The following is a 230,686-nucleotide window of genomic DNA, read 5'->3' as shown; positions in this document are numbered from 1 at the left end:
GAATCTGACCCCCGAAGAGCTCTCACCCCCCCACGCATCGAGGAGCGATCGACCGTGACCATCACCCAGCCGGACCTGAGCGTCTTCGAGACCCTGGAGTCCGAGGTGCGCAGCTACTGCCGCGGCTGGCCCACCGTCTTCGACCGCGCGCACGGCAGCCGTATGTACGACGAGGACGGCCACACGTATCTGGACTTCTTCGCCGGCGCCGGTTCACTCAACTACGGCCACAACAACCCCGTACTCAAACGCGCCCTCATCGACTATCTGGAGCGGGACGGCGTCACCCACGGGCTCGACATGTCGACGACCGCCAAGCGGGCCTTCCTGGAGTCGTTCCAGAACCTGGTGCTGCGGCCGCGCGATCTGCCGTACAAGGTCATGTTCCCGGGGCCGACCGGCACCAACGCGGTCGAGTCCGCGCTGAAGCTGGCCCGGAAGGTGAAGGGGCGGGAGGCGATCGTCTCCTTCACCAACGCCTTCCACGGCATGTCCCTCGGGTCCCTCGCCGTCACCGGCAACGCCTTCAAGCGGGCCGGGGCCGGTATCCCGCTCGTGCACGGCACGCCCATGCCGTTCGACAACTACTTCGACGGCACGGTCGAGGACTTCCTGTGGTTCGAGCGGCTCCTGGAGGACCAGGGCTCCGGGCTCAACAAGCCGGCCGCCGTGATCGTGGAGACCGTCCAGGGCGAGGGCGGCATCAACGTCGCCCGCCCGGAGTGGCTGCGCGCGCTCGCCGACCTGTGCGAGCGCCAGGACATGCTGCTGATCGTCGACGACATCCAGATGGGCTGCGGGCGTACGGGGGCCTTCTTCTCGTTCGAGGAGGCGGGCATCACCCCCGACATCGTCACCGTCTCCAAGTCCATCAGCGGGTACGGGCTGCCCATGTCGCTGTGCCTGTTCAAGCCCGAGCTGGACATCTGGGAGCCGGGCGAGCACAACGGCACGTTCCGCGGCAACAACCCGGCCTTCGTCACCGCCACCGCCGCGCTGGAGACGTACTGGTCGGACGGCTCCGCCATGGAGAAGCAGACCCGGGCGCGCGGTGAGCAGATCGAGCAGGCGCTGATCTCGATCACCGAGGAGAACCTCGCCGAGGTGAAGGAGTACCGGGGGCGCGGGCTGGTGTGGGGCATCGAGTTCCACGACAAGGCGCGCGCGGAGCGGGTGGCTCGGCGGGCCTTCGCACTCGGGCTGCTGATCGAGACGTCCGGCCCGGAGGGCGAGGTCGTCAAACTGCTGCCCGCCCTCACCATCACCCCCGACGAACTGGACGAGGGCCTGCGCACGCTGGCCCGCGCCGTCCGCGAAACCGTCCGAGAAGGCTGAGAAGTCCGAGAGGGCTGAGAAGTCCGAGAAGGCTACAGAAGGAGGCTTGAACCCACCGTGATCGTCCGTTCGTTCAAGGACATCGAAGGCACCGACCGGCACGTGAAATCGGCGTCCGGCACCTGGGAGAGCAAACGCATCGTCCTCGCCAAGGAGAAGGTGGGCTTCTCCCTGCACGAGACGATCCTCTACGCCGGCACGGAGACGTCGATGTGGTACGCGAACCACATCGAGGCCGTCGTCTGCGTCGAGGGCGAGGCTGAGCTCACCGACGACGAGACCGGGCGGAAGTACACGATCACGCCCGGGACCATGTACCTCCTCGACGGGCACGAGCGGCACACGCTGCGGGTCAAGGAGGACTTCCGCTGCGTCTGCGTGTTCAACCCGCCCGTGACCGGCCGGGAGGACCACGACGAGAACGGCGTCTACCCACTGCTCACCGAGGAGGGCTGACCACCATGACCACGATCACCGACCTGTACCCCAGCCGCGGCGCCTCCGAGGTGACGGTCCCCCGTCAGGACCCGGTCGTCTGGGGAGCCCCCGGCACGCCCGGCCCGGCCTCCCTCACCGACCTCCAGGCGTACGAGCGCGATGGCTTCCTCGCCGTCGAGGAGCTCATCACCCCGGACGAAGTCGCCGTCTACCGGCAGGAGTTGGATCGGATCATCACCGATCCGGCGATCCGGGCCGACGAGCGCTCGATCATCGAGCCGAAGTCCAAGGAGATCCGGTCGGTCTTCGAGGTGCACCGGATCAGTGAGCTGTTCGCACGGCTGGTGCGCGACGAGCGGGTCGTCGGGCGGGCCAGGCAGATCCTCGGCTCGGACGTGTACGTCCACCAGTCGCGGATCAACGTGAAGCCGGGCTTCGGCGCGTCCGGCTTCTACTGGCACTCGGACTTCGAGACCTGGCACGCCGAGGACGGCCTGCCGAACATGCGCACGGTGTCCGTCTCGATCGCCCTGACCGAGAACTACGACACCAACGGCGGCCTCATGATCATGCCGGGGTCGCACCGGACGTTCCTCGGCTGTGCCGGGGCGACGCCGAAGGACAACTACAAGAAGTCTCTCCAGATGCAGGACGCGGGCACCCCGTCGGACGAGGCCCTCACCGCCATGGCGACCGAGTACGGCATCAAGCTCTTCACGGGCAAGGCCGGTTCGGCGACCTGGTTCGACTGCAACTGCATGCACGGCTCCGGCGACAACATCACGCCCTTCCCCCGGAGCAACGTCTTCATCGTGTTCAACAGCGTGGAGAACGCGGCGGTCGAGCCGTTCGCGGCGCCGGTACGGCGACCGACGTTCATCGGGGCGAGGGATTTCACTCCTGTCCCGTGAGTCGAGCACGGCCGGGGGTCCGGGGGTCGCCCCCGGAGAACGCAGCATCGAGGCGAGGGACTTCACTCCCGTCCCGTGAGCCGAGCACGGCCGGGGGTCCGGGGGTCGCCCCCGGAGAACGCAGCATCGAGGCGAGGGACTTCACTCCCGTCCCGTGAGCCGAGCACGGCCGGGGGTCCGGGGGTCGCCCCCGGAGAACGCAGCATCGAGGCGAGGGACTTCACTCCGGTGAGGTGACCTCGTGTCCAGTGCGACCGGGCCGGGCGGTCTCTGCTCCCTGAGAGACCGCCCGGCCCTGTCTTGTGCTCACGGCCTCACAGCCACGACAGCGCAGCCGCCGTCCGCAGTACGTTCCGCACTGCCCCCGCGTCGCCCGTCTCGCCCCTCGGTACCTCAGCCGGGGCGTAGCGGCCGCCGACCAGGAGGCAGAAGTCGACCGGGTCCAGGGTCAGTTCGGCGATGACGGGGTCGTCCCCGGAGCCGAGGACCCAGCTGCTGTCGGTCGGGCCGGTGACCTCGAAGAGGACCGGGGGCGCGTCGTGCAGGGCCAGGCCGAGGATGCGGACGGCGAGGCGGACCAGTTGGTCCAGGTGCTCGTCGGGCGGTGGCGGCACGGGGAGGCCCAGGGCGCGGCCGATGTCGTCGGTGTGGATCCAGGCCTCGAAGGCGCGGATCACGAAGTGGTCGGCGATGGGGAGCCGCAGGTCCATCACGGTGATGGCGCGCGCGGCGAGTTCGGTGTCCCGGGCCTCGGGTGTGGCCAGCAGTGCGGCGGCCTGCGCGGCCCAGGTGGCGACGGTCTCCTCGGGCGTGCGCGTGTGCTCGTGGGCGATGACGTCGGCTGTGCGCCGGTCCCAGGCGTCGCCCGCGGAGGTCCCGTCGGGGATGTGCGAGGCCGGCAGACGCGATGCGACGCCGAGTGCCACGGCGAGGTGTTCGTCGGCCGCGATGAGGTGCGCGACGGTGGCGTGCGCGTCCCAGTCGTGCACGACCGGCGTACCCCAGCGGCCGTCCAACTCCGGTATCAGCGCCTGGAGTCCGGCCACGGCGGCGGCGTACGGCGCCGCGTGCGGGGCGACCCCGGGCGTGCGGGGGCCGCGGGAGCGGAGAGCCATGGCCAGGGCGCCGTCGGCGCTCCCGTTCAAGGCACTCGCCGGCGGTCGGCCATCCGACGGCCCTCCGTCCAGCAGTCGTACAGTGTGCCGGAGCCGCTCGGCCTCCGTCGCGCAGCTCTCGCACCCGGCCAGGTGCAGCGGGACCGTCCGGTCGTCGCCGGGTGGAAGCGCGCCGACCGCCCAGGCGGCCAGCAGCTCCCGTACGCCGTCGTGGTCGTTGGTCATCGCGCGCCGCCCTTTCGCCCTGCCGGTCCCACGATACGCACGGCCCGTATGTCCGGGTACATCCCGCACGCCCCCATCACGCGCCCCTCACAGGCGCCGGGTCGGGTGGATCCGCGAGGGACTCCGCCAGTTTGCGCAGGGCCGAGCGCAGCCGGGTCTTCGCGGTGCCCTCGGGTATGCCCAGTTCCACGGCGGCCTGGCGGTAGGTGCGGCCCGCGAAGTAGGCGAGGTGGACCACCTCCCGCTGGGTGCGCGGGAGTTCGGCCAGGGCGGTGTGCAGCAGGAGGGAGCGCTCGCGGTCGACGACCGCCTCGTCCGGGCCGGGTCCGGTGTCGGGGATGGCGGCGAGCGCCGAGTCGTCCGCACGGGCGTCCTTGCGGTGCCGGGCCTCGCTGCGTACCCAGTCCACGGCCCGCCGGTGGGCGAGCATGGACAGCCAGGTGCGCAGCGAGCCCCGGCGCGGGTCGAAGCCGTACGGCCTGCTCCACAGCTGCGCGAAGACCTCCTGCGCCACGTCCTCGGCCGACGCCGTGCTGTGGGTGACCCGGACGGCCACCCGCCGGACGAGTCCCCCGTACGTCGCGTACGCCTCACGCAACGCGGACTCGTCCCCGTACACCAGCCGCCGATGCAACTCCGCATCGATGGACGGCTGTTCGAGCGTCGGCTCCACCGGCACCACCACCTCGTGAAGCCTTCCTAGCGTCCCCGCGCGGTCCGCGCCAGTGGGTCACGGGAGTCCAGCCGGGTTCGGCAGGGAAGTCCGTCTGGTGTCAGCCGGACGTCGGCCGGTCGTCAGGCGGACAGGACGTCCAGGATCCGGTCCACGTCCGCAGGCGTGTTGTACAGGTGGAACGCGGCCCGCAGATGGCCCGCGCGGTCGGAGACCTCGACCCCCGCACGGCTCAGTTCGGCCTGCCGGTGGCCGAGTCCGGGGACGGACACGATGGCCGAGTCGGGCGCCGGCACCGGCGCGTGCCCCAGTCCGGCGAGGCCCGCGCGGAAACGGTCGGCCAGCACGAGATCGTGATCCCGGACGTTCGCCACGCCCAACTCCTCGATCAGCGCGAGGGACCGCCGGGCTCCGGCGTACGAGAACAGGCTCGGACTCTCGTCGAACCGGCGGGCGGAGTGGGCGAGTTCCTCGACCGGGCCGTAGCAGCTGTCCCAGGGGCGCTCCCCGGCGACCCACCCGGCGAAGACCGGGGTCAGTCCGCCGAGGTCCTCCGGAACGACCAGGAAGGCCACGCCGCGCGGGCAGACGAGCCACTTGAAGCCGACAGAGACGACGTAGTCGTACGCGTCCGCCTCGATCGGCAGCCACCCGGCGGACTGGGACGCGTCGACGTACGTACGCGCCCCGTGCGCCCGCGCGGCCTCCCGGATCGCCTCCAGGTCCGCGACCCGGCCGTCCGCGGACTGCGCGACGCTGACGGCGACGAGCGTGGTACCAGGCCGCACCGCCTCGGCGACCCGCTCCAGCGGCACCTGCCGCACCTTGAGGTCACCACGCACATGGAAGGGAGTCACGACCGAGGTGAAGTCCCCCTCGGCCGTGACCACCTCGGCGCCCGAAGGCAACGAGGCGGCGATCAGCCCGGTGTAGACGGCGACGGAGGCCCCGGCCGCGACCCGGCGGTCCGGCACCCCGACGATCCGCGCGAAGGCCGCCCGCGCGGCCTCCACATCAGCGAACATGTCCTGCGGCCGCCCGTCCGCGACGGACTCGACAGCGGCCTTCATCGCGTCCACCGCGCGGGCCGGCAACAGCCCGGTGCTCGCGGTGTTCAGATAGGTGTTCTTCGGGGCGAACTCGGTACTGACGAGGCTCTCGAAGGTCTCCATGGAACCACTGTGGGGCCCGGAGTCCTCCCCGTCCATTGAGATGTTTTACGTGGTTTTCCCAAGCGATGCTTATACATCGCCTGGGAGCTGGGGCTACGGGACGGCTCTCAGCCCTGCTGCGGTACGGCACAGCCATCGGGGCCACAAACCTCGGCACCGTCCCCCTGGACAACAGTCAACGGCGGCCTCTCTCCCCACGCCTGGACCAGCGCCCGCTCAAAGACCTCCGCGGGCTGAGCCCCGGAAACCCCGTACTTGCGGTCCAGAACGAAGAACGGCACCCCGTTCGCACCCAGCTCCGCGGCCTGCCGCTCATCCGCGCGGACGGCATCGGCGTACGCGGAAGGGTCGGCGAGAACCTTGCGCGCCGCCTCCCCGTCCAGCCCCGCCTCGACGGCCAGCTCGATCAGGAACTCGTCGGCGCCGGCGTACACGGACCGCTCCTCGGCGAAGTTCGCCCGGTAGAAGAGCTGGAGCAGCTCGCTCTGCCGGCCCTGCTCCTTGGCGAAGTGGAGCAGCCGGTGCATGTCGAAGGTGCTGCCGTGGTCACGGCCCTCCGCACGGTAGTCGAGCCCCTCGGCGGCGGCCTGCTCGCGGAGGTTGTACTCGCCGGCCTGGGCCTGGGCCTCGCTCATCCCGTACTTCTTGCTCAGCATGGTGAGCACCGGCTGGATGTCGTCCTTGGCGCGTCCCGGGTCGAGCTCGAAGGAGCGGTGCACCACCTCGACGCCGTCACGGTGCGGGAAGGCCGCGAGCGCCTTCTCAAAGCGGGCCTTCCCCACGTAGCACCAGGGGCAGGCGATGTCGCTCCAGATCTCGACGCGCATGGTGTCAGCTCTCTTCGGTCGTACGGGTATGGGTCTATGGGTCACTAGGGCGTGTTGCGAAAGTCCCGCCTGCCGCCCGACGCCTGGCACGCTCCCCCACTCTCGGCTTCTCCCCCACTCTCGGCTTCGCTCGAGCGGGGGGACCCCCATGACGCCGCTCGGCCCGCCCTCCGGGCGGACGACGGGACTTTCGCAACACGCCCTAGTTACGGAGATGCTCTCCGCTTCCTTGATGGGTGAACGTTCAAGCAGCCGGGCTCATTCCCCGGTCACCCGGTAGACGAGGAGCAGATGGTGGTCGCCCGGAGCCGGCGGATTCTCCGGGTCCGGAACCCACCCCAGGCGGGCGTAGAACGCGCGGGCCCGGTCGTTGTCCACATGGACGGAGAGGTGGGCCGTGCGCTTGCCGTCGGCCAGCCACTCCTCCACACAGGCGGAGTGCAGGGCGCGGCCGGCGCCCCGGCGCCACCGGTCGGGGTCGACATGGAACTGGGCGAGGTACACGGTGTCGGCGGGTGCCCCCTCCGCCGTACGGAACGAGGCGATGCCGACGATCCGGCCGTGCTCCACCGCGCAGAGCACATGGCCGTCCGGGCGTTCGATGGCCCGCCGCCAGCCGGCGAGCCAGTCCGTGCCGTCGTCGGGAACACCGTCGGGGTAGTACGTCGCGCGGGCGCGGGCGTGCAGTGCGGTGATGTCCTGCGCCTCGGCGGGGAGCGCGGTCCTGATCACACGCGCGCCGGTCACTCGGTTCACACGATCCTTGATCATGCGGGGGAGGACGTGACCGGGGGCAGCGTGGTTCCACGGAGTCTTTCGCCCCCGCCGCCCCTACCCGTCCCATCCCAGGGGCGCTGCCCCTTCGACCCCGAGGGGTGCGTTCTTCGGCTGCGGGTGAGTGGGGGCTTGTCGCGCAGTTCCCCGCGCCCCTGACGGGGCGCTCAACTGCCGTTGCGCAGGTCCTCCGGCCAGTTCGGGCGGAACTCGATCTCTTCGTACGTGACCACGCAGCCCTCGCCCATCGGGGACTGTGTCATGAAGCCAACGAGGGCGGCGCCGCTCTCCTTCTCGCCCGCGAGTGTGAAGAGCCGGACGAAGGTCCACTGCTTGCCGTCTCGCGAGGCGTGGAAGGCGAACGCCCGCCCGGTCCGGCTGACCCGCAGCCACACCGAACTTCCCTCCACGGTGAAGGAGTTGGCATCGTCGGAGTGCCCCCGGGTGACCACCGTGCACACGGTCGGCACATCCGGCGAATACTCCAGACAGAGCTTCGCCCAGGCCCGCTCCCCCACATGCACATACAGCACCCCCGCGTCGAACCCGGCGGCGAAGCCCACCGTGACCCGGGCTATCAGCTGAAAATCCCCCTCCGGCGCCCCCAACAGCCTGGGCGCGTCCGAAGGAGGATCCAACGCCTCATCGGTGGGCGCCACAAACCGATCCTGCCGAGCACCGGCCCACCCGGTGAGCACACCGTCCTCGTAGGACCAGTGCCCGTCAGGGCCGTACGTGCGGAGAGGGAACGGGAGTTCGGGAAGTTCGAGGTCCATGGGGGGATTCTTACAGCTCCCGGCCGATGGCAGCAGGCTTTTAGGGGCGCGGGGAACTGCGCGATCAGCCACGACCTACCCGCAGCCCGCAGATCACCGCACCCCTACGGCGCTACCGCTCCAGACGGCCGTTGAACCTGCGCGGCAGCCCCAACGGGTTGCCGTCCCGAAGCTCCGGCGGCAGCAGCGCCTCCGGCGCCCCCTGGTAAGCGACCGGCCGCAGCCACCGCTCGATGGCCGTACCGCCCACAGACGTGGACGTGGAAGTCGTCGCCGGGTACGGCCCACCGTGGTGCTGGGCCGGAGCCACAGCGACACCGGTCGGCCACCCATTGACCAGCACACGCCCGGCCAGCGGCGTCAGCTCGGCCAGCAGCTCCGGCCCGCGCCCCTCCCCGGCGGCCTCCTCACCGGACAGGTGCACCGTGGCCGTGAGGTTGCCCTGCAGGCGGGACAGCACGGACTTCGCCTCGTCCTCGTCCTCGTAGCGCGCCACGACCGTGAGCGGCCCGAAGCACTCCTCGAGGAGCAGGTCGTGCTCGCCCTCGGCCGCCAGCTTGCCGGCGGGGACGGTGAGGAATCCGGGGCTGACGGTGTGCTCGCCGCCCGCGCCGGCCGTCACCGGCGACTCCACGTCGGGAAGCTCCGCGCGCTCGGCGACACCGGCGACGAAGTTGTCCCGCATCCGGTGGTCGAGCAGGACCCCGGCGTCGACGGCGCTGACCGCGTCGGTCAGGGACTTCACCAGCTGGTCGCCCGCCGGGCCGGTCGGCGCGAGCACCAGGCCGGGCTTCACGCAGAACTGGCCGACACCCAGGGTCATGGAGCCCGCCAGCCCCGCACCGATCGCCTCGGCACGCTCGGCGGCCGCGGCCTCCGTGATGAGGACCGGGTTCAGCGAGCCCAGCTCGCCGTGGAACGGGATCGGCACCGGCCGCGCGGCGGCCGCGTCGAAGAGGGCCCGGCCGCCGCGTACGGAACCGGTGAACCCGGCGGCCGTGACGAGCGGGTGCTTGACCAGCTCGACGCCCGCCTCGAAGCCGTGGACGAGGCCGAGGACGCCCTCGGGGATGCCGTGCTCGGCGGCGGCGCGGCGCAGCACGATCGCGACCAGCTCGGACAGGGCCGGGTGGTCGGGGTGGGCCTTGACGACCACCGGGCACCCGGCGGCCAGCGCGCTCGCCGTGTCGCCGCCGGGGACGGAGAAGGCGAAGGGGAAGTTGGAGGCCGAGTAGACGGCGACGACGCCCAGCGGGACCTTGTAGCGGCGCAGGTCGGGGATGGGCGGGGTGGCGGTGTCGTCGGGGTGGTTGATCACCACGTCGAGGAAGGCGCCCTCGTCGACGATGTCGGCGAAGGCCCGCAGCTGGTAGCAGGTGCGGGCGAGCTCGCCGGTGAGCCGGACCGGGCCGAGCGCGGTCTCCGCGTCGGCGACCTCGACGAGCTGGTCCTTGGCCGCTTGGAGCTGGTCGGCGGCGGTGCGCAGGAAGGCCGCGCGGACCGTGCGGTCGGCGAGGGCACCCCGGGCGGCGTGCGCCGCACGGACGGCGGCGTCCACCTCCTTGGCTGTGGCCTCCACCGCAACCTGCTCACGCTGCTTCCCGGTACGGGGGTCGACACTCCAGACTGGTGCTGCTGCCACCGCGGGTCCCTTCAAGTGCTTGCATCAGCGGCGTTCGATATGCTGAACACCGTCCGTGATGATGAATATGCTGTCGGAGACTATTTCCCGTCGAACGAAGGGGTCAAGGGCGATGTCGGCTGGCGAGACGGGGGGCGGGGCGCAGGTCAAATCCGCGGTGCGGACGGTTGAGCTGCTGGAATACTTCGCCGGCCGCCCTGGTATGCACTCCCTCGCCGCGGTCCAGGAGGCCGTCGGTTACCCCAAGTCCAGCCTCTACATGCTGCTGCGCACCCTCGTGGAGCTGGGCTGGGTCGAGACGGACGCGACGGGCACGCGGTACGGCATCGGCGTACGGGCCCTCCTCGTCGGTACGTCGTACATCGACGGTGACGAAGTGGTCGCCCTGGCCCGGCCCACGCTCGACCGGCTCTCGGACGACACCACCGAGACCATCCACCTGGCCCGTCTCGACGGCACGAACGTCGTCTACCTCGCCACCCGCCAGTCCCAGCACTATCTGCGCCCCTTCACCCGGGTCGGCCGGCGACTGCCCGCCCACTCCACCTCGCTCGGCAAGGCGCTCCTGGCGACCCACACCGACGAGCAGGTCCGCAAGATGCTCCCGGAGACCCTCCCGGCGCTGACCGAGCACACCATCACCGACCGCGAGCACCTCATCGAGGAGCTCCGCCAGGTCCGCGATCAGGGCTTCGCCGTCGACCGCGAGGAGAACACGCTGGGCCTGCGCTGCTTCGGTGTGGCGATCCCCTACCGCACGCCGGCCCGCGACGCCATCAGTTGCTCCGTCCCGGTGGCCCGGCTGACCCCGGCCCACGAGCAGCTGGTCAAGGACGCCCTCTTCGACGCGCGCGACCGGCTGACGCTGGCGACGCGGAGGCTGTGAGGGCCCCGGATCCCGAAGCCCCCGTTCCCGCGACGAATTATACGACCGCCGAGGAACAGGAGGCCGAGGATAGCCAGCCTGTTGAGGAGCGTCAGAAAGCCCGAACGCCCGGACGGTCGGCTGGGACGACTCGGCGCGTTCCTGGGAGTGCCGGTCGATGGAGCCGATTGACATCGCGGACCAACTCGGTCTGTGGAGCATCCTGACTCTGTGGGCCGCCCTTGTCTGGCGTGCACGGCCGGCACTTTGCCTGCGCTGCCAACGGGGACTCTGGCTCACCGTCCTGGCCACGGCCGTGGCCACCTCCCTCTTCCAGCCCGCGATCGTCGCCCTGGCGACGGACCTGGGAGGCGACACCCGGACGATCGTCCTGGCCCGGAACCTGATAGGCGTCCTGAGCGCCGGACTCGTCCTCCTCTTCGTCATCGACTCCACTCACGGCCACGGCCCGCACCTCGCCGTGATGGTGGGGATGGCGGCGGCGATGGGGTCGCTGTTGCTGCTCGGACTGTCCGAAGGGGCCCCCGCAGACGCACCGTCCGTCCAGAGACCAGCGGCTCCCTCGACCCCGTACGTGCTGATCCTCGTCGTCTCTCATCTGGCCGGTGACATCGCCGCCGCCGCTGTCTGCCGGAAGTACGACCGGCGTTCGAACGACCGCGAACTGGTCTGGTCCCTGCGGCTGTTCGCGATGGGCAGCTGCCTCGCCATCGTCTTCTGGTCCGGCTATCTCATCCACCACTACGTTCCCGCACCGGGCGGAATGGCCGGCCTGTCCGTCGTCATCAGCGTCCACGGCTTCTTCCGCGCGGCCTCCCTGCTGGTGCCCACCGCCTTCACGCTGGCCCGGGCCGTGGAGTCCCTTCGAATCCTCTGGGTGCTCTGGCCTATGTGGCACGACCTGACCGGCGCCGTACCTCAAGTGGTCCTCGTCCAGCCGCAAAAGACCCGGATCCGGCAGGTGCTCCGCTCCCGTGGACCGCTCGCGTTGCAGGCCCATCGGCAAACCATCGAGACGTACGACGCGATCCTGGAGCTACAGCGGTACACCCCGTCGGGCGCGTACGAGGAAGCGAGCGAACGCGCTCAGGACGCGGGCATCGGAAGCGACCGCCTTGCGGCAGCCGCGCTCGCCGGCGCACTCGGCGAGGCCCGACGGGGCAAGCTCGGCGGTGCCGCCCCGGCTGCCGCCCCCTGCCCGCTGCCAGGTCTCGAACAGGGCACTCTGGCGACGCTTCTCGTCATCGCCGGAGTGTGGCCGTCGATGGCGGACGCGGTCACCGAGCGGCCGCGGTCCTCCTCCGCCCGGAGGCCGTGACGCCACGCGGCGTGCCAGGGTCGGGCGCGCAGTGCGGGTGTGGGGTGCGGGTGGCGTGGGGATTGGGCGTGCAGCAGATCGGGGGAACGGGGAGAGCAGTACCGCTGTCACTGCTCCGCGTTGCCCCGGGGTTCGATGCGGAAGTCGAAAGCGAGGGTTCCGGGATCGAGCGCCGTCGCCCCACCGTCGACGGTCAGAACCGCGCCGTTGACGTAGAGGCGGCCGGAGACAGCAACCAGTCGATCGCCTCCGCGACTTCGCGCGGCTCACCCGGGCGCCCCAGGGGCAGAGGTCGGGTCGCCTCGCCGTAGGCGGCCTCCGCACCACCGTCGCCCGGCCCCGCTTCCGCGGCGAAGCGCGCCATCCGCCGGTCGGCCATCTCGCTGCGCACCCAGCTCGGGCACACGATGTTGGCGCGCAGACCTCGGCGCCCATAGTCGACGGCCAGGGAGCGACAGAGTAGGAGCAGTGCCGCCTTGGAGGTCGCGTACGCGGCATTGCCCGCGCCGTTGCGCAGGGCGGACACCGACGCGACGGCGACCACCGTCCCGTGCGACCGCAGCAGGTGGGGGATCGCCGCACGCAGAAGCAGCAGGGGGCCGGTGACGTTCGTGCGCATCACGTCCTCCCAGTCCTCCATCGACAGGTCCCCGACGGTGCCGCCGCGGCCGATGTCCGCGTTCAGGACAAGCCCGTCCAGCCGTCCGTAGGACGTCAGGGCCGCGTCGACCAGGCCCGCGGCGGCGTCGGGGTCACCGACGTCGGACGGATGGGCGAGGCACCGGTCTCCTCCGCGAGGCGCCGCAACGGCTCGGGGCGCCGCCCGGAGGCGACCACTTGGTGCCCCGCCTCCCGTAACAGCCGGACACAGGCGGCTCCGATGCCCGTACCCCCACCCGTCACGATGACCACACGGTGCTCCATCACGTCTGTTGACCCTCTCCGTCCCTAGAGCATCACTACGAGTGACTTGACCATAGGGAGCCCATGCCCGCCGGACTTCGAGGCAGCGGCATATGGATGGGCACTGAAGCAACGAGCTTGCTATTGCAAGTAATATGCATAAAGCTTGTTGGGTCCTTACGGCCCGCCTGTGACGTGGAGTCTTGTCATGTCCCCTCTATGGAACCGCGTCCTCGGGGTTTCGTGATTGTCGTGAGTGCTCTTGCTCCGGCGGGCTCGCCGGACGCCATGGAAGGACCAGCATGGATGCAGAGATAGTCGCCGCCCTTCTGGTGGCCGCGACTGCGGCCGGATGGGTGGACGCAGTGGTGGGGGGCGGCGGGCTGATCCTGATCCCGACGCTGCTGGTGGCGTTTCCCACCATGGCGCCTGCCACCGTGCTGGGCACCAACAAACTGACGGCGATCACGGGCACCAGCGTTGCCGCCGTCACCTATGCGCGGCGTACGAAACTGGACCGGTCCGTGGCGCTGTCCGCAGCCGGCCTCGCGATCCCCTCCGCCGGGATCGGCGCCCTGTCCGCCTCCAGCCTGCCGGCCGACTGGTTCCGGCCGTTGATCATGGCCTTGCTCATCGGAGTGGCGGCGTTCGTGACGCTGCGCCCGAGCTTCGGATCCGTGATCGAGACCGCCGACGCGGTCAGCGGACGGCGGAGGCTGATGGCCGTCGGCTTGGCCGGCTGCGGCGTCGGCTTCTACGACGGCGTCTTCGGACCCGGTACCGGGACCTTCCTCATCATGAGCTTCACCGCTCTCCTGTCCATGGAGTTCCTGGAGAGTTCGGCGCTGGCGAAGATCGTGAACGTCGGGACGAACTTGGGCGCGCTCACGGTCTTCGCCGCGCAGGGCCACATCCTGTGGACCTTGGGCGCGGGGATGGCCGTCTGCAACGTCGCGGGCGCCACCATCGGAGCCCGGACTGCGTTGAAGCGGGGCTCCGGTTTCATCCGCGGTGTCCTGCTCGTGGTCGTCACCGGGCTGGTGATCAAACTCGCCGTCGACCAGTTCGGATGAGATTGGTGCGCGAGACATCGCGGATGCGCGACCCCCAGGGCCGGCTCCTTCCCGATGCCGTGGAGCTGGGCCTGGTGGGTGACCCAGGCCTGTTGCGTGCCGAACTGATTGCGCTGCGGGCGGCCGGCGCGCCATTGGCCGGGGTCGAGAACCATCAGGTGCTCGCGCTGCACAGCCCGGGGGGTGACCTCACGCGGACCGACTTCGCAGGGCCGGGCCTGCGGAAGTTCGCAGCGACGCAGTGGCTCAAGCGGGTGCCACTGCTCGCCGACATCCTCCGGGGGCTTCCGGCTCCGCTGCGTTCCGTGCGCCTGGTGGCAATGACCCCGGGGGCTGTGCTCTCCAATCTTCGGGCGGCCAAGAATGGTCCGCCTTGGGGCTTGTGCCGGTTGTACCTGCCGCTGGCCGGTGGTGCTGGGTCCCTGGCCGTGTTCGTGGGCGGGACGGGGCACTGGCAGCCCGGATCGCTATGGTTCGCGGCCTCCTGGCGGCAACACGCCATGGTGAACGGCATGGACGAGGAACTCGTCCTCGCGGTGATCGATCTGCACCACACGGCGGCCCTGGCCGGGCTGTTCCCCGCAGACCTCCGGGCCCGTCTGCGCAGCCCCGCAGCGCTCGAACGGCGCCCCGAGGTTCCCTTGGATCCGGCTGAACTCCACCGCTACACCTGCCGTTTCCCGCTGCCGGAAGCCTTCACCGATTGGGAGGGGCCCGGGCACTTCCTGGCGCGCGATGCGCGGCGGAATGTCGTTCCGGCCGAGATCGTGATCCATCGGGGCGCTCTGCGGCTGGTGACAGGTGGGCGGCTGTTCTGCACGCTGGAGCATCTCGGCCGTGGCGAGTTCCGCATGCGCGGTTGGAGCGAGGAACGGACCCTGAGGGTCCGGGAGGGAGCGGGGCGCCCGGCCACCGTGGTGTTGGAGGCGCGTGAGGGCTCGAACTCCTACCGGACATCGTTGTCCACGGCGGCGGTTCCTGGCCGGACCGCTTCGGGCGCCGGTTCACCGGGTTGAAGTGAGGGGATGCCCAGATGTTGTTGGCGAAGACGCCGCGGTAGGGAACCCGGCGGTTGCCCTTGGCGACAAGCCAGGCGATGGCCCGTTCGACCGGCGGCCGCCATCGGCGATACTCGTCCTGCCGGCCAGCGTCGGTGGCGGCCTGGTCCCGGGCGGCGGCCGGCAGTTCGTACTGGGGGTGGACGTTGAGAGTGCGTCCGGTCCTGGAGGGTGCAACGCGTCCGCAGCGGGCAGCCGACACACACCTGCTCACAACCCCTCGGACATGGACAAGCCGTCCACCGCGCTGACCGGTATCGGGCAGTACGACGTCACGGCGACCCCGCTGCAGATGGCCATGGTGTCGGCGGCGATCGCGGGCGGCGGCAAGCTGGTCTCGCCGCACATGGTGGCGCAGATCACCGACAGTGGCGGCGATGTGCTGGAGGACTACGACGCCGAGGCCGACACCAAGGAGATCGTCAGTTCCTCCACGGCCGAGCAGTTGCAGTCGGCGATGCAGACGGTCGTCGAGGACGGCACGGGGACGAACGCGCAGATCAGCGGGGCGACCGTGGGCGGCAAGACCGGCACCGCCCAGCACGGTGAGAACAACAGCAAGACGCCGTACGCCTGGTTCACGTCGTACGGGAAGGCCGACGGCAAGGAGGTCGCCGTCGCGGTCGTCGTGGAGCAGTCGAACGCGGCGCGCTCCGAGGTCAGCGGCAACGGGTTGGCCGCGCCGGTGGCCAAAGCTGTGATGCGGGCGGCGCTGGAGCAGTGAACCTCCGCCGCGCGAAAGCCATCTGAATAAGGGAAGGGCCGCCCCTCTCCCCCCGGGGGGCGGCCCTTCTCTCTCCCCGGGGGCGGCCCTTCGCCCCGTCGGTGTGTCAGCGCGCCTGTGGCGTCACTTCACGCCGAACAGCTGCTGGACCGGGTTGATCGCGAAGTACACCAGGAACAGCGCCGAGGTGCCCCACAGCAGCCAGTGCACTTCCCGGGCCTTGCCGAGGACCGTCTTGATGAGGACGTAGGCGAGGAAGCCGGCGCCGATGCCGTTGGTGATGGAGTAGGTGAACGGCATCACGGCGATGGTCAGGAACGCGGGGATGGCGATCTCGTACTTGTCCCACTCGATGTGCTTGACCTGGGTCATCATCAGGAAGCCGACGGCGACGAGCGCGGGGGCGGCGGCCTGCATCGGGACGATGGTCAGCAGCGGGGTCAGGAAGAGGGCGACCGCGAAGAGGCCGCCGGTGATGAGGTTCGAGAAGCCGGTGCGCGCGCCCTCGCCGACACCGGCGGCGGACTCGATGTAGGAGGTCGCCGAGGACGAGGAGGCGGCACCGCCCGCGACGGCCGCGGCGCCGTCGATGAGGAGGACGCGGCCGAGGTTCGGGACCTTGCCCTGCTCGTCGAGCAGGCCGGCCTCGGCGGTGATGCCGACGACCGTGCCCATCGTGTCGAAGAAGTCGGACAGCAGCAGGGTGAAGATCAGCAGGACGACCGTGATGACGGTGGTCTCGCCGAACGAACCGAAGAGGCTGAAGTCGCCGATCAGCCCGAACTCGGGGGCGGCGACGATGTCGTCGGGGACCTTCGGCGTGGTCAGGCCCCAGCTCTTGATGTCGGCCGCCGAGTTGATCACGATCGCAACGACCGTCATCACCAGGATGCTGATGAGGATGGCGCCCTTGACCTTGCGGGCGAGCAGGGCGATGGTCAGCAGCACCCCGAGGCAGAAGACCAGGATGGGCCAGCCCGACAGCGAGCCGGTGGCGCCGAGTTGGACCGGGACGGTGGTGTTCGCGATGTCCGGGATACGGCTGACGAACCCGGCGTCGACGAAGCCGATGAAGGCGATGAACAGGCCGATGCCGACGCTGATCGCCTGCTTGAGCGGCTGCGGAATGGCGTGCATGACGGCCTCGCGCAGGCCGGTTACCACCAGTACGCAGATCAGCAGGCCTTCGAGGACGACCAGGCCCATCGCGTCGGACCAGCTCATCAGCGGGGCTATCTGGAAGGCGACGACGGCGTTGAGTCCGAGGCCCGCGGCGAGGGCGAGCGGCAGGTTGCCGCCGACGCCCATGATGACCGTCATCACGGCGGCCACGAGGGCGGTGGCGGTGACGAGTTCGGCCCCGTCGAGGGTGTGCCCGTACTTGTCCTTGGCGCTGCCGAGGATGATGGGATTCAGGACAAGGATGTACGCCATCGTGAAGAACGTGGCGAAGCCGCCGCGTATCTCCCGGGCGAAGGTGGACCCGCGGGCGGTGATCCTGAAGAAGCGATCGACGCTGTTCGCCCCGGGTGGCTCGGCGCTCTGCCGGTCGGCCACCTTCTGTGCGTCGGACATGGCGGTACTCCTAGGGACGTGTGGTGTTCTACGCGCGGATGCTGGCTGGATTGTTCCCCCGTTGAACCCTATTCAGGTTTTCTTCGTGTTACGGAATCTGAGTTCGCCCTGTAAGACAGCGTTCGAAGTCCCGTACGAACGCTCTTCACGATCACTGCTACTCTTCCGGATCTCGTCCGGGTTGCCCCCCGGACCCACATGTCATTTACATGACATACACAGACATTCCGTCCGGGGTGTCTTCGAGCAGCGAGGAGAGAGGTCGTCCGTGGGCACTGTCGTCGACGACGCAGCCTCCGTGGAGTTTCACGCCTTCTTCGAACGGCACTATGCCGAACTGTCCCGCCTGGCACACCTGTTGACCGGTGAGGCCGACGCCGCCGACGATCTCGCCGCGGACGCGCTGCTCGCGATGTGGCACCGCTGGGACCGGGTCCGCGCGGCGGACCACCCGGTGGCGTACGCCCGTGGCGTGGTCGCCAATCTGGCGCGCACCCGGATCCGCAGCGCGGTCCGTGAGCGCCGTAGGATCACCCTGTTCTGGTCGCAGCGCGAGGAGAAGACCGAGAATCCCGATGTGGCCGGCGCGGTCGATGTCCAGTCGGCGCTGCGCAGACTGCCGTTCCGCAAGCGGGCGTGTGTGGTGCTGCGGCATGCTTTCGATCTCTCGGAGAAGGACACGGCGCTCGCCCTCGGAGTCTCTGTCGGTACGGTTAAGAGCCAGACGTCCAAGGGGATGGCCGAGTTGCGGAAGCTCCTCGGCACCGGGGACGGGCCGGGTCGTATGCCTGCCGGCATGACGGGTGCGGGCGTGACGGGCGGGGGCGTGGCCGGTGCAGGTGTGCCGGGCGCGAGGGTGACCGGCGCCGGTGTGCCGGGCAGCGGAGGAAGGGACCGATGAGGGACGTGCACGAGGAGCTGCGTGCCCGGCTGCGCGAGTCGGCCGGGGCACACGAGCCTGATCGCGCCCGCATTCTGGCCCGTGTCGAGCGCGGTATGGCCGCCCCCGAGGAGCGTCGCAGCCGGAAGGCGACGCGTCCACCGCTGTGGGGTTGGGTGCGGGTGGTCAGCGCCACCGCCGGGGTCGCGGGCGTGCTCGCGGTCGGCGGTTACACGGTCGCCTCGGCGGTGGTCGGCGAGGAGAAACCGGCGGACCAGACCGTCGCGGTGTCGCCGACGCCGGTCGAGTCCCCGGCCGCGACCAGCCGGGCGCCGGTCCAGCCGGACCCGGACCCGAGGCCGCCCCGGGGCGGCTCGAAGGAGGAGCCCCGCTCGACGCCGTCGAGCACACCGTCGGCCACCAAGGCCCCGATCCCGGAGCTGTCCACGTCGGCGGACAAGGAAGACGGTCCGCTCTGGTCGGCCGGCTCGGTCGACCCGCACAGCAACGACTTCTGGGCGCAGAGCAACGTGACCCTGAAGACGCGCGAGGAGCTCACCGCACTCACCGTCCAGCTGCGGATCGCCCAGACCGGCGGGGTCACCTCGTCCGGCGCCTGGCGCTCGCTGCCGGAGCAGGACTTCGACCTCACGGTCGAGGAGGACGACGGCTTCCTGGTCTACACCTGGGTGCTCAAGGACGGCCGTACGGTCCCGAAGGGCGAGTTCGTGTTCGCCGGGCAGTACAACCACGAGCGCGGCGGCCGCGACGCGGGCGACGACAGGTACGCGATGGCCGCAAAGGCCGGGAATGCTGCGGGCGAAGACCTCGCGGTGGCGGGCGACTTCGCGGGCCAGGACGACAACGACTCGACGAACGAAGGCGATTCGTAAGAAATTCTGTGGCCGCGGCAACCCTTTCTCCACCGGTGGCGACCAGGAGACACAGGAGTCACCACCACCAAGGAACGGGTACATGACCGCACCTGCAGAGCAGCGCGTTCGGCACCGCCGCCGGGTCACCAAGCGGCGGGCCGTGATCGCGTCGGTGGCCACCCTCGGCCTCACCGACGCCGCGTTCGCCACGACGTCGCTGCTGTCCACCGCCGGCGCCGCCACCAGCTGGCCCACGGCCAAGGGCAGCAAGGCCGTCTCCTCGACGATCAAGGTCTCGGGTACGTACGACGGCAAGCTGAAGAAGTTCTTCGGCAAGGGCGCGCTCGGCGACAGCAGCCAGGACGAGGGCCAGGACCCGATCTTCGAGCTGGCCGACGGCGCCGTGCTGCAGAACGTGATCACCGGCGTCCCGGGCGCGGACGGGGTGCACTGCAAGGGCAGTTGCACGCTGCGGAACGTGTGGTGGCTGGACGTCGGTGAGGACGCCGCCAGCTTCAAGGGCAAGTCGTCGAAGGCCGCGTACAAGGTCATCGGGCGTGGCGCGAGGAAGGCCTCGGACAAGGTCTTCCAGTTCAACGGCGCCGGGAAGCTCAGCATCACCGGCTTCAAGGTGCGCAACATCGGCAAGCTGGTGCGCTCTTGCGGCAATTGCAGCAAGCAGTACAAGCGGACGATCACGGTGAGCGACATCGACGCGACCGCGCCTGGGGAGTCGCTGGTCGGCGTCAACCAGAACTACGGCGACACCACCACGCTCTCCAGGATCCGCATTCACGGGGACACCGGCAAGAAGCTCAAGGTGTGCACCCGCTTCCAGGACAACAACTCCGGCAAGGAACCGAAAACGCTCGGCAGCGGCCCCTATGGCACCACCTGCAAGTACAAGTCCTCTGACATCACGACAAGTAAGTGAAGTTTCAAACAGTAACGGAGTGCCACCCTTGAGCACGCACAAGAGACGCCTCACACGCCGACGTGTGCTCGGGGCCACCGCGCTCGGCGTCGCCGCCACCGGCGCCGCCGTCGCGGGCGGCACCGGCCTCCTCTCGCCGGCGTCCGCCGCGGGCTTCGGCTACTCCGACGACGGCAAGAACTACGTCGTGGACACCGGTGCCTCCCTCGTCTTCAAGGTCTCCAAGACCACCGGCGACCTCACGTCCCTGGTCTACAAGGGCAAGGAGTACGAGGGCTACGGCGGCAAGCACTCGCACGTCGAGTCCGGCCTCGGCGCCTCGACCGTCACCGTCAAACAGTCCGGGTCGACGATCCTGATCAAGGCCGTGCACGGCGCGATCACCCAGTGGTACGCGGCCCGCAGCGGCCAGAACAACGTCTACCTGTGGACGAACAAGGCGGACTCCTCCTTCACGGCGACCCGGTTCATCGTCCGGCTCAAGCCCGGGATGTTCCCCAACGAGGGGTCCGACTCCTGGATCGAGGCCTCCGACAAGGTCATCGAGGCCGGTGACGTCTGGAAGCGCGCGGACGGCACCACCCACTCCAAGCACTACTCGGGCAAGCGGGTCATCGACTACGACCACATCGGTTTCACCACCGGTTCGGTCGGCCTGTGGCTCGTCCGCTCCAACCATGAGAAGGCCTCCGGCGGTCCCTTCTACCGCTCGCTGCTGCGCCACTCCAACGACCTGGGCGCCGGGCTCTACGAGATCCTGCACTACAACCAGGCCCAGACCGAGCCGGAACGTTTCGGCCTCCAGGGCCCGTACGTCCTGGCCTTCGCGGACGGCGGGGCGCCCTCTTCTTCCTTGTCGCACGCCAAGCTGGACACCTCCTGGGTGGACGGCCTCGGTATCACCGGCTGGATCGGCAAGGCGGGCCGCGGCAAGGTCGCCGGCGTCGGTCTGAAGGGCATGGACGCCAAGTACGCCTACACGGTCGGCTTCGCCAACGCAGGCGCCCAGTACTGGGCGAAGGCCGCCTCGGGCACCGGCGCCTTCTCCTGCAAGGGGATGCTGCCGGGCACGTACACGCTGACCGTCTACAAGGGCGAGCTGGCCGTGCACACCCGGGAGGTGAAGGTGACCGCCGGCGGTTCGACCGCCCTGAACTCCCTCACCATCACCGGTGACCCCTCCGCCGCGCAGACCGTGTGGCGGCTCGGCGACTGGGACGGCACGCCCGGCGAGTTCAAGAACGCCGAGCTGATGACGTACGCCCACCCCTCCGACGCCCGCGCGGCGAAGTGGACGGGCAACGTCACGATCGGCAGCGGCGATCCGGCCACGTCCTTCCCGGCGTACATGTGGCAGGCGGTCAACGACGGCATCCTGATCTACTTCAAGCTCACCGCCGCCCAGGCCGCCGCCGCGCACACCCTGCGCATCGGCGTCACGGACGCGTTCGCGGGCGGTCGCCCGAGGGTGACGGTGAACAACTGGGTCTCGGCCATCCCGAAGGCCCCGAAGCAGCCGTCCACCCGGTCCTTGACCACGGGTTCCTACCGGGGGAACAACCACACGTTCACGTACCACGTCCCTGCGAGTGCGTGGAAGTCGAACACCAGTGAGTACAACGTCCTGAAGCTCAACATCGTCAGTGGTTCGAGCGGCACGGCCTTCCTGAGCCCCGGCACCTCGTTCGACTGCATGGACCTGCTGGCCTGAGCCCCCCTCGGTCGGCAGCAGTGCCGACTTGAGCCCTCCTCGGCCGGCACGACAGAACACCCCCGCCGGTGACGACCGGCGGGGGTGTTTCGCTGTGTGCCGCGCGCTAGTTCATCGTCGAGCCGATGGTGGTCGAGCCCGTCGTCAGGAAGGTGGTCGCCGGCAGGGAACCGTCCGACTTGCGGGCGCCGTACGCGGTCGCCGCGTCCGTTGACCTGAAGGCCGGAGTCGTGACCCCGCTGTCCCAGTTGTTGGCGGCCGACACCGTGGAGCCGCCCAGCTTCGCCTTCCCCGCCCCGTTGCTCACCGCGAGGTTCCGGGCCAGCCGGGCCTTACCCGTCGCGAAGTAGAACCCGTTCGACTTGTTGGCGTACGCGGTGTTCCGGTTCAGCAGCATGGCGCCGGTGTTGGAGTTCTCGGTGAAGCCGTGCAGGGTGTTGTCCCAGGCGGCGTTGTTGTTGACCGAGTGCGCGACCGACGCACCCCCGCCGCCCAGCTTGAACCCGTTGCCGTTGCCCTCGAACGCGGAGTCGTTCCAGCGGTTCTTGCCGTTGCCGAAGGCCCAGCTGTGCTCGATGGTGACGGGCGAGGAGAACTGCCAGAGGTCGAGCCCGTCATCCGCGTTGTTGTAGAGGCGCGCGCCGGTGATCTTGTTGCCCGTGCCGGAGCCGAACTTCACGGCGATCCCGTCGGCGTTCTGACCGTGGTTCGCGGCGTCGTAGTTGCCGTAACTGTCCAGGTTCCGCACGAGGTTGTTCGTCGTGCCGTCGCCGCGCAGGGTGAAGCCCGAGTCGCCGTTGTTCGCGGTGACGAGGTTCTGGAAGACGCCGCCGACGGAGGAGGTGGCGACGAAGCCCTGGGCCGGGGAGTTCTGGAAGGTGAGGTTCTGGACGGTCCAGTAGTCGCCGTAGATCCCCGCGAGCCAGGAGCCGTCCGCGAGCTTGGATCCGTCGATCCTGACCTTCTCGCTGCCGTACGCGGTGAGCGTGATCCGGGCCGAGGCGGTGCCGTTCGCCGTGGACTTCAGGGTCTTCGCCGGCTGGTACGTGCCGCCACGCACCTGGATGGTCGTACCGGCGACCGCGCTCGCGACGGCGGACTCCAGCTGGGCGGTGCTGGAGACGGTGACCGTGGTGGCGGCGGCCTCGGCACCGTTGTTCGAGAGGCCGGCGTAGACGCCGCCCGCCCCCGCGGCGACGGCCACAGCAGCGGCGATCGACAGGGTGCGGGTTCTGCGGTGGCGTCCGATGCTCTGACGCACGGGCGTTCCTTTCCTTGGCATTGATCGCCCCCGGGGGACGGAGAGAGCGAAGCGGGCCGGAGGGGCCGCCCCGGCCCGCTTCTGATCACTGGTCGCCGCCCGAGCGGAAAGGGTTGCCGTGTCCATGCGAAATCGTTCGAAAGTTTCGCTCGCAGTCTTCACACGCACACCGATTGACGCGCTGAACCCCACTGATCAGACTCCGAGACAGCTCGGCCAACAGAATCCACCAGACTCACACAGGATGTGTCATGCGCCCCACCGCCCGTACGCTCCTGCTCCCCTTCCTGGCCCTCTTCCTCGGCCTACTGGCGGCTCCACCAGGAGCAGCGCAACCCGAACAACAACCACAGAGCTCTGGGAAGTCCATGCAGAGAACGGAGTACGCCGGCTATCTCTTCGCCTACTTCACGGGGGAGGACACCGCCGACGGCGAGCAGATCCGCTACGCCCTCAGCCGTGGCAACGACGCGCTGCACTGGCGTGAGCTGAACGCCGGCAAGCCCGTCCTCACGTCCACCATCGGTGAGAAGGGCCTGCGCGACCCGTTCGTGATCCGCTCCCCCGAGGGCGACAAGTTCTACATGATCGCGACCGACCTGCGCATGTACCAGAACAGCAGCGGCAGTTGGGACCACGTCCAGCGGCACGGCAGCAAGTCCATCATGGTCTGGGAGTCCACCGACCTGGTGAACTGGACCGACCAGCGCCTCGTCAAGGTCTCCCCCGACAACGCGGGCAACACCTGGGCGCCGGAGGCGTACTGGGACGACAGCCTCGACGCGTACGTCGTCTTCTGGGCGTCGAAGCTGTACGCCGACGACGACCCGGACCACACCGGCTCGACGTACAACAAGATGCTGTACGCGACGACGAAGGACTTCCGCACCTTCAGCGAGCCGAAGGTCTGGAACGACCCGGGTTACTCGGTCATCGACTCCACGGTCGTGCAGCACGACGGCACGTACTACCGCTACACCAAGGACGAGCGGGATCCGAACTCCTCCCGCCCCTGCGCGAAGTTCATCACCGGTGAGAAGTCGACGTCGCTGACCTCGACGAAGTACGACTTCGTGGCGGACTGCATCGGCAACGGCGCGATGGACCGCGGCGAGGGACCGACGGTGTTCAAGTCGAACACCGAGGAGAAGTGGTACCTGTTCATCGACGAGTACGGCGGCCGCGGCTACCTGCCCTTCGAGACCACCGACCTCGACTCCGGCAAGTGGACCCCGTCGACGAACTACCAGCTCCCCGCCAGCCCCCGGCACGGCACGGTCATCCCGGTGACGCAGGAGGAGTACGACAGGCTGCTGGCCGCGTATCCGGTGAGCCCCGCCTCGGTGGTGGACGTGACGGCGAAGGGCCAGGAGGGATACGCGATCGTCACGGAGGCTTCCTCGAAGGTCGTCCTGCCGATGGAGCCCGACACGAACCTCCGGCGGCTGGCGCCGAAGCTGTGGGTGGGCGAGGGCGCGACGGTCAGCCCGAGGTCGGGCACACCGCGCGACTTCCGTAAGCGGCAGAAGTACACGGTCACGGCGGCGGACGGCACGAAACGCGTCTGGACGGTCGAGGCGGTGCCGACCCGCAGCCCGGTCCTGCCCGGCCTCTACGCCGACCCCGACGTCAAGTACATGAACGGCCGCTACTGGATCTACCCGACGACGGACGGCTTCCCCGGCTGGAGCGGCACCCGGTTCAAGGCGTTCTCGTCGAAGGACCTGGTCCACTGGAAGGACCACGGCCTGATCCTCGATCTCGGCCCCGATGTGACCTGGGCCGACAAGAACGCCTGGGCCCCGGCGATCGCGGAGCGCGACGGCAAGTACTACTTCTACTTCTGCGCCGAGGGGAACATCGGCGTCGCGGTGTCCGACTCCCCCGCCGGGCCGTTCAAGGACGTCCTCGGCAAACCCCTCGTCGCCAAGGGCCAGTTCAGCGGCCAGGCCATCGACCCGTCGGTCTTCGTCGACGACGACGGGCAGGCGTATCTCTACTGGGGCAATGTGCACGGGTACGTCGTGCCGCTGAACGACGACATGGTGTCGTTCGACACGACCAAGGTGAAGGACATCACCCCGGACAACTACCGGGAGGGCTCCTTCGTGATCAAGCGCGGCGGCACGTACTACTTCATGTGGTCCGAGGACGACACGCGCAGCGAGAACTACCACGTGGCGTACGCGACCGGACCGTCCCCGCTCGGCCCGTGGACCAAGCGGGGGACGATCCTGTCGAAGCGGCCGGAGTACGGCATCCTCGCCACGGGCCACCACTCGGTGGTGAACACGCCGGGTACCGATGACTGGTACATGGTTTACCACCGGTTCGCCCTGAACGGGCCCGGCAAGTCCGGTGGGGACGGCACGCACCGGGAGACGACCATCGATCGCATGGAGTTCGCGGCGGACGGAACGATCAAGCCGGTGGTGCCGACCCTGGAGTCGATCAAGCGGGTCAGGCGGTAACAGGAGGTAACCGGCTCAGTCCATCGTCGCGCCGATCGTCGTGCTGCCCGTGGTCAGGAACGTGGTCACGGGCAGTGCGCCGCTCGACTGCCGGGCGCGTTGAACGTGGTCGAGGCGTTGGTGGACCGGAAGGCGGGCGTCGCGATGCCCGAGTCCCAGTTGTTGCCGGCCGAGACGACGGACGAGCCCTTGTTGACCGAGCCGCTGCCGTTGGAGACGGCCAGATTCTTGCCGAGCCTGGCCACGCCGGTGGCGAAGTAGTAGACCCACTTGGCGTTGGCGTAGGCGGTGGTGCGGTTGATGACGATGGCACCCTTGTTGCTGTTCTCGGTGAAGCCGTTGCCCGCGTTGTCCCAGGCCGCCGAGTTGTTGACGACGTGGGCCACGGTCTCGCCGTCGCCGCCCAGCCTGTAGCCGTTGCCGTCGCCCGCGAAGGCGGAGTCCGACCAGCGGTTCTTGCCGTTGCCCATCGCCCAGGTGTGCTCGACGGTGACGGGGGACGAGAAGGACCAGAAGTCCAGGCCGTCGTCCGATTTGTGCGGAGTCGATGCCGGAGCCGATCCAGGTGTCCCGTACGACCAGCGACGGCCAGGCGGTCGTCTCGTACGAGGGCACCCAGGGCCGGGCGATCTTGTACGCCGCGTCCTCGGCGCCGGAGGTGATCCGGCCGTGGAGGGCAAGGAAGCCGTAGGGGTTGGCACGGGCGGTGGCGGGTGCGAAGACCATGCCCTTGGGTGTGGCAGTGGTGGTAGTACTGCCGGTCGAAGGCGTCGAGCGCGGTGGTGTCCGCGAACAGCGTGTCCTGGTGGGCGAGGAGCCGTACGCGTTCGAAATGCGACCGGTCCCCGGTGACGGAAACCCAGCGGGTGACCGCTGGACTGTCCCGCTCTTAGGAGAGGGAGGAGGTCAATGAACGGCTCTCTTCTACGAGTCGATCAACGGTCGAATAGGCTGCAGGGACGTTCGCGTTGCTGGTGCCGGGGTTCAGGTGCAGCTCACCGTGACCTGCCGATGGACACCGGCGCGCCGGTGGTGTTGGTGAGCGAGAAGGTGAAGTCCAACGCCCAGGCGGTGTCGGTGAGTTCGGTGGCCGCGACCGTACGGCGCTCGCGCAGCAGCTCGCCGGCGGAGGCCATCCAGCGCAGTTCCTCGACGAAGCCGTCGGGGTCGCGCAGCTGGTAGGCGGTGTGGCGCTGGGAGCCGTGGTTGTCGAGCTCGGTCGGGCCCTGGTCGCGGACGTAGGTCCGCCCGCCCCAGAAGTTGTGCCCCTCGACGCCGGGAACGGCGACACCGACGCCGAGGTGGTGGAGGTGGTCGGCGGGGCTCAGCTCGGTGACCGCCGTACCGGACAGGGTGGTGACGGGATGGAGGTAGGGGCGCGGTGAGAGCCGGGCCGGGAGTTCGGGCCGGGTGATGTAACGGCCCACCGGGCGCCCCGCCACCCGCAGGACCAGGGAGTCATTCGTCGTCATCACGTGCTCACCTCTTTCGGTGGAGGTTGCGGGAGCACCCAGGAGGCGCGTGCGGCGAGAGTGCGTGCCAGGCGTCGCGAGACAGGAGGGAGTTCCGCCACACGCCCCAGCTCGGAGTAGAGGGCGAGTTCGTCGGCGGCGGCCGTGACGAGGGCGTCGACACCGTCGACGACGCGGCGGTCCTCCTCGGGCAGCAGGTGCCAGGCGTCGGCGGGAATCGCGATCGGGTCCGGGGCGAGCCGGATGGCCTCGACGACCTTCATGAACGCGCCGGTCTCGTCCGGCGGGACAAGGAGGTCGGTGCCGTCGGCGAGATGGTCGACGAGGTTCTCCAGCAGGTCGGTGCGGCCGTACTCGATCTCCTCCGGGCCGTGTCCGGCCCGCTGCACGAGTACACGGTCCTGCTTGTACCAGAAGGTGATCCGGCCGCTGGTGCCGTGCACCACGTTGTACGGGTCGTCCGGGTGCTCGGCGCACAGGGTGACGGCGACGGTGATCCGGCCGCCGTCGGCGGTGGTGATCCGCACGCACGACGTGTCGTCGGACTCGATGTCGTTGGCCCGCAGCAGCTCGGTCTCGATGGCGTCGACATCCTCGGTACGGGTGGCGCCGCCGAGCGCGAGGCCGGTGGCGACGGCGTGCGCGAGGGGGTTGGTGAGCGCCCCGTCGATCACGTCGACGCCGTTCATGCGCCGCTTGCCGGCCCAGGGAGCCCGCCGGTAGTACGCCTCGGCGCGCGCCCAGGCCCCGGCGCCGCCGATCCCGACGACCTCGCCGATCAGGCCCCCGTCGACCATCCGCCGGATCGCGGGCACCGCGTGCGAGCCCAGCGACTGGAAGCCGATCTGGCAGACCACTCCCGCCTTCGCCACCCCGTCCGCCATCCGGCGGAACTCGGCGTACGACGGCGCCGGCGGCTTCTCCAGCAGGATGTGCACGCCCCGCTCGGCCGCCGTCAGGGCCAGGTCGGTGTGGGTCGGGATCGGGGTGCAGATCACTGCGATCGCGGCACCGGTCGAGTCGAGGAGCGCCCCGAAGTCGGCGGACTGCTCGGGCGTGCCGAGGCCGCCCGGGATCTCGTCGGCGTCCAGCGGGGTCAGCTCGCAGATCCCGGCGAGCCGCACGATCCCCTTGTCCGCCAGCCGACGGATGTTCTCCAGGTGCCAGCGGCCGTGGCCACGGGCGCCCGCGAGGACGATCGGAAGCGGGATGTCGTACTTACTGGTGGTCATCGGATCCTCCCGGCGCCCGCGCCTTGTGCCACCTCGCGGTCGGCCCTCTCGGCGCTGTCGATCTCTTGGTGCAGGGTAGGCGTCCAGCCGACGTCGGGCGCCGTGCCGTTCCAGCTCTTCACCAGGTCGGCGACCTCGACATGGCCTGGAGTGGTGAAGGCTTTGTTCTCCGCGTACACGGCGGACTCGGCGGACTCGGTGGAGACGCCAACGGAGTAGCGGTAGTCGTGGGTGTCGGCCGGGACTGGAATTACGTATCGGTTGTTGTAGAGGTGCACCTGGCCGAAGCGGACGCGGGGCGCGCGCTGGACGACGCCGGTGAACTCGTTGTGGTGCAGGGTCACCCGCAGCTTGCCGCGATCCCCCGTCGCCGTGTCGCCGTTGCCGCTGAGGATCGCTTTGTCGTGGTCGGCGAACCGGCTCCAGGAGACGGTGACGAGGTCGGAGGCGTTGGTGATGTCGAGCAGACCGTCGTGGCGGAGGTGGTTGCGGCCGAAGTACGTCGGCTCGTCCTCGTCCGGGTGGCCCTTGTCGGACAGGGTGACGTGGTCGATCCAGACGTGGCCGGCGCCGCGCAGCCAGATGTTGTCGTACGCCGTCTTCCAGTCGCCGAGGCCGCCGGTGTTGGATTGCCAGACCGGGAAACAGTCGTAGGCGTCGCGGAGTTCGAGGTTGCGGACGATCACGTTGTCCGCGTCCTTGAGCTGGAGACCGGCGCCCTTGAGGGCGGCGCGGTCGCCGAGACCGACGATCGTGGTGTTGGACCCGACGGCCGGCTCGACCCGCTCGGCCCGCTTGGCCGCCGACGCGCGGCGGGCCTCCTCCTGGGGACCGCTGGGCTTGGCGGAGCCCCAGGTGCGCGGGTCGTACGCGGCGAGGTACGCCTTGAGGTCGTAGCCGTCGGTGGCGTAGTCCTCGCTCGACCAGGCGGAGCACCTTGGGTGCGTGGGGGTTGTTCGCGCAGTTCCCCGCGCCCCTTACAAGCCTTCGCTCAGCCGGCGTACGGGTCCTGCACCTTGCCCGGTCTGGCCAGGAACTCGAAGTCGCAGCCGGTGTCGGCCTGGGTGATCTGGTCGTTGTAGAGGGCGCCGTAGCCGCGCTCGTAGCGGGTGGGCGGTGGGGTCCAGTCGGCCCGGCGGCGTTGCAACTCCTCGTCGTCCACGTTGAGCTGGAGGGTGCGCGCCTCGACGTCGAGGGTGATGGAGTCACCGGTGCGGACCAGGGCGAGGGGACCGCCGATGTACGACTCCGGGGCCACATGCAGCGCGCAGGCGCCGTAACTCGTCCCGCTCATCCGGGCGTCGGAGATCCGCACCATGTCCCGTACGCCCTGCTTCAGCAGATGGTCGGGGATGGGCAGCATCCCGTACTCGGGCATGCCCGGGCCGCCCTTGGGCCCGGAGTTGCGCAGCACGAGCACGGTGTCGGCGGTGATGCCGAGGTCCGGGTCGTTGATGGTCCGCTGCATCGTCTTGTAGTCGTCGAAGACGACCGCCGGGCCGGTGTGCTTGAGCAGGTGCGGCTCGGCCGAGATGTGCTTGATGACCGCGCCGTCCGGGCAGAGGTTGCCGCGCAGCACGGCGACTCCGCCCTCGCTCGCGACCGGGTTGTCGCGGGTGCGGATCACGTCGTCGTTGTGGACGAGCGCGCCGTCGAGCTGCTCGCGCATCGTGTCGTACGAGACCGTCGGCCGGTCCAGGTGCAGCAGGTCGGTGATCCGGGACAGGAACCCGGGCAGGCCGCCCGCGAAGTGGAAGTCCTCCATCAGGTACGTCTGCCCGCCGGGCCGGACGTTGGCCAGCACCGGGACCGTACGGGCGATGCGGTCGAAGTCGTCGAGGGTGAGCGTGACGCCCGCCCGGCCGGCCATGGCGATGAGATGGATGACGGCGTTGGTGGAGCCGCCGAGTCCGAGGACGGTGGTGACGGCGTCCTCGAAGGCGTCGGCGGTGAGGATGTCGTTCAACTTGCGGTCCTTGTGGACCAGTTCGACGATCCTGAGCCCGGCCGCGGCGGCCATGCGGTCGTGCCCGGAGTCGACGGCCGGGATGCTCGACGCGCCCGGGACGGTCACCCCAAGTGTCTCGGCGGCGGCGGTGAGCGTGGACGCCGTACCCATCGTCATGCAGTGACCGGGCGAGCGCGCGAGGCCGGACTCCAGCTCGGTCATCTCGCAGTCGCCGATCAGTCCGGCGCGCTTGTCGTCCCAGTACTTCCACATGTCGGTGCCGGAGCCGAGGACCTCGCCCCGCCAGTGCCCCGGCAGCATGGGCCCGGCCGGCACGAACACGGTCGGCAGGTCGACACTGGCCGCGCCCATGAGCAGCGCGGGCGTGGACTTGTCGCAGCCGCCCATCAGCACGGCCCCGTCGACCGGGTAGGAGCGCAGCAGCTCCTCGGTCTCCATCGCGAGCATGTTGCGGTAGAGCATCGGGGTCGGCTTCTGGAAGGTCTCCGAGAGGGTCGAGACCGGGAACTCCAGCGGGAAGCCACCGGCCTGCCACACCCCCCGCTTGACCGCCTGCGCGCGATCACGGAGGTGCACATGACAGGGGTTGATGTCGGACCAGGTGTTGAGGATCGCGATGACCGGCTTGCCGAGGTGCTCCTCGGGCAGGTAGCCGAGCTGGCGGGTACGGGCGCGGTGGCTGAAGGAACGCAGTCCGTCGGTGCCGTACCACTGGTGGCTTCTGAGTTCTTCCGGCTTCTTCATATCGACCACCCGGCGGCTATCGCGGCGACCTCGGCGCGCTCGTCCTCGGGCAGTTGTCTGCTGGGCGGCCGGACGTCGCGGCGGCAGAGGCCGAGGGAGGCGAGGGCCTCCTTGACGACGGTGACGTTGTTCGCGGAACCGTTCGCGGCCCGCAGTTCCTCGAAGCGGCGGATCTGCTCCCAGACCTTCATGGCGGCCGGGAAGTCGCCTGATCGAAGCGCTTCGATCATGTTCAGCGAAACGGCCGGGGAGACGTTCACGAGCCCCGAGGTGAAGCCGGTGGCGCCGGCCGAGAAGTACGAGGGCGCGTACGGCTCGGCCAGCCCCGCGACCCAGACGAAGCGGTCGAGGCCGGCGTCACGGGCGAAGGCGGCGAAGCGGGCGGCGTCCGGGACGGCGTACTTCACCCCGATCACGTTCGGGCAGGCGTCGGCGAGTTCGGCGAGGCGGGCGCCGGTGAGCTGCGCGCTGCGGATGTACGGGACGACACCCAGCTCCGGTACGGCCTCGGCGATGGCCCGGTGGTAGTCGACCCAGCCGCCCTGCGCGACGTACGGGTGGACGGGCTGATGGACCATCACCATCTGGGCGCCGGCCTCGCGGGCGTGCTCGGCGGAGGCGATCGCGGTCGGTACGTCGTGTCCGACGCCGACCAGGATCGCGGCCCGGTCGCCGACCTCGTCCATGGTCAGCTCGGTGACCAGGCACCGCTCTTCGGGGGTGAGGGCGTAGAACTCACCCGTGTTGCCGTTCGGGGTGAGGGTCGTGATGCCTCCGTCGAGCAGCCGACGCAGCAGGGCCCGGTGGGCGCCCTGGTCGACGGTGCCGTCCTCGGCGAACGGAGTCACCGGGATGGCCACCACGTCGGCCAGGGCCGCCCGTTGGGTCTCGAACGTCACGCTGCTCATTGATGACCTTCCTCTTCGAGGATGTGAGGACTGGACCGCGGGGGTTGCCGGGTGGCGGGGCTGGGCCTTGGGGGTGTGGTGAAAGTCCTGTGCGGTGCCCGCGCCCGCCGCGGCAACGGCTGGTGTCACAGCCGGTGCGTGCCCTCGGCGTGCCGGACGAAGGCCCTCGGTGGGGGTCCCCCGCTCGAACGGAGCCGAGAGTGGGGAAGGAGCCCGCTCGAACGGAGCCGAGAGTGAGGGAGGGGCTACTTGGGCGTTTGGCCGGTGCGGCGGTGGGGGCCCCTCCCGCTCGAGCGAAGCCGAGAGTGGGGGAGCCTGCCGGGCGCCGTGGGTGCTGTGCGGGACTTTCACCACACCCCCTAGTCTTCGCGGGCCTCGGGGAAGGCCCGCTCGACGAACGAGGCGATGTGGGCGTGGAGGGCGGCGGCCGCGCCGTCGGCGTCGCCGTCGAGAGCCAGCCGCAGGATCTCGCGGTGTTCGCCGGCCTCCCGTTCCCAGGAGGGGGAGGCGGCCCAGGCGACCGCCGAGACGAGGGCCGCCTGGTCGCGCACCTCGTCGAGCATCCGGCCGAGCAGCGGATTGCCGCAGGGCACGTACAGGGCGCGGTGGAACTCCCGGTTGGCCAGCGACCGTTCGGCGGTGTCGGTGGCCGCGTCGGCCCTGGCCAGCGCCTCGCTCGCCGCGTCCCAGGAGGCGCCGCGCCGCACCGAGCGCCGCAGGGCCTCCGGCTCCAGGAGCAGCCGTACGTCGTAGACCTCGCGTGCCATGTCCGCGTCGACCATGCGCACCGTGACGCCCTTGTACTGGCTCATCACGACGAGCCCCGTCCCGGCCAGCGTCTTGAGCGCCTCGCGAACGGGCGTCTTGGACACCCCGAACTGCGCGGCCAGCTCGGTCTCCACCAGGGCCTGACCCGGTGTCAACTGACCGGTGAGGATGCGGTGTTTGATCCCCTCCAGCACGAACTGCGTGCGGGACGGAATCGGCGTGGGCACAGAGGTCATGCGCGGCCTCTCGGATCTCCGTGGATCCGGATCCCAGTTGGGTCCCTGGAGATCTGATCTCACGTATCGCGTCTCATATATGACGTACGAAGTACGACGCGTTGAAGGTAGGAAGGGCCCCGCGTTTCGTCAATGCTTCCGACAAACGACGAGGTGCTTGCCGTCACATGATCTTGGGATCTTGGGTCACACGATCTTGGTGTCGCCCTCAAGGGCGCACTCGGTGGGTCCGCCGAAGGCCACGGCGGCGCGCGCGGTGGCCGCCAGCGGGGTGAGCGTGGGCCCGACATGGGTGACGAGGAGCCGACTCGCGCCCTTCGCGTAGGCGCCGGCGTCCTCGGGGGTGAGGTGCACGCGGGGTTCGCCATCGCGATGCGTGTCGACGTCCGCCTCGCACAGGAACAGGTCGGCGCCGCCAGCGAGTCGGGGGAGCGCGTCGCACGGTCCGCTGTCCCCGGAGTACGCGAACACGCGCCCCTGACACTCGGCACGCAGCCCGTACGCCTCGACGTCGTGGACGACGGCGTGTGCGGTGAGGGTGAGGTTCCAGTGCCGCGCCGAATGGCCGTCGTACAAGGTCCGGAAGTCGAAGACGCCGCTCAGGAACTCCGTGTCAGGCCGCCCGAAGAACCCCGCGAGCCGCCGCGCGCAGCCGGCCGGCGCGTACACGGGAAGCGGCGCGGGCAGGGTCAGCCCGCCGTACGCGAAGCCGTACATCGCGGCCGCCAGGTCTGCGCTGTGGTCGGCGTGCAGATGGGAGATCCAGATCGCGGTGAGCCGCGTGGGATCCGTGTGCCGCTGCAACTCGGCGAACGTCCCGAACCCCGCGTCCACCCATACCTCGGCCCCTCCCCCGCGCAGCAGATACCCGGAGGCGGGCCGGCCGGGCTGCGGATAGGGGGAGGCGGTGCCGAGGACGGTGAGGCTCAGGGGCATGTGGGGGAGCGTACGGACGCGGGCGTGGCCGTGCGCTCCCTTTGAGCGTTCTTACGGCTTCCAGCCCGGGTCGCGTCCGCTCAGCCCGATCACACGGTCGAGGAGGGGCGCGTCGTCCGGCACGGGCACGACGGGGCCGAAGATGTCGCCGCGGGAGGGATCGTCGACCGCGGCGGCGAGGAAACCGTGGGTGAAGTCCAGGGCCGCCGGGTCGGGTTCGTACGCCTGGCCGGTGGCGCGGGCGAGGTCCCAGCCGTGCACGACGAGTTCGTCGACGGCCACGGCACCGGCGACGGCACCCGGCAGGTCCACCCCGCCCGCCCGGGTCTCCCCGGTCCAGGCGGCCGGGTCACGCCAGGCCTCGACGAGCTCGTCGAGCACCTCGGGCAGGGCCTCGCGCCAGCCGGGTTCGATGTCCGGCAGGACGGTGGTGGGGCTGGTGTCCGTCGTGGGGCCCAGGTCCTTGCGGCCCGCGTCACGGAAGGCGAGGGTGAGGCCGAGCAGATGCCCGAGCAGGTTGCGCACCGCGTACTCCGGGCACGGGGTCGGCTCGGAGAACTGCTCGTCGCTCACTCCGCGCGCGAGCCGGGCGATGATCTGCGCCTGGGGTCCGAGGTCGAGGGTCATCCTGCCGCTGTCTGTCATCCTCTGCTCCTTCACGGGCGTGCCGGGGACGCGGAATTCCGCTCCCGTTGTCCTGTAGACCGACGGCGCACCGGAAACTCATCGCTCACCGCGCGCCCACCCCGCCGAGCGACGGTTTCCTGGGCATCCGCCCGATCCGCCGGGCGGGGCCTTAGCCCCATGCTGACCAGCCATGACATGGACAATGACGCGTGTTCTGCGGAACCGTGACGCGGGTTTGTTCCTGACCGGGGTCGTGGTGTCGGGATTCGGTTCGTCGGCGATGGGGCTGGTGGCGGGTGTCTGGGTCAAGGACCTGACCGGCTCGGACGCACTGGCGGCACTGTGCACGTTCGCCCTGTGGGCCCCACTGCTGGCGGGGCCCCTGCTGGGCACCTTCGCTGACCTCGTCCGACGGCGCCCCCTCCTCATCGGCACCAACCTCGCCCTGGCCGCCCTCCTCCCCACCCTCCTCACAGTGGACGACCGCAGCGGCCTATGGCTCCTCTACGTCGTCCTCCTCACCTACGGCGCTGTAGGCGTCGTCCAGGACGCGGCCGAGTCGGCGCTGGTCACGGTCGCCGTCGACAAGACCCTCCTCGGCGACTTCAACGGCCTGCGGATGACGGCCAACGAGGGCATGAAACTCGTGGCGCCGCCGGCCGGGGCGGGCCTCTACGCCGCGTACGGCGGCGCGACGGTGGCACTCCTGGACGCGATCACGTTCGTGGCGGCGGCGGGGCTGTACGGATTGCTGCGGGCCCGCGAGAACGAGCCGACGCGCACCGGAAAGCCCGAGTCGGTGCGCGCCCGCACCACCGAAGGCGCCCGCCACCTCTTCGCACACCCACGCCTGCGCCCCCTCCTCCTGGCCGGCGGCACGACCATGCTGCTCTCCGGCATCAACGGCGCGCTGATCTACGCGGTGGTCGAGTCCCTCGGCCACTCCCCCGCCCACACCGGCCTCCTCTACGCGGCACAGGGCGTGGGCTCGATCACCATCGGCCTGGCCACGGGCCTCCTCCTGCGCCGCCTCGGCGAACTCCCCTTCGCCGCCTGCGGCACAGCCCTGACCGGCGTGGCCGTGGCGCTCCGCGCGATCCCCGACGACACGGTGGCCCTCGTGTGCAGCACCGCGATCGGCCTCGGCCTCCCCTGCGCCCTGACCGCCACGCTCACTCTCCTCCAACGCGAAACCCCACCCGCCCTACTGGGCCGCGCGACCGCCACCGCCCACACACTCCTCTTCGCCCCGACCGCCCTGGGCATGGCGATCGGCGCGGGGGCAGTGGAACTGGTCGATCTCCAGGGCCTGTTGGTGGGGGTGGGGTCGGCGTTCGTACTGTCGGCGGCCTGGCTTCTGACGACCAGCAAGTAGAGGAGTGACGGCGAGGGCGAAACCCCTCGTCAGCCCACTGCCGTGAGCGCCTCCCGTACCGCCACCAGATCCGCGTCCGAGGCCAGCCCCGCGTGATACAGCCGGATCTCCGTCGCCCCCAGCTCGGCCGCCCGCCCCGCGTCCTCCGCCAGGGTCACCGGGCTGCCCCCCATCCCGGACACGACCCCGAAGTTGGCGGCAAGCACGGCCCCCGTGACACCCGCCTGCGCGAACGCGGGCAGCAGTCCGGGCCCGCCCGCGCACGGCACCACGACCCCGTCGGCCACGCCCAGGATGTGGGTGGGGTCCACGCCGGGGTTCGCCCCGCAGTGGTACGTCATCGGGTCGGCGTGGAGGAGGACCTGGAACCCCTCGGGCGCGGCCGCCCGTACCGCTGTGACGGCCGATTCCTGGAGGGAGCGGGCGATGCCGTCCCGCCACTCCCGCGTACCCGCCGCCAGTTCGGCGCCGAGCAGTTTCTCGATCGCCGGCCAGCCCTCGTCGACGGTCTCGCCGCGCCACAGCGGCTCCAGCGCGTCGCGGACGGCCGCCGTCAGGCTGTCCGGGTCCAGGCCGACCCCGGCGTACCCGTCCCGGCAGGTCTCGCAGAAGCACAGCGACATCAGGTACTGCCCGGCGTCGCCGAGGCCGACCCCGGCGGTCTTGTCGTGGGCGTGGAGGTGGGAGAGGCCGTACCAGCCGAGGGACTCCAGTTCGGTGCCGCGCGCGCCGGGCCGGACCGCCGCCTCCGCCGCCAGGTCGACCAGGTACTCGCGGGTGGCCCGCTGGGCGATGCACGGCGCCCACGGGTAGCGGTCGCCGTACGCGTTGACCACGGAGGTCGACGGATGCTCGGCGCCCATACGGGAGTTGTGCGCGAGGACGACCCAGGTGTGCACCTCGAGACCGGCGGCGGCCAGCGCCTCGGCCGCCTCCCCGAACGCGTCACCGGGCGCCCACTCACCCGCCGCGTACGGCCGCAACGTACGCCCTTCCCACCGCGTCCCCGGCGGGTACAGCACGGCCGCGTGCTCGGCGGTGACGATGCGGTGCCGGGGGTGGCGGGGGGTGAGCGCGCGGGTGGAGTGGTACGCGGAGGCGAGCGTCACCTGTCGCACACCCAGCCCCGCGATGCGCTCCGCGGCGGCCGGATCCCCGTTGACATCCCAGGGGTAGACGAACGTCGACGCCTTCACTTGCCCTCCACTCTCCGCACTCTCAGCGCTCTCAGCGCTCTCAGCCTTCTTCGAGCAGCGCGTACCCGCGCTCGATCAACTGTCCCAACTGCTTGACGTGTTCCTCCGCCGGCTCGTGCAGCGGCGGCCGTACCTCTCCCACGGCCGGCCCCCGAAGCCGTACCCCGGCTTTCACCAGTGACACCGCGTAGCCGCGTCCCTGGGAGCGGAGTTCGACGAAGGGCCGGTAGAAGCCGTCGAGCAGCCGTCGTACGAGCGCGTCGTCATCCGACCGCAGCGCCTGGTGGAACGCGAGGGCGATCTCCGGTACGAAGCAGAAGACGGCCGACGAGTAGAGGGTGATCCCGAGGGCGTGGTACGCGGGCTGGGTCAGTTCGGCGGTGGGCAGGCCGTTGAAGTAGAGGAAGCCGCCGGGGACTTCGGTGCGTACCGCACTGACGATCCGCTGCATCAGGTCGAGGTCGCCGAGGCCGTCCTTGAGACCGACGATGCCCTCCGTGCGGGCCAGTTCCACCACCGTGGCGGGGGTGAACACGGCGTTGTCGCGCTGGTAGACGATCACGGGGAGGGAGGTCGCGGCGGCAAGGTCACGGTAGTGCCGCAGCAGGCCCTCCTGGGCGGCCACGACGAGGTAGGGCGGCATGGCGAGCAGACCGTCGGCGCCGACCTCCTCGGCGAGACGCGCGTAGCGGACGGCGAGGGCGGTCCCGTAGCCGGCGCCGGCCACGACCGGGACCCGTCCGGCCGTCTCGGCCACGGCCGCCCGTACGCACTCCTGGAACTCCTCGGGCGTGAGCGCGTGGAATTCGCCGGTGCCGCAGCAGGCGAAGACGGCGGCGGCACCGGCCTCGACACCCCGGCGGATGTGTGCCCGGTAGGCGTCGAGGTCGAGGGCGCCGTCCGGGCCGTACGCCGTGACGGGGAAGAACAGCGGCCCGCTGGGAACACTGAGCCGAGCGGCGAGAGTGGCAGACGGGGCTGACGTCACGGGCTCTCCCAAGTCCATGTCGCTGATCAAGGGTCCCTGTCTCTGATCAAGGGTCCATGTCGCTGATCAATGTTTACATTTCTGAACGAGGTCACGCTAAGGCGCCTCCTTAGGGGCGGTCAAGCACGCCAACCCGTGCCGCACCAGCGATTTTCCGCCGTCGCGCCACACTTGACGCACCAGACCCACACCCCTAGCGTGTCCATGAATGTGAATACTGGACGCTCATGTGCACAGATGGCGATGCATAGATGGCGATGCAAGGAGACCCGAGGATGCCCGCTCCCCGCACCGTTCTGCTCACCGGCGCCGCCGGTGGCGTCGGCACCCTGATGCGGGAGCTCCTCCCGACGTACGGCTACGAGCTGCGCCTCCTCGACGTACGCACCATCGAAGGCGAACCGGACGCGATCACCGCCGACCTCGCCGACAAGGAGGCCCTCCGCGAGGCCGTACGGGGCGTCGACGCGATCATCCACCTCGCGGGCATCTCCCTGGAAGCCCCCTTCGAGAAGATCCTCAAGGCGAACATCGAGGGGACGTACAACCTGTACGAGGCCGCCCGCGAGCAGGGCGTACCCAGGATCGTCTTCGCCTCCTCCAACCACGCGGTCGGCTTCACCCCCCGGCCCTGGGGCGACGACCCCCTCATCCCCGTCGACACCCCGCGCCGCCCGGACACCTTCTACGGCCTGTCCAAGTCCTTCGGCGAGGACCTCGCCCAGTTCTACTGGGACAAGCACGGCCTGGAGACGGTCTCGGTCCGCATCGGCTCGTGCTTCCCCGAGCCCACCAGCGTGCGCATGCTCTCGCTCTGGATGAGTCCGGCCGACGGCGCCCGCCTCTTCCACGCCGCCCTGACCGCCGAGAACGTCGGCCACACCGTCGTCTACGGCTCCTCCGCCAATACCCGCCTGTGGTGGGACCTCACCTCCGCCCGCACGCTGGGTTACGAGCCGCAGGACGACTCCGAGCCGTACGCCGAGAAGCTGATCGCCGAGCAGGGCGAGCTGGAGCCCGGGAACGTGGCGCACGCCCACCTCGGCGGCCACTTCGTGAGCGAGCCCCCGATCTGGCCGTACTGAACGGCACAGGCCGTACTGACGGCGACGGCACACAGGGCCCGTACGGCGTACGAATAACGAGGGCGTACGTCGTACGAGAGGAGCGGGCGGGCACCGAACGGGCCCGCCCGCTCCCGCATTCGGGCACGCCCGTTGCCCGATCCCACCTCCGCCCCAGGTCCGCGACGGGCGACCGCCGCGCCGAACGGGCACGGTCGGGCAGCATCGGACGCACAACAGGCCTGGTCAGCCCCGCGCACCCGCTGTAGAAACTTCCCCAAGGCCCGCACCGGGCCCGAACGGGCAGCACTACGGCGAGGGAGAGCAGGTGTCGGCCATGAGCGCGGAAGAAAGGCAACGCGAGATCGTCCGGGCCGCCCGCCGCACGGGTGCCGTCGACGTCGCCGAGCTCGCCGCCGCACTCGGCGTGGCGAAGGAGACCGTACGGCGTGATCTGCGTGCCCTGGAGGACCACGGGCTGGTCCGCCGGACGCACGGTGGCGCCTATCCCGTGGAAAGCGCCGGGTTCGAGACGACGCTCGCGTTCCGCGCGACCAGCCATGTGCCCGAGAAGCGCAGGATCGCCGCCGCGGCGGCCGAGCTGCTCGGGGACGCCGAGACGGTCTTCGTCGACGAGGGCTTCACCCCGCAGCTCATCGCAGAGGCACTCCCCCGGGACCGGCCGCTGACCGTGGTCACCGCCTCCCTCGCCACCGCGGGCGCTCTCGCGGAGGCCGGCAACACCACCGTGCTGCTGCTGGGCGGCCGGGTGCGGCCCGGCACCCTCGCCACCGTCGACCACTGGACGACGAAGATGCTCGCCGGCTTCGTCATCGACCTGGCGTACATCGGCGCCAACGGCATCACCCGCGACCACGGCCTGACCACCCCCGACCCGGCGGTCAGCGAGGTCAAGGCGCAGGCGATCCGAGCCTCCCGGCGCACCGTCTTCGCGGGCGTCCACACCAAGTTCGGCGCGGTCAGCTTCTGCCGCTTCGCCGGGATCGGCGACCTGGAGGCGATCGTCACCAGCACCCTCCTGCCCACGTCGGAGGCTCACCGGTATTCGCTGCTGGGGCCCCAGGTCATCCGAGTCTGAACAGCCGCCCCACGCGAGAACGGGGGTGGTCGCGCACACGCAGTGCCCTTTTCATCCATCTATGTCCAGGAGCGATTCATGCGCACCCCGAGCCGACGGAGGCCGCGAGCGACGCTCGCCATGGTCGCCGCTGGGACGCTGCTCGCCCCGCTGCTCTCCGGCTGTTGGGTCGGGGCGGGCGGGGCCGGTTCCGGCGGCGACTCCATCAATGTGCTGATGGTCAACAACCCGCAGATGCAGGAGCTGCAGAAGCTCACCGCCGCGCACTTCACCGAAGAGACCGGCATCAAGGTCAACTTCACCGTCCTGCCCGAGAACGACGTCCGCGACAAGATCAGCCAGGACTTCGCCAACCAGGCCGGCCAGTACGACGTGGCAACCCTCAGCAACTACGAGATACCGATCTACGCTCGCAACGGCTGGCTGGAGGAGATGGACTCCTATGTCGCCGAGGATGCCGGCTTCGACCAGCAGGACATCCTCGAGCCGATGCGCCAGTCCTTGACCGGCGACGACGGCAAGCTCTACGGACAGCCCTTCTATGGCGAGTCGTCCTTCCTGATGTACCGCAAGGACGTGTTCGAGCAGGAGGGCCTGACGATGCCCTCGCATCCCACCTGGCAGCAGGTCGCCGATCTCGCCGCGAAGACGGACGGCGCCCAGGACGGTATGAAGGGCATCTGTCTGCGCGGCCTGCCCGGTTGGGGCGAAGTGATGGCCCCGCTCACCACGGTCGTCAACACCTACGGCGGCACCTGGTTCGACAAGGACTGGAAGGCCCGTCTGGACTCCCCCGAGTTCGAGAAGGCCACCAAGTTCTACGTCGACCTCGTACGCGAGCACGGCGAATCCGGCGCCGCCCAGGCCGGTTTCGCCGAGTGCCTGAACAACATGACGCAGGGCAAGGTCGCCATGTGGTACGACGCCACCTCCGCCGCCGGTTCCCTGGAGGCGACCGCCTCCCCCGTGAAGGGAAAGATCGGCTACGCGCCCGCACCCGTGGAGGAGACGGACTCCTCCGGCTGGCTCTACACCTGGGCCTGGGGCATCCAGAAGGCCTCCCGGAACCCGGACAAGGCCTGGAAGTTCGTCTCCTGGGCCTCCGGCAAGCAGTACGAGCAGCTCGTCGGCGACGAGATCGGCTGGTCCAACGTCCCCGCCGGCAAGCGCGAGTCGACGTACTCGAACCCCGCGTACGTCAAGGAGGCCGCCGCCTTCCAGGAGATGACCCGTGAGGCCATCGAGGGCGCCCGGCCCACCGACCCGGGGACGCAACCGCGCCCCGCGCCCGGCATCCAGTTCGTCGGCATCCCCGAGTTCACCGATCTCGGCACCAAGGTCTCCCTGGAGATCAGCGCGGCCATCGCCGGACGCCAGTCCGTCGAGTCGGCCCTGAAGAAATCGCAGGCGCTCGCCGAGCAGATCTCCGAGGAGTACGAGGGCCGATGACCGCGACGACGACAGCACCGATCACAGCCACCCCCGTACGCACGGGCGACAAACCGAACGCCCGGCTGCGCGCCTGGGCCACCCGTGCCCCGCTCCTCCCCGCCCTGATCTTCATGATCGCCGCGACCCAGCTCCCGTTCGTGGCCACGCTGGTGATCTCCTTCTTCGACTGGAACTCCCTCTACCCCGACGCCCGAGGCTTCGCCGGCTTCGCCAACTACGGCGAGGTCCTCACCGACCCCGACCTGCGCCGTTCGGTGTGGACGACGATCCTGCTGACGGTGGCCGTGGTCCTGGCCAGCCTGGTCCTCGGCCTGGTCCTGGCCCTCCTCCTGGACCGGAGATTCCGCGGCCGGGGCATCGTCCGCACCCTCCTGATCGCCCCCTTCCTGGTGGTCCCGGTGGCGGCGGCCCTGCTCTGGAAACATGTGCTCTACAACCCCGAATACGGCCTGTTCAACGGCCTGTTGCACTACGTGGGCGGCCCGCAGCCGGACTGGATATCGAAGACCCCGCTGCTAGCGGTCGAGGCCTCCCTGGTCTGGCAGTGGACGCCGTTCATGATGCTGATCCTGCTGGCGGGCCTGCAGTCCCGCGACCACCAGCAGATCGAGGCGGCGAGGGTGGACGGCGCGAGCGACTGGCAGATCTTCCGCCACCTGACGCTCCCGCACCTGCGCCGGTACCTCGAACTGGGCGCGCTGCTCGGCTCGATCTACATCGTCCAGAACTTCGACGCCGTCTTCACGATCACATCCGGCGGCCTGGGCACGGCGAACCTCCCCTACACCGTCTACCAGACCTTCTACCAGGCCCACGAGAACGGTCTCGCTTCGGCGGCCGGCGTCCTGGTCGTCATCGGTTCGATCATCATCGCGACGTTCGCGCTCCGCGTGGTGTCGTCGCTGTTCCGCGAGGAGGTGGGGCGGTCATGAACGCCGTACGACGCAATGGTCTCGGTCTGCTGGCCTGGTTCGCCGGAGTCGTCTTCTTCCTGCCCATCGCCTGGATGGCCCTGACGTCCTTCCACTCGGAGTCGGACGCGGCGACCAACCCGCCGTCCTTCACGGCCGCGTTGACGCTGGACGGCTATCGCGAGTTCTTCGGCGTGGACGGCGGCGCCAGCCCCTGGCCGGCCCTCATCAACTCAACAGTGGCATCCCTGGCCTCGACCCTGCTCGTCCTCCTCCTCGCCCTCCCGGCGGCGTACGCCCTGTCGATCCGGCCGGTGCGGAAGTGGACGGACGTCCTGTTCTTCTTCCTCTCCACGAAGATGCTGCCGGTGGTGGCAGGCCTCCTCCCCATCTATCTCTTCGCCAAGAACACAGGTCTGCTCGACAACATCTGGCTCCTCGTCCTCCTCTACACCTCCATGAACCTCCCGATCGCCGTCTGGATGATGCAGTCCTTCCTGGCGGAGGTCCCGGTGGCGGTGATCGAGGCGGCGCAGTTGGACGGGGCCCGACTGCCGACGGTCCTGGCCCGCGTGGTGGCCCCGATAGCGGCCCCCGGCATCGCCGCGACCGCCCTCATCTGCTTCATCTTCAGCTGGAACGAACTTCTCTTCGCGAGGGTACTGACGGGCGTGGTAGCCGAAACAGCCCCCGTCTTCCTGACCGGCTTCATCACCAGCCAGGGCCTGTTCCTGGCGAAGGTGTGCGCCGCGTCCCTCGTCATCTCCCTGCCGGTGCTCGCCGCGGGGTTCGCCGCCCAGGACAAGTTGGTCCAGGGCCTGTCCTTGGGAGCCGTGAAATGAAGGCCGCCGTCATCGAGTCCGTGGGCAAGGCCGTCGTCACGGAGGTCCCGGATCCGACGCCGAGCCCCCGCGACGTCGTGGTGGAGGTCGCCGCGTGCGGCCTGTGCGGGACGGATCTGCACATCCTCCAGGGCGAGTTCGCGCCGAAGTTGCCGATCGTGCCCGGCCACGAGTTCGCGGGCGAGGTGGTCGGGGTCGGCACCCGGGTCACCGAACTGTCGGTCGGCGACCGTGTGGCCGTCGACCCGTCCCTGTACTGCTACGAGTGCCGGTACTGCCGTACGGGCCACAACAACCTCTGCGAGCGCTGGGCCGCGATCGGCGTGACGACGGCGGGCGGCGCGGCCCGGTACGCGGTGGCGCCGGTGGCGAACTGCGTACGGCTCCCCGACCACGTCCGCACCCAGGACGCGGCGCTGGTGGAGCCCCTGTCGTGCGCGGTCCGCGGCTACGACGTCCTCCGTTCCCGCCTGGGCGCCCACGTCCTGATCTACGGCTCGGGGACGATGGGCCTGATGATGCTGGAACTCGCGAAGCGGACGGGCGCGGCGAGCGTGGACGTCGTGGACGTGAACCCGTCCCGCCTGGAGACGGCCGGCAGGCTCGGCGTCTCGGCGTCCGCGGCGACCCCCGACGAGCTGGACCGCCCCCAGGGCTGGGACGTGGTCGTGGACGCCACCGGCAACGCGGCGGCGATCCAGGACGGCCTGGACCGGGTGGCCAAGGCGGGCACGTTCCTCCAGTTCGGGGTGGCGGAATACTCGACCCGGGTCACGATCGACCCGTACCGCATCTACAACCAGGAGATCACCATCACCGGCTCCATGGCGGTGCTCCACAGCTTCGAGCGGGCGGCGGAACTGTTCGCCAACGGAGTCCTCGACCCGGAGGTCTTCATCAGCGACCGGTTGCCCCTGGAGCGGTACCCGGAGGCGTTGGAGCAGTTCGCGTCGGGGGTGGGGAGGAAGATCGTGGTGGTGCCGTAGAAACGCGAGTGAAATGGCGCCCCTCGGACGGGGCGCCTCACCCGTTCGGCTGATCGACAACTCGACGCCCCACCCGCTCCCGGCCGCTCGCCAAGACTGACCGCCATGGAACTCTGGCTGCTCAACAGCTTCGGCTCGCTCGCCCTGACCATGATCATGGCCGGAAGTGTCATCGCGTTCGCCGCCCTGGGCAGCCTGGTCGTCCGCCGCAGACTCCCGCGCCTCATGAACGGCGGACAGAACGACATGGTCGGCGTACTCCTCGGGATGTACGGCGCCATCTACGGGATCTTCCTGGCGTTCGTCGTGGTCGCCGAGTGGGAGGGCATCGGGGTGGCGGAGACCGTGGTCGCCACCGAGGCCACGCACTGCGCCGAGATCGTGCGCGACGCCGACGCGTTCCCCGAGCCGGTCCGCCGAGAGGTGACGGAGGCCGTCGGCCAGTACGTACGGGCCGTGGTGAACGACCAGTGGCCCCGTATGCGCGCGGGCGAGCCCTCCGCCGAGGCGACCGAACCGGCCATCCGCGCCGTGTACCGGGCGCTTCAGTCCTACGAGCCCACCACCGAGTCCCAGAAGGCGTACTACGCCCAGGCGGTGAGCCACCTCGACGGGGTCGTCGCCCAACGCCGCGCACGGCTGACCCTGGCCTCCTCGTCCCTCCCGACACTGCTGAAACTCCTGGTCTACGGGGGCGCGCTGGTGATGATCCCCATGTCCCTCCTCTACGGCATCAAGAGCTTCAAGGCGCACCTGACGTTCGTGACGCTCATCGCCCTGCTGATCGGTCTGAGTCTCCTGCTCACGATGAGCCTGGACCGTCCTTTCTCGGGCGAGCTGAGCGTGTCACCCGCGCCCTACAAGGAGGGAGCACTGGTCCGCTTCTGGCAGTGAGGCGCAGCCCCGGGGACGGCCGGGGCGAAATTCGGTGGGCGGCCGTCGGGCCGTGTCCCTAGTGCCCTGGCAGGCAACGTTTGCCCGTCAAGGAGCGCCGTTCGGTGCGTGCTCTCGGTGTGTCGGCCGGAAGGCCCCGTAGATGGACTGGATGTACTTGGGCTTTCGGCCGGTGCGGCGGTGGGGGCCCCTCCCGCTCATGGGGTCCCTCCCGCTCATGGGGGCCCCTCCCGCTCATGGGGGCCCCTCCCGCTCATGGGGCCCCTCCCGCGGGGGCCCCTCCCGCTCGAGCGAAGCCGAGAGTGAGGGAGAAGCCGAGAGTGAGGGAGCGTGCCGGGCGTCGCGACGGGGCGAACGTTGCCTGTCGGGGCACTAGCATCCGGGACATGTCACGCCCCCAGGGATTCGCCTACACCCGGCACGCCGACGGCACCGTCACGATCACCCACCACGGCCGCGAAGCCACCATGCTGCGCGGGCCGAGGGCCACACGGTTCCTCGCGGAGGTGGAGGCGGGCGACCCGCAGCTGGTCATGGCCCGCTGGACCGGGAACTATCGCCGGGGCAACGAGCGCACGGCCCGGAACCACCCCCGGAACCGCCGCTGACCCCCGAACGGCCGCGCCCCAGGGCGGGTAAGGGAACGGCAAAGCGGTCTGGGTCGTTCACCCGGCATGACAGCTATGACCCCCGGCTCGAACATCCCGCTGCCCGCCCCCCGCGTCGCGGTGGACGTCACCGCCCCCGTGCGGCTGGACGTATCGGGCCTGCTGCTCACGGCCGACGGCAAGGTGCGCTCCGACGACGACTTCATCTTCTACAACCAGCCGACAGGCCCCGGCGTGACGTACCGCTCCGGCGGCGGCACCACCCCCGACTCGATCACGGTCGACACGACGGCCCTCCCCCCGGGCATCGAGAAGATCGTCGTCACGGCCAGCCCGGACGCCGCCGGCCAGACCTTCCAGGGCATCGAACCGACGGCCACCATCCGCAACGCGGACGACAGCAGCGTCCTGGCGACGTTCACGCCCCCGCAGCTCGGTACCGAGACGGCCCTGGTGGTCGTGGAGATCTACCTGCGCAACGGCGCGTGGAAGGCCCGAGCGGTGGGCCAGGGATACGCCAACGGCCTGGCGGGCATCGCGACGGACTTCGGCGTCACGGTGGAGGAACCCACCCCGGCTCCCGCCCCGATGCCCACCCCGCCCCAGCCCCAGGCCACCCCGCCCGCCCCCACCATCCAGTCCCCGGTGACCCCGCCGGCCCCGCCCATGCCCCCCGCGACTCCCCCCGCCCCGCCCGCCACCGGCAAGATCAACCTCGACAAGGGCCGCGTCAGCCTCCAGAAGAACCAGACGGTCTCCCTGGTCAAGGGCGGTCGCCCACTGCTCTCCCAGGTCAAGATGGGCCTCGGCTGGGAGCCGGCGTACCGGGGCAAGGACATCGACCTGGACGCCTCGGTCATCGCGTACGGCCCGCAGCGCAACCACATCGACAGCTGCTACTTCGGCAAGCTGCAGATCGTGAGCGGCGCGATCAGGCACTCCGGCGACAACCTCACGGGTGAGGGCGGCGGTGACGACGAGGTCATCACCGTCGACCTCGGTCGTCTCCCCCAGGAGGTCACCGGCCTCGTCTTCACGGTGAACTCCTTCTCCGGTCAGAAGTTCACCGAGGTAGCCAAGGCCTACTGCCGTCTCCTCGACGCCGCCACGGGCGAGGAGCTCGTCCGCTTCGACCTCACCAACGCCGAGCCCCAGACCGGCGTGATGATGGCGAAGCTGATCAAGCAGTTCTCCGGCGAGTGGGAGATGACGGCCATGGGCGACTTCGTGAAGTCGCGCACGGTGAGGGGGATGGTGAAGCCGGCCGCCCAGGCGCTCTGAAGAGACATGGGGGCGCTCCTCCCCTCCAGGAGCGCCACCACCCTCGTACCCTCCGGGGAAGCCGTCCTCGTCTCCCCTGGCCCGCGCCCGCCCCCTCGTCCGTCCGCCGCGCCTAAGCGCTCCGCTGGCAGTACCGAGATACGCCGTCGATCGTCTGCGGCGCCGTCGTGGCTGGTCGCTCCCCCACGCTCGGCTGCGCTCGCGCGGGGGGACCCCCATCGCGGCGGAGCCGCAGAATGTTCCGCCCCGCGCCCCTTCAGGGCGCGGCCGAACCGCAGCGGACTTCGCCCGATCTGCTTAGAACAGCGCGCTGTACGCGTTCAGCGCCGGCTGTCCGCCCAGGTGGGCGTAGAGCACGGTGGAGTCCGATCCGATCTCGCCGCGTGAGACCAGGTCGATGAGGCCTGCCATGGACTTCCCTTCGTACACGGGGTCGGTGACCATCCCCTCCGTGCGGGCCGCGAGGCGCATCGCGTCCAGGGTGTTCTCGTCAGGGACGCCGTAGGTGCCCGCGTGGTACCGCTCGTCGAGTTCGACGTCCGCCTCCGTCAGCTCCCGCTTGACGCCGATGAGTCGACCGGTGTTCTGGGCGATTCGGGCGATCTGCTCGCGGGTGCGGGCGGGGGCGGCCGAGGCGTCGATGCCGAGGACCCGGCGCGGCCGTCCGCCCGCCTCCTCCAGGGCGGCGAAGCCGGCGACCATGCCCGCCTGGGTCGAGCCGGTCACCGAGCACACGATCACCGTGTCGAAGAAGACGCCCGACTCCCGCTCCTGCTCGGCGACTTCGTAGGCCCAACCGGCGAAGCCGAGGCCACCGAGGGGATGGTCGGAGGCGCCGGCGGGGATGGCGTACGGTTTGCCGCCGCTCTCCTCGACCTCCCTGAGCGCCAGTTCCCAGCTCTCCTTGAACCCGATGCCGAAGCCGGCGCGTACGAGCCGTACGTCGGCGCCGACCAGCCGGCTGATCAGGATGTTGCCGACCTTGTCGTACACGGCGTCGGGCCAGTCCACCCAACTCTCCTGTACGAGCACGCACTTGAGTCCGGCGCGGGCGGCGACGGCGGCGACCTGGCGGGTGTGGTTGGACTGGACGCCGCCGATCGAGACGAGCGTGTCGCAGCCCTGGGCGAGGGCGTCGGCGACGAGGTACTCCAGCTTGCGGGTCTTGTTGCCGCCGTACGCGACACCGGAGTTGCAGTCCTCGCGCTTGGCCCAGAGGGAAGCGCCGCCGAGGTGCGCGGTCAGCCGTTCCAGCGGGTGGACCGGTGAGGGCCCGAAGAGGAGCGGGTAGCGCTCGTAGGAAGAAAGGGACATGGGAGTCCTCCCTGAGTCAGTGGGCCCGTTCGGGTCAGCGGTCCTCTTCGTCGACTTCATCGACTTCATCGGCTTCATCCGCTTCATCGACTTCATCCGCTTCATCGACTTCATCCGCTTTCTCGACTTCGTCGACGAGTTCGGCCAGGCCGCGCCAGATCTCCGCCGTGACGCGGACCGCCTCGTCCACGTCTCCGGCCGCGCAGGCCTCGATCAGCTGTTCGTGCAGGCCGGCGGAGCGGCAGTTGCCGCCCTCGCCGAAGCGCCGTCGCTCCAGTCGGCGGATGAGAGGTGTGTAGCGGGCGATGGTGGCGGCGGCCGCGCGGTTGCCGCTCACCCGGACGAGGACGTCGTGCAGCGTGTCGTCGGCGACGAGGGCGGCGTCGACGTCGCCCACGTGGACGGCCGCCGCGAACCGCTCGTTGGCCGAGCGCATCGTCTCGACGTCCGCCGCGAACAGCCGGGGCACGGCGACCCGGGTGGCCAGCTCGTGCATGGCCCCGACCACGGCGGCCGCGTCCCGCACGTCGGCGGCCACGACAGGCGTCACCCGCGTATAACTCTGCGGCTTGCTCTCCAGAAGCCCCTCGTCGATCAACCGCGAGAACGCCTCCCGCACCGGGCCCCGCGACAGCCCCAGCAGCTCCGCGAAGTCGGCGTCCCGCACCACCGCCCCCGGCTCGATCTCCCCGGCCACGATGGCGTCCCGGATGGCTTGGTAGGCGCGATCCCTGAGCAGGGTGCGGCCCACCGGTCGTATGGCCTGCATGAACTGAAATGTTAGATGTCAGTACGAGCCTCGAACAAGAGTGTGGCCCGTATCCCCAGTGGGATACGGGCCACACTCACCCCGTCCTTCAGCCGGTACACAGCCACCGGCGTTCCTCAACCGACCCACGGTCAGTCGGCGTCACGCGCCGCTTCGAGCAAAGGGAGGTTGTCACCGCTTCTGCCGCTTCCACGGGCCGGTGATGGCGAGCAGGATGCCCGGGTCCTGGATGTTGGCGTACAGGGTCTTGCCGTCGGGTGAGAAGGTGACGCCGCAGAACTCGCTGTACTCGGGCTCCTCTTCGGTGCCGACGTTGAGCTCGTTGCGGGCGATGGGGTAGGTGCGGCCGCTGTCGGTGGCGCCGAAGAGGTGTGAGATGCCCTCGCCGTCCTCGGCGAGGATGATGCCGCCGTAGGGGGAGACGGTGATGTTGTCGGGGCCGTCGAAGGCGCCGTCGACGGACGGGTCGGGGTTGACGCCGAGGAGGACCTTCAGGGTCAGGGTGCGGCGCTTGGGGTCGTAGAACCAGACCTGGCCGTCGTGGGCGGCGCCGGGGCTCTCCGCACGGGCGTACGAGGAGACGATGTACGCGCCGCCGTCGCCCCACCACATGCCCTCCAGCTTGCGGGCGCGGGTGATCTCGTCGGTGCCGAACTGCTTGCGGACGGCGACGGTCTTCGCGTCGCGGTCGGGGACGTCGATCCAGTCGACACCGTAGACCGTGCCGATCTTCGTGGCGCGGGAGAGGTCGTCGACGAACTTGCCGCCGGAGTCGAAGCACTTGGGCGCCTGGAGGACGCCCGCGTCGTCGGCGAGGTCGCGGAACTTGCGGGGGCCGTACTCGAAGCCCTTCGGCGGGGTCCAGCGGAAGAAGAGGCCGTTGGGGTTCGCGGCGTCCTCGGTGAGGTAGGCGTGGCCGCGCTTGGGGTCGATGACGACGGCCTCGTGGTCGTAGCGGCCGAAGAACTTCAGCGGCTTGGGGTCACGGTTGGCGCGCCGGTCGATGGGGTCGACCTCGAAGACGTAGCCGTGGTCCTTGGTCATGCCGTTGGCGCCGGCCTTGTCGGAGTTCTCCTCGCAGGTCAGCCAGGTGCCCCACGGGGTGCTGCCGCCGGCGCAGTTGGTGGAGGTGCCGGCGATGCCGACCCACTCGGCCACCTGGCCGTCGCGGCGGACCTCGACGACCGTGCAGCCGCCGGACGCGGCCGGGTCGTAGACGAGGCCCTCGGTGAGCGGCACGGGGTACTCCCACTTGCTGCGGGGGCCCTTCAGCTCATGGTTGTTGACGAGGAGGGTGGTGCCGCGGGGGCCGGCGAAGGTGGCCGTGCCGTCGTGGTTGGAGGGGGTGTACTCGCCCGACTCCAGCTTGGTCTTCCCGCTGTACGTGAGGACGCGGTACTTGAACCCGGCGGGCAGCGCCAGGATGCCGTCCGGGTCGGGAAGGAGGGGGCCGTAACCGACTCCGCCGTGCCGGTACGCCGAGCCCTCGTCCGTGCTGTCGGTCTCCGCGCCCGTCTCCGTCTCCGCGCCTGTCTCCGTGTCCGTGTCCGTCTCCGTGTCCGACGACGCGAGGGCGTTCGGCGCGGTGGCGAGAGCGCCGACGCTGCCGGCCAGCGCGACACCGGCACCGGTGACCGCGGATTGTCTGGCGAAGTCCCTGCGGGTGAGCGACATGCTGACTCCTGCGTGCGGTGGAGGATGACCGTGAGGGGCGGACCCGTTCGTCGCGCCACACGGTCCCGCCCACGCCTGAACGCCGGTTGAACAGGGGACGAAGTCGGATCCCCCGCTTCCATGAACCCGGCGCAGCGCCCCTGGCCGGCCCCTCACCCCATGAGACGCCCGGCGCTCATTCAGGCCGCTGCGACCGTGCCTTGAACGCCGCCTTGCGGGCCTCCTTCGCCACCTTCTTGTCGGGATGGATTCGCCCCATCGCCTCCAGCACATCCGCGGTCGCCGGGTGCTCGACCCGCCACGCCGCCGCGAAGAACCCACCGTGCTGCTGGGCCAACCCCCCGACCAGCGCCCGCAGCTCGGCCGAGTTCCCTTCGGCCGCCAGCTGCGCGGCCAACGTGTCGATGGTCAGCCAGAACACCATCGCCTCGGACGGCGCGGGCACATCCCCGGCCCCCCGCTCGGTGAGCCACACCCGTGCGAGCCCGCCCAGCTCGGGATCGTCGAGGACCTCGCGCAGCGCGGGCTCGGCGGCGGGCCCGACGAGCGACAGGGCCTGCTGGCAGCGCAGCCGCCGCAGCGGTGCCCCGGAGTCGGAGCCGCGCGCGGCGGCGAGCAACTCCCGCGCCGCCGCCAGCGCCTCGCGGCGGGCGAGCCACCGCTCGGTCTCGGCCTGGGCCGCCCGGGGCGGAAACCCGGCGGTGCCGTCGAGCAGCGCGTCCGCGCCCTTGTCGACGAATTCCCCGACCGCGGGCGCCTCGATGCCCGACTCCTGGAGCCGCGCCCGGATTCCGTACAGCCCGAGCGGGGTGAGCCGCACCATTCCGTACCGCGTGACATCGAGGTCGTCGACGACGGGCGCGCCCTCCGCGGCCGTGGCCTCCTCGGCGTCCGTCATGAGCGCCTCGTCCACGGGCTGATACTCCACCAGCCCGATCGGCTCCAGCACCCGGAACTGGTCGTCGAGCCGCATCATCGCGTCCGAGACCTGCTCCAGTACGTCGTTGGTGGGCTCCCCCATGCCGTCCGGCACGATCATCGACGCGGCGAGGGCGGGCAGCGGCACCGGCCCGTCGCCGGGGCCGTCCTCGCTGGCGGTGAGGAGGTAGAGGTTGCCGAGCACGCCGTCGAGGAACTTCGCCTCGGCCTCGGGGTCCCAGTCGAGCTCGGAGAAGTCGATCTCACCGCCGGCGTCCATGGCGTCGACGATGCCGTCGAGGTCGGGCACGCTCGCGTCGGCCAGCACGGCCTCGACGGCGGTGAGCCAGATCCCCAGTACGTCCTGCGGTCCACCGGCGGTGAGCAGCGCGAGTTCCTCCCCCGCGGCGACCGTGCCCTCCTCCCCTTCTCCGGGGTCCACGACCTCGACGAGCCCGGTGTCCACGGCGACCCGCCAGGCCTCGCTCGCCAAGGCCGCCGCGTCCTCCCCGGTGAGGCCGAGCTCCTCGGCGGCGGCCGGGAGTTGCTCGTCGACGAGTTCGCCCCCGGCACCCACTCGTGTGTCCGGCCCGGCCCAGCGGGCGAGCCGCGCGGCACGCGAGAGCAGCGGTGTGGCGAGCGCGTCGCGTGCCAGCTCGGCTTCGGAGGGGAGCCGCACCGGCGGCAGTGGCGAGCTGTCTGACATCGGTGGGGTTCTCCTCCGGACGAGCAAATGACGAGCAAATGACGAGCAAACGGGAAGCGCCGACGCAGGGCCGACCAGTGACGCACGTACCAGTACGCAGCCGCTCAGCCTAGACGGATTTCCACCCATGCCGCCTGGTTCATGTACCTGCCAGGAGTTGTACATGGCTGAAACCTTGACAACTGGCCTGACCAGGCAGGAGATTGACGCGCGTAGAAACTCACGGGTAGCTCCGGGGCGCCCCCGAGCCTGCCCACAGGCACCGCTGCCCGATTTCTACGCGCGTCGCACCGCCCCACCGGTCGCAGGCCACCCCCGTCCACCCTCGTCCCGGCGCTCACGTACGTCCCCGGAGGGATCCCCTTGCCCAGCAAGAGAACCGCGCGCATCGGCGCGCTGACCGTCGCCACCATCTGCTCCACGGTGTCCGCCGTGGTCCTGACCTCGCCCGCCGAGGCGGACTCCATACGCATCCACGACATCCAGGGCACGACCCGGACGTCCCCGCTGGTCGGCCAACAGGTCACCGGCGTCGAGGGCATCGTCACCGGCGTACGCACCTACGGCTCGTCGCGCGGCTTCTGGATCCAGGACGCGCGGGCGGACGACAGCCCGGCCACGAGCGAGGGCGTCTTCGTCTTCACCGGCTCCCGGCCGACGGTCTCCGTGGGCGACGCGGTCGCGGTCGCGGGCACGGTCGGCGAGTTCGTGCCGGGCGGCACTTCGTCCGGAAACCAGTCGGTGACCCAGATCACCCGGCCGACGATCACCGTGGTCTCCACGGGCAACGCCGTCCCGGCCGCGACCGTCATCGACGCCAAGTCCGTGCCGGCCCGGTACACCCCGGCCGGCGACACCGCCGCGAACGGCTCGATCAACGCGCTGCCGCTGGCCCCGGCCAAGTACGCCCTTGACCACTACGAATCCCTGGAGGGCATGAACGTCCAGGTCGCCGACGCCCGCGTGGTCACCGCCACCGACCCGTTCACCGAGCTGTGGGTGACGGTCAAGCCGTGGGAGAACCGCAACAGCCGCGGTGGCACGGTCTACGGGTCCTACGACTCCCAGAACACCGGCCGCCTCCAGATCCAGTCGCTGGGCGCGGTCGCCGATTTCCCGAAGGCGAACGTCGGTGACGCCCTGACGGGCACCACCACGGGCCCGCTGGACTACAGCCAGTTCGGCGGTTACACCCTCGTCGCCAACCAGATCGGCACGCTGAAGCAGGGCGGCCTGGAGCGCGAGACGACCCGTAAGCAGACGCGCGGCGAGCTGGCGGTGGCGACGTACAACGTCGAGAACCTGGACCCCTCCGACGACACCTTCGCCGACCACGCGGCCGCGATCGTGAACAACCTGCAGTCGCCCGACATCGTGGCCCTGGAGGAGATCCAGGACAACAACGGTGCCACGAAGGACGGCACGGTCGCCGCGGACCAGACGATGAAGAAGCTGGTCGACGCGGTAGCGGCGGCGGGCGGCCCGGCGTACGACTGGCGCTCCATCGATCCCGTCGACCTCGCGGACGGTGGCCAGCCCGGCGGCAACATCCGCCAGGTGTTCCTGTTCAACCCCGAGCGGGTCTCCTTCACCGACCGCGCGGGCGGCGACGCCACGACCGCCGTCGGCGTGACGAAGGCGTACGGCAAGGCGCACCTGACCGTCTCCCCCGGCCGGATCGACCCGGCCAACGCCGCCTGGACCAACAGCCGCAAGCCGCTGGTCGGTGAGTTCGTCTTCCGCGGCAAGTCGGTCTTCGTGATCGCGAACCACTTCGCGTCCAAGGGCGGCGACCAGGCGCTGCACTCGCAGTTCCAGCCGCCGACGCGGAGTTCCGAGACCCAGCGCCACCTCCAGGCGACCGCGGTGAACACGTTCGTCAAGGAGATCCTGGCGACGCAGAAGAACGCGAACGTCATCGCCCTCGGCGACATCAACGACTTCGAGTTCTCCGACACCGCCAAGCTGCTGGAGGACGACGGCGCGCTGTGGTCGGCGGTCAAGTCGCTGCCGAAGAGCGAGCGTTACTCGTACGTCTACCAGGGCAACGCCCAGGTCCTCGACCAGATCCTGATCAGCCCGTCGATCCGGCGCTCCTGCGCGTACACGTACGACAGCGTGCACATCAACTCGGAGTTCCACGACCAGATCAGCGACCACGACCCGTCGGTGCTGCGGTTCCGCCCGTAGGACTACGTCACTGAGCCCGGCCCTCGTCAGGAGGGCCGGGCTCAGTCATGTCACCGAAGGGCTCGGGTCATATCCCCGAAGGGCTCGGGTCATATCCCCGAAGGGCTCGGGTCATGTCACCGAAGAGGCTCGCTCAGGCGCTGAACACGCCGTCCAGCCAGCCGCGCCAGGCGGTCTCGTTCGCCTTGCCGTCGGCGTCCGGCGCGAAGTCGTGGACGCTGATGCCGACCGGGTAGCCCCAGTGGTTGCGGCCGAAGAGGCGGATGAGGGCGGTGTCGGTGCGCAGCCCGATGAAGTACGGGTTGCGGTAGTCGACCACGGCGTCGAAGGCCTGGCCCTCCGGCCCTCGCGCCCGCACCTTCGCTCCCTCGGCGGTGTCGTCGGCGAGGCCGAGCGCACGGCCCACGGCGGTGAACGCGGCGGCGGACTTGGACGCCTCGGGGCCGTCCTCGAAGGTGGCGAAGGCGACCGGGCGGCCCGCGAAGCGCGTCAGGTACTCGCGCAGGGTGTGCAGGTAGAAGTCGGTGTGCTTGTCGGCGGCGTCGTACTGGTTGTCCCAGTCCTCGACGAGGATGCCGCTGTGCACGTACCGGACCCAGGCGCGCTTGCCGCCCTCGCGCGGCTCGATGGTGTAGTCGAGCTGGTTGGCGCTCTGCTCGGCGATGTCCTCGACGTTCTCGACGCGGTTGACGTAGCGGTGGGGCGGGTCCCAGGCGGTGACCGTGGAACCGAAGGGGCCCTTGCCGCCCTCGCGCGGCTCGGGTTCCTCCATCGGCCACATCCAGCCGCCGGTGCCCGCGGTGACGGCCTCCCAGACCTGCTCGGGTGAGGCGTCGACCTCGAACTCCCGGACGATCTCGAACTCCTTGGACATGGCGGTCACTCCTTGGTGCTGGTGGGCATGGCGGGCCGTTCGGCGGCCGGGGCCGGCTCAGTGATCGTGGGGTGGACGGCGACGACGATCCGGTGACCGCGACCGCCCTCGGCGTCGGGGGCGTCGTACTTGCGGATGAGGGCGCTCACACCGGCGGTCAACTCCTGGACGAACGCGGCCCGGTCGGCGGCCGAGGCGAAGGTGACCTCGCCGTCGAGCGCGAAGGTCGCGAGCCGTTTGCGGGCCTTCGCCGCGCCCGTGATCAGCGTGCCGACGTCGCGGACGAGCCGGGCGCCGAGCGCGAGCAGCCAGCGGGCCGAGAGCTGGTCCCGGAAGCGGTCCGGGTCGGGCTGTACGGCGGCGAGGGCGAGCGGCGAGATGACGTACGACGCGGCGGTCGCCCGCATCAGCCGCTCGGTGACGTTCCCCTTGCGGCGCTCCCCCGCCAGCTCGACCAGGCCGTGCCGCTCCAGCGCCTTGAGGTGGTAGTTCACCTTCTGCCGGGGCAGCCCGACCTTGTCGGCCAGCATCGCGGCCGACGCGGGCCCGAGCGCCAGCTCGGCGAGCAGCCGAGCTCGTATGGGGTCGAGGGAGACGGCCGCGGCCTCCGGGTCCTCGATCACGGTGACGTCCAACATGGCTCCACCGTCTCACCGAAAACTTTTTTTGTCCAGACGGTTGGAGTTTTCGGTGAGCCCGAGTCGGTCGTCTGCCCCGGATCAGTCGGGGACGAGCCCGAGGGCGTACTGGTAGCGGCTCACGGTGCTGCCCTTCAGCCCCGGCCAGGTCTGGACGCGCTTCCACAGTCCCGTGGCCGAGCCGACGCCGTCGCCCGGTACGGCGAGCGCGTCGATGTGGTCCTGGGCGCTCTCCCACTCGGCGTAGTTGAGGACGCGGGTGCCGTCGGTGCCGAGGTGGAAGTGGGCGGAGATGCCGCCGGGATGGGGGTTCGGCTCGGCGGCCAGCGCCTCCTCGACGGCGTCCACCCAGGCGCGCTGCCGCGCCGGGTCCGGCCCGTCGAACTCGACGTCGACGATCACGACGCACCCTGGGACGCGTGCTCCGCGGACGTCACCCGTGAGGCTGCGGTAGTGCCGGTACCGCCCGAGCCACACCCGCTCGATGCCCGGCACGGCGGTGTCGATCTCGTCGTTGCGTTCCTGTCGCCGCGTCCGCACGAAGGCCTCGTACGCCTGCTCGTCGACCCACTGCGAGTAGTGCAGCAGGTCGGTGCCGTCCTCTCCGGCGTAGACGAAGTACCCCAGGAGCCCCTCGGTGGGCCAGGGTCGCCGCTCCCAGGTGTCGGCGATGGCCTCCACGGTCTGCCGCTGCCGTAAGGGCGTGCCCACCCGCCAGGTGCTGAAGAAGGGCGCCCCGACCTCGGGGCGGTCGGGTGCGGGGTGGGCGGTGGTACGGCGGGTCATGTCGCTCTCCGGTGATCGCTGGTCGGTGCGTGCACCCCCACCCTTCAACCTCGACCAAACTTCAGGTCAAGGGCTCGATTCACGATCCCTGTCCGGGAAACCCGGCTGATCATGGACGAGAAACGACCGGAGGACGAGTCGGCGAGGACGGGGCCGGGGCCGGGGACCGGCAACGGGCCGGACGGGCCCGGCAGCCTGCCCAGGCGTTCGTGGTGGGCGGTGGTACGGCGTACGGTCAAGGAGTTCGGGGACGACGAACTCGCCGACCGGGCGGCGGCGCTCACCTACTACGGCGTGCTGTCGCTGTTCCCCGCGCTGCTGGTGCTGGTGTCGCTGCTGGGAGTGGCCGGGCCGAGCGTGACGGACCGGCTGCTCGACAACATCGGTGACCTGGCGCAGGGCCCCGCGCGGGACATTCTGAGGGACGCGGTCGTCCAGCTGAGCGGCAGCGGCGGCACCGGCGGTGTGCTGGCGATCGTCGGCCTGGTGGCGGCGGCGTGGTCGGCCTCCGGCTACGTGGCCGCGTTCATCCGCACCTCCAACGCGGTGTACGACCTGCCGCAGGGCCGGCCCGTGTGGAAGCTGACACCGCTGCGCGTCGCCCTGACCCTGGTGTTGATGCTGATGCTCGCGGCGAGCGCGCTGATCGTGGTGCTCACCGGTCCGCTGGCCGAGCGCGCGGGCACGGCGATCGGGCTCGGCAACACGGCCGTCCTGGTGTGGAACACCGCCAAGTGGCCGGTTCTGCTGCTCCTGGTGACCCTGATGATCGCGCTGCTCTACTGGGCCGCGCCCAACGTCCGCGGCCGGGGCTTCCGTTGGGTCAGCCCGGGGGGGAATCCTCGCCACGCTCATCTGGCTGGCGGCGTCCGCCGGGTTCGCCCTCTACGCCGCGAACTTCGGCTCCTACAACAGGACCTACGGCACCCTCGCCGGCGTCGTCGTCTTCCTCGTCTGGCTCTGGCTCACCAACCTCGCGATCCTCCTCGGCCTCGAACTCGACGCCGAACTCTCCCGCGAACAGGCCATCGTCCAGGGCCGACCCGCCACGGAAGAGCCTTACGTGGAGCCCCGGGACACCCGCAAGTGGCCACCACGGCTGCGGGCCCGACGAGAGGGTCGGACGCACGCGTCTGCCGCGTCTGCCGCGTCTGCCGCGTCTGCCGCGTCTGCCGCGTCTGCCGCGTCTGCCGCGTCTGCCGCGAAGGGTCAGCCGAAATAGGACTCGAGCGTCCCGCGCCGCCGGATGTCGAGGGTCGCGCAGTGGAACGAGCCGCCGAACGGCGCGTAGTGCAGCAGGTCGCACGGGATCGGCTCGAACCCCCAGGTCTCCAGCGCGCGCAGCATGTCGGTGTGGTGCCGCTCCGCGATGACCCGCTTCTCGTCGACCATGAGCACGTTCATGCTGAGCCACATGCCGCGCATCGAGGTGATCCTGAGCAGACGTTCGTCGAGCCGGTTGGGTTCGGGGGCGACCAGGACGTCCCGCCCGTCGAGGACGTCGGGCAGCTGGTCGACGTCGCTGTACTCGGGGTTGACCAGTACCTTGCCGGGCGCGAGCGGGACGAATGTGGTGTCGAAGTGCATCGGCGTGCGGCAGCGGCCCTCGATCTCGTGGATGCGGTAACCGGGTCCGAGGTGGCGGCGCAACCACTCGATGCCCATGCGGTTGGTGACGTTGCTGCGCGTCACGAACAGGTCGCGGCCCGCGCGTACGAAGTCCGCCGCGTCGAACACCGGCTCGAACTCGGTGAGGATGTACCGCATGGGTTCCCCGGCCTCGGGGACGCGGAAGTCCGAGTCGAACAGTTCGTCGGTCAGCTGCGGCTTGGGTGCCGCCGTCCACCGGGCACCGCGCCGGAAGTAGTCCTTGAGGATCGTCCGGTAGGAGTGGGTCTCGAAGTACCGGCACGGCCACGCCATCGGGGTCTCGATGATCTCGTCGCCGATCACGAGCATGCTGTCGCGCGGACAGGTGTTGTAGAAGCCGCGCGACGACCAGTCGGGGGTGCCGAAGCGCCGCCCGTGGCCGACGGCGTCCGGGCGCCTGACCGTGATCCCGAGGGCCCCCAGGAGGGCGACGAACGCGTCGAGTTCGTGCTGCGCCCGCTCGATCAGCAGGCGCGGATACTTGAAGCCTGCGGCGAGCCCCTGCAACCGCGCCGCCCACGGTGGGATGTTGCAGGTCCCGACCGGATGGTCGGAGGGGATCGTCGCACCGTCGAGGCGCCCCACGACGATCTCCTCCAGCGGATCCCACTCGTTGTGCGAACCGACCGGCGGGACAAGGGGTTCGGCAGCTGCCGTCACCCCCCGGGGCGCCGACGTCACCCGGGCCCCGTCGCCCACGGCTTCGTCGTCGCCCGGGCCCCGTCGCCCACGGCTTCGTCGTCGCCCGTCCGCACTGTCGGAATGCCGGGCCGTTGCGCTGGGGCCATACTCACTGCCTCGGGTTCAGGGAGCGCAGTGCCGGCAGCCGGCGTCGCCTCGGGGCAAGGGAACGCAAGGACGACGGCAGCCGGCGTCCCCTCGCGTTCAAGGAGCGCGAGGACGGCAGCCGGCGTCGAAGCCGCGCCAGTGGTGGTGGCGCCGGAGGAGGCGTGGTGGGGTGCCGCCACACGTAGAGCCCGGCGGCCAAGGCGGCCACCCCGGCTCCGCCGACTGCGACCGCCTGCCGGGGCACCCGCTCCCGCACGGAGTGCACCCGTGCGCGGGCCCGTCCCTTCACATCGGCCTTGGCGGCCAGTTCCTCGACGGTGTCCCCGAGTCGGCTCCGCGTGATCTCGATCTGCCTCCGCAGTTCATCCGGTCCCTTGGCGCCGACCCGCTCCTTGGGACCGCCGGAAGTTCCCATGGCCATCATCATCGCCGTGCCCTTCCCTTGATCTCGTCCACATCGGCCTTGACGCTGTGCAGGGCCTCCTCCGGCGTGGGTGGTGTGGCCCGCCGTAGCTGGGCACGCCCGACAGCGGCCAGTACGGCCGCGATCACGAACAGCACCCCCATCACGATGAGCGCGGCGGCCCACACGTCGACCACCAGGGACATTGCGGCGACCCCGGCACCGGCCAGGGTCATGAACCCGACGTACGCGACGGCGCCGGCCGCGCCGAGCAGCCCTCCGCCACGACCCGCGCGCCGCCCCTTCTGGGCCAGCTCCACCTTCGCGAGGGCGACCTCCTGCCGTACGAGCAGGGAGAGCTGTTCGGTGGCCTGCCCGACCAGCTGTCCCACGGAGTGGTGGCCGTTGTGCCCGCCGGGTCCGGAACGCACGGACGGCGCGGACGGCACGGACGGCGCGGGCCTGGTTTGGGTGGTTCCGGTCACGGTGTCCCGCCTCCTCACATATCGGGACACCTCGGGTACCCCGCCCGCCCCGCGCTACCCCTGCGGCGACGGCCCGGCACCCCGCTCCCCCACTCTGGCCGGCTGAGTCCGGAAAGCGCCGAGGACGGAGACCTCCCCGTGCCGAGGACGGAGAACTCCAGGAGCAGGGCCGCACGCTGGTCGGCGGTGCACAGCAGCGCCTCGGCCGCCCATCCTGTTAGCAGAGCTGACCAATACCTCGTAGAAGAATTAAGTGGAGCTACACCGTCGGCTTGCCGACACTACCCCCATGACGACTCCACGCCCCACCTCCTTCCCTTTCGGCCGTGCCCTGTGCGCGATGGTCACGCCCTTCACCGCGACCGGTGCGCTCGATCTCGACGGTGCCCAGCGGCACGCCGACAGGCTCGTGGCGGAGGGCTGTGACGGGCTGGTGCTGTCCGGTACGACGGGTGAGTCGCCGACGACGTCGGACACGGAGAAGGCGGAGTTGATCCGCGCGGTCCGCGGGGCGGTCGGTGACCGGGCCCGCGTCGTGGCGGGCGTGGGCACCGCCGACACCCTGCACACCGTGGAGCTCGCCCGGGCGGCCGAGAAGGCGGGCGCGGACGGTCTGTTGGCGGTGACGCCGTACTACAGCAGGCCCCCGCAGGACGCGGTCGAGGCCCATTTCCGCGAGCTCGCCGACGCCTGCGGCCTCCCCGTCGCCCTGTACGACATCCCCGGCCGCACCGGCACCCGTATCGAGCCGGAGACCATGATCCGGCTCGCGGCCCACCCCCGGATCGTGGCGGTGAAGGACTGCGCGTACGACCTCCTCGGCACCCAGAAGGTGCTGGCGGAGACGGAGTTGGCCTACTACACGGGCTGCGACGAGTACGTACTCGCGCTGTACGCGATCGGCGGCTCGGGCTACATCAGTACGGTCGCGAATGCGGCGCCCCGGCACTTCCGGGCGATCATCGACGCGTTCGACGCCGGTGACACCGCCGGGGCGGCCCGGCTCCAGCGACGGACCATCCCCCTCACCGAGTTGATGATGTCCTCCGGCCTGCCCGGCACCGTGACGGCGAAGGCACTGCTCGGCAGGCTGGGCCTGCCCGCGGGCCCGGTCCGCGCACCCCTGCGGCCCGCCGACCGCGAGACGGCCGACGGGCTGCAAAGGGCGTACAAGGAACTGACGACGGTATAGGGGCCGCCGTTCAGGTCAGGTCAGGTCAGCTCCAGCGTTCGGCGAAGACCGGCTCCCAGCGGCCGGGATAGTCCGCCGAGGCCTTGCGGAAGTCGCTGAGCTGGACGACCTTGTCGCTGCCGATGGTGAGCAGGATGAGCTGGTTGCGGAACTCGCCCTTACCGCTGCACCTCTTCGGATCGCAGCCCCAGGCGATGACCCGCTCGTCGTCGGCCCAGGCGAGCAGTTGCTGGCCCGGCACGGTGGTGACCCTCGCGCCGGTGCGGGCGTCGACGATCTCGGAGGAGATCTCCTCGCCGCGACCGGCGAACTCGCCCCCGATCAGCTTCCCGCTCGGGGACAGCCCGGCCTTGGCGTGGCTGACGTACCTCTCGGACTCCGGGATGCCCGTCTTGTCGCCGTTGAGGTCGTAGAACTCCTTGAACGGCTCTTCGCCGGTGTCGGACCAGACGGTCTCGCCGTCGTGGCTCCACTGGAAGTCGTCCCGGCTGTTGAAGAAGAAGCCCGACTCGTCCTTCCAGTGCGGCGCCTTATTCCACTTCTCCTTGCCCGAGTCCAGGTCCACGACGGAGAACCCGGTCCGGCTGGCGACCGGGCCCGGCTGCTCCTTGCCGTTGACCTTCTGCGGATGGTCGGCGAAGTTGCGGTCGGGGTTCCGGGAGTAGGTCGTCGCAAGCAGCTTCTGCCCGTCCGGGGAGAACTCGACGGACGCGACACCGTGGTCCACCGGGATCCAGCGGTCCACCTTGCCCGTGATCATGTCGAGCAACCCGATCCGCTTGGCGGGCAGTTCGCCCTCCAGTACGGCCGCGGTGCGCATACCGGGCGCGACGTCGAGGAAGGCCCACTTGACCTTGCTGTACTTGCCCGTCTTCTGGTCGAGGAGCCCGTAGGTACGGGTGCGGATGTTGTCGCCGTTGGGCTGCTTGACGCTGTCGTACACAAAGAACGCGGCGAGCGCCGTGTCCCCCGCGGCGATCATGTTCCTCGGCGGCGACTGGTCCGGGTGCGCGATGATGTCGCTCTTGTTCATCTCGCTGGCGGGTCGTACCTCCTCCCCGCCGCCGCTCAGCGCGGGCACCCCCACAGCGACGGCCACCACCGCGGCCGTGGCGGCGGCAACACCCACGACCGTACGGTTCCGGCGGCGCCGCCGGACGGCCAGCACCCGGTCGGCGAAGCCCGCGCCGAGCGGCGACTGCTCTTCGGCCTGTTCGCGGAGCGCGTCACGCACCAGTTCATCGACGTTCACGGACGCACCTCCACGGGCGAGAAGTCAGCGGACGGCTTCTGTTCGACCGCGGCGGGGCCCAGAGCGGCCAGTTCGGGCGCGAGTTCGCGCAGCCGGGCGAGCGAGCGGTGGGTCGTGGACCGGACGGTCCCGACGGAACATCCGAGGATCCGGGCCACCTCGGCCTCGGGCAGGTCCTCGAAATAGCGGAGCACGAGCACGGACCGCTGGCGTGCGGTCAGCCGGGCCAGCGCGCCGCGCATCACCAGCCGCAGCTCCACCCCGGCCACCCCGTCCGCGGCGCCGGCACTCTCCGGCGGTTCGGCGACGGTCAGCTCCCGGCGCCGCCACTTCAGCCGCCAGCGGCTGACCTGCTGCCGGTAGAGGATCTGCCGTACGTACGCCTCGGGCTCGTCGATCCGCTGCCACCGTCCGGCCGCCTTGATGAGCGCGTTCTGCAGCAGGTCCTCCGCGGCGTGCCGGTCCCCGCCACTCAGCAGTACGGCCGTCTTCAGCAGCGCCGACGACCGCCCGGCCACGAACTCCCGGAAACTCTCCTGCCCTGCGGCATCCATCGTCACCTTCTCTTCCTCGGGGAGCCCGGTGTCCCGCCCCCTGTGCCCCATGTGACGAGCCGACCCGCCTCCCGCTATGCCACCACGGCGAAGAAAATCCCGGAAACGTGTTCGGGGCCCGTACGCGCGCGAACGCGTACGGGCCCCGAAGCGAATGGTGGATCAGCCCCAGCGGTACCCGTTACCGAACAACAGGGTGTGCTCCAGCACGTCCTCCGCCGGGTCGTCGACCTGCCCGACGTTGATGAGCCCGATCCGGGGGCCGTTGTGCGAGTTCTTGTTGGTCTCGTCGGCGTGCGCGGCCCCGGTCGGCAGCCAGCAGACCACCGCCGTGGCCAGTACCCCGGTGGCCACTCGCGCCACGGTCCTCGCCCGGTCTTTCCGCATCCCTCGGCCCCTCATTTCGTCGGTTCGGCTTCTGATCGGACGCTGGGTCCACCCGTTCATCTGCCTGCACCGTCCGAAGGTCACGCCGAATAACTCGTACGTGGGGACTTTCGGGATCGTTCGGGACCGGGCACGTGGGCCGTGGGTCAGTTGTGGCTGTTCTGATTGCGGTGCAGGTCAGGGGGTCAGCTTGCCCCGTGGGCCGTATCGGGGCCGTCATCGGCGCTGTCCGGGTTCCGGAAGACCCGGTCGACGGCGGCCCGCGTGCGGGCCTCGCTGTTCGGCATCAGGTGGGTGTACGTGCGGAGCGTGAAGCTGGGGTCGTGGTGGCCGAGGTAATCGCTGAGGGCCTTGATGCTCTCCCCCGCGTCCAGGAGCACGGAGGCGTAGAAGTGGCGGAGGGCGTGCATGCCGTTCGCGCGCCCGAGGGGTACGTCGGCGTCCCTGACGGAGGCCGCAGCCTGCGCCCAGCGACACCATCCCCGGGTAGGCATCGGGCAGCGCCTCGTGCATGGCCATGACCCGCTCGACGGACCACGGCTTGACCTTGCGCCCGTCGAGGGAGGGCGCCCGGACCGAGCGGGCCCGGCATGGATTCTCGGCGATAATCCGGTCTTCCACGGCAGCCGTGAACACGGCCGAGACGTTGGCGAAGATGGACCGCCGGTATGAGGCCGCGCGTCCTGTCGCCTCCAGCTGTCGCATCCACGCGCGCAGGTGCGAGGGCCGGAACGCCGCCATGGGGCGATCACCGAGGTACGGAAGGGCGTGGACCCCCAGCCTGATCTCCAGGCTCTCGCGGGTCACCGGGTCGATGGTGAGCGCCGCCATCCATTCCCTGGCGTACTGCGCGAAGGTCACCGAGCCCGCAGCCGGGTCGATGTACCGCCCCTGGGACATGTCCGCTTCGATGTTGGACAGCCAGGCTTCGGCCTTGCGCTTCTGCTTGTCCGGGAAGCTCTTGGACTTCTCGGAGCCGTCCGGCGCGACGTACCGGGCGCGGTAGCGGTGGCCGATGCCTTAGCGGTCGGTCTTGACCCTGACGGTCTTGCCGTCCGGGCCGGGAACGGTCTTGTACCACCGATCTTGAACGTGTCCGGCCCTCAGGCGGCAGCCCCTTCCATCTGGGACTTGACCCACGCCCGCACGTGTTCGGGGTCGTACCGGATGTACCGGCCTACCCGGAATCCCCGAGGACCGATGCGCTTCCTCCGCCACTGGTAGACGGTTTCGACGCTGGGCAGTTCGAAGAGTTCAACCAGGTTCTCAGGCGTGAGGTAGCGGTCAGGCAGTCGGGTCGGCATGGTCACCACTCCCTCTCATCTGGCAGCGCGGCGAGCGCTTCGCGGGCGGTTGCGCGGTTGAGCTGTAGATCACGGGCGATGGTGGCGGCGAGCGCCGACTCACCAGGGTGTGGCCATGCCCGGCGTACTGCCAGTCGGCGAGGACCAGAACGGTTTCCGGCTCGTGGTCGTCGAGGCCGAGGGGGTCACGCTCTTGGGCGGCGCGGAAGTCGGCGCGCGCCCGGCGGAGAGCGCCGAGCGTGGTGGAGTACCGGCGGGACTTCGAGGAGAAGTGGCCGCGGAAGCCGAGCATGTGAGCCCAGGCCCACAGATGGCGGTCCGGGTACAGCGCGTCGAGGTCCCGGCACGCGAGGTCAAGACTCCACCGACCTACGTAACTGCGTGACAACGCCGACGCACAGCGGCGAACGAGCACGGACGCCAGCGGACCATCAGCGCAGCTGAGAAGCACAGCAACCCAAGATGAAGGCCCAGCCCAAGTTGCTTCGGGACGAAGAGGTCGTGGGTTCAACCCCCGTGACCCCAGACAGGTGAGAGCGCCATTCGCGTGTGTTGAGCGAATGGCGCTCTGTCGTGCGCAGGGGTCACACAGGAGGCCAAACGAAGTTGATCAGGCCACCACGTCGCCGTAACCCCCTTCGCTATCACGGGCCGTAGCTGTATGCGGAGACCGCCTCCGTGGTCGCCCGACTGCTGTGACCGACCACAGGCGCAGACGTGTCAGTGGTCCTTCTTGTGCCTGCCTCCGATTTGGTACGGCCGCATCATCTCGTTGTCCTCGTGCTCGACGATGTGGCAGTGCCAGACGAAGCGACCAGGGTGGTCGAACGTTGCCTTCACCCGGGTGATTTCTCCCGGATAAGCGATCACGGTGTCTTTGAAGCCACGCTCCCAGCTCTCCGGCGGAACGGGTGGCCCATTGAACGGTTGCCGGTTCACCACCTCGAACGCCACCTCGTGGATGTGGATCGGGTGGGCGTCTGCAGTGAAGTTGTACAGCTCCCATGTTTCGGTCGCGTTCAGCCTCGGGTTCTCCGTGACCGGGTCGGCCCAGCCGAGCAGCACCGGATTGCCGGCGGAGTCGACCGTGCCGAGCAAGGTCTCGACCGGTGTGTCAGGCAGCACTGGGGGGACGTTGGTTGAGGTCACCTCGTTGAGGGAGAGCCGGCGGGTGACGCTCGCCGAGCCGAGTGGCCTGATCTTGGGCAACTTGAGCTTGTCCGGCGGGACGCTCTTGTCCTTGCTCACCAGCGGGCCGACCACGAATTTCATCACCTGCCCGGTAGTGTCCGGATCCGCCGCGTCGAAGGGAACGCCCCGGCCGCCGAAGGGCGCGTCCGGTCCTTCGTTGATGAGGTACAGCTCGGTGCCTTCCGGAATCCCGGTGAAGTCGACGATGACGTCGGCCCGCTCCGCGTTGGCCAACAGCAGCTGCTCCAGCTGCACCGGTGCGGGCAGGAACCCGCCCTCGTTGCCGATCTGCCAGAACGGTACAGCCGACTGGGCCGGCCGGGCGGTCGGATTGTCCGCGATCTTCAGGATCAGGAACCGGGCATTGCATCCGTTGAGGAAGCGCAGCCTGTAGCGGCGCGGCTCGACCTCGAGCTTCGGCCATGTCCGACCGTTGACCACCATGGTGTTGGCGAAGAATTCGGGGTTCCAGTAGGGCGATACATCGGTGGTGGGAATGTACGGCCCTGGGAACCCGTCGAAGAATTCCCGGCTCGTGGGGTAGAACAGCGAGCCGTCTGAGTTGAACGAGCGGTCCTGGATGGCCAGGGGGATCTCGTGGTACCGCGTGCCCGGTGGATCGCCGAAGGCGGGCGCCGGCCCGGGCAGAGCCCCCTTGGGCAGATCACACTCGCCGCCGCGCAGCAGATAGAACCCGGCTGGCCCGGCGTACACGTTGAGCCGGGTCATACCCAGGGTGTGATCGTGGAACCAGAGGGTCGCCGCCCGCTGGCGGTTGGCGTACTGGAAGGTCGCGGTACCCGGCTCCCACTTCAGGCCGTGCTCATCGGCGAACTCCTCCCGGAACTCGTTGTAGAACGAGCCCACGGTGGCGAATCCAGGAGGAATGTTGTTCGCGCATGGCAGGTACCACGCTTCGGCGTAGCCGTCGCTCTCCTCGGTGGAATGCCCACCGTGCAGGTGAGTGACGATCGGCACGGGTCCATCATACGGAGGCGGCGTCTCGGTGAACGTCGGCCGGGAATCGCGCCCGGTATTGCCGCCGGGCGGGTTCGCCCAGTGCAGGGTGGGGTCGACCGTCAGCAGGTGCGGGAGGAAACGACCCTGGTCGTCGACGAGATCGTTCACCCAGGTGACCCGGACAGGCTGATCGACCCTGGCCTCGATGGTGAACGACGGGTAGTTGAAGGTGTTGTTGTCCCCGAGTGAGCCGTATCCCCATACGGTGGTGGACGGCAGAGTGGGCGGCAATACCTGCTGGCTGAACTGCCGGACGCCGATGACGTAAGTGTCGATGTCGTGACGCTGCGAGTGGCGAGCCATCGGCATCACCGGCGGGATCACCAGGTCGGTGACGTATTTCGGGATGGTTGTGGGGTCCAGGGTGGGGACTGGGAATTTGCCGACAGATCCGGCCCCCGGGGCCACCACGGTCCCATTCGGGAGTGCCACCGCCCCATTAGAGCTTGGAAGGACCAGGGCCGTCCCGCCAATGGCCCCGGCTACGAGCACGCCTCTTCGTGCAATCATTTCTCTCGCCTTCTGCAGCCCGCGGGTGTCGATCATTTCCTCACGGGATGTTATGTCGCGCACACAATGGGTAGCGGGACGTGTCTGGCGTGTCGTCAGATTATCGGGTCTGAGCGGCGTGCGGCGCTTCTAGTACTCCAGTTGCAGTTCGCTATCCCGCTGGCCAGGGGCCTGTTTCCGAGTGTAGCGAGCTGACGGTCCGTCACGTGGCGGGAGTTCGCGACCGGCGGTGCGACGCTTGTAGTGGCAGCGTCTGGCAGTTGCCTGGTGACGGCGCCGCCACTGGGACCATGTCAGTACCTGATCAATGTGCCGGTGGTGTCCTGCCCTGGGGCGGCAAGTTGCCATGAGCCTTCGGATTTCTGCCAAGGCGAGGGGCGCGAGGGCTGATCCGTTTCTGCGGCCCCCCTTTCCGTTCCGCCCTTGGCGGCCATAGCGGCGAGGAAGGCGTGGGCGAGCATGGCCAGTGTGATGTGCCGGTACCAGCCGATGTACCGGCGGACCTCGTACTGGTCCAGGCCGCACTCGTTCTTCGCGCTCTGGAAACAGGCTTCGATGGCCCAGCAGCTTCCTGCGACCTCGACCAGCTCGCCGACGGAGGTGCCTGTGGGAGCATGGGCCAGGTAGTAGGCGATATCGTCCGGACGCGAGATGCTACGGCGGGCCATGACCCACCTGTGATGGCTGGGCTCGTCGCCGTCGAAGAACGGGACGGCGGGAAGCTGAGCGGCTGCCCAGTCATATAGGCGGGGACCTTTGGCGCCTTCCCCGCACGAGAGCCGCTCCCATGCATCGTCGGGTGCGTCGCCGATGAGCTGCTCGATGCGCCAGCAGCCGGCGAGGGACTTGATCTGCTGCGACTTCGGCACTGCCACGACGAATCCGAGGCCGGCTTCCTCAAGCATGCGGCGGAAGTGCCAGTCCTGACCGTAGAGGGCATCCGCGGTCACCCAGGAGATGGGCAGCGGCGAGGCCAGCGCCCGGGCGACCAGAGTCCGGGCCGGCTCGGTCTTGGTGGCGAAACCACGGCTGTCCGGCACCTTTGCCGCCCGGCACCGCTCACGGTCGGACGTCCAGGACTTCGACAGATACAACTCCCTGTCCACCAGCGTCCGGCCCCGTCGGGAGGCATACGCGGCGAAACCGCGACCTGGCAGTTCTCGGTGCGTCCCGCAGTGCCTGAGTACTGCCGTTGCACGCCGGCCGACGTGTCGCCCTTCTTCAAAAACCCTGTCTCGTCGATGACCAGCACACCGTCAGGCTCGCCAAGCCGCTCGACCACATACGCCTGCACGTCGTCGCGGACTGAGTCCGCGTCCCACAGTGCACGGCTGAGAAGGTTCTGGAACCCATGAGGCGCACTGTGACCTGTGTACTCAGCAAGCTGCCAGCTGTTCTTCCGACCAACAGGCCCAAGCAATGCCCGCACGTAGTCCCGCATCCGCCGCCGAAGATCAGCCCGCCCGAACCGGTGGCCAACCCGCAACAGCACCTCGTCCAGCTCTCCCGCCCACACATCAGGGCACACATCTTCTTGCACGATCAGAACAACAGCGATCGCGCACCGCCGGTCACGAACTCCCGCCACATGACGGACCGTCAGCTCGCTACACTCGGAAACAGGCTCCTGACCAGCGGCGATAGCGAACTGCAACTGGAGTACCAGCCGTGCCAGGGTGACTGTGATCACGCTGGTGAAAGGCCAATGCTTCGCGAGGCGAAGAGTGCGGCGGCGGGCCGGTGGTGACCACTTGGGCACCGGCGGAGAACAGCCGCAGGCGGAGCCGGCGGGGGTTTCCCACAGGCGCGGCTCCGCGCCACGACTCCACGCGCACCTCTGAGTCACGCCACCGGCTTCACCGGTCGCTCCGTACGGCCCGGACACGGCTCAACTCTCAATGATCGCCCGCAGGAGCGAAGCCGCCGCCGGATCAACGGCTGGCCAAGTGTGCCACCACGGCAGTGACAGCAGCGGTGACGGCAACGCCGTTGTATGCCAGCGGACTTGCCCGGCCGTCGGCGGAACGAATGACAGCAGCTCCGGCCGAATGCCAGGGCTATGCCCGCATCTTCTAAGCGCCTGACCAGCCGCCGGGAAGCGAACCCCCCACCATGGGGAGGGTCTCCCCCAACGCACAAGCGCCCTCCCGGGCCGTCCTGGGGCCGTGGAAGGGCGCTCAATGATGACCAACGTCGACAACTGCCGACAGCTCAACAGCAGGTCAGAGCATTGATCGATTCGGCGGCCGCAGGTCACGGCCGCCGATGGTCAGTTGTGGCTGTGCAGGATCTCGTTCAGGCCGCCCCAGACCGCGTTGTTCGGGCGGGCCTCGATGGCACCGGTGACCGAGTTGCGGCGGAAGAGGATGTGGGAGGCACCGGAGAGCTCGCGGGCCTTGACGATCTGGCCGTCGGGCATGGTGACGCGGGTACCGGCGGTGACGTAGAGGCCGGCCTCGACCACGCACTCGTCGCCGAGGGCGATGCCGACGCCCGCCTCGGCGCCGATCAGGCAGCGCTCGCCGATGGAGATGATGACGTTGCCGCCACCGGAGAGGGTGCCCATGGTGGAGGCGCCGCCGCCGATGTCCGAGCCGTCGCCGACGACGACACCGGCGGAGATGCGGCCCTCGACCATCGACGTGCCGAGGGTGCCGGCGTTGAAGTTGACGAAGCCCTCGTGCATGACCGTGGTGCCCTCGGCGAGGTGGGCGCCCAGCCGCACGCGGTCCGCGTCGGCGATACGGACGCCCTTGGGGGCCACGTAGTCCGTCATGCGCGGGAACTTGTCGACGGACGTCACCTGGAGGTACAGGCCCTCGGCACGGGCGTTCAGACGGACCTTGTCGATGTCGTCGACGGCGACCGGGCCCAGCGAGGTCCAGGCGACGTTGGCGAGGAGGCCGAAGATGCCGTCCAGGCTCTGGCCGTGCGGCTTGACCAGGCGGTGCGAGAGCAGGTGCAGACGCAGGTAGGCGTCGTGCGTGTCGATCGGCTTCTCGTCGAGGGAGGAGATGACCGTGCGGACCGCGACGACCTCGACGCCCCGGCGCGTGTCCGGACCGAGGGCCGCGGTCGCGCCGCCGCCGAGCAGCTCGGAGGCCTGCTCGGCGGAGAGCCGCTCCGTGCCGGACGGGCCCGGCTCGGCGACGAGTGCGGGCGCGGGGAACCAGGTGTCGAGAACGGTGCCGTCGGCGGCGATCGTGGCGAGGCCGGCGGCCACGGCGCCGGTGGTGCGAGGTGCAGTCGTGTCGGTCATGGGGGCAACCTAACTGTCCCGGGGCTGTGCGGGCCAACCAGCGGCGGGGGCGTCTCAGGGTGCGGGCCAACCAGCGGCGGGAGGCGCCTCAAGGTACGGGCGGCCCGCGTCCCCCCAATGGCGCGGGCCGCCCGTTTCGGGGAGTGGTCAGCCGCTCCGGCGTGCCCCTTCCTCGGACTCCTCGTGCACCACCACCCTGGTCACCACCGAGACGCTGCTTCGCAGCTCACCCCCGACGAGCGAACGTCGGCCCACCACCCGGTATGTTTCCGGGTCGAGCAGCCACTCGGTCGTGGCGTTCTCGGGGGCGTTCGGGGAGTCCAGGCGGCCGGGGTAGCTCAGGGCCACGGCTCGTTTCCCGTACCCGTACTCGACCTGGTGGTCGACGACGGTGCCGCCGGGCACGGTGGCGAGGGCGCGGTAGAGACTCGCGAGCCCCTTCACCGGCTGGGCGTCGGCTTCCAGGAGGGCCGCGATCTCGGCGTAGTCCCGCTCGGCCTGATCCGTGCCGTCGGCGTCGGGAACGGCGTTCCACTCACGCAGGGACTTCAGCGTCCCCTCGCCGTCGGCGGGCAGGGTGGCCAGGAAGTCGTTCACCTGCTTCGGCGATCGGCTTTGGGGCAGCCAGTCCCCCGTGCTCTCGCGCACGACCCTGCTTGTCACGAGGCTCTCCCCGCGCTCGGCCGTGTTCCTGTCACCCCCCTGTTCCCCGATGGGCGGAGGAAGGTTCACGGTCGTCGCCACCGGGTTCTCTCCGGCGCCCGGGTTGCTCGTCGCCACCGGGTTCTCAGGGAATCACCCGTGCCAGCACCTCCCGCGCGTACTCCTCGTCGTACTGCGCCCCCGTCAGCAGCACCTGCAGACAGATCCCGTCGATCAGCGCGACCAGTGCCCGCGCGGTCACAGGATCGGTACGGCCGGCGAGGCAGTCGGCGAAACCCCGGCCCCACTCGTCGGCGACGGGGCGGAGGGCGGGGCGGCGCAGGGCGGCGAGGTAGAGCTCGTACTCGACCTCGATGCCCGTACGGTCACCGGAGAGCCATTCACGTCCCAGCGCGGCGAGGTCGGCGGCGAGGTCGGTGTCGGGGTCCTGCAGGGCGGCACGCGCGGCGACCGACTTCGCGAAGCCCTCGTTGGCCTGCCGCAGCGCGGCGACCAGCAGATCGTCGAGGTCCTTGAAGTGGTACGTCGTCGAGCCGAGCGGTACGTCCGCCTCGGCGGCGACGGTGCGGTGACTCAGCCCGGCGATGCCCCTCTCGCCGACCACCCGGATCGCCGCGTCGATGATCCGCTGCCGTCGCTCCGGGTCGTAGCGCCGGGCCATCAGTGGGCGCCTCCCAGGTTCAGCACCACCACTCCGGCGATGATCAGCACGATCCCGGCGACCTTGGCGAGGCTCAGCCCCTCCCCGAACAGCACCAGACCGAGCGCGGCGACGGTGGCGGTACCGACGCCGGACCAGATCGCGTACGCCGTACCGATCGACATCGACTTCAGCGCCTGGGCGAGCAGCACGAACGAGACGATGTAGCCGACGGCGGTCACCAGCGAGGGCCACAACTTGCTGAACCCGTCGCTGTACTTCATGGCGGTGGTGGCGGCGACCTCGGCGGCTATCGCGCCGATGAGCAACAGAAATCCCATGTGTACGAGCGTACACATGATGCGTACGGCCGTACACATGGTGCGTACGGCCGCACATATCCCCGTTTCACCCTCTACACGTGTCACGAGGCCCCAACAACGCGTCCTTTCGGGGCCGTTCCGTTATGGAAGCGCTGACTGAAACCACTCCACGGACACCACTTGTCCACTACTGTTTCAACGGTCAATCTCCCGGATGCGTGACGACCGCAACGTTCTCGCATCGGTGAAGCTGACTCCACCATCGATCCGCATGACGAATTCGCGTCCGCTTCGGCGACGCCGAGGGAACCGCGCATGCCGCCAAAAAAGCCCGGACCTGATCCGGACCAGACCACGCCCAACCTTCCCGTGCTCAGATCCGCGAAGGTGTGGGAAACAGGTGTAGCCCCCGACGACACCCGCATACCGGGCACGCGCCGCCTCTGGCTGGCCGGCGCCCTGGCGCTGGCCGTCGTCTCCTCCTGCGTCACGGCGATCACCTTGCAGAACTCGCGCGATGACGACGCGTCACAGAATCGGATCGACCGGACCACCTCGGCCGCCGAGCCGGGGATCCCCGCCCTCACCCTGCCCTCGACGCCGCCCACCGCGACCACGCCTCCGGATGGGAAGAGCGGTCTGTCCGAGCCACAGGACTCCGCGGACGCGTCGAAGGACGGCAAGGACGAGGGCTCGGGAAAGGGTTCCTCGGGCTCCGAGGACTCCGACTCGTCCGGGAGCGAGCAGGGCGGCGAGCCGACGGCCAAGCCGTCGAAGTCGACGACGCCCACCAAGAGGCCGCCGTCCACGTCCGCCGACTGGAAGTCCGTACGGTCCGTCAACTACCCGGACCGGTACTGGCACTTGCGCAGCGGCGGGATCCAGCTGGACCAGGTGAGTTCCGGCAGTGGAAGCGAGACCAGGGAGGACTCCTCCTTCAAGCTGGTCTCCGGCCTCGCGAACTCCTCCTGCTACTCCTTCCGCATGGCGGACGGCCGCTATGTGCGCCACCAGAGTTTCGTGCTGCGCGCGGCGAGCAACGACGGCTCGGACCTGTTCAAGCAGGACGCCACCTTCTGCCCCCGCTCCTACACGTCGGGCACGGTGATGCTGGAGTCGGTCAACTACCCCGGCCACTTCGTCCGCCACCGCAACTTCCAGCTCCGCCTGGACCGCTACGACCACAATCAGTACTACCTCGCCGACTCGACCTTCCAGCTCACGAAGGCCTTCTCCTCCTGAGCGGTCGTCACCCTGAACATGGCTGTGGCCCCCGGCGTCTTACGCCGGGGGCCACAGCCAAGTGTCCGGTGGATCTCAGACGTTGAACCCGAGCGCCCGAAGCTGCTCGCGGCCGTCGTCGGTGATCTTGTCGGGGCCCCACGGGGGCATCCAGACCCAGTTGATGCGGAGTTCGTTGACGAGGCCGTCCGTGGCGGACTTGGCCTGGTCCTCGATGACGTCCGTCAGCGGGCAGGCCGCGGAGGTCAGGGTCATGTCGATCGTCGCGATGTTCGCGTCGTCGATGTGGATGCCGTAGATGAGGCCGAGGTTGACGACGTCGATGCCCAGCTCGGGGTCGACGACGTCGTACAGGGCCTCGCGGATCTCCTCCTCGGAGGCCGGCTTCATCTCCACGGTGTCGCTCATGCCGTCTTCCTTTCGGCGTCGGCTCCGCCCAGGGCCTGGGCCGTCGCGTCCTTCCACGCCATCCAGCTCAGGAGGGCGCACTTGACCCGGGCCGGGTACTTGGAGACTCCGGCGAACGCGACGGCGTCCTCCAGAACGTCCTCCATCGCGTCGTCCGGCTCGATCTTCCCCTTGGACTGCATCAGTTCCAGGAAGGTCTCCTGGATCTTCTGCGCCTGGGCCAGGTCCTTGCCGACGAGCAGGTCGTTCAGTACGGAGGCCGAGGCCTGGCTGATCGAGCAGCCCTGGCCCTCGTACGAGACGTCCTCGATCTTCGTGCCGTCGTACTTCACGCGTAGCGTGATCTCGTCGCCGCACGTCGGGTTCACATGGTGTACCTCGGCGTCGCCATCGCGCAGACCACGCCCGTGCGGGTTCTTGTAGTGGTCCAGGATGACTTCCTGGTACATCGAGTCCAGCTTCATGCGATCGCTCGTCCCGTCAGCCGAAGAAGTTCCGTACGTGCTCCAGGCCGTCCACCAGAGCGTCGATCTCGGCCGGCGTGGAGTACAGATAGAACGACGCTCGCGTGGTCGCAGGAATTCCGTAGCGCAGGCAGACCGGCCGGGCGCAGTGGTGGCCGACCCGGACGGCGATGCCCTGCTCGTCGAGGACCTGGCCCACGTCGTGCGGGTGGATGTCGCCGAGCGTGAAGGAGATCGCCGCGCCCCGGTCCTCGGCCGTGGTGGGGCCGATGATGCGCAGGTCCGGGACCTCCGCGAGCCTCCGCACCGCGTACTCGGTGAGCGCGTGCTCGTGGGCGAGGATCTTGTCCATGCCGATCGAGTTCAGGTAGTCGATCGCCGCGCCCAGCCCGACCGCCTGCGCGATCGGCGGGGTGCCCGCCTCGAACTTGTGGGGGGCGGGAGCGTACGTCGACGAGTGCATCGACACGGTCTCGATCATCTCGCCGCCGCCGAGGAACGGAGGCAGGTCCTCAAGGAGCTCCTGGCGGCCCCAGAGGACGCCGATACCGGTCGGGCCGCACATCTTGTGGCCGGTGAAGGCCACGAAGTCGGCCTGGAGCGCCTGCACGTCCAGCGGCATGTGCGGCGCGGCCTGGGAGGCGTCGATGCAGACCAGCGCGCCGACCTCCTGCGCGCGGCGGATTATCGTCTCGACCGGGTTGACCGTGCCCAGGATGTTCGACACCAGCACGAAGGAGACGATCTTCGTCCTCTCCGTGATGATCTCGTCGATGTTGGAGAGGTCGAGACGGCCGTCGTCGGTCAGGCCGAACCACTTCAGCTTCGCGCCCGTGCGCTGCGCGAGCAGCTGCCACGGCACGATGTTGGAGTGGTGCTCCATCTCCGTGATGACGATCTCGGTCTCGGAGTCCACGCGGTAGGGCTCGTCGGCCCAGCCGAGCATGTTCGCCACGAGGTTCAGCGACTCGGAGGCGTTCTTGGTGAAGATCACCTCGTCGCGGCTGGGCGCGTTGATGAACGCGGCGACCTTGTCGCGCGCACCCTCGTACAGCGCCGTGGCCTCCTCGGCGAGCACATGCACACCGCGGTGGACGTTGGCGTTGTAGCGCTCGTAGTACTCGCTCAGGGCGTCCAGCACCTGGCGCGGCTTCTGCGAGGTCGCCGCGTTGTCCAGGTAGACGAGCTTCCGGTCGTCGTGGACCAGTCGGTCCAGGATCGGGAAGTCCTTGCGGATCGCCTCGGTGTCGAGGAGGCCCGGCAGCTGTGTCACGCGGATGCGCCACCCTTCGTGTATGCCTCGTAGCCCTCTTCCTCCAGCTTGTCGGCGAGCTCGGCGCCGCCGGACTCGACGATCCGGCCGCCGGAGAAGACGTGCACCTGGTCGGGCTTGATGTAGCGCAGGATGCGCGTGTAGTGCGTGATCAGCAGGGTGCCGACCTCGCCGGTCTCGCGGACGCGGTTGACGCCCTCGGAGACGACCCGGAGCGCGTCGACGTCGAGGCCGGAGTCGGTCTCGTCGAGGATGGCGACCTTCGGCTTGAGCAGTTCGAGCTGGAGGATCTCGTGGCGCTTCTTCTCACCGCCGGAGAAGCCCTCGTTGACGTTGCGCTCGGCGAAGGAGGGGTCCATGTTGAGGCGCTGCATGGCCTCCTTGACCTCCTTCACCCAGGTGCGCAGCTTGGGGGCCTCGCCGCGGATGGCGGTGGCGGACGTACGCAGGAAGTTCGACACGGACACACCGGGAACCTCGACCGGGTACTGCATCGCCAGGAACAGGCCCGCGCGGGCGCGCTCGTCGACGGACATCTCCAGGACGTCCTCGCCGTCGAGCAGCACGGTGCCGCCGGTGATCGTGTACTTCGGGTGACCGGCGAGCGAGTAGGCGAGGGTCGACTTGCCGGAGCCGTTGGGGCCCATGATGGCGTGCGTCTCGCCCTGCTTCACGGTGAGGTCGACGCCCTTGAGGATCTCCTTCGTGGCGTTGTCGGCCTCGACGGTGACGTGCAGGTCTCGGATTTCAAGCGTTGCCATGGGTGCCTCAGGACTCCTGGGTGAGGGAGACGAGCACGTCGTCCCCTTCGATCTTTACGGGGTATACGGGGACGGGGCGCGTCGCGGGAAGGCCGGACGGCTTGCCGGTGCGGAGGTCGAAGCTGGAACCGTGCAGCCAGCACTCGATCTGGCAGTCCTCCACCTCGCCCTCGGAGAGCGAGACGTTCGCGTGGGAGCAGATGTCGTAGATGGCGAACACCTCGCCCTCGGTCTTTACGACCGAGACCGGCGTGCCGTCGAGTTCCACCCGTTTCGGGGTGTCCTCCTCCAGCTCGCTCAGCCCGCAGGCCCGAATGAAACGGGCACGGTCGAAGGTGGCCATCAGACCGACGCCTCCAGCTCCTCGTCGATCTTCTCGAGAAGGCGCTCCTCGATGTCGTCGATGCCGATCTGCTGGACCAGCTCGGCGAAGAAGCCGCGGACGACGAGGCGGCGGGCCTCCTCGGCCGGGATGCCGCGGGCCATCAGGTAGAAGAGCTGCTCGTCGTCGAAGCGGCCGGTCGCGCTCGCGTGACCCGCGCCGACGATCTCGCCGGTCTCGATCTCCAGGTTCGGCACCGAGTCGACCCGGGCACCGTCGGTCAGAACCAGGTTCCGGTTCATCTCGTAGGTGTCCGTGCCCTCGGCCTTGGCCTCGATCAGCACGTCGCCGATCCACACCGCGTGGGCGTTGTCGCCCTGGAGCGCGCCCTTGTAGACGGCGTTCGACTTGCAGTGCGGGGTGTTGTGGTCGACCAGGAGGCGGTGCTCCTGGTGCTGGCCGGCGTCGGTGAAGTACAGGCCGAACAGCTCGGCCTCGCCACCGGTGCCGGCGTACTGGACGCGCGGGTGCAGCCGTACGACGTCGCCGCCGAAGGTGACCACAACCGACTTGAACGAGGCGTCCCGGCCGACGAGGGCGTTGTGCTGGGCCACGTGCACGGCCTTGTCGTCCCAGTCCTGGACCGAGACGACGGTCAGCTTGGCGCCGTCGCCCAGGATGTAGTCGACGTTGGCGGCGAGCACGGCGTCACCGGTGTGGTCGATGACGACGACGGCCTCGGCGAAGGCGCCCAGCTCGATCACCTGGTGGGCGAAGGCGGTGCCGCCCTCACCCTGCACGGCGATCCGGATCGGCTCGGTGAGGACCGTCTCCTTGGGGACGGTGATCACACCGGCCTTCTCGAACGCCGAGTACGCCTGGGCGGCGACGCGGTCGACCGGGGTGCCGGCCTTGCCGAGGCGCGCGTCGTCACGGCCGACGGTCTCGACGGTGACGCCCTCGGGGGCCTGGACGTCGACCTTCAGGCCGTCGCCGGTGGCGACGGCGGTGCCGTCGTGCAGCCCGCGCAGGCGCTCCAGCGGGGTGAACCGCCACTCCTCCTCGCGGCCGTGCGGCACGGGGAAGTCCGCCACGTCGAAGGACGGGGGCGCGCTCATGCGCGTGGCGACGGTCGACTCGGCGGCCACCGCGATCGAGCCGGCGGTGGTGGAACCCACCGGGATGTTCTGGGCCTCAGCCATGGCTGTCGTTCTGCTCTCTTTCCTACGTAAGTGGCTTGATGGGAAGGGCGGTTGAGCCTCAGCCGACCGCGCCCTCCATCTGCAGCTCGATCAGCCGGTTGAGTTCGAGGGCGTACTCCATGGGCAGCTCCTTCGCGATGGGCTCGACGAAGCCGCGCACGATCATCGCCATCGCCTCGTCCTCGCTCAGACCACGGCTCATCAGGTAGAAGAGCTGGTCCTCGGAGACCTTGGAGACGGTCGCCTCGTGGCCCATGGACACGTCGTCCTCGCGGACGTCGACGTACGGGTACGTGTCCGAACGGGAGATGGTGTCGACGAGCAGCGCGTCGCACAGCACGTTCGACTTGGAGCCCGGGGCGCCCTCGCCGATCTCGATGAGACCGCGGTACGAGGTACGGCCGCCACCGCGTGCCACGGACTTCGACACGATGTTGGAGGACGTGTTCGGGGCCATGTGGACCATCTTGGCGCCGGCGTCCTGGTGCTGGCCCTCGCCCGCGAAGGCGATGGAGAGGGTCTCGCCCTTGGCGTGCTCGCCCATCAGGTAGACGGCCGGGTACTTCATCGTCACCTTGGAGCCGATGTTGCCGTCGACCCACTCCATGGTCGCGCCCTCGTAGGCGACGGCACGCTTGGTGACCAGGTTGTAGACGTTGTTCGACCAGTTCTGGATGGTCGTGTAACGGCAGCGGGCGCCCTTCTTGACGATGATCTCGACGACCGCGCTGTGCAGGGAGTCCGACTTGTAGATCGGCGCCGTGCAGCCCTCGACGTAGTGGACGTAGGCGTCCTCGTCGACGATGATCAGCGTCCGCTCGAACTGGCCCATGTTCTCCGTGTTGATACGGAAGTAGGCCTGGAGCGGAATCTCTACGTGCACGCCCTTCGGCACGTAGATGAACGACCCACCCGACCACACGGCGGTGTTCAGCGCGGCGAACTTGTTGTCACCGGCCGGGATGACGGTGCCGAAGTACTCCTTGAAGAGCTCCGGGTGCTCCTTCAGCGCGGTGTCGGTGTCGAGGAAGATGACGCCCTGCTCCTCCAGGTCCTCGCGGATCTGGTGGTAGACGACCTCCGACTCGTACTGGGCCGCGACACCGGCGACGAGACGCTGCTTCTCCGCCTCCGGGATGCCCAGCTTGTCGTAGGTGTTCTTGATGTCCTCGGGCAGGTCCTCCCAGGACTCCGCCTGCTTCTCCGTGGAGCGCACGAAGTACTTGATGTTGTCGAAGTCGATGCCCGACAGGTCCGAGCCCCAGTTCGGCATGGGCTTCTTCGCGAAGAGCTTCAGGCCCTTGAGGCGCAGCTTGGTCATCCATTCCGGCTCGGACTTCTTGCCGGAGATGTCGAGGACGACCTCCTCGCTCAGACCGCGCTTCGCAGCGGCACCGGCCTCGTCGGAGTCCGCCCAGCCGTATTCGTACTTACCCAGGCCCTCGAGCTCAGGGTGGGCGGTCTCCTCGATGGGGAGAGTCATGCGGGGTTCCTCCCGGCCGTGCTTGCAGATGCGTTGGTGGCTGTCTTGGAAACTCTGGGGATGAACGTCGTGCAGACACCGTCACCGTGGGCGATGGTGGCCAGCCGCTGGACGTGCGTACCGAGCAATTCGGCGAAGAGCTCGGTCTCGGCCTCGCAGAGCTGCGGGAACTGCTCGGCGACATGGGCTACCGGGCAGTGGTGCTGGCAGAGCTGCTCACCCTTGTGGGGGTGGGGAGCGCTGCGCGCCGTAGCAGCGTACCCGTCGACGCTCAAGGCCTTGGCCAGGGCTTCGGTCTTCTGTTCGGGGCCGACCGCCTCGACGGCCTTGCGGTACGCGCCCGCCTGGGCGGCGATCCGGGCGCGGGCGAAGGCGGCGACCGCCTGTTCCCCGCCCTCACGCTCGGCGATCCACTTCAGGGCGTCCGCGGCGAGCTTGTCGTACGACTGGTCGAAGGCGTCGCGCCCACAGGCGGTGAGGGCGAACACCTTGGCCGGCCGCCCGCGCGTGCGTGCGCCATAGACCCGCTGCTCACGCGGCTGTACGACATCGTCGGCGACCAGTGCGTCGAGGTGCCGGCGGACGGCCGCCTGGGTCAGCCCGAGGCGCCCCGCGAGGTCGGACACGGTCGACGGGCCGTGGTCCAGGATCGACCGCGCGACACGGTTGCGCGTAGAGCGCTCACCGGTCGCGAGTTCCTCCTGCGGAGCCTCACCGACGTTTTTCACAACGCCATTGTTGCGTAATTCCTCAGAGCCGGGCAAGCCGCGTCCGCGGCCCGGGACGGTGCCTTGCATCACTTAGGTAAAGCTAACCTGACCTGCGGGAATGATCTTTGATCGATCAAATGGGTGGCGCCGCGAGGGCAGCTCCGGAAGACTCCCCCACCATGTCGACAGCCCGTCCCACCGGCCCTCTTGTCACCTCGTCGGGCTTAACCGCAGACCTACGCGCCCTCGGTGTCAACCCCGGCGAGACCCTCCTCGCCCACTCCTCGCTCAGCTCGCTCGGCTGGGTCTGCGGAGGCGCCGTCGCGGTCGTCCGAGGACTGCTCGACGCGCTCGGCCCGGACGGCACCCTGGTGGTGCCCACCCAGTCCGGCGACCTCTCGGATCCGGCGCTGTGGGCGCATCCGCCGGTACCCGAGGAGTGGTGGGAGCCGATCCGCGCGAGCATGCCCGCCTATGACCCGCGCACCACACCCACCCGCGGCGTCGGCCTGATCCCCGAGACGGTGCGCACCTGGCCGGGCGCTCTGCGCAGCGCGCACCCCCAGACGTCCTTCGCGGCGATCGGCCCGCGCGCAGCGGCGATCATCGAGGGCCACGCGACGGACTGCCGCCTCGGCGAGCGCAGCCCTCTGGCCCGGCTGGAGGAGGAGGGGGCCCGGGTACTCCTGCTGAGCGCCGGTTACGACGCCTGCACCAGCTTCCACCTGGCCGAGTACCGGATCCCCGCACCGCTGGTGGAGGTGGGCCGCCCCGGCCCGCACGGCTGGGAAATGGTGACCGAGGTGTCGATCGACGAGGACCGGTTCGACGAACTGGGCCACGACTTCGAACGCGACCGCCCGGTCGTACGAGGCAAGGTGGGCGCGGCGGACGTACGGCTGTTCCCGGTGGCCGACGCGGTGGCGTACGCCGAGCGTTGGCTCCCTGTGCACCGGCCCCGTGAGGAGGAGTTCTCCGGACCCGGCCGCCTCGGCACCCGGTCGCGTACCTAGACTCGGGCCCATGCGAAGCGACCCCGTGGTCCAGGTCCGGGCCCTGGTGAAGAGGTACGGCGAGAAGACCGCGGTGGACGGACTCGACCTGACGGCCAGGGCGGGAGTGACCGCCGTGCTCGGGCCGAACGGCGCGGGCAAGACGACCACCATCGAGACCTGCGAGGGGTACCTGAAGCCGGACGAGGGCACGGTCCGCGTCCTCGGCCTCGACCCGATCCGCGAGGCCGCCGCGCTGCGCCCGCGAATCGGCGTGATGCTCCAGTCCGGCGGGGTCTACTCCGGCGCCCGCGCCGACGAGATGCTCCGTCACGTGGCCAAGCTGCACGCTCATCCCCTCGGCGTGGACGCCCTCATCGAGCGCCTGGGCCTCGGCAGTTGCGGCCGTACGACGTACCGGCGGCTCTCCGGCGGCCAGCAGCAGCGGCTCGCCCTCGCGATGGCCGTGGTCGGCCGCCCCGAGCTGGTCTTCCTCGACGAGCCGACCGCCGGCCTCGACCCGCAGGCCCGCCGGGCCACCTGGGACCTCGTACGGGACCTGCGCGCCGACGGCGTCTCGGTCATCCTGACCACGCACTACATGGACGAGGCCGAGCAGCTCGCGGACGACGTCGCGATCATCGACGCCGGCAAGGTCATAGCCCGGGGCACTCCCGAGGAGCTGTGCCGCGGCGGCGCCGAGAACACCCTCCGTTTCACCGGCCGCCCGGCCCTCGACGTCGGCTCCCTGCTGAAGGCGCTCCCCGCCGACGCCACCGCCGTCGAACTGACCCCGGGCGTGTACCGCGTGAGCGGCAAGGTCGACCCGCAGCTCCTCGCGACCGTCACGTCCTGGTGCGCCCAGCACGGAGTGATGCCGGACAGGATCTCGGTGGAGCGGCACACCCTTGAGGACGTTTTCCTGGAGCTCACCGGCAAGGAGCTGCGCTCGTGACCACCGGCATCCATACGCCGAAGCCCGGCGCCGCCCCCCTCCCCCGCATGATCGCGGCACAGGCGGCCCTGGAGACGAAGATGCTGCTGCGCAACGGTGAGCAGCTGCTCCTGACGATCGTCATCCCGACACTTCTGCTGGCCCTCTTCGGTTCCGTGGACATCGTCGACACGGGCGAGGGGAAGGCCGTCGACTTCCTGGCCCCCGGCGTCCTCGCGCTCGCCGTGATGTCCACGGCCTTCACGGGGCAGGCGATCGCCACGGGCTTCGAGCGCCGGTACGGCGTACTGAAGCGGCTGGCGGTCTCGCCCCTGCCCCGCTGGGGCCTGATGACCGCCAAGACACTGTCCGTGCTGGTCACCGAGATCCTCCAGGTGGTCCTCCTCACGGTGATCGCCTTCGCGATGGGCTGGTCCCCGCACGGCAACCCCCTGGCCGTACTGCTGCTCCTCGTCCTCGGTACGGCGGCGTTCTCCGGCCTCGGTCTGCTGATGGCGGGCACGCTGAAGGCGGAGGCGACGCTGGCGGCGGCGAACCTGGTGTTCCTGCTGCTGCTCGTGGGCGGTGGCGTCGTGGTGCCGCTGGACAAGTTCCCGGACGCGGCGCAGAGCGTGCTCGGGCTGCTGCCGATCGCCGCGCTGTCCGACGGGCTGCGGGACGTACTCCAGCACGGCGCCGGAATGCCGTGGGGCGACCTGGGGATCCTGGCGGTCTGGGCGGTGCTCGGGCTGGGCGCGGCCGCGCGGTTCTTCCGCTGGGAGTAACCCCAAGGAGTAACCGCAGGTCACAGTGGCGGCCCGACCCCTCGTGAATACGTGCACAAGCGGCGGCCTACCATGGGGCCCGTGCCAAAAGTGACCCGCGCCGACGTCGTATCCGCTGCGCGCAACCCGCTCGCCTTCATCGCCGAACGCTGGACCCCGGACCCCAGAACGGTCCGGCGCGCGGCCCTCGCCGCGCTCGTCATGGCGGTGGTCATCGTGGTCACCGGCGGTGCCGTACGGCTCACCGGGTCGGGCCTCGGCTGCCCGACCTGGCCCAAGTGCACCGACGACTCGATCACCGCGACCCGGGAGATGGGCCTGCACGGGGCCATCGAGTTCGGCAACCGCATGCTGACGTACGTCCTGTGCGCGGCGGTCGGCTGGGCGATCATCGCGGCGCGCTCGGAGAAGCCGTACCGGCGGAGCCTCACCAAGCTGGGCTGGGCGCAGTTCTGGGTCGTCATGGGCAACGCGGTGCTCGGCGGCATCGTCGTGCTGGTCGGCCTCAACCCGTACACGGTGGCCGCGCACTTCCTGCTCTCCACCGCGCTGATCGCCGTCGCCACGGTGATGTGGCAGCGGACCCGCGAGGGCGACACCGAGGCGCGTCCGCTGGTCGGCGCGGCGGTGCGGCAGCTGGTGTGGTTCCTGGTGGCCGTGACCGCCCTGCTGATCGCGGTCGGCACGGTCGTCACCGGCGCGGGCCCGCACGCCGGTGACTCGAGCGAAGTCGCGCGCATCCCGCTGGACTGGGAGAACGTCACCAAGCTGCACGCCGTCCTGGCCTGGATCGTGGTGACGCTCGCCTTCGCCCTGTGGTTCGTCCTCAGGGCGGTCGACGCCCCGCGCGTCCCGCTGAACCGCACCCGCGAGCTGTTCCTGGTCCTCCTCGCCCAGGGCGTCATCGGCTACATCCAGTACTTCACCGACCTCCCCGAGGTCCTGGTCGGCGCCCACATGCTGGGTTCCTGCCTGGTGTGGATCGCGACGCTCCGAGTCCTGCTGGCCCTGCGTGAGCGGCCCGCGGCGGACGAGTCGGCTCCGGTGGCCTCGTCCGAAACGCCGGTCGGCACGAGCGCCTGAACGCCCCGGTCAGCCGTACGCCCCGGTCAGCCGTACGCCCGTACCAGGGCGTCGATCGCCGGTCCGAGGTACTCCCTGGTCAGCGCGCTCCTGCGGGCGGTCCACTCCTCGCTCGGCACCGGGCCGGCCGGGGTCCCGTACCGTCGCCGCTCGATGTCCTCGACCACCTCGACAGGCGCGCCCAGCGTGGGCAGCAGGTCCAGGGCCTCCCGTTTGGTGATCAGCCGTCCTTCGGAGAGGGTGACCAGGGCACGGGCGTGGGTGAGCAGCCCGAGGTCGACCCAGAGGTCGTTCGTCCAGTTGCCGACCTTGCCGAGTTCGAGCCGCCACTCCCACTGGTCCTGGACGACGGACTCGGCGAGATCGCGGTCGGACACGGGCGGCAGCAAGTCCTTGGGCGAGTCGCCGTGCAGGACCAGGCCGAAGGTGTGCAGCTCGCGCCGGGTGACGAGACCGACCGGCCGCTTGAAGAGCCGCTCACGGGCTCGGGTGAGGTGTCGCCGCTCGACGTCGGCCGCGGTTTCGGGCGTCAGATAGCTGCAGTGCAGCTTGTGGGCGAGCGGCTCGGCGCCCAGTCGGGCGTGCAGCCGTGCCACCCGCCAGACCGTCCCGGGTGTGATCGGCCCGTCCAGGACCGCGATCAGGTCCAGGTCGCTGCGGCCCTCCTGGTAGTCGCCACCGCCGAGCGAGCCGTGCGCCCATACGGCGACGGGCGCCAGGTCGCGTAACGCGGCGAGGAAACGGCCGAGGAGCCGGCCGGTCGCGTCTTCGTGTGTCATCTCGTGTGTCATCTCGTGTGTCATGCGGAGATTCTGGGCAGCGGCTCCAGCCCGTACACCCGCCTATTCCAGCCCGTACACCCGCCGCGCGTTCCCCTCCGCGATCAGTCCCGCCACGCGCTGTGCGTCCCCCAGGGACCATGCGCCCTCCGCCACCCAGGTCCCCAGCACCCGTGCCAGCGCCTCGCGGAAGAGCCGGGCCCCCACCACGTGCAGCTCGGGCAGGCCGTGGGCGCCGGTGGAGAAGAGGAGCTTGCCGAAGGGGGCGAGTTCCAGGACCTCGGCGAGTACGGCGACGGCCCGGGCGCCGGTGCGGACCAGCTCGGCGCCCAGGTCGGCGTAGACGTGCGGGAAGACCTCGGCGAGATGGGCCGCGTGGCGGTGGTACGGGTAGCCGTGCAGCAGGACCAGGTCGGTGCCGAGGCCCGCCGTGGCGCGGGCGAAGTCGGTGAGCAGGGCGGGGTCGGTGCGGTCGATGCGCAGACCGGGTTCGCCGAGGCCCGCGTGGAGCTGGAGGGGGCGGCCGGAGGCGACGGCGATCCACAGCAGATGCCGTAGGAGGACCGGGTCGGTGAGGCTCCCGCCGACGGGCCGGTGGGTGAGCCAGCGTCCGGCGGCGCCCCGCACCTCCCCCGGGCCCGGCGGTTCGGGCGCGAGCGCCAGCCCGTGCCGTACGCCCGCGACCGACGCGAAGGCGACGGTGTGCGCGGCGGCGGCATGCACCGACTCGGCGAGATTGGCGAGGAAGGACTCGACGGTGCCGGAGGTGTCGGCGACCTGTTCGGCGAGGAGTTCGAGGCGGACGATCTCGTGGGCGTCGGCCTCCCCCGTGGAAGCCATCTCAGCCGGACCGGTGAGATCGCCGGGCAGCCCGGTGTCGACGAGGTAGGTGGTGATGCCGCTGCCCCGCAGCAGTCTGCGGCCCGCCTCCAGTACGCCCAGTTCGCGGCGCCGGGCCAGATAGTGGGCCGGCGCGCAGTGGGGTTCAAGGCCGAGCAGGGGCGGACACCAGCGGCGTACGGCGAAGCCGGTCTGGGTGTCGAAGAAGGTGGTACCGGCGGCCGGCGGCCCCTCGCTGCGGGCGAGGTGGGCCTCGAAGGTGCCGAGGCCCAGCTCCGTTCTCAGTACGCCGTGGCAGTACTGGTCCACGAGGGACAGCGTTTCGATCATCCGGACTCCCCGTGGCTGGACCCGTGTGCTCCCACAGGTCCTAACGGGTGAGTCGGTCTCAGGTGTTGCTGTTGCCGGGTCCGCCGACCTGGATTCCGGCCATCCTCGTCCACTCGTACGGGCCGGTCTTCACCTTGGCCGCGAACTCGCCGTCGAAGTCGTCGTGGACCGTGACGCCGGCCTTCTTCACGGCCTGCTCGGCGACGGCGTAGGTGGGGGCCACAAGGTCGCCCCAGCCGCCGTCCTCGCCGACCAGCACGATGCGGGCTCCGCGCTGGCCGATGTAGGCGACCTGGGCCTCGGCTCCGCCGTGGGCCTTGGCGAACGTGCCGATCTGCTTCGCGAGTTTGGCCGCCTTGCGCTCGGCCTTGGCGTCCTTGGCCTCGTCAACCTGCTTGGTGTCTGCCATGGTCAGGATGCTACCGATGGGTAGAGCGGGGGGCGACGGCAGGGCTACGTGGCCTTGACCACGAAACCCGCGGCAGAAGAGCTCACCTCAGGAACGGGTCCACGGCCACCGCCACGAACAGCAGAGACACGTATGTGATCGACCAGTGGAACAGGCGCATTTCCTTCAGCTTCGCGCCTGTTGCGCCGCTCTTCGCCCGGTTCTGGAGGGCGTGGGCCTCCCACAGCCACCAGCCGCCCGTCACCAGGGCGACCGTCGTGTAGAACCAGCCCGTGTAGCCGAGGGGGGTCAGCATCAGGGAGACCGCGACCATGACCCAGCTGTAGAGGACGATCTGGCGGGCCACGACCCTGTTGGAGGCGATGACCGGGAGCATCGGGACGCCGACTCGGGCGTAGTCGTCCTTCACCTTCATCGACAACGGCCAGTAGTGCGGCGGCGTCCAGAAGAAGATGACCAGGAAGAGGATGACGGCGGCCCAGGACATCGAGTTCGTCACGGCGGACCAGCCGATGAGGACCGGCATGCAGCCGGCGATGCCGCCCCAGACGATGTTCTGTGATGTACGCCGCTTCAGGAGCATCGTGTAGACGACGACGTAGAAGAGGAGCGCTCCGAGCGAGAGCCAGGCGGACAGCCAGTTGACCAGGACGCCGAACCAGACGGTGGACACGACGGCGAGGGTGAGGCCGAAGACGAGGCCCTCACGTGGGCTGACCATTCCGGTGACCAGCGGACGCTGCGAGGTGCGCGCCATGAGCGCGTCGATGTCGCGGTCGATGTACATGTTGAGGGCGTTGGCGCCGCCCGCCGAGAGGTAGCCGCCGATGCAGGTGGCGAGCACCAGCCAGAGGTCGGGGACGCCCTGTTCGGCCAGGAACATCACCGGCACGGTGGTGATCAGCAGAAGCTCGATGATCCGCGGCTTCGTCAGCGCCACGAACGCCTTGACGCGGGCCCCGAACGGCCGCTGACCCCGGCTGCTGATCGTGTTGCTCGCGCCCAGCACTCCCGGTGGACGGGATTCGACGGCCGTCACGCACACCCCTGACAGAGACTCCCAGCAAGCCCTCCGGTTGTGAACTCCCCGTAACGGCTCGCGCGTACCACGCCACTGTAGACGTTGCCCAGAGTCAGCCTTCCAAGGGGGTCGGGTCGTGTTTGGGAGGGCCCGCGCGAAGACCCGAACACACTTCGGTTGAGCAGTCGGATGAGCGGCTCCGTATTCAGATGTCGAACAGCGGAACCCCCTGGTCTCACCATGCGGAACCACTGGTCGGGAGGCGGACGGGACATAGCCCCGGCAGTCTGGAATGACTCGAAAAAATGCGCGTTGTTACGGGGGTAGGCTCGACTGCGGCCGGCGCCCTGAGAACGCCGGCACCAGAACATGTGGAGAGGAGCCCTGACCCAGGGTGAGCACCAAGCCGACCACTACAGACCTCGCGTGGACCGAACTGGACCAGCGGGCCGTCGACACCGCCCGCGTCCTCGCCGCCGACGCCGTACAGAAGGTCGGAAACGGCCATCCGGGTACGGCGATGAGCCTCGCGCCCGCCGCGTACACCCTCTTCCAGAAGGTGATGCGCCACGACCCCGCCGACCCGGACTGGACCGGCCGTGACCGCTTCGTGCTGTCCGCGGGCCACTCGTCCCTGACTCTCTACATCCAGTTGTACCTGGGGGGCTTCGGCCTGGAGCTGGAGGACCTTCAGTCCTTCCGCACCTGGGGTTCGAAGACCCCGGGTCACCCCGAGTACGGGCACACCAAGGGCGTCGAGACGACGACCGGGCCGCTCGGCCAGGGTGTCGCCAATGCCGTGGGCATGGCGATGGCCGCCCGCTACGAGCGTGGTCTGTTCGACCCGGAGACCGCGCAGGGCGAGTCCCCGTTCGACCACCATGTCTTCGTGATCGCCGGTGACGGCTGCCTCCAGGAGGGCATCTCCGCCGAGGCCTCGTCCCTCGCGGGCCACCAGAAGCTCGGCAACCTGGTCCTGCTGTGGGACGACAACCACATCTCGATCGAGGGCGACACCGAGACGGCCGTCTCCGAGGACGTCACCAAGCGGTACGAGGCGTACGGCTGGCATGTGCAGCGTGTCGAGCCCAAGGAGAACGGCGACCTCGACCCGGCCGCGCTGTACGCGGCGATCGAGGCCGCGAAGGCCGTCACCGACAAGCCGTCGTTCATCGCGATGCGCTCGATCATCGCCTGGCCCGCCCCGAACGCCCAGAACACCGAGGCCGCGCACGGCTCGGCGCTCGGCGCGGACGAGGTAGCGGCCACCAAGGAGGTCCTCGGCTTCGACCCGGAGAAGAGCTTCGACGTCGCCGCCGAGGTCATCCAGCACACGCGTGCTCTCGGCGAGCGTGGCCGTGAGGCCCGGTCCGCCTGGGAGAAGCAGCTCCAGGAGTGGCGCAACAACAACGCCGAGCGGGCCGCCGAGTTCGACCGGATCGCCGCCGGTGAGCTGCCCGCCGGCTGGGAGTCGCACCTTCCCGTGTTCGAGGCGGGCAAGGGTGTCGCCACGCGTGCCGCGTCCGGCAAGGTCCTGCAGGCGCTCGGCGCGGTGATCCCCGAGCTGTGGGGCGGCTCCGCCGACCTCGCCGGTTCGAACAACACCACGATCGACAAGACGTCGTCGTTCCTGCCCGCGGACAACCCGCTGCCGGAGGCGAATCCGTACGGCCGCACGATCCACTTCGGTATCCGTGAGCACTCCATGGCCGCGGAGATGAACGGCATCGCGCTGCACGGCAACACCCGTATCTACGGCGGCACGTTCCTCGTCTTCTCCGACTACATGCGCAACGCGGTGCGACTGTCGGCGCTGATGCACCTGCCGGTGACGTACGTGTGGACGCACGACTCCATCGGTCTCGGCGAGGACGGCCCGACGCACCAGCCGATCGAGCACCTCGCCTCGCTGCGCGCGATCCCGGGTCTGAACGTGGTCCGCCCGGCCGACGCCAACGAGACGGCGATCGCCTGGCGCGAGATCCTCAAGCGCTGGACCAAGGAGTTCGGCAAGGGCGCTCCGCACGGCCTCGCGCTGACGCGTCAGGGTGTGCCGACGTACGAGGCCAACGAGGGTGCCGCCAAGGGCGGTTACGTGCTGTTCGAGGCCGAGGGCGGCGATGCTCAGGTCATTCTGATCGCCACCGGTTCCGAGGTGCATGTGGCCGTGGAGGCGCGGGAGCAGCTTCAGGCGCAGGGTGTGCCCACTCGGGTCGTGTCCATGCCGTCCGTGGAGTGGTTCGAGGAGCAGGACCAGGGGTACCGGGACAGCGTTCTGCCGCCGTCCGTCAAGGCGCGAGTCGCGGTCGAGGCGGGCATCGGGCTCACGTGGCACAAGTATGTCGGTGACGCCGGTCGCATCGTTTCGCTGGAGCACTTCGGCGCTTCGGCCGACGGCAAGGTCCTCTTCCGGGAGTACGGCTTCACTGCCGAGAACGTGGCCGCGGTCGCCCAGGAATCCCTCGCGGCCGCCCAGCGCTGACGCTCTATACACGACACGTAGGAGATGCAATTTCCATGACAGACGCACTCAAGCGCCTCTCCGAGGAGGGCGTCGCGATCTGGCTGGACGACCTGTCGCGCAAGCGCATCACGTCCGGCAACCTCGCCGAGCTGATCGACCAGCAGCACGTCGTGGGCGTCACCACCAACCCGTCGATCTTCCAGAAGGCGATCAGCAGCGGTGACGGTTACGAGCAGCAGCTCGCGGACCTCGCCGCCCGCAAGGTCACCGTCGAAGAGGCCATCCGCATGATCACGACGGCGGACGTCCGTGACGCCGCCGACATCCTGCGCCCGGTGTTCGACGCGACCGGCGGCCAGGACGGCCGGGTCTCCATCGAGGTCGACCCGCGCCTGGCCCACAACACGGCGGCGACCGTCGCCGAGGCCAAGCAGCTGGCCTGGCTGGTGGACCGCCCGAACACCCTGATCAAGATCCCCGCGACGAAGGCGGGCCTGCCCGCGATCACCGAGGTCATCGGCCTCGGTATCAGCGTCAACGTGACGCTGATCTTCTCGCTGGAGCGCTACCGCGCGGTCATGGGCGCCTACCTGGCCGGTCTGGAGAAGGCGAAGGAGCGGGGTCTCGACCTGTCGAAGATCCACTCCGTGGCGTCCTTCTTCGTGTCCCGCGTGGACACCGAGATCGACAAGCGCCTCGACGCCCTCGGCACCGACGAGGCGAAGGCCGCGCGCGGCAAGGCCGGTGTCGCCAACGCCCGCCTCGCCTACCAGGCGTACGAGGAGGTCTTCGCGGGCGGGCGCTGGAGCGCGCTGGAGAACGCGGGCGCCAACAAGCAGCGTCCGCTGTGGGCCTCGACCGGCGTGAAGGACCCGGCGTACAAGAGCACGCTGTACGTCGACGAGCTGGTCGCGCCGAACACGGTGAACACCATGCCGGAGGCCACGCTGGAGGCCACGGCGGAGAGCGGCGAGATCCGCGGCGACGCGGTGGCCGGGACGTACGAGCAGTCCCGCGCCGAGCTCGACGCGGTCGAGAAGCTCGGGATCTCGTACGACGAGGTCGTGCAGCTGCTGGAGGACGAGGGCGTCGAGAAGTTCGAGGCGTCCTGGAACGACCTGCTCAAGTCGACCGAGGCGGAGCTTGAGCGCCTCGCACCCTCGGAGGGCTAAAACCTTGTCGAGCAGCAATCCGCTGCGTGACGCCGCGGACCGACGGCTCCCGCGTATCGCGGGGCCGTCGGGCCTGGTCATCTTCGGCGTCACAGGCGATCTGTCACGTAAAAAGCTGATGCCTGCCGTGTACGACCTCGCCAACCGCGGACTGCTGCCGCCGGGCTTCTCGCTCGTCGGCTTCGCCCGCCGTGAGTGGGAGCACGAGGACTTCGCGCAGGAGGTCCACGACGCGGTCAAGGAGCACGCCCGCACCCCCTTCCGCGAGGAGGTCTGGCAGCAGCTCATCCAGGGCATGCGTTTCGTGCAGGGCACCTTCGACGACGACGCCTCGTTCGAGCGGCTGCGCGACACCATCCAGGAGCTGGACAAGGCGCAGGGCACAGGCGGCAACTTCGCCTTCTACCTCTCCGTGCCGCCGTCCGCGTTCCCGGTCGTCATCCAGCAGCTGAAGAAGCACGGTCTGGCCGACCAGTCGAGCGGCTCCTGGCGGCGCGCGGTCATCGAGAAGCCGTTCGGCCACAACCTGGAGTCCGCGGAGGACCTCAACAAGGTGGTCCACGAGGTCTTCGCCCCGGACCAGGTCTTCCGCATCGACCACTACCTGGGCAAGGAGACCGTCCAGAACATCCTGGCGCTCCGCTTCGCCAACACGATGTTCGAGCCGATCTGGAGCCGGTCCTTCGTCGACCATGTGCAGATCACGATGGCCGAGGACATCGGTATCGGCGGTCGCGCGGGTTACTACGACGGCATCGGCGCGGCCCGTGACGTCATCCAGAACCACCTGCTCCAGCTGATGGCCCTGACCGCGATGGAGGAGCCCGCCTCCTTCGACGCGGACGCGCTCGCCGCCGAGAAGACCAAGGTCCTCGGCGCGGTGAAGCTGCCGAAGGATCTCGGCCGGGACACCGTGTTCGCACAGTACGCGGCCGGCTGGCAGGGCGGCGCGAAGGTCATCGGCTACCTCGAAGAGGACGGCATCGACCGCAAGTCGAAGACCGACACCTACGCGGCGATCAAGGTCGAGGTCGACAACCGCCGCTGGGCGGGCGTCCCCTTCTATCTGCGGACGGGCAAGCGCCTCGGGCGCCGGGTGACGGAGATCGCGGTGGTCTTCCAGCGCGCCCCGCACTCCCCGTTCGACTCGACCGCCACCGAGGAGCTGGGCCAGAACGCGATCGTCATCCGCGTCCAGCCGGACGAGGGCGTGACAGTCCGCTTCGGTTCGAAGGTCCCCGGCACGTCGATGGAGATCCGGGACGTGTCCATGGACTTCGCCTACGGCGAGTCCTTCACGGAGTCCTCGCCCGAGGCGTACGAGCGACTGATCCTCGACGTGCTGCTCGGCGACTCGAACCTCTTCCCGCGCACCGAGGAGGTCGAGCTGTCCTGGAAGATCCTCGACCCGATCGAGGAGTACTGGGACAAGCACGGCAGGCCCGCGCAGTACCAGGCGGGCACCTGGGGTCCCGTCGAGGCGGACGAGATGCTCGAACGAGACGGACGGAGCTGGCGCCGGCCATGAAGATAGACCTCACGGACACCACGGCCAGCAAGATCAACAAGGCGCTCGTCAAGGGCCGCCGGGCGATCGGTACCCCGGCCGTCGGCATGGTGCTGACGCTGGTCATCGTGACGGACGAGGAGAACGCGTACGACGCGCTCAAGGCCGCGAACGACGCCTCCCGCGAGCACCCCTCGCGCACACTCGTGGTCATCAAGCGCGTCTCCCGCTCGCCCCGCGACCGTACGAAGTCCCGCCTCGACGCCGAGGTGCAGGTGGGCGCGGACGCGGGCACCGGCGAGACGATCATCCTCCGGCTCTACGGCGAGGTCGCCGACCACGCCCAGTCGGTGGTCCTGCCGCTGCTGCTGCCGGACGCGCCGGTCGTGGTGTGGTGGCCGGTCAACGCGCCCCTCGACCCGGCCCGCGACCCGCTGGGCGCGCTCGCCCAGCGCCGGGTCACCGACAGCTACGCCGCCGAGAAGCCCATCGACGAGCTGCGGACCCGCGCCGACAACTACGAGCCCGGCGACACGGATCTCGCCTGGACCCGGATCACCCCCTGGCGCTCCATGCTGGCCGCCGCGCTCGACCAGGTGGACTGCGAGGTCATCTCCGCGGAGGTGCAGGGCGAGCAGTACAACCCGAGCGTCGAGCTGCTCGCCATGTGGCTGGCGGACCGGCTCCATGTCCACGTACGGCGCGGGGTGTCGGCCGGGCCCGGCCTCACCGAGGTACGGATGCTGACCAGCACCGGGCCCATCCGGCTGTACCGGCCCGCCGGGGGGCTCGCCCTCCTCACGCTGGAGGACCAGCCGGACCGGGCGGTGGCGCTCAAGCGCCGCGAGACGTCCGAGCTGATGGCGGAGGAGCTGCGCCGGCTGGATCCGGACGACACGTACGCTTCCGCGCTGCGGTTCGGGGTGGATCGGCTGGGGGGCGGGTCGTCGGCGGGGGTGCCGGCGGCTGCGACTGCGGCGGCTGAGACCTCCACGGCTCCGGCTCCGACGTCGGCGCTTGCCTTGGCTCCGGCGGGTTCGGCCTTGACCGCGGGTTCGGGTTCGGGTTCGGCCTTGACCGCGGGTTCGGGTTCGGGTTCGGCGGGTGACGGTGGCGATGTGGATCGGCCGACTCCGGCGCAGATGCCGGCGGTGAAGAAGGCGGACACGCAGCAGTGAGTACCCCGCAGTTGGTCGTGCACCACGACAAGGAGCTGATGGCGCAGGCCGCGGCGGCCCGGCTGATCACCAAGGTCGTGGACGCGCAGGCCTCGCGCGGCTACGCCTCGGTGGTCCTCACCGGCGGCCGCAACGGCAACGGCCTGCTCGCCGCGCTGGCCGCCGCGCCCGCCCGGGACGCCATCGACTGGGGTCGGCTGGACCTGTGGTGGGGCGACGAGCGGTTCCTGCCCGAGGGTGACCCCGAGCGCAATGTCACCCAGGCCCGGGAGGCGTTGCTCGACTCGGTGCCGGTGGATCCGAAGCGGGTGCATGCGATGCCGGCCTCGGACGGGCCGTGGGGTGCTGATGTCGACGCGGCGGCCGCGGCGTACGCGGAGGAGTTGGCGCGGGCCGCGGGGCCGGAGAACCACGGGTCGGTGCCGACGTTCGATGTGCTGATGCTGGGGGTCGGGCCGGACACCCATGTGGCCTCGCTCTTCCCCGAGTTGCCCGCGGTGCGGGAGGTCGAGCGGACGGTCGTGGGTGTGCATGGTGCGCCCAAGCCGCCGCCGACTCGGGTGACGTTGACGTTGCCGGCGATTCGGGCGGCTCGTGAGGTGTGGTTGCTCGCGGCCGGGTCGGACAAGGCGGGGGCTGCGGCCATCGCGTTGTCCGGTGCGGGGGAGATCCAGGCGCCGGCCGCCGGGGCGTACGGCCGGTCGCGAACCCTGTGGCTCCTGGACGCGGCGGCGGCTTCACAGCTACCCCGCTCCCTGTATCCCCCGGCCTCGGCCTGACCTGGGTTGTTTCTCGCCCCCGCCGCCCCTACCCGTCCCATCCCTGGGGGCTGCCGCCCCCAGACCCCCTGGGCGCGTTTGTCCGTGACCGTTGTGTTGGGTTGCGACAAGCCCCCACCCACCCGCACTTGGGGTCGAAGGGGCAGCGCCCCTGGGGATGGGACGGGTAGGGGCGGCGGGGGCGAGAAGCCCTTAGTCGGCGAACTCGCCCTCGCGGGTTTCCGGCAGAGCCATCAGGCACAGCAGGCTCACCAAACACAAACCACCCGTGTAGAAACCGAGCACCAGCGGCGAAGACCACTGGCTGTTGAGCCACGTGGCGACAAGCGGCGCGAAACCGCCACCCAGCGTGTTGGCGAGAATGAACGCCGCCGAAGCCCCGGTGTAGCGAAGCCGCGCCGGAAACAGCTCGGCGAGAAACGCCGCCGCCGGCGAGAACATCAGGGCCAGCAGCATGAGCCCGACCGTATAGGCCCCGGTGATGACGAGGCCGTTCCCGGTACCGAGGGACGCGTACATGGGCACGGCCCACACCACACTTCCCACGGCCCCCGCAAGCATCACCGGTCGCCGCCCGACCCGATCGGCGAGCCGCGCGGCCGGCAGCGTGACGGCGATCCCGGCCGCCGCCCCGACACTCGCCGCGGTGAGCATCGTGTTCTGCGGGATCCCGAGCGCCTTCGGCCCGTACGAGAGGCTGTAGACGATCGTCAGGTAGTACACGGCCGACCCACCGATCGCCGCACCGGTACCGAGCAGCAGCCGCCCGGGATGCCGCGCGATGAGTGTTCCGAGCGGAAAGCGGGACGCCGGGGCCGGCGCCCGCGTCTCGCGGCGGGCCTCCGCGCTGAACACCGGCGACTCCGACACGGTCGTACGCACCCACAGCCCGACCACCACGAGCACCGTGCTGAGCAGGAACGGAAGCCGCCACGCCCACTCGGTGAACCCGTCCCGCCCGGCGAAGTTGAGGGTCGGCAGGATGACCGCGCTGGACAGCAGGAAGCCGAGCGAAGGACCGACGTTGGGGATGGCGGCGTACAACGCCCGGCGTCCGGGTGGGGCGTGCTCGGCGGCGAGGAGTACCGCCCCGCCCCACTCGCCGCCCATGCTGACGCCCTGCAGCAGACGGAGCGTCACAAGCATTACGGGGGCGAGGAGTCCGGCGGTCTCGTAGGTCGGCAGCAGGCCGACGCCGACCGTGGCCACACCCATCAGCAGCAGGGAGGCGACGAGGGCGTTCCGGCGGCCCAGCCGGTCGCCGATCGTCCCGAAGAGCGCGACGCCGACGGGGCGGGAGACGAAGGCCGCGGCGAAGGTGAGGAACGCGGCGAGGGAGGAGACCGTGGCGTTGCCGGAGGGGAAGAAGGCGGGGCCGAGGACGAGCGCGGAGGCCGTGCCGTACACGGCGAAGTCGTAGTACTCGATGGTCGTGCCGATCAGACTCGCCACGGCGACCTTCGACGCCTTGGTCTGCTCCGCCGGCGGTGAGGTCAAGGCGGCCGATCTGGGGCCGACGGCCTCACTGACGGTCTTGGACGGGGATTCGGGCATGGGGGGGCTCACTTCCGGTACGCCCGGACAGGAATGGTCCGGGACCAGAGGGGGACGGCCACGCATGTAACACGAACCGGAGTGTCCCTGTCACCTTGGGCGGGGAAATTCGATTTACACGAGAAAGTGTCGCGTCCAACGAATCGGACGGACGGTGCGTGCGCGCACGGAAGGATTAAGCCACTCTTTCGCGCCTGTCTTGTGCAGTCCAACCTAAATAAAGCGTGTGATGCGGCTATGAGTGAGCACAGATCCGGCATATCTCTCGAAATATACCTAGAGCGCACCACATCCACCTCCTCGGCACTTGCCGCATAACAACCCACGAATACCACCTGGGCGATGCCGTCAACCCTGGACTTCCTATCGAAGTGCTGTCAATAATAATACAAACCTCCACATAAAAATTTACCTCCGATCACGACTTGCCAACTGGCGATCACCCACGAAATGCTGACGTTCGGCAGAACTTGAAAGTTCTATGACCATCGTTTTTCGGACATGGAAAATGCGGTCTCCAGCCCGGGAAGGCTTTTTGCCCATGATGAAGACTGGCAAGCCATTGCGTTTAAGAAGACTTTCCCTGACCGGCGATGACCGGCACTTGCTCATACCACTCGACCACAGTGTTTCCGATGGCCCGGTGACTGCTCCGGGACAATGGGAAGAGCTGTTGAGAGCGCTGGTGGCGGGCGGGGCCGACGGGATCATCGTCCACAAAGGGCGGGCCCGCGCCCTCGGACCCGAACTCCTCAAGGGCTGCGCACTGGTCGTGCATCTGAGCGCCAGTACGGCCTGTTCCCTCGATGTCGACGCCAAGGTGCTGGTCGGCGATGTCGAGGAGGCGGTGGCGCTCGGCGCGGACGCGGTCAGCGTCCATGTGAACATCGGCTCGGACACCGAGGGGCGGCAGCTCGCCGACCTGGGGGCGGTGGCCCGGTCCTGTGACCGCTGGGGCATGCCGCTGATCGCGATGGTCTACCCGCGCGGGCCCCGCATCGAGAACCCGCACGACCCCGCCCTGCTCGCGCACATCGTGAACGTCGCGGCCGACCTGGGCGCCGACATGGTGAAGACCTCCGTGGCCCTGCCGCTCGACCGGATGGCCGAGGTGGTGGCCCACAGCCCCATCCCCGTCCTTGCCGCGGGCGGGCCTCCGGACGGCTCCGACCTCATCGAGTACGGCACCGCCGTGATGGCCTCCGGCTGCCGGGGCCTGGCCGTCGGCCGCCGGGTCTTCTCGTCCCCCTCCCCCGCCGCCCTGGTGTCCCGGCTCGCCGCGGTCGTCCATGGCGGTGACAGGGGCGCTGACGGCATCAGCATGACCTCCCATGCCCCCAGCACCCCGAATACCCCCAATACCCATTACTCGACGATCGTGGCAGGTGTCGCATGAGGTTCGCGTGGATCGATCTCCGTGAAGTCCCCCGTCCGCAGCTCCAGGCGGTGGTGGACGCGGCCGTCCACGCCCGGATGACCGGAGTGGTCTCCGCCGACGCCGAGTTGCTCGGGACGCTGCCGCCGACCGTGACCCGGGTGCTGGTTCCGGGCGGGCCGACCACGGCCTCCGCGAAGAAGGGAGACAAGGAGACGAAGGACGCCGGGAGCTCCAAGGAGGCGAAGGACTCCGCAGGCTCCAAGGAGGCCAAGTCCGACAGCGGAATCGACGTCCTGCTGCGGAAGTTCACCACCCAGGACGAGCTGGACGCCCTCGCCGCGGAGAACCGCGCCGCGAGCGGCACACCGGCTGCCGGCTTCGTCGACGTACGCGACGACCGGACGCTCCAGCTGTCCTGCGCGGGCGCGATGGCGTTGCCGTACACGGTCATCCACTTCGCGGACCCGACCAAGATCCCGCTGGAGATCGTGCTCGCGGCGGCCGAGTCGGCCGAGGGCAAGCTGGTGACCGTCGTCAGTGACCTGGAAGAGGCGTCCATCGTCTTCGACGTCCTCGAACGCGGCTCCGACGGCATCCTGTTCACGCCCCGGAGCGCCGACGACGTCTTCGCTCTGGCCCGGCTGCTGGAGGCGACAACGCCCCAGCTGGAGCTGTCGACCCTGACCGTGGAGAGCATCCGGCATGTCGGGCTCGGCGACAGGGTCTGTGTGGACACCTGCTCGCACTTCGAGGAGGACGAGGGCATCCTCGTCGGCTCGTACTCCTCCGGGTTCGTGCTCTGCTGCAGCGAGACCCACCCGCTGCCGTACATGCCGACCCGGCCGTTCCGGGTCAACGCCGGCGCCCTGCACTCGTACACGCTGGGCCCCGACAACCGGACCAACTACCTCAGCGAGGTCGGCTCCGGCAGCGCGCTGCTGGCGGTCGGCGCCGACGGCCGCACCCGGCGCGTGGTGGTCGGGCGGGCCAAGCTGGAGTCGCGGCCGCTCCTCGAGATCCGCACCCATGCCGAGGACGGGCGGCTGGTCAGCCTGACCGTGCAGGACGACTGGCACGTACGGGTGCTCGGCCCGGGCGGCAAGGTCCTCAACGTCACCGAACTGCAGACCGGCGACGAGCTGCTCGGCTATCTGGCCCAGGACAAGCGCCATGTGGGCCTGCCCATCGGCGAGTTCTGCAAGGAGGTCTGAGACCTCATGGTTCAGCTCGTGGATGACGACGGGATGGGCTCCCTCGTCCAGCGGCTGTTCGACGCCCGGGACGACGGGCTTCCCTATCTCACGCACCAGCAGGAGACCGTCACCCGGGGCGAGTTGCGGGAACGGGTGGCCAAGCAGGCTGCCGTGTTCGCCGGGTACGGCATCGGGGCCGGCAGCACGGTGGGCCTGCGGACCCCGCCCAGCTTCACCCAGGTCGAGGTGCTGCTCGCGCTGTGGCAGCTGGGCGCGCAGGTGCTGCTGTTCGACTTCCGGCTGAAACCGGCCGAGGTGGAGGCGCTCTCCGCCGTCTGCCGGCCGCAGTTCATGGTCGGGGCCGGTACGAACGTCCGGGCGGCGTTCGGTTTCCGGCCCGAGTACGAGGTCACCACCGAGGTGCGCAGGGGCGGGCGCCCCGCCGCCACCGCGCACCGGCTGGTCCAGTTCAGCTCGGGGTCCACCGGGCGGCCGAAGGTGATCGGCAGGACGGCCCGGTCGCTGGCCGAGGAGGTGGAGCGGTTCGCCGCGATCCCCGGTATGCCGGGCGAGGGCGACCGACTGCTGCTGCTCAGCTCGACCGCCCACAGCTTCGGCCTGATCGCCGGGCTGCTGCACTCACTCGTGGCCGGTGTCTCCGTGGTCTTCGCGCCGCGGGTCACAGCCCGGGACATCCTGCGGACCGCGGTGGAACACCGGATCACCACCCTGTTCGGGGTGCCGATGCACTACGAGCTGCTCGCCGCCGCGATCGATCCCCCCGCGCTGCCCGATCTGCGGGTCGCCGTGTCGGGCGGTGAGCTTATGCCCCCCGAGGTCGCCGCGCGCTTCGCCGAGACGTACGGCGTGCCGGTCGGCGAGTCCTACGGCACCACCGAGACCGGTGTGGTCGCCATGGACGCGAGCGGCACACTGCCCCGGCCGGCCATCGGTCCTGCCGCGCCCGGTGTCGTCGTACGGGAGCGCACGGGCGAGTTGGACGTGGCGCTGGCCGAGTCGCCGTACCTCTACGACTCGGGCGGCGGCCAGTACGCGGACGGCTGGCTGCACACCAGGGACCGGGCCACCGTGGACGTCGACGGCACCGTCACCGTGCGGGGCCGGGCCGACTCCCTCGTCGTGATCGGCGGCCTCAAGGTCGACCTCACCGAGGTCGAGCATGTGCTGCGTGAGCATCCGGCGGTCGAGCAGGCGGTACTCGTCCACGAGGGCGTGACCGAGGCGTATGTGGCCCTGACCGGCGGGGTCGAACCGGCCCCTTCCGCCGAGGAGTTGCTGCGCTGGTGCCGGGAGCGGTTGGCCGATTACAAGCTGCCTCGGGTGGTTCGGCTGTTGGAGGCCTTGCCTCGTACGTCGAACGGGAAGCTCGTGCGCGAGGCGACGACGCTGCGTACCTGTTCCACCGGGTGAACCGCGCCCTTGCAGAGCGCTCGACTCGGCCCTCACTGAAAACAGTTACTGGAGACTTGATCATGAGTACGTCAACCCTGGAAGACGAGATCCGTGAGTTCGTTCTCAACGCGGTCATCGACGAGATGAACATCCTGACCAGCCGCGACGGCATCACGGACGACAGCCCGGTGACCGTCGGCGGGCTGGAAGTGGACTCGTTGTCGCTGATCGAGCTCACGCTGCGGCTGGAGTCGCGGTTCGGGGTGGAGATACCGGACACCGATATCGAGCCGCTGGCCTCCCTGACCCTCGGCGGGCTGGTCGCCGAGGTCGTTCGACGTGGTGCCAAGGCATGAGCGCGGAAGCCTCCGCGCCGACCGTCATCACGACCGACACCGTCCGGGAGCTGCTGTCGGACCGCAAGATCTTCCCCGGTGTGCCCGACGACCTCGGCGAGGACGCCGAACTGGTCCTGGACTCCCTCGGGTTGGTGTGGCTGCTGCATGTGGTGGAGGAGCGGTACGGCCTGGTCGTGGAGCCCGGCGACGACGACATCGCGCAGCTCACCTCGCTCCGTCGGCTCACCGAGTTCCTGAGCGCCGCCCGGCCGGAGGCCGCGGAGGGGGGTGGGCCCGTTGACCGGTGAGGTGACGGTGACCGGGTTCGGCGTGCGCACCGCGTTCGGCACGGGTGCCGAAGCCCTGCGGCGGGGAGTCTTCGCGGGTGTCCCCTCGTTCGCCCCCACCACAAGGTTCGACACCGGCCCGTACCGTACGCCGATGGCCGGTGTGGCCCCGGACGGCCCCGACGCCGTCGAGGACTGGGCCCTGCGCCACGCGCTCGCCGAGTGCGGGGCGGACGCTCTCGACATGGCGGATCTGCCCCGGGGCTCGGAGGCGGCGGTGCTGCTGGGCATCGCCGGTGACTGCACGAGCATCACGCGGTACTGGCGGAACGCAGCCGAATCCGGGACGGCCGAATCCGGGACAGGCGTGCCGGACGGGGCGGTGGACCGGCTCGCGGACGCCGTGCCCGCGCGGCTCGCCGAGTTGCTGGCCGGAGGGCTGGGGCTGACCGGGCCCCGGCTGACCTTCACCAACGCCTGTGTCGCCTCCGCCGCCGCGATCATCCACGCCTGTCGGCTGATCTCCTCCGGCCGCGTCGACATGGCGGTCTGCGCCGGAGGCTATCTGGTGGAGGAGGAGACATTCGGCAAGTTCGACTCCGGGCGGGCGCTGTCCAAGGACGGCATGGTGCGGCCGTTCAGTGCCGACCGCAGCGGGCTGCTGCTCGGCGACGGGGTCGCGGCCGTCGTACTGGAGTCCGCCGAGCACGCCCGGCGACGCGGTGCCCGCCCGCTGACGAGCATCGTCGGCTGGGGCGCGGCCACGGACGCGCACCACATCGCCCAGCCGCATCCGGAGGGTGTCGGTCTGACCCGCGCGGCACGACAGGCGCTGCGGCTCGCCGGTGATCCGGACGGGGCGACCCTCGGCTATGTCAACGCCCACGGCACCGGCACCAAGTACAACGACGGTGCCGAGACCCGGGGGCTGCGGGCCGCCTTCCCCGAGCGGGCCGAGGCGATACCGGTCAGCTCCACCAAGAGCACCACCGGGCACCTGCTGGAGGCGGCGGGCGTCGTGGAGTTCGTGATCACGATGCTGGCCCTCATGGACGGCGTACTCCCGCCGACCGCCGGCTTCACCACGCCGGACCCGGAGTGCGACCTGGACTACGTGCCGAACGAGCCCCGCCGGGCCGACCTCCGCCGGGCCCTCACCATCAACGCCGCCTTCGGGGGCGCCAACACCGCACTCGTCCTGGAGCGGCCGTGACCACGACCGGAAAGACCCTGCCGGCCGAGAAAGCGGCTCTTCGCTCCCCCCTCGGCATCCTCACCGCCACCACCGCCACCCACGGCACCGGCGACGACGGCGACATCGCGCTGCCGAGGCTTCCCGGCTTCGTGGAGTCGGCGTTCAGCCCGCTGGCGTACGAGGTGGCCGCACGGTGTCTGACCGAGTGCCCGGGGGACGGCTCCCGTACGGCCGTGGCGCTGGCGAGCCTGATGGGCGACACCACCACCGCGGATCTGGCGAGCCGGCGGGTGGTCTCCGGCCGGGTGCACAACCCGCTGCTGTTCATGCAGGCCACCGCCAACTCCGTGCTGGGGCACATGAGCCGGGAGTTCGGGATCACGGGGCAGATGTTCAGCCTCTCCACCCTCGACGACCCGGTGACCGAGCTGCTGGCGATGGCGGACCTGCTCCTGGAGGACCCCGAGCTGGACCGGGTCCTGGTGGTCGGCATCGAACTGGGCGGCGGCGAGCGGCTGGCTGCCGCGTACCGGGACCTCGTCGAGGAGAGCGGCCGCCCGGTCCCGGACCTCCCGGAGGCCGCGGCCCTGGCGGCGGCGGTGCTGCTCGGCCGCCCCGGCGCCGACACCCCGGTGACGGTCAGGTCGGCCGAAGGGGCCGCGCGAATCGACGGGCATCCCGGAAGTGTGGAGGGCCTCTTCGACCTGGTCGCCACGCACGACCGGCTGCTGCGCGACGGCGGAAGTCACACGCTTGGCCCCTTCGTCCTCACCCACGCCCTCCGCGAAAGAAACGAGACCGACACCCATGCTCATCAGTAGGCAGGAGCGGGCGCGGATCTGCTCCGACACCGAACTCGGCGCCGGCAACGTCCTGGCCCGCCTCAAGGCGTACGGCCGCGCGCTCGACGAGCCCGTGCTGCGCACCGACGGCACCTGGCCGGCGCCGGACGGCAGCCACCCCGAGGTGCTGACGCTCGGGCAGTTGTACGAGGTGGTCGAGACGTACGCGGGCTGGTACGCGGCGCACGGCGTACGGCCCCGCGATCCCGTCGCCATCCACTCGTACTCCAGCGCCGAGTTCGCCGTGAACTTCCTGGCGCTGACCTCCCTCGGCGCGATCCCGTCGTTCGTCAACGGCAACCTCTCCCCCGAGATCGCCCGTGAGTACGTACGGCGGCAGGGCGCGGTGGGCGCCTTCACGGACGCGACGCACCACGACGTGCTGGAGGGCTCGGGGCTCGGGTTCTGTGTGACCGCCGCCGACATCCGGCCCGAGCACCGCGCGTCCCTCCCGGCGGCGTACCCGTACCGGCACGATCCCACCGACCCGGTCCTCATCTCCCACTCCTCCGGCACCACCGGCATGCCGAAGGGAGTGCCGCACACCCATCGGACGCTGATGTACGCGCAGTTGCACCGGTTGCGCTACTCCACCGGCACCGACATGGAGCGCACGCTGGTGGGGCTGCCGGGCGCGCACAACGCGATGGTGGCGACGCTGCTGTACTGCCTGCTGCTGCGCACCGACATCAAGCTGCTCTCCAGCCAGCGTGGCACCGATGTGCTGGACGGCATCGAGGAGTTCCGGCCGACGACCGTGCTGGCCTTCGCCGGGACCTTCGGCGAGATGGCGGCCGAGGACTTGAGCGCCCGTGATCTGTCCAGTGTGCAGGTGTGGTTCAACACCGGGGACGCGGCGCACGAGGCGCACATCCGGGCACTGGTCCAGCACGGGAGCCGTATCGAGGTCCGCCGGGACCTCAGCCGGACGCGTGTCGAGGGCTCGGTCTTCGTGGACGGGCTCGGTTCGTCCGAGGCGGGCTACTCCGTCTTCCACAACCGGCACACCAAGGACACTTCGGCGTACTCGCGCTGTGTCGGCAAGCCGATCAGCTTCGCCGAGGCCGCCGTGCTCGCGGAGGACGGCACCCCGCTGCCGCCCGGCGAGATCGGGCGCCTGGGCTTCAAGTCCCCGACCCTCACGCCGGGTTACTGGAACGACTCGCTGACCTGGAACCGGATGCGGCTCGGCGGCTACTGGCTCACCGGCGACCTCGCCCGTCAGGACGAGGACGGGAACTTCTACCACCTCGACCGGGCCCCGGACGCCATCCGCACCCGCGCCGGCATCGTCTTCAGCACCCGTACCGAGGAATTGCTCCTGGCCGAGTTGCCCGGACTCGCCGACTGCACGGTCGTCGGGGTCGCCCCGGACGGCGTACGGGCCGACTGGGACGGGGACGGGGTGGCCGACGCGTACGTGCTGCTCCAGCTGGCCCAGGAGGAGGGCGCCGGTGACGACGAGGAGTGGACCGCGCGCGTCAACTCCGCGCTGACGGACGCCGGTTTCCCGCCCGTGGCGAGGGCCCTGCGGATGAAGCCCGACGACGTGGCCAAGGGCGCCACCGGCAAGGTTCTCAAACGAGTGATGCGCGACCGTTTCGCCGCCGACGCGGCCGATGTCGTCGTCGCCGCCAAGGAGCACCACGTATGAGCACGAACACCGACGCCGACACCGTCAACCACCGTGCCCGGGCGAGTGAGGCGTACCGCCTGTGGTGGCAGCACGACGCCAACTGGTACCAGGGCGTGGCCGCGCGGTTCGGGCAGGACGTCGCGAACGAGATCAACGCCGAGGCGCTGCGCAAGGTCGCCCTGCATGTGGGTCAGCGGGTGGGCCGCCGGGCCGGGCCGCTCCCCGACACCGGTGACGTCCGCAAGGACCTGGAGGGGCTGCGCCGCCGGTACGACGACTGCGGCGACCGGATGTTCCCGCCGGAGCTGCGCAACGCCTCCACCGAGGTCGAGGACGACGACCTGATCGTGCTCACGCTGAGGCGGAACTTCGCGATCACCATGGTCCGGATGGCCGGTTCCCTGGAGGGCTACCGGTGTCCGTGCACCGACATCCACGCGGGCTGGTCGGAGGGTCTCGGCGTGACGCTGACGGAGAACCGGGCCGAGAGCTGTCTGCGGGACGGCGACAAGGAATGCCGGCTACTGATGCGGGTCGCCCCGCCGGTGGCCGCGGGTGAGGAGGACTGAACGTTGCGTGTACTTGTCGCCGGGGCCACCGGAGTGGTCGGGCATCCGCTGGTGGGCGCGCTCAGGGCGCGGGGCCACGAAGTGAGCGCGCTGGTGCGTCAGGGGGCGCAGGGGCGGGCGCCCGAGGCGGACGAGGTGGTGGTCGCCGACGCCCTCGATCGTGAGGCCCTGCTGTCGGCGGTGTCGGCCGCCCGTCCCGAGGTGGTCGTCCACCAGATGTCGGCGCTGCGGCTGCTGGGCGACGACCCACCGGAGGCGTTCGCCCGTACGGCGCGGCTGCGCACCGAGGGCACCGCCCACCTGATCGAGGCGGCCCGGGCGGCCGGTGCGCGGCGGCTGGTCGCCCAGTCCATCGCGTTCGCCGCCGCCCCGGCCGGAGAGCCGGTCCTCGACGAGGACTCGCCGCTGTACGTGGACGCCCCCGACCCCGGCTGGGCCTCGACCGTACGGGCCGTCGCCGAACTGGAGCGGCTGGTCACGAGCAGCGACCTCGCGGGCGTGGTCCTGCGGTACGGCACGCTGTACGGCCCGCACACCGCGTACGCCCGTACCGGCTCGGCAGCGCAGTTCGTGGCGGCCGGGCAGCTCCCGCTGCCCGGGGGCGGGGCCGGCATCATGTCGTTCCTGCATGTGGAGGACGCCGTGGGGGCGGCCGTGGCCGCCGTCGAGTCGGACGCCACGGGGGTGTTCCACGTGACGGACGACGACCCGGCTCCGGCGGCGCAGTGGCTGCCGCATCTCGCCCGTGTGCTGGCCGGTCCGTCGCCCCGTACGATCCCGGCGGCGCTCGCGCCCCGGCTGCTGGGCTGGTTCATGGCCCATCAGCTCACGTCCGCCCACGGCGCGGCCAACGACCGGGCCCGCGCGGCACTGGGCTGGAAGCCGACGAGGCCGAGCTGGCGCGACGGGCTGGGCCAGGAATGACCGACCCCGGTGACGCTCTCACTCTCTGTGTGATCGGCGCCGGCCCGCGCGGCCTCTCGGTGCTGGAGCGGATCCTTGCCAACGCCGAGGAGGTCGCCGGGCGGCGGGTCGTGGTCCACCTCGTCGACCCGTACCCGCCCGGCGCCGGCGCGGTGTGGCGTACCGACCAGCCCGGCGAGCTGCTGATGAACACGGTCGCCTCCCAGGTGACCCTGTTCACCGACGACAGCGTGGACTGCGCGGGCCCGTCGGTGCCGGGGCCCAGCCTGTACGAGTGGGCGTGCGCGGTCCGCGACGAGGCCATCGACCCGGACCTTCCGGCCTGGGTCCTGGAGGAGGCGCGGCGGCTCGGCCCGGACACCTACCCGACCCGCGCTTTCCACGGCCACTACCTGGAGTGGGTCTTCCGGCACCTCTTGGACACCGTCCCGCCGCGGTTCACGGTCCACACGCACCGGACGACCGCGATCGCACTCGACGACGACCCCACGGACGGCCGGCAGACGGTGACGTTGGCTGAGGGTTCTCCGCTGACCGGGCTGGACGCGGTCGTGCTGGCCCTCGGTCACGGTGCCCTGACGCCGAGCCCGGCGGAGCGCGAGCTGCGCTCCTTCGCCGACCGGCACGGCCTCACGTACGTGGCACCCGCCAACCCGGCCGACGCCGACCTGAGCGGGATCGCGCCGGGCGCCCAGGTCGCCCTGCGCGGGCTGGGGCTGAACTTCTTCGACTGCCTGGCGCTGCTCACCGAGGGCCGCGGCGGCACGTTCAAGGAGGGCCAGTGCGGTCTCGTGTACCTCCCGAGCGGCAACGAGCCGGTGCTGTACGCCGGTTCGCGGCGAGGTGTGCCGTATCACGCCCGGGGTGAGAACGAGAAGGGCGCGCTCGGCCGCCACGAGCCACGGTTCCTGACCCCGAAGGTCATCGCCGGGCTGCGGCAACGACCGATCGGCTTCCGCCGCGACCTCTGGCCGCTGATCGACCGCGAGGTCCGGACGGTGTACTACGAGGCCTGGATCCGGGCCGCCCAAGGCCCTGTGGCCGCCGAGGAGTTCGTACGGTCGTGTCTCGCCGGCCGCGTCCCCGAGGCGGACCTGCTCGACCGGTACGCCGTACCACCGGCCGAGCGGTGGGACTGGCAGCGCATCGAACGGCCGTACGGCGAGCGGGACTTCGCCGACCGGGACGACTTCCGGCACTGGCTGCTGGAGTATCTGCGGCGGGATGTCGTCGAGGCGCGGCTGGGCAATGTGAACGGCCCGCTGAAGGCGGCCCTGGACGCCCTGCGGGACCTGCGCAACGAGATCCGGCTGGTCGTCGACCACGGCGGCGTCTCGGGGGACTCCTACCGTGCCGAACTCGACGGCTGGTACACCCCGTTGAACGCCTTCACCTCCATCGGACCGCCCGCCTTCCGCATCGAGCAGCTGATCGCGCTGATCGAGGCGGAGGTGTTGCACGTCCTGGGCCCCGGGATGCGAGTACGGCCCTCGGCGCCGGAGGGGGGATTCCTCGTGGACGCGGAGCTGGTGAGCGCACCCCCGGTGCGGGTCGACGCGCTCGTCGAGGCCCGGCTGCCCGCCGTCGATCTGCGGCGCAGCACCAGTCCGCTGCTGCGGGGGCTGCTCGCCGCCGGAGGGTGCGGCCCGTACCGGCTGGACGGATACGAGCCGGGCGGGCTGGCGGTGACCGACGGTCCGCCCCGGTTGTTGGACGCGACGGGCCGGGAGCACCCTCGCCGGTTCGCCTTCGGGGTACCGGCGGAGGGCGTGCGCTGGGTGACGGCGGTCGGCATCAGGCCGGGTGTCGGCTCGGTGACGCTGGAGGACTCGGACGCGATCGCGCGGGCGGCGCTGCGTCAGATATCAGGCACAGGGAGTCGATGAGTGTGAACGCGATGTCCGTGGGCACCGACGCGGGCCTGCTCGCCCCCACCTGGGCGGGTACACCCGCGGCGGCCGCGGTGACCGACGAGGCCTGGCTGCAGGCCATGCTCGACGCCGAGGTGGCGCTCGCCCGCGCCCAGCACGCGGTCGGACTGACGCCGGCCGCCGCGGTGAAGGCGATCGCCTCGGCCGCCGATGTGGAACGGCTGGACCTGGTCGCCCTGTCCCACGCGGCCCGGGGCTCGGCCAACCCTGTCGTGCCGCTGGTGAGCGCCTTCATGGAGGTGGTGGCCGCCAAGGATCCGGCCGCGGCGGAGTATGTGCACCGGGGGTCGACCAGTCAGGACATTCTCGATTCGGCGGCCATGCTGGTGGCCCGCCGGGTGCTCGGCCTGATCGCCGCCGATCTGGACCGCACCGCCGCCGCCCTGGCCGCACTGGCCGACGCACATCGCCACACCGTCCTGGCCGGGCGCACCCTGGCCCAGCACGCGGTGCCCACCACCTTCGGCCTGAAGGCGGCGGGCTGGCTGCGGCTGGTCGCCGACGCCCTGGTCCGGGTCCGCTCGGTCGCGTCCGCTCTCCCGGCCCAGCTCGGAGGCGCGGCCGGGACGCTCGCCGCGTACCGCGAGTACGCGGCCCTCGACCGCGGGGAGGGCGGCGGCCGGGCCTGTGACAGCAGCGGGGTGGAGCTGCTGGGGCCGTTCGCCAAGGCGCTGGGGCTGACCGAGCCGGTGCTGCCCTGGCACACCGTACGTACGCCGGTCGCCGAGCTGGGGGCGGTGCTCCAGCTGGTCACCGGAGCGCTCGGGAAGTTCGCGCTCGATGTGCAGACGCTGTCCCGGACCGAGATCGGTGAGGTGTCCGAGCCGGCGGCCGCCGGGCGCGGAGCCTCCTCCGCCATGCCGCAGAAGCGGAACCCCGCGCTCGCCACACTGATCGTGGCGGCCGCCCGCCAGGTCCCCGCCCATGCCCTCGTCCTGGCCCAGTGCCTGCTGGCCGAGGACGAGCGGCCCGCCGGAGCGTGGCACGCCGAGTGGCAGCCGCTGCGGGAGGCACTGCGGCTGGCGGGCGGGGCCGCGCACACCGCCGTCGAACTCGCCGAGGGGCTGATCGTCCACCCGGACCGGATGCGGGCCAACCTCAAACTGACTGGCGGCGCCCTCGTCACCGAGCGGCTGGCGGTGGCCCTCGCCCCGGTGCTCGGCAAGGCGCGGGCGAAGAAGCTGCTGACCGCGGCCTCGGTCGAGGCGGCCGACACGGGGCGGACGATCGGCGAGGTGCTGTCCGGCCACCCCGAACTGTCGGCCTGTTTCACCCCCGCCGAGCTGTCGGAACTACTCGACCCGGCCCGCTACACGGGCGCGGCCGACGCGCTGGTCGACCGGGCGCTGCGCGGATACGGGGACCATGGAGACAACGCGGGCGTCCGGTGAGCGGTGTGAGCGACGTGCGCAGGACAGCGGGCAAGTCCGCCCCGTCCCGGCCCTGGGCCATCCTTCTGGTCGTGGTCTGCGCCCAGATGCTGATCTGGCTGGACACCTCGATCCTCAATGTCGCCGCCACGACCCTGGCGGACCCGGTCAGGGGCCTGGGCGCGACCCCCGGCGAACTGGAGTGGATCTCCAGCGCATACACCCTGATCCTCGCCAGTACACTCCTCGCCGGCGGCGCGCTGGCCGACCGTTTCGGCCCCCGGACCACCCTTCTCGCCGGTCTGGCGCTGTTCGGCGCCGCCTCCGGCGCCGGTGCGTTCGCCGGCAGCCCGGCCTGGCTCGTCGTGGCGCGCGCCTTCATGGGCGCGGGCAGCGCGCTGCTGATGCCCGCGACACTGACGATCATCCTGCAGAGCACCCCGGAGGAGAAACGCACCCGGGCGATCGCGATCTGGAGCTTGTCCAGCGGCCTCGGCGTGGCCGTCGGCCCGCTGGCGGGCGGGGCACTGCTCAGCAACTTCTGGTGGGGCTCGGTGTTCCTGGTCAATGTGCCGATCGTCGCCGTGTGTCTGGCCGGGGTGGCGGCCGTCGTACCGAAGCTGGGTGGTGCCCGGCGTCAGGTGCTCGACCTGCGGGGGATGGCCCTGGCGGTGCTCGGGCTGAGCGGTCTGGTCTACGGAATCATCGAGATCGGCAACCAGGAGACCTGGTACGGGCCGCACGTCCTGCTCCCTGTAGCGGTGGGCGGGGCGCTGCTCGCCCTCTTCGTGGGCGTCCAACGCACATCCCCTGCCCCCAGCCTGGATCTGCGGCTGTTCCGGCTGCCTGGATTCACGGCTGGGTGTGTGGTGCTGCTGCTCGCGTTCATGACGCTGAGCGGGCATCTGTTCGCTCTGGCCTTCTATCTCCAGGGGCCCCGCGGTTTCTCTCCCCTGCAGGCCGGAACCGTGATGATCGCCCCCGCGGTCGGCATCGTCCTCGGCAGTCAGGCCTCGCCCATGGCGAGCAGGCTGCTGTCGGCCCGGTGGGCGGTCGCAGCCGGAATGCTGGCCATGGGCGTCACATACATCTGCTACCTGTGGTTCGACGAGCGGACGCCGACCGCGGTCATCGTCACGTTGATGGGGGCGCAGGGGGCCGGCATGGGGCTGATCGGTACGCCGCTCACGGCCGCGATGATGAGCAGAGTGCCGCAGTATCTCACGGGCGCCGGATCAGCGGTCAGCAGTGTCACGCCGCAGGTGGGCGGCACGCTCGGGGTGGCGATGGCCGGCACGATCCTCTCCGGGGTGTACCGGGAGCGGATGGCCGGTGCCGCCCTGCCCGACGAGTTGTCCCGGCTGCCGCCCAGGTCCGCGGAGGCGGCCCGGACCTCAGCCGAGGCGGCACGCTCACTGGCCCGTTCGCTGCGACTGCCGCAACTCGCGGAAAATGCCAACCGCGCCTTCCTCGACGCCATGTACGTAGCCCACTTCTGGCTCGCCGTACTCGCCTTCGCCGCGCTCGCCGTCTGTGTCGTGGGGCTGCGCGTACGGGTCCGCGGAAGGCACCGCAGGGTTCTGTGGCCGCAGGAGCCCGCGGGGGAGGAACCGGATCCGGCAGACGCCGACAGCACAGCACGACAGGGCACGGCAAGAAAGGAAAGGAAGGGATGGCACGATGACTCAGGCAACGCCCCGCTCGGTCCTGGTGACCGGGGGAAACAGAGGGATCGGGCTGGCCATAGCCCGCCGCTTCGTGGCGGCCGGGGACCTGGTCACGGTGACCTACCGCAGTGAGGCGCCACCCGGCGACGAGGGTTTTCTTTCCGTGCGGTGCGATGTGACGGACGGTCAGCAGGTGGACCAGGCCTTCAAGGAGGCCGAGTCGGCCCACGGTCCGGTCACCGTCCTGGTCGCCAACGCGGGCACCACCCAGGACCGGCTGCTGGTACGGATGAGCGAGGCGGACTTCACCTCCGTCATCGACACCAACCTCACCGGGGCCTTCCGCGTCGCCCAGCGCGCGGTGCGCGGAATGCTCCGGGAACGCCATGGCCGTATCGTGCTGATCTCCTCCACATCAGCACTGCACGGCGCCCCCGGGCAGACCAACTACGCGGCGGCGAAGGCAGGGCTGGTCGGCTTCGCACGGTCACTGACCCAGGAGCTCGGCCCCCGGGACATCACCTGCAATGTGGTGGCGCCCGGCCTGATCGAGACGGACATGACCCGTGCGCTCACCGAGGAGCAGCGCCAAGAGCTGCTGCGGCAGACCCCGGCCGGACGGCCGGCCCACCCCGACGAGGTCGCCGACGCGGTGGCGTTCCTGGCGGGTGCCGGTTATGTACGCGGCGCCGTGATCCCGGTCGACGGAGGCGCCGGACTGGGGCACTAAGGGCTGCCCCGACGGAATAAAACAGAATAAAACAACGCATTTCATCCTATTGGAAGTGAAAGTGAACCCGATCAGCACGTTGCGCCCATCCGCCACCACCGTGGAGCAGTACCGCAAGGAGGGCCTCTGGCGCGCCGACAGCATCCTGGACGACCTGGCGCGGTGGCGTGCCGAGACTCCTGACGCCCCCGCTGTTCTCGCGTCGGAGGCCGGCCGGGGCATCGTACGGCTGAGCTACGCGCAGTACGCCGAGTATGTGGACCGCTTCGCCGGCGCGTTGCACGCGCTGGGGGTGCGCAGCGGTCAGGTCGTCGCGATTCAGTTGCCGAACCGCTGGCAGGTCGGACCGCTGGTACTGGCCTGCGCCCGGCTCGGGGCCGTCGCCGCGCCGATCATGTGCACGATCCGCCCCCGTGAGCTGGAGCGGTGGCTCCGCCGACTGGATGCCGTCGTCTGCGTGACCGTCGATCGGTGGGACAACTTCGAGCACGCCGCGGCGCTGGCCGAGATGGCACCCCGGCTGCCCGCACTGCGCCACCGTGTGGTGATCGGCGAGCGGACCGCGGACGGGGAAGTCGACTTCCGCGAGTACTTCGAGCACACAGAGCACGGCACCCTGCCGGATCCGTCCGTCGTGGACCCGGACCGGGTCTCCTTGGCGCGGTTCACCTCCGGCACCTCCGGCGAGCCGAAGGCTGTGCTGCACACCCTCAACACCTCGTACGCCTGGTACGCCCCCGTCGCAGACGCCGACGGCATCGGCCCCGACAGCCGCGTCTACACACCGAACGCGGCGGTACACGTCGTCGGCCTCAACATGGGGCTCTTCATGCCGCTGCACCGCGGGGCCTGCGCGGTCATGACGGACCTCTGGGAGCCGGAGGCCCTCATCCCCTTCCTGGCAGAGGCCCAGGTCAGCTGGATAGTAGTCATTCCGTTCTTCCTCTCCGCCCTGATCGACGCGATGGAACGCACGTCGCTGCAACTGCCCACCGTGCGGCTCATCCGCGCAGGAGGCACCACGGTCCCGCAGCCGCTGTTCAGGCGGGTGACCGAGACCTTCGGAATCCCGCTGGATGAGGGGTGGGGCATGGCTGAGGGCGCCAATGTCTTCACCCGCTCCGGAGAACACCCGGACCTGGCTGGACGCACCGTCGGGCGCCCCGCCCCGGGCCACGAGATCGACCTGCGGGCCGACCACCCGATCAGCGACGACCGACCCGGGCGTCTCTTCGTCCGCAGCCCTTCGCTGTGCCTGGCCACCTTGGGCCGGGACGACGGTCGATTGACCGTGCTCGCCGAGCACAGCGACGGCTGGTACGACACCGGTGACCTCGCGGCACCGGACGGCCACGGCGGCATCCGGCTGCACGGCCGTGCCGAAGACCGGATCGGCGTCGACATGATCCCGGTCAGTGACGTCGAGTCGGCACTGCTGGACCACCCCGACGTACGGGATGTCGCCCTGGTCGGCTACCCGAACGGCCATGGCGGCGAGCTCGCCTGCGCGGTCGTCGTCCCGGGGGAGCGGACGCCCACCCTCGAGGGCCTGCGCGACTTTCTCGGCGGGCTCGGCATGACCGAGTGGTACCTGCCATCCCGCCTGGAACTCCTGCCCGAACTGCCGCGCAACGAGATCGGCAAGGTGCAGAAGAACCTGCTCCGGGAACGGCTTGAGCCCCGCTCAGCCGACTGAGTGGTTCGGGTCGCCCGGGAGAATCATCCCCGGGCGACCCGACTACCAGGCCCTGTTCCGACCCTACGTAGGTCCGTATCCGTCAGAGGAAGACGGGGCGGGTCTGTGGCCCTGGCCCTGGTCCGCGGTGAGGCAGGAGGGGAGACGTACTCGCTGCTGCCCGGCTCCAGCCGGTACTGCTCCTTGCCGATCAGGAAGGCACCGCGGTCCGGGCCGGGCTCGGGATCGGAGTTCACCTGTATGCCGGGCAGCAGGGATGCGAGGTGGGCTGCCATCCGGCGATTCGGTGCCGGGTGGTTCCCGGCCTCGGCCGGCTTCTCGCAGGCCGCGCTGACCCGGTCGCGGATGTCGGAGTCCGCGACCTGCTGGGCGAGGATCCGCAGCTCCGCGTAGACCTCCCGGACGGTCTCCCAACGGGGGGACGAGGCGGGGTCGGCGCATACCCCCTGTCCACGGCGTGTACCAGACCGTTCCTGTGGGCTGAGCGGGGGTGAGTCCGTTCAGCCGCGCGCCCCGAACGGTCTTGGGCGAGCTGGTCCCAGGCGTATTCGACCCCGAGGCGGCGACACGCATCGTGTGCGTGGTCCGGGTCCGGGAGGGCCCCCGCGGCCGGAGGCCGCTGATGGACACAGTCCTGTGCGACCTGGCCGGTTGGGTACGGCCAGGGGCGACGGGGGAGGCCCTGAACCATCCTCTGGTGGAGCAGGGCCCCGCACGCTGACGCCATACCCGGTGTCCCAGGTCGCATGATCACGCCAACCCGAACGGCCGATGCCACCGCAAGCCCAGGAGCCGACCATCACACGATCGAGCTGAACCGGCCTCGCATGCACTCCCGACCGAACAGCTCCAACCCTACGACGCCAGGCGGGCCGTGGTGACGAAGAAGGTCGCCGTCGCGGTGAAGGCGTTCCGGCGGGAGAGATCGCTCAGGTCGTCCTTCCACTGCGCCGCCGCCTCCTCGCTGACGGCGCCTTGGGCGAGAGCCGCTGCCAGGGCCGGGTCCAGTACCACGTCGAACGCGGACGCGTGGTCGTGCAGGGCCGCCATGATGGGAACGACCTCGATGCCGGTGAATCCCGCGTCGGCGAGGTGGTAAGCGCTGCGGATGCCCGCGTGGGGGTTCGGGGTGGCTGAGCAGAATGCGTCCTTGACCGCGTCGGTCGTCTCCGGGATCCGCGAACTCACCACCATCGAGAGCCGGTCCACTTCCCCCAACCTCACCCCGGGAAGCTGCCCACAATCAGCCGAGATCACTCAACGTAACGAAGCACTACTAGTACGCCCAGCCCGCCGACCAGCCGGTCCCCGGCGGTGCTTCGGTCGTCCGGCCCGAGCGCGACGAGCCGCTCGTGCAACACAGGGCCCAGCTCGGCCGCTGTGTAGCGCCCGAGGGCCGTGAGCCACCGTTCGAGATTCCGCGGTGGATCCGGGAGGCGACCCACCACGGATGCCAGCGTGTTCACGATCCGCTCGTCGCCCTGGAGCGCGAGCACGTCGATCACCTTGCCGACCGCTGTGTCGTCCCAGCCCGGACCGGTCTCGTGGCTTCTGGTGCCCGCCGAGAACTCCTCGACGAAGGTCACCACGTCATCGGCCACGACATGGGCGATCGGCGCCAGATGGCGCAGCTCGTCCAACGCGGCCTTGTTGAGCCGCAGTTCGGGCTCCCGCAGTTGCCGGGCGAGCGCGACCACCGGTTCGTCGTCCGGGGACCGCAACCCCGTCAGCACCTCCCCGCACATGTTGATCGCGGCCATGCGCTGCCCCCAGTCGGGGCTGCCGAGCTGGTCCATGAGCAGCGGGAACCGTATGTCGGTCCGGTCGCCCAGCCTCCGATGCAGTCTCCGCAGGATGCCCGGGGTCTCGTCGGTGTCCGCGTTCGTGTAGTGCGTGGCCTCCAGCTCGCGCAGATACGACACCATCGTGTCCGTCCGGGGGCGCCCGGCCTTCCCCAGGTCCGCCTTGGCCGGCACATCGGTCGCCGACCCGGTGTACGCATGCCCCAGCGACTGCCAGTCGACGTCGTCGATCCCCGCGAGCACAAGTGCCTCCCCGTTGCACAGTGGCGTACGGCAGCCACTGATCACAGCATGCCGTACGCCACTGACAACGGGCCGTGCCGAAGCGAGCCCTACAGCTCCTTGATCCGGATGTCCCGGTAGGAGACCACATCCGTCGTGCCGTGCACCTGGAGTCCGAGGTAACCGGAGGCGAACCGTCGTCCGTCCGTGCCCGGGTCGTCCGAGCGCGGCGGGGTGAAGTCCTGGCCGCCGATGTTGTCGAACTCGTTGATCAGCACGCCGTTGCGGTAGACCGAGTAGTGCTGGTCGACCACGCGGATCTCGTAGTCGTTCCAGGTGCCCTTCTGGGTGACGCCCGCACCGGCGAGTCCGACGCGGTCGAAGCCGTAGACCGAGCCCGTCTTGTACATGTCGCCGTCGGGCCGGTCGAGGACCTGCACCTCATGGCCGTACTTGATGGCGACCCACTCCGGCCGCGACTCCTCGGGGTGTTCGTGGACCCAGGGGAACCGCACGAACAGACCGGAGTTCGCGTTGGACGTGCCGGGCGCGTCGTCACGCCACTGGAGGCGCAGCGAGAAGTCGCCGTACTTCCGCTCGGGGAACCACAGCATGCCGAGCCCGGCCCTCGTCGTACCGGAGGTGATCGAACCGTCGGAGTTGAGGGCGAACGAACCGCCACCCACGTGCTGCCACTTGGCGAACGAGTCCTGCGTACCGTCCATGATCGTGCGGTAGCCCTCGGTCTGCCCGGGCTTGCCGATGCCGGACTTCCGCGCCGCCTCCGCGACGGCGTCGTACTCGCGCTGATCGACGACGCCCTCCTTCAGCAGGTCGTCCAGGACGGTGTCCACGTGCTTCAGGAACAGGGCGTGGGACGTCCACTCCTTCTCGTCCTCGAGCAACTCGTTGATACGACAACGGTTGTTGGTGACCCGGTTCGGCACACCCGTGTCGACCGTGCCGACGATGACCGTCAACCGCTCGTCGTACTCGGCGCAGTTGGGCGCGGGGACTCCGCCGCCCGCGACGACCGTGAAGCTCACCGAGCGGGCCGCGGCGGTGTTGCCGGCCTTGTCGCTCGCCCGGTACGTCACCGTGTGTGTGCCCGCGCGGTCGACCGACACCGGTTCGGTGTAGGCGAGATAGGGTCCGCCGTCCAACGAGTACTCGATCGCGGCGACACCCGAGCCGCTGTGGTCCGTCGCGGTGACGGTGACCTTCGCGCTCTTGAGGTACGCGCCGGAGGAGTTCCGGTCGCCCTCGACCGTCACACCGGTGACCGGCGGTGTCGTGTCGTCGGCGGGCGGGGCGACGACGGTGAAGCCGACGCTCTTCCCGGCCGAGACGTTCCCCGCCTTGTCCGTCGCCCGGTACCGCACCTTGTGCGTACCGACCTCGTGCACCATCACGGGCCCGGTGTACGGCTGCCAGGCACCCGCATCGCCGAGCGCGTACTCGATGGTGTTGACCCCGGAGCCGGTGTCCGACGCGGAGACGGTGACCGTCGCCATGGAGATGTACTGCCCTTGCGGGTTCTGCTCACCGGCGACGGTCGCCGACGTCTCCGGCGCCGTCGTGTCATCCGTCGGCGGCGCGACCACGGAGAACCCGACGCTCCTCTCGGCGGCCGTGTTGCCCGCCTTGTCGACCGCGCGATAGCGGACCTTGTGCGCGCCGACCTGGTTGATCACGACGGGTGTGGTGTACGGCGCCCAGGCGCCCGTGTCGCCGAGCGCGTACTCGATCCGCTCGACTCCGGAGCCGCCCGCGTCGGACGCGCTCACCGTCACGGTCGCCGAACCTACGTACGCGCCCTGGGAGTTCTGCGTCCCGGCCACAGAGGCGGACGTCTCGGGCGCGGTGGTGTCCTCGCCGGTGCCCTCGGTCACGACGAGGATGCCCTGCATCTGACCGTGGCCGGGGATCGTGCAGTAGTAGCGGTAACGGCCGGGGGAGAGCGTGACCTCGGTGGTGTACCGGCCGCCCTGGTCGTCGTTCGGATTGGCCAGGATGTTCAGTGGGACGTCGTTGTTGTACTCCGGATCGGAGACGTCGAACGTCAGGGTGTGCGGCATTCCCATGGTGTTGCCGGTCGCCGCGCTGTTCTCGAAGACGATGGTGGTCGGGCCCGCCACCGCCGTCTGCGGGGCGGTCGTGTACTTGGTGATGTCGTCACCGGCGGTCCAGGTGAGGACCTGGGCCGCGGCCGTCTCCGCTGGTTCCGCACGGCCCGACGCCGGCGTCGAGGTGAGCCCGACGATCACCAGCAGGGCCGCCAGCAGGGCTGCCCACAAGCGTCTTTCGCGCATCACTCCGCCTTCCGTACGAGCTGACCGGCAGCCGGAGTGGGACCCCCGCCTGTGTAAGTGACCCGCCACAGGGCCGACTTGGAGTCCGAGGTGAAGAAGCCGCGCCCGTAGTCGAGGACGTACAGCGTGCCGTCCGGCCCGAACTTCCAGTCCATGAGGTTCCTGATGCCGTTGTTGCCGACCGGCACGATCCTCTTCAGCGTTTCCGCGTGGGTCGGGAGCCCGCCGCTGCCCTGGTTCTTCGGGTCCATGAGCACCGCGTGGCGCGGCTGGTCGGCGTCGTAGAAGTCGCCCACGAACCACTTGCCGTCCCAATACGCGGGCCACTGACCGGAGTTGGTGACGGAGGCGTCGTACCGGTAGACCGGCCCGTTCATCGTGGCCTGCCCGCCGCCCTTCAGCCAGGGCAGCAGGTACGTGGCCTCCTCGTTCTTGTACGAGGGGATGCCGCTCGCGTCACGCGGGAAGTCGGGGGCGCCTCCTTGCGGTGAGTACCAGATGTTGTTGCCGGTCACGGGGGGCAGGTTGACGAGGCCGTCGTTGTTCGGGGACTCGTTCTTCGGGTGGGCGCAGTCGTACCAGCCCAGCGGCTTCGACGGGTCCGGCAGATTGCGGTCCCGGTAGGGCTGCTTGTTGCCCATGCAGTACGGCCAACCCCGGTTGCCCGCCTCGGTGATGGCGGCGAACGTGTCGTACTTCGCCGGGCCCCAGGTCGTCGACGGGGCGCTCGCGTCCGGGCCGACCCAGCCGGCGTAGAGGACGTCCGTCTTCTCGTCGACGAAGATGCGTGCGGGGTTCCTGACGCCCATCACATAGATCTCGCCCCGCGTCTTGCCGCCGCCCTCGTCGGTCTCCCTGCCGGTGAAGAGGTTGCCCACGGGAAGCGTGTACGTGCCGTCGGGTTCCGGGTGGATGCGCAGGATCTTGCCGTTGAGGTTGTTGGTGTTGCCGGCGGTGCGGCGCGCGTCCGCGAAGGAGACGCCCTTGTAGTCGGGCTCGGGGTTGTTGCCGGAGTAACCGCTGCTGAAGCCGCTGGAGTTGTTGTCGCCCGTCGCGATGTACAGGTTGCCCTTGGAGTCCCAGGTCATCCCGCCGCCCGCGTGACAGCAGCTGTGGATCTGCACCGGCCACTTGAGCAGTACCTTCTCGCTGCTCAGGTCCAGCTTGTTCGTGGCGAGGTCGAGCGTGAAGCGGGAGACGCGACGCTCTGCCATCCGGGTGTCGCGGTTGATCTGCGAGTGAGGCGTGTAGTGCAGGTACACCCAGCCGTTCTGCTGGAATGCGGGGTCCAACTCGATGCCCAGCAGGCCCTCTTCGACCTTGGTCAGCTCGTCCCCGCCGCCCTTGTTGCCGAAGACGGTGAGCGCGCCCGCCAAGGTGACCTTCTTGGTCTTCGGGTCGTAGACGTGGATCTCGCCCTTGCCCTTGCCGATGTCCGGGTTGTTCCAGTCGGTGACCACGGGCTGCGAGGAGTCCGCGCCGCCCCGGCCGATGTACAGGACACGCCCGTCCGGCGCGGTGACCAGGCCGTGCGGTTCGCCGATCTGGTCGTTCTGCCCCGGCTGGTTGGGCTGGGTCAGCCGCTCCGCCTTGTAGTTGGCGTCGATCGTCGCCTTGCAGTCCGCCTGCGCCAGCCGGGACGTCCACAGCAGGGCCCCGCGCAGATGCGTACGGAAGTCCGTCTCGTCGTACGCCGACACCGTCCCGCCCATGCCCGTGTAGAAGGAACGGCCGCCGTCGTAGTCACGGCACCAACTCACCGGATGATCCCAGCCGCCCGCGCCCGTGCCCGGCTGGTACGTCGACTCGCGCACCCGTGCCACGGTGTGCACGGTGCCGGACGGGTTCTTCACCCAGTTGAACCACTTGTCGGGCCGCTTCCACTGCACGGGCAGGTCCTTGGTGGCCGGATGCCGCCGGTCGCCCACCTCAACCGTCGCACGTTGCACGGCGGTCGGGCTCGACGTGGCCGGACGGGCGCCGATCAGGCCCGTGAACCAGTCCGAGTACGGCTCGGCGCGGGCCGAGTCATGGATGCCGACGAAGCCGCCGCCCGCCTCCATGTAGGCCTCGAGACCCGCCTCCTGCTCCGGGTCGAGGACATCGCCGCCACCGGTGAGGAAGACCACGGCGTTGAAGCCGCTCAGCCGGGTGTCATCGGTGAAGACGGAGGCGTCGTCGGTGGCGACGACCTCGAACCGCTCGGCGGCCGGCCCCGAGAGGCCGATCTTCTCGATCGCCTCGATACCGGCGTTCACCACCGGGGACTCCTCCCCGGCGGCCGCGGAACCGTGGAAGATCAGCACCTGAGGGCCGGTGCCGCCCGGCGGTGACGTGATCGACATCGTTGTCAGCGTGGGGTCGGGGGCCGGGCCCGCGTGGGCGGCTGGGCCCGACAGCAGTCCGGTGGCGACGGCCGAGGCGGTCAGAGCGGCTGCCCAGGCCCGTCTTCTCGCGTCGCTCAACCCTCGTAAGTACATGGGCACCTCCTCGGTCACAGCAACAGCGCCAAGGAAGCTAGACCCCTTTGCCCGGTTCGCCAATACCTATGACCTCAATGACATGAACTTTGTCCTGAGTGTGGATAAACGGGCCCGTTGTCGCTACCGTCTCTCAGGTTCATCACAGAGCGCCTCCGTGAATTCCGTATCAGGGGTGGGGAGTTCCGCGTGGACGGAATGGGCAACGGAATGGACAGACGAGGGTTCAACCGACGGGTGCTGCTCGGTGGCGCGGCCGCCGCGACATCGTTGTCCGTCGCCATCGAGGCCGTGAGCGCCCCCGAGGCGGCCGGCGCCATCCCGGCGAGGACGGCCCCGGCCGGCGGCGCGGTGAAGCACATCAAGCTGTACGCCGAGAAGTTGCCCGACGGGCAGATGGGCTACGGCTTCGAGAAGGGCAAGGCATCCATCCCCGGCCCGCTGATCGAACTCGACGAGGGCGACACGCTGCACATCGAGTTCGAGAACACCATGGACGTGGCGGCGAGCCTGCACGTCCACGGCCTCGACTACGAAACCTCCAGCGACGGCACGAAGTTGAACAAGAGCGACGTCGAGCCCGGCGGCACCCGCACCTACACCTGGCGCACCCACGCCCCCGGCACCCGCAAGGACGGCACCTGGCGTGCGGGCAGCGCCGGTTACTGGCACTACCACGACCATGTCGTCGGCACGGAACACGGCACGGGCGGTATCCGCAAGGGCCTCTACGGCCCGGTGATCGTCCGCCGCAAGGGCGACGTCCTCCCCGACAAGACCGTCACCGTCGTCTTCAACGACATGCTCATCAACAACAAACCGGCCCACTCCGGCCCCAACTTCGACGCCGTGGTGGGCGATCGCGTCGAGTTCGTCGTCATCACCCACGGCGAGTACTACCACACCTTCCATCTGCACGGTCACCGCTGGGCCGACAACCGCACCGGCCAGCTCACCGGTCCCGACGACCCCAGCCAGGTCATCGACAACAAGATCTGCGGCCCCGCCGACTCCTTCGGCTTCCAGATCATCGCCGGCGAGGGCGTCGGCGCGGGCGCCTGGATGTACCACTGCCACGTCCAGAGCCACTCCGACATGGGCATGGTCGGCCTGTTCCTGGTCCGCAAGCCGGACGGAACGATCCCGGGGTACGAGCCGCACGAACACGGATTATGATCTTGGTCATGACCGTGCAGAACCTCGACAAAGCACTTTCCCGTAAGCAGAGACTTCAGGAGAAGCAGCGCCGCCAGTTGGCGGTGGTCGACACCGTGGACAAGGCCGAGGCCAAGGTCCGCAAGGCGGAAGTCGAGCTGGCCCTGGCCGTCAACGAGGCGGTGCAGGTCTTCGGTGGCGAACAGTCCGCCTCCGAGGGGCTCGACATGCCGGTCGAAGCGATCCGGCGCTTCCTCGGCATGGCCCAGGACGAGGCGGCCGGCGCCGGTGCCTGAGCCCACTCACGTCCATCCGTCGTGCTCGCTGATGTCCCACACCGCCCAGTCGGTCCTGCGCTGCTCCCGGACGTAGAGGCGGGGACCGCGTGACACGACATGGCGCCGGTCATCGAGCGGGGAGCCATCCGGGCGGGCCAGACGGGTCGTGGACACGGTCTCGACCGACGTGTCGGTGAGCGAGGCCATGACCAGCCTGTCGCCGTCCTTCCGGTAACCGCCGAGGAACGCGCCCCGCTCCCCGTGCACCGCCACTCCGCGCGCACCCTGGACCGAGGTCGTACGCACGCGAGGTGGGTCGTCGCCGCATACCTCGAGCAGGGCGAACTGCGTGTACGGGTACACCCAGGCCGTGCGACCGTCCACGTTGAGCGCGTAGCAGTCCGAGATCCAGTCGGCGCCGGGTGGCGGGCTGTACGTCCACAGGGGTTCGCCCGTACTGCTCCAGCGGCGTACGCCCGCCGCGCTGAGGGGGTCGTCGCCGAAGATGCCCTCGTCGAAGTAGCCGACCCACAGGTCGCCGGACTCGTCGGTCAACAGGTGCTCGATGGCGTCACCGACTTGGAACGTCCAGGTGGGGCGCCCGAGCGCGTCGAACACCTGGACCTGGTCGTCGCCCTCGCGGCAGCGGCCGTCGGCGAGAACGAAGCCGCCGTCCGGTAGTGAGTCGATCCTGGGGAAGCGGGGCAGCACCGAGCTGAGCCGTGTCTCGTGGAAGCCGTCGTCGGCGACCGTGACGACCATGGCGTCGTACGGCCCCGATGCCTGCTCAGCCGACTCGCGCTCGCGCAGGAGCCAATGGGCGCGGCCGAAGGCGTCGACCGTGCTGTGGAGGAGGGTCAGATCGCGGTACGCGCGCGGCAGGCGGGCGTACGGCGTGAGGCGCTCAGCCCGCATGGGCCTTTCTCGTCGTCATGCGGTGATCCTCACCCGGACTCCGCCCGCGGCGCAAGCCGTTTCCGGGTGTGGGGAGCGCTCTCAAGGTGTCGTTCCGCAGGGCTATCCTGATCGGCAACCGCTCTTGAGGAGTCCGAAGTGACCGAGACAGCGTCGCGTCCCACGTTGGAGGCCGTGGCCGCGCGGGCCGGGGTGTCGCGGGCGACCGTGTCGCGGGTCGTCAACGGGGGCGAGGGCGTGCGGGAGACGTTGGTGGAGCGGGTGCGGCGGGCCGTCGAGGAGCTCGGGTACGTGCCGAACCAGGCCGCCCGGAGCCTGGTCACCCGACGGCACGACGCGGTGGCCGTGGTGATCGCCGAGCCGGAGACCAGGGTCTTCGCGGACCCCTTTTTCGCCCTTCAACTCCGGGGCATCAGCAAGGAGTTGACCGTACACGATTCCCAGTTGGTGCTGCTGCTCACGGAGGGGCGCGAGGACTACGCGCGAGTCGGGCGGTATCTCGCCGGCGGTCATGTCGACGGGGCTCTCGTCTTCTCCCTGCACCTGGACGATCCGCTGCCGGGACTGATCCACGGCGCCGGCGTGCCGACCGTCTTCGGCGGACGTCCCGGCTGGAGCGACGGCATGCGCGTCAATGGCCCGACCGTGTACGTCGACAGCGACAACCGGGGTGGCGCCCGGGAGGCCGTACGCCATCTCGTCGGCCTCGGCCACACCCGTATCGCCCACATCACCGGCCCCCTCGACCAGACCTGCGCGGTGGACCGGCTCGACGGGTTCCGGGACGTCATGGTGGACGCGGACCCCCGGCTGATCGTGGGGAGCGACTTCACCCCGGTCGGCGGGGAGCGGGCGATGCGTGAACTCCTCGAACGCTGCCCGGAGTTGGACGCAGTGTTCGCCGCCAACGACCTCTCCGCGTCCGGCGCCCTGCGGGTACTGCGCGAGCGGGGGCGGCGGGTGCCCGAGGACGTCGCCGTGGTCGGCTTCGACGACATGCTGCCGGTGGCCGAGCAGACCGATCCGCCGCTCACGACGGTCCGTCAGGACATAGAGGAAATGGGCAGGTTGATGGCCCGGCTCCTGCTGCGGGGCCTCGAACAGCGAGGACGGGACGAGCAGGGGAGCGTGGGCGGCGCCCCGTCCAGCGTGGTCCTGCCGACCACGTTGGTCAGGCGCGCCTCCGCGTAACCGGGCGCTTCGGGCACGTGATCCGGGGCCTGTGCCGGGCGCGTGATCCGGGGCCTGTGCCGGGCGCGTGACCCGGGCCTGTGCCGGGCGCGTGACCCGGGCCCGTTCCATCAGAAGTCCCTACGCGCCCACCGTCACCGTGAAGCGCCGTGGGTTGCCGTCGTGCGCCGCGCCCGACACGTCCGGCTGCCCGTCGGGGCGTACGTCGTCGTACGGGAACGCGTAGCCGATGGGCGAGTTGGCGTGCACCACGCGCGCCCAGTGGTTGGTCACGGTCCCCTGGTAGTAGTCGGCCGCCGTCGCCCCGTTCGGTTGTGCGGGGTGGGTGAGCATGATCGAGCGGTTGAAACCGGCGGCGAGACGGGCGAGGAGACCCTTCTTGTCGTCGGGGTCGCCCGGGTTGTTGGCGAACGGGCCGTGGTTGCAGGTGAAGATGTCCTTCGAGGTCGGTTTGGTGAAGGAGTGCCCGCCGGTGAAGGTGAGGGTGTCGCCGCCGACCCGGCCGGTGAGCGCACCTCGGCCGCCCTGGAGGTCGATCGTCAGGTCCGTCCCGCGGTACCTCTCCCACACCTGGTCGATGTACGCGTCCCAGTACGTGCGGAACGGCATCCGGTCGGGCTGGTCGAAGTAGGGCGCCATCAGGTTCTGCGGCGAGATCACTCGCAGCACCTTGCCGTCGCCGCCCCGGATGACGAGCCGGTCCCACGGCTGTCCGTCCCGCGCCGCCTGCGCCACCAGATCCGCGGCGATCCGGTCGACCGCCCCGTCGGGCAGCGGGGCGACGGTGTGCGTGCCGTCGCCCTCCAGGGTCAGGCCGATCGGGAGGGCCGTCACCAGGTCGACGTAACTGATGTTGGCGAACAACTGGGTCGGGTTGAAGGTGAACTCGCAGAACGACCAGGTCCTGCCGTAGTTGGGGTCGGCGGGCGTGCCGAACGCGGGCTCCACCAGCGCGGGGCCCGGGTTGAGGAAGAAGTCGAGGGTGTCGTCGCGCACGAAGTAGACGCGGGCGCCGTACATCTGAGGCAGCGTCAGAACCGTTGGTGTCGAGCCGGCCGCGCCGAGCGGGATGGCGCAGTCCACCGGCAGCGGTGTCTGCGGTGCCGAGGGCGAGGTCGGCCGGTAGACAGTGCCGTCGGCCCGCAACAGCACCCAGGCGCCGGTCGACTGCTCATGCCCGGTGACGTAGGCCCGGACCGTGCCCGGCAACGAGAGGTTCCGCAGGGCGAGTTCACAGGTGGCGGGTGCGGCCTGGGCGGGGGAGCCGAGAGCGCTCCCGGCGATGGGGGTGCCGACGACGGTGGCGGTCCCGGCGAGGAACAGGCGACGCGAAAGCATGGTGAGCCTCCTGGGGTGTGGGGGAGTGGAGGCACAGGGGGTGGGGCCCCTGCTGTGGTGCACCCACTGTTCCCAGGGGGAGTTGACGAGTCAAGACTTATGACTGAGAGCGCTCTCAAGAAAGCAGGGCCTCCGTCACCCCTGGGGCGACTCGCTCCTGATCACCGCGAACCGTGCCCCGTACGGATCGGCGAGCTTGGCGAAACGGCCCACCCCCGCCATGTCCGTCGCGGGCACGCGAACACTCCCGCCGTGCTCCCGCGCCCGGTTGACCACCTCGTCCGTGTCCGTGACCTCGAAGTACGGCAGCCAGTACGGCCCCGACTCCGCCTCGACGGGGTCCTCGTCAAGCGGGACGATGCCGGCGAACATGTCCTTCTGCTCGGTCCGCGCCGGGTTCACGCACGTGTAGCTGCCCCCGTCGAAGGTGATCGCGGAGGTCTCCCAGCCGAACACGGCGTTGTAGAACCCGGCGGCCGCGGGCAGGTCCGGCGTGTACAGCTCCAGCCAGCACAGCGAACCGGGGACCGTGATGACGTCGAGGCCCCTGTTGCGCTGGGGTTGCCAGATACTGAACGGCACGCCCGCCCGGTCGCCGAGGACGGCCATGCGGCCCTGGTCCATCACGTCCATGGGCCGTATGAGCACCGAGCCGTGTGCCTGTTCCACCGCTTTGGCCGTGGCGTCGGCGTCCGACGTCTGGAAGTAGACGTTCCACGACGGCGGGCCCTGCTCTGGCGGGTTCTGCATACCGGCCGCGACGGTCCTGCCGTCCAGCTGGAAGAAGCCGTAGCCGCCCGACTCGGGTCCGGCCTGGAACCGCCAGCCGAAGAGATGGTGGTAGAAGGCGCCGGCGCCTTCGATGTCGGGGGTGCCGAGGTCGATCCAGTTCGGTGCGCCGGTGACGTAGCGGGTGGTGAGCACCTCGCCCTCCTCCGGGGAGTCCTGGGCAGTCCTGCGGGGTTCGGTACCGAGGGGTTCGGTCTTGAGGGTTCGGTTGCCCGCACTGCCGAGTCTGGCATCGCCGCCGGGGTGCCGCGGGTGTGCGTCCGCCCTGCGCGCCGCCTTCCTCCACCGCTCCGTACCACGGGACCATGGAGGGCCTGGTGGAGCGCGTTGATGCGGCGTTGATCGAACGTTTTTCGCTGACCGGCACGATCCTGGCCATGCACAACGACACGATCACCCCGATCGACACCGCCTGGCAGGAGCGGGCGCTGTGTGCGCAGACGGGGGCCGACTTCTTCTTTCCCGAGCCCGGTAGCTCGGTCCGTGAGGCGAAGCGCATCTGCGGCATGTGCGAGATGCGCTCCGCCTGCCTCGACTACGCCCTGACCAACGACGAGCGCTTCGGCGTCTGGGGCGGCCTGTCCGAGAAGGAACGGCTCAGACTCCGACGCACCGACGGAGGCTGACCCCGCACCCGCCCCGGCCGTAACTCGGATGCCGTGTCGCCACTCGACGCATAGGCTTTCGACACGCGGTCCGGATGTGGCGCAGAGGCAGGTGGCGCGCCGCCTTCTCAGGGCGGAAACGCCGGTTCGAATCCAGCCGCCCCGCCCCCCGCACCACGGCGAAGGCCCGTTACGCCCCGGCCCGCGCCGCCATCCGCGCCTTGCGTGCCGCGAGCTTCTCGTCGAACTTGCGGGCCTCCGCGTCGAGGCCGCCCATGTAGAGGCCGAGTTCCTCCTGGGCCTTCATACCGTCGGGCCCGAGGCCGTCGATCTCCATGATCTTGAGGAAGCGGAGGACGGGCGCAAGAACGTCGTCGTGGTGGATGCGGAGGTTGTAGACCTCGCCGATGGCCATCTGCGCGGCGGCACGCTCGAAGCCGGGCATGCCGTGGCCGGGCATGCGGAAGTTGACGACGACGTCGCGGACGGCCTGCATGGTGAGGTCGGGCGCGAACTCGAACGCGGCCTTCAGCAGGTTCCGGTAGAAGATCATGTGGAGATTCTCGTCGGTCGCGATGCGCGCCAGCATGCGGTCGCACACGGGATCACCGGAGTGGTGGCCCGTGTTGCGGTGCGAGACGCGGGTGGCGAGCTCCTGGAAGGCGACATACGCGACCGTGTGGAGCATCGAGTGCCGGTTGTCCGACTCGAAGCCCTCGCTCATGTGGGCCATACGGAACTGTTCGAGCTTGTCCGGGTCGACCGCGCGCGAGGCGAGCAGGTAGTCGCGCATCACGATGCCGTGCCGACCCTCCTCGGCGGTCCAGCGGTGCACCCAGGTGCCCCAGGCGCCGTCACGGCCGAAGAGCGTGGCGATCTCGTGGTGGTAGCTGGGCAGGTTGTCCTCGGTCAGCAGGTTCACCACCAGGGCGATCCGGCCGACCTCGCTGACCTTCGACTGCCCCTTCTCCCAGGCCTCGCCGTCCTCGAAGAAGCCGGGGAAGTTGCGGCCGTCGCTCCACGGCACGTACTCGTGCGGCATCCAGTCCTTGGTGACCTTCAGATGCCGGTTGAGCTCCTTCTCGACGACTTCCTCCAGCGCGTACAGCAGGCGGGCGTCGGTCCAGTCGGAGGACGGGCTGCCGAGAAGGGGAGAAGTGATCGACACGGAGGCTCCAGGGGGACGATCAGGGGACGGAACATGTACGCGGCCACGGGCAGGTGGCCGGAACCTACGGCATCGTAGGCTACGAATCCGTAGGTTACGAAGCCGTAGGTTAAGTGCGCCGTAAAGACCGCTGATCAGCGATGTCCCGCAAGGGCGCCGAGGATACGCCGAACAGCCCTTGGATACGCAGGTCCGGGGGCTGACAGGGCGAGGGGAGCACCAGGTCAGGCGTACAACTCCCGCAGTCGTACCGAGAGGCATGTCACACAGCCTTCGAGCTTCTCGAACTCGCTGATGTCGACCACGACCGGCTCGTACCCGAGGTCCGCGTACAGCTCCGCGGTCTTCGGCGCGCTCGCCGCCATCAGCAGCTTGTCGCCGCCGAGCAGCACCACATGCGCCCCGGACTCCTCCGGCACCGGCAGGAAGCGCCCGAACAGCGACGGCGCGTCCATCTTCGGGATGTGCCCGACGACCGTGCCGTCGGGCAGCGCCGTGACCGCCGACTTCAGATGCAGCACCTTGCTCACGGGTACGGAGACGACCCGCGCCCCGAGCGGCTCGAACGCGGCCCGCAGCTGCTGCACCCCGGCCGCGTTGGTGCGCCCGCCCCGGCCGACGAACACGGTGTCACCGACCTTGAGGACGTCGCCGCCCTCCAACGTGCCCGGCTCCCAGACCCAGTTCACCGAGCAGCCGAGCGCGGCCACGGCCTCCTCGATCCCGGCGGTCTCGTCCCGCCGGGACGCGGCGCCGGGGCGCGCGATCAGCGCCACGTTCTTGTACATGACCACGGTGTCCTCGACGAACACCGAGTCCGGGCAGTCGTCGGCGGGGTCCACCTCGATGGTCTCCCAACCGTGGGCGCGCAGGGCCTCCCCGTACGCCTCCCACTGCTCGACCGCGAGGTCGACGTCCACCTCCGCGCGTTCGATGTGCGTGACGAGGCCTTCGGCCAGGCGGGGGCTGGGGCGGCGGACGAGGGCCTTCTTGCTGGGCACGTGTGGGACTCCGAATCGAGCGAGGGTTTTCCGGCGCCCGTGAAGCGACGCCGGTCCGCCATCATGCAGGGCCCGTCCACGAGGACAAAACCCTCGCCGCCAAGCTGTGGCCCTCCTGGAATACTCGACGGTAACGAAGTCCGGTGCGGGCGGCGGGGTCAGTCCATCGATCCGATCTCCTCCGGCGTGGTCCCCTTCAGCTCTCCCTCCTCCATCAGCAGCCACCGTGTGATCCCGATCGACTCCAGGAACGGCAGGTCGTGGCTGGCCACGATGAGCGCACCCTCGTACGACTCCAGAGCCGTGGTGAGCTGCCGCACGCTCGCCATGTCGAGGTTGTTCGTCGGTTCGTCCAGCATCAGCAGCTGTGGGGCGGGCTCGGCGAGCATCAGGGCCGCCAGCGCCGCCCGGAAGCGTTCCCCGCCGGAGAGCGTCGCCGCCGGCTGGTCGGCTCGGGCGCCCCGGAACAGGAAGCGGGCGAGGCGGGCCCGGACCCGGTTGTTGGTGGCGTCCGGCGCGAACCGGGCCACGTTCTCGGCGACCGTCAGCTCGTCGTCGAGGACGTCGAGCCGCTGCGGCAGGAAACGCAGCGGCACATGGGCCTTCGACTCGCCGCTCACCGGCTCCAACTCGCCCGCGATCGTACGCAACAGCGTGGTCTTGCCCGCTCCGTTGCGTCCGATCAGCGCGATCCGCTCGGGACCGCGCAGATCGAGGCCGCCGCGCACCCGGGACCCGTACCGGAGCTCCAGGTCCAGGAGCGTGAGGACGGTACGGCCCGGGGGCACGGCCGTGTACGGCAGGTCGACGCGGATCTCGTCGTCGTCCCGTACCGCCTCCACCGCCTCGTCGAGCCGTTCCTTGGCCTCGGTGAGCTTCTCCTCGTGCATGATGCGGTGCTTGCCCGCGGACTCCTGTGCCGCGCGCTTGCGGGCGCCCATGACGATCTTCGGCTCGCGCTTGCTGTCCCACATCTTCTGGCCGTACCGCTTGCGGCGGGCCAACTTGACCTGGGCGTCCACCAGTTCACGTTTCTGCCTCTTCAGATCGGCCTCGGCGACCCGCACCATCCGCTCGGCCGCGTCCTGTTCGGTGGTCAACGACTCCTCGTACACGGAGTAGTTGCCGCCGTACCAGGTGACCTCTCCGGAGCGCATGTCGGCGATCTGGTCGACCAGTTCGAGGAGTTCACGGTCGTGGCTGACCACGACCATGACCCCGGACCAGGACGAGACGGCGTCGTAAAGGCGACGCCGCGCGTACAGGTCGAGGTTGTTGGTGGGCTCGTCGAGGAGCAGGACGTCCGGGCGGCGCAGCAGCAGCGCGGCCAGCCGCAGCAGCACCGACTCGCCGCCCGAGACCTCACCGATCGTACGGTCCAAGTCGACGTGGCCGAGCCCGAGTTGACCGAGGGTGGCGAGGGCGCGTTCCTCCACGTCCCAGTCGTCGCCGACTGTCGCGAAGTGCTCCTCGGCGACGTCGCCCGCCTCGATGGCGTGCAGTGCGGCGCGGGTCGCGGCGATGCCGAGCGCCTCGTCGACCCTCAGACCGGTGTCGAGCGTGACGTTCTGCGGGAGGTAGCCGACCTCGCCCGCCACTCGGACGGTGCCGTCACTCGGGGTGAGTTCACCGGCGATCAGCTTCAACAAGGTTGATTTACCTGACCCGTTGACGCCCACGAGCCCGGTCCGGCCCGGGCCGAACGCGATCTGCAGGTCGTCGAAGACGGGGGTGCCGTCGGGCCAGGCGAAGGACAGGGACGTGCAGGTGAGAGACAGGGGAGTAGACATAAGGACCTCGCGGTTGCTGGAAGCGGCCAGGGGCAACGCGTTCGAGACACCGCGAGGGGCGACACGACGAGGGCGGGATACGGGGCAAAAGAAAAGCCCGCTGCCGGGGGACGGCTCGTACGCCGAGGTCGCACGCAACGCACACAGCGGGCTGAGATGCAGCACAAGTGTGTGACGCGGTGTCTCAGGACCTCAGACGAGCAACGTCCTTCTCCAATCGACGGCAACAGGACCGCTGTACAACGTAGGAGGGGCCGTCAGGGCTGTCAACGGATTAAATCGACGCCCGGACCGGCCGCCCCCGGGCGGAGCGGGGCGGCGGTGGGAACGGCCTCAGCAGGCGTCCCGCATCAGCTCCGCGAGATCGTGGTCCAGGTCGACCTGGTGGTGTTCGAGACCGAGGGGCACCAGGTCGGTCGTACGGTCCAGGAAGCGCCGCACCTCGCCGGTCCGGACGTGCACCACGGCGGTGCCCTCCGGGGCGTGGAACTCCAGGACCAGTCGGTCGTAGCCGTACGGGCGCACGCGCACGTCCCCGTGGCCGACGGCCTCGTCCATGCCGGTCACGAAGAGTTCACGGGCGAAGGTCCAGCAGACCTCGACACCCTCGAGCGTGGCCGGGGCGGGGAAGGTCATACGGACGGCGAAGGGGTCGCTTCGGTCGTAGTGGAGCGTTGCGGGAATGCTCGGCATCCGCGGCGCGGCGGCGACGAGACGGGCCTCTACGGGCTGCTCGATGACGGTGGACAACGCCTTGCTCCCTTGTGACAGGTGGACGGACTCCGGATGACTTGAGGCCGGGCAATTGGAGAGACGACGGATCGGGCCGTTCCGTGCACATGGGCTTCGAGTGACCTCTGTCACCGAGCCCAATCACCGAGGTGATCCATTTCTCGTCCCGCGGTCCCGGGATACCGGAGAGGACACCGGATCACGGCCCGGCGGTTCCCCACCGAGGGCACCTGGACGGCACCGGGCGGCGCTCGCGCAGGCGCACCGGGCCAGACGGCCTCCGCACTGGGAACTCGAGGAGACGGGCACTGACGTGCGCTTTCGCGGGCCTCGCCGCGGTCACCCGGAACGCTGCTCGTGCCGCGCACCACCGACGGGGGCACGAACTGGCGGAACGTGTCAGCACCCGGCGCACAGGATCCGCAGTTCCAGGACATCGAGGCATTCGAGGCACGCCGGGCGGTCGTTCCGCCCATTCGACCCCCGGAGGGGGAGCGCATTGTTCAGGTTGAAATGGGATACTTGTGCCGTGTTCGTATCACAGAAGGAGTGATCGATCATGCCACGCGGTTCGAGCCCCAAGCGGGAACGCCAGTACGAGCACATCAAGGAGAGCGCCCAGGACCGCGGCGAGGGCGAGTCACGTGCCAAGGAGATCGCCGCCCGGACCGTCAACAAGGAACGTGCCCGCTCCGGCGAGTCCAAGACCGCGAGCCGTACCTCCACCCAGGACATGTCGTCCGGCAAGCGCGGTGGCCAGCGCTCCGGCAAGGGATCCCAGGGGCCCACGTACGACCAGCTCTACGAGGAGGCCAAGCGGCGCAACATCCACGGCCGCTCGGACATGAACAAGAGCCAGCTGAAGCGCGCCCTCGGCAAGTAGCCCTGAAGAGCGACGTCGTGGCGGGGATGCGTACGCTCGTCGGCACCATGACGACCGTACGCATCCCGGCGGGCTGGCCCGCCACCGAAGAACAAGCCCTCGTCGTGCAGGACGAGTTGCGCGGGAAGGTGGTCCTCGACGAGACCGGACCGCCGCCCGGGACCGGACATGTCACCGGAGTCGACGTGGCGTACGACGACGAGCGGGACGTGGTCGCGGCGGCGGCCGTGGTGCTGGACGCGGCGACGCTCGACGTGGTCGCCGAGGCCACGGCGATCGGGCAGATCTCCTTCCCGTACGTCCCCGGACTGCTCGCCTTCCGGGAGATCCCGACCGTGCTGGCCGCCCTCGACGCGCTGCCCTGCGACCCCGGTCTCGTCGTCTGCGACGGCTACGGCCTCGCCCACCCGCGCCGCTTCGGCCTCGCCGCCCACCTCGGCGTCCTCACCGGGCTCCCCACGATCGGTGTCGCCAAGAACCCCTTCGCCTTCACGTACGACGACCCCGCCACCCCGCGCGGCAGCACCTCCCCCCTCCTCGCCGGCACCGAGGAGGTGGGCCGCGCCCTGCGCACCCGCGACGCCGTCAAGCCCGTCTTCGTCTCCGTCGGCCACCGGGTGACTCTCGACAACGCCTGCGCGCACACCCTCGCCCTCACCCCCGACTACCGCCTCCCGGAGTCGACCCGCCGCGCCGACTCGCTGTGCCGACGCGCGTTGCGGGACACGACCGAGTCATGAGCACGCCCATGAGTACGCCCATGAGTACGTCCATGAGTATGTCCGAAGCTCGCACATGAGTACGGACTGAGTATGTGTACGGATACCGGTGCGTCGTCATGATCGGCAGGCTTGCCGCATGACGACACACCGAGCCCCGAAGCCCACCGCCGGCCCCACCCAGACCGTCGAGCGTGCGGTGACGGCCGGGCTGCTGCTCGCCGTGATCGCCGGAGTGGCCTGGATCGCCGGCATGGTCTACACGCTGACGGGGTGGGCCCAGTAACGGGACCGAAGGGCCGCGACCGCGACCGCTACCGCGACGCCGCGACCCGGAAAGTGATCCCCGCCGCGCGCAGTCGCTCGATCAGCGCGTCACCCATCGCGACCGCCGTCGTGACCTGCCCCGCCGTGGCGGGCAGGTCGTCGAAGGCCAGGCACAGCGCGGACTCGGCGAACATCTTCGCCGTCTCGCCGTAGCCGGGGTCACCGCCCGCGACCTCCGTGAGGACGCGACGCCCGCCGCCCTCGCCCACGAACCGCACCGAGAACCAGCTCTTCGCCCGCTTCTCCGCGCTCGGCCCCTCACCCGGCTTGAGCCGATCGCCCAACCAGCGCCGGGCGGGCGGCACCTGGGCGGCCGCGAAGACCGCGCCGACGAACGCGACACCGCCCACCGCGAACGGCAGCGTCTTGACGGCCGCGTAGTGGCGGTAGCGGAAGTCCGGCCCGTACCGCTCCAGGGCGCGCGCCGAGCGCTGCACCACCTGCGCGTCGATGGTCGGCAGTGGCAGCGCCCACGCCCCGACCTCCTTGGCGAACCGGGGCGCGCTCACCGGCGCGTACGCCCGTCGGCCCACCATGCGCGGCTCGTGCCGCTTGCGGTCCTGCGCGGCGGCCTTGGTCTGCCGGGTGCGCGAGAAACCCGTCAGTGCGGAGTTGAATGTCCCGCCCGAGAACATGCCCTCCGCCCGCACGAACCCGTCCACGGTGAGCGGCACGCCCTCCGGGAGCTGCCGCACGGTGAAGTACGCCCCCAGGTCGTGCGGTATCGAGTCGAAGCCCGCCGCGTGCACGATCCGCGCCCCGGTCTCACGCGCGCGTGTGTCATGCCGCACGTAGGTGAGGTCCACGAACTCGGGCTCGCCGGTGAGGTCCAGGTAGTCGGTGCCCGCGTCGGCGCAGGCGGCCACCAACTCCTCGCCGTGGAGGACGTACGGGCCGACCGTCGTGGCCACCACGCGCGCGTGCAGGGCGAGTTCACGCAGGGACTCCGGGTCGGACACGTCCGCCCGCAGGACACCGATCTCCGCGCCACCGGGCAGCCGCTCGCGCAGCGCCGCCAGCTTCTTCTCGCTGCGCCCGGCGATCGCCCAACGCAGCCCCTCGGGTGCGTGCGCGGCGAGATACTCCGCGGTGAGCTCCCCGACGAACCCCGTGGCTCCGAAGAGCACGATGTCGTACGCCCGATCCGCCTTGTCCTGCCTGCTCATGGCACCCCTCAGCACTCGCCCACAGCCGTCCACGCGCCGTTGTCGGTGGCTGAGGCTAGCGTGAGGAACGAGCAGCCGAACGCGCGGGATCCGGAGGTGGCCGTGACCGTACCCAAGAACGCCCCGAAAAAGTGGGAGAAGGCGCGAGAGTTCGCCCTCGGGATAGCCGGTGCGCGGAGTGGGAGGCCCGGTGAGGCAGGGCTGACGTGTGCCGCGGCATTGGGCACAATCGACAGTGGCCAGGATGGCTAAGCGTTTGCTCATTCAGGGCTTGTGCGTGGTGGAACGCGTTCCTAACATCACTGGTGTTACATCATTTGTGTCACAGAGCTGGGGGCTCGATGGCAGTGGCGAAGACGCCCGGGCACGGTCCGCTCGCCGGTGTGCGCGTGGTCGAACTCGCGGGCATCGGCCCGGGACCGTTCGCCGCCATGCTCCTCGGTGACCTCGGCGCCGATGTCGTCCGCGTCGACCGGCCGAACGGCGCGGGCCTCGCGGTGAACCCCGTCTACGACGTCACCAACCGCAACAAGAGGTCGGTGATCGTCGACCTGAAGTCCCCGGCGGGCCCGGAGACCGTCCTTGCCATGGCCGAACGCGCGGACGTCCTCATCGAGGGCTACCGACCGGGCGTCGCCGAGCGCCTCGGCGTCGGTCCGGAGACCTGCCACGCCCGCAACCCCGAGCTGGTCTACGGGCGGATGACCGGCTGGGGCCAGCAGGGCCCGCTCGCCCAGCGCGCCGGCCACGACATCGCGTACATCGCCCTGACCGGCACCCTCGGCATGATCGGCAGCCCGGACGCCCCGCCCGCCGTCCCCGCCAACCTCCTCGGCGACTACGCGGGCGGCTCGCTCTACCTTGTCGTCGGCGTCCTCGCCGCCCTCCACCACGCCCGCGCCACCGGCACCGGACAGGTCGTGGACGCGGCCATCGTCGACGGCACCTCGCACCTCTCCGCGATGATCCACGGCATGCTCGCCGCCGGCGGCTGGCAGGACCGCCGCGCCGCCAACCTGCTCGACGGCGGCTGCCCGTTCTACGGCGCGTACGAGACCGCCGACGGCCAGTACGTCGCCGTGGGCGCTCTCGAGCAGCAGTTCTACGACGAGTTCGTGGACCTCCTCGGCATCAAGGACCGGGCGCCGGCCCGCAAGGACACGGCCGCCTGGGGCGAGCTGCGCGAGACGGTCGCGGCCCGCTTCAAGACCCGTACGAGGGACGAGTGGACAGCGGTCTTCGAGGGCTCCGACGCCTGTGTGGCGCCCGTGCTGTCGCTGCGTGAGGCCCCGCACCACCCGCACCTCGCGGCCCGGGGCACCTTCACCGACTTCGGCGGCATCACCCAGCCCGCCCCCGCACCCCGCTTCTCCGCCACCCATACCTCGGTCCGCAGCGGCCCCGCCATGCCGGGCGCCGACACCGCGGACGTGGCCCACGACTGGGGCATACCCGGCCTCCTGACGGAGGCCTCCGCGCAGGACACCGACCGACAACAACCCCCCGGGCCCCCTCCCGCCATGTGAAAGGCCACCCTCGTGAGCACCGAAGCGTATGTGTACGACGCGATCCGCACCCCGCGCGGCCGCGGCAAGGCGAACGGCGCCCTGCACGGCACCAAGCCCATCGACCTGGTCGTCGGACTGATCCACGAGATCCGGCGCCGCTTCCCCGGCCTCGACCCGGCCGCCGTCGACGACATCGTGCTCGGTGTCGTGGGTCCGGTCGGCGACCAGGGCTCCGACATCGCCCGGATCGCCGCGGTCGCCGCCGGACTGCCGGACACGGTGGCCGGCGTCCAGGAGAACCGCTTCTGTGCCTCGGGTCTCGAAGCCGTCAACCTGGCCGCCGCGAAGGTCCGCTCGGGTTGGGAGGACCTGGTGCTCGCGGGCGGCGTCGAGTCGATGTCCCGGGTGCCGATGGCCTCGGACGGGGGCGCCTGGTTCAACGACCCGATGACCAACCTGGCCGTCAACTTCGTGCCGCAGGGCATCGGCGCCGACCTCATCGCCACGATCGAGGGATTCTCACGCCGGGACGTCGACGAGTACGCGGCGCTCTCCCAGGAGCGGGCCGCCACCGCGTGGAAGGACGGCCGCTTCGAGAAGTCCGTCGTCCCCGTCAAGGACCGCGCGGGCCTCGTCGTCCTCGACCACGACGAGCACATGCGGCCCGGCACGACGGCCGACTCGCTCGCGGGGCTCAAGCCGTCCTTCGCGGACATCGGCGAACTCGGCGGCTTCGACGCGGTGGCGCTGCAGAAGTACCACTGGGTCGAGGAGATCGACCACGTCCACCACGCGGGCAACTCCTCCGGCATCGTGGACGGCGCGGCCCTGGTCGCCATCGGCTCCAAGGAGATCGGCGAGCGCTACGGTCTGCGCCCCCGCGCCCGGATCGTCTCCGCCGCCGTCTCCGGCTCCGAGCCCACCATCATGCTCACCGGCCCCGCCCCCGCGACCCGCAAGGCCCTCGCCAAGGCCGGCCTGACCATCGACGACATCGACCTCGTCGAGATCAACGAGGCGTTCGCGGCCGTCGTCCTGCGCTTCGTGAAGGACATGGGACTCTCGCTCGACAAGGTCAACGTCAACGGCGGCGCCATCGCCCTCGGCCACCCGCTCGGCGCCACCGGCGCGATGATCCTGGGCACGCTCATCGACGAACTGGAGCGCCGGCACAAGCGGTACGGCCTCGCCACGCTCTGCGTGGGGGGCGGCATGGGCATCGCGACGATCGTCGAGCGCGTCTGAAACCCGGCGGAACCAAGAGACTTCCACGGCACTTCTACGAAAGACCCCGTCATGACCGAGAGCAGCACCATCCGCTGGGAACAGGACCGGACCGGTCTCGTCACCCTCGTCCTCGACGACCCGAACCAGTCCGCGAACACCATGAACGAGGCGTTCCGCGCCTCCCTCGCGGTGATCGTCGACCGCCTCGAGGCCGAGAAGGACTCCATCCGCGGCATCATCATCACCTCCGCCAAGAAGACCTTCTTCGCCGGCGGCGACCTGCGCGACCTCATCCGGGTCACCCCGGACACCGCACAGCAACTCTTCGACGGCGGCCTGGACATCAAGCGCCATCTGCGCCGCATCGAGACCCTGGGCAAGCCGGTCGTCGCCGCGATGAACGGCGCGGCCCTGGGCGGCGGCTACGAACTGGCCCTCGCCTGCCACCACCGGATCGCCCTCGACGCCCCCGGCTCCAAGATCGGCTGCCCCGAGGTCACCCTCGGCCTGCTCCCCGGAGGCGGCGGCGTCGTCCGCACCGTACGGCTGATGGGCATCGCCGACGCCCTGCTGAAGGTGCTGTTGCAAGGCACCCAGTACACCCCGCAGCGCGCCCTCCAGAACGGCCTCATCCACGAAGTGGCCGCCACCCAGGACGAGTTGATGGCGAAAGCCCGGGCCTTCATCGACGCCAACCCCGAGTCGCAACAGCCCTGGGACAAGCCCGGTTACCGGATCCCCGGCGGTACGCCGTCCAACCCCAAGTTCGCGGCGAACCTGCCCGCCTTCCCCGCCACCCTGCGCAAGCAGACCAACGGCGCGCCCTACCCGGCCCCCCGGCGCATCCTCGCCGCGGCTGTCGAGGGCGCCCAGGTCGACTTCGAGACCGCCCAGGTCATCGAGGCCCGCTACTTCGCGGAGCTGGCGGCGGGTCAGACGTCCAAGAACATGATCCAGGCCTTCTTCTTCGACCTCCAGGCCGTAAACTCCGGCGCCAATCGCCCCCAGGGGATCGAGCCCCGCCAGGTCCGCAAGGTCGCCGTCCTCGGCGCCGGGATGATGGGCGCCGGTATCGCGTACGCGTGCGCCCGCGCGGGCATCGAGGTCGTCCTGAAGGACGTGTCCCTCGAAGCGGCCACGAAGGGCAAGGGCTACTCGGAGAGACTGTGCGCGAAGGCGGTGTCCAGGGGCCGTACGACGCAGCAGAAGGCCGACGCGCTCCTCGCCCGCATCACGCCCACCGCGGAGGCGGCCGACCTCGCGGGCTGCGACGCGGTCATCGAGGCGGTGTACGAGAACACCCAGCTCAAGCACGAGGTCTTCCAGCAGATCGAGTCGGTGGTGGCACCGGACGCACTCCTCTGCTCCAACACCTCCACCCTCCCCATCACCGAACTGGCCAAGGGCGTCGCCCGCCAGTCCGACTTCATCGGCCTGCACTTCTTCTCACCCGTCGACAAGATGCCGCTCGTCGAGATCATCAAGGGCGAGCAGACGGGTGACGAGGCCCTGGCCCGCGCCTTCGACCTCGTCCGGCAGATCAAGAAGACCCCGATCGTCGTCAACGACTCACGGGGCTTCTTCACCTCCCGCGTCATCGGCCACTTCATCAACGAGGGCGTGGCCATGGTCGGCGAGGGCATCGAGCCCGCGTCTGTCGAACAGGCGGCGGCCCAGGCGGGCTACCCCGCCAAGGTCCTCTCCCTGATGGACGAGCTGACGCTGACCCTGCCCCGCAAGATCCGCGCCGAGACGCGCCGGGCAGTGGAGGAGGCGGGCGGCACCTGGGACGTCCACCCGGCCGAGGCCGTCATCGACCGCATGGTCGACGAGTTCGGACGCCCCGGCCGCAGCGGCGGAGCGGGCTTCTACGACTACGGCCCCGACGGCCGCCGCACCAAACTCTGGCCCGGCCTCCGTGAACACTTCACCAAGCCCGGCCACCGAATCCCCTTCGAGGACATGCAGGAACGCATGCTCTTCTCCGAGGCCCTGGACACCGTCCGCCTGCTGGAGGAAGGCGTCCTCACGTCGGTCGCCGACGCCAACATCGGCTCCATCTTCGGCATCGGCTTCCCCGGCTGGACCGGCGGCGTCCTCCAGTACATCAACGGCTACGAGGGCGGCCTGCCCGGCTTCGTAGCCCGAGCACGGCAACTGGCCGACCGCTACGGCGCCCGCTTCACCCCGCCGGCACTGCTGGTGGAGAAGGCGGAGAAGGGGGAGCGCTTCAGCGACGGGTGAACCCCCGGGCGCAGGTGGGTGGGGGCTGGTGGCGCAGCCCCTGCTCACACGCGACAGCACCACCGGCGGCGGCCGGCTCCGGGTGGATCAAGCTTCCTCCATCCACCCCCGCAGCTCCTCCTTCAGCGACCGCTGAAAGGTGGTCAACAGAGCCTGCACGACCAGCGGTTGCATATGAGCCGACAGGGACTTGACCGCCTGCGGATCGCGGTCCGCGACGGCGTCCCGAAAGAGTCCGGACAGCTCATGAGCCGCCGCACGCGCATGCTCGATCAGTACGTTCCGGGCGGCCAGGATCGACTCCGGGGAGAGAGGTACGTCGAGGAGCTCCACACCGAGCCGCAACAGACCGGGGTCCACCCGAAAAACGTCACCGTCGCTGTCGCCGTCCCGCTCGACCACGCCCATCGCCACGAGCCGCTCCACATCCTCCGCGGCCAGGACTCGCCCCGCCCGCTCGTCGAGCGCCTCCCACGTCACCGTCTCCACCGCATCCGGCGCCCAGGAGGCCACCACCGCCCGCTGCAGGGCGAGGTCGCGCGGCGTGAGATCCGGCGGCAGCCGACGCAGATACCGCTCGATGGCCGTGAGGGTCATGCCCTGCCGCTGGAGCTCCTCGATCAGCGCGAGCCGGGCGAGGTGGTCGCGCCCGTAGTGGCCGACCCGGCGCGGACCGATCACCGGCGGCGGCAGCAGGCCCTTGGTGCCGTAGAAGCGGACGGTCCGCACCGTGACCCCCGCTCGCGCGGCCAGCTCGTCGACGGTGAGGGCGCGCTCTCCGGTGCCTTCTCCCGCGCCTTCTCCGGAGTCCTTCCCGGTGTCGGTCGTCATGCAGAGCAGTATCGCTGTCTCACCGGTGCTGTGAAACCACCGAGCCGTCGAGCCCGCACGAAGCCGCAGGTCAGGGCCATTGTCAGTGGTGGGCCGTACGGTGGCGTCATGTCGGGGATCACGTACGTCCGAGGTGACGCCACCGTGCCGTTGGGCAAGGGCGTCAAGATCATCGCTCATGTCAGCAACGACATCGGCGGTTGGGGCAAGGGCTTCGTCCTAGCCCTGTCCCGCCGCTGGCCGGAACCGGAGGCCGCCTACCGTGCCTGGCACCGCGACCGCGCCCGCAACGACTTCGGCCTCGGCGCCGCCCAGTTCGTCCAGGTGGGCCCGTACACCTGGGTCGCCAACCTGATAGGCCAGCGCGGCACCCGCACGGGCAGCAAGGGCGTACCCGTCCGCTACGAGGCGATCGACACGGCCCTCGGCCGGCTCGCCGACAAAGCGCTGGAGCTGGAAGCCTCGGTCCACATGCCGCGCATCGGCTGCGGCCTCGCGGGCGGCAAGTGGTCCTGTGTCGAGCCGCTGATCACCGACCGGCTCATACGGCGGGGGATAGCCGTGACGGTGTACGACCACGGGGACTGACGGGACCGAACGGCGGCCGTTGGGGTGAACAGCCGACGATTGTCGGCCAACTCTGGCGCACATGTGCGATGCCTCGCGCGGGTGAGCGGGTAAGTCACCGGTATGGATCTTCTCCCGGTGGACATCGGCCCGTTGAACCCCCCGGTCGCGGAACTCGTCGTCGCGGCGGTGCTGTTCGCGTTCGTGCTTCTCTTCTTCGTCCGACTGGTGCCCCGGATCCAGCGCGTCCTCGACGACCGGGAAGCCGCGACCAGGGGAGCCGAGGCGCACGCCGAAGCCGTACGGGAGGAGGCCGAGCGCAAGCAGGCGGACGCGGCCGCGACGCTCGCCGAGGCCCGCCACGACGCCGCCCGGATCCGCCAGCGAGCGTTCGAGGAGGGCGCGGCCCTGATCGCCGCCGCACGCGCGGACGGCCAACGCCAGTACACGACGATCCTCACCGAGGGCCACGCCCGCATCACAGCCGACCGCAGGCGGGCCGAGACCGAACTCCGCCTCTACGCATCGGAGTTGGCCTCGAACCTGGCGAGCAGGGTCATCGGCGAACGCATCGAAGCCAAGCCCCAGCCGCAGCCGCGCCCTTAGGGCCCTTCTGATGGCTCTCCGCGGCGTCGCGACGACCACTGGAACCCAAGCTCGCTACGAGGGCTTCCGCCCGGCACGCCGAGAGCACGCACCGAACGCCGCTCCTTCTCCCACGGAGATCCATCAGAAGGGCCCCAGGGGCGCGGGGCTGTATCGATATGCGGCTCCGCCGCGATGGGGGTCCCTCCCGCTCGAGCGAAGCCGAGAGTGGGGGAGCGACCAGCCACAACAAGCCAGCAGTCAGCAGCAACATCCCGAGCTGTCAGCGCCCGTCACCCCAATAGGCCCTCTTTTACACGGCAGTTGACCGCAGTACCGTCCGACCCATGCCGATACCCGCGGGACGCCCACGCTTCACGACCTGGAGACCGCTCGCCACGGCGGCCATGACCGCCGCACTCACAGCCGGCTTCCTCACCCCGGCCGTCGCCGACACCACGACGACGCCCCGGAAGAGCGAGCCGATCTACTCGTACGACAACGCCATCCGCGAGGCGGTATGGGTGGACACCGGACTCGACGGCGACAGCGACGGCAGGACGGACCGTGTCGCCGTCGACATCGTCCGCCCGAGTGAACCCGACCGGCGCGGCCGCAAGATCCCCGTGATCATGGACGCGAGTCCCTACTACTCCTGCTGTGGACGCGGCAACGAGGGACAGCGCAAGACGTACGACGCGAACGGGAACGTCGTCCAGATGCCGCTGTTCTACGACAACTACTTCGTGCCCCGCGGCTACGCCTTCGTCGCCGTCGACCTCGCCGGAACCAACCGCTCCGACGGCTGTGTCGACGTCGGCGGCCGCTCCGACATCCAGTCCGCGAAGGCGGTTGTGGACTGGCTGGGCGGCCGCGGCAAGGCGTACACCACGCGCACGGGCTCGACGAAGGCGAAGGCCGGCTGGACCAACGGCAGGACCGGCATGATCGGCAAGAGCTACGACGGCACGATCGCCAATGGTGTGGCCGCCACCGGGGTCGAGGGCCTGGAGACCATCGTTCCGATCGGTGCCATCTCGTCCTGGTACGACTACTACTTCGCCAAGGGCGCTCCCCTGTACAACTCCGGCCCCGACTGGCTGTCCGACTACGTGGAGAGCCCGGACGCCCGCACCAAGTGCGCCGCTGTCCAGCAGGAACTCGTCGACGGCGCCCCGCGCACCGGCGACCGGACCCCACTGTGGACCGAGCGCGACTACGTCAAGGACGTACCGAAGATCGACGCCAGCGTCTTCGTCATCCACGGCCAGCAGGACCTCAACGTCCGCCCCAAGCACTTCGGACAGTGGTGGGACGCCCTCGCCAAGCACGGTGTCGAGCGCAAGATCTGGCTCTCCCAGGTCGGCCACGTCGACCCCTTCGACTTCCGCCGCGCCGAGTGGGTCGACACCCTGCACCGCTGGTTCGACCACGAACTCCTCGGCTACGACAACGGGATCGACGACGAACCCATGGCCGACATCGAACGCCACCCCGACCAGTGGGAGACCTCCACGGTCTGGCCCCCGCGCGGCACCCAGGTCACGACACTCCGCCCGGCCAAGGGCAGTGAGCCGGGCGTCGGCACCCTCGGCCTGCGGGGGCGGACCGGCACCGAGACCTTCACCGACAACCCGGCCCTGAGCGAGACCGACTGGGCCGCGTACGTCGACAAGGCCACCCCCGAGAAGGCGGGCTTCGCCACCGGGCCGCTCACCGGGCAACTGCGCCTGTCCGGCTCCTCCAAGGTGACCGTCACCGCCACGCCCACCACCTCGACCGCCCACCTCTCGGCCATCCTCGTGGACCTCGGCCCGGACACGATCCGCGACTACGCCACCGCCGGCGAGGGCATCACCACCCTCACCGAGCGCACCTGCTGGGGTCCCAGTACCACCGGCGACAGTTCCTGCTTCCGGGAGACCGCCGCCAAGACGGCCGACGTCGAGTACACGATCGTCAGCCGAGGCTGGGCCGACCTCGGCAATCACTCCTCCGACACGGGAGCCCCGCTCACCCCGGGCGCCCCGTACACGATCACCCTCGACCTCCACGCGACCGACCACGTCGTCCCGAAGGGCCACCGCCTCGCCCTGATCATCGCGGGTACCGACAACGGCCTCCTCGACCCGCCGTCGACCACCCCGACGCTGACCATCGACCTCAGGCGCACCTCCGCGCAGGTACCGCTGGTCGGCGGCGCGACGGCCTTCACGAAGGCCACGGCGGGCCCCACGGCGAAGACACCGGACGCCTCCGTCCTCGACGGTGTACGCGACCCGGGCAGCACCGCGCGCATCCCGGGCAGCGGCTCATGAGAATCCCCCGTAGATCCCCACGTATCGCGATGCTGATCGCCGCTGCCGCCATCGCCGTACCCCTGCTCTCGGCACCCGCGTACGCCACGGACGACACCACTGCGCCCCTGCCGCGCACCGGATTCGAGCGTTCCGGCGGCGCCCGCTGGACCAGCCAGCCCGAGGAGCGGGAGTTCCTGGCCGCCGTGGACCGGGCGAGCGACCGTGTGTCGATCGCCCGCATCGGCACCACGAAACAGGACCGCCCGCTGCGACTCGTCCGCATCGGTACCCGCCCCACCTCCCGCACGATGCTCCTCATCTGCAGCCAGCACGGCGACGAGCCCTCCGGCCGTGAGGCCTGCCTCACCACGATCCGCGATCTCGCCCACGCCAAGGACAAGCGGACCGAGCGGCTGCTGAAGAGCACCACCGTGCTCGTCGTGCCCACCGCCAACCCCGACGGCCGGGCCGCCGACACCCGGGGCAACAGCGACGGCGTCGACATCAACCGTGACCATCTGGCGCTGAAGACGGCCGAGGCCCGGGTGCTCGCCGCCGTCGTCCGCGACCGCAAGCCCGATGTCGTCTACGACCTGCACGAATACACCGCCACACCCCGGTACTACGACAAGGACCTGTTCGACCTCTGGCCGCGCAACCTCAACACCGACGCGGCCGTGCACACCGAGGCGCGGAACCTGTCTCTGGACCACGTACGCCCGGTCGCGGGGTCGGCGGGCTACTCGACGGGCACGTACGGCATCTGGACCGACCCGGTGACCGGCGAACCGATCCGCCAGGTCGCGGGCGACGGCCAGGAACGCATCCTGCGGAACATGTCCGGAATCAAGCACGCCGTCGGACTGCTCATCGAAAGCCGAGTGGAACCGCTGACGGACGGCACCACGGAGCAGGCGAACAACCTGCGCCGGGTGAACTCCCAACTGGCGGCCCTCAAGGGCCTGTTCGGCTTCGTCGGTGAACGCGGCCGACAGGTCGACGCGGCGACCGGCGCGGCCCGTCTCGCCGGCCTGCGCGACACCGGGCCGGTCTACCTCGGCGGCGCCGACAACGACCCCGCCGAACCAGCCGAGGTGATCCAGGACCCGCCGTGCGGCTACCGGCTCACCGCGCAGCAGTACGAGGAGTTCGCGGACGAACTGGCCCTGCACGGAGTCCGCGCGCGGCCCGACCGTGACGGCGACGGCGTACTCGTCCCGCTGCGCCAGCAACTGCGCGCCCTCGTCCCGCTGCTGTTCGACGAGCGGGCACCGTACCGCCTGACGGTGGGGGAGCCCGACGCCACCTGCTGAAAAAAGGGGGGACCGGCGTCACATGCGGGAGGGCTCAGTGGGCAGGCGTAGCTCAGTTCCAGCCACTCGCGGAAAGGTTCCATCTGTGACGCACGATCACCAAACCACCCACCACGGGGGAGGCGCGCTTCCGGGCTCGGAGGCGGGTCTCCCCGGCGGCGGGCGGCCCCGGACGGACCGCGTCGTGTTCGGTGTGACGGCGGCGCTCACCCTGGCCTTCGTGCTGTGGGGCGCCCTCGCGACCGACTCGCTCGAAGACGTCTCCGGCAAGATGCTGAGCGGTCTGATCCACAACGGCGGCTGGGCCTTCATGCTCGCCGCCTCCTGCTTCGTGGTCTTCGCACTGTGGCTCGCCGTCAGCCGCTACGGCCGTATCCACCTCGGCGTCGAGGGCGAGAAGCCCGAGTTCCGCACGGTGTCCTGGGTCGCGATGATGTTCAGCGCCGGCATGGGCATCGGCTTGATGTTCTACGGCGTCAGCGAGCCCCTCGCGCACTACACCTCGCCCCCACCCGGCACGAACCCCGAGGGCTCCGGCGAGTACATGGAAACGGCCATGGCGACCACCCTCTTCCACTGGACGCTGCACCCTTGGGCGATCTACGCGGTCGTCGGCCTCGGTATCGCCTACAGCACCTTCCGCAAACGCCGCCGCCAGACCATCAGCGCCGTCTTCACCCCGCTGATCGGCGAGAAACACGCGAACGGCACCGGCGGCCGGATCATCGACATCCTCGCGATCGTCGCCACCATCTTCGGCTCGGCGGCGTCCCTCGGCCTCGGCGCGCTCCAAATCGGCTCGGGCGTCCAGGAGTTGGACTGGATGGACAAGGTGAGCACCGGGCTGCTCGTCGCCATCATCGCCGTACTGACCCTGGCGTTCGTGGCCTCCGCGGTGTCCGGTGTGGAGAAGGGCATCCAGTGGCTGTCCAACACCAACATGGTGCTGGCCCTGCTGCTCGTCGTCTTCGTGTTCGTCGCGGGCCCGACGATCCTCGTCCTCGACCTGCTCCCCACCTCGGTCTTCTCCTACCTCGGTGACCTGCCCCAACTCGCGGGCCGTACCGAGGCGTCCGGCGGCCAGGGCGTTGCCGACTGGCTCGGCAGCTGGACCGTCTTCTACTGGGCGTGGTGGATCTCCTGGACGCCGTTCGTCGGCATGTTCATCGCCCGCATCAGCCGTGGCCGCACCATCCGCCAGTTCGTCGGCGGCGTCATCCTCGTCCCCAGCTCGGTCAGTCTCGTCTGGTTCGCCGTCTTCGGCGGCACGGCGATGAAGCTCCAGGAACAGGGCCGACTCGGCGACGAATCGACCCCCGAGGGCCAACTCTTCGCCGTGCTCAACGAGTTCCCCATCGCCACGGTGACCAGCCTGCTCGTGATGATCCTGGTCGGTATCTTCTTCGTCTCCGGCGCCGACGCGGCCTCCATCGTCATGGGCACGCTCTCGCAACGCGGCGCCCTCGAACCCGGCCGTTTCGTCGTCGTCTTCTGGGGTGTGGTCACCGGGGCCGTCGCCGCGATCATGCTTTTGGTCGGCAGCGGTCAGGGAGACGCCCTCACCGGCCTGCAGAACCTCACGATCCTGGCCGCCGCGCCCTTCGTGCTCGTGATGATCGGCATGTGCGTGGCGCTGATGCGGGACCTGCGCCGCGACCCCATCATCGTCCGCGAGGAGATGGCCTCCGCGGCGGTCGAACTGGCCGTCGTCCAGGGACACACGCGGTACGACGGCGAGTTCGAGATCAGGGTGGGGCCGGGGCAGGGGACGGAGGTGGAGGGCGACCCGGTTGGGCACGAGTGAACTCCCTTGGGGCGCGGTGAGTTCGTCGGTGCGGGTTGGGGTGGGTTGCTCGCGCCCACGCGGCGGAGCCGCATATCGATGCAGCCCTGCCCCCCTGATGATTACCCGGCAGCGAGTTGTGCTGCCTGCTGAGCGCAACCCCACGCCACCGTGACCCCGGCCCCACCGTGCCCGTAGTTGTGCACCAGTGCCCGCCCGCCCTCCAGCGGTACCCGCTCCAGGCGGACCGCCGGGCGGGCGGGCCGCAACCCCACTCGGTGTTCCAGCACCCGCGCCCCCGCGATCTCGGGCCGCACCGCCACACACCGGGCAACGATCTCCTCGGCGACCACCGGATCCGGCGTGAGCGACCAGTCGTCCTCCTCCGCCGTACCACCGAGGATCAACCGATCCGGCTGCGGTATGAAGTACGTACTCTTCGCGTCGGCGCCGTTCACCAAGCCGAGCCACGTGGTGATCCCGGGGTTCTCCACGATGACCAACTGCCCCCGAATCGGCCGCACGGCCGGATCCGGCACCAACTCCCGCGCGCCGAGCCCCGTGCAGTTGACCACGACCGGCGCGTCGACCGCGGCGAGATCCGTGACCGTACGCTCCTCGACTGTCCCGCCCGCCGCGACGAACCGCTGGCGCAGCCACCCCAGATGGGCCGGCATGTCGATGACCGGCAACCGCGCCCACAGGCCCGTCCCGGCGTACTCCTCGGCGGTGGCCGCCCGCAGCCCCGGCACATGTGAGGCCCACGCACCGAGCCCGTCCAGTGTGGTCCCGCCATGTACGCCCTCGACCATGCGTACGCCCGTCTCGTCGGGCCGGGCCGCCAACTCCTCGTACATGGCCAGCGTCGCGAGCGCCCACTCACCGACGAGCGCCTCCGGCTCGATCCGGTACGGCCACCACAGTCCGCCCGCGACGGCGGACGTCGTCTGCTCCACGGGCTCACGTGTCCAGACCCGTACCCGTCGGCCGCTCTCCGCCAGAACGACGGCCGTCGCCAGCCCGACGACTCCGCCACCGACCACGATCACGTCACTGTTCGATTCCCTGGTCACGAGGGGACGTTAGCGGAATATGTCATGCCGTGCTCACAAGTCGGAATTTGTGGGGATACTCACAGCATGTCTGCCGAGTACGCGACCTTCGGCCTGGCACCGGCGATGCGAGCCGGTGGCGTCCTCGCCAACGGTGCCTACCAAGTGCACCGGGACTTCGTGGACTTCATCGTCGACGGACGCCCGCTGCTGTTCCAGCTCTCCGACCTCGACGCCGTCTCCCCTCTCGCCTCCGACGTCCCGCCCTCCATCTTCAGCGCCCAGGTACGCAGCCTGCTCCTGGAGGCCGAAGCTCCCCTGCCGGATGGCCGGTATGTCATCTACGGCTGTCCGGAATGCGCCGACCTCGCCTGTGGTGCCGTGACCGCGGTGATAGAGCGGGCCGGCGACGACTATGTGTGGCGCGACTTCGCGTGGCAGACGGAGGAGGAGGCCGACCTCAAACTGAACGGCTACACGGGCATCGGTCCCTTCCGGTTCCACGGCCCCGAGTACCGGAGCGCACTGCAGTCCCTGCTGCGCGAGACCGCCGACGAGACGGCGGCCCGCCGCCGGGTTCTCCTCATCGGTGCCCGCGTAGCCGTCCTCGCCAAACTCGCCGCCGCCCTGCGCGCCATCGGTATCGGCGCCGACATAGTGCAGGACGCCACCGGCGTGCCCCCCGAGGAACTGCGCACCTACGGTGCGGTGGCCTTCGGCCGGGCCGTCGGCGAGGCGGACCGCGCCGACGTACGGCGGACCTTCGAGCGCGCCGGGGTCCAGGTCGCGTACGTCGACGGGCTCGCCCCGATCATCCCGCTCCTCGTCGCCCAGATCGAACACGCCCTCGACCGCAGCCCGGCCCAGCAGCGCCGCCTCACCCGCCTCATCGCCGCCGACGGACAGGCCGGCATCGAGATCACCTCCACCTGCCGCGTCGAACTGACCGCCTACCGCCTCGACCGCCTGTACCGGACGCACACCTACCGCTTCTTCGACGGCATCCTCCCCGCAGGCCAACACCGCATCGGCCTGGATGCGAAGGCCGTGAAGGGAGAATCGTTCATCGTGGCCCGGACATCGGGGACGGTACTGGTGGAGCCGATGGCACGATGAGGCCGGCGCTGGGACGTTGGGCACGCTGTCGTTAGGATCGCCCCCTGTGACCGCCACCCTCGTCGTCAAGAACCTCGCCGCCGGCCACGGCGACCGCTCGCTCTTCTCCGGGCTCGACCTCGTCGTCGCCCCCGGTGATGTGATCGGGCTGGTCGGCGCCAACGGCGCGGGCAAGTCCACGCTGCTCCGGCTGCTCGCGGGGCTGCTCCCACCGGAACAGGGGGAGCTGCGCCTTTCCCCGCCCACGGCGACCGTCGGTCATCTGCCGCAGGAGCCGGAGCGCCGGGAGGGCGAGACAGTACGGGAGTTCCTCGCCCGGCGCACGGGGGTGGCCGAGGCCCAGCGTGCGATGGACGAGGCCACGCAGGCTCTCGTCGACGGCGCCCCGGGCGCGGACGACGCGTACTCGACCAGCCTGGAGCGCTGGCTCGGCCTGGGCGGCGCCGACCTCGACGAACGGGCGGAGGAGATCGCCGACTCCCTCGGCCTCGGCGTCGATCTGGACCAGCCCATGACCGGCCTCTCGGGCGGCCAGGCGGCCCGGGCCGGCCTCGCCTCCCTCCTCCTCTCCCGCTACGACGTCTTCCTCCTCGACGAGCCCACCAACGACCTCGACCTCGACGGCCTGGAACGACTCGAACGCTTCGTCGCCGGCCTTCGCGCGGGCACGGTGGTCGTCAGCCACGACCGCGAGTTCCTCACCCGCACCGTCACCAAGGTCCTCGAACTCGACCTCGCGCAGAACGAGATCAACCTCTACGGCGGCGGTTACGAGGCCTACCTGGAGGAACGCGAGACGGCCCGGCGGCACGCGCGCGAGGACTACGAGGAGTACGCCGACAAGAAGACCGCCCTCCAGGACCGCGCCCAGATGCAGCGCTCCTGGATGGACAAGGGCGTCAAGAACGCTCGGCGCAAGGCGGGCAACGACAACGACAAGATCGGCCGCAAGTTCCGCAGCGAGGCGAGCGAGAAGCAGGCCGCGAAGGCCCGGCAGACGCAGCGCATGATCGAACGGCTCGACGTCGTGGAGGAGCCGCGCAAGGAGTGGGAGCTGCGCATGGAGATCGCCGCGGCCCCGCGCTCCGGCGCGGTCGTCGCCACCCTCCGAGACGCGGAGGTACGGCGGGGCGATTTCTCCTTCGGCCCGGTGTCATTGCAGATCGACTGGGCGGACCGGATCGCCATCACCGGCGCGAACGGCGCGGGCAAGTCGACCCTGCTGGGCGCCCTGCTCGGCCGCATCCCCCTCGACGCGGGCCACGCAGCCCTCGGCTCCGGCGTCCTCGTCGGCGAGGTCGACCAGGCCCGCGGCCTCTTCCACGGCCCCGAGTCACTGCTGGACGCCTTCCGCGCGGCCGTCCCCGACACCGAACCGGTCGAAGTCCGCACTCTCCTCGCCAAGTTCGGCCTCAAATCCGACCACGTCCTACGCCCCGCGATCACCCTCTCCCCAGGCGAACGCACCCGCGCCGCCCTGGCCCTCCTCCAGGGCCGAGGCGTCAACCTCCTGATCCTCGACGAGCCCACGAACCACCTGGACCTCCCGGCGATCGAGCAACTGGAATCCGCCCTGGACTCCTACAAGGGGACACTGCTCCTGGTCACCCACGACCGCCGCATGCTGGACGCGGTAAGGGTGACAAGACGCCTGGAGGTAGCCGCGGGAAAGCTGACGGAAAGCCAGTGATCGGGGTTTTGCTGCGGTGAGTTCGTCTGTGCGGGTGGGTGGGGGCTGATCGCGCAGTTCCCCGCGCCCCTGGGTATGGGAACGGGTAGGGGCGGCGGGGGCGAGAACCCCCGCCGCGACCTCAACGCCGCTTGGGATCCACCAACCCCGCCCGCCGCAACGCATCCGCCATGGCACTGTTCGCCGGAGCCGGCACGCCGCCCCCCTGGCGGGAACCGCCACCACCCCCACGCCCCTGCTGCCGTGGCGGCTGAGACCCACGAGCGCCCCGCTGGGGCCGGGAACCCCCACCCGGCTGCCCCTGCCCCTTGGGCGCGGCCTCGTCATCCAACCGCAGCGTCAGCGAGATCCGCTTCCGCGGAATGTCGACGTCGAGGACCTTCACCTTGACGATGTCACCGGGCTTCACCACATCCCGCGGGTCCTTGACGAACGTCTTGGACAGCGCGGAGACATGTGCCAGCCCGTCCTGGTGGACACCGACGTCGATGAACGCCCCGAAGGCCGCCACATTCGTTACGACTCCCTCCAGGACCATCCCGGAGACGAGGTCGGAGATCTTCTCGACGCCCTCCTTGAAGGTCGCCGTCTTGAAGGCCGGCCGGGGGTCACGCCCCGGCTTCTCCAGCTCCTTCAAAATGTCCGTCACGGTCGGCAGACCGAACGTCTCGTCGACGAAGGCGTCCGCCCGCAGCGACCGCAGCACCGCCGTGTTGCCGATGAGCGCCGCCACCTCCTGACCGGAGGTCTGCACCATCCGCCGCACCACGGGGTACGCCTCGGGGTGCACGCTGGACGCGTCCAGCGGATCGTCCCCGCCCCGGATCCGCAGGAAGCCCGCGCACTGCTCGTACGCCTTCGGACCGAGCCGGGCGACGCCCTTCAGCTCGGCACGCGACTTGAACGGACCGTTGGCGTCGCGGTGCGCCACGATGTTCTCCGCGAGGCCGGAGGAGATGCCGGAGACCCGCGCCAGCAGCGGGGCGGACGCCGTGTTCACATCGACGCCGACGCCGTTCACACAGTCCTCGACCACCGCGTCCAGCGAACGCGAGAGCTTCACCTCGGACAGGTCGTGCTGGTACTGCCCGACACCGATCGACTTCGGGTCGATCTTCACCAGCTCGGCCAGCGGATCCTGAAGCCGGCGCGCGATCGAGACCGCACCCCGCAGCGACACATCCATGCCGGGCAGCTCCTGCGAGGCGAAGGCCGACGCCGAGTACACGGACGCGCCCGCCTCGGACACCATCACCTTGGTGAGCTTCAGCTCCGGATGCTTGGTGATCAGTTCACCGGCGAGCTTGTCGGTCTCCCGGGACGCCGTACCGTTGCCGATCGCGATCAGCTCGACCGCGTGCTCTTTGGCGAGCCGCGCCAGCTTGGCGATGGCCTCGTCCCACCTGTTGGCCGGGACGTGCGGGTAGATGACATCGGTGGCGACCACCTTGCCGGTCGCGTCGACCACGGCGACCTTCACACCCGTACGGAAACCGGGGTCGAGGCCAAGCGTCGCGCGCGTACCGGCGGGGGCGGCGAGCAGCAGGTCGCGCAGGTTCGCCGCGAACACGTTCACCGCCTCGTCCTCGGCGGCCGTACGCAGCCGCAGCCGCAGGTCGATGCCGAGGTGGACGAGAATGCGGGTCCGCCAGGCCCAACGGACCGTGTCCGTCAGCCACTTGTCGGCCGGGCGCCCGCGCTCGGCGATCCCGAACTTGTGGGCGACGATCCCCTCGTACGACGAAGGACCGTCCGTCGGCTCCTCCGGCTCCAGGACGAGGTCGAGGACCTCCTCCTTCTCGCCGCGCAGCATCGCCAGGATCCGGTGCGAGGGCAGCTCGGTGAACGGCTCGGCGAAGTCGAAGTAGTCGGCGAACTTGGCGCCGGCCTCCTCCTTGCCGTCCTTGACCTTCGCGGCCAGCCGGCCTCGTACCCACATGCGCTCGCGCAGCTCGCCGATCAGGTCGGCGTCCTCCGAGAACCGCTCGGTGAGGATGGCCCGCGCGCCGTCCAGGGCAGCCTGTGGATCGGCGACCCCCTTGTCGGCGTCGACGAAGGCCGCGGCAGCCGCGAGGGGCTCCACGGTCGGGTCGCCCAGCAGCCCCTCGGCCAGTGGTTCGAGCCCGGCCTCACGGGCGATCTGCGCCTTCGTGCGCCGCTTCGGCTTGAAGGGGAGGTAGATGTCCTCCAGCCGTGCCTTGGTCTCGGCGCCGCGGATCTGCGCCTCCAGCTCGGGCGTCAGCTTGCCCTGCTCGCGCACTGATTCGAGGATCGCCGTCCGCCGCTCCTCCAGCTCGCGCAGATACCGCAACCGCTCCTCGATCGTGCGCAGCTGCGCGTCGTCGAGCATCTCGGTCGCTTCCTTGCGGTAGCGGGCGATGAAGGGCACGGTCGAACCGCCGTCGAGCAGCTCGACCGCGGCCTTCACCTGCCGCTCCCGTACGCCGAGTTCCTCGGCGATCCTGCCTTCGATGGACCCTACTTCGATGGATCCGGGTGTCGTCACGATCCCGTACCGCCTTCTCCACTGAGGTTGCGCGGCAATTGTGGCAGGTGGCGCCGACAACGGGGGATCAGGGCGGCACGAGCCGCTCGTCGGTTCGCGGCCGGGGTCAGGCCCGGCGGGTCCGTCCGGTGCGGTGGGTGGAGCTCGACGCACCGCCGAAGAGCCGGGCCAGGGCCCGGAACGGCAGTGTCACGACCGTCGCGATGGCTCCTCCGATCTGCCGCAGCACGTCTGCGATCGCACGGAACACGAACTTCCCCTTTCCTCTCCCGACCGGCAGGGCCAGGAAGGAACCGGGTACCGCGCCCCTCGCTCTTCATGCGCGTTGCTCAGCCCTTGCCGACCATCCCCGCGGGGAACGCCCCGGCGGTGAGCATCGTTGTCACGAGCCCCGTCGTCAGTTCGGTGAGCCGTTCGACCGCGGTCGCGCCCAGGTGCTCGTACGGTGCCAGATCAAGACGGTCCGTCGCGGCCTCGACCTCCTTGCGCAGCGAGACACCCGCCTCCGTCAGCTCGCCCGCGCCGTCGAGCAGCCCCCGCTCCCGGAGCCGTTCGCTCGCCGCGTCCCACTCGTCCCGGGTCCAGCCGCGTGTGGCGAGGACCCACTTCGGGGACATGCCCTTGCCGGTCGCGGTATGGCTGACCAGGGCCTCGACCGGATCGAGGTCGGCGTCGAGAAGCACGGCGAGATGCCCGTCGCCCCGGTGCTCCCGCAGCAGGGTCGCCGCGTGCCACAGCGCGAGGTGCGGTGGTGCGGGAACGGGCAGATCGGCGTGCGCCGCGTACAGGGGGCGGGCGGTCCGTACACACGCCTCGGTGGCGCGCAGCGCGAGCTCCGCCGCCTCGGCGACCTCCTTGGCGCCGATCAGCTCCTCGCCGAGCAGCCGCCGCAGCGAGGCGTCGACGGCCCGTTCACGCGCCGCCAGCACCACCGCGGGAGCGGCCGTCTCCCACACTGCCGGGACATGCTCCGCCACCCGCTCGTACCGGAAGTTGAAGAACGTCGCTGTGACCACGCCGGCCCCGACCTCGCCCATCGCCGCGGCCCGCACCGCGAAGTACGCCGCGCTCGGGTCTTCGATCCCCACGGTGGCCAGTTCCCGCCCGAGGTCCGGCGCGAAGTAGTGCGCGGAGTGAAGCGGATTGAGGAGGTTGTGGCAGCGCCGACCGGCGCGCTCCGGCAGAGAAGAGGTCATGTCCGGCAGGTTACCGACTGGTTGGTTCGCGAGGCAGGGGGTGCCTGCCCCTCGACACTGCCGTGGCAGAAAAGGTGGGCTACTCGTCATTGCGGCCATCCGTCACCCGCCCAAGAATCGAGGACATGCGAACCGTCCTGGCCGTCCTCTTCGACGGTGTGCAGAGCCTCGACGTCACGGGCCCGTTGGAGGTCTTCGCCGGCGCGGAACTCCACGCCCCGGGGACGTACCGCATCCGCACGGCCTCCCTCGACGGCGCCCCCGTACGCACCTCCAGCGGCCTCACCCTCGTCCCGGACCACTCCCTCACCGCCGCGCCCGCCTCGCACACGCTGCTCGTCCCGGGAGGCCACGGCACCCGGAACCCGGCCCCGGAGGTCGTCGCCTGGCTGCGTGAACACGGCCCGCGCGCGGAGCGCCTGGTCTCGGTCTGCACCGGCGCGATCCTGCTCGCCGAGGCGGGCCTCCTGAACGGCCGCCGGGCGACCACCCACTGGGCGTACTGCCCCAAGCTGGCCCGCGACCACCCGGCGGTCGAGGTCGACCCGGACCCCATCTACATCCGCGACGGCCACATCGCCACCTCGGCCGGCGTCACCTCCGGAATCGACCTCGCCCTGGCGCTCGTGGAAGAGGACCTGGGCCGCGAGGTCGCCCTCTCCATCGCCCGCCACCTGGTCGTCTTCCTGCGCCGACCGGGCAACCAGGCCCAGTTCAGCGCCCAACTCGCTGCCCAGACCGCCCGGCGCGAACCGCTCCGCGAGGTCCAGCAGTGGATCACCGAGCACCCCGGCGACGACCTGAGCGTCGAGAGGCTGGCCGCCCGTGCCAGCCTCTCGCCCCGCCACTTCGCCCGCGCCTTCCAGGCCGAGACGGGCATGACCCCGGGCCGCTACGTCGACCGCGTCCGTCTCGAACACGCCCGCCGCCTCCTCGAAGACACCTCCGACGGCGTCGAGGAGATCTCCCGAACCTGCGGCTACGGCACCTCCGAGGCCATGCGCCGCGCCTTCGTGAAAGCCCTCGGCACGGCCCCGGCGGAGTACCGCCGCCGCTTCCGCCCGGCTCTGGCCGACTGAGCCGACCTCACCGAAAGGAATCCCGATGCAGATCGCCATCGTCCTGTTCGACCGCTTCACCGCCCTCGACGCGGTGGGTCCGTACGAGACTCTGGGCCGACTCCCGGACGCGGAGCTCGTCTTCGTCGCCGAGGAGACCGGGCCCGTCCGCAGCGACACCGGGGCCCTCGCGATCACCGCCGACAAGACGCTCGCCGAGGTCCCGAGCCCCGACCTCGTCGTCGTCCCGGGCGGCCCCGGCCAATTCGCGCAGATGGAGAACGAGCGCCTCTTCGACTGGCTGCGCACCGCCGACCGCACGAGCACCTGGACGACCTCTGTGTGCACCGGTTCCCTGCTGCTCGCCGCCGCCGGGCTGCTCGAAGGCCGCCGCGCCACCTCCCACTGGCTGGCCCTGGACTTCCTGAAGCAGTACGGCGCCGAACCCACCGGGGAGCGGGTCGTGATCGACGGCAAGTACGTCACGGCGGCCGGGGTGTCCTCCGGTATCGACATGGGCCTGACACTCGTGGGCCGGATCGCGGGCGACGAACACGCCCAGGCCGTACAGCTGATGACGGAGTACGACCCGCAGCCGCCCTACGACGCGGGCGCCCCGCACAAGGCCCCCGCCCACCTCGTGGAGGAGTTCCGCACCAACAGCCGCTTCGCCTTGACGTGAACCCGTGAACCACCGGGCGGGTCTCACACCGTCCAGGTGAACCGCGGCTCCCTGCGCTCCAGGAACGCGGCGACCCCCTCCGCCGTGTCGCCGCTGCCGCGCGCCTGCTCGGCCCAGTAGGCGTCCCGGTCGGTACGGCCGTTCGCGAACTCCTTGGCCGCCGCCTGCGTCAACCGCGAGCGCGAGACCAGCACCCGCGTGAACTCCACGACTCGCTTGCCCAGTTCGCCCTCGGGCAGTACCTCGTCCACCAGCCCCGTACGCAGCGCCCGCTCCGCGTCGATCAACTCACCGGAGAACAACAGGAACTTGGCCGTACCAGGCCCGACCAGCGCCACCAACCGCCGTGTCGAGGAAGCCGGATAGACGATGCCCAGCTTGGCGGGGGTGATCCCGAACAGGGCCCCCTCCTCCGCGAAGCGGAGATCACAGGCCGCCGCCAGCTGCGCGCCACCGCCCACGCAGTGCCCGCGGATCGCCGCGAGCGTCGGCTTCGGGAAGGCCGCGAGCGCCTCCTCGGCGAGCACGGCCAGCCCCTGGGCCTCACCCGGTGACTCCCGCAGCGTGGAGATGTCGGCCCCCGCGCAGAACGTCCCGCCCTCCCCGATGAGCACCAGCGCCCGTACGGCGGTGTCGGCGGCCAGTTGGTCGAGCAGTGGCGGCAGGGCCCGCCACATGCCGGCCGTCATGGCGTTGCGCTTGGCCGGGTGGTGAACGACGACGGTCGCGATGCCGTCGGCGACGGTGTGCAGCAGCTGAGGCTCCATGCACCGGATGCTAGTCACTCTCGCGCTCGCAACGATCAAGCCGGGATCCTGATCACGGAGAGTGATCGACCGGGTGCGGGGTGCGGGTCGGGCATCGAACCCGTACAACCCGAATAGTTCCGAAACCGGCGAACCTCGCACTGGAGCGATCGTTCGGCCGCCCAAACCGAGCGCGGACGGTCGAATATCACCGATTCATGCTGTCTTGTGTTCAGTCACCCGCTAAACGCGCTGAGTAACCAACACTTGACATGTGGTGACAATCGAGCGCAAGGGTGGCGACCGGACCATGGACGACCAAGGGCGCGCGGGCGACCCACGCCCTGGAGGCGGCGGGCACGTCCCCGACGACCCGAGGTCGCCGGGAACGCTGCCGTACGAAGGGGTCTGGCGGTTCACCGCTGCCGCCGTCGACGCCTCGGTGCCGCACGCGCGGCGCGCCGTCCGGGAACTGCTTGTCCGACAGGGCGTGCCGATCTCGGACGACCTTCTCCAAGGGCTTCTGCTGATCGTCTCCGAGTTGGTGACGAACGCCGTCAAACACGCGGCGCTCCTGTCACCGACGCTCGCCGTCGAGGTCGCTGTCGGGGCCGAGTGGGTGCGGTTGTCGGTGGAGGACAACCACCCCTACCGCCCGACCGCCCTGGAGACCGACCACGGTCGGCTCGGCGGCCGGGGGCTGTTGCTGGTGCGCGAGATCACCCGGGAAGCGGGCGGGGTGTGCGACGTGGAGCACACCACGACCGGCGGCAAGGTGATCTGGGCCGCACTGCCCCTCAAGCCCGCGAACCCGTTCCAGAGGTGACGGTCACCAGCCCGCGGACGGGCCCGTCAGCTCTCTGACCGCCGGGCGGGCCGCGTCCAGGACCGTCATGAACCAGGACGAGAAGGTGTCCTTGGCGTGGCGCTCCGCCAGCTCGGCCGGGGTCACGAACGCCGTGGCCGCGACCTCGGCGGGGTCCAGCCGCAGCGGGGCCTGCACCAGGCCGACGAACAGATGGTTGAACTCCTGCTCCACCAGGCCCGAGGCCGGGTCCGGGTGGTTGTAGCGGACCGTGCCCGCCTCGCCGAGCAGCGCCGGGGATACCCCCAGCTCCTCGTACGTCCGCCGCGCGGCCGCCGCGAACGGGGACTCGCTCGGGTAGGGGTGACCGCAGCAGGTGTTCGACCAGACGCCGGGGGAGTGGTACTTCCCGAGCGCGCGCTGCTGGAGCAGCAGCCGGCCGCGCTCGTCGAAGAGGAAGACGGAGAACGCCCGGTGCAGTTGCCCGGGCGGCTGATGCGCGGAGAGCTTCTCCGCCGTGCCGATCGTCGTGCCGTCCTCGTCGACCAGTTCCAGCAGGATCGCTTCCGTGGTGCCGTTCAATGAACCGTGCATCGCGGTGGCAGGTGTGATCGGCATGCCCATCCTTCGCTTCGTCCTTCGAGTCCCAAGTCTGCCGCACGAATCCGGCACTCCCGGCACTTCACTCCAACCCGCATGTCCTACCCCCGCACCCCGCGCGGGGACACGTCGAAACCCGGCCGGATGGCATACCCGGATGCATGTGCGAAACCGAGGCGTGAGGACTATTCCGGATGGCTCAGGACGAGGACCGTCGACTCCCCGCCGCTGCGTGGGCTCAGTGGCACAGCTTCGCCTCGTGCGCCGCGTGACCGCCGGGCTCGAGCTGGAAGGTGCAGTGCTCCACGTCGAAGTGGTCGCCGATGCAGCCCTGGAGCTCGTGGAGCATCTTCTCGTTGCCGATGGAGTCCAGGGTGTCCGAACCGACCACGACATGGGCGGAGAGGACCGGCATGCCGGAGGTGATGGTCCAGGCGTGCAGGTCGTGGACGTCCTCGACCCCCGGCAGCGCGAGGATGTGGGCGCGCACCTCGGCCATGTCGACGTTCTTGGGGGCCGACTCCAGGAGCACGTCGAGGGTCTCACGCAGCAGCTTCACCGTCCGCGGCACGATCATCAGGCCGATGACCAGCGAGGCGATCGGGTCGGCGGCCTGCCAGCCGGTGAGCAGGATGACCGCGGCGGACAGGATCACGGCCACCGAGCCGAGCGCGTCCGCGGCCACCTCCAGGAAGGCACCCCGTACGTTCAGGCTCTCCTTCTGGCCCCGCATCAGCAGGGTCAGCGAGATCATGTTGGCGACCAGGCCGATCCCACCGAACACGAGGGAGAGCCCGCCCTCGGTCCCCGCGGGCGTGACGAAACGCTGGACCGCCTCGATCACCACATAGCCGCCGACACCGAGCAGCAGCAGACAGTTGGCGAGCGCCGCGAGTATCTCGGCGCGTGCATAACCGAACGTACGGTTACCGCTCGCCGGGCGGTTCGCGAAGTGGATCGCGAGGAGTGCCATGCCGAGGCCGACCGCGTCCGTCGCCATGTGCGCGGCGTCCGCGATGAGCGCGAGCGAATCGGCGAGAACACCGCCGACGATCTCGACCACCATGACGGCGAGCGTGATCGACAGTGCGACCCGCAGCCGCCCCCGGTACGCGGCTGCCGCGGTACCCGTGGTCGGCGCGTGATGCGCGTGCCCGTGATCGTGCCCAGCCCCCATGGAATCCGTCCTTCCCGATCCTGTTGTGCTGCCCACTGCGTTCGGCTCGCGATCACAGTCAACTACGGGTGGGGGGTATGGAGCAACGCGGCACTGAACACCGTTGTCATGTGCTCTGACCTGCGGAAACGATGCGCAGGTCAGAGGGTTGTGTCCATTCGTCGGGGGAGGTGTGTACTGCCCGTGAGGGGTGTCGTCCATAAGGTGATATGTCAACGGGAGTTTGTGGGCCGCCCCTCCGATCCCTGATGATGATCGTGGCGGAGGGCCCAGCAGGCCAGGTTGATCGGGCCGTTAACGGGTGGTGAACGGATGCTTCTCTTCATCCGATAACCTCTGCCGACACGCCGCCCTGCCGATGCGGGCCGGGCTGCCTCAAAAACCACCCAGGGAGTGAGTTCGTCTGTCGACCGCCATCCTCACCGGTCAGCCGGTCCCCGGATCGTCGCTGGAGAGCGATCTGCGGTCGCTCGGCTTCGACGTGCGGGTCGCCTCCGACGCCGGTGACGCCGAGACGCTCCTCGCGACGGTTCCCGCTGGTCAGCGCGTCGCCGTCGTCGACTCCCGATTCGTGGGGCATGTGCACGCGCTGCGCCTGGGCCTCACCGATCCCCGCTTCGACGCGGCCGCGCTGCCGGGTGCGGTGACCGTACAGGCCGCCGCCCGCCAGGCCCTGACCCGCGCGCTGGCCCGGGAGGGTTCCGCCCCGGCAGGCGGTTCCGCGGTCGCCGTCGACAACCTTGCCGACCGTGTCACCGCCGCCCTCGACGCGGACGGGGTCACCCCGCACCGGCCCGAACTCGGCACCCTGGTCGCCGTTGTCCCCGCCGACCCGCAGGCCCGCAACCAGGCCCGCCAGGCGGTCGCCGCCGTCGACGACGAGGCCGTACGGCTGCGTACGGCGGTGAAGTCCCGCGACGGCTTCTTCACCACGCACTTCATCAGCCCGTACTCCCGCTACCTCGCCCGCTGGTGCGCCCGCCGGGGCCTGACGCCGAACCAGGTCACCACGGCCTCCCTCATCACCGCCCTGATCGCGGCGGGTTGTGCGGCCACCGGCACCCGGGGCGGCTTCGTCGCGGCCGGAGCGCTGCTCATCCTCTCCTTCGTCCTCGACTGCACCGACGGCCAGTTGGCCCGCTACTCGCTGCAGTACTCGACGCTCGGCGCCTGGCTCGACGCCACCTTCGACCGCGCCAAGGAGTACGCCTACTACGCGGGTCTCGCCCTCGGCGCGGCACGCGGCGGCGACGACGTATGGGCGCTCGCCCTCGGCGCGATGGTCCTGCAAACCTGCCGCCACGTCGTCGACTTCTCCTTCAACGAGGCGAACCACGACGCCACCGCCAACACCAGCCCCACCGCCGCCCTCTCCGACAAGCTCGACAGCGTGGGCTGGACGGTCTGGATCCGTCGGATGATCGTGCTGCCGATCGGTGAGCGCTGGGCGATGATCGCGGTCCTCACGGCGGCCACCACTCCCCGTATCACCTTCTACGCGCTGCTCATCGGGTGCGCGTTCGCTGCGACTTACACCACAGCGGGTCGTGTGCTGCGGTCGTTGACGCGCAAGGCACAGCGGACCGACCGGGCGGCACGTGCGTTGACGGACCTGTCCGACTCGGGCCCGCTCGCCCATCTCCTGCGCCGCCTCGCCCGTGGCAAGGGCTTCGCCCCGGCCTACCTCGCCTTCGTCGGCGCGGCCATCGTCCTTCTCGGTACCGCGGCCGCCCCTTACGGCAGTTGGTGGCCGGTCCTGGGCGCCGTCTTCTACGCGTGGATGTCGGTCGCGGCCCTGATCCGCCCCCTCAAGGGCGCCCTCGACTGGCTGATTCCCCCGCTGTTCCGCGCCGCCGAATACGGCACCGTTCTGGTACTGGCGGCCAAAGCCGATGTGAACGGAGCCCTGCCGGCGGCTTTCGGGCTGGTGGCCGCGGTCGCCTACCATCACTACGACACGGTGTATCGCATCCGCGGCGACGCGGGCGCGCCGCCGCACTGGCTGGTGCGGGCGATCGGCGGGCACGAAGGCAGGACGCTGCTGGTCACCGTCCTGGCCGCGCTGCTCGCGCCCACTGAGTTCAAGGTCGCGCTCACGGCTCTCGCTGTGGCCGTGGCAGTGCTGGTGCTCTTCGAGAGCATCCGCTTCTGGGTGACCGCCCATAAAACCGGCGCACCCGCCGTACACGATGAAGGAGAACCCGCATGATCGGCCTCGTGCTGGCGGCCGGCGCCGGACGGCGTCTGCGCCCCTACACCGACACCCTGCCCAAGGCTCTGGTGCCGGTAGGGCCCGAGGATACTTCGGGTAACGCCGACAGCCTCACCGTTCTCGACCTCACCCTCGGCAACTTCGCCGAGATCGGCCTGACCGAGGTCGCGATCATCGTCGGGTACCGCAAGGAGGCCGTCTACGAGCGCCGCGAGGCGCTGGAGCAGAAGTACGGCCTGAAGATCACCCTCATTGACAACGACAAGGCCGAGGAGTGGAACAACGCCTACTCCCTGTGGTGCGGCCGTGACGCCATCAAGCACTCGGTGATCCTCGCCAACGGCGACACCGTGCACCCGGTCTCCGTCGAGAAGACCCTGCTCGCCGCGCGCGGCGGCGACAAGAAGATCATCCTCGCCATCGACACCGTGAAGTCGCTGGCCGACGAGGAGATGAAGGTCGTCGTCGACCCTGAGAAGGGCATGACGAAGATCACCAAGCTGATGGACCCGGCGGAGGCCTCCGGCGAGTACATCGGCGTCACCCTCATCGAGGGCGAGGCCGCCGACGAACTGGCCGACGCGCTGAAGACGGTCTTCGAGACCGACCCGCAGCAGTTCTACGAGCACGGCTACCAGGAACTCGTGAACCGAGGCTTCCAGATCGACGTGGCGCCCATCGGTGACGTCAAGTGGGTTGAGATCGACAACCACGACGACCTCGCCAAGGGACGTGAGATCGCGTGCCAGTACTGACGAGGCTCATCCCCTCGCCGGTCGTCGTGGACATCCGTCCCGGCGCGCTCGATGACCTGGCGACGATCCTGTCGGACCAGCGCATCGCGCCGTCGGGCCGGATGGCCTTCGCGATCAGCCCCGGCTCCGGCGCCGCACTGCGCGACCGGTTCGCCCCGGCGCTGCCGGAGGCGGACTGGTTCTGCGACGCCGACGGCACCATCGACGGCGCGGTACGGCTCGCCGACTCGATCAAGAAGGGCGGTCACTACGACGCCGTGATCGGGCTCGGCGGCGGCAAGGTCATCGACTGCGCCAAGTACGCTGCCGCGCGCGTCGGCCTGCCGCTGGTCGCCGTGGCCACCAACCTCGCCAACGACGGCCTGTGCTCCCCGGTAGCCACCCTCGATAACGACGCGGGCCGCGGCTCGTACGGTGTGCCGAACCCGATCGGCATCGTCATCGACCTCGATGTCATCCGTGAGGCCCCGGTGCGCTTCGTGCGGGCCGGTATCGGCGATGTGATCTGCAAGATCTCCGCCGTGGCCGACTGGGAGCTGTCCAGCCGCGAGACCGGCGAGAAGGTCGACGGACTGGCCGCCGCCATGGCCCGCCAGGCCGCCGAGGCCGTGCTGCGCCACCCCGGTGGCATCGGTGACGACGACTTCCTGACGACACTGTCCGAGTCCCTCGTGCTGTGCGGGATCTCCATGTCCGTGGCCGGTGACAGCCGTCCCGCCTCGGGCGCCTGCCACGAGATCAGCCACGCGTTCGACCTGAGGTTCCCCCGGCGCAACGCCCTGCACGGCGAGCAGTGCGGTCTCGGCGGCGCGTTCGCCACGTTCCTGCGCGGCCACCACGAGATCGCGGGGCAGATGGCCGAGGTCCTCCGCCACCACGGGCTGCCCGTCCTCCCGGACGAGATCGGCTTCACGATGGACGAGTTCGTCCAGGTCGTGGAGTTCGCCCCGCAGACCCGGCCGGGCCGCTACACCATCCTCGAGCACCTCGAACTGAGCACCGAACAGATCAAGGACGCATACGCCGACTATGCCAAAGCCATCGGTAGCTGAACTCCGCCCGGTCGTTCACCCCCCGGGTGTAAAGGACCGGCGGAGCGGCGAGCACTGGGCCGGCCGGCTCTACATGCGCGAAATCTCCCTGCGCATGGACCGGCACCTGGTGAACACCCGGGTCACGCCCAACCAGCTGACCTACCTGATGACCGTCTTCGGCGTCCTCGCCGCCCCGGCCCTGCTGATACCGGGCATCCCGGGCGCCGTCCTCGGCGTGCTGATGGTCCAGCTCTACCTGCTGTTCGACTGCGTCGACGGCGAGATCGCCCGTTGGCGCAAGCAGTACTCGATGGCCGGGGTCTACGTGGACCGCGTCGGCGCCTACCTCTGCGACGCGGCCGTGCTCGTCGGCTTCGGGCTGCGCGCCGCCGACCTGTGGGGCACCGGACGGATCGACTGGCTGTGGGCCTTCCTCGGCACGCTCGCCGCCCTCGGCGCCATCCTGATCAAGGCGGAGACCGACCTCGTCGGCGTCGCCCGGCACCAGACCGGCAAGCCGCCGGTCCAGGAGTCGGCGTCCGAGCCGCGCTCGTCCGGCATGGCGCTGGCCCGTAAGGCCGCCGCCGCGCTGAAGTTCCACCGGCTCATCCTCGGCGTCGAGGCCTCCCTGCTGATCCTGGTCCTCGCCTTCCTCGACCAGGCCCGGGGCGACCTGTTCTTCTCCCGGCTCGGCGTCGCCGTACTGGCCGGAATCGCCCTGCTTCAGACGCTGCTGCACCTGGTGTCCATCCTCGCCTCCAGCAGGCTGAAGTGAACAGCGGCATGAAGGTCGGCGCGGTCATCATCACCATGGGCAACCGCCCCGACGAGCTCCGCGCCCTTCTCGACTCGGTCGCCAAGCAGGACGGCGACCGGGTCGAGGTGGTCGTCGTCGGCAATGGCTCGCCGGTACCGGACGTCCCCGAGGGCGTCCGCACGATCGAGCTGCCCGAGAACCTGGGCATCCCCGGCGGCCGCAACGTAGGCATCGAGGCATTCGGCCCGAGCGGCCGGGACGTCGACGTCCTCCTCTTCCTCGACGACGACGGCCTCCTCGCCCACCACGACACCGCCGAGCTGTGCCGCCAGGCCTTCGAGGCCGACCCCGAGCTCGGCATCATCAGCTTCCGCATCGCCGACCCCGAGACCGGCGAGACCCAGCGGCGCCACGTGCCCCGGCTGCGCGCCGCCGACCCGATGCGCTCCTCCCGGGTGACGACCTTCCTCGGCGGCGCCAACGCGGTCCGTACGCAGGTCCTCGCCGAAGTGGGCGGACTTCCGGACGAGTTCTTCTACGCGCACGAGGAAACCGACCTGGCGTGGCGGGCCCTCGACGCGGGCTGGATGATCGACTACCGGTCCGACATGGTGCTGTTCCATCCCACCACCGCGCCCTCCCGGCACGCGGTCTACCACCGCATGGTCGCGCGTAACCGCGTCTGGCTCGCGCGCCGCAACCTCCCGGCCCTCCTCGTGCCGGTCTACCTGGGCGTCTGGCTGCTGCTCACCCTGCTCCGCAAGCCCTCGCGTCCCGCCCTGCGGGCCTGGTTCGGCGGCTTCAAGGAAGGCTGGACGAGCCCGTGCGGCCCGCGTCGCTCCATGAAGTGGCGTACGGTGTGGCGCCTGACCAGACTGGGCCGACCTCCCGTCATCTGACAAGCTCGGTATCTGAGACCATTCGGCGGTACCCGGTCCAGGTTTCCGCCTCGGCCCGACCAGGCTGCGCACCTTGAGGACGAAAGTTTCCATTTGTGAGTGAGACAACGCATGACGGCAGGGTTGTGGTGAGCGACCGTCCGTCGCCCGATGACGGGCTCACCGCGGCCGAGCTGGCCGCGAAGTACGGGCTGGCCGTGAGCGGCGCCCGGCCCGGACTCGTCGAGTACGTCCGCCAGATGTGGGGGCGGCGACACTTCATCCTCGCCTTCTCCCAGGCGAAGCTCACCGCACAGTACAGCCAGGCCAAGCTCGGTCAGCTGTGGCAGGTGGCCACCCCGCTGCTGAACGCGCTGGTGTACTTCCTCATCTTCGGTCTCATCCTCAACGCCGACCGGGGCATGTCGCGCGAGGTGTACGTGCCGTTCCTGGTCACGGGTGTGTTCGTGTTCACCTTCACCCAGAGCTCGGTGATGGCGGGCGTCCGCGCGATCTCCGGCAACCTGGGCCTGGTGCGCGCCCTGCACTTCCCGCGGGCCTCGCTGCCCATCTCCTTCTCGCTCCAGCAGCTCCAGCAGCTGCTGTTCTCGATGATCGTGCTCTTCGCCGTCGCGGTCGGCTTCGGCAGCTACCCACGCCTGTCCTGGCTGCTGATCCTCCCGGTGCTGGTCCTGCAGTTCCTGTTCAACACCGGCCTGGCGCTGGTCTTCGCCCGTATGGGAGCCAAGACCCCGGACCTGGCGCAGCTGATGCCGTTCGTGATGCGTACGTGGATGTACGCGTCCGGCGTGATGTTCTCGATCCCGGTGATGCTCAAGGACCATCCCGCGTGGATCGCCGACGTCCTCCAGTGGAATCCCGCCGCCATCTACATGGACCTGATGCGCTTCGCGCTCATCGACGGCTACGGCTCCGAGAACCTGCCCCCGCACGTGTGGGCGGTCGCCGCCGGCTGGGCCGCGCTGGTCGCGTTCGGCGGCTTCGTGTACTTCTGGAAGGCGGAGGAGAGGTACGGCCGTGGCTGACGCACTCATCCCCACCGTCATCGCCGACGAGCTGCACATCGTCTACCGCGTCAACGGCGCCAAGACCGGCAAGGGCAGCGCCACCGCGGCCCTCAGCCGCATCATCAAGCGAGGCTCCGACGAGGCAGCACGAGGCGTGCGCAAGGTGCACGCCGTCCGGGGCGTCTCCTTCACCGCCTACCGCGGCGAGGCCATCGGCCTGATCGGCTCCAACGGCTCCGGCAAGTCCACCCTGCTGCGCGCCATCGCCGGCCTGCTCCCCGCGGAGAAGGGCAAGGTCTACACCGATGGCCAGCCCTCCCTGCTCGGCGTCAACGCGGCCCTGATGAACGACCTCACGGGCGAGCGGAACGTCATATTGGGCGGTCTCGCGATGGGCATGTCCCGCGAGCAGATCCGGGAGCGCTACCAGGAGATCGTCGACTTCTCCGGCATCAACGAGAAGGGCGACTTCATCACCCTTCCCATGCGCACCTACTCCTCCGGCATGGCGGCCCGCCTGCGCTTCTCCATCGCGGCGGCCAAGGACCACGACGTCCTCATGATCGACGAGGCCCTCGCCACCGGTGACCGCAAGTTCCAGATGCGCTCCGAGGCCCGCATCCGCGAGCTCCGCAAGGAGGCCGGCACGGTCTTCCTCGTCAGCCACAACAACAAGTCCATCCGCGACACCTGCGACCGCGTCCTGTGGCTGGAACGCGGCGAACTCCGCATGGACGGCCCCACCGGAGAGGTCCTGAAGGAGTACGAGAAGTTCACGGGCAAGTGACCCGATGCGTCCCGGGCCCTGTCGGAACTGCTCCGGCGGGGCCCGGAGTCTGAAAAGGGAAGTGCAAGGAAACGCAAGGAAACGCCAACTACCGGTGTCCCTGGGAGCCTTGGGGGCAATCGGTGTGTTCTTGTGATGTGCAGGACACCCGGACGGGGCGGGACACGCTGTACAACGTAAGCTGTATCGGTGCCGAATCACGGCAAGTGGGTCCATAATGCGCGTCACCCGGCATCCGCCGCATGCGCCGACCGCCGGGCGGCGTGTCCGAAATAGTGCGTATTGGGTCGGCAGTGTAGAACGGGAGATGTGATGGCCATGGCTACGGAAACTCCCCAGCTCGAAGACGCTTCTGCCGTCCCCGTGCCGGGTGACGGGCGGTGACCGTAACCGGGACGGCGCGCACCGGTGACCCGGAGCGCGACACCCTCGACAAGGCCGCGGCCGAGAACTTTCCCGTCGCGCCGTTCTTCCTGCCGCGGGCCTGGCGCGACGACCTCATGGCGGTCTACGGCTTCGCCCGCCTCGTCGACGACATCGGCGACGGCGACCTCGCCCCCGGCGGCGCCGACGCCCGCCTCCTGGGCGTCTCCCCGCGGGAGGCCGACGACCGGCTCCTCCTCCTCGACGCCTTCGAGGCCGACCTCCACAGGGTCTTCGACGCCACCCCGAACCACCCGCTGCTGCGCAGACTCCAGCACACCGTCCGCCGCCACTGCCTCGCCCCGGGGCCGTTCCTCGCCCTGATCGCCGCCAACCGCCAGGACCAGCTGGTCAAGCGGTACGAGACCTACGACGACCTGCTCGCCTACTGCGAGCTGTCGGCCAACCCCGTCGGCCACCTGGTACTCGCCGTCACCGGCACCACGACCCCCGAGCGGGTCCGCCACTCCGACACGATCTGCACCGCGCTGCAGATCATCGAGCACCTCCAGGACGTCACCGAGGACCTCGGCCGCGATCGCGTCTATCTGCCCGCCGCGGACATGAAGCGCTTTCACGTCCAGGAGGCGGATCTCGCCGCGCCCACGGCCGGTGCATCGGTGCGCGCGCTGATCGCGTACGAGGCGGAACGCGCCCGGAATCTCCTGAATGAGGGCACCCCGCTCGTGGGTAGCGTTCACGGCAGGCTGAGGCTGCTCCTCGCGGGCTTCGTGGCGGGAGGAAGGGCGGCCGTCCACGCGATCGCCGCCGCCGAGTTCGACGTACTTCCCGGCCCGCCCAAGCCCGGCAAGCTCCGGCTGCTGCATGAGGCGGGCGCGACCCTGCGAGGAGAGGGGTGATCCGGACCGTGGAGTCGGAACCACACGCGTCCGCACCGGTACTCGCCGCCTACCGCTACTGCGAGGCCGTCACCGGACAGCAGGCCCGTAACTTCGCCTACGGCATCAGGCTTCTGCCGACGCCCAAGCGTCGCGCGATGTCCGCCCTCTACGCGTTCTCCCGGCGCGTCGACGACATCGGCGACGGCGCGCTCGCGCTCGACGTCAAGGCCGCCCGACTGGAGGAGACCCGGGCACTGGTCGCCCGGATCCGTGAGGGCGCCGTCGGCGAGGACGACACGGACCCGGTCGTGGTGGCCCTGGCCCACGCCGGGGTGAGGTTCCCGATCCCGTTCGACGCCCTCGACGAACTCATCGACGGCGTCCTGATGGACGTACGCGGCGAGACCTACGAGACCTGGGACGACCTGAAGGCCTACTGCCGCTGTGTGGCGGGCACCATCGGACGGCTCTCGCTCGGTGTCTTCGGCATCGAACGTGGGGCGCGTGGTGCGGAACGCGCGCCGGAGTACGCGGACACCCTCGGGCTCGCGCTTCAACTCACCAACATTCTCAGGGACGTTCGCGAGGACGCCCAGGGCGGGCGGGTCTATCTGCCCGCCGACGATCTCGCGAAGTTCGGCTGCTCCGGCGGGTTCACCGGGCCGCTCCCGCCGGCCGACTCCGACTTCGCGGGTCTGGTGCACTTCGAGGTGCGCCGGGCCCGTGCCCTGTTCGCCGAGGGCTACCGGCTGCTGCCGATGCTGGACCGGCGCAGCGGAGCCTGTGTCGCCGCCATGGCCGGCATCTACCGGCGACTGCTGGACCGTATCGAGCGCGAGCCGGAAGCGGTGCTGCGCGGCCGGGTCTCGCTGCCCGGACGCGAGAAGGCCTACGTCGCCGTACGCGGGCTGTCCGGTCTGGACGCCCGGCATGTGTCGCGCCGTACCGTCAGGAGGCGCGCGTGAGGGACAATCCGGCCCAAGGCCATTCCAACGGGGAAAAGTGGTACGCAACCCTCCGCACCAAGAGGGCGTCCCTGACTGCGACGGCCTTCCGGGGACCGATCCTTCACCCCGGCCGACCGGCAGGGGAGGGTGCACGATGACCGACGGCGCACAGCCCGAGGGGCTGTTGGACGCGGACAGCACGGGCCGCCCCAGCACGGCCGTGGTGGTCGGCGGGGGCCTGGCGGGCATGACCGCCGCGCTCGCGCTCGCCGACGCCGGCGTGCGGGTCACGCTTCTGGAGGGGCGGCCGCGGCTCGGCGGGCTCGCCTTCTCCTTCCAGCGCGGCAACCTGACCGTCGACAACGGGCAGCACGTGTATCTGCGCTGCTGCACCGCCTACCGCTGGTTCCTCGACCGCGTCGACGGGGCCGGGCTCGCCCCGCTGCAGGACCGGCTCGACGTGCCGGTGCTCGACGCCGAGGGCAGGCCCGGGCGACGGCTCGGCAGACTGCGGCGCGACGCACTGCCCGTACCCCTGCATCTGGGGCGCAGCCTGGCCACGTACCCCCATCTCTCGCTCGCCGAGCGCGCCAAAGTGGGGCGTGCCGCATTGGCGCTCAAGGCACTGGACCTCGCGGATCCCACGCTGGACGAGCGGGACTTCGGCGGCTGGCTGGCCGAGCGCGGTCAGTCGGCGCGTGCCGTCGAGGCGCTGTGGGACCTCGTGGGGGTCGCCACCCTCAACGCGGTGGCCGGGGACGCTTCCCTCGGGCTCGCCGCTATGGTGTTCAAGACGGGTCTGCTGTCCGATCCGGGCGCGGCCGACATCGGCTGGGCCCATGTCCCGCTGGGTGAACTGCACGACCGGCTGGCCCGCAAGGCGCTCGACTCGGCGGGCGTCCGTACCGAACTCCGTACCCGCGTCACCTCCATCTCCCCCCAGGGCAACGGGAATTGGGCGGTCCAGGTTCCCGGCGAGAGCCTCGACACCGACGCGGTCGTCCTCGCCGTACCGCAGCGCGAGGCGTACGACCTGCTCCCGGAGGGGGCGCTCGACCACCCCGAGCGGCTGCTGGAGATCGGTACCGCGCCGATCCTCAACGTCCATGTGGTGTACGACCGGAAGGTGCTCCGGCGGCCGTTCTTCGCGGCGCTCGGCTCCCCGGTGCAGTGGGTCTTCGACCGGACCGAGGCGTCCGGGCTGACCGAGGGCCAGTACCTGGCGCTGTCGCAGTCGGCCGCGCAGGACGAGATCGACGCACCCGTGTCCGTACTGCGTGAGCGGTATCTGCCGGAGCTGGAGCGGCTGTTGCCCCACGCGCGGGGCGCGCACGTGCGGGACTTCTTCGTGACCCGGGAGCGCACCGCGACGTTCGCCCCCACCCCCGGCGTCGGACGGCTCAGGCCCGGCGCCCGCACCAAGGCACCCGGCCTGTACCTGGCCGGAGCGTGGACCGCCACCGGGTGGCCCGCGACCATGGAGAGTGCGGTCCGCAGCGGTGTCAGTGCGGCGGACGCCGCGCTCGGCGCCCTGGGCCGGCCCCGAGACCACCTCTTCGCCTATGAGGAGGCGGCGTGACGCTCGAAGCGCACAGGACCGGATCCCGCACTCCCGGCACCGCGAACACATCGACATCTGGAGATACTGTGCCCACTGTGCCCCCGGCCGAGGCGGCCGCTCGGAGGACAGCGGTGGACGTGACCGCGCTCCTGGAGCGCGGGCGGACCCTGGCCACACCCGTGCTGCGGGCGGCCATCGAACGGCTTGCGCCCCCCATGAACACCGTCGCCGCCTACCACTTCGGCTGGATCGACGCCCACGGCAACCCGGCCGACGGCGACGGCGGCAAGGCCGTGCGTCCCGCGCTCGCCGTGATGTCCGCCGAGGTCACCGGCGCCGCACCCGAGGTCGGCATCCCCGGCGCGGTCGCGGTGGAGCTGGTGCACAACTTCTCGCTGCTGCACGACGACCTGATGGACGGCGACGAACAGCGCCGCCACCGCGACACCGTGTGGAAGGCGTACGACCCCGCCCAGGCCATCCTCGTCGGCGACGCCCTGATGGTCCTCGCCAACGAGATCCTCCTCGAACTCGGCACCGCGGAGGCGGCCCGCGCCACCCGCCGCGTCACCACCGCGACGCGCGCACTCATCGACGGACAGGCCCAGGACATCTCCTACGAGCACCGGGAGCGGGTCACCGTCGAGGAGTGCCTGGAGATGGAGGGCAACAAGACCGGCGCCCTGCTCGCCTGCGCCTGCTCCATCGGAGCGGTCCTCGGCGGCGCGGACGACCACACGGCCGACACGCTGGAGAAGTACGGCTACCACCTCGGCCTCGCCTTCCAGGCCGTCGACGACCTGCTGGGCATCTGGGGCGACCCGGTGGCCACGGGCAAGCAGACGTGGAGCGATCTGCGCCAGCGCAAGAAGTCCCTGCCGGTCGTGGCCGCGCTCGCCGCGGGGGGCCAGGCCTCCGAGCGGCTCGGTGAACTCCTTGCCGCCGACGCCAAGAGCAGCGACTTCGCGAACTTCTCCGAGGAGGAGTTCGCCGCGCGCGCCGCTCTCATCGAGGAGGCGGGCGGCCGGGACTGGACCGCCGAGGAGGCGCGCCGCCAGCACACCATCGCCATCGAGGCGCTGGACTCGATCCGGATGCCCGAGTACGTGCGGGACCAGTTCGCGGCGCTGGCCGACTTCGTCGTCGTACGGAAGAGATGATCGCCATCGACCGACGAAACGTCGTCATCGGTCGAATAGGCCTCGCGTAGTCGCCGGCCGGTGCTGTCACCGGATGCACACCGGCCGACGGCTGACCCACCGCAGAGAGATCCGTCCACTGCACGAAGGGGAAGCCATGACAGCGACGACCGATGGAAGCACCGGGGCACTGCCGCCCCGCGCTGCCTCGGCCAGCGAAACCGACACCGACACCCCCATGGCGGCAGGGGTCCAGGATGCCGCCGCGCACGCCATACGGCGTGCCACCGATTTCCTGCTCGCACGGCAGGACGCCCAGGGCTGGTGGAAGGGCGACCTGGAGACCAACGTCACCATGGACGCCGAGGACCTGCTGCTCCGTCAGTTCCTGGGCATTCGCGACGAGAAGACCACGCGGGCCGCCGCGCTGTTCATCAGAGGCGAGCAGCGCGCCGACGGCACCTGGCCCACCTTCTACGGCGGGCCGGGCGAACTCTCCGCCACCATCGAGGCGTACGTCGCGCTGCGGCTGGCGGGGGACGCCCCGGACGAGCCGCACATGGCGAAGGCGTCCGCGTGGATCCGGGAGCGGGGCGGGATCGCCGCCGCCCGGGTCTTCACCCGGATCTGGCTGGCGCTGTTCGGCTGGTGGAAGTGGGACGACCTGCCGGACATGCCTCCGGAGATCGTCTACTTCCCGAAGTGGATGCCGCTGAACATCTACGACTTCGGGTGCTGGGCTCGCCAGACGATCGTCCCGCTGACCGTCGTCTCGGCGAAGCGCCCGGTACGGCCCGCGCCGTTCCCGCTCGACGAGCTGCACACCGACCCGGCCCGGCCCAACCCGCCCAAACCCCTTGATCCGCCGATGACTTGGGAAGGCGCCTTCCAGCGGCTCGACAAGCTGCTGCACGGCTATCGCAAGATCGCGCTGAAGCGGTTGCGCAAGGCCGCCATGAACAGCGCGGCCCGCTGGATCATCGAGCGGCAGGAGAACGACGGCTGCTGGGGTGGTATCCAGCCCCCGGCCGTGTACTCGCTCATCGCGCTGCACCTCCTCGGCTACGACCTTCTGCACCCCGTGATGCGGGCCGGGTTGGAGTCCCTCGACCGGTTCGCCGTGTGGCGCGAGGACGGGGCCCGGATGATCGAGGCCTGCCAGTCCCCGGTGTGGGACACCTGCCTCGCGACCATCGCCCTCGCCGACGCCGGCCTGCCCGCCGATCACCCTCAGCTCGTCAAGGCCGCCGACTGGATGCTCGGCGAGGAGGTCGTCCGACCCGGGGACTGGGCGGTGCGGCGGCCCCAACTGCCGCCGGGCGGCTGGGCGTTCGAGTTCCACAACGACAACTACCCCGACATCGACGACACCGCCGAGGTCGTTCTCGCGCTGCGCCGGGTCAGGCACCCCGACCCGGAGCGCGTCGAGAAGGCCGTCCGGCGCGGGGTGCGCTGGAACCTCGGGATGCAGTCGAGGAACGGGGCGTGGGGAGCCTTCGACGTCGACAACACCAGCTCGTTCCCCAACCGGCTGCCGTTCTGCGACTTCGGCGAGGTCATCGACCCCCCGTCCGCCGATGTCACCGCCCATGTGGTGGAGATGCTCGCGGTCGAGGGCCTGTCCCACGACCCGCGCACCCGGCGGGGCATCGAATGGCTGCTCGCCGAACAGGAGCCGAACGGCTCGTGGTTCGGCCGCTGGGGCGTCAACTACGTCTACGGAACCGGGTCGGTGGTGCCGGCACTCGTGACCGCCGGGCTGCCCGCCGCGCACCCCGCGATCCGCCGGTCCGTGGCCTGGCTGGAGACCGTGCAGAACGACGACGGCGGCTGGGGCGAGGACCTGCGCTCCTACCGCGATGCCGCCGAGTGGGGCGGCAAGGGCGCCTCCACCGCCTCCCAGACCGCGTGGGCCCTGCTCGCGCTGCTGGCGGCGGGGGAGCGGGACTCCAAGGCCACCGAACGCGGCATCGAGTGGCTCGCCCAGAGCCAGCGGGACGACGGCGGTTGGGACGAGCCGTACTTCACCGGGACCGGCTTCCCCTGGGACTTCTCGATCAACTATCACCTCTACCGGCAGGTGTTCCCGCTCACCGCGCTCGGCCGGTACGTCAACGGCGAACCGGCCGTCCTGAAAGCCAAGGGAAGCTGATGGCCACGGCCTCCGCCCCGGCCCCGCTGCTGATCGCGTGCGCGCTCGGCATCGAGCGGCTCGCCCTGCGCAGCGGCGACCGGGGCTCTGCCGGGGGCCCGGTCACCGTCCTGCGGACCGGCATGGGTCCGAAGGCCGCCGAGCGGGCCGTGACCCGGCTGCTCAGCGATTCCGCCCTCGCCGACGCGGCCGTGCTGGCCACCGGCTTCTGCGCGGGGCTCTCCCCCGGGATGCACCCCGGTGACCTGGTGGTCGCCGAGGAGACCCGGGGCCCCGGCGGCATCGTCACGCCGTGCGTGGGCACCGAACGGCTGGTCAAGGAGCTGATGCGGGCCGTGCCCGGGCGCACGGTCCACACCGGCCCGCTCACCGGATCCGATCACGTCGTACGCGGTCAGGAACGCTCGGATCTGTTCGCGACCGGCGCGATCGCGGTCGACATGGAGTCGGCGGTCACCCTCCACGCCGCCATGAGATCGGGCAGACGTCCGGTTGCCGCCGTCCGGGTGGTCGTGGACGCCCCAGAACATGAACTGGTCCGGATCGGCACGGTGCGCGGTGGAATATCAGCTTTCCTCGTTCTTCATGCCGTTCTTCCCGCTTACTACGAATGGCACCGTTCTTTGCTGCTCCCCAGGAGGTGAGCCAGATGGCCATGCCACTCCGCCAGTCCATCAAGGTGGCGACGTATCTCGCTGAACAGAAGCTCCGCAAGAGGGACAAGTTTCCGCTGATCGTCGAGTTGGAACCGCTCTACGCCTGCAATCTGAAGTGTGAGGGCTGCGGCAAGATCCAGCATCCGGCGGGCGTGCTCAAGCAGCGCATGCCGGTGGCGCAGGCCGTGGGCGCCGTTCTGGAGTCCGGTGCGCCGATGGTGTCGATCGCCGGCGGCGAGCCCCTGATGCACCCTCAGATCGATGAGATCGTCCGGCAGTTGGTGGCCAGGAGGAAATACGTCTTCCTGTGCACCAACGCGCTGTTGCTGCGCAAGAAGATGGACAAGTTCAAGCCGTCGCCGTACTTCGCGTTCGCCGTGCACATCGACGGACTGCGGGAGCGGCACGACGAGTCGGTGGCGAAGGAGGGGGTCTTCGACGAGGCCGTGGCGGCCATCAAGGAGGCCAAGCGGCGCGGCTTCCGGGTGACCACCAACTCGACCTTCTTCAACACCGACACCCCGCAGACCGTCATCGAGGTCCTCAACTACCTCAACGACGACCTCAAGGTCGACGAGATGATGATCTCCCCCGCCTATGCCTACGAGAAGGCTCCCGACCAGGAGCACTTCCTCGGTGTCGAGCAGACCCGCGAGCTGTTCAGGAAGGCCTTCGCGGGCGGCAACCGGCGGCGCTGGCGGCTCAACCACTCGCCCTTGTTCCTCGACTTCCTGGAGGGCAAGGTCGACTTCCCCTGCACGGCGTGGGCGATCCCGAACTACTCGCTCTTCGGCTGGCAGAAGCCCTGCTACCTGATGAGCGACGGGTACGTCCCGACGTACCGGGAGCTGATCGAGGACACCGACTGGGACGCGTACGGACGCGGCAGGGACCCGCGCTGCGCCAACTGCATGGCGCACTGCGGCTATGAGCCGACCGCCGTCCTCGCCACCACGGGATCGCTGAAGGAGTCCCTGCGCGCCCTGCGTGAGACGGTGTCCGGGAACCACGGGAACCGAGGGTGATGTCATGACCGCCGTATCCCTGGGCGTTCCCGCCGTACCCGCCCGGCCGGTCGCGGAGCGCCGACTGTCGCGGTTGATCCAGGTCGGGCCGGTGGCCGTCGGTGGCGGGGCCCCCGTATCCGTGCAGTCGATGACGACGACCCGCACGTCGGACGTCGGCGCCACGTTGCAGCAGATCGCGGAACTCACCGCGTCCGGCTGCCAGATCGTCCGGGTCGCCTGCCCCACGCAGGACGACGCGGACGCGCTCGCCACCATCGCCGCCAAGTCACAGATCCCGGTGATCGCGGACATCCACTTCCAGCCGAAGTACGTGTTCGCGGCGATCGAGGCCGGCTGTGCCGCGGTGCGGGTGAACCCCGGGAACATCAAGCAGTTCGACGACAAGGTCAAGGAGATCGCGCGGGCCGCGAAGGAGCACGGGACCCCCATCCGGATCGGGGTCAACGCCGGCTCGCTCGACAAGCGGCTCCTGCGGAAGTACGGCAAGGCGACCCCCGAGGCGCTGGTGGAGTCCGCGCTGTGGGAGGCGTCGCTCTTCGAGGAGCACGACTTCCGGGACATCAAGATCTCCGTCAAGCACAACGACCCGGTCGTGATGATCGAGGCGTACCGGCAGTTGGCGGCTCAGTGCGACTACCCCCTGCATCTGGGGGTGACCGAGGCCGGTCCCGCCTTCCAGGGGACCATCAAGTCCGCCGTCGCCTTCGGGGCGCTGCTCAGCGAGGGGATCGGCGACACGATCCGGGTCTCGTTGAGCGCCCCGCCCGCCGAGGAGGTCAAGGTCGGCATCCAGATCCTCGAGTCGCTGAATCTGCGGCAGCGGAGGCTGGAGATCGTGTCGTGTCCGTCGTGCGGGCGGGCCCAGGTCGATGTGTACCGGCTGGCGGACGAGGTGACCGCCGGTCTTGAGGGCATGGAGGTTCCGTTGCGGGTCGCGGTCATGGGCTGCGTCGTCAACGGGCCGGGAGAGGCGCGCGAGGCGGACCTGGGGGTCGCCTCCGGCAACGGTAAGGGGCAGATCTTCGTGAAGGGTGAGGTCATCAGGACCGTCCCCGAGTCGAAGATCGTGGAGACCCTCATCGACGAGGCGATGAAGATCGCCGAGCAGATGGAGAAGGACGGCGTCGCGTCGGGGGAGCCAGCGGTCACCGTGAGTTGACGACACGGGCTTGAAGAGCACGCATCGAGAGGGGGCCCGACGTGACGATTCTGGAGAGCATCCGGCAACCGCGCGACCTGAAGGCGCTGACAGAGGCGGAACTCGGTGAACTGGCCGAAGAGATCCGGGAGTTCCTGGTGCACGCGGTCGCCAGGACCGGTGGTCACCTGGGGCCCAACCTGGGAGTGGTGGAACTCTCCATCGCGCTCCACCGGGTCTTCGAGTCACCCGTCGACCGCATCGTGTGGGACACCGGTCACCAGAGTTACGTACACAAACTTCTGACGGGACGTCAGGATTTCTCCAAGTTGCGCGGCAAGGGCGGCCTGTCCGGCTATCCCTCGCGCGAGGAGTCCGAGCACGACATCGTCGAGAACAGCCATGCCTCCACCGCCCTCGGCTGGGCGGACGGCCTCGCCAAAGCACGTCAGGTGCAGGGGGAGAGGGGTCACGTCGTCGCCGTCATCGGGGACGGCGCCCTGACCGGCGGCATGGCCTGGGAGGCGCTGAACAACATCGCGGCCGCCAAGGACCGGCCGCTGATCATCGTCGTCAACGACAACGAGCGCTCGTACGCGCCGACCATCGGCGGCCTCGCGAACCACCTCGCGACCCTGCGGACCACGGACGGCTACGAACAGTTCCTGGCCTGGGGCAAGGACGTACTGCTGCGCACACCGGTCGTCGGCAACCAGATCTACGAGGCGCTGCACGGGGCGAAGAAGGGCTTCAAGGACGCCTTCGCGCCGCAGGGCATGTTCGAGGACCTGGGGCTGAAGTACGTCGGGCCGATCGACGGGCACGACATCAACGCCGTCGAGTCGGCGCTGCGCCGCGCAAAGCGCTTCCACGGGCCGGTCCTCGTCCACTGCCTGACGGAGAAGGGCCGGGGGTACGAGCCCGCCCTCGCCCACGAGGAGGACCACTTTCACACGGTCGGCGTGATGGACCCGCTCACCTGCGAGTCGCTCGCTCCGTCGGGCGGGCCGTCCTGGACCTCGGTCTTCGGCGACGAGATCGTCCGGATCGCCGACGAGCGCGAGGACGTCGTGGCCATCACGGCGGCCATGCTGCACCCGGTCGGGCTCGGCAGGTTCGTCGAGAAGTTCCCGGACCGGGTGTGGGACGTGGGGATCGCCGAGCAGCACGCGGCCGTGTCGGCGGCCGGGCTCGCGACCGGCGGGCTCCACCCGGTCGTGGCCGTCTACGCGACCTTCCTCAACCGGGCCTTCGACCAGCTGCTGATGGACGTGGCCCTCCATCGGTGCGGAGTGACGTTCGTCCTGGACCGGGCCGGGGTGACGGGAGTCGACGGGCCGTCACACAACGGTATGTGGGACATGTCGATCCTCCAGGTCGTGCCCGGACTGCGGATCGCCGCGCCGCGCGACGCCGAGCAGCTGCGGACGCAGCTGCGGGAAGCGGTCGCCGTGGACGACGCGCCCACGCTGATCCGGTTCCCGAAGGAGTCGGTGGGGCCGGAGATTCCGTCGCTGGAGCGGGTGGGCGGCATGGATGTTCTCCACCGGGACGACCGGGCGGAGGTGCTCCTCGTCGCCGTCGGTGTCATGGCGCCGGTGTGTCTGGAGGCCGCCGAGTTGCTTCAGGCGCGGGGCATCGGCTGCACGGTGGTGGACCCGCGCTGGGTCAAGCCGGTCGACCCGGCGCTGCCGTGGCTCGCCGACGAACACCGGCTGGTGGCCGTCGTGGAGGACAACAGCCGGGCGGCCGGGGTCGGCTCCGCGGTCGCGCTGGCGCTGGGGGACGCCGAGGTCGACGTACCCGTACGGCGGTTCGGGATTCCGGAGCAGTTCCTGGCGCACGCCAAGCGGGGTGAGGTGCTCGCGGACATCGGCCTGACGCCGGTCGAGATCGCCGGGCGGATCAGCGCCTGCCTGGCCGTCAAGGATGAACCGCCCAAGGAGAAACCGTAGATGACCACCGAGGAACGCGCCGCCGGCAACACCGAGGAGTTCGACCTCGGCAGACTCCTCGCCGAGCGAGGCGCCGAACGCTACGAACTGCACGCCCGGTACCTGAACCACCAGCTTCCGCGCATGCTCCACACCATCGGCTTCGACAAGGTCTACGAGCGGGCCGAGGGCGCGTACTTCTGGGACGCCGACGGCAACGACTACCTCGACATGCTCGCCGGGTTCGGGGTGATGGCCCTCGGCCGCCACCACCCCGTGATCCGCAAGGCACTGCACGACGTCCTCGACGCGGGGCTCGCCGACCTGACCCGCTTCGACTGCCAGCCGCTGCCCGGGCTGCTCGCCGAGCGGCTGCTCGCCCACAGCCCGCATCTGGACCGGGTGTTCTTCGGCAACAGCGGTACGGAGGCCGTCGAGACCGCGCTGAAGTTCGCCCGGTACGCCACCGGCAGACCGCGGATCTTGTACTGCGACCACGCCTTCCACGGGCTGACCACCGGCTCGCTGTCCGTCAACGGCGAGGACGGCTTCCGGGATGGATTCGCGCCGCTGCTGCCCGACACGGCCGTCCCCCTCGGCGATCTCGACGCCCTGGCCCGGGAGCTGAAGAAGGGCGACGTCGCCGCGCTGATCGTCGAGCCCATCCAGGGCAAGGGAGTTCACGAGGCACCGCCCGGATATCTGCGTGCCGCCCAGGAGTTGCTGCGCGCGCACAAGGCGTTGCTGATCGTCGACGAGGTGCAGACCGGGCTCGGGCGGACCGGGGACTTCTACGCCTACCAGCACGAGGAGGGGGTGGAGCCGGACCTGGTGTGCGTGGCCAAGGCTCTCTCCGGTGGCTATGTGCCGGTCGGCGCGACTCTCGGCAAGGAGTGGATCTTCAAGAAGGTCTACTCGTCGATGGACCGTGTCCTCGTCCACTCGGCGAGCTTCGGCTCCAACGCCCAGGCCATGGCGGCCGGCCTCGCCGTCCTCTCCGTGCTGGAGAACGAGGAGATCGTGGCCAATGCCCGGGCCACCGGTGAACTGCTGAAGAGCCGGCTCACGGCACTGGTCGACAAGTACGAGCTGCTCAGTGACGTACGCGGCCGGGGCCTGATGATCGGCATCGAGTTCGGCAGACCCAAGTCGCTGAAGCTGCGCAGCCGCTGGACCATGCTCCAAGCGGCACGCAAAGGGCTGTTCGCGCAGATGGTCGTCGTACCGCTGCTCCAACGGCACCGCATCCTCACCCAGGTCTCCGGCGACCACCTGGAGGTGATCAAGCTGATCCCGCCGCTGGTCGTCAAGGAGCCGGAGGCGGACCGGTTCGTGGCGGCCTTCACCGAGGTGATGGACGACGCGCACAGCGGGGGCGGGCTGATGTGGGACTTCGGCAGGACGCTGGTGAAACAGGCGGTGGCCAACCGATAGACGAGGTCGCCCATGGTCGGCCCGCGAGGTCGGCCCACGGGCCTTTGCCTCTGAGGCAAGAAATTTGCCGCAGAGGCAAGGCTCCGGCTGAATGGAGGGCATGAGCCCCTCCGAGGGTACCCACCCTCCCGAGCCCTCGGCGGACGGGGAACTACCCGCCGTCGCCCCACAGCTGCGCGCCCTGCGTCGCCGGGCCTCCCTCACCCTGGAGGCCGCGGCCCGGGCCGCCGGGCTGTCGCCCGCGCATCTGTCCCGGCTGGAGACCGGACAGCGCCAGCCCTCGCTGCCGATGCTCCTCGCGCTGGCCCGCATCTACGGGACGACCGTCTCCGAGCTGCTCGGTGAGACCGTCGCCGAACGAGACGCCGTACTCCGCGCCGACGACATGGAGCCCACCAAGGCCGGCGGCTGGACGTACTGGCAGGCGGGCGCGCCCGGGCGGGGCATGCAGGCGCTGCGCGTCCATGTGCCGTACGGCTCGCAGGGCGACATCGTGCGGGTGCACCCCGGTGAGGAGTGGCTGTACGTCCTGAAGGGGCGGCTGCGGCTGCGCCTCGGGGACACCGCGCATCTGCTCGCGCCCGGGGACAGCGCGCACTTCGACTCGCTGACCCCGCACCGCATCGCCGCCGCCGACCACGACGGCGCCGATCTCCTCTTCGTCCACACCCTGCTGCAGAGCCCGACCGCGACGTTGTGCCTCGGGCCGAACACCCCCGGAGAGACTCCATGAGCGACCTGGAAGAGAAGTTCCCCCGCGCCCTGTGGGTGCGGCTCATCATCTACATCGCGGTCGGCCATGTCTTCGCGGCCTTCGTCTATCTGCTGTTCGAGGTGGGCGCCAAGCAATAGGCGAAACGGACCCTCCCTCGGCGGACCCGGCCCTAGTCGAGCAGGCGCTCGCGCAGGCGGGTCCGGGTCTGCGGGGTCACCTTCAGGCCCTGCTCCAGGTATGTGTCCACGTCGCCCCAGGTCTCCTCGAGCGTGTCGAAGGCCGCTTGCAGATACTCCACGCGGGCGTCGAAGAGGGGGCTCAGCAGCTCCATGACCTCCGGGGAGTAGGCGCTGGCGGCGGAGCTGCTGCGGTGCACCTTGTAGCGGCGGTGCTTCGCGTTCGACTCCAGGTAGTCGGCGACGACGGCTTCGCGCTCGACACCGAGGGCGAGGAGCGTGACGGCTATGGACAGGCCCGCACGGTCCTTGCCCGCCGCGCAGTGCATCAGCACGGGCACGCTGTCCTCGGCCAGCGCGTGCAGGACATGGGAGTGCTCGGCCGTGCGCTGCTGGATGATCCTGCGGTAGGAGTCGATCATCCGGCCGGCTGCCTTGCCGTCGTCCAGCAGCTCACGCAACTGGTCCAGATCGCCGTCGCGGACCATCTTCCAGAACTCGGCGCCGTCCGCCGGGTCGGAGAGCGGCAGATTCACATTCCGCACGCCGGGCAGGTCGACGTCCGGGCCCTCCAGCTTCTGGTCTGCCGCGTTGCGGAAGTCGAAGATCGTGTGCAGGCCGAGGGTGGTCAGGAACGCGGCGTCCTCGTCGGTCGCGTGCGCGAGATGGCCGCTGCGGAACAGCACTCCGTGGCGCACCCGACGACCGTCCACCGTCGGCAGGCCGCCCACGTCGCGAAAGTTGCGCACACCGGTCAGCTCCGGCTCCGTCGACGGGATCTGCTGCGTCACTGGGGCTCCTCCCCTCCGGCCGTCGGCGCCGCTCGTCGACGGGCACGCCCTCGACATCGAGGCGCGCACTCGACGATACGACATGGCCGCGTACGGTCATGAGTTGTCCACAGGCGCCGCGGCACGCCCGCCGACAGTTGTCCACAGGCGGCGTCGGCCGCCCGCCGGGGCCTGCGATGATGTTGCCGCCCGATTGCACCTGTTCGAATCTGTGGGGTCTTGATGTTGGAAATCGGCGCAGACGGCCGAACCTGGCTTCTCACGGGGCCAAGGAGCAGCTATGCCTTGCGGCTCACCGAGGCCGACGAGTTGCTGCACCTGCACTGGGGCCCGCGGATCGCCCTCGCCGACGCCGAGGAGCTGGCCGCCCGGCAGCAGTTGCCGTACTGGCCGTTCGAGGCCCCGGTCGACGGGCACGAGGAGTACCCCGTCGAGGGCGGCCTCCGTTTCGTACGGCCCGCGCTGTCCGTGCGCACGGAGGAGCGGCGTGGCACCGAGTGGACCTTCCAGGCATACGAGGCCGAGGGTGACGAGCTGCGGCTGCGGTTCATCGACGACGGTCTCGGGGTCACGCTGCACTACCGGATGCGTGACGACGTGATCGAGCGCTGGGTGACCCTCGACAACGAAGGCCCGGCGGTGGAGCTGCTGCGGGCAGACTCGGCGACCTGGACGCTACCGCTGCGCGAGGAGGGCTGGCGACTCTCCCAGTTGCACGGGCGGTGGGCGGCCGAGTCACGGCTGGTGCGCGGGGACCTCACCTACGGGGAGAAGGTCATGGGCAGCCGGCGCGGGCACACCGGGCACCAGCATCTGCCCTGGGTCGCCCTCGACACCGACGCGACCGAGGAGCGCGGCGAGGTCTACGGCTGCGCCCTCGGCTGGTCGGGCTCCTGGCGGATCGCCGTGGCCCAACTCCCCGACGCGCGCGTGCAGATCACCGGTGGTGCCGGGTACGACGAGTCGGGCCTGCTGCGGCTGGAGAGCGGCGAGACGTTCACGGCGCCCGTCTTCGCGGGGCTGTGGAGCGACGGCGGCTTCGGCGGGGCGAGCCGCGCCTGGCACGCCTATCAGCGGGCGTACGTCATCCCGGACGCGGACCAGGACCGGCCGGTGCTCTTCAACTCCTGGGAGGCCACCGAGTTCGACATCTCGGAGGAGCAGCAGGGGGTGCTCGCGCGGCGGGCGGCGGCCATCGGGGTCGAGCTGTTCGTGGTCGACGACGGTTGGTTCGGGGCACGGACCAGCGACCGGGCCGGGCTCGGTGACTGGACGCCCAACCCTGACCGCTTCCCGAAGGGGCTGAAGCCGCTCGCCGACTATGTGCACGCCCTCGGCATGCAGTTCGGCATCTGGGTGGAGCCCGAGATGATCAACCCGGACAGCGATCTGTACCTGGCTCATCCCGACTGGGTGCAGTTCCAACCGGGACGAAAGCGGACGGAACTGCGCAATCAGCTCGTTCTCAACCTTGCTCGCGAGGACGTCCAGGAGTACCTCTGGGGGCGGTTGGACGGGCTCCTCTCCAGTGCGCCCATCGACTACGTCAAATGGGACTTCAACCGCTGCTTCACGGACGCCGGATGGCCCGGCGAGCCGTACCCGCAGAAGCTCTGGGTCGAGCACGTCCACGCCTTCTATGCCCTGCTGGACCGGCTGCGGGCCGCGCATCCGGGCGTCGCTTTCGAGTCGTGCTCCGGTGGTGGTGGCCGGATCGACCTCGGTGTGATGGCGCGGACGGACCAGGTGTGGACCTCCGACAACACCGACCCGCTCGACCGGCTCGCCATCCAGCACGGGTTCAGTCAGATCCATCCGGCCCGGGCCATGGCCGCCTGGGTCACCGACAGCCCGAACAGCCAGCTCAACGGACGGGTCAGCTCGCTGCGGTTCCGCTTCGTCAGCGCCATGGCGGGTGTGCTCGGCGTCGGCGGCGACCTCGTCGAGTGGAGCGAGGAGGAGTTGGACGAGGCTCGGCGCTGGGTGGAGCTGTACAAGGAGATCCGGCCGGTCGTGCAGCGCGGTGACCTCTACCGGCTGCGGGCTCCGGCGGGTGGGCTCAGTGCCGTGCAGTACGTCCATGGTGATGAGGTCGTCGTCCTCGCCTGGCTCCAGGCCCAGCACTACGGCGAGCCGCTCGCGCCGGTTCGGTTGCGCGGCCTCGACCCGGAAGAAACGTACGAATGCCGTGAAACGGGCGAGCTGCATCGAGGTGCGGTGTTGTTGCACCACGGGTTGCGTACGGGGTTGCGTGGCGACTTTGATGCGGCAGTTGTCCGGCTGCGTCGCACTTGAGTGAAGTGTCCGAAATGTAGCCGTAATTCCAACTGGCCCTGGAATAAAGTCTACTGGCCCGTAGGTGCGTGAGCAGCGTCATATTCGTGACGGACTGTTGCCGTCATGTTCACGTAATTCGGGCGTGTTTTCAGGGTCGTTGGAATGGGCTGAAGATCGCTCATTTACGGAATGTAATCGCGTTTTGGTGTAAGGATCATCTAGAGAGACGCACAGGAAAACCCAATAGTTGTCTCTGTGGGCACAAGTCGCTTACGTTCGGCCCCAATCCGGACGGACGCCCAATCCTGCCGCCGACCGGAGCCGCGTACCGACCCGATCCACGGCAGGAGCGGGGGACCCACAGGTAGTACCGCCTGTTCCAGTCTCCGGAACGGCTAGGGGTTAAGCCGTGCGCAAGCACGGCCGGGCATCTCCAGTCCGCACCCGACAGCTCACCTCGCAGGCGCCGGAGAGGAAAACGCCCATGCCCGCGAAGGGTAAGCACCGCCGCCCGAAGTCCCAGCGTTTCACCCGCTCTATCGCCGCCGCCGGAACCGGTGGCGCGGCGCTCGCACTGCCTTTGATAGGGGCCGCCGGCGCCTATGCCGCGACCCCGACGGTCGCCGTTTCCGGCGTTTCCGAAAAGGCCTCGGCCGCCGAAAAGTCGGTCGTGGTGCAGGGTGTGAGGCTTGAGCAGGCCGAGAAGGCCGCGCAGGCGGAGAAGACCGCCGACACCAAGAAGGCGGCGACGAAGACCTACTTGGTGAAGGTCGGCGACTACCTCTCGAAGATCGCGGAAGAGCAGGATGTCGACGGGGGCTGGAAGCAGCTCTACGCCGACAACCGGTCCGCGATCGGCTCGAACCCGTCGCTCATCCATCCGGGGCTCAAGCTCACGATCGGTGGTGCGGCCGCGTCGACCGACACCTCCCCGTCGCCGACGAAGGCACCGTCCTCGAAGTCCTCCGAGTCCTCTAAGTCGTCCAAGGCCTCCCAGTCCTCGACGAAGGAGACCAAGGAGTCGACCTCCACCACGTCGACCAGCCAGGCCGCCGAAACCAGCGGCTCCGGGTTCAGTCTGCCCATTCAGGGGGCCTCTGTCGGCACCGCGTACAAGACCGCGGGCAGCATGTGGTCCAGCGGTTACCACACCGGTGTCGACTTCGCGGCGCCGACCGGCACGAGCCTCAAGGCCGTGGGTGCGGGCACCGTCGTCTCGGCCGGCTGGGGTGGCGCGTACGGCAACCAGGTCGTCATCAAGCTCGCCGACGGGTACTACGCGCAGTACGCCCACCTCTCCTCGATCTCCGTCTCCGCGGGCCAGTCCGTGAGCGGCGGGCAGGAGATCGGCCTCTCCGGGGCGACCGGCAACGTCACCGGGCCGCACTTGCACTTCGAGATCCGTACGACTCCGAACTACGGGTCGGACATCGATCCGCTGGCCTACCTGCGGCAGAAGGGCGTCAGCATCTGACGTGCCGGATGTGAGTGTCCGAAGGCCGGACCCTCCTCTTGGGTGGGTCCGGCCTTCGGTGTTTCAGGGGTGCGGTGGTGGAACAACGGGCGGCTTGTCTTCGACTACGTGGACGCCGAGCCGTACACCGGTGGGCACTTCGCCTTTCGGACCGTGTGGAGTCACTTTCGGATCGAGGGGTTTCGGGTGTGGCGGGTCTGAGGATGGGGGCTGTGGCGGATCGCGTGGTCTATCTCACCGGCCGTCAACCCCTTATTACGGTCGCGTAGGTCACATCGGAAGGTGAATCATGGGCCGACGTGGCAGACGATTCGAAGAGTGACAGCAAAGACGTGATCGGGTCGTACGTTGCGGTGGGGGACAGCTTCACCGAGGGCGTCGGCGATCCCGGGCCCGACGGGGCGTTCGTCGGTTGGGCCGATCGGTTCGCGGTACTTCTCGCGGACCGGGTGCCCGAGGGCGACTTCGATTACACCAACCTCGCCGTGCGCGGGAAACTTCTCGACCAGATCGTGGAGGACCAGGTGCCGCGGGCCCTGGAGCTCGCGCCCGATCTGATCTCCTTCTGCGCGGGTGGCAATGACATCATCCGGCCCGGCACCGATCCCGACGAGGTCGCCGAGCGGTTCGAGCGGGCGGTTGCCACGCTCACGTCGGCGATCGGGACCGTGATGGTGACCACCGGTTTCGATACGCGTGATGTGCCTGTGCTGAGGCATCTGCGGGGCAAGATCGCCACGTACAACGGGCATGTGCGGGCCATCGCGGACCGGTACGGCTGCCCAGTGCTGGACCTGTGGTCGCTCAAGACGGTGCAGGATCGGCGGGCCTGGGACGACGACCGGTTGCATCTTTCGCCCGAAGGACATACGCGGGTCGCGCTGCGGGCCGGGCAGGTGCTGGGTGTCGAGGTGCCGGCTGATCCTGAGCAGCCGTGGCCTCCGTTGCCGCCGCGGGGGACGTTCGAGGTGCGTCGCGACAACATCCAGTGGGCGCGGGACCATCTGGTGCCGTGGATCGGGCGGCGGCTGCGGGGGGAGTCCTCCGGCGACCATGTGTCGGCGAAGGGGCATCTGTCGCCGTACGACATCAAGATGCGGATCGGGTCGGTGGCCTGAGGCCTGCCTCGTGCCTCCGGCGGTTGGGCGGGGGCGTGCGGGGGTGCGTCGGGCTGTGGGGCGGGGCGGTGCTGGTGCGTCCGACGGTTGCTCGGTGTGGGGGGTCTCCGGTGGTTGGCCGGGCTGTGTGGGGTGCGTTGGGGGTTGGGGCGGTGCTGGTGCGTCCGTCGGTTGCTTGGTGCGGGGGTCTCCGGTGGTTGGGGCGGTTTGTGCTCGGTGCGTTGGGGGGCAGGCCCGTGCCGGTGTGTCCGCCCGTCGCTTGGTGCCCTACGGCCCGGGGTTCACGGGCTGAGGCTCTCGGGGCCGCTCTACGCGACGGGCGTGACGCACCGGCACGGGCCCTTCCGTTGTCGCGTGGCCGGCCCGCCGTTGTGGAGGGGGCGGGGTATCAGGGCTCGCGGTCCAGGTTCAGTTCGCGGGACAGGGCCTCGTCGGTCCAGTCCTGGGCGCGGGTGCGGGAGATTCCGTCGTGGGTGGTCATTTGTACGGCCAGGCCGTCGAGGAAGGCGGTGAGGCGTAGGGCCGTCGCGGGTGGGTCGGGGCAGTGGAATTCGCCGGCTGCTGTGCCGGCTTCGATGAGCTCGGTGAGCGCGGCCTTCCACTGGGTGTCCAGGTCGCGGGTGACCTCTCGCAGAGCGGGGTCGCGCAGGGATACGGCCCAGCCCTCTATCCAGAGGCGCCAGCCCTTGGCCTGGCCGGTCGGGGCGTACCAGCGGATGGCTGCGCGGAGGCGGCGGAGGGCGGTCGTGCGGCGGCTCAGTAGTTTGCGCAGGTGGGCCAGGTCGTCCTCGGCCGCGTAGCGGAAGGCCTCGGCCACCAGCTTTTCCTTGGTGCAGAAGTGGTAGAGCACCAAGGCGTTGCTCACTCCGAGCGAGGCGGCCACGTCGGCGATGCGTACCGCCGCGACGCCGCGCGCCTCGATCTGTTCCATGGCGGCCCGGAGCAGTTCTTCACGCCGCTCGGCCACGCTCAACCGCACCCTGGTCACGCGGTCAACCCTATTGCGTCGGTGTGTGAACGCCGCGGGACCTGGAACCGGTCCAACCGATCCCGCAACCTGTGGATCACTTGGCTGATCAGAGACGCTCACCGATACCAGCCGAACCGCGCCGCGATCACCGGCAACCGGTCGGCGACGACGGCGTGGGCGGCTGCCCGAGGGGTCGTGGCGTCGGTCTCGGCGCGGGAGAGGATCTGGTCGACGAGGGTGCGCATGGCGTGGCGGATGTGGGCGAAGGCCTCGTCCGCGGTGGGGGCGATGTCGCCGAAGAGGGTCCACCACCACCAGGCGTTCGTGGCGGAGTTGACCACGACGTCCGGCAGGATCGTCACCCCGCGGGCGGCGAGCAGGTTCTCTGCCTCCGGGAGGACGGGCATGTTGGCCGCCTCGGCGATCAGTCGGGCGGTGATCCGGTGCTGGTTGTCCGGGGTGATCGCGTACGACACGGCCGCCGGTACCAGTACGTCGGCCTCGGCGGCGAGCCAGGCGTCCCCCGCGCTTTCGTGGTCGTCCGGGCGCAGGGCGGCGCGGTCCACCGTGCCGTAGGCGTCGCGGGCGGCCAGCAGGGTCTCGATGTCCAGGCCGTCGGGGTTGGTGACGGTGCCCTTGATGTCGGCGACGGCGACGATCGTGAGGCCCGCCCGGGACAGGAAGCGGGCGGTGGCTCCGCCCATGGTTCCGAGGCCCTGCACAGCGACGCGGGTTCCGGCGCGTGGCATACCGGCTCGGTCCAGAGCGGTGAGTACGGATTCGGCGACGCCGCAGCCTCCGACCAGCTCGTCGAGGCCGATGCCGTCGACCTCGACCGCGAAGGCGTCCGTCAGGCGTCGGCGGGCCGTCGTCTCGTCGTCGAGGAGGGGATAGACAGCCTGGATCGTCGAGACGAGGCCGGCCTCGGCGGCCGCTCGGTCCACCAGGTCCTGGGTGAGGCCCAGGTCCTCCCCGGTCGTCCAGAAGGTCTCGATGTACGGGCGCATCGCGCGCATGTAGCGGACGAGGACGCCGTACGCTTCCGGGGCCCGGGGGTCGCAGTCGATGCCGCCCTTGGCGCCGCCGAGGGGGATGTAGCGGTGGTCGGGGTGGTAGTGGAGCGCCTCCTTCATGGTCATACCGCGGGCCAGGCCGGTGACCTCGTCGAGGGTGCAGCCCGGGCGCATTCGGAGGCCGCCGCTGGAGACGCCGCGTACGAGCAGGTCCACGACGAGAAAGCCCCGCTGTCCTGTGACGTGGTCGGTCCAGGTGAGCGACAGGAAGGGGGCGGACGGGGAGGACATCGAGAGCTCCTCGGGCGTGGCCGGGGAAGGGGCGGCCTGGTGGGGACAGGGGGGAACACGGGGGAACACGGGGGAACAGCGGGGGCTACTGAATCGTTGGTCAGTATGGCAGTGAGTAGTGACGGGTTGGCCCGGCGCTGTCGGAAGGGCGGACCATAATGGAATGCCTCAGCGAATCATCAGGAGGTGCCGTGTCCGGTTCCCGTTCCCTGAGCTCGGGGCTGCGTGCCGTGCAGCCAGCCGCCTTCGGCGCGGACCCCAGCGGTGCTCGGCTGGAGCGGATCCGTAGATCCCCGCATTTCGCGGGCGGTGCCTTCGTGAATCCCGAGGGCGCCCGGGTCCGTCCCTCCGGCGGTGTCGCGCTGGAGATGGCGAAGAGCCAGTTCCGCAAGGAGGAGCGCCTTCGGCGCGCCCCGGCCGGTTTGATTCCGGTGCACTCCACGACCGTCGCCGACCTTGCCAAGCCGCCTGTGAGCGGCTTGCGGATCACTTGGATGGGTCACTCGAGTGTGCTCGCGGAGATCGACGGGCATCGGGTGCTGTTCGACCCCGTCTGGGGTGAGCGGTGTTCCCCGTTCGCCTTCGCCGGGCCCAAGCGGCTGCACCCCGTGCCCCTGCCGCTGGCAGCGCTCGGGCCGGTCGATGTCGTCGTCATCTCGCACGACCACTACGACCACCTGGACATGCCCACGATCAAGGAGCTGGCCGGCACGGACACGGTCTTCGCGGTGCCGCTCGGCGTCGGCGCCCATCTGGAGCACTGGGGTGTCTCCGAGGGACGGATCCGCGAGCTGGACTGGCACGAGGCGACGAAGGTCGGCGGTCTCACCCTGACCGCCACCCCTGCCCGCCACTTCTGCGGCCGGGGACTGCGCAACACCCAGCACACGCTGTGGGCCTCCTGGGCCGTCGCCGGTGACGAGCACCGGATCTATCACAGCGGGGACACCGGGTACTTCAAGGGCTTCAAGGACATCGGCGCGGAGCACGGGCCGTTCGACATCACCATGATTCAGATCGGCGCCTACAGCGAGTTCTGGCCCAAGAACCACACGGATTCCATGCCGCTGCCGGGTGCGTGGCCGGACATTCACATGAGTCCTGTTCAGGGGGTTCAGTCGCATCTTGATCTGCAGCAAGGGGAAGTGAGTGGGGTGCTGCTGCCGATCCACTGGGGGACTTTCATCTTGGCGGGCCATCCATGGGCTGAGCCTGGTGAGTGGACCAAGGCTGCTGCTGATGGGGTGGGGCAGGCGGTTGCTCTACCTGTTCCGGGGCAGCCGTTCGAGCCCGCTGGGGTGCTGCCTGTCGAGGCGTGGTGGCGGGGTGTGGGGTACGTGCCTGACCGCAGGTGGCCTGTTCCGGAGGTTGCTGCGCATGCGAGTCGTGGGGACCTCGATCTGGTGGATGAAGCCTGAGCGTGGATGAGCCAAGGGGCGTGACGGAGGTTCCTGATCGAGCTGATGCGGCCTTCGGTGACGCCGGAGTGGTCCGTGGTGATGATCCCCTGGGCGACGGTGTGCCGGATGCCCGGGCCCCGTTCGGCGTTCGGCTGCTCAGTCACGGCCGGCTCGCAGTCGAAGCGGGTCCCCACGCTCGTATCGATCGATCGGGGGAACTCCAGACCAGCACGCGTGTCCGGCCGCTGACCAGGAAGGCCCGGCAGCTCTAGTCGATCGACCAGGAGCATCGGGGGGAGGAGTCGTGGGCTCCTCGACACCCGTGCCGGGGCATCCCCGCATCCCCCCGTCCCCGTATCCCTCGCGTTCGTCCGACGAAGGCCGACCAACGATCGTCGAGGAGGCATTGAGGTCGCGCCTCTAGCGTTTTGGCCATGCGCGTACTCTTCGTGACACTGGCTGTCAAGACACACTTCTTCGTTCAGGCCCCGCTGGCGTGGGCCCTGCGTGCCGCCGGGCACGAGGTCTGTGTCGCCAGCCAACCGGATCTCGTGGACGACATCGCCGCGACCGGCCTCACCGCGGTGCCGGTGGGGCCGCCGCTCGCGGCGGAGGCGGGGATGGAGGTCGCCCGCCAGCAGTACGAGGCAGCCGCCGCGCGGCTCGCCGACCCGCCCAACCCGCAGGACCTGATGCGGTTCCAGGAACTGCGCCCCGAGAAACTCACCTACGACTTCACCCACGGCGTGTTCACGGTGATGACCTCGACCGTGTTCCAGAACTTCTCCGCCGAGCGGACGATCGACGACCTGGTGGACCTGGGCCGGCGCTGGCAGCCCGACCTGGTCATCTGGGACACGGTCATGATGGGCGCCGCCGTGGCGGCCCAGGCATGCGGCGCGGCACACGCCCGGCTGCTGTACGGCCTGGACCTCGTGGGCCGGATGCGGGAGAGCTACCTGGCCGAGGTCGACCGCCGCGACCCCGAGCTGCGGGAGGACCCGCTCGCCGAGTGGCTCACCCGGGCGAGCGCCGGCTACGGGGGCGAGTTCTCCGAGGAACTGGTGGTCGGGCAGTGGACCATCGACCCCACGCCCTCCTCGATGCGCCTGGCCGTGGACCACCCGTATGTCCCGGTCCGGCACATCCCGTACAACGGACCGTCCGTTGTGCCTGACTGGCTGCGCGAACCGCCGAAGCGGCGGCGGGTCTGCCTGACCCTCGGGCTCTCCTTCCGCGATGTGCAGGGCGGAGGCCAGGCATCGGCCTCGACCCTGCTCGAAGCGCTCGCGGAACTGGACGCCGAAGTCGTGGCGACGCTGTCGCCCGAGCAGCTGGCCGCTGTCGGCACCCTGCCCGACAACGTGCGGGCCGTCGACTTCGTGCCGCTGAACGAGCTGCTGCCGAGCTGCTCGGCCATCGTTCACCACGGCGGCTACGGCACCTGGCAGAACGCTCTGGTGCATGGCGTACCGCAGGTACTCGTGGCCAGCGATGTGTGGGACGGCGTTCCCAGAGCTGAGCTGATCGACGAGGCCGGAGCGGGCCTGACCCTGCCGGCGGACGCGGCTCCCGAGAAGATCCGGGACGCCGTGGCGCGGGTGCTGGACGATTCGGCGTACGCGGAGAAGGCGGCGGCGCTGGGCGCGGAGATCCGTGCAACGCCCGCGCCGACCGACCTCATCCCGGAACTGGAGCGACTGACCGCCGCGCACCGGCGACCGGCGTAGCCGGAGAACGCCAGGGCCCGGACGGGCCGCGCCCGCTGTCAGCCGACCGACAGCGGGCGCGTTCCGCGTTTGAGGGGTTCCCACCAGGCACGGTGGTCGCGGTACCAGGAGACTGTGGCCGCCAGACCCGCGGCGAAGTCGTGCCGGGGGCGGTAGCCGAGTTCCCGGCGGGCCTTGCCGTCGTCGAGTGAGTAGCGCAGGTCGTGACCCTTGCGGTCGGGAACCCGGCGCACACTGCTCCAGTCGGCCCCGCAGGCATCCAGGAGCAGCCCGGTCAGCTCGCGGTTGGTCAGTTCGGTGCCGCCTCCCAGGTGATAGATCTCCCCGGCGCGGCCGTGGGCGCGTACCGCCTCCACTCCATGGCAGTGGTCCTCGACATGGACCCATTCCCGTACGTTCGTGCCCTCGCCGTACAGCGGGACCGGCTCGCCGTCCAGGAGGTTGGTGACGAACAGCGGGATGATCTTCTCCGGGAACTGGCGCGGCCCGTAGTTGTTCGAACACCGGGTGACGCGCACGTCCAGGCCGTGGGTGCGGTGACAGGCCAGGGCGAGCAGGTCGGAGGAGGCCTTGGCGGCGGAGTAGGGGGAGTTGGGGGCGAGCGGGTGGTCCTCGGTCCACGAGCCCGAGGCTATGGAGCCGTACACCTCGTCCGTCGACACGTGCACGAAGGGTCCGACGCCGTGCCGCAGAGCGGCGTCCAGGAGTACGTGCGTCCCCAGCACGTTGGTCCGTACGAAATCCTCCGGGCCCGTGATCGACCGGTCCACGTGCGACTCGGCGGCGAAGTGCACCACCTGGTCGGCCTCGGCCATCAGCCGATCCACCAGGGCGGTGTCGCAGATGTCGCCCTGGACGAACCTCAGGCCGGGACGGCCCAGGTCGAGGTTGGCGAGCGAGCCCGCGTACGTGAGCTTGTCCAGCACGGTGACGTGCGGCGGGGAGTGGGCGTCGAGCAGCATCCTGACGTACGCCGAACCGATGAACCCGGCCGCGCCGGTGACCAAGATATTCATGTCTGCGAGCGTGGCAGGCGGACTTCGAGGACCGGCCGACGCCTTCTGAACTCCCGTACGGCTCGACGGTCCCCTGCGCCCGTCTGGAATGTCCCTGGAATGTCGCTGGAGGATTCCTGGTGGCCCGCTCGTGGATCACTCGCGTCCCGCTCGACGGCTCCGGGCGCTGTGCCGGTTCGGTACAGGCGGTGTCGAGGAGTCTGAGATCAGCCTCACCTAGCGTCCGGGGCATGGTGGCGACTCTGAGCGAGAACGAACTGGGGCACGTCCTGCTGACTCTGCGGGGTGCCCAATGGATCATGGGAACCAAGGGCGATCCGTACGCGCTCGTGCTGCGGGCGTCCGACGACGACCCGCGCGCCGTCGGGCACGCGGCCCGCGAGCGGGGTGCCCTCTTCTGGAGCAGTGCCCAAGCCTGGGTGACGGCCGACCACGAGCAGGTCTCGGCGGTCCTGGACGATCCCCGGCTGACCCCGAGCCCCAGTGCGGGCTGGGTGCCGCTCGACGTGGGGCAGCCCGCCCCGTGGGTGGTACCCGGGCTGCGGGACGTGCTGCCCCTCGCAGGGCTGTCGACCGAGCTGGACCGGCACGAGTACGAGCGGCTGCGGGGCTGGGCGGCATCCGCGATCGCGGACACCGCGGCTTCGGAGCGGTGGCGGGCGGCTGCCGCCCGGATCTTCCTCGACCGTATCGACGGCCTGGGGGAGCGGTTCGACCTGATGGCCGATCTCGTCCGGCCGGCTGTGGTGGCGTTCACCGGGCTGCTGCTCGGCATGGAGCCGCAGTCGCGGCACGGTGCCCGATTCGCGCTCCTGGGTGAGCAGGCCGTGGGCGCGCTGGACGCGACGCTGTGCCCGCCCGGTCCGGACACGGCCCGACGGCTGACGACCACGATGCCCGAGCTGGCCGGGCTGCTCACCGAGGTGATCGGTGCGGCCGGCGACGGCGGCGTGGCAACAGGAGACGACAGTGTCGTCGCGCGACTGCTGGGCACTGCGACAGCTCACGGGTCACCCCTCGATGTGGACGTCCACACGGTGAGCGCGCTGCTCGCGACGGGCGGCACCGAGCTGGCCGTCGATCTGCTCTGCAACGCGGTTGACGCGCTGCTGGACCATCCCGACCAGTGGGAACTGCTCCGCGCGGATCCGGGTCTCGTGCCCGCGGCGATCGACGAGACACTTCGATACGCGCCGCCGGTCCGGCTTCACCGGCTGTACGCGCGTGAGGAGTTCGAGCTCGCCGGCAACACGATCGCCGTGGGCGAGGAAGTGGTGGTACTGATCGAAGCGGCCCAGCGTGACCCCTCGGTTCACGAGGCTCCCGATCGCTTCGACCTTCGAAGGGCGACCCGCGCCCGCCACTTCGTGCACGCCGAGGGCGTCTGGACCGGCCTTGTCGGTCCGCTGGTCCGGCTGCAGGCGGAGGCGGGACTGCGGGCCATCGTGACCGCAGTCCCGCAGATCAGCCGTACGGGCGAGGTACTGCGCCGTCTCAGGTCGCCCCTCACCCGTGGTGTGCTGCGCTTCCCCGCAGCCGTCGGCAACTCATGATCGTGGGCCGCCCCGGGGTCACAGGTGGACCGGGGCGGCCACTTCCCCCGCGACGGCCATCACGTAGCGGCCGTAGCCGGAGTTGCTCAGCCGTGCTCCCAACTGGTAGCACTCCTCGGCGCTGATGAAGCCCCTGCGCAGTGCGATCTCCTCCAGGCAGGCGATCCGCACCCCCTGCCGTTCCTCCAGCGTCCGCACGTACAGCGCCGCTTGAAGGAGTGATTCGGGCGTCCCCGTGTCCAGCCAGGCGAAGCCGCGCCCGAGGTCCACGAGTCTCGCTCGTCCGCGCTCCATGTAGGCGAGGTTCAGGTCGGTGATCTCCAGCTCGCCACGGGGCGAGGGCCGCAGTCCGGAGGCGAGTTCCACGACGTCGCTGTCGTAGAAGTACAGGCCGGTGACCACTCGGTTGGACCGCGGCTTCAGGGGCTTCTCCTCAAGGGAGACGATCCGCCCGGCAGCGTCGGTCTCGACGACGCCGTAGCGCTCGGCATCGTGGACGGCGTAGCCGAACAGCACGCACCCCGACACGTTCTCCCGCTCTCGCAGGAGCAGGGTGGAGAAGGAGTTGCCGTGGAAGATGTTGTCGCCGAGCACCAGCGCCACCGAATCGTCCCCGATATGGTCCGAGCCGATGACGAATGCCTCCGCGATACCGCGGGGCTCGGCCTGTACCGCGTATTCGATACGGAGGCCGAGCTGGCTTCCGTCCCCGAGAAGGCGGTGGAACAACGGAAGATCAGGCGGCGTGGTGATGATCAGAATATCTCTGATGTCGGCGAGCATGAGTACCGAAAGCGGATAGTAGATCATGGGTTTGTCACCCACGGGGAGCAGTTGCTTGGAAACGCCGAGCGTTATCGGTTGCAGTCTGCTGCCGGTGCCACCGGCAAGGATTATTCCCTTCATGCTGCGAAATGCTATTTACTGGAATGTGCGCGTCACAAGATTTGATTGATTACATTGAGGCGGCGTTGAGGTGGTGTCGAGATTCCGTTGCGGAGTTCCGGGAACGGGCGCCGACTGGTCCGCCTCAGCGAGGGTCGATTCCAGGAGCTCCGCCGCGTAGGCGAGGACGAGCGGGGCGTAGCCGTAACGGGCTGTCCCGTCCGGCGCGCGGTCCGAATTCAGCAAATGGTGGTCGACCAGGGTCTCCAGGACGCGTTCCATGTCGGGGACCCGCCAGCCCAGCACCCCGGCTGCCTGCGCGGCGGTGAACGGGACGTTGCCGCGCATGCCGAGCAGCCGGAACACGGCCTGCTCGGTGCGGCTCAGGTTCCGGTAACTCACGTCGAACCGAGGCCGTAGGTCGAGGTCCCCGCAACGGACCTCGTCCAGGATGCGCGGGGTGGTGTCCAGCAGTTCGGCCATGTCGCGCAGAGAGCAGCCGGGCAGGGCCGCAAGGCGGCCACCCACGGCGCGCAGGGCCAGCGGATGCCGCCCCAGCAGCGTCACGATCGTGTCCGCGGCCTCGTGCTCCCGGGCCGTGCGCTGCCCGCCGACCGCGCCGGCCAGCAACTGCCCGCCCTCGCACTGACCGGGCGGGCCGAGCTCGACGACGTGCGCGGTCGCCGTCGGCCGGGGCATCCGGCGGCGGCCGGTGACCAGCACGGCGCAGCGCGGACCGCCGGGCAGCAGGGGGCGTACCTGTTCCGCCGAGGCGGCGTCGTCGAGTACGACCAGTACGCCGCGCCCGGCGGTGAGTTCGCGGAACAGGGCCTGCCGTTCCGCGGCGCCCGGCGGTATTCGGACGGGGGGTACTCCCAGAGCGCGCAGGAACTCGTCCAGCACCCCGAACGGGGCACGGGGGTGGCCCGAGGAGCCGCGCAGGTCCGCGTAGAGCTGCCGGTCCGGAAAGCGGGTGCGCAGCAGGTGTGCCGCGTGGACGGCCAGGACGCTCTTGCCGATGCCGGGCGGCCCCGTCACCACGCCGACTGCGGGCCCCGTGGTCGCCCGGCCCGGGGAGACTCCCGACAACGCGCCCGTCAACTCGTCGAGCGCGGCCTCGCGTCCGACGAAGTCCACGAGGTCGTACGGCAGTTGGGCAGGGACGGCGAACGGGTTGGTCGGGGTGCCGGCCGGTGCCTGGCTCGGGCCCTCCGTGTCCGCGGACCTGAGCGGGGGCGCGGACCTGAGGGAGGGCACGGAGGGGGTGGCGGGCGCGGCCGGTGCCGTCGGCGCGGGAGTCGGCATCTGTGCCGGTACCGGCCTGCGCATCGACATCGCGAGGGCTCCGTCCGTGTCTCCGGCCGCACACGGGGAGAGGGCCGAGGGCCCCGGGGGAGCGGCGAGCGCGAGAACGGTCGCGCCGGCGGGAACCTGCGCGGGTGCGGGTACGGACAGTGCGCCCGGAGCCGGAGCCGGAGCCGGAGCGGGCACAGGCACAGGCACAGGTGTCGGTACGGCGAAGGTTTCAGGGGTGTTCCCTGTTGTCCTGCCGGACGAGACGATCACACGGCCCAGGGTCCGGGTGGGACCGGGTGGACCCTGGTCGGGGTCGGACAGCAGGGTCTGGTGCAGGAGTGTCAGGTCCCGGCCCGGTTCGAGGCCGAGGTCGTCGAGCATGGTGCGCCGCAGGCTCCGGTACAGCTCAAGTGCCTCGTAGCGTCTGCCCGAGCGGTGCAGGGCGAGCATCAGCAGGGCGTGCAGATGCTCGTGGTGAGGGTGGGCCAGGACGAGGGACTTGAGTTCGCTGACGAGTTCCCGGTGCCGACCCAGCTCCAGGTCTGCCTCGATCCGTAGTTCGAGGATGCGAAAGCGCAGCTCTTCGAGCCGGGTGACGTACGACTGCAGACGTCCGCCGACGGTGACGCCCCCGAGTGCCGGGCCCCGCCACAGGGAGAGGGCGAGGCCCAGCGTCCGGGCGGCTGCCGTCGTGTCGCCTCGGCGGAGAAGTTCCTGGCCGTCGGCGGCCTCCCGTTCGAAGCGGTGGACATCGACGTGGTCCGGTGGCACGAGCAGGCTGTAGCCGCCCGGCAGAGTGCGCACCAGTGCGTCCTCGCCCTGCTCCGCGAGAATTTTCCGGAGCCGGTAGATATATGTCTGCACGGTGGTGACGGCGCTCGGCGGTGGATTTTCCTGCCACAGTTCGTCGATCAGCTCGGATGCCTGCACGACGGTGTCGTACCGCAGCATGAGAAGTGCGACGACCTGTCGTGCCTTGGGTGCCGTCGGCATGACATCGCGCCCTTGCGAGAGAAACTCCACAGGGCCCAGCATTCGGCATTCCACGCATGCCTCCTGTCACGTCGCGCGTATTCGTGGAAGGTGAACCAGGTGAACCAGGTGAACCGGGTGAATCGGTGAAAGGGCGGCGCGGGGAGTCTCATTCCCGGAGAAGGGCCGTGTCCTCGGCGTGGACATAGCGGTCGAGGAGCCCGTCGAGATAGGGCAGGCCGCCTGGTGGGCACGCGTCCGGGACCAGCAGCCGCAGGCGCTCGACGGACACCAGCGACCGCACCGCGTAGCCGTCGACCATCTGCCGCACGGCTCGCGTACCCAGCCTTCGCTCCACGCCCGCGACGATGTCCTCGATCGCGTACGGCGTGCCCGACGCGATGTTCACCGTTTCGTCCCGCACACCCCGCGCGAGAAGCCCGTCCACCGCCCTGACCACGTCACGGACGTCCACCAGGTCGCGGTGTGCGCCCCGGTACACGGTCACCGTGCCTGCGGCGACCTGCCGGACCAGCGTCGGCAGCAGTTGGTGCGGACGCTGGCCCCGGCCGACCACGTGACTCAGCCGGAGGATCAGCCAGGGGGCGCCGGACGCCCGTACCGACTCCTCCAGCGACAGCTTGTGCCGGCCGTACGCGGTGTCCGGGGCGAGCGGAACGGACTCGTCCGCCGGTGTCGTCGTCGCGCCGTACAGCGCGTGCGACGCGGTGGACAGGAAGACGAGCAGGCGTCCCGAGCGGCGGCACGACTCGGCGGTGGCCATGACCAGATCCCGCTCCTGCCGGAACGCCGCCGCGGTGTCCACGGCGGTGGTCGACACCCCTGCGGCCAGCACGGTGACCCGGGGGTGCGAGGCTGCCAGCGCTGTGAGGGAACCGGCCAGGAATCCCCGTCCGATGATGTCCACGAGCCCTCCTTCCCGGGACCGCGACGGCACTTGTGACGGTGCCGAGTGAACAGCTCGTACGCGGGCACAGGCCATAGACGGACGCCTGTGCACGCCGCGATTAGAAGAAGATCTAAGACCGGGCGGCCCGGCCGTCACGGGCCCCGGAGACCGGTTACGTTCGCCACCGAACCGACCAGATCCGGGGAGATGCCTTTTATGCCCAGCAGTGAATGGCCCCCGGTCGTCCGGGAGTGGCCCGATGCGACGGTGCGGCCCAGTACGACGGTGGGGCCCAGTACGACGCTGCCTGCCGGGGAGGACCGACTGGCCGGATTCCAGCGGTGGTTCGGCGAACGTGCCCGTGTCAACCACATGGACATCGGCCGCGTCCCGCTGCACGGGATGACCGGGTGGCTGGGCGAGCCCGGCACGGGCAACCTCTGCCATACGAGCGGCAGGTTCTACTCCGTCGAGGGCCTCCAGGTGCAGACCGACGGGGAGTGGAACCCGCAGTGGACCCAGCCCGTCATCGTGCAGCCCGAAATGGGTGTGCTCGGCCTGCTGGTGAAGGAGGTGGGCGGCACCCTGCACTGCCTGATGCAGGCGAAGGTCGAGCCGGGCAACATGGGCGGTCTGCAACTGTCGCCGACGGTCCAGGCCACCAGGAGCAACTTCACCGGTGTGCACGGTGGCCGGGCGGTGAAGTACGTCGAGTACTTCACGGAGGCGGGGCATGGGCGAGTCGTGGCGGACTCCCTGCAGTCGGAACAGGGGAGTTGGTTCCTGGGCAAACGGAATCGCAACATCATCGTCCAGGTCTTCGACGAGATCCCGGTGGAGGACGACTTCCGCTGGCTCACACTGGACGAGATCGGCGAGCTGCTGCGCTGGGACAACCTCGTCAACATGGACTCACGGACGGTCCTGTCCTGTCTGCCGCCCGCCCTCGTCGCCCGCGCACGCGAGGGCAGGCCGTCTCCGGACGACGACTTCGGCGCGGCGGTGCGCGCGTCGTTCGCCGGCGTGGGGCGGCCGGTGCTCACGTCGGGCGAGGTGCTCAGCCGGCTCACCGACGCGCGTACGCGCCACCGGCTCGTACGACGGCGGGTGCCGCTCGACCGGGTCCGTGACGACGGCTGGCAGGTGTCCGAGGACGAGATCGCCCGCCCGGACGGCAAGTACTTCAGGATCATCGGGGTCGAGGTGCAGGCCGGCCGGCGTGAAGTCGCGAGCTGGGCACAGCCCCTGCTCGCCCCGACGGGACAGGGCACGATCACCCTCGCGGTACGGCGCCTCGGTGACGTACTGCACGCCCTGGTGCGCTGTCGGGCGCAGGCGGGCACGCTCAACGTGGCCGAACTCGGCCCGACCGTGCAGCACCTCCCGGCCAACTACGCCGGCCTGCCCGAGGCGGGCCGTCCGCCCGAGCTGGAGCAACTCGTCCCCGGTAAGGTGCTGACCCGTTTCGACGCCGTGCACTCGGAGGAGGGCGGCCGGTTCCACCACGCCGTCAACCGCTACCGCGTCGTCGAGGCGATCGACGGTGAACTGCTCGACCCGCCCACGGACTTCATGTGGGTGACGCTGGCACAGCTCGCCGACCTGCTGCGGCACAGCAACTACCTCAACGTGGAGCTGCGCAGCCTCATCGCCTGTCTGCACACCCTGTGACCGGTGATCCGCCAGGCCCGTCCACGACTTCCCTCCACGCAGTGACTTCCGGAGTGACGACAATGAGGAATCCGGGCCCCCTGCGCCTCGGTGTACTGGGCTGTGCCGACATCGCCCAGCGGCACATGGTGCCGGCTCTGGTGGCCGACGAGGACATCACGGTGGTGGCCGTGGCGAGCAGGACCGCCGCCAAGGCGGCGAGCTTCGCCGAGAGTTTCGGCTGCGCACCCGTCCACGGCTACGAACGGCTCCTCGCCCGGACCGACATCGACGCCGTGTACATCCCGCTGCCCGCGATGCTGCACGCCGAGTGGGTGGACCGGGCGCTCGCATCGGGGCGGCACGTGCTGGTGGAGAAGCCGCTGACCGCGAGCCACGCGCAGACGGCCGCGCTCGTCGAGTGGGCCCGCGCCCAGAAGCTGGTGCTCTTCGAGAACTTCATGTTCACGCACCACTCCCAGCACGCGCGGGTCAGGGCTTTGCTGGAGAGCGGCGAGATCGGTGAACTCCGCGCCTTCTCCGCCACGTTCACCATCCCGCCGCGGCCCGCGGACGACATCCGCTACGACCCGGCGACCGGCGGCGGCGCGCTCCTGGACGTCGGAGTCCACCCTGTGCGCGCGGCCCTCTCCTTCCTGGGCCCCGATCTGGAGGTGGCGGGCGCCGTACTGCGCCGGGACGCCCGCAGTGGTGCCGTGCTGTCCGGACACGCACTGCTGCACACCTGCGAGGGGGTGGCGGCCAGGATCGCCTTCGGCATGGAACACGCCTACGTCTGCGCGTACGAGCTGCACGGCACCACGGGACGGCTGACCCTGGACCGGGCCTTCACCCCGCCCGCCGACCACCGTCCCGTGGTGCGGATCGAACGGCCGGACGGAAGCCGGGAGCTCCACCTCGAACCGGACCACCAGTTCGCCAACGCGGTACGGGCGTTCGCCGCCGCCGCGCGGTACGGAACGGGGCGCGACACCTACGCCGACCTCTCGCTCCAGCAGGCCGCGCTGGTCGACGCGATCACCACGCGGGCGACAACGGTGACCGTGAGCACGCGGGGGGCGCACGCACGGCGCTGATGCAGGGAGGCCGCGCTGGGGCGGCTGCAGCGCTCCCGGAGCGGGCCCGGCTTGGGACGGACAAGGCCACCGAAGGGGACGTGTACCGCGGTGGGTTCCTTGCGCCCGGAACGGCTCCGGGCGGAAGGAGCCCACCGTCAGACGCCTACCTCGGGCCCTCGTCGTTTCGCTTTCCAGCCAGGTTGCGAAGAGCCGCGCGGAGGGACGCGCGGAGACGGCCTGTTTCTCGACCGCATGATCGGCCTCGACCTCGGCGAGATCTCGGTCGACGGCTGCATCACCAAGGCCCCGCCCGGCGGTGACAAGGCCGGGCGCTCCCCGGTAGACCGGGGCAAGCAGGGGCTGAAACGCTCCGTCGCGTCCGATGCCTGCGGTGTCCCGCTCGGGATCGTCTCCGACGGGGCCAACCGGCACGATTCACCCCTGCTCGGCCCCACCCTGGACGCGGCGCAGGCACAGGTCGGCGCGATGCCGGAGACCGGCAACGTCAACCTCGACCGCGGCTACGACAGCGCCAAGTCCCGTTTGCTGATAGCCGAGTTGGGTTTCACCGCAGATCGCACGCAAGGGCGTGCCCGCCCCGATCCAAGCCGGGAAACGCTGGGTCGTAGAGCGCACCCACTCGTGGATGAATCCTCGGCGCGGACACCGGAATATCCAAGAGCGAGGTCTCGCGGATCTGCCAGGACCTGGACGGCCGGCTGACCGCGTTCCGTGCCCGGCCCCTGGACCACGTCCGCTACCCGTACGTCTATCTGGACGCGACCTACTGCAAGGCCAGGGTGGAGCACCAGATCGTCTCCCCCCGCCGTGGTGATCGCCACCGGTATCACCGAGGAGCGCGGCCGGAGGTGGGGAGTGTTCAATGATCGGCGGATCCGATGATCAAGGAGACGCCAGATGAGCGACAGACCATCGAGCAGATACCGGGCGGCGAGCCCGCGGCGGCCGTGGGGCGAGTGACGAGCAGTTGGTTGCGATGCTCGTCGACGGCTCCGCCGAGGCCCTGGGAGATAACGCCCTCGCGAGCGTGCACTTCGGCGCCTTCTTCCTGCCGGCGATCGAGGGCGACCCGGAGAAGAAGCGGAAGGCTCTACTCGAATCCGCCCTGGAAACCCTGGACTCGTCGGCCGCGGAAGACCCGTGAGCCCAGGGCCGGTGTCTCGGCACCGGGACCGCGGTCCGTCCCCGGCCGAGGCTCTGGCTACCCGCGCCGAGCCGGGTCCGGGGCCGGACTCGGCGCCCCGAGACCCGTCCGAGGCAGTGACTCCGCGCCATGAGCCGGGTGCCGGCTCGGGGAGATCACCCGCTGTCGGTCACCACGTTCTCAGCCAGCTGCGACCAGCTCCTCCAGGTCGGCGACGACCTGGGACGGCGCGGGCATCACGGCGATCTCCTCGCGCAGCTCTCCCGCCGCCTTCTTATAGGCCGACTCGCCGAGCAGAGCGGCCACGGCCTCGCGTACCGGCTCCGGCTCGTCCTGCCGCGCGACGTCCTCGATGGTGATGCCCGCGCCCACCCGGGCCAGCGCGTCGCCGTGCCAGAACTGGTCCGTGGCGAGCACCAGCACCGAGCCGCCGAGCGGCCCGAGAACCAGCGCCGATCCCCAGCCCCGGTCGCCAGCCTCGATGAGGGCGTAGGCCATCGCCCCGATGCCGGTGACGAACAGCAGCTGACCGATCCAGTCGGCCTTCCGCCAGGCCGCCGCCCCGGGGTCCGGCCGGGCTCCGAGCGGCAGCAGCCAGGTCAGCCAGGGCGACGCCACCCACCCCGGCCCAGGTCGCCACCGCCGAGGCCCGCGCCCGCTCCTCGGCGTAGAGCTGCCGGAGCAGGGCCAGCGACACGGTGATCATGACGGCTCCGAAGACGCCCTGCACAGCCCTCGCCACCAGCAGCGCCTCGATGTCGGTGGCCAGCGCGCAGGCGACCGACGCGGCGGTGAAGCCGGTCAGGCCGACCAGGAAGACCCGGCCGCGCCCCAGGGCGTCGCCGAGAGTGCCGGCCGTGAGCAGGAAACAGGCGAAGGCAAGAACGTAGATGTCGAACACCCACTGCAGGGCCGAGACCCCGATGTCCATCTTCTCCTGCATGTCGGGGAGAGCCACCCCCACGACGGTGCTGTCCAGGTAGACCATGACGACGCCGGCGCAGATGAAGGCCAGGCGCAACGAGCGAGGGCCGCGCCCTTTCGGCGCTCTGGCCGTCACAGGCCGACCACGGCCGTGTCCTGGTGGGTGCTGGTGAGCTCGATCTCCTCTCCCAGCAGGCCGCGCAGGATGAGCCCGATGCTGTCGATGAGGGCACGCATGGCGACGGGGTTGATGATCGGCTCCAGACTGGGGATTCCCATGTCGAACTCGCAGGAGAACAGCACCACGACGTCGTCGCCGGCCTGCTGGACGTCCCAGCTCCCGTCGAACCGGGCGAAGTCGCCTGTGAGCTGATCGAAGGTGATCGTCCGGGCGGCGGCGTCGATCACGTCCCGTTCGGTCCAGTGGAGAACGCCGCCGCGGAAGTTCACCGCCCAGGCGGAGTCGACGATGCCGGCGGAGTCGGCGGTCACCGTGACCTCGCGCACGGCGTCGGTGTGGTCGGCGTAATTCTCGAAGTCACGGACGCGGTCGAACACCTCGTCCGCGTCGCGACCCGGGAGCAGTCCCTCGACACGTATCAGGCAGGGCATTACGGGTTCCTTCCAGAGAGTCGAACGCCGGCAGGCGGCCAACGGCGGCCGGGTTCAGCCCAGGACCAGCGGTCCGCCGGCGAAGGCCGTGCACAGCGCCTGACCGGACCAGGCGCGCGACGGTGGGTGGAACTTCAGGGCGGCCGCGCACGCGGCCAGATACGACGTCTCGTCACTGGATACGTACGACATGCCGCCGAGCGCCTCCAGACAGCGCGGCGTCACCCGGTCGATGGTGTCCTGTACCGAGAATCGGACCACCAGCGACTGCAGCAGCTCCGCCTGCCCCACGGGGCCGTCGCCGTCCAGCGCCGACGCGGCGCCGACCACGGCACCCATCGCGGCCTCCAGTTCCACCAGGATCCGGGCCCGCTCGGCGACGTCCGCCCGGTCCCTGGCGAGCACCTGTTCCGCCAGTGCGCTGGCCATGCCCAGATACGAGGCCGCCATCATCAGCTCGAACCAGATGAAGCCCACGGTCTGGATCCGGTCCAGACTGCCGTCCTCGCCCAGCTCGGTGCGGACCACCATGTCCGTCGGCACTCGGACGTCCTCCAGCCGTACCTCGTCGCTCTCGGCGCCGACCAGTGCGGTGGTACCCCAGAACGGGTGCACGGAGATACCGGGAGTCGACGCGGGGACCAGCGCCACGGCCAGCTGCGGACCGCTGTCGGTGTCGAGCGCCACGGACGCGGTCAGCAGATCCATCGAAGCGGAAAGACTGCAGGGCTTCTTGAACCCGTTGAGGACGATGTCGTCGCCGTCCTGCCGGGCCGTGATGGAGGACGACAGGATCGACTGCCCAGACCTGCCCTCGGCGAACCCGGAGGCCATCAGCAGCCTCTGGTCGGCGACGGCCTCCAGCAGCATCCACTCCATGCCTTTGGTGGCCTCGTACGCCTGGATCAGGCCCGCCACCGAGAAGTGGTGCATGGTGGTGGCCACCGCCAGGGAGGGGCTGCGCGAGGCTACGGCCCGCTGCAGCCGTACGGCCTGCACGGCGCTCGCCCCCAGCCCCCGGTGCTCCGGGGGCACCACGAGCCCGGGGCCGCCCGCCTCCTTGAACAGGGTCAGTGCGGGACCCCGCGGCCGCTCCCGCTCCTTCAGGGGGAGAGCCGCCAGTCGGTCGTCCAGTCCGGGCAGGAACGTCTCCAGAGTCTCGCGCTCCGGTTCAAGAAACCGCATCGCTGTCTCCTCCGGGGCCGGGCCAGGGCTTGCCCGCGAGCGTGCTGTCGATCCATCGGCCGATCTCCCTGGCGATCGGCTCGGGCCGGTTGGCCCAGGCGGTGTGGCTGAGCTGTTCGGCGTGGTGCCAACGGGACACCGTCGCGCCGGGCAGCAGCCCGCAGAGGGCGTCCACCGCGCCGGGCGGGGCCAGCAGGTCGTTGCCGACCGACACCGCGAGCACCGGCAGACGAAGGTCCGCGATCACCTGTTCGTAGTCGACGTTGGCGCCGGCCGGGCGATAGCGGCCGGTACGGGCCATCCGGGCCCAGTCACCGACCAGGACGCGGGACTGACGCCCGGCGAAGCGCAGGACGTCGCCTGGCCAGTAGCCACGCAGCCGGGCGACGCCGGCGATGGCGTGGGTGCCCAGAAGCGGGATCAGCTTCGTCAGCCCGGGATAGGTACGGAAGTGCGGCGTGCCGGCCGCGACCAGCAGTATCCCGTCCAGCTCGGCCGGGTTCCTGGCCGCGTACATCAGGCCGATCTGCCCGCCGATGCTGTGCCCCAGCAGAAACAACGGGCTGTCCGGCGCCCGCTCGCGCAGCGCGTCGAATACGGCCGGGTAGTCCACCGTGGCCATCTCGTGGTAGCCGTACCGCGACGAGGAGTCCGGCCTGGGCCGGCTGTCCCCGTAGCCGCGTAGATCGACCACCGCGACGCCCAGGCCGTGTGCTGCCAGCTCGGCGGCGAAACGCCGGTAGAACCGCGCCCGCACACCGAGCGCGGGCCACACCACCACCAGCGGTGCTCCGGTGGCCGGGCCCGGCCACCGGAGCACCGCCAGCTCGGCTCCGCCAGGCAGCGCCACCGTCAGCCGGTCGGGCGCGGGGTCCGTAGCCGGACGCGTGTCCCGGTTGCTCACTCCCCCATCCCCATGTAGGCCAGGCGGGCGGTCTGGGTCTCGACGGACCACTCCAGGGCGGTGGCGATCCGCTCGTCCGGAGTGCTGTCCAGCAGCCGGCGGCCGGGCCAGATCTCGTGGTCGCCGATGACGTCGGCGATCTGCTGGATGCCGGTCTGGAACAGCTGCTCCCGGCGCTCCAGCACCGCGAGCACCGGCAGCTTGGCCCACAGCTCGTTGCCGCGCCGGATCACGTCGGCCAGATGCTCCTTCAGCGACGGGTCCTGCTCCAGATGCCGTTTGACGATCTCGCTGCCGACGGTCAGGTGCCGGATCTCGTCGATGCCCGCGCCGCGCTCCACGCTCGCCGCCGCCGGGTCGACGATCTTCCACTTGTGCTCGCTCAGTTCGCCGGTGGGCGCCAGCACGCCCTCGACCAGGATGGTCAGCACCGCGACTCCGGAGACGAAGGCGTGTGGCCCGTTCATCACACTCAGGCCGAACTCCTCCAGCGGGTCGAGGACGTTGCGCCGGTGCTCGCCCGCGTACTCCTCGATGACCTGGTCGAGTTCGGTCTCCTGGACGCCGACCTCGACCATGTGCGCGCGGAACGCCTGAGCGTGCCGGGCCTCGTCGATGAGCTGGGTGGCGTAGAACTCCATGGACTTGACGTCGGGGGCGTTCTGCACCAGGGAGGTGATGGCCCGCGCGGCCTTGTCCTCGGCGATGGAGCGGAAGGAGAACTCGAAGAGCAGCGCGTCGCGCAGCGGGCCGGACTTGAGCATGTAGTCGGGTGTCACGGCGTCCGGGTGGTGGCCGTTGACCAGCCCTTTGAGTGTCCCCTGCGCGACATTGGCGATCCAGTAGTCCAGGTCGCACCGCTCTGGGCTGAGCCTAAGCCCACGGGCTCCCTCCAGCACGTTGGGAGCCTGGTCCCAGTCCGCCTCGGGGGCGATGTCCGTCGTCATCCTGTGATCCTCAATGATGGTCGTTTTTGTCAGATTGCGTTGGTGATGCGGAACAACTGCCAGAGGGAGGACGGCCGGGGACCGCCTCTGAAAGCCACGTACTCGGGCTCGACCACCTGCGGCGCCCATTTGAGCTTGAACGCCTGCTGGGACCGGGCCGGATAGACGAACGCGCCCCGCTCGGAGATCAGACGCACCATGCGAGTGAGCGGCGGGCTGGCGTTGCCCGGCTCGGTGCCGAGCCCGGCGAACGGGGTCAGCCCCAGGTGGAGCCACCTGGCTCCTTCCTCTGTGAACGTCTGCAGGGCAGCGAAGTTGATCAGCTCGATCGTGCCGACCGAGGCCTCCGGTGTGCGCCGGGTCAGGTCGTACAGCCAGCCGGGACGGCTGCCGTACGACGGCGAGTAGGAGACATAGCCGATCACGGCCCTGTCGCGCTCGGCCACGAACAGCCGTCGGTGCGGGGTGCCCCGGCCGGTGCGTTCGCCCACCAGGAAGGTCATCCGCTTGACGTGCCGGCCCTTGTCGCGCAGCCATGTGCGGTCGATCTCGTCCAGCTCGGGCGGCGGGTCGACGGCCGGCACCTCGCGGACCGACACCTTCTCCCGCCGGGCCCGGGCCATGTTCTGCCGGATCTTTGCCAGTGCCTTGCCCTTCAGCGTGAAACGCTCCAGGTCGATGCTGTACGAGCTGCCCAGCTGGTTGACCGTCCAGTCCCGTCCGGCGAACACATCCAGGTCCGCGGCCCGGACTTGTGCGGCGACCAGTCGCTGCCGGGCGCCGACCACCCGCTGCTGGAACTCGGCCAGCAGCGCGCCGCGGAGCTCGGCGGGCGCGAACGGCCCACCGAAGGTGAACACGGTGTCGCCGCGCCGCCGGTAGGCGATGACACCCGCCACGGACGGGGAGGTGAAATGCTCGACACCGTCGTTGTAGGCGAGGAATCCGCTGGGGTGGTCGGCGTACGCGGCGATGCTGTCCAGCACGTCCGGTTGCGGAGTGGTCATGCGGTGTGCACCTCCGCCTGCCGTGCGGCGCGGAAGGCCTTCTGACGGCCGGTCTCGAAGTGCTCGAACGGCTCGCTGACAGGTTTGGCGTAGTTGCCCAGCAGACCTCTGTCGCCGAACAGGTGCAGCGGGACGACCAGAAGGGCCCACTCCGGGCCCAGCTGCCAGACCCACAGCAGGATCACCAGGCCGGCGCTCAGCCAGGTGTGCATGACGTTGTACAGGATGTGGAACACCGGGTGGATGCGCCCGTCCCTTGACAGGGTGTAGGCGATCAGGCCCGGGATGTAGCCGATGACGTCGATGTAGACGAACAGCAGGATCGCCGGTCCCCAGCGCACCTCGTCGATGTGCCACAGAAAGGCGACAGCGGCGACGGCGAAGACGCCGAGGTACTCCGCGCGCGTGGTGCGGTAGTTCTGCCGGTGCCCGAAGGCTTGTTCCGCGCTCATGTCTTCCCTTCCGGCGGCCGGCGGTCAGGCCGTGGCGTAGGTCCGGTACCGCTCCTGGATCATGCGACGGACCGAGGCCCGCCACGCCTTCTCGCCGGCCTTGACGTCCGCCGCGTACTCGCAGCCGGGAATCTCGGCCAGCGAGCTGGGGATCGGGTGCTTGTGGAACAGCACGGCGGACATGTCGAGCAGCCCGTCCAGCCGGGTCTTCGCCCAGCCGGGCACCACGTCGAAGAAGGCGGGGCGCACCAGGCGTTCCACGATGTCCGGGGCGAGCACCCGCAGCGGATTGACCGTGATGCCCCGGGCGTCGGCCTCCTCGACGATCACCTCGGTCAGCCGGTAGGAGGTGAGCGCGTGGGACCCGCTGCTGATCCAGTACTCACCGTCCCGGACATCCCGGTCCAGCAGCGTCACGATCGCCCGGGCCACCAGGTCCTGCGGGACGAAGTCGACGAAGCCCGTGGGGTCGCTGGGTACGAAGGGCAGCCGGTTGCGCAGGACGTTGTGGGCGAAGGTGTGCAGCCCCTGCTTCTGGGAGATCTCCCCGGTGACGGAGTCGCCGATGATGATCGACGGCCGTACGATCACGGCCTGCGCGCCGCTCTCCCGGACGATCTGCTCGCCGAGGACCTTGGACGTCACGTACAGCGATGGACTGCTGCCGGCCCGGCTGGCCTGCTCTCCGCCCGCCGCCCGGATCTCTTCCACGCGTGCGACGTAGGCCGTGCTGACGTGGATCAGCGCTGCGTCCGCGTCGACGGCGAACCGCGACATCTCGCGCGCGCCCCGCACGTTGAGGGTTTCCATCTCCTCCGCGGTGCTGCTGAACTTCACCATGCCCGCGGAGTGGATCACGACGTCCACCTCGGCGCACAGCTTGCGGTAGACGGCTGCGTCCAGCCCCAGCAGAGGCAGGGAGACGTTGCCGTGCACCACCTCATCGCAGCCGGACGGTGGTCTTCTGTGCGCAAGGGCGATGATGCGATGGTGGCCCAACTGCGGGATGAGCGCGGTGCCGAGCACTCCGGAGCCGCCGGTGAGCAGGATGGTCTTGCGTAGCGTCACCATGTGTGTGGCCTTTCGATGCGTGGAACAGCCAGGGGGTGCGCGGAGCCGCCTGCCGACAGGGCGGACGCCGATCAGAACTTCCTCGCCATGGCCGACAGCGCCCCGTCCACCGCTTCCAGCAGCCGCGCCTCCTCGTCGGGGGTGATGACGGCAGGCGGGGTGAGGCGGACGACCGGGTGCGCGTTGAGCGAGTGGTTGACCACCACATGACGGTCCACCAGTTCCAGAAGCAGTTCCCCGGCCTGGCTGGCGTCGACGAGTTCGATGCCGATGAGCAGGCCTGCGCCGCGCACCTCGCGGACCAGGCCCGGGGCCTGGGCGGTGGCGATGGCGCGCAGGGCCTCCAGCAGCCGGGCCCCGGTCTCCGCGGCACGGTCGACCAGTCCCTCGTCGCGGATCACCTCGACGGTCGCGCGTGCCGCGGCCATCGCGATCGGCGCGCCCGAGTAGGTGGACGTGTGCAGGAAGGGGTCGGAGTCGAAGGGCGCGAACGCCTCCTGGGTGGCCAGTGCGGCCGACACCGGAACGACGCCGCCGGAGAGGGCCTTCCCGATCAGCAGGACGTCCGGCCGCACCTGTGCGAGATCGCAGCCCCACCAGGCACCCAGCCGTCCCAGCCCGGTCATCACCTCGTCGACCACCAGGAAGGCGTTGTGCTCCCGGCACAGGGCCGCCACTTCCTTGAGGTAGCCGGGCGGCGGCACGATCACACCGGCCTCGCTCTGCACCGGTTCGAGCACGACGCAGGCGTCGCCACCGCCTGACCCGAGGGCCTCGGCCAGCACCCCGGGGTCACCGAAGGGGACGTGGACCACGTCGGGCAGCAGGGGCCGGAACGGGTCCTGGTAGAAGGAGTTCGCCGTCAGCGACAGGGCGCCGGCGGTCTTGCCGTGATAGCCGTTCTCCATCGAGATCAGCCGACGCTTCCCGTGGGCCCTGGCCAGCTTGACGGCCGTCTCGGTGGCCTCGGTGCCGGAGCCGGAGAAGTGGACCCGGTCGAGCCCGGCCGGTGCCACCGAGGTCAGCGCCTGCGCGGCGCGTCCGACCTCGGGGTCGAGGAAGAGACGGGTGGAGAGGGCCTGCTTCTCCACCTGCCGTTGCACGGCCGCCACGATGCGTGGATGTCCGGCTCCGGCGAAGAACACGCCGTAGCCGCCACAGTTGAGGAACTCCTGCCCATCGGTGGTGGTGACGCGGCTGCCGGACGCGGACTGCTCGACGAGACCGCCGAACATCGCGGCGAGTTGACTGCGTCCCTTGCTCAGGTGTGCGCGGTGCAGGGCGATCGCGTCTTCAGTGGATATACCACTCTCCGTCAAGAACTTGCTCACTTCGGCATTACTCTCTCGAAAGGCGACTCGTGGTCGCCGCACGCTGACGGGGGTCTCACGCTCTCTCCACCGCCGCCTTGAGCCTGGCCAGGGTGGCGCGCATTCCTTCCTGGTTGATCACGCCGCGACGCTTCGACGGGGTCCCCGTGAAGACCAGGCCGAGGAGCTTGGTGACCGGGGCGCTGCGGCCGGACCGGAGGTCCTCCCAGTACTCGGTCACCAGGCAGCCGGCGCCCTGGTCCTCGAAGCGGTAGCCCCACAGCGCCACCGGCATGCCGAACGTACGCACCTCGAAGGCGAAGTCGCGCGCGTACTCGGCGCGTACGACGGTGCATGAGGTGAACCAGAACCACAGTCGCTTGCGATTCCATCCGATAAACCGTGTTCCGGTCTCGAACTGTTGGCTTCGGGACCACACACCCACGCATTCAGGGCTCCACTCACCCATGCGCCGGACATTGCTCACCGCGAGGTAGACGGACTCCGCGGAAACCGTGACGAGAGTCCTTTCCTCGACTCTCACAGGATGATTCACCGAAGCTCCCAGCACATATGGAGGCGTGATCTCGAAAGTACGGTGTCAGGCTCGCAGTTCGAATGCGGCTGCGGCCCGATCAAAGGCCGTGGGCGGCCAGGAACTCGTCCACGCGTGCCAGCCACGCGGGCCCGGCCTCGGCGACCAGATGGCCCGACTGGATCTCCGCGTACTCGGAGCCCGCGATGCCGGCGGCGAGTGCCTGGGAGGCGGCCGGCGAGACGAAGACGTCTTCCACGGGCGCGACGACCAGCGTCGGGACGGTGATCCGTTCGAGGTCGGCGCTCACGTCCACCGTCCGGGCCAGCGTGAACTGCTCCTCGGCACCCGCCTCGACGGATCCCGCGATCTTCTTCAGCGCGTACTCCATCTGGTCCGGTGTGAACGCCGACAGCATGGTGTCGCCGAACGCCGTCAGGACGGCGAGCTGTGCATATCCCGTGAAGTCGTGCCGGGCCAGGCAGTCCAGGAACATGGCGGCGGTGATCTTCATGCGCTGGTCGGGAGTGACGAAGCCCGCCGTCAGGACGAGCCCCTTGACTCGCTCGGGGTGCCGGACTGCGGCCCGTACCGCCACCGCGGCACCGAGCGAGTGGCCGAGCACCGTGAAGGTGTCCTGGCCGGCCGTGTCGGCCGCCGCCACTATCGCGTCGGCCAGCCCGTCGAGCGTGAGCGGCCCTTCGGCGCGCGGGGTGCCGGCGGAACCGGGGTAGTCCGGCGCGATGACGGTGTGCCCGGTGGACAGCGCGGGGATGATCGTGCCGAAGTCGTTCTCCGCTTGCGTGCCCACGTCGTGTGCGAGCAGGAGAGCGGGACCGGAACCTGTGACGGCGGTGGAGAGAGCAGGTGAAAGAGACGTCATGGCGGTCACTGTATTGATCGTCTTCTGTACAAAATCCCAGACGTTCGGTGTGCCGGAAAGCCGGCTCGGCCGCGCGTGACGGAGCCCGGTACGGCCCCCAATTCCCTTGACCACACTAGACTTTCTTCTCGATCTCAGTCCCTAGAGTCGTCGGCATGTCAGATGAATCGCTTGCGCCCTATCCCCTGACCACGGCGGTCTCCGGCAGTGGCCCGGCCGTCCTGCTCGTGCCCGCAGCCGCAGGCACCATCGAGGACAGTTTCGATCCGCTGCCCACGCTGCTGTCCGAGACCCGTACGGTCGTCGCACCGGAGTACCCGGGTTCCGCCGGCGAGCCGATCGACGGCCGTGCGCTGACCCTCGACAACCTCGCGGACGCGTATGTGGCCGCCGCCGTCGCCGCCGGTCAGGAGTCCTTCACAGTCGTCGGCCACTCGCTCGGTGCCGCGGTGGCGGTACGGGCCGCGGTCCGGCACCCCGAGCGGGTCAAGGGGCTGGTCCTGACGGCGGGCTTCGCCGCTCCCGACCAGCGTATGAAGATCGTCATCTCGCTGGCCTTCGACTGCCTCGCCCGCCGTGACTTCCGCGGTTACGCCCGCCTCATGGTCCTGAGCTGCGTCGGCGCGAGCCTCGTCAACATGCTGCCGCCCGGCGAGGTGTACCGCGCCCTCGGTGAGCTGGCGGAGCTGGCCTGGCCCGGATCCGAGGAGTACTACAGCCTGCTGCGGACCGTGGACGTCACGGAGGACCTGGCACGGATCGACGTACCCACGCTGGTCATCGCGACGACGGAGGACACCTTCGTCTCCCCGGCCAACTCGCGCTTCCTGGCCGACAGTATTCCGGGGGCGGAGTACACGGAAGTCGCGGCCGGACATCTCATCAACATCGTGCACACCGAACCCTGGAACGAACTGATAGCCAAGTTCTTCGCGGAGCACAACATCTGACTGAACGTCAGAAATGTTGAGAGGGCCCGGCCGGCGGGGGCCGGGGCGCGGCTCAGCCCGGAACGTCCGCCGGTGGCCGCAACGCCTCGGTCAGCCCTGCCCGGCCCTGGATACCCAGCTTGCGGTACACCTTCGTCAGCGCCTTCTCCACCGCCCGTGACGTCACTCCGGCGTCCCGGGCGATCTCCTGGTTCGTCCGGCCCCGTGCCGCCAGCCGCGCGACCCGGAGTTCGGTGGCGGTCAGCACGGCCGTCCCCGTCGCCGGTACGAGCGTCCGCGGCTCGGGGCCGGCCGGGGTCCGCACGCGCCGGGCGGGTCGGCCCATGCCGCACTCGTCGGCGAGTTCGCGCGCGTACCGCAGATGCTCCTCCGCCTTCGGGTCGGAGAGGGCCTGCAGTTGCCTGCCCAGCAGGTGGTGCGCCTTGGAGAGTTCCCACCGGTCCGCGGAGTCCTCCAGCATCCGTGCCGACTCGTGCAGGAGCGCCACTCCCTCCTCGCCCCCCTGTACCTCGCCCCGGATCCGCAGCACCCGGCCGAGGGTGGCCGGCGCCCCCCAGGCCAGCGCGGAACCGTACACCTCCTCGATCAGCGGCAGGGCCTGCTCCTGTTCCCCCGACCGCCAGTGCAGCTCGGCCGCGACGGCGCGCCAGGGGATCAAGGCGGGGTTGTTCCACCCCAGCCGCTCCAGCAGCCGGCCGAAACTCACGATCTGCTGGACGCCGTCGCCCAGGTCACCGCCGACGGCCGCCTCCACACCGGACAGGAAGCGCTCGACGGGTGTGGTGACGGACAACTGGCGGCCGGGCAGGGACAGGCACTGACGCAGCCGCGCGGCGAGCCCGGCGTCGTCGGTCTCCAGCGCCAGATCACCCATCGCGATCAGCGCGGTGGGACCACAGTGCTCCAGGCCGACTCCGCCCGCTTCGACCGCCTCCAGGGCACGGGCCAGCGCCGGCGCCGGCTTCCCGGACGCCCTCAGCAGCCACGCCTCCTCGACGAGCCCCAACGGATGGGCCGACGGCCCGGCCGGGCCCCGGCCGCTCCCACCGGCCCGCTCCAGCCACGGCGCCACCAGGTCCGGCGCGTCCGCCGCGGCCAGCGTGAACACCACGAGGGGAAGGGCGGAGTGCACATGGTCCGGCGTGGCCGGCTCGCGCTCCAGGATGCGCTCGCTCAGCCGCGCCGCCTCCCGTGCGGTCGTCCGGCCCGTCAGCACGGCCGCGTACAGCAGTACGGCGGCCAGCTCGCGCTCGGCCACGGTGTCCAGCGGCACGTCCGGGCCCAGCGCCCGAAGCCGCTCGGCGCCCGCCTCCAGCAGCGGACGCTCCGTCAGGTCCAGATACAGGCAGCGAGCCTCCAGACTGAGCGCCACCTCCCGCAGCGGCCCCGGCAGCCGGTCGGGGGGCCCCAGATCCGTCGCCGTCAGACGGAGGCGCTCGCGCACGTGCGGGAGACTGTTGCCGATGACCATGGGGGAGAGCCGGGCGGCGACGGCCGCCCTCTCACCCGGGGACGACTGCAGTGGCACGGCCTGGATCAGATGCCGGACGGCCGCCGACGGGTCGAACTCCCGCTCGGCGATGCCGAGACAGGCGAGCAACGCCCCCCGTTCCCCGCCGTCCGCGGGGGTGTCGAGCAGCGCCCGGCGCAGATATGCGGCAGCCGCCTCGGGCCGGCCCGCCGCCAGGGCAGTCCGAGCGGCCTGCCGCAGCACGCCGACGGCCCAGCGGCCCTGGGGTGCGGCAACCAGCGTCAACTGCTCGGCGGCCGTCTCCACCTGCTGGCTGTCCGCGTGCAGCAGCCGGGCTGCCCGCACCCGCAGTTCGTCCTCCTCGGCGGCCGTCATCGACTCCGCGACCGCCTCCCGCACCGAGGGGTGGGTGAAGCGGTACGGCAGGTCATAGGTGAGCAGCCCGAGCCGCCGCAGCCCCCGTTCCGACTCGTCGCACACCGGGGCTTCCAACCCGGCGACGGACCGGGCCAGCCCGGCGTCAACCGTCTCGTGCAGGAGCGCTGCGGCCCTGATGAGCCGCAGCTGTGCCGACCCCAGGCAGGCCAGATAGCGCGGCAGTCGTTCGCGCAGCGCCGCCGGGCGTGAACGCCGGGCGGCCGGTGCCTGCTCGGCCGTCGGCCGGTGCCCGAGCGCCGCCAGCTCGGCCAGCACCTCCGTGACGAACAGCGGATTGCCCCCGGTCACCTCGCGGCAGGCCAGGACGAACGCGTCGTCCCCAGGCTCCCCGAACCACCTGTCGACCAGGGCGACGACCCCGGCCACCGACAGCGCGCCCGGCCGCACGCTGTGGTCCGCGCTGCCGACGAACTCCCGCACCGGCTGACGCTCGGCCGCGATACTGCCCTCCTGTACGGTCGCCACGATCGCGACCCGTGTGTCGGACACCCGCTTGGCCAGGTAGTTCAGCCAGGCGAGCGAGGCATCGTCGGCCCAGTGCAGATCGTCCACGAGCAGCAGCGTCGGCCGGTCGGCGCCCATCCGGCAGGTCATCGTGGCCAGTCCGTGCAGGACGGCCTCCCAGCGGTCCGCCGACAACGAGGACGTGTCGGGCAGCGCCGCTCCATCGGCGAACAGCGGCTCGACGTCGGCCCTCGTCCCCGCCCACCATCTGCCCAGCGTGGCGGGGGATGCCTCGTCCAGGACGAGATCGAACAACTGCCGTACGACACCGAACGCGTGGTCCTCCTCCATAGGAGACCCGACGGCGCGCAACACCCGGAACACGTCCGCGGACTCGCCCTCCGCCAGCGTGTCCAGGAGCTCGGACCTGCCGATCCCGATCGGCCCGGAGACGACTGCCGAAGTCCCGGAACCGGTGCTCGCGGCACCGAGTACGTCGTCCAGGGTCCGCAACTCGAACGAACGGTCTTCCAGCACGTAACAGACCCCTTGTCACTGTTGCTTGCGACGCCGCGCGCCGCTTGGGTTCCGTCAATAGACGATATTTCTCAGCCAGACCGGGCGGCTGACCGTATGAGAAACCGAACGGGCCTTCACCCGGGATCGGCCCCGGTCTCCAGCCCGATGACCGGGACGGCGGATGTCCCCGCCGACAGCAATGCCGCGGTCCACGCGGCCAGCTCCGGTGCGCTCGGTAACGTGTCCGAACTGCTCACCGCCCGGGCCGCCCGGACGAGCGCGTCCTCGCCCAGCTCCCGGTCGGAGGCCAGGGCGATGCCCACCGCGATTGTCCCCACGGCGCTCGGCTTGTTCCACGCCGAGGACAGCCGCTGGTGCTCCTCGGCCAGACGGGTCGCCGCCTCGACGTCTCCGCACACATGCCGGGCGACCGCCGCGAAGTAGCGCCACGAGATGAAGTTCGGATGCACGATCTGTTTGTGTAACAGACGCCGCCCGCACTCCTCCAGATCGGTGGCGGCGCCGACGGCGTCACCGTCGCCCAGCCGCGCACAACCGCGGGCCCACAGCAGTCCGGGCCACCCCGTGGCGTCCCACTCGGCCCCCTGACCGGCCTCCTCGGCCAGTCGCAGGGCCGCGCCGAACTGCGACCTGTACACGCGCAGCACCATCTCCAGTGTGGTGAACCGCAGCGAGACCGAAGGGTGCCAGCGGTGGGCCGGCAGCCGCTTTCGCACCAGGTTGAGGTCGAGCTCCGCCTCCTTGAGCCGGGCGCAGCGCAGCAGGGCCCAGGCACGGGCCTCCAGTGCCCGGGCGTGGACGGTCTCCATGTACTGCTGTGAGGTCTCCGTCAGTACGGCGTCCAGGCCGGCCAGTGCTTCGTCGTACCGGCCGTGCACCACCAACACCCGGCAGGCCATGATCCGCGTCGCGAACAGGGAGCTGTCGCCCTGTGACTGACCCAGTGCTAGGCGGGCCAGCTCCTGACTGCGGTCGGCGGACTGGCCCCGCAGCATCAGCCGCCAGGCGGTGAGTGCAGAGCGCACCGGATGGCCCGCGAGGGCGGCGGCCGGCGAGGAGTCCAGCAGACGTTCCAGCAACTGGTCGTGGGACTGGTCCTGGGGGTTCGTCAGCTCCATGGGCCACGGGGCCGCGGGCGACAGCGGCTCGCCGACCGGGGTGTCCTGGGCCGCGAGCCGGGTCGCCACGGCCTCGACCCCCTTGGCGTACAGCAGGTCGATGGCCCCCAGTCGCAGCGGCGCGAGCACCCCGTTGGTGGTGTCCATGAAGACCTGGACGAGGGGCGCGTCGCCCGCGTGCGGGGACTCCGCCATCTCGGCGGCACCGAGTTCCAGGAGCAGTTGAGCCTGTTCCCCCTTGTCCATGTCCTCGTCCAGGGCCCGCTGCAGACAGCGCGCCGACATCGCGTTGTCACCCCGGTTCCGGCTCGCGGCGGCTGCCCGGTGCAGGGCCTGTACCGCCCAGGCGTGGCCAGTCCGGCGGGTGCCCAGCAGCAGCCGGGCCAGCTTCTCGTCCTCGATCGCCGTCTTGTGGCCGAGCAGGGCCGCGGCAGCGTACAGCTCCTCCCGCGCCTCGGGCGCCAGCCCCGCCAGCACACACGCGGCCGTCTCTTCGTCGGACACGGCCCACGGCTCGCCCGGCGCGAGCAGTCCGGCCGCCCGCAGCATGGTGATCGCCCGCGGCGCCGACAGGGTGCGCAGTCCGGCCAGCCGGCAGAACAGCGCGGGGGGCAGTTCCCGGCCGCACACCACGATCGCGCGCAGCAGCAGCACCAGGTCGCCGGGGAGGGCGTCCAGCAGTTCGGACACCTGCTTGTCGGCGGCGTCCTTGGCCCGCGAGGTCAGCTCCGCCAGCGCGCCGGGCGACCAGCTCTGCGGGCCCCGGACGAGTGGGACGACCGCGGCGCACAGCACCTTGGGACTGCCTCGGGTGGCGCGGGCCGCGGCCTCGACGAACGCGTCGTCGACCGGGCCGCCGTGCGCCCGCTCCAGGACCGTACGGATGCCGGACACGCTCAGCGGTCGCAGCTCGACGGTCTCTCCCGCGCCTTCCGTCAGACCGGATGCCGCCTGCTCGGTCGAGGTAGGTCCGGCAGCGGTGACCAGGAGCACCGGAGCCTGCCGCAGCCGCCGCGACAGCGCGTCGAGCAGGTTCCGGGACCAGGGGTCCGCCCACTCCAGGCCGTCGACCACGACGAGCAGGGGGCGCTGCCGCGCTGCCCGCAGAAAGGTCCGGCACAGATCGGCGGTCAGCGCCCGGCCGTTCGGCGCCTGCCGCGCGGCCCGCTCATCGGATGTGTAACGGTCGCGGCGGTACGCGGAGCCGAGCAGTTGCTGGACGACGCCGTACCTCAGCCCGGACTCCTGGGCCGAGCCACGCCCGTACATCACCCGTACGCCCGACTGCTCGGCGAGGTCCGCGGTCCACCGCAGCAGCGCGCTGCGGCCCGAGCCCGGCACCCCGAGCACCCTGACGGCCGCCGACCGGCCCTTGACCAGCCCGCCCAGTGCCACCCGCAGCCGTTCGCACGCCTGCTCGCGGTCCACCAGGAGCCCGTTGTGCCGCTGGTGGGGCCACGGTTCTTCCGGCTGCGACCGGTCGGTCGGCGAAGTGCGGTCCGCGGCCATCACCGGCTCCCCGCCGAGCCGCGTGCCACGCGAACGGCCGGTCCGCCGGCTCCGCCCTCGGCCCGCGGTGCGTCCTGGCCGTGCCGCCAGCGCGGCAGGATCTGCGACAGCTCCCGTCGGTTGCTGACACCGAGTTTGCGATAGGTGGCCGTCAGATGGGTCTCGACGGTGCGCAGCGTGATGAACAGCTCGTCGGCGATCCGCTGGTTGCTCACGCCCCGCATGGCCAGCTCCGCGATCTGGAGTTCGGACCTGGTCAGCAGGAGACTCGCCGGGCCGTCGGTCGCCTTCCGCAGTCGACCGCCCGCCATGACCAGGAGTTCGGCGGCGGCGCCCGCCGAGCCGTGGGCGCCGGTCCGGGTGGCGAGGTCGACGGCCTGCCGCAGGTGCTTGCGGGCCGCGGCCGGGTCACCGGCCTGCAACAACGCGCGCCCCAGTTGGTAGTCGACCTGGATGCGGGAGGCCAGATCGGGCGCCCCGGCGAGCACGTCGGCCGCCTCCAGGTAGAGGCCGATCGACTTCCGTTGGTCCGCCGCCGCGGCCCGGGCCAGCAGCACCTGGCCGAGGGCACGGGGCGTGCCCCAGTTGGCTGCCGGCGTGGCGACCTGCTCGATCAGCTCACGCGCCTCCGGCGCCCGTCCGTCCTTGACGAGGAGCTTCACCGCGTACATCCACCAGGGCGAGATCACCGGGTTGACGACACCGGAGGCCCTCAACTCGTCGCCTGTACGCAGGAATGTACGCAGCGCGCCGGCCCGGTCGCCCCGCCGCCACCGCGACCACCCCCAGTACATGGACAGCAGACACCGGGCCCAGCCGAGTTCACCGTCCGGCGTATCCGCCCCCTCGATGATTCCGCGCCGTGCCAGTAGCTTGTCGGCCGCCTCCGGGCGCCCCGCCGCGGTCAGTAAGACCGCCATGACCGAGGGCGGAAGCGTCGAGGACCGACGCCAGGATGCCCGCTCGTCGAGCTCCAGTGCGCGCCGCGCCTCTGCCAGGCCTTCGTGGATGGCCCCCCGGAGGTACAGCGTCAGCCCCCTCAGGGCCAGGTGCTGGTGATGAACCCAGTCGTTGCCCTGGTCCCGCGACACGTCCAGCGCCTGCTCGAAGACCTGGGACGACAGTTCGACCTCGTCGGCCAGGGCCAGGACCCAGCTGCTTTGGTGTGATATCCAGTCATCCCAGACTGCGCTCGTGAGAGCCCGCTGCGCGAGCGTCACGGCGGCTGGCGCCGACCGGCTTTCCACCGCTGTGAGCAGTGCCTGGGCGGCGAGTATCCGCCGTTCCTCGAGAGTGTCGCCCGCGGGCTGCCTCGTGGTCCTCAGCGCGGTCGCCGACTCCTGTACCCGGGCTCGGCCGCTCCGGGAGTCCGGCGCCCGGCTGATTCCGATGACCACCAGAGTGGACCGCAGTCGGCACTCCAGCTCCGCCTCCTCCGGGCTGGGCCGCCCGCCCGTCGCCGTACGCAGTGCCTCCAGGGCCGCGGCGAGTACGGGCTCGGCCGTGAGTACGCGCTGCGTGGCGATCGCCGCGTCGCCGTACCGTATGGCGAGGCGGGCCTGTTCGACCGGGGTGGCCGCCCGGCGTACGGCCGCGAGCAGGTCGGGGAGCGCGGCCGCCGGGTCCAGCCGCATCAGCGTCTCCGCCAGCCGGATCCGGGTCCGCTCCCGCTCCGCCGGGTCGCACTGGTCGGCCAGTAGCCGTCGCAGGTACCGCACGCTTTCCATCGGCTCGCCCTGGTGCATTGCCTCGTCCGCGGCGGTGTGCAGCGCGTCGGCCATCCAGGCGCACTCCAGACGGGGTAGTCGCAGTAACTGTTCCGCCACCTGCCGAACCGGCTGGGCGGTGTCGTTCAGCAGTGCCACGGCACGCTCGCACAACTGCGTCTGCTCTCGCGGTGGGAGCGTGTCGATCACCGCCTGCCGGATCGTCTCGTGGACGAAACCGGATCCGTCCGGCGTGACGATGCCTTCCTCGCGCAGTACGGCCAGTGCCGTCCGGGCCCGTCCGGCGGACACCCGGGCCATCGCGCCGACCAGCGCGGGGCCGATGTCACCCGCCACGGCCAGGGCCGCCAAGACGTTCCGCACCGGCTGGGGCAGCATGGCCAACCGCGTCCGCAGCGAAGCCCGTACCGTGGCCCGGCCGCGTTCCACGACCCGCTCTGCCTCACCGGCCCGAGGCTGTACTCCCGCGTTCGACAGAGCGTCGAGCAGTTGGTGCAGCAGCCGCGGATTGCCGCCCGACAACCTGGCGCACTCCTGTGCGAACTGCGGTTCCGGGGTGCCGAGCCGCTGCCCCACGACATCGGCGACGGTCGCCGGGTCCAGTGGGCCAAGGCCGAGCACGGCCGACGCGTGCCAGGCTGTGAGCTGCTCCAGTTCGTCGCCGTCCGGAGGTGTCGCCCGATCCCTCGAGGCCGCCAGCACCAGCAGCGGGCGGTGCCGCGACCTGGTCAACAGGAAGCGCAGCCAGCGCAGCGAGGACGCGTCGCACCAGTGCGCGTCGTCGACCACCAGGGCCAGCGGCCGGTGGGCCGCGAGCAGGGCCACGCACCGCTCCAGCCGCCGCAATGTCGGGTACGCCCCGGTCAGGGGCGTGGCGGCGGACAGGGCCGCCGCCAACTGCTCCCGGGCCCTGGGCTGGAGATCCGCGGGCGTCCGCAGGAGTTCCGAGGCCGCCGCGTACGCCGTGGCGGAGTCCGTCTCCCGGCAGGTGACACGCAGGACGGTGAACCCGTCACCCGGCACCCCGTCCAGCAGGGCGCTCTTGCCGATGCCGGACGGCCCGCGCACGATGACCAGCCTGCCCCGGCCCGCCCGGGCCAGGTCGGCCTCCTCCCTCAGGCGTGCCGACTCGGTCGTACGGCCGGTCGGAGAACCGTCTGGCGAGCGGGAACCGGCTTGTGGCACGACTTCCGTCAACGGGCTTTCCTCCCTGACATCACGTTCGTCCATACCTGGTCACTCAGGCGTATCTACGCAGTGTGAGGGTGCCATGAGACCCAGTTGCCGGAGTTGTGAACGTGCGGTGAAACAATGCAAGTTTCAAGAGGGTGAAACAATGCAAGTTTCAAGGGAATGGTTCGCGTAGGTCAAGTTCTTGGTGGATCCGTGATCAAGAGGGACTCGACTGGAGGGAGTCCGTCTGCGCGGGTCCGCCCGCGTGCCCCGCGTGCCCCGCGTGCCCCGCGTGCCCCGCGTGCCCCGCGTGCCCCGCGTGCCCCGCGGCCTCCGTGTCCGCCACTCTGACCTTTCGGACCGCGGAACAGACCTGCTCCAGGGTCGGATCGGCGAGGATCCGCGGGAGGAGGTGATCCAGGAACCGTTCCTCCAGTTCGGCCCCCACCACCTCCGTGGACACACCACCGAGCATGGCGATCAGCGAAACCGAATCCCCGCCCAGCAGATGGAAGTCGGCGTCGGCGCCGAGCCGTTCGGGGTCGACAGCCAGGACCCGCCCCCAGACCTGGGCGACGGCTTCCTCGACCTCGTCACGTACGACGGTTCGCGCGACGGGGGCAGGGGTGCCGGGCTCCTGGGCGAACGGGTCGGGGAGCGCCTGGACGTCGATCTTGTCACTGCTGGTGCGGGGCAGCTCCGCCACCTGCAGCAGCACCGTCGGCACCATGGCACGGGGTAGCCGTGCCGCCGCGTGAACCGCCAACAGGTCGGTCTCCACCGGGGTGTTGAGGACCACATGGGCGCACAGTACTCTCCGGCCGTCACTGGGCCGGACCCGTGCTGTCACGACCGCCCGTTCCACCGCCGGGTGTTCCTCCAGACAGCGGGCGATCTCGGCGGGCTCCACCCGCACCCCGTTCACCTTGACCTGATGGTCGATCCGGCCGAGGCATTCCAGGGAGCCGTCGGGTAGCAGCCGCCCCAGGTCACCGGTCCGGTACACCCGGGTGCCGTCGCCGAGGCGGACGAATCGGTCCCGGGTCAGATCGGGCCTCTGCCGGTAACCGAGCGCGAGGGCCGCGCCCGAGACACAGATCTCGCCGATCTGTCCCGGCTCGGTGAACTGCCGGTCCGCGGCGATCAGATAGACCGCGGAGCTGTCGGCGGGCAGCCCGATGGGAACGGTGGGGGACCCGGAATGCTGCTCGGCGTCGAACACGCCGGCCGTGCACGCGATGGTTGCCTCGGTGGGGCCGTACGCGTTGACGATCCGGCAGTCCGGGCCGAAGATCCGCTGAGTGCGCTCGGCGAGCAGCCCGGTGAGCGGCTCCCCCGCAGCCGCGACCACCTTGAACCCGCTCGGCGAGAGCCCGAGCCGGCCGATCAGATCGAGATGGGTCGGGGTGAGGGAAAGGGTGTTGGCCCCCGACTCCTCGAGGAGTTTCCGCAGCACCAGATGGTTGGGCTCCTCGGGCACCAGCAGCACCGTGCCGCCCGAAAGCAGCGGCGGGAAAACCGAGTTGTACGTCCAGTCGAACGCGACCGAGGCGAACAGCGGGATGCGGGTGGCGGCGTCCATCCCGTAGAGCCGGACCGCCCAGCGGACGTAGTTGACCACACTCCGGTGAGTGACCTCGACACCCTTGGGGCGGCCCGTGGAACCGGATGTGTAGATGACATACGCCAGGTCCTCGGCCTCTACCGGGTCCGGCGCCGGATCGGCAGTCGGCCCGGAACCCGGTTCGGTGCCCGGACCGGCTTCTGCGGCACCGACCCGCTCCAGCACGAGCACGTCGAAGGAGGGCCAGTCGCCGAGCCGCGTACGGTGGCTGTCCTGGACCAGGCAGAGTGGGGAACCGGCGTCCGCCAGCAGGTCGAGGAGGCGGCTGTCCGGGTGCCCCGGCTCCAGCGGCAGGAACGCGGCGCCCGCCTGCAGCACCCCCCACATCCCGGCGAGCAGGGCGACACCGCGGTCCGCGAGCAGACCGATCACGTCTCCCTTGCCGATGCCGCGCTCGCGCAGCGCGCTGGCCACCGCGTCCGCCCGGCGGCCCAGGTCGCCGTACGTGACCGGCCCCTCCGGGCCGCACAGCGCGATGGCGTCCGGGGTCCTGCTCACCTGCTCGCGGAAGAGCGCGGTAAGGGTGGTGGGTGCGGTGGGTGCGGTGGGTGCGGTGGGTGCGGTGGGTGCGGTCGGGGCGAGCGCGGGGGCAGCCGCCTCCGCCTGCTCGTGGCCGAGGCCGCGCGCATGAGGGCCGCGGTGCGCGAGGGGCACCAACTCCTCGACGACGTCGTCCAGCAGCTGTTCGCCCCGGGCGATGGCCTCCGGCCCGTCGTGCCAGCCGAGGACGATCTCGGCCCGGCCGTCGCACTCCATGATGGTGAACATCGGTGGGCTCATGGCCAGAAGCATCGGGAGCGCGTAGACCGAGGCCGCCTCGAAGACGTCCGTGCTGACCTCGGCGAGCGCGACCCGGCCCAGGCTGGACAGGACGGCTGAGCCGAAGTACTCGCCCGTGAGCGTGACCTGGGCGTCCATGGCGGCGCCGCCCTGCCGGATGTCCTCCAGCGGCACCGGCACGACCTGCGTGGGAACCGGCCCCGGCGGCAGTTCCCGCCGGTCGGCCAGCGCGGACAGCACGCTCTGGTGGGCCGTCCGCCAGTCGTCGCCCGCCTGGACGTCGACGGATATGCCCATGGTCAGATTGCCGGTGGTGCGCAGCTCGGGATCATGGCGGCGCAGATCGACGGGGATGCCGAAGCGCGCCCGGTCCAGCCCACTGGCCTTGGTGATCGCGGTGGCCAGCTTCGCCACCAGCCCCAGATGGTTGCCGTCGATGGTACGCCGCCGCCAGAACAGCCTGCGGCTGCCTCGCTGTTGTGGATGGGCGAGCACCGGCGACCAGGTGGAGGGGGCGACCCCCGGATCGTCGCCCGAAGAGCTCGCGAGGAGCTGGAAGAACAACTCGACATCCGTGAGCGGGGGTTGGTCCTCTGTCGGGACGCCGGTTCCGGTTGCGGGAATGTCCGCCTCGGTCACGGCGCCTTCGCCGGCCTCCGAGTCCTTCGTCTCCTCCGAGTCCTCCGTCTTCTCCGCGGCCGTCGTGGACAGGCTCGCGGCGTGCAGCAGGTTGACGAACTCCAAGTCCGTGACAGCCGACTTGGCCTCGATGGGCGGTTCGCCGCGAAGAGCGGCGAAAACGGAGACGATCCAGTGGCGCATCCCGCCCCCGTCCATGACACCGTGGTTGGCGCGGAAGACGACCGTACTGTCGGGGCCGTCGACGAGCAGCACCTCACAGGTGGGCTCGCCCTCGCCGATGAGCGGGGTGTGCAGGGCGGGCTCGTCCGCCAGTTCGTCCCGGTCGAGACACCGGCGGTCCAGTACCCGCACCTCGGGTGCCCGGCCGGTGTCCGTCCAGTTCGCGCCGTTCAGCGCCAGCCGGGTCCCGGGGCATGCCTCGGCAGTGACAGTGACCGCGTGCCGCAGCTCGGCGACGTCGATGCGGCCGTGCCCCTCGACGAGAACCTGCATCACCGCAGGAATCTCGGCAGGCGAGGCGAGGAACTGGATTCGCTCGCTGGGGGTCACGGGCCGTGTGAACACGGCGTCCCTGGATTCCGTCGGCATCGGTCCGTCCTTCTGCGTCGCGCGGTTCGTCGCCGACACCGTGCGGTTCTCCGCCCGCGTCGTGTGGCTCTCCCGCTTGGCCGTGGCCGTCATGCTAGGCAGACAACATTTAGTCATTAGCCCAGTTCGGCCGCGCTTTCCGCGTGCCCCGCCCGCACCGGACCCCCACCACCGGACCCCCACCACCGAACCACCGGACCCCCACCACCGAACCACCGGACCCCCACCACCGAACCACCGAACCCCCACCACCGAACCCCCACCACCGAACCACCGAACCCCGATCCCCCTCGGGGCGCTCCGCACCACGGCATTAGCCCTCCCGTGCCGTCTCTTCCTTGACGATCACCGAGAGCGGTCCCTACGTTTCGAGCCATGGCCACCCGGCTCGGCGGGATTCTCTCGCTATGAGGGGCGGGTGGCTCAGGGAATTTTCGGCGGGGGTGTCGGAGAGAGGCGAAGATGAGCGAACTCACGCCTTCCGGAGTGCTGGAGGAAGCTGTCCGGGAAGTATCGGAGGACCGGTCGACGTTGCCCGGACTCCTTTCAGAGATATCTGGTATTTGTGTGGCCATGCTGGACACGCAGTTGCGTGTCAGGAAGACAGACGATAACTTCCGGAAGCACTTCGGACAGGACGTGGGAGAACTCCACGGATCCCGTTTCGTGGAGCTGGTTCACCCTGGCATGGGGAAAACCGTCCAGGAGCAGTTGAACCGGCTGATCGATGGCAGGAAACGCCGCTTCGACACGCCGATCGTCGCCGCCCGGCCCGACGGATCCATCTTTCCCGGCCTGCTGACCGGAGTCGTGCGCAACGGCGCGCACGACAGTACCGAGGCGGTCGGAGTGCTGGTCAAGCCCGAGGGCGCCGACTACGAAGGCAGGCCGATAGCGAACCGCCGGCAGGCGATCACCGAACTCGACGCACGGATCCTGGAAGGCGTCGCTGCCGGTGTTCCCTCGGCTCAGCTTGCCGTCCGTCTCTACCTGAGCCGACAGGGCATCGAGTACCACATCGGCGGAATGCTGCGGAAATTTCAGGCACCCAACAGATCGGCCCTCGTTTCCCGGGCGTATGCCTCCGGGATCCTGTGTATCGGGAGCTGGCCGCCCAGAGTCCTGCCCGACTGCGTGCGGTGATCTCACAGGTGTGGACGGTGTCTCGCAGGGTTTTCATAGGACGGCGCGAGTGGTCCGCTACCAGAAGGCAGTGAGCATGGCTGTTAATCCCGTAAAAGGCGACCTGTGGCTCAGGTCCTACAACCCGGCACCGGGCAGCGAGGTCCGGATGGTGTGCTTTCCACATGCCGGAGGATCCGCCCCCTTTTATTTTCCGATGGCCAAGGCTTTTCCCTCCTCCGTGGAAATTCTGGCCGTCCAGTACCCGGGACGGCAGGAGCGGCGCGCGGAATCCCTTGTCGGTGACATCGACCGACTTGCCGACGCGCTCTTCGAGGTTCTCAGGCCCCTGACCGACAAACCGCTCGCGCTGTTCGGCCACAGTATGGGCGCTGTTGTCGCATTCGAGGTCGCCCAGCGGCTGGAAAACCTGGCGGAAACGGTACCGGTCGCGCTGTTCGCCTCCGGGCGGCGCGCTCCCTCCCGCCACCGCGACGAGCGAGTGCACACCCTGGACGACCGCGGACTGATAGCCGACCTCAGGGAACTGAACGGCACGGACTCCGCTCTGCTCGGCGACGACGACCTGCTCGAACTCATTCTGCCGTCGGTGCGCAACGACTACCGGGCCGTGGAGACGTACCGCTGGCGACCGGCCCCGAAGCTGAACTGCCCGATCACTGTGTTCACCGGCGACGGGGACCCACGGGTCTCGGCGGACGAGGCAAGCGCCTGGGAACAGCACACCACCGGGGAATTCGCCCTGCGTACCTACCACGGCGGCCACTTCTTCCTCACCGACCACCAAGAGGACATCAACGCCGCCGTACTGGACCGGATCCTCACCTCGCGCCGCTGACTCGCCCGGTCCACCTCTCCCCCCACCACACCGGGCCGTCCCGCACGACGTGCCCGCTGTCTTTCTGCCTCCCCTGTCGTCTCGCGTCCCCACCCCCACCCGCGGCGCCGGAGCACTGTCCCGCCGGCCATGCCGCACGCCCCCTTGCTCCGCGGTGCCCGTTGGCACGCTGCGCAGCCTCCTTGTGGAAGAGGTCTCCCGAATGCAGACGAACGCGCAGACCCCCGCGCTGCCCTGGACGTTGTCCGCTCCGAGCCAGGCGGCACTGCGGCAACGGGCACGCCAACTGCGTGACTTCGTCGTGTCCGGCGACCCGAATCCGGCCGACCTGGGGCTCTCCCTCGCCACGAGGGAGCCGGCTGGGGACTACCGGGCGGTGATCGTGGGCCGTACGGCGGAGGAGTTGCTCTCGGGCCTGGAAGTGCTCGCCGAGGGCGGCACCGCGAGCAATGTCGTCCAGGGCAGGGTCGCCGACTGGCGGCCCGGCGGCACCGTGTTCGTCTACCCCGGACAGGGCGGCCAGTGGGCCGCGATGGCCAGGGCGCTGTCCGTCGAATCGCCGTTGTTCCGGCGGACGCTCGAAGAGTGCGCGCAGGCATTGGAGCCCTACGCGGACTGGTCGTTGCTCGATGTCCTCGACGAGGTTCCCGGCACCGTCGAGGACATCAACCGCACGGATGTGGCGGTGGTCTGCCTCTTCGCTGTGATGGTGGCCCTGACCGAGCTGTGGCGCAGCCATGGCATAGAGCCCGACGCCGTGACCGGCCACAGCCTCGGCGAGATGCCCGCGGCGGCCGTCGTGGGCGGCCTGACCCTGAAGGACGCCGCCCGCGTCACCGTGGTCTGGGGCAGGGAATACGAGAAGATCGACGGTCGCGGCACCATGGCCGCCGTGGCCCTCTCCGCCGAGGAGATCGAACGCCGGCTCGCGGGCCGGAGCGACCTGTGCCTCGCGGCGATCAACGGCCCGAAGTCGGTCGTCGTCTCGGGCGAGACGGACGCCGTCATCGAACTCGTCGCCGAACTGCGGGAGCAACGCGTCGCCGCCATGCGGATCCCCGTGAACGTGGCGGCTCACTCCCCGCACGTGGACGAGTTGCGCGAAGGCATCATCAGCGGCCTCGACGGCATCGCCCCCTGGTCCTCGCCGATCCCCTTCTACTCAAGTGTCGCCGGCGGACGCAAGGACACCGCCGGAGTCGGCGCGGGCTACTGGTTCCTGAACCTCCGCGAGACCGTCCGCTTCGAACAAGCGGTCAACGAACTGGTGGCCGACGGCCATCACACCTTTGTGGAGATCAGCCCGCACCCCGTACTGACGATGCAGATCCAGGCCACCCTGGAGAGCGTCGGCGCACAGGGAACGGTCGTGGACACCATCCGCCGCAACAAGGGCGGCATGGACCGCTTCCTGCTCTCCCTCGCCCAGCTCTACGTACAGGGCGCCACCCCGGACTGGACAGCTCCGTTCGACGGAACCGGCGCGGAACGCATCGAGTTGCCCGAACCCCCCACCGCAGAAGACGAGAACGAGAACGAGGGCGGGAGCGTGGAAACGGCCACAGCACCCGCTGCCGCCGCTTGGCGTGACCGTCTCGACGGCCTTTCCGACCCGGAGATCCTGCACGCGCTGCTGACCCTCATACGGGAGGAGGCCGCGACCCTGCTCGACCTCAGCGGACCCGAGGCCGTCCGCGCCGACCAGGCATGGACCAACATGGGCGTCGACTCCGTCGTCGCGGTGGCCCTGCGCAACCGCCTGAACGACCTGTGCGGAACCGTCCTCCCCGTCACCGTCGCGTTCGAGTCTCCCACCCCCGAGGCGCTCGCCGCGGTCGTACGGGACACCTTGCTCGGCCGCTCACCCGACGAGCTCGACGACGCCGACCTCCACCAGGTCCGGGACGGCGATCCGGACTCGGCGGCCGGGGCGCCGGGCGAGCCGAACGACCCCATCGCCATCGTCGGCATGGCCTGCCGGTTCCCCGGCGGAGTCGCTTCCCCCGAGGACCTGTGGCGCCTGGTCGCAGAAGGACGCGACGCGCTCTCGCCGCTCCCCGTCAACCGCGGCTGGGACATCGACGGCGACTACCACCCCGTCGCCGGCACTCCGGGCACCTACTACCAGCGCGAAGGCGGCTTCCTCCACGACGCCGACGAATTCGACGCGGGCTTCTTCGGCATCTCGCCGCGTGAGGCGCTGGCGATGGACCCGCAGCAGCGGCTGCTCCTGGAAACCTCGTGGGAGGCCCTGGAACGGACCGGTATCGATCCCACGTCCCTCAAGGGCAGCCGGACCGGCGTCTACGTCGGCATGATCGCCTTGCACTCCGGCGAACACATGCAGAGCCCTCCGGAGGGCACCGGCGGTTACCTCGTCACCGGCACCACCGGCAGCGTGGCGTCCGGCCGGATCGCCTACGCCCTCGGTCTGGAAGGCCCCGCCCTCACACTGGACACCGCTTGCTCCTCGTCCCTGACCGCCCTCCACACGGCCTGCCATGCGCTGCGTAACGGCGACTGCGACATGGCCCTGTCGGCCGGTGCGACCGTCCTGTCCGACCTGGGCGCGTTCAAGGAGTTCAGCCAGCTCGGCGCTCTGTCCGCCGACGGCCGGGACAAGGCGTTCGCCGCCTCGGCCGACGGCTTCGGCCTGGCCGAGGGCGTGGGCGTACTTGTCCTGGAGCGACTGTCGGACGCGCGGCGCCGTGGGCACGAGGTGCTTGCGGTGGTGCGGGGCAGTGCGGTCAACCAGGACGGCGCGAGCAATGGCCTGACGGCTCCGAGTGGTCCGGCGCAGCGCCGGGTGATCCGGAAGGCGCTGGCCGTCGCCGGGCTGTCCGCTGCCGAGGTGGACGCGGTCGAGGCGCACGGCACGGGTACCCCGCTCGGGGATCCGATCGAGGCGCAGGCCCTGCTGGCCACTTATGGACGGGGGCGTCCCGAGGACCGGCCGTTGTGGCTGGGTTCGGTGAAGTCGAACATCGGTCATACGCAGGCGGCTGCGGGTGTGGCTGGTGTGATCAAGATGGTGGAGGCGATGCGCCAGGGCGTGTTGCCGGCCACCCTGCACGTCGATAAGCCGACGGATCAGGTCGACTGGTCGTCCGGGGCGGTTCGGCTGCTGACGGAGGCGCGGGAGTGGCCGGAGGCCGACCGTCCGCGCCGGGTCGGTGTGTCCGCCTTCGGTATCAGTGGGACGAACGCGCACGTGATTCTCGAGCAGGCTCCGTCGGGGGAAAACGTCGAGGGCCTTGAGGCTGGGGAGTCGGGTTCGGGTTCGGGTCTGGTGGTGTGGCCGGTGTCGGCGCGCAGTGAGGTGGCGTTGC

193 protein-coding genes, 15 pseudogenes and 1 riboswitch are annotated in these 230,686 nt (G+C 70.0%); of the genes and pseudogenes, 107 read left to right on the top strand and 101 right to left on the bottom strand.

The annotated features are described in order from the left end of the window. Positions 1-54: 54 nt before the first annotated feature. The 3 genes from ectB to thpD are packed head-to-tail and all read left to right on the top strand — an operon-like array spanning position 55 to position 2,684. Positions 55-1,335, top strand: coding sequence for a diaminobutyrate--2-oxoglutarate transaminase (gene ectB / locus CES90_RS23735; protein WP_189783720.1), 1,281 nt, complete (start codon positions 55-57; stop codon positions 1,333-1,335). Between the two features lie 57 nt (positions 1,336-1,392). Further along, positions 1,393-1,791 carry an ectoine synthase gene (locus tag CES90_RS23730; protein WP_189783719.1) on the top strand — a complete coding sequence of 133 codons (399 nt, stop codon included), beginning with the start codon at positions 1,393-1,395 and terminating at the stop codon, positions 1,789-1,791. Between the two features lie 5 nt (positions 1,792-1,796). Continuing rightward, positions 1,797-2,684 carry an ectoine hydroxylase gene (gene thpD, locus CES90_RS23725; protein ID WP_189783718.1) on the top strand — a complete coding sequence of 296 codons (888 nt, stop codon included), beginning with the start codon at positions 1,797-1,799 and terminating at the stop codon, positions 2,682-2,684. 314 nt (positions 2,685-2,998) lie between these two features. Here the strand turns inward: thpD and CES90_RS23720 are convergent, their stop codons facing one another. The 7 genes from CES90_RS23720 to CES90_RS23690 form a co-directional block, all read right to left on the bottom strand. Beyond that, positions 2,999-4,024 carry a maleylpyruvate isomerase family mycothiol-dependent enzyme gene (locus tag CES90_RS23720; protein WP_189783717.1) on the bottom strand — a complete coding sequence of 342 codons (1,026 nt, stop codon included), beginning with the start codon at positions 4,022-4,024 and terminating at the stop codon, positions 2,999-3,001. 76 nt (positions 4,025-4,100) lie between these two features. Further along, entirely contained in the window at positions 4,101-4,709 is a 609-nt protein-coding gene (locus CES90_RS23715; RefSeq protein ID WP_189783716.1) for an RNA polymerase sigma factor, read from the bottom strand. Between the two features lie 110 nt (positions 4,710-4,819). After that, entirely contained in the window at positions 4,820-5,869 is a 1,050-nt protein-coding gene (locus CES90_RS23710) for an aminotransferase class V-fold PLP-dependent enzyme (protein WP_229913906.1), read from the bottom strand. 107 nt (positions 5,870-5,976) lie between these two features. Continuing rightward, the gene (locus CES90_RS23705) at positions 5,977-6,696 is read right to left on the bottom strand and encodes a DsbA family oxidoreductase (RefSeq protein ID WP_189783714.1); all 720 of its coding nucleotides are present in this window, start codon (positions 6,694-6,696) and stop codon (positions 5,977-5,979) included. A gap of 258 nt (positions 6,697-6,954) precedes the next feature. Beyond that, positions 6,955-7,467: a GNAT family N-acetyltransferase gene (locus CES90_RS23700; RefSeq protein WP_189783713.1), complete on the bottom strand. Its 513-nt coding sequence runs from the start codon at positions 7,465-7,467 to the stop codon at positions 6,955-6,957. A 170-nt stretch (positions 7,468-7,637) separates the two neighbouring features. Beyond that, the gene (locus CES90_RS23695) at positions 7,638-8,246 is read right to left on the bottom strand and encodes a DUF1349 domain-containing protein (RefSeq protein WP_189783712.1); all 609 of its coding nucleotides are present in this window, start codon (positions 8,244-8,246) and stop codon (positions 7,638-7,640) included. 112 nt (positions 8,247-8,358) lie between these two features. Further along, positions 8,359-9,888 (bottom strand): aldehyde dehydrogenase (NADP(+)), encoded by a 1,530-nt coding sequence (locus tag CES90_RS23690; protein WP_189783711.1) that lies wholly within the window; start codon positions 9,886-9,888, stop codon positions 8,359-8,361. Between the two features lie 112 nt (positions 9,889-10,000). Between CES90_RS23690 and CES90_RS23685 the strand changes: the two genes are divergently transcribed. Together CES90_RS23685 and CES90_RS23680 are read left to right on the top strand one after the other, a co-directional pair. Continuing rightward, a complete protein-coding gene (locus tag CES90_RS23685; RefSeq protein WP_189783710.1) occupies positions 10,001-10,774 on the top strand; it encodes an IclR family transcriptional regulator in 774 nt (257 codons plus the stop codon). Between the two features lie 157 nt (positions 10,775-10,931). Then, positions 10,932-12,092, top strand: a complete 1,161-nt coding sequence (locus CES90_RS23680) for a DUF6545 domain-containing protein (RefSeq protein WP_189783709.1) — start codon at positions 10,932-10,934, stop codon at positions 12,090-12,092. 107 nt (positions 12,093-12,199) lie between these two features. Here the strand turns inward: CES90_RS23680 and CES90_RS23675 are convergent. Next, positions 12,200-13,019, bottom strand: a pseudogene (locus CES90_RS23675) (SDR family NAD(P)-dependent oxidoreductase). Between the two features lie 278 nt (positions 13,020-13,297). On the opposite strand from CES90_RS23675, the gene CES90_RS23670 reads away from it, so the two are divergent. Beyond that, entirely contained in the window at positions 13,298-14,068 is a 771-nt protein-coding gene (locus tag CES90_RS23670; protein WP_189783708.1) for a TSUP family transporter, read from the top strand. A 5-nt stretch (positions 14,069-14,073) separates the two neighbouring features. Then, a complete protein-coding gene (locus CES90_RS23665) occupies positions 14,074-15,084 on the top strand; it encodes an aspartyl/asparaginyl beta-hydroxylase domain-containing protein (protein WP_189783707.1) in 1,011 nt (336 codons plus the stop codon). Positions 15,085-15,115: 31 nt separating this feature from the next. On the opposite strand, the pseudogene CES90_RS23660 reads toward CES90_RS23665, so the two are convergent. Beyond that, positions 15,116-15,328 (bottom strand): annotated as a pseudogene (locus tag CES90_RS23660) (transposase); the annotation flags it as partial. Between the two features lie 15 nt (positions 15,329-15,343). On the opposite strand from CES90_RS23660, the pseudogene CES90_RS23655 reads away from it, so the two are divergent. Next, positions 15,344-15,850, top strand: a pseudogene (locus CES90_RS23655) (penicillin-binding transpeptidase domain-containing protein); the annotation flags it as partial. A 123-nt stretch (positions 15,851-15,973) separates the two neighbouring features. Here the strand turns inward: CES90_RS23655 and CES90_RS23650 are convergent. Next, the gene (locus tag CES90_RS23650) at positions 15,974-17,425 is read right to left on the bottom strand and encodes an NCS2 family permease (RefSeq protein ID WP_189783706.1); all 1,452 of its coding nucleotides are present in this window, start codon (positions 17,423-17,425) and stop codon (positions 15,974-15,976) included. A gap of 268 nt (positions 17,426-17,693) precedes the next feature. On the opposite strand from CES90_RS23650, the gene CES90_RS23645 reads away from it, so the two are divergent. From CES90_RS23645 to CES90_RS23630, 4 genes are all read left to right on the top strand, one after another. Further along, positions 17,694-18,326, top strand: a complete 633-nt coding sequence (locus CES90_RS23645) for a SigE family RNA polymerase sigma factor (protein ID WP_189783705.1) — start codon at positions 17,694-17,696, stop codon at positions 18,324-18,326. After that, on the top strand, positions 18,323-19,198 hold the full coding sequence (locus tag CES90_RS23640; RefSeq protein WP_189783704.1) for a hypothetical protein: 876 nt from the start codon (positions 18,323-18,325) through the stop codon (positions 19,196-19,198). Before CES90_RS23645 ends, CES90_RS23640 begins: the two co-directional genes overlap by 4 nt. 82 nt (positions 19,199-19,280) lie before the next feature. After that, complete coding sequence (locus CES90_RS23635) at positions 19,281-20,114, top strand: pectate lyase (protein ID WP_189783703.1); 834 nt, start codon at positions 19,281-19,283, stop codon at positions 20,112-20,114. Positions 20,115-20,142: 28 nt separating this feature from the next. After that, entirely contained in the window at positions 20,143-21,825 is a 1,683-nt protein-coding gene (locus CES90_RS23630; RefSeq protein ID WP_189783702.1) for a rhamnogalacturonan lyase B N-terminal domain-containing protein, read from the top strand. Between the two features lie 106 nt (positions 21,826-21,931). On the opposite strand, the gene CES90_RS23625 is transcribed toward CES90_RS23630, so the two are convergent. Next, positions 21,932-23,086, bottom strand: coding sequence for a right-handed parallel beta-helix repeat-containing protein (locus CES90_RS23625; RefSeq protein ID WP_189783701.1), 1,155 nt, complete (start codon positions 23,084-23,086; stop codon positions 21,932-21,934). Between the two features lie 251 nt (positions 23,087-23,337). Here CES90_RS23625 and CES90_RS23620 point away from each other — a divergent pair, with 251 nt between their 5' ends. Further along, positions 23,338-25,557: a family 43 glycosylhydrolase gene (locus tag CES90_RS23620; protein WP_189783700.1), complete on the top strand. Its 2,220-nt coding sequence runs from the start codon at positions 23,338-23,340 to the stop codon at positions 25,555-25,557. A gap of 15 nt (positions 25,558-25,572) precedes the next feature. On the opposite strand, the pseudogene CES90_RS23615 reads toward CES90_RS23620, so the two are convergent. The 10 genes and pseudogenes from CES90_RS23615 to CES90_RS23570 all read right to left on the bottom strand — a co-directional run. Then, positions 25,573-26,096 (bottom strand): annotated as a pseudogene (locus CES90_RS23615) (right-handed parallel beta-helix repeat-containing protein); the annotation flags it as partial. A 1-nt stretch (position 26,097) separates the two neighbouring features. Next, positions 26,098-26,410 (bottom strand): annotated as a pseudogene (locus CES90_RS49830) (pectinesterase family protein); the annotation flags it as partial. A gap of 154 nt (positions 26,411-26,564) precedes the next feature. Beyond that, positions 26,565-27,029 (bottom strand): annotated as a pseudogene (locus CES90_RS23605) (DUF6807 family protein); the annotation flags it as partial. After that, positions 27,029-28,261, bottom strand: a complete 1,233-nt coding sequence (locus CES90_RS23600; protein ID WP_189783699.1) for a Gfo/Idh/MocA family protein — start codon at positions 28,259-28,261, stop codon at positions 27,029-27,031. The gene CES90_RS23600 and the pseudogene CES90_RS23605, both read right to left, overlap by 1 nt. Beyond that, a pseudogene (locus CES90_RS23595) lies at positions 28,258-29,175 on the bottom strand (pectate lyase family protein); the annotation flags it as partial. The pseudogene CES90_RS23595 and the gene CES90_RS23600, both read right to left, overlap by 4 nt. Positions 29,176-29,252: 77 nt before the next feature. Continuing rightward, a complete protein-coding gene (gene araD, locus CES90_RS23590) occupies positions 29,253-30,974 on the bottom strand; it encodes an L-arabinonate dehydratase (RefSeq protein ID WP_189783698.1) in 1,722 nt (573 codons plus the stop codon). Then, a complete protein-coding gene (locus CES90_RS23585) occupies positions 30,971-31,882 on the bottom strand; it encodes a dihydrodipicolinate synthase family protein (protein WP_189783697.1) in 912 nt (303 codons plus the stop codon). The genes araD and CES90_RS23585 overlap by 4 nt, the downstream gene beginning before the upstream one ends. Before the next feature lie 359 nt (positions 31,883-32,241). Next, positions 32,242-32,886, bottom strand: a complete 645-nt coding sequence (locus CES90_RS23580) for a GntR family transcriptional regulator (RefSeq protein ID WP_189783696.1) — start codon at positions 32,884-32,886, stop codon at positions 32,242-32,244. Positions 32,887-33,072: 186 nt separating this feature from the next. After that, positions 33,073-33,822 carry an MBL fold metallo-hydrolase gene (locus CES90_RS23575; RefSeq protein ID WP_189783695.1) on the bottom strand — a complete coding sequence of 250 codons (750 nt, stop codon included), beginning with the start codon at positions 33,820-33,822 and terminating at the stop codon, positions 33,073-33,075. A 51-nt stretch (positions 33,823-33,873) separates the two neighbouring features. Beyond that, positions 33,874-34,467, bottom strand: a complete 594-nt coding sequence (locus CES90_RS23570) for a TIGR03086 family metal-binding protein (protein WP_189783694.1) — start codon at positions 34,465-34,467, stop codon at positions 33,874-33,876. Positions 34,468-34,651: 184 nt separating this feature from the next. On the opposite strand from CES90_RS23570, the gene CES90_RS23565 reads away from it, so the two are divergent. Then, positions 34,652-35,824 carry an MFS transporter gene (locus CES90_RS23565; protein ID WP_229913905.1) on the top strand — a complete coding sequence of 391 codons (1,173 nt, stop codon included), beginning with the start codon at positions 34,652-34,654 and terminating at the stop codon, positions 35,822-35,824. A 29-nt stretch (positions 35,825-35,853) separates the two neighbouring features. Here the strand turns inward: CES90_RS23565 and CES90_RS23560 are convergent, their stop codons facing one another. Further along, positions 35,854-37,020: a hypothetical protein gene (locus CES90_RS23560; RefSeq protein ID WP_189783692.1), complete on the bottom strand. Its 1,167-nt coding sequence runs from the start codon at positions 37,018-37,020 to the stop codon at positions 35,854-35,856. Between the two features lie 40 nt (positions 37,021-37,060). Next, positions 37,061-38,026, bottom strand: a complete 966-nt coding sequence (locus tag CES90_RS23555; protein WP_189783691.1) for a 5-dehydro-4-deoxyglucarate dehydratase — start codon at positions 38,024-38,026, stop codon at positions 37,061-37,063. Positions 38,027-38,283: 257 nt separating this feature from the next. Here CES90_RS23555 and CES90_RS23550 point away from each other — a divergent pair, with 257 nt between their 5' ends. The 9 genes from CES90_RS23550 (at position 38,284) to CES90_RS23510 (ending at position 47,145) form a co-directional block, all read left to right on the top strand. Beyond that, positions 38,284-39,093, top strand: a complete 810-nt coding sequence (locus CES90_RS23550; RefSeq protein WP_189783690.1) for an NAD-dependent epimerase/dehydratase family protein — start codon at positions 38,284-38,286, stop codon at positions 39,091-39,093. Between the two features lie 307 nt (positions 39,094-39,400). Next, entirely contained in the window at positions 39,401-40,171 is a 771-nt protein-coding gene (locus CES90_RS23545; protein ID WP_189783689.1) for a DeoR/GlpR family DNA-binding transcription regulator, read from the top strand. Positions 40,172-40,249: 78 nt separating this feature from the next. Continuing rightward, on the top strand, positions 40,250-41,620 hold the full coding sequence (locus CES90_RS23540) for an ABC transporter substrate-binding protein (protein ID WP_189783688.1): 1,371 nt from the start codon (positions 40,250-40,252) through the stop codon (positions 41,618-41,620). Then, positions 41,617-42,555, top strand: coding sequence for a carbohydrate ABC transporter permease (locus CES90_RS23535; protein WP_189783687.1), 939 nt, complete (start codon positions 41,617-41,619; stop codon positions 42,553-42,555). The genes CES90_RS23540 and CES90_RS23535 overlap by 4 nt, the downstream gene beginning before the upstream one ends. Then, positions 42,552-43,376: a carbohydrate ABC transporter permease gene (locus CES90_RS23530; RefSeq protein WP_189783686.1), complete on the top strand. Its 825-nt coding sequence runs from the start codon at positions 42,552-42,554 to the stop codon at positions 43,374-43,376. The genes CES90_RS23535 and CES90_RS23530 overlap by 4 nt, the downstream gene beginning before the upstream one ends. Next, positions 43,373-44,362, top strand: coding sequence for a zinc-dependent alcohol dehydrogenase family protein (locus CES90_RS23525; protein ID WP_189783685.1), 990 nt, complete (start codon positions 43,373-43,375; stop codon positions 44,360-44,362). Before CES90_RS23530 ends, CES90_RS23525 begins: the two co-directional genes overlap by 4 nt. Before the next feature lie 105 nt (positions 44,363-44,467). After that, positions 44,468-45,256, top strand: a complete 789-nt coding sequence (locus CES90_RS23520) for a bestrophin-like domain (RefSeq protein ID WP_189783684.1) — start codon at positions 44,468-44,470, stop codon at positions 45,254-45,256. Positions 45,257-45,642: 386 nt separating this feature from the next. Further along, entirely contained in the window at positions 45,643-45,864 is a 222-nt protein-coding gene (locus CES90_RS23515; protein ID WP_189783683.1) for a hypothetical protein, read from the top strand. A gap of 75 nt (positions 45,865-45,939) precedes the next feature. Continuing rightward, positions 45,940-47,145 carry a TerD family protein gene (locus CES90_RS23510; RefSeq protein ID WP_189783810.1) on the top strand — a complete coding sequence of 402 codons (1,206 nt, stop codon included), beginning with the start codon at positions 45,940-45,942 and terminating at the stop codon, positions 47,143-47,145. Between the two features lie 297 nt (positions 47,146-47,442). On the opposite strand, the gene CES90_RS23505 is transcribed toward CES90_RS23510, so the two are convergent. The 4 genes from CES90_RS23505 to CES90_RS23490 all read right to left on the bottom strand — a co-directional run bounded on the left by CES90_RS23505 (position 47,443) and on the right by CES90_RS23490 (position 52,526). Next, the gene (locus CES90_RS23505; protein ID WP_189783682.1) at positions 47,443-48,459 is read right to left on the bottom strand and encodes a 1-aminocyclopropane-1-carboxylate deaminase; all 1,017 of its coding nucleotides are present in this window, start codon (positions 48,457-48,459) and stop codon (positions 47,443-47,445) included. Positions 48,460-48,493: 34 nt separating this feature from the next. Further along, on the bottom strand, positions 48,494-49,228 hold the full coding sequence (locus CES90_RS23500) for a GntR family transcriptional regulator (RefSeq protein WP_229913904.1): 735 nt from the start codon (positions 49,226-49,228) through the stop codon (positions 48,494-48,496). A 171-nt stretch (positions 49,229-49,399) separates the two neighbouring features. Then, entirely contained in the window at positions 49,400-50,902 is a 1,503-nt protein-coding gene (locus tag CES90_RS23495) for an alkaline phosphatase PhoX (protein ID WP_189783681.1), read from the bottom strand. A gap of 175 nt (positions 50,903-51,077) precedes the next feature. After that, the gene (locus CES90_RS23490) at positions 51,078-52,526 is read right to left on the bottom strand and encodes a hypothetical protein (RefSeq protein ID WP_189783680.1); all 1,449 of its coding nucleotides are present in this window, start codon (positions 52,524-52,526) and stop codon (positions 51,078-51,080) included. A gap of 363 nt (positions 52,527-52,889) precedes the next feature. On the opposite strand from CES90_RS23490, the gene CES90_RS23485 reads away from it, so the two are divergent. Further along, on the top strand, positions 52,890-54,716 hold the full coding sequence (locus CES90_RS23485; protein ID WP_189783679.1) for an endonuclease/exonuclease/phosphatase family protein: 1,827 nt from the start codon (positions 52,890-52,892) through the stop codon (positions 54,714-54,716). 133 nt (positions 54,717-54,849) lie between these two features. Here CES90_RS23485 and CES90_RS23480 read toward each other — a convergent pair whose 3' ends face one another. The 3 genes from CES90_RS23480 to CES90_RS23470 form a co-directional block, all read right to left on the bottom strand. Beyond that, positions 54,850-55,590 carry an SRPBCC family protein gene (locus CES90_RS23480; protein ID WP_189783678.1) on the bottom strand — a complete coding sequence of 247 codons (741 nt, stop codon included), beginning with the start codon at positions 55,588-55,590 and terminating at the stop codon, positions 54,850-54,852. A gap of 5 nt (positions 55,591-55,595) precedes the next feature. Continuing rightward, the gene (locus tag CES90_RS23475; protein WP_189783677.1) at positions 55,596-56,228 is read right to left on the bottom strand and encodes an ArsR/SmtB family transcription factor; all 633 of its coding nucleotides are present in this window, start codon (positions 56,226-56,228) and stop codon (positions 55,596-55,598) included. 81 nt (positions 56,229-56,309) lie between these two features. Continuing rightward, positions 56,310-57,014, bottom strand: a complete 705-nt coding sequence (locus CES90_RS23470) for an antibiotic biosynthesis monooxygenase (protein ID WP_189783676.1) — start codon at positions 57,012-57,014, stop codon at positions 56,310-56,312. 111 nt (positions 57,015-57,125) lie between these two features. Here CES90_RS23470 and CES90_RS23465 point away from each other — a divergent pair. Further along, positions 57,126-58,236 (top strand): annotated as a pseudogene (locus tag CES90_RS23465) (YihY/virulence factor BrkB family protein). Here the strand turns inward: CES90_RS23465 and CES90_RS23460 are convergent. The 3 genes from CES90_RS23460 to CES90_RS23450 all read right to left on the bottom strand — a co-directional run bounded on the left by CES90_RS23460 (position 58,224) and on the right by CES90_RS23450 (position 60,341). Beyond that, complete coding sequence (locus CES90_RS23460; RefSeq protein ID WP_189783809.1) at positions 58,224-59,345, bottom strand: amidinotransferase; 1,122 nt, start codon at positions 59,343-59,345, stop codon at positions 58,224-58,226. The pseudogene CES90_RS23465 and the gene CES90_RS23460 sit on opposite strands and share 13 nt — an antisense overlap. 109 nt (positions 59,346-59,454) lie before the next feature. Further along, on the bottom strand, positions 59,455-59,868 hold the full coding sequence (locus CES90_RS23455) for a DUF3618 domain-containing protein (protein ID WP_189783675.1): 414 nt from the start codon (positions 59,866-59,868) through the stop codon (positions 59,455-59,457). Positions 59,869-59,876: 8 nt separating this feature from the next. Continuing rightward, positions 59,877-60,341: a phage holin family protein gene (locus CES90_RS23450; protein ID WP_189783674.1), complete on the bottom strand. Its 465-nt coding sequence runs from the start codon at positions 60,339-60,341 to the stop codon at positions 59,877-59,879. Positions 60,342-60,630: 289 nt separating this feature from the next. On the opposite strand from CES90_RS23450, the gene dapA reads away from it, so the two are divergent. Then, a complete protein-coding gene (gene dapA, locus CES90_RS23445) occupies positions 60,631-61,533 on the top strand; it encodes a 4-hydroxy-tetrahydrodipicolinate synthase (protein ID WP_189783673.1) in 903 nt (300 codons plus the stop codon). Between the two features lie 25 nt (positions 61,534-61,558). Here the strand turns inward: dapA and CES90_RS23440 are convergent, their stop codons facing one another. The 12 genes and pseudogenes from CES90_RS23440 to CES90_RS23390 all read right to left on the bottom strand — a co-directional run bounded on the left by CES90_RS23440 (position 61,559) and on the right by CES90_RS23390 (position 72,654). Then, positions 61,559-62,785 carry a WD40 repeat domain-containing protein gene (locus CES90_RS23440; RefSeq protein ID WP_189783672.1) on the bottom strand — a complete coding sequence of 409 codons (1,227 nt, stop codon included), beginning with the start codon at positions 62,783-62,785 and terminating at the stop codon, positions 61,559-61,561. Further along, a complete protein-coding gene (locus CES90_RS23435) occupies positions 62,782-63,339 on the bottom strand; it encodes a SigE family RNA polymerase sigma factor (RefSeq protein WP_189783808.1) in 558 nt (185 codons plus the stop codon). The genes CES90_RS23440 and CES90_RS23435 overlap by 4 nt, the downstream gene beginning before the upstream one ends. Positions 63,340-63,501: 162 nt before the next feature. Further along, a complete protein-coding gene (locus CES90_RS23430; protein ID WP_189783671.1) occupies positions 63,502-63,726 on the bottom strand; it encodes a hypothetical protein in 225 nt (74 codons plus the stop codon). Between the two features lie 185 nt (positions 63,727-63,911). Next, positions 63,912-64,833: pseudogene (locus CES90_RS23425) on the bottom strand (tyrosine-type recombinase/integrase). Continuing rightward, a complete protein-coding gene (locus CES90_RS49825) occupies positions 64,830-65,030 on the bottom strand; it encodes a helix-turn-helix transcriptional regulator (protein ID WP_229913903.1) in 201 nt (66 codons plus the stop codon). The pseudogene CES90_RS23425 and the gene CES90_RS49825 overlap by 4 nt, the downstream one beginning before the upstream one ends. A 2-nt stretch (positions 65,031-65,032) precedes the next feature. Further along, positions 65,033-65,379 (bottom strand): annotated as a pseudogene (locus CES90_RS23420) (replication initiator); the annotation flags it as partial. 371 nt (positions 65,380-65,750) lie between these two features. Then, positions 65,751-67,787 (bottom strand): multicopper oxidase family protein, encoded by a 2,037-nt coding sequence (locus tag CES90_RS23415; protein WP_208921445.1) that lies wholly within the window; start codon positions 67,785-67,787, stop codon positions 65,751-65,753. A 257-nt stretch (positions 67,788-68,044) separates the two neighbouring features. After that, positions 68,045-69,279 (bottom strand): annotated as a pseudogene (locus CES90_RS23410) (IS701 family transposase). Positions 69,280-70,020: 741 nt separating this feature from the next. After that, the gene (gene dapD, locus CES90_RS23405; protein WP_189783670.1) at positions 70,021-71,010 is read right to left on the bottom strand and encodes a 2,3,4,5-tetrahydropyridine-2,6-dicarboxylate N-succinyltransferase; all 990 of its coding nucleotides are present in this window, start codon (positions 71,008-71,010) and stop codon (positions 70,021-70,023) included. Positions 71,011-71,157: 147 nt separating this feature from the next. Continuing rightward, complete coding sequence (locus CES90_RS23400) at positions 71,158-71,673, bottom strand: hypothetical protein (RefSeq protein WP_189783669.1); 516 nt, start codon at positions 71,671-71,673, stop codon at positions 71,158-71,160. A gap of 124 nt (positions 71,674-71,797) precedes the next feature. Then, positions 71,798-72,334, bottom strand: a complete 537-nt coding sequence (locus CES90_RS23395) for a TetR/AcrR family transcriptional regulator (RefSeq protein WP_189783668.1) — start codon at positions 72,332-72,334, stop codon at positions 71,798-71,800. Further along, positions 72,334-72,654: a DMT family transporter gene (locus CES90_RS23390; protein ID WP_189783667.1), complete on the bottom strand. Its 321-nt coding sequence runs from the start codon at positions 72,652-72,654 to the stop codon at positions 72,334-72,336. Before CES90_RS23390 ends, CES90_RS23395 begins: the two co-directional genes overlap by 1 nt. A gap of 297 nt (positions 72,655-72,951) precedes the next feature. On the opposite strand from CES90_RS23390, the gene CES90_RS23385 reads away from it, so the two are divergent. Continuing rightward, positions 72,952-73,878 carry an AbfB domain-containing protein gene (locus tag CES90_RS23385; protein ID WP_189783666.1) on the top strand — a complete coding sequence of 309 codons (927 nt, stop codon included), beginning with the start codon at positions 72,952-72,954 and terminating at the stop codon, positions 73,876-73,878. A 75-nt stretch (positions 73,879-73,953) separates the two neighbouring features. On the opposite strand, the gene CES90_RS23380 is transcribed toward CES90_RS23385, so the two are convergent. The 8 genes from CES90_RS23380 to CES90_RS23345 are packed head-to-tail and all read right to left on the bottom strand — an operon-like array spanning position 73,954 to position 80,519. Continuing rightward, positions 73,954-74,286 (bottom strand): metal-sulfur cluster assembly factor, encoded by a 333-nt coding sequence (locus CES90_RS23380; RefSeq protein WP_055514975.1) that lies wholly within the window; start codon positions 74,284-74,286, stop codon positions 73,954-73,956. Continuing rightward, positions 74,283-74,750: a Fe-S cluster assembly sulfur transfer protein SufU gene (gene sufU, locus CES90_RS23375; RefSeq protein WP_189783665.1), complete on the bottom strand. Its 468-nt coding sequence runs from the start codon at positions 74,748-74,750 to the stop codon at positions 74,283-74,285. Before sufU ends, CES90_RS23380 begins: the two co-directional genes overlap by 4 nt. A 16-nt stretch (positions 74,751-74,766) precedes the next feature. After that, the gene (locus CES90_RS23370) at positions 74,767-76,023 is read right to left on the bottom strand and encodes a cysteine desulfurase (RefSeq protein WP_189783664.1); all 1,257 of its coding nucleotides are present in this window, start codon (positions 76,021-76,023) and stop codon (positions 74,767-74,769) included. Then, on the bottom strand, positions 76,020-76,784 hold the full coding sequence (sufC, locus tag CES90_RS23365; protein WP_189783663.1) for a Fe-S cluster assembly ATPase SufC: 765 nt from the start codon (positions 76,782-76,784) through the stop codon (positions 76,020-76,022). The genes CES90_RS23370 and sufC overlap by 4 nt, the downstream gene beginning before the upstream one ends. A gap of 7 nt (positions 76,785-76,791) precedes the next feature. Continuing rightward, entirely contained in the window at positions 76,792-77,127 is a 336-nt protein-coding gene (locus CES90_RS23360) for a non-heme iron oxygenase ferredoxin subunit (RefSeq protein WP_189783662.1), read from the bottom strand. Next, positions 77,127-78,308 carry a Fe-S cluster assembly protein SufD gene (gene sufD, locus CES90_RS23355; RefSeq protein WP_189783661.1) on the bottom strand — a complete coding sequence of 394 codons (1,182 nt, stop codon included), beginning with the start codon at positions 78,306-78,308 and terminating at the stop codon, positions 77,127-77,129. Before sufD ends, CES90_RS23360 begins: the two co-directional genes overlap by 1 nt. A gap of 58 nt (positions 78,309-78,366) precedes the next feature. After that, the gene (gene sufB, locus CES90_RS23350; RefSeq protein ID WP_189783660.1) at positions 78,367-79,791 is read right to left on the bottom strand and encodes a Fe-S cluster assembly protein SufB; all 1,425 of its coding nucleotides are present in this window, start codon (positions 79,789-79,791) and stop codon (positions 78,367-78,369) included. Then, a complete protein-coding gene (locus CES90_RS23345) occupies positions 79,788-80,519 on the bottom strand; it encodes a helix-turn-helix transcriptional regulator (RefSeq protein ID WP_189783659.1) in 732 nt (243 codons plus the stop codon). The genes sufB and CES90_RS23345 overlap by 4 nt, the downstream gene beginning before the upstream one ends. Before the next feature lie 161 nt (positions 80,520-80,680). Between CES90_RS23345 and CES90_RS23340 the strand changes: the two genes are divergently transcribed. The 4 genes from CES90_RS23340 (at position 80,681) to CES90_RS23325 (ending at position 84,295) form a co-directional block, all read left to right on the top strand. Beyond that, a complete protein-coding gene (locus CES90_RS23340; RefSeq protein ID WP_189783658.1) occupies positions 80,681-81,514 on the top strand; it encodes an aminoglycoside N(3)-acetyltransferase in 834 nt (277 codons plus the stop codon). 10 nt (positions 81,515-81,524) lie between these two features. Then, positions 81,525-82,448: an ABC transporter ATP-binding protein gene (locus tag CES90_RS23335; protein WP_189783657.1), complete on the top strand. Its 924-nt coding sequence runs from the start codon at positions 81,525-81,527 to the stop codon at positions 82,446-82,448. A 47-nt stretch (positions 82,449-82,495) separates the two neighbouring features. Continuing rightward, complete coding sequence (locus CES90_RS23330) at positions 82,496-83,212, top strand: ABC transporter permease (protein WP_189783806.1); 717 nt, start codon at positions 82,496-82,498, stop codon at positions 83,210-83,212. A 72-nt stretch (positions 83,213-83,284) separates the two neighbouring features. Next, complete coding sequence (locus CES90_RS23325) at positions 83,285-84,295, top strand: COX15/CtaA family protein (protein ID WP_189783656.1); 1,011 nt, start codon at positions 83,285-83,287, stop codon at positions 84,293-84,295. Positions 84,296-84,321: 26 nt separating this feature from the next. On the opposite strand, the gene CES90_RS23320 is transcribed toward CES90_RS23325, so the two are convergent. The 4 genes from CES90_RS23320 to CES90_RS23305 all read right to left on the bottom strand — a co-directional run bounded on the left by CES90_RS23320 (position 84,322) and on the right by CES90_RS23305 (position 87,692). Further along, a complete protein-coding gene (locus CES90_RS23320) occupies positions 84,322-85,098 on the bottom strand; it encodes a nucleotidyltransferase domain-containing protein (RefSeq protein WP_229913901.1) in 777 nt (258 codons plus the stop codon). A 39-nt stretch (positions 85,099-85,137) separates the two neighbouring features. Then, positions 85,138-86,244, bottom strand: a complete 1,107-nt coding sequence (locus CES90_RS23315; RefSeq protein WP_189783655.1) for an amidohydrolase family protein — start codon at positions 86,242-86,244, stop codon at positions 85,138-85,140. Between the two features lie 58 nt (positions 86,245-86,302). Then, complete coding sequence (locus CES90_RS23310) at positions 86,303-86,653, bottom strand: hypothetical protein (RefSeq protein ID WP_189783654.1); 351 nt, start codon at positions 86,651-86,653, stop codon at positions 86,303-86,305. Between the two features lie 82 nt (positions 86,654-86,735). Then, a complete protein-coding gene (locus tag CES90_RS23305; protein WP_189783653.1) occupies positions 86,736-87,692 on the bottom strand; it encodes a heme o synthase in 957 nt (318 codons plus the stop codon). Between the two features lie 376 nt (positions 87,693-88,068). Between CES90_RS23305 and tkt the strand changes: the two genes are divergently transcribed. The 5 genes from tkt to pgl are packed head-to-tail and all read left to right on the top strand — an operon-like array spanning position 88,069 to position 94,774. Continuing rightward, the gene (gene tkt / locus CES90_RS23300) at positions 88,069-90,156 is read left to right on the top strand and encodes a transketolase (protein WP_189783652.1); all 2,088 of its coding nucleotides are present in this window, start codon (positions 88,069-88,071) and stop codon (positions 90,154-90,156) included. Positions 90,157-90,191: 35 nt separating this feature from the next. Further along, positions 90,192-91,310, top strand: coding sequence for a transaldolase (gene tal / locus CES90_RS23295; protein WP_189783651.1), 1,119 nt, complete (start codon positions 90,192-90,194; stop codon positions 91,308-91,310). 4 nt (positions 91,311-91,314) lie between these two features. Then, positions 91,315-92,838: a glucose-6-phosphate dehydrogenase gene (zwf, locus tag CES90_RS23290; protein ID WP_189783650.1), complete on the top strand. Its 1,524-nt coding sequence runs from the start codon at positions 91,315-91,317 to the stop codon at positions 92,836-92,838. Beyond that, a complete protein-coding gene (gene opcA, locus CES90_RS23285) occupies positions 92,835-93,995 on the top strand; it encodes a glucose-6-phosphate dehydrogenase assembly protein OpcA (protein WP_189783649.1) in 1,161 nt (386 codons plus the stop codon). Before zwf ends, opcA begins: the two co-directional genes overlap by 4 nt. After that, complete coding sequence (gene pgl / locus CES90_RS23280) at positions 93,992-94,774, top strand: 6-phosphogluconolactonase (RefSeq protein WP_189783648.1); 783 nt, start codon at positions 93,992-93,994, stop codon at positions 94,772-94,774. The genes opcA and pgl overlap by 4 nt, the downstream gene beginning before the upstream one ends. Positions 94,775-94,966: 192 nt before the next feature. On the opposite strand, the gene CES90_RS23275 is transcribed toward pgl, so the two are convergent. Further along, on the bottom strand, positions 94,967-96,328 hold the full coding sequence (locus CES90_RS23275; RefSeq protein ID WP_189783647.1) for an MFS transporter: 1,362 nt from the start codon (positions 96,326-96,328) through the stop codon (positions 94,967-94,969). A gap of 541 nt (positions 96,329-96,869) precedes the next feature. On the opposite strand from CES90_RS23275, the gene CES90_RS23270 reads away from it, so the two are divergent. The 15 genes from CES90_RS23270 to CES90_RS23200 all read left to right on the top strand — a co-directional run bounded on the left by CES90_RS23270 (position 96,870) and on the right by CES90_RS23200 (position 113,497). Next, positions 96,870-97,724 carry a class I fructose-bisphosphate aldolase family protein gene (locus tag CES90_RS23270; RefSeq protein ID WP_189783646.1) on the top strand — a complete coding sequence of 285 codons (855 nt, stop codon included), beginning with the start codon at positions 96,870-96,872 and terminating at the stop codon, positions 97,722-97,724. Beyond that, the gene (locus CES90_RS23265) at positions 97,721-98,917 is read left to right on the top strand and encodes a 3-dehydroquinate synthase II family protein (RefSeq protein WP_189783645.1); all 1,197 of its coding nucleotides are present in this window, start codon (positions 97,721-97,723) and stop codon (positions 98,915-98,917) included. The genes CES90_RS23270 and CES90_RS23265 overlap by 4 nt, the downstream gene beginning before the upstream one ends. Positions 98,918-98,923: 6 nt before the next feature. Further along, complete coding sequence (locus CES90_RS23260) at positions 98,924-100,330, top strand: class I adenylate-forming enzyme family protein (protein WP_208921444.1); 1,407 nt, start codon at positions 98,924-98,926, stop codon at positions 100,328-100,330. A gap of 62 nt (positions 100,331-100,392) precedes the next feature. Then, the gene (locus CES90_RS23255; RefSeq protein ID WP_189783644.1) at positions 100,393-100,668 is read left to right on the top strand and encodes an acyl carrier protein; all 276 of its coding nucleotides are present in this window, start codon (positions 100,393-100,395) and stop codon (positions 100,666-100,668) included. Then, positions 100,665-100,958, top strand: coding sequence for an acyl carrier protein (locus CES90_RS23250; protein WP_189783643.1), 294 nt, complete (start codon positions 100,665-100,667; stop codon positions 100,956-100,958). Before CES90_RS23255 ends, CES90_RS23250 begins: the two co-directional genes overlap by 4 nt. Then, the gene (locus CES90_RS23245; RefSeq protein ID WP_189783642.1) at positions 100,948-102,150 is read left to right on the top strand and encodes a beta-ketoacyl-[acyl-carrier-protein] synthase family protein; all 1,203 of its coding nucleotides are present in this window, start codon (positions 100,948-100,950) and stop codon (positions 102,148-102,150) included. The genes CES90_RS23250 and CES90_RS23245 overlap by 11 nt, the downstream gene beginning before the upstream one ends. Then, a complete protein-coding gene (locus CES90_RS23240) occupies positions 102,147-102,953 on the top strand; it encodes a hypothetical protein (RefSeq protein WP_229913900.1) in 807 nt (268 codons plus the stop codon). The genes CES90_RS23245 and CES90_RS23240 overlap by 4 nt, the downstream gene beginning before the upstream one ends. Continuing rightward, positions 102,940-104,628 carry a class I adenylate-forming enzyme family protein gene (locus CES90_RS23235; protein ID WP_189783641.1) on the top strand — a complete coding sequence of 563 codons (1,689 nt, stop codon included), beginning with the start codon at positions 102,940-102,942 and terminating at the stop codon, positions 104,626-104,628. The genes CES90_RS23240 and CES90_RS23235 overlap by 14 nt, the downstream gene beginning before the upstream one ends. Then, positions 104,625-105,179, top strand: a complete 555-nt coding sequence (locus CES90_RS23230) for a hypothetical protein (protein WP_189783640.1) — start codon at positions 104,625-104,627, stop codon at positions 105,177-105,179. Before CES90_RS23235 ends, CES90_RS23230 begins: the two co-directional genes overlap by 4 nt. A gap of 3 nt (positions 105,180-105,182) precedes the next feature. Further along, a complete protein-coding gene (locus CES90_RS23225) occupies positions 105,183-106,103 on the top strand; it encodes an NAD-dependent epimerase/dehydratase family protein (protein ID WP_189783639.1) in 921 nt (306 codons plus the stop codon). Then, a complete protein-coding gene (locus CES90_RS23220) occupies positions 106,100-107,989 on the top strand; it encodes an FAD/NAD(P)-binding protein (RefSeq protein WP_189783638.1) in 1,890 nt (629 codons plus the stop codon). The genes CES90_RS23225 and CES90_RS23220 overlap by 4 nt, the downstream gene beginning before the upstream one ends. Continuing rightward, positions 107,986-109,425, top strand: coding sequence for a class-II fumarase/aspartase family protein (locus CES90_RS23215; protein WP_189783637.1), 1,440 nt, complete (start codon positions 107,986-107,988; stop codon positions 109,423-109,425). The genes CES90_RS23220 and CES90_RS23215 overlap by 4 nt, the downstream gene beginning before the upstream one ends. Before the next feature lie 5 nt (positions 109,426-109,430). Beyond that, complete coding sequence (locus CES90_RS23210) at positions 109,431-111,203, top strand: MFS transporter (RefSeq protein ID WP_229913899.1); 1,773 nt, start codon at positions 109,431-109,433, stop codon at positions 111,201-111,203. Further along, entirely contained in the window at positions 111,085-111,801 is a 717-nt protein-coding gene (fabG, locus tag CES90_RS23205) for a 3-oxoacyl-ACP reductase FabG (RefSeq protein ID WP_189783636.1), read from the top strand. Before CES90_RS23210 ends, fabG begins: the two co-directional genes overlap by 119 nt. A gap of 55 nt (positions 111,802-111,856) precedes the next feature. Further along, complete coding sequence (locus CES90_RS23200; RefSeq protein WP_189783635.1) at positions 111,857-113,497, top strand: AMP-binding protein; 1,641 nt, start codon at positions 111,857-111,859, stop codon at positions 113,495-113,497. Between the two features lie 855 nt (positions 113,498-114,352). Here the strand turns inward: CES90_RS23200 and CES90_RS23195 are convergent. The 4 genes from CES90_RS23195 to CES90_RS23180 form a co-directional block, all read right to left on the bottom strand. Beyond that, complete coding sequence (locus CES90_RS23195; RefSeq protein WP_208921443.1) at positions 114,353-114,706, bottom strand: methyltransferase domain-containing protein; 354 nt, start codon at positions 114,704-114,706, stop codon at positions 114,353-114,355. A gap of 44 nt (positions 114,707-114,750) precedes the next feature. Then, positions 114,751-115,542 carry a hypothetical protein gene (locus CES90_RS23190; protein WP_189786475.1) on the bottom strand — a complete coding sequence of 264 codons (792 nt, stop codon included), beginning with the start codon at positions 115,540-115,542 and terminating at the stop codon, positions 114,751-114,753. 89 nt (positions 115,543-115,631) lie between these two features. Further along, positions 115,632-117,833 (bottom strand): OmpL47-type beta-barrel domain-containing protein, encoded by a 2,202-nt coding sequence (locus CES90_RS23185; RefSeq protein ID WP_189786474.1) that lies wholly within the window; start codon positions 117,831-117,833, stop codon positions 115,632-115,634. Further along, positions 117,833-120,313 carry a ThuA domain-containing protein gene (locus CES90_RS23180; RefSeq protein WP_189786473.1) on the bottom strand — a complete coding sequence of 827 codons (2,481 nt, stop codon included), beginning with the start codon at positions 120,311-120,313 and terminating at the stop codon, positions 117,833-117,835. Before CES90_RS23180 ends, CES90_RS23185 begins: the two co-directional genes overlap by 1 nt. A 210-nt stretch (positions 120,314-120,523) precedes the next feature. Here CES90_RS23180 and CES90_RS23175 point away from each other — a divergent pair, with 210 nt between their 5' ends. Together CES90_RS23175 and CES90_RS23170 are read left to right on the top strand one after the other, a co-directional pair. Continuing rightward, the gene (locus CES90_RS23175) at positions 120,524-121,489 is read left to right on the top strand and encodes a multicopper oxidase domain-containing protein (protein WP_189786472.1); all 966 of its coding nucleotides are present in this window, start codon (positions 120,524-120,526) and stop codon (positions 121,487-121,489) included. Positions 121,490-121,497: 8 nt separating this feature from the next. Next, positions 121,498-121,764, top strand: a complete 267-nt coding sequence (locus CES90_RS23170; RefSeq protein ID WP_229914233.1) for a hypothetical protein — start codon at positions 121,498-121,500, stop codon at positions 121,762-121,764. Positions 121,765-121,770: 6 nt separating this feature from the next. Here the strand turns inward: CES90_RS23170 and CES90_RS23165 are convergent, their stop codons facing one another. Further along, complete coding sequence (locus CES90_RS23165; RefSeq protein WP_189786470.1) at positions 121,771-122,661, bottom strand: hypothetical protein; 891 nt, start codon at positions 122,659-122,661, stop codon at positions 121,771-121,773. A 138-nt stretch (positions 122,662-122,799) separates the two neighbouring features. Here CES90_RS23165 and CES90_RS23160 point away from each other — a divergent pair, with 138 nt between their 5' ends. Beyond that, the gene (locus tag CES90_RS23160; protein ID WP_189786469.1) at positions 122,800-123,852 is read left to right on the top strand and encodes a LacI family DNA-binding transcriptional regulator; all 1,053 of its coding nucleotides are present in this window, start codon (positions 122,800-122,802) and stop codon (positions 123,850-123,852) included. A 120-nt stretch (positions 123,853-123,972) separates the two neighbouring features. Here the strand turns inward: CES90_RS23160 and CES90_RS23155 are convergent, their stop codons facing one another. Then, positions 123,973-125,190 (bottom strand): glycoside hydrolase family 64 protein, encoded by a 1,218-nt coding sequence (locus tag CES90_RS23155; protein ID WP_189786468.1) that lies wholly within the window; start codon positions 125,188-125,190, stop codon positions 123,973-123,975. Positions 125,191-125,325: 135 nt separating this feature from the next. Then, positions 125,326-126,114, bottom strand: a complete 789-nt coding sequence (locus CES90_RS23150; RefSeq protein ID WP_189786467.1) for a VOC family protein — start codon at positions 126,112-126,114, stop codon at positions 125,326-125,328. A gap of 242 nt (positions 126,115-126,356) precedes the next feature. Between CES90_RS23150 and CES90_RS23145 the strand changes: the two genes are divergently transcribed. Continuing rightward, positions 126,357-126,605, top strand: a complete 249-nt coding sequence (locus tag CES90_RS23145) for a WhiB family transcriptional regulator (RefSeq protein WP_189786482.1) — start codon at positions 126,357-126,359, stop codon at positions 126,603-126,605. 169 nt (positions 126,606-126,774) lie between these two features. Here the strand turns inward: CES90_RS23145 and CES90_RS23140 are convergent, their stop codons facing one another. The 4 genes from CES90_RS23140 to ssgD form a co-directional block, all read right to left on the bottom strand. After that, positions 126,775-127,752 carry an acyl-ACP desaturase gene (locus CES90_RS23140; RefSeq protein ID WP_189786466.1) on the bottom strand — a complete coding sequence of 326 codons (978 nt, stop codon included), beginning with the start codon at positions 127,750-127,752 and terminating at the stop codon, positions 126,775-126,777. A 224-nt stretch (positions 127,753-127,976) separates the two neighbouring features. Further along, positions 127,977-128,753: a dimethylargininase gene (gene ddaH / locus CES90_RS23135; protein ID WP_189786465.1), complete on the bottom strand. Its 777-nt coding sequence runs from the start codon at positions 128,751-128,753 to the stop codon at positions 127,977-127,979. 158 nt (positions 128,754-128,911) lie between these two features. After that, a complete protein-coding gene (locus CES90_RS23130) occupies positions 128,912-130,543 on the bottom strand; it encodes an ABC-F family ATP-binding cassette domain-containing protein (protein WP_189786464.1) in 1,632 nt (543 codons plus the stop codon). Between the two features lie 333 nt (positions 130,544-130,876). Next, positions 130,877-131,293: a spore wall synthesis regulator SsgD gene (gene ssgD, locus CES90_RS23125; RefSeq protein WP_149823648.1), complete on the bottom strand. Its 417-nt coding sequence runs from the start codon at positions 131,291-131,293 to the stop codon at positions 130,877-130,879. Positions 131,294-131,834: 541 nt separating this feature from the next. On the opposite strand from ssgD, the gene CES90_RS23120 reads away from it, so the two are divergent. From CES90_RS23120 to mmpA, 3 genes are all read left to right on the top strand, one after another. Further along, positions 131,835-132,158, top strand: a complete 324-nt coding sequence (locus CES90_RS23120; RefSeq protein WP_189786463.1) for a plasmid stabilization protein — start codon at positions 131,835-131,837, stop codon at positions 132,156-132,158. Between the two features lie 47 nt (positions 132,159-132,205). Beyond that, positions 132,206-132,898: an endonuclease V gene (locus CES90_RS23115; RefSeq protein ID WP_189786462.1), complete on the top strand. Its 693-nt coding sequence runs from the start codon at positions 132,206-132,208 to the stop codon at positions 132,896-132,898. Positions 132,899-133,016: 118 nt separating this feature from the next. Beyond that, entirely contained in the window at positions 133,017-133,163 is a 147-nt protein-coding gene (gene mmpA / locus CES90_RS23110; protein WP_189786461.1) for a morphogenic membrane protein MmpA, read from the top strand. Positions 133,164-133,191: 28 nt separating this feature from the next. Here the strand turns inward: mmpA and CES90_RS23105 are convergent, their stop codons facing one another. Continuing rightward, entirely contained in the window at positions 133,192-134,370 is a 1,179-nt protein-coding gene (locus CES90_RS23105; protein WP_189786460.1) for a saccharopine dehydrogenase family protein, read from the bottom strand. Positions 134,371-134,711: 341 nt separating this feature from the next. On the opposite strand from CES90_RS23105, the gene CES90_RS23100 reads away from it, so the two are divergent. From CES90_RS23100 to CES90_RS23090, 3 genes are read left to right on the top strand one after another with little or no spacing between them, the layout of a single operon-like run. Further along, positions 134,712-135,896: a CaiB/BaiF CoA transferase family protein gene (locus tag CES90_RS23100; protein WP_189786459.1), complete on the top strand. Its 1,185-nt coding sequence runs from the start codon at positions 134,712-134,714 to the stop codon at positions 135,894-135,896. A gap of 12 nt (positions 135,897-135,908) precedes the next feature. After that, complete coding sequence (locus tag CES90_RS23095) at positions 135,909-137,123, top strand: acetyl-CoA C-acetyltransferase (protein WP_189786458.1); 1,215 nt, start codon at positions 135,909-135,911, stop codon at positions 137,121-137,123. Between the two features lie 51 nt (positions 137,124-137,174). Then, positions 137,175-139,349, top strand: a complete 2,175-nt coding sequence (locus CES90_RS23090; protein ID WP_189786457.1) for a 3-hydroxyacyl-CoA dehydrogenase NAD-binding domain-containing protein — start codon at positions 137,175-137,177, stop codon at positions 139,347-139,349. An 87-nt stretch (positions 139,350-139,436) separates the two neighbouring features. On the opposite strand, the gene CES90_RS23085 is transcribed toward CES90_RS23090, so the two are convergent. After that, positions 139,437-140,180, bottom strand: a complete 744-nt coding sequence (locus tag CES90_RS23085) for a MerR family transcriptional regulator (RefSeq protein WP_189786456.1) — start codon at positions 140,178-140,180, stop codon at positions 139,437-139,439. A gap of 108 nt (positions 140,181-140,288) precedes the next feature. Between CES90_RS23085 and CES90_RS23080 the strand changes: the two genes are divergently transcribed. From CES90_RS23080 to CES90_RS23060, 5 genes are all read left to right on the top strand, one after another. After that, positions 140,289-140,768 carry a macro domain-containing protein gene (locus CES90_RS23080; RefSeq protein WP_189786455.1) on the top strand — a complete coding sequence of 160 codons (480 nt, stop codon included), beginning with the start codon at positions 140,289-140,291 and terminating at the stop codon, positions 140,766-140,768. 102 nt (positions 140,769-140,870) lie between these two features. Then, complete coding sequence (locus CES90_RS23075; RefSeq protein ID WP_189786454.1) at positions 140,871-141,353, top strand: F0F1 ATP synthase subunit B family protein; 483 nt, start codon at positions 140,871-140,873, stop codon at positions 141,351-141,353. Positions 141,354-141,679: 326 nt separating this feature from the next. Beyond that, the gene (locus tag CES90_RS23070; protein ID WP_189786453.1) at positions 141,680-143,650 is read left to right on the top strand and encodes a Xaa-Pro dipeptidyl-peptidase; all 1,971 of its coding nucleotides are present in this window, start codon (positions 141,680-141,682) and stop codon (positions 143,648-143,650) included. A 29-nt stretch (positions 143,651-143,679) separates the two neighbouring features. Further along, on the top strand, positions 143,680-144,945 hold the full coding sequence (locus CES90_RS23065; RefSeq protein WP_308437908.1) for a M14 family metallopeptidase: 1,266 nt from the start codon (positions 143,680-143,682) through the stop codon (positions 144,943-144,945). A gap of 85 nt (positions 144,946-145,030) precedes the next feature. Next, positions 145,031-146,749: a BCCT family transporter gene (locus CES90_RS23060; protein WP_189786451.1), complete on the top strand. Its 1,719-nt coding sequence runs from the start codon at positions 145,031-145,033 to the stop codon at positions 146,747-146,749. A gap of 101 nt (positions 146,750-146,850) precedes the next feature. Here CES90_RS23060 and CES90_RS23055 read toward each other — a convergent pair whose 3' ends face one another. Then, positions 146,851-147,801: an FAD-dependent oxidoreductase gene (locus CES90_RS23055; RefSeq protein WP_229914232.1), complete on the bottom strand. Its 951-nt coding sequence runs from the start codon at positions 147,799-147,801 to the stop codon at positions 146,851-146,853. Between the two features lie 66 nt (positions 147,802-147,867). Here CES90_RS23055 and CES90_RS23050 point away from each other — a divergent pair, with 66 nt between their 5' ends. Continuing rightward, entirely contained in the window at positions 147,868-148,896 is a 1,029-nt protein-coding gene (locus tag CES90_RS23050) for an oxidoreductase (RefSeq protein WP_189786450.1), read from the top strand. A gap of 46 nt (positions 148,897-148,942) precedes the next feature. Then, a complete protein-coding gene (locus tag CES90_RS23045; RefSeq protein WP_189786449.1) occupies positions 148,943-150,586 on the top strand; it encodes an ABC-F family ATP-binding cassette domain-containing protein in 1,644 nt (547 codons plus the stop codon). Between the two features lie 121 nt (positions 150,587-150,707). Here the strand turns inward: CES90_RS23045 and CES90_RS23040 are convergent, their stop codons facing one another. The 3 genes from CES90_RS23040 to CES90_RS23030 form a co-directional block, all read right to left on the bottom strand. Beyond that, the gene (locus CES90_RS23040; protein ID WP_189786448.1) at positions 150,708-153,092 is read right to left on the bottom strand and encodes a Tex family protein; all 2,385 of its coding nucleotides are present in this window, start codon (positions 153,090-153,092) and stop codon (positions 150,708-150,710) included. Between the two features lie 106 nt (positions 153,093-153,198). Then, positions 153,199-153,342 (bottom strand): LPFR motif small protein, encoded by a 144-nt coding sequence (locus CES90_RS23035; RefSeq protein ID WP_189786447.1) that lies wholly within the window; start codon positions 153,340-153,342, stop codon positions 153,199-153,201. Positions 153,343-153,421: 79 nt separating this feature from the next. Continuing rightward, positions 153,422-154,288 (bottom strand): SCO6745 family protein, encoded by an 867-nt coding sequence (locus CES90_RS23030; protein WP_189786446.1) that lies wholly within the window; start codon positions 154,286-154,288, stop codon positions 153,422-153,424. A 125-nt stretch (positions 154,289-154,413) separates the two neighbouring features. Between CES90_RS23030 and CES90_RS23025 the strand changes: the two genes are divergently transcribed. Further along, positions 154,414-155,367 (top strand): GlxA family transcriptional regulator, encoded by a 954-nt coding sequence (locus CES90_RS23025; protein ID WP_189786445.1) that lies wholly within the window; start codon positions 154,414-154,416, stop codon positions 155,365-155,367. A 25-nt stretch (positions 155,368-155,392) separates the two neighbouring features. Further along, positions 155,393-156,028 carry a DJ-1/PfpI family protein gene (locus CES90_RS23020; RefSeq protein WP_189786444.1) on the top strand — a complete coding sequence of 212 codons (636 nt, stop codon included), beginning with the start codon at positions 155,393-155,395 and terminating at the stop codon, positions 156,026-156,028. A gap of 23 nt (positions 156,029-156,051) precedes the next feature. Here CES90_RS23020 and CES90_RS23015 read toward each other — a convergent pair whose 3' ends face one another. After that, complete coding sequence (locus tag CES90_RS23015) at positions 156,052-156,795, bottom strand: enoyl-CoA hydratase/isomerase family protein (RefSeq protein WP_189786443.1); 744 nt, start codon at positions 156,793-156,795, stop codon at positions 156,052-156,054. A gap of 289 nt (positions 156,796-157,084) precedes the next feature. On the opposite strand from CES90_RS23015, the gene CES90_RS23010 reads away from it, so the two are divergent. Then, positions 157,085-157,600, top strand: coding sequence for an ATP-binding protein (locus CES90_RS23010; RefSeq protein ID WP_189786480.1), 516 nt, complete (start codon positions 157,085-157,087; stop codon positions 157,598-157,600). A 3-nt stretch (positions 157,601-157,603) separates the two neighbouring features. Here CES90_RS23010 and idi read toward each other — a convergent pair whose 3' ends face one another. Together idi and CES90_RS23000 are read right to left on the bottom strand one after the other, a co-directional pair. Beyond that, complete coding sequence (gene idi / locus CES90_RS23005) at positions 157,604-158,197, bottom strand: isopentenyl-diphosphate Delta-isomerase (protein WP_189786442.1); 594 nt, start codon at positions 158,195-158,197, stop codon at positions 157,604-157,606. A 220-nt stretch (positions 158,198-158,417) separates the two neighbouring features. Continuing rightward, positions 158,418-159,356: a cation diffusion facilitator family transporter gene (locus CES90_RS23000; RefSeq protein WP_189786441.1), complete on the bottom strand. Its 939-nt coding sequence runs from the start codon at positions 159,354-159,356 to the stop codon at positions 158,418-158,420. A 403-nt stretch (positions 159,357-159,759) separates the two neighbouring features. Between CES90_RS23000 and CES90_RS22995 the strand changes: the two genes are divergently transcribed. From CES90_RS22995 to CES90_RS22905, 20 genes are all read left to right on the top strand, one after another. Continuing rightward, the gene (locus CES90_RS22995; protein ID WP_189786479.1) at positions 159,760-161,565 is read left to right on the top strand and encodes a DUF5941 domain-containing protein; all 1,806 of its coding nucleotides are present in this window, start codon (positions 159,760-159,762) and stop codon (positions 161,563-161,565) included. After that, positions 161,562-162,323, top strand: a complete 762-nt coding sequence (locus tag CES90_RS22990; protein ID WP_189786440.1) for a phosphocholine cytidylyltransferase family protein — start codon at positions 161,562-161,564, stop codon at positions 162,321-162,323. Before CES90_RS22995 ends, CES90_RS22990 begins: the two co-directional genes overlap by 4 nt. Continuing rightward, positions 162,311-163,375, top strand: coding sequence for an iron-containing alcohol dehydrogenase family protein (locus CES90_RS22985; protein WP_189786439.1), 1,065 nt, complete (start codon positions 162,311-162,313; stop codon positions 163,373-163,375). Before CES90_RS22990 ends, CES90_RS22985 begins: the two co-directional genes overlap by 13 nt. After that, a complete protein-coding gene (locus CES90_RS22980) occupies positions 163,353-164,132 on the top strand; it encodes a CDP-alcohol phosphatidyltransferase family protein (RefSeq protein ID WP_189786438.1) in 780 nt (259 codons plus the stop codon). The genes CES90_RS22985 and CES90_RS22980 overlap by 23 nt, the downstream gene beginning before the upstream one ends. An 8-nt stretch (positions 164,133-164,140) precedes the next feature. Continuing rightward, positions 164,141-165,013 (top strand): glycosyltransferase family 2 protein, encoded by an 873-nt coding sequence (locus CES90_RS22975; RefSeq protein ID WP_373313549.1) that lies wholly within the window; start codon positions 164,141-164,143, stop codon positions 165,011-165,013. Between the two features lie 95 nt (positions 165,014-165,108). Further along, a complete protein-coding gene (locus tag CES90_RS22970) occupies positions 165,109-166,038 on the top strand; it encodes an ABC transporter permease (protein ID WP_189786436.1) in 930 nt (309 codons plus the stop codon). Then, a complete protein-coding gene (locus tag CES90_RS22965; RefSeq protein WP_189786435.1) occupies positions 166,031-166,807 on the top strand; it encodes an ABC transporter ATP-binding protein in 777 nt (258 codons plus the stop codon). The genes CES90_RS22970 and CES90_RS22965 overlap by 8 nt, the downstream gene beginning before the upstream one ends. Before the next feature lie 380 nt (positions 166,808-167,187). Continuing rightward, positions 167,188-168,090: a squalene synthase HpnC gene (hpnC, locus tag CES90_RS22960; RefSeq protein ID WP_189786434.1), complete on the top strand. Its 903-nt coding sequence runs from the start codon at positions 167,188-167,190 to the stop codon at positions 168,088-168,090. Continuing rightward, positions 168,087-169,037: a presqualene diphosphate synthase HpnD gene (hpnD, locus tag CES90_RS22955; protein WP_189786433.1), complete on the top strand. Its 951-nt coding sequence runs from the start codon at positions 168,087-168,089 to the stop codon at positions 169,035-169,037. The genes hpnC and hpnD overlap by 4 nt, the downstream gene beginning before the upstream one ends. Beyond that, the gene (locus CES90_RS52035; protein WP_373313546.1) at positions 169,034-169,177 is read left to right on the top strand and encodes a DUF6380 family protein; all 144 of its coding nucleotides are present in this window, start codon (positions 169,034-169,036) and stop codon (positions 169,175-169,177) included. The genes hpnD and CES90_RS52035 overlap by 4 nt, the downstream gene beginning before the upstream one ends. Further along, a complete protein-coding gene (gene hpnE / locus CES90_RS22950; protein WP_189786432.1) occupies positions 169,174-170,598 on the top strand; it encodes a hydroxysqualene dehydroxylase HpnE in 1,425 nt (474 codons plus the stop codon). The genes CES90_RS52035 and hpnE overlap by 4 nt, the downstream gene beginning before the upstream one ends. Positions 170,599-170,666: 68 nt before the next feature. After that, complete coding sequence (locus tag CES90_RS22945; RefSeq protein WP_229914231.1) at positions 170,667-171,740, top strand: polyprenyl synthetase family protein; 1,074 nt, start codon at positions 170,667-170,669, stop codon at positions 171,738-171,740. 136 nt (positions 171,741-171,876) lie between these two features. Further along, entirely contained in the window at positions 171,877-173,871 is a 1,995-nt protein-coding gene (gene shc, locus CES90_RS22940; RefSeq protein ID WP_189786430.1) for a squalene--hopene cyclase, read from the top strand. Then, on the top strand, positions 173,871-174,515 hold the full coding sequence (locus CES90_RS22935) for a phosphorylase family protein (protein WP_189786429.1): 645 nt from the start codon (positions 173,871-173,873) through the stop codon (positions 174,513-174,515). The genes shc and CES90_RS22935 overlap by 1 nt, the downstream gene beginning before the upstream one ends. 5 nt (positions 174,516-174,520) lie before the next feature. After that, positions 174,521-175,552, top strand: a complete 1,032-nt coding sequence (gene hpnH / locus CES90_RS22930) for an adenosyl-hopene transferase HpnH (protein ID WP_189786428.1) — start codon at positions 174,521-174,523, stop codon at positions 175,550-175,552. Between the two features lie 4 nt (positions 175,553-175,556). After that, positions 175,557-176,714, top strand: a complete 1,158-nt coding sequence (ispG, locus tag CES90_RS22925; protein ID WP_189786427.1) for a flavodoxin-dependent (E)-4-hydroxy-3-methylbut-2-enyl-diphosphate synthase — start codon at positions 175,557-175,559, stop codon at positions 176,712-176,714. Between the two features lie 41 nt (positions 176,715-176,755). Then, positions 176,756-178,648 (top strand): 1-deoxy-D-xylulose-5-phosphate synthase, encoded by a 1,893-nt coding sequence (gene dxs / locus CES90_RS22920; protein WP_189786426.1) that lies wholly within the window; start codon positions 176,756-176,758, stop codon positions 178,646-178,648. Further along, positions 178,649-180,061: an aspartate aminotransferase family protein gene (locus tag CES90_RS22915; protein WP_189786425.1), complete on the top strand. Its 1,413-nt coding sequence runs from the start codon at positions 178,649-178,651 to the stop codon at positions 180,059-180,061. 100 nt (positions 180,062-180,161) lie between these two features. Then, positions 180,162-180,794: a helix-turn-helix domain-containing protein gene (locus CES90_RS22910; protein WP_189786424.1), complete on the top strand. Its 633-nt coding sequence runs from the start codon at positions 180,162-180,164 to the stop codon at positions 180,792-180,794. After that, on the top strand, positions 180,791-180,913 hold the full coding sequence (locus CES90_RS22905; RefSeq protein ID WP_189786423.1) for a DUF6126 family protein: 123 nt from the start codon (positions 180,791-180,793) through the stop codon (positions 180,911-180,913). Before CES90_RS22910 ends, CES90_RS22905 begins: the two co-directional genes overlap by 4 nt. 32 nt (positions 180,914-180,945) lie before the next feature. Here CES90_RS22905 and CES90_RS22900 read toward each other — a convergent pair whose 3' ends face one another. Further along, positions 180,946-181,743, bottom strand: coding sequence for a tyrosine-protein phosphatase (locus CES90_RS22900; protein WP_189786422.1), 798 nt, complete (start codon positions 181,741-181,743; stop codon positions 180,946-180,948). A gap of 222 nt (positions 181,744-181,965) precedes the next feature. On the opposite strand from CES90_RS22900, the gene CES90_RS22895 reads away from it, so the two are divergent. From CES90_RS22895 to CES90_RS22885, 4 genes and pseudogenes are all read left to right on the top strand, one after another. Beyond that, on the top strand, positions 181,966-184,038 hold the full coding sequence (locus tag CES90_RS22895; protein WP_189786421.1) for an alpha-galactosidase: 2,073 nt from the start codon (positions 181,966-181,968) through the stop codon (positions 184,036-184,038). 302 nt (positions 184,039-184,340) lie between these two features. Beyond that, positions 184,341-184,501, top strand: a riboswitch (cyclic di-AMP (ydaO/yuaA leader). 3 nt (positions 184,502-184,504) lie between these two features. Next, positions 184,505-185,494: a M23 family metallopeptidase gene (locus tag CES90_RS22890; RefSeq protein ID WP_189786420.1), complete on the top strand. Its 990-nt coding sequence runs from the start codon at positions 184,505-184,507 to the stop codon at positions 185,492-185,494. A 63-nt stretch (positions 185,495-185,557) separates the two neighbouring features. After that, positions 185,558-185,695: pseudogene (locus CES90_RS49820) on the top strand (DUF6250 domain-containing protein); the annotation flags it as partial. A gap of 131 nt (positions 185,696-185,826) precedes the next feature. Further along, positions 185,827-186,612 carry an SGNH/GDSL hydrolase family protein gene (locus tag CES90_RS22885; RefSeq protein WP_189786478.1) on the top strand — a complete coding sequence of 262 codons (786 nt, stop codon included), beginning with the start codon at positions 185,827-185,829 and terminating at the stop codon, positions 186,610-186,612. A gap of 388 nt (positions 186,613-187,000) precedes the next feature. Here the strand turns inward: CES90_RS22885 and CES90_RS22880 are convergent, their stop codons facing one another. Continuing rightward, entirely contained in the window at positions 187,001-187,600 is a 600-nt protein-coding gene (locus tag CES90_RS22880; RefSeq protein ID WP_189786419.1) for a TetR/AcrR family transcriptional regulator, read from the bottom strand. Between the two features lie 98 nt (positions 187,601-187,698). Next, a complete protein-coding gene (locus tag CES90_RS22875; protein ID WP_189786418.1) occupies positions 187,699-188,886 on the bottom strand; it encodes a glutamate dehydrogenase in 1,188 nt (395 codons plus the stop codon). Positions 188,887-189,077: 191 nt separating this feature from the next. On the opposite strand from CES90_RS22875, the gene CES90_RS22870 reads away from it, so the two are divergent. Further along, positions 189,078-190,304, top strand: a complete 1,227-nt coding sequence (locus CES90_RS22870; protein WP_189786417.1) for an MBL fold metallo-hydrolase — start codon at positions 189,078-189,080, stop codon at positions 190,302-190,304. 416 nt (positions 190,305-190,720) lie between these two features. Beyond that, positions 190,721-192,016, top strand: coding sequence for an activator-dependent family glycosyltransferase (locus tag CES90_RS22865; protein ID WP_189786416.1), 1,296 nt, complete (start codon positions 190,721-190,723; stop codon positions 192,014-192,016). A 38-nt stretch (positions 192,017-192,054) separates the two neighbouring features. Here CES90_RS22865 and rfbB read toward each other — a convergent pair whose 3' ends face one another. Further along, a complete protein-coding gene (gene rfbB / locus CES90_RS22860; RefSeq protein ID WP_189786415.1) occupies positions 192,055-193,032 on the bottom strand; it encodes a dTDP-glucose 4,6-dehydratase in 978 nt (325 codons plus the stop codon). Between the two features lie 230 nt (positions 193,033-193,262). On the opposite strand from rfbB, the gene CES90_RS22855 reads away from it, so the two are divergent. Beyond that, positions 193,263-194,585 (top strand): cytochrome P450 family protein, encoded by a 1,323-nt coding sequence (locus tag CES90_RS22855; RefSeq protein ID WP_208921442.1) that lies wholly within the window; start codon positions 193,263-193,265, stop codon positions 194,583-194,585. An 18-nt stretch (positions 194,586-194,603) separates the two neighbouring features. On the opposite strand, the gene rfbA is transcribed toward CES90_RS22855, so the two are convergent. The 3 genes from rfbA to CES90_RS22840 all read right to left on the bottom strand — a co-directional run bounded on the left by rfbA (position 194,604) and on the right by CES90_RS22840 (position 198,666). Beyond that, positions 194,604-195,491, bottom strand: coding sequence for a glucose-1-phosphate thymidylyltransferase RfbA (rfbA, locus tag CES90_RS22850; RefSeq protein ID WP_189786413.1), 888 nt, complete (start codon positions 195,489-195,491; stop codon positions 194,604-194,606). A gap of 15 nt (positions 195,492-195,506) precedes the next feature. Beyond that, positions 195,507-197,759 (bottom strand): AfsR/SARP family transcriptional regulator, encoded by a 2,253-nt coding sequence (locus CES90_RS51305; RefSeq protein WP_208921441.1) that lies wholly within the window; start codon positions 197,757-197,759, stop codon positions 195,507-195,509. A gap of 148 nt (positions 197,760-197,907) precedes the next feature. Beyond that, entirely contained in the window at positions 197,908-198,666 is a 759-nt protein-coding gene (locus CES90_RS22840) for an NAD-dependent epimerase/dehydratase family protein (RefSeq protein ID WP_189786412.1), read from the bottom strand. Positions 198,667-198,864: 198 nt separating this feature from the next. Between CES90_RS22840 and CES90_RS22835 the strand changes: the two genes are divergently transcribed. From CES90_RS22835 to CES90_RS22815, 5 genes and pseudogenes are all read left to right on the top strand, one after another. Beyond that, positions 198,865-200,319 carry an NDP-hexose 2,3-dehydratase family protein gene (locus CES90_RS22835; RefSeq protein ID WP_189786411.1) on the top strand — a complete coding sequence of 485 codons (1,455 nt, stop codon included), beginning with the start codon at positions 198,865-198,867 and terminating at the stop codon, positions 200,317-200,319. A gap of 62 nt (positions 200,320-200,381) precedes the next feature. Beyond that, complete coding sequence (locus CES90_RS22830; protein ID WP_229914230.1) at positions 200,382-201,395, top strand: Gfo/Idh/MocA family protein; 1,014 nt, start codon at positions 200,382-200,384, stop codon at positions 201,393-201,395. A 228-nt stretch (positions 201,396-201,623) separates the two neighbouring features. After that, positions 201,624-202,029 (top strand): annotated as a pseudogene (locus CES90_RS22825) (transposase); the annotation flags it as partial. 1 nt (position 202,030) lies between these two features. Beyond that, a pseudogene (locus CES90_RS22820) lies at positions 202,031-202,244 on the top strand (transposase); the annotation flags it as partial. Between the two features lie 130 nt (positions 202,245-202,374). Then, positions 202,375-202,542: a hypothetical protein gene (locus CES90_RS22815; protein ID WP_189786409.1), complete on the top strand. Its 168-nt coding sequence runs from the start codon at positions 202,375-202,377 to the stop codon at positions 202,540-202,542. A 180-nt stretch (positions 202,543-202,722) separates the two neighbouring features. On the opposite strand, the gene CES90_RS49805 is transcribed toward CES90_RS22815, so the two are convergent. The 12 genes and pseudogenes from CES90_RS49805 to CES90_RS22760 all read right to left on the bottom strand — a co-directional run bounded on the left by CES90_RS49805 (position 202,723) and on the right by CES90_RS22760 (position 212,372). Continuing rightward, positions 202,723-203,160: a nucleotide disphospho-sugar-binding domain-containing protein gene (locus tag CES90_RS49805; protein ID WP_229914229.1), complete on the bottom strand. Its 438-nt coding sequence runs from the start codon at positions 203,158-203,160 to the stop codon at positions 202,723-202,725. A gap of 43 nt (positions 203,161-203,203) precedes the next feature. Continuing rightward, positions 203,204-203,485, bottom strand: a pseudogene (locus CES90_RS52030) (MFS transporter); the annotation flags it as partial. 113 nt (positions 203,486-203,598) lie between these two features. Further along, positions 203,599-204,078, bottom strand: a complete 480-nt coding sequence (locus tag CES90_RS22805) for a type II toxin-antitoxin system RatA family toxin (RefSeq protein WP_189786407.1) — start codon at positions 204,076-204,078, stop codon at positions 203,599-203,601. Positions 204,079-204,132: 54 nt separating this feature from the next. Beyond that, a complete protein-coding gene (locus CES90_RS22800; RefSeq protein ID WP_189786406.1) occupies positions 204,133-205,263 on the bottom strand; it encodes an acyl-CoA dehydrogenase family protein in 1,131 nt (376 codons plus the stop codon). After that, positions 205,250-206,167: an alpha/beta hydrolase family protein gene (locus CES90_RS22795; protein ID WP_189786405.1), complete on the bottom strand. Its 918-nt coding sequence runs from the start codon at positions 206,165-206,167 to the stop codon at positions 205,250-205,252. Before CES90_RS22795 ends, CES90_RS22800 begins: the two co-directional genes overlap by 14 nt. Further along, the gene (locus tag CES90_RS22790) at positions 206,164-207,114 is read right to left on the bottom strand and encodes a ferritin family protein (protein ID WP_189786404.1); all 951 of its coding nucleotides are present in this window, start codon (positions 207,112-207,114) and stop codon (positions 206,164-206,166) included. Before CES90_RS22790 ends, CES90_RS22795 begins: the two co-directional genes overlap by 4 nt. A gap of 29 nt (positions 207,115-207,143) precedes the next feature. After that, entirely contained in the window at positions 207,144-208,121 is a 978-nt protein-coding gene (locus CES90_RS22785) for a bifunctional lysylphosphatidylglycerol flippase/synthetase MprF (protein WP_189786403.1), read from the bottom strand. Beyond that, positions 208,118-208,573, bottom strand: a complete 456-nt coding sequence (locus CES90_RS22780) for a hypothetical protein (protein WP_189786402.1) — start codon at positions 208,571-208,573, stop codon at positions 208,118-208,120. The genes CES90_RS22785 and CES90_RS22780 overlap by 4 nt, the downstream gene beginning before the upstream one ends. Positions 208,574-208,597: 24 nt before the next feature. Further along, a complete protein-coding gene (locus CES90_RS22775) occupies positions 208,598-209,644 on the bottom strand; it encodes an SDR family oxidoreductase (protein ID WP_189786401.1) in 1,047 nt (348 codons plus the stop codon). Between the two features lie 71 nt (positions 209,645-209,715). Continuing rightward, positions 209,716-210,975, bottom strand: a complete 1,260-nt coding sequence (locus CES90_RS22770) for an aspartate aminotransferase family protein (RefSeq protein ID WP_229914228.1) — start codon at positions 210,973-210,975, stop codon at positions 209,716-209,718. Positions 210,976-211,030: 55 nt separating this feature from the next. Continuing rightward, positions 211,031-211,498 carry an SRPBCC family protein gene (locus CES90_RS22765; RefSeq protein WP_229914227.1) on the bottom strand — a complete coding sequence of 156 codons (468 nt, stop codon included), beginning with the start codon at positions 211,496-211,498 and terminating at the stop codon, positions 211,031-211,033. 91 nt (positions 211,499-211,589) lie between these two features. Further along, entirely contained in the window at positions 211,590-212,372 is a 783-nt protein-coding gene (locus tag CES90_RS22760; RefSeq protein WP_189786399.1) for an alpha/beta fold hydrolase, read from the bottom strand. A gap of 155 nt (positions 212,373-212,527) precedes the next feature. On the opposite strand from CES90_RS22760, the gene CES90_RS22755 reads away from it, so the two are divergent. Then, positions 212,528-213,322 (top strand): alpha/beta fold hydrolase, encoded by a 795-nt coding sequence (locus CES90_RS22755; RefSeq protein WP_189786398.1) that lies wholly within the window; start codon positions 212,528-212,530, stop codon positions 213,320-213,322. Positions 213,323-213,374: 52 nt separating this feature from the next. On the opposite strand, the gene CES90_RS22750 is transcribed toward CES90_RS22755, so the two are convergent. From CES90_RS22750 to CES90_RS22735, 4 genes are all read right to left on the bottom strand, one after another. Continuing rightward, positions 213,375-216,212, bottom strand: a complete 2,838-nt coding sequence (locus CES90_RS22750) for an AAA family ATPase (RefSeq protein ID WP_189786397.1) — start codon at positions 216,210-216,212, stop codon at positions 213,375-213,377. A gap of 116 nt (positions 216,213-216,328) precedes the next feature. Further along, positions 216,329-218,842, bottom strand: a complete 2,514-nt coding sequence (locus tag CES90_RS22745; protein WP_189786396.1) for an AAA family ATPase — start codon at positions 218,840-218,842, stop codon at positions 216,329-216,331. After that, positions 218,842-221,766 (bottom strand): helix-turn-helix transcriptional regulator, encoded by a 2,925-nt coding sequence (locus tag CES90_RS22740; RefSeq protein WP_189786395.1) that lies wholly within the window; start codon positions 221,764-221,766, stop codon positions 218,842-218,844. Before CES90_RS22740 ends, CES90_RS22745 begins: the two co-directional genes overlap by 1 nt. Before the next feature lie 193 nt (positions 221,767-221,959). Next, complete coding sequence (locus CES90_RS22735; protein WP_208921440.1) at positions 221,960-225,469, bottom strand: non-ribosomal peptide synthetase; 3,510 nt, start codon at positions 225,467-225,469, stop codon at positions 221,960-221,962. Between the two features lie 369 nt (positions 225,470-225,838). On the opposite strand from CES90_RS22735, the gene CES90_RS22730 reads away from it, so the two are divergent. The 3 genes from CES90_RS22730 to CES90_RS22720 form a co-directional block, all read left to right on the top strand. Further along, positions 225,839-226,519, top strand: a complete 681-nt coding sequence (locus tag CES90_RS22730) for a helix-turn-helix transcriptional regulator (protein ID WP_189786393.1) — start codon at positions 225,839-225,841, stop codon at positions 226,517-226,519. A gap of 76 nt (positions 226,520-226,595) precedes the next feature. Continuing rightward, complete coding sequence (locus tag CES90_RS22725; protein WP_269801952.1) at positions 226,596-227,357, top strand: thioesterase II family protein; 762 nt, start codon at positions 226,596-226,598, stop codon at positions 227,355-227,357. Positions 227,358-227,559: 202 nt separating this feature from the next. Continuing rightward, a partial coding sequence (locus CES90_RS22720; protein ID WP_208921439.1) for a type I polyketide synthase occupies positions 227,560-230,686 on the top strand: 3,127 nt, incomplete at its 3' end.

Source organism: Streptomyces capitiformicae (assembly GCF_002214185.1).
Lineage (GTDB): Bacteria > Actinomycetota > Actinomycetes > Streptomycetales > Streptomycetaceae > Streptomyces > Streptomyces capitiformicae.
Note: the sequence above shows the minus strand (reverse complement) of the source record. Positions and strands in the feature narration are given on the sequence as shown.

Coding starts and splice junctions, on each gene's coding strand:
- CES90_RS23020 (WP_189786444.1), top strand. CDS start 155,393: ATGCAGATCGCCATCGTCCTGTTCGACCGCTTCACCGCCCTCGACGCG.
- sufB (WP_189783660.1), bottom strand. CDS start 79,791: ATGACTCTCCCCATCGAGGAGACCGCCCACCCTGAGCTCGAGGGCCTG.
- CES90_RS23075 (WP_189786454.1), top strand. CDS start 140,871: ATGGATCTTCTCCCGGTGGACATCGGCCCGTTGAACCCCCCGGTCGCG.
- CES90_RS22835 (WP_189786411.1), top strand. CDS start 198,865: ATGCCCAGCAGTGAATGGCCCCCGGTCGTCCGGGAGTGGCCCGATGCG.
- CES90_RS22735 (WP_208921440.1), bottom strand. CDS start 225,469: ATGACGGCCACGGCCAAGCGGGAGAGCCACACGACGCGGGCGGAGAAC.
- CES90_RS23500 (WP_229913904.1), bottom strand. CDS start 49,228: ATGCAGGCCATACGACCGGTGGGCCGCACCCTGCTCAGGGATCGCGCC.
- CES90_RS22890 (WP_189786420.1), top strand. CDS start 184,505: ATGCCCGCGAAGGGTAAGCACCGCCGCCCGAAGTCCCAGCGTTTCACC.
- sufU (WP_189783665.1), bottom strand. CDS start 74,750: ATGAAGCTGGACTCGATGTACCAGGAAGTCATCCTGGACCACTACAAG.
- tal (WP_189783651.1), top strand. CDS start 90,192: ATGACAGACGCACTCAAGCGCCTCTCCGAGGAGGGCGTCGCGATCTGG.
- sufC (WP_189783663.1), bottom strand. CDS start 76,784: ATGGCAACGCTTGAAATCCGAGACCTGCACGTCACCGTCGAGGCCGAC.
- CES90_RS23115 (WP_189786462.1), top strand. CDS start 132,206: ATGACGACCGTACGCATCCCGGCGGGCTGGCCCGCCACCGAAGAACAA.
- hpnE (WP_189786432.1), top strand. CDS start 169,174: ATGACCGACGGCGCACAGCCCGAGGGGCTGTTGGACGCGGACAGCACG.
- CES90_RS22780 (WP_189786402.1), bottom strand. CDS start 208,573: ATGAGCGCGGAACAAGCCTTCGGGCACCGGCAGAACTACCGCACCACG.
- CES90_RS23065 (WP_308437908.1), top strand. CDS start 143,680: ATGCTGATCGCCGCTGCCGCCATCGCCGTACCCCTGCTCTCGGCACCC.
- CES90_RS23650 (WP_189783706.1), bottom strand. CDS start 17,425: ATGTCCGACGCACAGAAGGTGGCCGACCGGCAGAGCGCCGAGCCACCC.
- CES90_RS23180 (WP_189786473.1), bottom strand. CDS start 120,313: ATGTACTTACGAGGGTTGAGCGACGCGAGAAGACGGGCCTGGGCAGCC.
- CES90_RS23570 (WP_189783694.1), bottom strand. CDS start 34,467: ATGACAGACAGCGGCAGGATGACCCTCGACCTCGGACCCCAGGCGCAG.
- sufD (WP_189783661.1), bottom strand. CDS start 78,308: ATGGCTGAGGCCCAGAACATCCCGGTGGGTTCCACCACCGCCGGCTCG.
- CES90_RS23455 (WP_189783675.1), bottom strand. CDS start 59,868: ATGGGAACTTCCGGCGGTCCCAAGGAGCGGGTCGGCGCCAAGGGACCG.
- CES90_RS23575 (WP_189783695.1), bottom strand. CDS start 33,822: ATGCCCCTGAGCCTCACCGTCCTCGGCACCGCCTCCCCCTATCCGCAG.
- CES90_RS23600 (WP_189783699.1), bottom strand. CDS start 28,261: ATGACCACCAGTAAGTACGACATCCCGCTTCCGATCGTCCTCGCGGGC.
- CES90_RS23015 (WP_189786443.1), bottom strand. CDS start 156,795: ATGGAGCCTCAGCTGCTGCACACCGTCGCCGACGGCATCGCGACCGTC.
- CES90_RS23705 (WP_189783714.1), bottom strand. CDS start 6,696: ATGCGCGTCGAGATCTGGAGCGACATCGCCTGCCCCTGGTGCTACGTG.
- CES90_RS22745 (WP_189786396.1), bottom strand. CDS start 218,842: ATGGCCGCGGACCGCACTTCGCCGACCGACCGGTCGCAGCCGGAAGAA.
- CES90_RS23265 (WP_189783645.1), top strand. CDS start 97,721: ATGAGGTTCGCGTGGATCGATCTCCGTGAAGTCCCCCGTCCGCAGCTC.
- CES90_RS23385 (WP_189783666.1), top strand. CDS start 72,952: ATGCCGCCAAAAAAGCCCGGACCTGATCCGGACCAGACCACGCCCAAC.
- CES90_RS23085 (WP_189786456.1), bottom strand. CDS start 140,180: ATGACGACCGACACCGGGAAGGACTCCGGAGAAGGCGCGGGAGAAGGC.
- CES90_RS23330 (WP_189783806.1), top strand. CDS start 82,496: ATGATCGCGGCACAGGCGGCCCTGGAGACGAAGATGCTGCTGCGCAAC.
- dapA (WP_189783673.1), top strand. CDS start 60,631: ATGACGACTCCACGCCCCACCTCCTTCCCTTTCGGCCGTGCCCTGTGC.
- CES90_RS23360 (WP_189783662.1), bottom strand. CDS start 77,127: ATGGCCACCTTCGACCGTGCCCGTTTCATTCGGGCCTGCGGGCTGAGC.
- CES90_RS22775 (WP_189786401.1), bottom strand. CDS start 209,644: ATGGTGACGCTACGCAAGACCATCCTGCTCACCGGCGGCTCCGGAGTG.
- hpnH (WP_189786428.1), top strand. CDS start 174,521: ATGGCCATGCCACTCCGCCAGTCCATCAAGGTGGCGACGTATCTCGCT.
- CES90_RS22895 (WP_189786421.1), top strand. CDS start 181,966: ATGTTGGAAATCGGCGCAGACGGCCGAACCTGGCTTCTCACGGGGCCA.
- CES90_RS23510 (WP_189783810.1), top strand. CDS start 45,940: ATGACCCCCGGCTCGAACATCCCGCTGCCCGCCCCCCGCGTCGCGGTG.
- CES90_RS22830 (WP_229914230.1), top strand. CDS start 200,382: ATGAGGAATCCGGGCCCCCTGCGCCTCGGTGTACTGGGCTGTGCCGAC.
- CES90_RS23585 (WP_189783697.1), bottom strand. CDS start 31,882: ATGAGCAGCGTGACGTTCGAGACCCAACGGGCGGCCCTGGCCGACGTG.
- CES90_RS23565 (WP_229913905.1), top strand. CDS start 34,652: ATGACGCGTGTTCTGCGGAACCGTGACGCGGGTTTGTTCCTGACCGGG.
- opcA (WP_189783649.1), top strand. CDS start 92,835: ATGAAGATAGACCTCACGGACACCACGGCCAGCAAGATCAACAAGGCG.
- thpD (WP_189783718.1), top strand. CDS start 1,797: ATGACCACGATCACCGACCTGTACCCCAGCCGCGGCGCCTCCGAGGTG.
- CES90_RS23515 (WP_189783683.1), top strand. CDS start 45,643: ATGTCACGCCCCCAGGGATTCGCCTACACCCGGCACGCCGACGGCACC.
- CES90_RS22730 (WP_189786393.1), top strand. CDS start 225,839: ATGAGCGAACTCACGCCTTCCGGAGTGCTGGAGGAAGCTGTCCGGGAA.
- CES90_RS22805 (WP_189786407.1), bottom strand. CDS start 204,078: ATGCCCTGCCTGATACGTGTCGAGGGACTGCTCCCGGGTCGCGACGCG.
- CES90_RS23680 (WP_189783709.1), top strand. CDS start 10,932: ATGGAGCCGATTGACATCGCGGACCAACTCGGTCTGTGGAGCATCCTG.
- CES90_RS23430 (WP_189783671.1), bottom strand. CDS start 63,726: ATGCGGAAAGACCGGGCGAGGACCGTGGCGCGAGTGGCCACCGGGGTA.
- CES90_RS23230 (WP_189783640.1), top strand. CDS start 104,625: ATGAGCACGAACACCGACGCCGACACCGTCAACCACCGTGCCCGGGCG.
- CES90_RS22935 (WP_189786429.1), top strand. CDS start 173,871: ATGGCCACGGCCTCCGCCCCGGCCCCGCTGCTGATCGCGTGCGCGCTC.
- CES90_RS22975 (WP_373313549.1), top strand. CDS start 164,141: ATGAAGGTCGGCGCGGTCATCATCACCATGGGCAACCGCCCCGACGAG.
- CES90_RS23635 (WP_189783703.1), top strand. CDS start 19,281: ATGACCGCACCTGCAGAGCAGCGCGTTCGGCACCGCCGCCGGGTCACC.
- CES90_RS22915 (WP_189786425.1), top strand. CDS start 178,649: ATGACCACCGAGGAACGCGCCGCCGGCAACACCGAGGAGTTCGACCTC.
- CES90_RS23490 (WP_189783680.1), bottom strand. CDS start 52,526: ATGTCAGACAGCTCGCCACTGCCGCCGGTGCGGCTCCCCTCCGAAGCC.
- CES90_RS23535 (WP_189783687.1), top strand. CDS start 41,617: ATGACCGCGACGACGACAGCACCGATCACAGCCACCCCCGTACGCACG.
- CES90_RS23525 (WP_189783685.1), top strand. CDS start 43,373: ATGAAGGCCGCCGTCATCGAGTCCGTGGGCAAGGCCGTCGTCACGGAG.
- CES90_RS23275 (WP_189783647.1), bottom strand. CDS start 96,328: ATGCCCGAATCCCCGTCCAAGACCGTCAGTGAGGCCGTCGGCCCCAGA.
- CES90_RS23325 (WP_189783656.1), top strand. CDS start 83,285: ATGGGGCCCGTGCCAAAAGTGACCCGCGCCGACGTCGTATCCGCTGCG.
- CES90_RS23175 (WP_189786472.1), top strand. CDS start 120,524: ATGGACAGACGAGGGTTCAACCGACGGGTGCTGCTCGGTGGCGCGGCC.
- CES90_RS23380 (WP_055514975.1), bottom strand. CDS start 74,286: ATGAGCGACACCGTGGAGATGAAGCCGGCCTCCGAGGAGGAGATCCGC.
- CES90_RS23475 (WP_189783677.1), bottom strand. CDS start 56,228: ATGTTGGACGTCACCGTGATCGAGGACCCGGAGGCCGCGGCCGTCTCC.
- CES90_RS23395 (WP_189783668.1), bottom strand. CDS start 72,334: ATGGCCCGGCGCTACGACCCGGAGCGACGGCAGCGGATCATCGACGCG.
- CES90_RS23315 (WP_189783655.1), bottom strand. CDS start 86,244: ATGATCGAAACGCTGTCCCTCGTGGACCAGTACTGCCACGGCGTACTG.
- ispG (WP_189786427.1), top strand. CDS start 175,557: ATGACCGCCGTATCCCTGGGCGTTCCCGCCGTACCCGCCCGGCCGGTC.
- CES90_RS22790 (WP_189786404.1), bottom strand. CDS start 207,114: ATGACGACGGACATCGCCCCCGAGGCGGACTGGGACCAGGCTCCCAAC.
- CES90_RS23310 (WP_189783654.1), bottom strand. CDS start 86,653: ATGGCAGACACCAAGCAGGTTGACGAGGCCAAGGACGCCAAGGCCGAG.
- CES90_RS23640 (WP_189783704.1), top strand. CDS start 18,323: ATGAGGGACGTGCACGAGGAGCTGCGTGCCCGGCTGCGCGAGTCGGCC.
- CES90_RS22760 (WP_189786399.1), bottom strand. CDS start 212,372: ATGACGTCTCTTTCACCTGCTCTCTCCACCGCCGTCACAGGTTCCGGT.
- CES90_RS22905 (WP_189786423.1), top strand. CDS start 180,791: ATGAGCGACCTGGAAGAGAAGTTCCCCCGCGCCCTGTGGGTGCGGCTC.
- CES90_RS23255 (WP_189783644.1), top strand. CDS start 100,393: ATGAGTACGTCAACCCTGGAAGACGAGATCCGTGAGTTCGTTCTCAAC.
- CES90_RS51305 (WP_208921441.1), bottom strand. CDS start 197,759: ATGCCGACGGCACCCAAGGCACGACAGGTCGTCGCACTTCTCATGCTG.
- CES90_RS22990 (WP_189786440.1), top strand. CDS start 161,562: ATGATCGGCCTCGTGCTGGCGGCCGGCGCCGGACGGCGTCTGCGCCCC.
- CES90_RS23555 (WP_189783691.1), bottom strand. CDS start 38,026: ATGGACTTGGGAGAGCCCGTGACGTCAGCCCCGTCTGCCACTCTCGCC.
- CES90_RS23335 (WP_189783657.1), top strand. CDS start 81,525: ATGCGAAGCGACCCCGTGGTCCAGGTCCGGGCCCTGGTGAAGAGGTAC.
- CES90_RS23105 (WP_189786460.1), bottom strand. CDS start 134,370: ATGAGCAGGCAGGACAAGGCGGATCGGGCGTACGACATCGTGCTCTTC.
- CES90_RS23670 (WP_189783708.1), top strand. CDS start 13,298: ATGGATGCAGAGATAGTCGCCGCCCTTCTGGTGGCCGCGACTGCGGCC.
- CES90_RS22755 (WP_189786398.1), top strand. CDS start 212,528: ATGTCAGATGAATCGCTTGCGCCCTATCCCCTGACCACGGCGGTCTCC.
- CES90_RS23090 (WP_189786457.1), top strand. CDS start 137,175: ATGACCGAGAGCAGCACCATCCGCTGGGAACAGGACCGGACCGGTCTC.
- CES90_RS23130 (WP_189786464.1), bottom strand. CDS start 130,543: ATGTCTACTCCCCTGTCTCTCACCTGCACGTCCCTGTCCTTCGCCTGG.
- rfbB (WP_189786415.1), bottom strand. CDS start 193,032: ATGAATATCTTGGTCACCGGCGCGGCCGGGTTCATCGGTTCGGCGTAC.
- CES90_RS23145 (WP_189786482.1), top strand. CDS start 126,357: ATGCACAACGACACGATCACCCCGATCGACACCGCCTGGCAGGAGCGG.
- CES90_RS23000 (WP_189786441.1), bottom strand. CDS start 159,356: ATGGGGGCTGGGCACGATCACGGGCACGCGCATCACGCGCCGACCACG.
- CES90_RS23520 (WP_189783684.1), top strand. CDS start 44,468: ATGGAACTCTGGCTGCTCAACAGCTTCGGCTCGCTCGCCCTGACCATG.
- CES90_RS23415 (WP_208921445.1), bottom strand. CDS start 67,787: ATGATCGACACCCGCGGGCTGCAGAAGGCGAGAGAAATGATTGCACGA.
- CES90_RS23580 (WP_189783696.1), bottom strand. CDS start 32,886: ATGACCTCTGTGCCCACGCCGATTCCGTCCCGCACGCAGTTCGTGCTG.
- CES90_RS23710 (WP_229913906.1), bottom strand. CDS start 5,869: ATGGAGACCTTCGAGAGCCTCGTCAGTACCGAGTTCGCCCCGAAGAAC.
- CES90_RS23250 (WP_189783643.1), top strand. CDS start 100,665: ATGAGCGCGGAAGCCTCCGCGCCGACCGTCATCACGACCGACACCGTC.
- CES90_RS23720 (WP_189783717.1), bottom strand. CDS start 4,024: ATGACCAACGACCACGACGGCGTACGGGAGCTGCTGGCCGCCTGGGCG.
- CES90_RS22785 (WP_189786403.1), bottom strand. CDS start 208,121: ATGACCACTCCGCAACCGGACGTGCTGGACAGCATCGCCGCGTACGCC.
- CES90_RS23235 (WP_189783641.1), top strand. CDS start 102,940: ATGCTCATCAGTAGGCAGGAGCGGGCGCGGATCTGCTCCGACACCGAA.
- CES90_RS23165 (WP_189786470.1), bottom strand. CDS start 122,661: ATGCGGGCTGAGCGCCTCACGCCGTACGCCCGCCTGCCGCGCGCGTAC.
- rfbA (WP_189786413.1), bottom strand. CDS start 195,491: ATGAAGGGAATAATCCTTGCCGGTGGCACCGGCAGCAGACTGCAACCG.
- CES90_RS22815 (WP_189786409.1), top strand. CDS start 202,375: ATGCTCGTCGACGGCTCCGCCGAGGCCCTGGGAGATAACGCCCTCGCG.
- CES90_RS23685 (WP_189783710.1), top strand. CDS start 10,001: ATGTCGGCTGGCGAGACGGGGGGCGGGGCGCAGGTCAAATCCGCGGTG.
- CES90_RS23700 (WP_189783713.1), bottom strand. CDS start 7,467: ATGATCAAGGATCGTGTGAACCGAGTGACCGGCGCGCGTGTGATCAGG.
- CES90_RS23270 (WP_189783646.1), top strand. CDS start 96,870: ATGATGAAGACTGGCAAGCCATTGCGTTTAAGAAGACTTTCCCTGACC.
- CES90_RS23185 (WP_189786474.1), bottom strand. CDS start 117,833: ATGCGCGAAAGACGCTTGTGGGCAGCCCTGCTGGCGGCCCTGCTGGTG.
- CES90_RS23050 (WP_189786450.1), top strand. CDS start 147,868: ATGTCTGCCGAGTACGCGACCTTCGGCCTGGCACCGGCGATGCGAGCC.
- CES90_RS22910 (WP_189786424.1), top strand. CDS start 180,162: ATGAGCCCCTCCGAGGGTACCCACCCTCCCGAGCCCTCGGCGGACGGG.
- shc (WP_189786430.1), top strand. CDS start 171,877: ATGACAGCGACGACCGATGGAAGCACCGGGGCACTGCCGCCCCGCGCT.
- CES90_RS23695 (WP_189783712.1), bottom strand. CDS start 8,246: ATGGACCTCGAACTTCCCGAACTCCCGTTCCCTCTCCGCACGTACGGC.
- CES90_RS23100 (WP_189786459.1), top strand. CDS start 134,712: ATGGCAGTGGCGAAGACGCCCGGGCACGGTCCGCTCGCCGGTGTGCGC.
- CES90_RS49825 (WP_229913903.1), bottom strand. CDS start 65,030: ATGCCGACCCGACTGCCTGACCGCTACCTCACGCCTGAGAACCTGGTT.
- CES90_RS22855 (WP_208921442.1), top strand. CDS start 193,263: ATGGTGGCGACTCTGAGCGAGAACGAACTGGGGCACGTCCTGCTGACT.
- mmpA (WP_189786461.1), top strand. CDS start 133,017: ATGACGACACACCGAGCCCCGAAGCCCACCGCCGGCCCCACCCAGACC.
- CES90_RS23010 (WP_189786480.1), top strand. CDS start 157,085: ATGGACGACCAAGGGCGCGCGGGCGACCCACGCCCTGGAGGCGGCGGG.
- CES90_RS23540 (WP_189783688.1), top strand. CDS start 40,250: ATGCGCACCCCGAGCCGACGGAGGCCGCGAGCGACGCTCGCCATGGTC.
- CES90_RS23550 (WP_189783690.1), top strand. CDS start 38,284: ATGCCCGCTCCCCGCACCGTTCTGCTCACCGGCGCCGCCGGTGGCGTC.
- CES90_RS23080 (WP_189786455.1), top strand. CDS start 140,289: ATGTCGGGGATCACGTACGTCCGAGGTGACGCCACCGTGCCGTTGGGC.
- CES90_RS22725 (WP_269801952.1), top strand. CDS start 226,596: ATGGCTGTTAATCCCGTAAAAGGCGACCTGTGGCTCAGGTCCTACAAC.
- CES90_RS22800 (WP_189786406.1), bottom strand. CDS start 205,263: ATGCGGTTTCTTGAACCGGAGCGCGAGACTCTGGAGACGTTCCTGCCC.
- dapD (WP_189783670.1), bottom strand. CDS start 71,010: ATGACCGACACGACTGCACCTCGCACCACCGGCGCCGTGGCCGCCGGC.
- CES90_RS23170 (WP_229914233.1), top strand. CDS start 121,498: ATGACCGTGCAGAACCTCGACAAAGCACTTTCCCGTAAGCAGAGACTT.
- CES90_RS23120 (WP_189786463.1), top strand. CDS start 131,835: ATGCCACGCGGTTCGAGCCCCAAGCGGGAACGCCAGTACGAGCACATC.
- CES90_RS23030 (WP_189786446.1), bottom strand. CDS start 154,288: ATGACCTCTTCTCTGCCGGAGCGCGCCGGTCGGCGCTGCCACAACCTC.
- CES90_RS23390 (WP_189783667.1), bottom strand. CDS start 72,654: ATGGGATTTCTGTTGCTCATCGGCGCGATAGCCGCCGAGGTCGCCGCC.
- CES90_RS23155 (WP_189786468.1), bottom strand. CDS start 125,190: ATGCTTTCGCGTCGCCTGTTCCTCGCCGGGACCGCCACCGTCGTCGGC.
- CES90_RS23470 (WP_189783676.1), bottom strand. CDS start 57,014: ATGACCCGCCGTACCACCGCCCACCCCGCACCCGACCGCCCCGAGGTC.
- fabG (WP_189783636.1), top strand. CDS start 111,085: ATGACTCAGGCAACGCCCCGCTCGGTCCTGGTGACCGGGGGAAACAGA.
- CES90_RS22865 (WP_189786416.1), top strand. CDS start 190,721: ATGCGCGTACTCTTCGTGACACTGGCTGTCAAGACACACTTCTTCGTT.
- CES90_RS22980 (WP_189786438.1), top strand. CDS start 163,353: ATGCCAAAGCCATCGGTAGCTGAACTCCGCCCGGTCGTTCACCCCCCG.
- CES90_RS23260 (WP_208921444.1), top strand. CDS start 98,924: ATGGTTCAGCTCGTGGATGACGACGGGATGGGCTCCCTCGTCCAGCGG.
- CES90_RS23215 (WP_189783637.1), top strand. CDS start 107,986: ATGAGTGTGAACGCGATGTCCGTGGGCACCGACGCGGGCCTGCTCGCC.
- CES90_RS23025 (WP_189786445.1), top strand. CDS start 154,414: ATGCGAACCGTCCTGGCCGTCCTCTTCGACGGTGTGCAGAGCCTCGAC.
- CES90_RS23480 (WP_189783678.1), bottom strand. CDS start 55,590: ATGTCCAAGGAGTTCGAGATCGTCCGGGAGTTCGAGGTCGACGCCTCA.
- CES90_RS23070 (WP_189786453.1), top strand. CDS start 141,680: ATGCCGATACCCGCGGGACGCCCACGCTTCACGACCTGGAGACCGCTC.
- araD (WP_189783698.1), bottom strand. CDS start 30,974: ATGAAGAAGCCGGAAGAACTCAGAAGCCACCAGTGGTACGGCACCGAC.
- CES90_RS23495 (WP_189783681.1), bottom strand. CDS start 50,902: ATGTCGCTCACCCGCAGGGACTTCGCCAGACAATCCGCGGTCACCGGT.
- CES90_RS23620 (WP_189783700.1), top strand. CDS start 23,338: ATGCGCCCCACCGCCCGTACGCTCCTGCTCCCCTTCCTGGCCCTCTTC.
- idi (WP_189786442.1), bottom strand. CDS start 158,197: ATGCCGATCACACCTGCCACCGCGATGCACGGTTCATTGAACGGCACC.
- CES90_RS23340 (WP_189783658.1), top strand. CDS start 80,681: ATGTCGACAGCCCGTCCCACCGGCCCTCTTGTCACCTCGTCGGGCTTA.
- CES90_RS23505 (WP_189783682.1), bottom strand. CDS start 48,459: ATGTCCCTTTCTTCCTACGAGCGCTACCCGCTCCTCTTCGGGCCCTCA.
- CES90_RS23530 (WP_189783686.1), top strand. CDS start 42,552: ATGAACGCCGTACGACGCAATGGTCTCGGTCTGCTGGCCTGGTTCGCC.
- CES90_RS23435 (WP_189783808.1), bottom strand. CDS start 63,339: ATGGATGCCGCAGGGCAGGAGAGTTTCCGGGAGTTCGTGGCCGGGCGG.
- CES90_RS23320 (WP_229913901.1), bottom strand. CDS start 85,098: ATGACACACGAGATGACACACGAGATGACACACGAAGACGCGACCGGC.
- CES90_RS23220 (WP_189783638.1), top strand. CDS start 106,100: ATGACCGACCCCGGTGACGCTCTCACTCTCTGTGTGATCGGCGCCGGC.
- CES90_RS22875 (WP_189786418.1), bottom strand. CDS start 188,886: ATGTCCTCCCCGTCCGCCCCCTTCCTGTCGCTCACCTGGACCGACCAC.